Source organism: Usitatibacter rugosus (genome assembly GCF_013003965.1).
Taxonomy (GTDB): Bacteria; Pseudomonadota; Gammaproteobacteria; order Burkholderiales; family Usitatibacteraceae; genus Usitatibacter; species Usitatibacter rugosus.
In genome coordinates this window covers 4394901-4563145 of sequence record NZ_CP053069.1, presented here as the reverse complement: position 1 = coordinate 4563145, position 168245 = coordinate 4394901, and the positions used below count along the sequence as shown (strand labels likewise).

Below are 168245 nucleotides of genomic sequence, written 5' to 3'. Positions count from 1 at the left end.
GGGTGCGGAACGGGGAGCGGAGGGGGTCTGAAAACGGGCGGGAGCGATTCTCAATTTTACTTGGAATGGGGGCACTTATCCACAGCCGCCTCTGTGCCTGTTTGGTAGGCAGCAATGGCGCCGAAGGCCTTGATCCGCTATAATTTCCTGCTTTTTCTCACGCGAGCGGCTTGAACGCACAAAGCCCCGCCCAACACCTGAGGTTGATATGAAACGCACTTTCCAGCCGTCCACCACGCACCGCAAGAAGGTCCACGGCTTTCGCGCGCGGATGAAGACGGCCAGCGGTCGCGCGGTCATCAATGCGCGCCGCGCAAAGGGCCGCAAGCGCGTCGCGGTCTGACGAGATGCACGGCGGCGTCCGGAAGGAAGGTCTTTCGCGCCGCCACCGCTTCGCGGTGCAGGGGTCTTTCGGCCCCGTCCTGCGCAGCGCCAGCAAGATCCGCGGTTCGCTCGCCCAGCTGCACATCGCTGGCGGCCAGCCCGGAATCTCCAGGCTCGGCATTGCCCTCACCCGCAAGCTCGTTCCTTCGTCCGTCCACCGCAACCGCATCAAGCGCATGGCCCGCGAGATCTTCCGGCGCCATCCGGTGAAGCTTGCCGGGCTGGATCTCGTCATCGCCCTGCGTTCGAAGCTCGACGCGCAGGCCGAATCCCGCCTGGGCGCCGAGCTCCTCACGCTGCTCGACCAGGCGCACCAGCGTTCCGGAGGCTGAATGCGGCGGTTGCTGGTCGCGCTGATTCGCGGATACCAATATGTCCTGAGCCCGTGGTGGGGCCGGCAATGCCGTTTCCTGCCCACGTGCTCTTCGTATGCGATCGAGGCGGTCGAACGCCATGGGGCGCTTCGCGGCTCCTGGCTCGCGCTTCGCCGTATCTCCCGGTGCCATCCGTGGCATCCCGGCGGGTTCGACCCCGTCCCCTGAACCTGGAATTCACCGCGTCATGATGGATACCCAAAGACTCGTCGCCCTCGTCGTCTTCACGCTCTCCGCGCTGTTGCTGTGGGACGCGTGGCAGAAGCACAACGCCCCCAAGGTCTCGCCGCCGTCCGTGGTGACGAGCGTGCCCGCGGGACCCTCGAGCGTTCCCAGCGCGCCGACCACGACGCCCGGCTCGGCCGCGACGGCGACCACCGCCGCGGTGCCCTCCGCCGTTCCGGGTGCGCAGCTCACGGCCCCCGGCGTCACCGCCGCCACCGGCGAGCCGGTGATCGTGAAGACTGACCTCTTCGACGTCGAGCTCAACACGCAGGGCGGCGATATCCGCCGCGTCACGCTGAAGAAGGTGTTCTCGGCGCTGGACCGCAACAAGCCGCTCACGCTGCTGGAGCCCGACCCCAAGCACTTCTTCATCACGCAATCGGGCCTGCTCGACGATTCCAGGTCGCTGCCGACGCACAAGACGATGTTCGTGCCGGAGGCGAAGTCATACGCCCTCGCCGACGGGCAGAACGCGCTCGAGGTGAAGCTCACCGCGAAGGACGCGAACGGCGTCGAGGTCGTGAAGCGCTACACGTTCAAGCGCGGCACGTACGAGATCGACCTGCACTACGACATCAAGAACGGCTCCGACAAGCCGCTTCCCAACGCGACCGCCTACTACCAGTTCCTGCGCGACAACAACCAGCCCAGCCAGGAAGCGGCGCAGACCAGCTCCTTCGCCGGCGTCGCGACCTTCACCGGCCCCGCCGTCTACACGGAAGCGAGCAAGTTCCACAAGGTCGACTTCAAGGACATCGAGAAGGCCAAGCAGACGCACCCGAAGGAAGCGACCGACGGCTGGATCGCGATGATCCAGCACTACTTCGTCTCGGCATGGGTTCCGAAGCCCGGCGTGAAGCGCACGTACTTCACCACGCACATCGTCGACAACCTTTATACGGTCGGCGTCACAGTGCCGATGGGCACGATCGCACCCGGTGCGACGCTCACCACCGACACGCCGCTCTACATCGGGCCGCAGGAGACGGACAAGCTCGAGAAGATCGCGCCCGGCCTCGAGCTCGTGGTCGACTACGGCTGGCTGCACATTCTCGCCGCGCCGCTCTTCTGGCTGCTGAAGTGGCTGCATGCGCTGATCGGCAACTGGGGCTGGGCCATCATCGCGCTCACCGTCCTCATCAAGCTCGTCTTCTATCCGCTGAACGCGAAGGCGGGCCGCTCCATGGCGTCGATGAAGGTCCTCGCGCCGAAGATGGAGAAGCTGAAGCAGCTCTACGGCGAGGACAAGCAGAAGCTCAACACCGCGATGATGGAGCTCTACAAGACCGAGAAGATCAATCCTCTCGGCGGGTGCCTGCCGATCCTGGTGCAGATCCCGGTGTTCATCGCGCTCTACTGGGTGCTGCTCGCTTCGATCGAGCTGCGCCACGCGCCGTGGCTGGGCTGGATCCAGGATCTCTCGGCGCCGGACCCTTACTTCGTGCTGCCGGTGATCTACGCGATCTCGATGTTCGTGCAGACGAAGCTGAACCCCGCCCCTGCGGACCCGGTGCAGGCGAAGGTGATGATGCTGATGCCGGTTATGTTCAGCGTGTTCTTCCTCTTCTTCCCGTCGGGCCTCGTGCTCTACTGGGTGGTCCAGAACCTGATCGGGATCGCGCAGCAGTGGCATATCAACCGCACCCTCGAGCGCGAGTCGAAGGCCAAAGCGCGCCGCTGAGCGCTGGCGCCGACACCATCGCCGCGGTGGCCACTCCGGCCGGCCGCGGCGGCATCGGTGTCGTGCGCGTCTCGGGCGCGCGCGTCCGCGAAATCGCGGGCGGTGTGCTGGGCGCGTTGCCCGAACCCCGCCACGCGACCCTCGCCGATTTCCGCACGGCCCAGGGCGCGCCCATCGATAGCGGCATCGCCCTCTTCTTCCCGGCGCCGCGCTCGTATACGGGCGAGGATGTCCTCGAGTTGCAAGGGCACGGCGGTCCCGTCGTGATGCGGGAGCTGCTGCGCCGCTGCGTGGCACTGGGCGCTCGCGTCGCGGAGCCCGGCGAGTTCACGCGCAGGGCCTTCCTCAACGATCGCATCGATCTCGCTCAGGCCGAGAGCGTCGCGGACCTCATCGATGCCTCGAGCACGGAAGCCGCGGCGAGCGCGGCGCGATCGCTCGCCGGCGAATTCTCGCAACGCATCACGTCGCTTGTCGCCGCGCTCACGGAGCTGCGCATGCATGTCGAGGCGTGCATCGATTTCCCCGAGGAGGAAATCGATCCTGCCGATCGAAAGGCGCTCGATGAAAAGCTCTCCGCGATTCGCGTTGCGCACGCGGTGCTGCTCGATGCGGCAAGGCAAGGCGCCGTGCTGCGAGAAGGACTCACGGTCGCGCTCGTGGGCCGGCCCAACGTCGGCAAGTCGAGCCTGCTGAACCGCCTCGCGGGCGAGGACGTCGCGATCGTGACGCCGATCGCTGGGACCACGCGCGACTACGTGCGCGCGACGATCGAGTTGGAGGGCGTGCCGATCCACCTCATCGACACCGCGGGATTGCGTGATGCGGCGGCCGATGAAGTTGAACGCATCGGCATCGAACGCACGTGGGCTGCGGCCGCTTCCGCCGGCGCGGTGCTCTACATCACCGAGGAAGGCGAGCAGCCGCGAGTCGAAGATGCGTCTTTGCTGGCGCGCTTGCCTGCGGGCATTCCGAAAGCGCACGTCTTCAATAAAATCGATCTCTCACGCTCGACGGCTTCCACGTCGGCGGCCGGGAAGGATGCCGAGATCCATCTTTCCGCCAAGACCGGCGACGGAGTCGCCGCCCTGCGTTCCTGGCTGCTGGAGACGGCGGGCTGGCGTCCGCACGGCGAGGGGCTGTTCATGGCGCGCGAGCGGCACCTGGTCGCGTTGAGGGTGGCTGGGGAGCGGCTGGCCTCCGCCGAAAGAAACACGCAAGCCTTTGAATTGTTTGCAGAAGATCTTAAAATCACGCAGGATGCGCTAGGGCAGATTACCGGCGCGGTCAGCGCCGACGACTTGTTGGGTGAGATCTTCAGTCGCTTCTGCATTGGAAAATGAGCCCAGGGAGGGCCGATGAAAAACAAACTCATGATCGTGGCTGTGTTGATGGCCTTCACCGGAGCGGCGGCGGCGCAGCAGGCCTCCGAGGACGTGAAGCGGACGTGCAAATCCTTTACGCAGTCCCAGGCACCTTCGATCGTCGCCGCGGTGAAGGCCAAGCGGGATCCGGCGACGGCCGTCCGGCGCGTGGCCGATAGCTGGCTGGAAGGTGTCCAGAACCACATGTTGCTCGCCGCCTCGAAAGCCGACTCCATGTCCGAGCAGGAGCTGGCCTCGCTCGGATACTCGTATTGCGTCGAGCGCCGTCCGGCGGGCCGCTGACGTTCCACGTGAAACGTCCTGCCGCTGCCCTGCTCCTTTGCGCCTCGGCCGTGGCTTGGGCGGGTGGAGGCGAGCCCGTTACCTTCCCGGGTCCGGGCGTGACGCTCGCCGCCCGGCTCTACCGTCCCGCCGGCGATGGCCCGTTCCCGGCGATCGTCCTCATGCACGGCTGCAGCGGGATGTGGCGTCAGGACGGCCAGGAGCCGACGGCAAGCTATGTGGCTTGGGCAGAGCATTGGCAGGCGAAGGGTTTCGTCGCCCTGCTGGTCGATAGCTTCGGCCCCCGGGGCGAGAAGGAGATCTGCACCCAGCGCAACCGCCCCATCTCCCCGGCCCGGGACCGGCCTAAGGATGCCTATGCGAGCCTCGCCTGGCTCGCGGCGCGCAAGGACGTGAACGCCGCCCACATCCACCTCCAGGGCTGGTCGAACGGCGCGCAGACGGTCCTCAACACGGTCAAGGAAGATGCCCCGGGCCGGCCGGCCAAGGGGCCCGAGTTCCGCTCGGCCGTGGCCTTCTATCCCGGCTGCGCCAATCTTCTCAAGGCGTCCTACCGGGCCACCGTTCCCCTGCTGATCCAGGCGGGCGGCGCGGACGACTGGACGCCGGCGGTCCACTGCGAGGCCCTCCTCGAGCAGGCGCGCGGCAAGGGCGTCCCGATCGAAATGGACATCTATCCGGGCGCCCACCACGCGTTCGACGGCTTCGGCGAGATCCGCACCCGGCCCAAGGTCAGCAATGCCGCCAGCCCGACGGGCTGGGGGGCCACCGTGGGCGCCAATCCCGAGGCCCGCGAAAAGGCCTACGCCCGCACTACGGCCTGGGTCCTGGCGCGCGACAAATAGGCCGCTGCCCCTTGTTCCACGTGGAACAAGACGTGGGTCCGCGAGGGCCTTTCGCGTAGAATTCGCCTCTTGGTTCGGCCCCTTCGGGGCCTTATTTTCGGACGCGAGTCGTGGACTTTCCCCAGCAATTCGACGTGATCGTGGTGGGCGGCGGACATGCCGGCACCGAGGCGGCGCTCGCCTCGGCGCGGACGGGTGCGCGCACCCTCCTCCTCACGCACGCCATCGAGACGCTGGGCCAGATGTCCTGCAACCCCTCCATCGGAGGCATCGGCAAGGGCCACCTGGTCCGGGAGGTCGACGCCCTGGGCGGCGCGATGGCCCTGGCGACGGACGAGGCGGGCATCCAGTTCCGCACCCTCAACGCCAGCAAAGGCCCGGCCGTGCGCGCGACCCGCGCCCAGGCGGACCGGGTGCTCTACCGGGCCGCGATCCGGCGGCAACTCGAGAACCAGCCCAACCTGTGGATCTTCCAGCAGGCGGTGGACGACCTGATCGTCGAGGGCGACCGCGTCACTGGAGCCGTCACGGCGATTGGACTGAGGTTCATGGCTTCCGCCGTCGTGCTCACGGCCGGGACGTTCCTGGGCGGCCGGATCCACGTCGGCCTGAACAACTACCAGGGGGGACGCGCGGGCGATGCGCCCTCGCTTTCCCTCGCCGCGCGCCTGCGCGAGCTGAAGCTCCCCGTGGGGCGCTTGAAGACCGGGACTCCGCCGCGCATCGACGGACGAACCATCGACTTCTCGAAGCTCGTGGAGCAGCCCGGCGACTCTCCGGAACCGGTGTTCTCCTTCCGGGGCAACCGCGGGATGCACCCGCGCCAGGTGAGCTGCTGGATCTCGCATACGAACGAGCGCACCCACGAGATCATCCGGGGCGGCCTCGACCGCTCGCCCATGTTCACGGGCGTGATCGAAGGCGTCGGCCCGCGCTATTGCCCGTCCATCGAGGACAAGATCCACCGCTTCGCCGGCAAGTCGGGGCACCAGATCTTCCTCGAGCCCGAAGGCCTCACGACCCACGAGTACTACCCCAACGGCATCTCGACCAGCCTGCCGTTCGACGTGCAGTGGGCGCTCGTGCGCTCCATTCCCGGCCTCGAGAGTGCCCACATCCTTCGGCCCGGCTATGCCATCGAATACGACTACTTCGACCCCCGTGGCTTGAAGGCATCGCTCGAAACCAAGGCGATCGGCGGCCTCTTCTTCGCCGGCCAGATCAATGGGACGACGGGCTACGAGGAAGCCGCCGCCCAGGGCCTGCTCGCGGGCTTGAACGCCGCGCTCCAGGTGAAGGGTGAAGCCGCCTGGTGCCCGCGTCGCGACGAAGCCTACCTCGGCGTGCTCGTCGACGACCTCGGGACCCGCGGCGTTTCCGAGCCGTACCGCATGTTCACCAGCCGCGCCGAGTACCGCCTGCAGCTTCGCGAGGACAACGCGGACCTTCGCCTTACCGAGGTGGGCCGCAAGCTGGGCCTGGTGGGCGATGCGCAATGGAAGGTGTTCGAGGCGAAGCGCGAAGCGATCGAGCGCGAGACGTCGCGGCTCAAGGCCACGCGTTCGGGCGAGCACACGCTCTACGACCTGCTCCGCAGGCCCGATGTGAGCTATGGCTCACTACCGGCGCAACCCAATACAGTAGCCGTCCTTCTGGACCCGGCGGTCACCGAGCAGGTCGAGATCGCGGCCAAGTACGCCGGCTACATCGATCGCCAGAAGGATGAAGTCGAGCGCCAGCAGGCCCAAGAGGGTCAGTCGATTCCCGCCGACCTCGACTACGCCTCCGTGCGCGGCCTGTCCAAGGAAGCGCAGCAAAAGCTCACGCAGCAGCGGCCCGAGACGGTGGGCCAGGCCTCGCGCCTGCAGGGCATCACGCCCGCGGCGATCTCGCTGTTGCTGGTCCACCTGAAACGCCGCCGCCTCGCCGACGAAGCGGCACCCACCGAGAAATCCGCATGACCATCGACCTGCGCATCGCCGAAGGACTTTCGGCGATGGGCCTCGACTTGCCGCCGGAATCGCAGGCGAAGCTGGCCGCCTACCTGAGCCTGCTCGCCAAGTGGAACCGCGTTCACAACCTCACCGCGGTCCGCGAGCCCGAGCAGATGGTGGCGCTGCATCTTCTCGACAGCCTTGCGATCCTTCCGCAGCTCGGCAACGCGGCCACGCTTCTCGATGTGGGCACGGGCGCGGGCTTGCCCGGCATTCCGATCGCGATCGCGCGGCCGCAGATGGCCGTGACGCTCCTCGACTCCTCGCACAAGAAGACGGCATTCCTCGCGCAGGCCAAGGCCGAGCTCGGCCTTCCGAACGTCACCGTCGTCTGCGAGCGTGTCGAGCGGTGGACGCCTCCGGCGCGGTTCGATGTCGTCGTCTCGCGCGCGTTCTCCGAGCTCGCGGATTTCGTCTCCCAATCGAAGCACCTGGTCGCATCCGACGGCGTCCTGCTCGCGATGAAGGGCGTGCATCCCTTCGACGAGATCGCGAAGGTGCCCGCCTCGCATCGCGTCGACGGCGTCGTGGAGCTGCGCGTTCCGAGCCTCGACGCCAAGCGCCACCTCGTCCTCCTGAAGGCCGCCTGATGGCTCGCGTCTTCGTCATCGCAAACCAGAAGGGCGGCGTCGGCAAGACCTCGATCGCGGTGAACCTCTCCGCAAGCCTTGCGCACTACGGGCGCAAGGCGTTGCTCGTCGATCTCGATCCGCAGGGCAATGCCACGACCGGCAGCGGCGTCGACAAGTCCGTGTGCGAGAAGACCGTCTATGACGTGATCCTCGGCGAATGCACCGTGCCCGAGGCGCGCGTGCGCTGCGAAGGCAACTACGACGTCGTTCCTTCCAATCGCGAGCTGGCCGGCGCCGAGGTCGAGCTGATCCAGATGGAGGATCGGGAGTACTGCCTGCGCAAGGCCATCGATCCGGTGCGCGGCGACTACGACTTCGTCGTCATCGACTGCCCGCCCGCGCTCAACATGCTCACCGTGAACGGCTTCACCGCCGCCGACGCGGTGATCATCCCGATGCAGTGCGAGTACTACGCGCTCGAAGGGCTGTCCGACCTCGTGGGGACGCTGCGCAAGGTGAAGCAGAAGCTCAATCCCAAGATCGAGATCGAGGCGCTGGTGCGCACGATGTACGACCCGCGGATGACGCTCACCATCCAGGTCGCCGAGGAGCTGAAGAAGCACTACGGCGACAAGGTGTTCGACACCGTGATCCCGCGCAACATCCGCATCGCCGAGGCGCCCTCCTTCGGCAAGCCCGTCATCCTCCACGACCCGCAATCGAAAGGCGCGCTGGCGCACCTCGCGTTCGCCCGCGAGCTGCTCGGCCGCAATGGCTTCAAGGTGAAAGACGCCGCATGACCACCAAGCACAAGGGACTGGGCCGCGGCCTGGACGCATTGCTCGGCTCGAACGAGACGAAGAAGCCGAAGGGCGAGGAAGAGCTCGCGCTGCTGCCCGTCGAGACACTCCGCCCCGGTAAATACCAGCCGCGCACGCGCATGGACGAAGCCTCGTTGAACGAGCTCGCCGAATCGATCCGTGCTCGCGGCGTGATCCAGCCGATCATCGTCCGCCCGGTGGGCGACGCGCAGTACGAGATCCTCGCCGGCGAGCGCCGCTGGCGCGCCGCGCGCATCGCGGGCCTCGAGAAGGTGCCGGCCGTCATTCGCGTGGTCTCCGACGACGCGGCCCTCGGCATCGGCCTGATCGAGAACATCCAGCGCGAGGACCTGAACGCGATCGAGGAGGCCACGGGCTTGAAGCGCCTCATCGACGAATTCCGCCTGACGCAGGAAGAGGCGGCACGCGCCGTCGGCCGATCGCGCGTGGCGGTGACGAACCTCCTTCGCCTCCTCGAGCTCGCGCCCGCGGTCCAGGCGATGCTCCAGGACGGCAAGATCGAGATGGGCCACGCGCGGGCACTTCTCTCGCTTTCACGCCAGCGCCAGGTGGAGCTCGCGACCCAGGCCGCGGTGCAGGGCCTGTCGGTGCGCGAGATCGAGCGCCTGGTCCAGCAATCGGCCGAGGCGCCGAAAGCGGGCGCCAAGCCGGGCAAGGGAAGGATCGACGCGGACACGCGGCGGCTGCAGGAAGAGCTCAGCGAATCCCTCGGCGCGCAGGTGATCGTGAAGGCGAAGCGCGGCGGCCGCGGCACGGTCGTGATCGACTATTCGAGCCTCGATCAACTGCAGGGATTGGTAGAGCGTTTCAAGCGCCGGTAGCCCGGAATGCTGCGGCGCAAGGTACTTTTCAGCTATAATTGACCGGTTTTTCTCGCGGCCCTGCCATGTATTGGGGAATTCGAAGCAGGCCCATCCGCACCACCCTCCGGTGGCAACTGATCGTCAGCGCCGTGTTAGCGGCCGCGGGCGGGTTTATCTGGGGGATGCACGGCGCGCTGTCGGCGGCCCTTGGGGGGCTCGTCAACGTGATCGCCGGTTGGGCCTACGGATGGCTTGTCACACGGCGCGAGAGAAAATCGGCAGGGCAGGCGCTGGTCACGATGTTCCGGGCGGAGGGCGTGAAGATCCTCCTGATCGTCGTGCAGCTCTGGGTCGTGCTGGTGAACTACAGGGAGATGGTGGTGGCGAGCTTCCTGGTCGCTTTCGTCGCTACTGTGCTGGTGTCGGCCACGGCCATCGTCGTGAAAGACGCTTGAGAGAAAACTATTAGGGAATCGCGATGGCGGCGTACGCAAGTCCTTCCGAATACATCAGTCACCACCTGACGTTCCTTCAGAAGCCCATCGGCGAGGGCGGCTTCTGGACGCTCAACGTCGACACGCTCGTGATGTCCGTGCTGCTGGGCTTCGTGGGCCTCGGCTTCTTCTGGTGGATCGCCAAGGGCATGACGGCCGGCGTACCCAACCGGCGCCAGGCATTCGTCGAGGTCCTCTTCACGGCCGTGACCGACAACGTCCGCGGCATCTTCCACGGCGATCCGCACAAGTTCGTCGCCCCGCTCGCGCTCACCGTCTTCGTGTGGGTGTTGCTGATGAACTGCATGGACTTCTTCCCGGCCGACCTCGTCGCCGTGGTGACGCACTACATCCCGCATGGCGAGCACGGCTTCCGCATCGTGCCCACGGCGGACGTGAACACGACCTTCGCGCTCGCGCTGTCCGTCTGGGTGCTGATGATCGCCTTCGGCTTCAAGGTGAAGGGCGTGGGCGGCTTCTTCCACGAGCTCTTCTGCGCGCCGTTCGGATCGAACCCGCTCCTGTGGCCCCTGAACTTCCTGTTCAACCTCGTCGAATACATCTCCAAGCCCCTCAGCCATTCGCTGCGTCTCTTCGGCAACATCTACGCCGGCGAGATCATCTTCCTGCTGATCTGGATGCTCGGCGCGACGGGCGTCGTCGGCGGAATCGCCGCCGTGGTCTTCGGCTGGAGCTGGGCCGCGTTCCACGTGCTGATCGTGCTGCTGCAGGCCTACATCTTCATGATGCTCACCATCGTCTACATCGCGATGGCGCACGAGAGTCACTGATTTTTTCACCCAACTGCAAACCCCAGTAAAGGAAAATTGACCATGGAAAAACTTCAAATGCTGGCCATGATCCAGGCTTACACCGGGATCGGCATCGGCCTCATGATCGGCCTTGGCGCCCTCGGCGCTTGCGTGGGCGTGGGCATCATGTGCTCGCGCTTCCTCGAAGGCGCCGCCCGCCAGCCGGAACTGATGCCCGCCCTCCAGGCGAAGGTGTTCCTGCTGCTCGGCCTGATCGACGCGTCGTTCATCATCGGCGTCGGCCTCGCGATGTTCTTCGCGTTCGCCAACCCGCTGGCCGCCGGCTTCCGCTAACCGCAGACGCCCGAGAGGGAAGCACCATGGATCTCAACGCCACGATGCTCGTGCAGGCGATCGTCTTCGCCCTGTTCATCTGGTTCACCGTCTCCTTCGTCTGGCCGATGATCCTGGCCCCGATCGAAGCGCGCCAGAAGAACATCACCGAAGGCCTCGCCGAAGCCGAGAAGGGCCGCAACTCGCTCGTCGACGCCAAGAAGGAAGCCGACAAGATCCTCGCGGACGCCAAGGCGCGCGCGCAGGAGATCGTCGCCAACGCCGACAAGGCCGCCGCCGCCCGGATCGAGGAGTCGAAGGGTGCCGCGAAGAGCGAGGGCGAGCGCATCGTCACCGCCGCGCACGCCGCGGTGCAGCAGGAAGTGCAGTCGGCCAAGCAGGTGCTGCGCGAGCAGGTCGCGCTGCTCGCCGTCGCCGGTGCGGAGAAGATCCTGCGCCGCGAGGTCGATGCGAAGGCCCACGCCGAGATGCTGAACCAGCTGAAGGGTCAGCTCTAGCCATGGCCGAGCTCCTCACCGTCGCGCGTCCCTACGCCGAAGCTGTCTTCAAGTCGGCGCTGGAACGCAAGTCGCTCGAGAGCGCTGCCGGCGGGCTCGCGCTCGCCGCCGCCATCGCGAGCGACGACACGATGCGCTCGGTGCTCAACAACCCGAAGGTGTCGGCCGCCCAGAAGCGCGAGCTGTTCTTCAGCGTGGGCGGCGACAAGCTCGACGACGAGGTGAAGCGCCTCATCGGCATGCTGGTCGACAACCACCGCGAAGTGCTGCTGCCCTTCGTCGCCACGCTCTTCGAGGAGCTGAAGCACGAGAGCGAGCGCGTGGTGCACGCGAAGATCACCAGCGCCCACCCGATGGACGACGCCCAGCGCGCCTCCATCGTCGGCGCGCTCGAAAAGCAATACGGCCGCAAGGTCGAAGCCGAACATGCCGTGGACCCCGAGTTGCTCGGCGGCGCCCGCGTGCAGGTCGGCGACCAAGTCATCCACGCCTCCGTGCGCGACGCCCTGGACCACATGGCCGCGGCGCTCGCCCGCTAAAGGAACAGCAATGCAGATCAACCCGTCCGAAATCAGCGAACTGATCAAGTCGAAGATCCAGAACCTCCAGGTCGCCGCCGAAAAGCGCACCGAGGGCACCGTGATCTCCGTGACCGACGGCATTTGCCGCGTCCACGGCCTGGCCGACGTGATGCAGGGCGAGATGCTCGAATTCCCCGGCAACACCTTCGGCCTCGCGCTGAACCTCGAGCGCGACTCCGTCGGCGCCGTCGTGCTGGGTGCCTACGAGCACATCTCCGAAGGCGACACCGTGAAAGCCACGGGCCGCATCCTGGAAGTGCCCGTCGGCCCCGAGCTGATCGGCCGCGTGGTGAACTCGCTGGGCCAGCCGATCGACGGCAAGGGCCCGGTCAACGCCAAGATGACGGAGCCGATCGAGAAGGTCGCCCCGGGCGTGATCGCGCGCAAATCGGTTTCGCAGCCGGTGCAGACGGGCTTGAAGTCCATCGACGCGATGGTCCCGGTCGGCCGTGGCCAGCGCGAGCTGATCATCGGCGACCGCCAGACGGGCAAGACCGCCGTCGCCGTCGACGCGATCATCAACCAGAAGGGCAAGGATCTTTTCTGCATCTACGTCGCCGTCGGCCAGAAGGCTTCGACGATCGCGAACGTGGTCCGCAAGCTCGAAGAGTCCGGCGCCATGGCGTACACGATCGTCGTCGCCGCCTCGGCTTCCGACCCGGCCGCGATGCAGTACATCGCGCCGTACTCGGGCTGCACGATGGGCGAGTACTTCCGCGACCGCGGCCAGGACGCGCTGATCATCTATGACGACTTGACCAAGCAGGCCTGGGCCTACCGCCAGATCTCGCTGCTGCTGCGCCGCCCGCCGGGCCGCGAAGCGTATCCCGGCGACGTGTTCTATCTCCACTCGCGCCTGCTCGAGCGCGCCGCGCGCGTGAACGAGAAGTACGTCGAGGACTTCACCAAGGGCGCCGTGAAAGGCAAGACGGGTTCGCTCACGGCGCTCCCCGTCATCGAGACGCAGGCCGGCGACGTGTCCGCGTTCGTGCCGACCAACGTGATCTCGATCACCGACGGCCAGATCTTCCTGGAGACCGACCTCTTCAACGCCGGCATCCGCCCCGCCATCAACGCGGGCATCTCCGTGTCGCGCGTGGGTGGCGCGGCGCAGACGAAGATCATCAAGAAGCTGGGCGGCGGTGTCCGTCTCGCACTCGCGCAGTACCGCGAGCTGGCGGCCTTCGCGCAGTTCGCCTCCGACCTCGACGAAGCCACCCGCAAGCAGCTCGAGCGCGGCCGCATGGTCACCGAACTGATGAAGCAGCCCCAGTACCAGCCGCTGCAGGTCTGGGAAATGGCGCTGGTGCTCTTCGCGGTCAACAACGGCTACTACGACGACGTCGAAGTGAAGAAGGCCCTCGCCGCCGAACGCGCCATGCGCGACTACGTGAAGGGCAAGTACGCCGACCTCGTCGACCGCATCGAGTCCACGAAGGACCTCTCGAAGGACGACGAGGCCAAGCTGCACGACGCGATCAAAGACTTCAAGAAGAACGGCACCTATTGACGTCGTTCCCGCGTAGGCGGGAACCCAGACTGGACCCCCGCTTCCGCGGGGGTGACAAAGAGGAAATATGGCTGGCTCCAGAGAAATCCGCACCAAGATCAAGAGCGTGCAAAATACGCGCAAGATCACCAAGGCCATGGAGATGGTCGCGGCTTCCAAGATGAGGAAGGCGCAGGAGCGCATGCGCCAGGCGCGCCCGTACGGCGACAAGATCCGCAACATCGCCGCGCACCTGGCCCACGCGAACCCCGAGTACCGCCACCCGTTCCTCGTGCAGAAGGGCGACCGCAAGGACATCGGCGTGCTGGTGGTGACCTCCGACAAGGGCTTGTGCGGCGCGCTGAATACCAACGTGCTTCGCCTCGTCACGCAGAAGGCGAAGGACCTGGCCGAACAGGGCGCGACCGTCCAGTACACCGCCATCGGCAACAAGGCGTTCGGTTTCCTGCAGCGCGTGCGCGCCAACGTGGTGTCGCACGTCGTGGGCCTGGGCGACCGCCCGCACCTGGACGCCCTGGTCGGTCCGGTGAAGGTGCAGATCGACGCGTACCGCGAAGGCAAGATCGGCGCGCTCTACGTGGTCTACACGCGCTTCATCAACACGATGAAGCAGGAGCCGGTGGTCGAGCAGCTGCTGCCGCTGCCGGCCGAGCGCCTCGCCAAGGATGCCCGCGCGGCGCGCCAGAACTGGGACTACATGTACGAGCCGGACGCGAAGACGGTCCTCGACCAGCTTCTGCGCCGCTACCTCGAAGCCCTCATCTTCCAGGCGCTCGCGGAGAACATCGCGAGCGAGCAGTCGGCGCGCATGGTGGCGATGAAGTCCGCCAGCGACAACGCGTCGTCGGTGATCGACGACCTCACGCTCGTCTACAACAAGAGCCGCCAGGCCGCGATCACCAAGGAACTCTCCGAGATCGTCGGTGGCGCTGCCGCCGTCTAAACGCATTCAAGCATTCACTACCGGGAACACACCATGAGCACCCAAATGACCGAAGGCCGCATCGTCCAGTGCATCGGGGCGGTGATCGACATCCAGTTCGCGCGCGAAGGCATGCCGAAGGTGTACGACGCCCTGACCCTCGTCGAGGAAGGCAATTCCTTCGCCGAGAAGGGCCTCACGTTCGAAGTCGAGCAGCAGCTCGGCGACGGCGTCGTGCGCACGATCGCGATGGGCTCCTCCGACGGCCTGCGCCGCGGCATGAAGGTGAAGAACACCGGCAAGCCGATCTCCGTGCCCGTGGGCCCCGCAACACTCGGCCGCGTGATGGACGTTCTCGGCCGCCCGATCGACGAGCGCGGCCCGGTGAAAGCCGACGAGTACCGTTCCATCCACGCCATGGCGCCGAAGTTCGATCAGCTCTCGCCTTCCGTCGAGCTGCTCGAAACGGGCATCAAGGTGATCGACCTCGTGGCCCCGTTCGCCAAGGGCGGCAAGGTCGGCCTGTTCGGCGGCGCCGGTGTCGGCAAGACCGTGAACATGCTCGAGCTCATCAACAACATCGCGAAGCAGCACTCGGGCCTGTCGGTGTTCGCCGGCGTGGGCGAGCGCACGCGCGAGGGCAACGACTTCTACCACGAGATGTCGGACGCGAAGGTCATCGTCCAGGAGAAGCTCGAGGACTCAAAAGTGGCGATGGTGTTCGGCCAGATGAACGAGCCCCCGGGCAACCGCCTGCGCGTGGCGCTCACGGGCCTCACGATGGCCGAGCGTTTCCGCGACGAAGGCCGCGACATCCTTTTCTTCGTCGACAACATCTACCGCTTCACGCTCGCCGGCACCGAAGTGTCCGCGCTGCTGGGCCGCATGCCTTCCGCCGTGGGCTACCAGCCGACGCTCGCCGAAGAGATGGGCCGCCTGCAGGAGCGCATCACCTCCACCAAGAAGGGCTCCATCACGTCCATCCAGGCGGTCTACGTGCCCGCGGATGACTTGACGGACCCGTCGCCCGCGACCACGTTCGGCCACCTGGACGCGACCGTCGTTCTCTCGCGCGACATCGCCTCGCTCGGCATCTACCCCGCGGTGGATCCGCTCGATTCGAACTCGCGCCAGGTCGATCCGCACGTGATCGGCGAGGAGCACTACAACACCACGCGCGCCGTGCAAGCCGTGCTGCAGCGCTACAAGGAGCTGCGCGACATCATCGCGATCCTGGGCATGGACGAGCTTTCGCCCGAGGACAAGCTGGCGGTCGGGCGCGCGCGCAAGATCCAGCGCTTCCTGTCGCAGCCGTTCCACGTGGCCGAGGTGTTCACCGGCTCGCCGGGCAAGTACGTGACGTTGAAGGACACGATCAAGGGCTTCAACATGATCGTCAACGGCGAGTGCGACTCCCTTCCCGAGCAGGCCTTCTACATGGTCGGCCCGATCGAGGAAGCGTTCGAAAAAGCCAAGACGCTGTAACGAGACATGGCCAAGACACTCCACGTCGATATCGTCAGCGCCGAGCAGGCCATCTTCTCGGGCGAGGCGCTGATGGTCATCGCCCCGGGCGAGGCGGGCGAGCTCGGCATCCTGCCCGAGCATATCCCCCTCATCACCCGCATCAAGCCGGGCACGGTGCGCGTGAAGAGCGCCGACGGCACCGAGGAGTTCATCTACGTCTCGGGCGGCATGATGGAAGTGCAGCCGGACGTGGTGACTGTTCTGGCGGACACGTCGGTACGGGCGCATGACCTCGACGAGGCCAAGGCCCTCGAGGCGAAGCGCCGGGCCGAGGAAGCGCTCACCGATCGCTCCGGCGCGATGGACATCGCGGCCGCCCAGGCCGAGCTGGCCCAGGCCGTCGCCCAGATCGCCGCCATCAGCAAGCTTCGCAAGCTAAAGTAAGCTGTCGGGGTGACCCTCCAAGTCGTCATCCTTGCCGCGGGACAGGGCAAGCGCATGCGATCGGACCTTCCGAAGGTCCTCCATCCGATCGGCGGCAAGCCGCTGCTCCACCACGTCGTCGCCACCGCGAAGCGGCTCTCGCCGAGCCGCCTCGCCGTGGTGATCGGCCATGGCGGAGAGTCCGTCGCGGGCGCAATGAACGACACCGCGATCACCTACGCCACGCAATCGGAGCAGAAAGGCACGGGCCACGCGGTCATGCAGGCGCTGCCGGCGCTCGACGCGGGCGGAACGGTGCTCATTCTCTACGGCGACGTGCCGCTCATCGCCTCGGGCACGCTGCGCTCGCTGGTCGACGCCGCGGACCAGGGGCACCTCGCCCTGCTCACGCAGGAGTTGGCCGAACCGAAAGGCTACGGCCGCATCGTGAGGAACGGGGGCCGCGTGGTGAAGATCGTCGAGGAGAAGGACGCCACCGAGGCCGAGCGGACGATTCGCGAGATCAACACCGGCATCATGGCGATGCCGCGCGCGAAGCTCGATGCGTGGCTCGCGGGCCTGCGGAATGACAACGCTCAGGCGGAGTACTATCTGACCGACGTCGTCGCGGCCGCTGTGGCCGATGGAACGCCGATCGACGTGCGCCACCCCTCGTCGCCGCAAGAGTGCGTGGGCGTGAACAGCAAGGCGGAGCTCGCGGCGCTCGAGCGCCACTACCAGATGACCCAGGCCCGGCAGCTACTCGACGCAGGTGTCACGCTCGCGGATCCCGCGCGCCTCGACGTGCGTGGCGAGCTCACGTGCGGGCGCGACGTTTCCATCGACGTGAACTGCATCTTCGAAGGCCGCGTCGTGCTCGGCGACGGCGTGAAGATCGGCGCCCACTGCATCGTGCGCGAATCCGAGATCGGAGCGGGCACGCAGCTCCTGCCCTTCACGATGGTCGACCAGGCGAAGATCGGCGCCAACGCCCGCATCGGCCCCTATGCCCGCATTCGTCCCGACAGCACGATCGGCGACGAGGCGCACGTCGGCAACTTCGTCGAGGTGAAGGCGAGCACGATCGGCCGGGGCTCGAAAGCGAATCACCTCGCGTACGTGGGCGACAGCACCGTGGGCCGCGACGTGAACATCGGCGCCGGCACCATTACCTGCAACTACGACGGCGCGAACAAGCACCGCACAGTGATCGAGGACGGCGTGCACATCGGCTCCGACGTGCAGCTCGTGGCACCGGTGACGGTCGGCAAGGGTGCGACGATTGGCGCCGGCGCCACCATCACGAAGGACGTGCCGCCCGGCGGCCTCACGGTGACGCAGAAGACCCAGGTCACGCGCCCGGAGTGGAAGCGCCCGCAGAAAGGCTAGCGGGGCGGCGAAGCGGGAATGGGCGCCGGAGCTTCGGCCGCGGCCATCGCCGGCAGCGCGCCCTGGCGATCGAGGATCACGCTGGTGCCCACGCCGATCACGATGGCGTAGCCGATCATCAGCGTCGCCCGCCCCAGCAGGTGATAGAAATTCCCCCGCAGCCAGTCGCGCTCGTCCGGCCCCGGCGTGGGGTCGTGGTCCTTCCTGAATGGGTCTTCCATCATGGTCTACCTCCGTGAGGAGACGACCAGGGTATTTCGACGAGGGGTGCGGCCGCGCGGCCCGAATCCCGAAGCCGCGTGCTGAATATTCCCCGGAAACGGGGACCTACCAGCGCGCCGGAGGCTTCTTGTTGATCGTGATGAAGCGGTTCTCGACCGTGATGTAGCCGCCCTGCGAGAGGTCGCGGAAAATGCGGCTCACCATGTCGCGCGAGGCGCCGACGCGCTCCGCGATCTCCTGCTGCGTGAGCTTCTCGGGGATCATCAGTTTCCCGTCGGGTTGCTCTACCGCCATGTTGAGCAGCAGGCGAGCGACGCGGCCGTAGACATCCAGCAGCGCGAGGTGCTTCACGTTGTCCGTGGCCAGGCGGGCACGGTCGATCACCTTCGCGATCATGTCGAGCGCGAAGTCGGGGTTGGCGCGGATCGCCTCGCGGATCGGATCGCGCGCCACGACGGAGAACGTGGTGGGCTCGAGCGTCATGCACGAGGCCGAACGGGGATTGCCGTCCATCGCCATCTCGCCCACGTATTCGCCGGGGCCGTGCGTGTCGAGGATCATCTCGTGGCCTTCGGTATCCGCCACGAAGACCTTCACCTTGCCGCTGATCACGACGAAGACCGAGTCGCTCTGGTCGCCCTCGGTGATGAAGACCGTGTTCTTCGGGTAGGTGCGCAGCCGCCCGAGGGATGCGAGCTTCTTGACGAAGGCATCCTCGATGGCGGAAAGCTGGGCAGGACTGGGCGCGTCGCCTTGCATCGGGGTTTTTTCTTGGGCAGGCGTGGGACTCCGAAAGTCTAGCACCCGCGGGGGTGCACGTCTAAGATGGCCGCGATGCGTGGATATGCCGTTGCCGCCCTGGCCCTCGTGGGCCTGCTCTTCTCGTGGACCCCGGTCGCGGAGCGCATCGACCTCATGCTCCTCGACGCGGAGTTCGACCTTCTCCGCAAGTTCGATCCGAAGCCCGCGCCCGACGACATCATCATCGTCGGCGTCGACGACCGCACGTTCCAGGAGATTCCGGAACCGCTTGGCCTCTGGCACGAGCCGCTCGGGCGCGTTCTCGCGAAGCTCGCATCGGCCAAGCCGAAGGCCATCGGCCTCGACATCACGCTGCCTGACCGCTCGTTCGATGCGATGCGCCCCGGCCTCGACCGGGCGCTCATGGCGGGGCTCGCCGCGGCGCGCGAGAACGGCCCGCTGGTCGCCTCGCTCGCCATCGATCCGCGAACGAACGCCGCCAAGAACATCCACCTGCCGTTCCTCGCCGTGCTTCGCGAGGAGCGCCTCGGCATCACGCTTTTCGCGCGCGATGCGGACGGCCTCACGCGGCGCTTCTCGCTCGCCATCCCGACCGACGACGCGGCGTTTCCGACGCTGGTGGGTCGCCTGTGTCGCACCCTGAAAGCCAAGAAGTGCCGCGACGGCATGATCGACTACTCACTGGGCGCGCCTTTCCGCTACGTGCCGTTCCATAGCGTCCTCAAGAGCGACGACCCCCAGTACCTGAGCAACCTGTTTCGTGATCGCATCGTGCTGATCGGCGAGACGCAGCGGTTCTCCGACCGCATCGCCGTCCCGGTCAACCTCGCCGGTTGGGAAACGGTGAAGCGAGACTCCCCGGGTGTCGTGGTGCATGCGGCGGCCTTGCGAACCGCGATGTACGGCGACCCGGCCGAGGAAGCGGGCCGGCCGATGATGTTCCTGCTGGTCTCGGCGGCGGCGCTGCTCGTGCTGATGAGCAACTGGCGCCTGTCGTTCGTCACCGGCGTGATCGTCGGCGCGCTGGGATTCGCCGCCGCGACCTTCGCGCTGCTGCACGGCCAGGCGGTGGACCTGGCGGCGCCGCTCTTCACCCTCGCGCTCGCCTGGGTGAGCCGCACGGCTTACGAGGCATGGACGGAGCGCCGCGAGCGCGAACGCCTGCGCGCGGAGTTCTCGGGGTACGTGAGCCCGGCCGTCCTGCGCGGCATCCTCCGTGGCGAGATCCGGCCCGGCAAGGTGGGCGAGCGCCGGGAGCTCGCGTTCGTCTTCGCCGACCTGCGCGGGTCCACCGCCATGACCGCACAGATCACCCCGGAGGAGGCGCTCACACTTCTGAACCGGTTCCACCAAGTGATCGCCACCGCCATCCACCGCCACGACGGCATGCTCGACAACATCCGCGGCGACGGAGTCATGGCCGTGTTCGGCGCCCCCAAAACCCTCCCGGATCCGGTGAAGGCGGCTTGGGATGCCCTCCAGGAAATGTTCCGGGGCCTGGACCGGCTCAACGCCGAACTGACCAAGGAAGGTAAGTCCCCACTATCGATGGTTGCGGGCATGGCCGTGGGGGTGGCGGTGGTAGGCCACGTGGGTGCGAAGACTCGCTTCAACTACACGGCGATCGGCGATGCGGCCAATGTGGCGGCCCGCCTGCAGGAGGAGGCCAAGCGACACGGCGCCCGCGCCGTCCTGGCCGGCCCAGCCCGCGATCGCCTTGGGGAAGCTCCGCTGGAAGCGCTGGGTGCCCTGCAGATCGGCGGCCACGATCCCGTCGAGGGCTGGGCCTGGAGGTGACTGGATGCAGGATTCTTGTCCGATATTCAGCACCACCCGTGTGACGTTTACGAAAGCTTTGCCGACGGCCTCGGCGCACGATTCTCCTCAGGTTGTGGGTCCCCTCCTCTCCTGCAACCTGCTAAGGCGACGTGAGGCCAAGAGCATGCCGCCGATGCTTGTCTCTCCCCGGTCCCCCAACCGGGGAGAGCTTTTCTTCCAGAGGGTCAGGGATTCCTGGATGGCACGCATCAGCAGCAGCGAGGCCGCACCGATTTCCTGGCTCCATGTCGTGGGCCTGATCGTGGTTCTGTGGGCGGTGTCCTCGGACTCGCTCGCCCAGGCTCGTGACCTCGTCGTTACCGAAGTGCGCGGCACGGCCGTGCGCTCCAACTCCTCCGCGGTTCGCACCCTCGACACCCTGAAGGTCGGCGAGCGCTTCCGGCTCAGCTCCGATTCGCGCGTCAGCCTGTTTGCCGATCAGGATGCGAAACTCTACGAAGTCGATGGCCCTGCCGAGATCGTCCTGTCCCCGAAGGGCGTGCTCGCCAATGGCAAGGCTGTCGAGGCGCGCAAGCTGGACGACGCCTACCGCAACGTGAAGGTGAACGGCTCGGAGTTGGTGCAGGGCTCGATGGTGATGCGGAGCAACGCGTCACTTCGACTGCTGGGGCCGGAAGGCGCTGTCGCACCGGCGTCGGCACGCGAGTTCAGTTGGGTGCAGCAGCCCGGCGCCTGGCGGTTCGAGCTGGCGACGGATGCCGGAGTCCTCGTGCATCGCACCGAAGCCCGAGACGGTCGCGTGACGCTCCCCGCGAACGTGGCTCTCGAGAGCGGCGGGCACTACGTGTGGGGAATTCTTCCGTCACAAGGCGGAACCACGCCCGCCGATTGGACTGAATTTGTTGTCCTGGATGAAGCCCAGGCCGCCCCGGGCAGGCCAGGCACGGACGCGTCCGCGTCGGAGCGTGTCGTCCATGGCGCGTGGCTGAAGTCGCGCGGCCTGAATCGCGCCGCACTCCGATTCGCATCGGGCGCGGCGCAATAACCCCGTCTCACTCCGGCGGATCCGGCTGGATCGGGCTCTCGCTCGACGCGAGCATCATCACGGTGCTCTTGCCGGTCCCACCCTTGCCGATGTGAATGGTCAGGACGATCTCGTTCGTCCCGCTGGGTACCGTGATCGACTTACGCAGGACCTTTCCGGTGCTTTTCTTGCCTTTGGTAACCTTCTTCTTGGTTGCCATCCCTTGTCTCCCTTTGCGCCTCCATGGGCGGGTCCTTTATACCATTGGCTTCTTCGAAGGCGCTTGTCCGAATCGTCGCCATCGCCGCTCTCGCCACCGGCGCTCGCGCGGAGCTGATCGCGCCACTTGCCTGGTCGCGAATCGAAGCAACATGCCCCGCGATCCTCCAGGCCGCAACCGTCGCGATCGTATCGGGTGCGCCGGGCAGCGAGTCGATCGACATCGGGGGATTGGCGTTCGAACGCGACAAGGAAGTCCGGACCGAAACGGAGAGGCTTAAGCTGCAAGCGCCCGCTTTCGATTCGGCGAGCTGGACGGTCCGCATTGCGGGTGAGCGTTGTGCAGCTGAAACGATACTGGGTCCGTCGAGGGAGCTGAGCACGGATCAGGCGCGGGAGTTCGCGGCCCGCAGCGCCAAGCTTCAGGAGGCGAGAACGTCGATCCTCGAGATCGATCGCGCCGTCTCTGCACGCGATGCAACTGCGGCCCTCGCCGCCGCCAAGAGCGCGTGCGACGCGCGCCGCACCGCCCTCGGCAACGATGCTCCCCTCGTTGCGGAGTGCGACATCCTCCACGCCCGCCGCGCCACCGCCGCATCGAGGGCGGACCTCGGTCTCGCTCTGAGCGAGATCGCGCTCGCCTCGCTTTGGAAGGCGCCCAACACAGCGTCTCTGGCGGAAATCTTCAACGCGCGACAAGCGCAAGCCCGGGCCCTCTTCTTCCTCAGCCGCCCCGCGGAGATGCGCGAAGCGGCACGGATCGCGTACGAAGGCCGCTTGCGCTTGCTGGGTCCGAGCCATCCGGACACGCTCGCGAGCCAGGAGACGCTGGCGATCGCACATCAGTCGATGGGCCAGGTCGACGATGCCATCGCGATCCAGGAAGTGCTCGTTCGCTCCCAGGTCGCTCGCCAAGGAGCCGGTGGTTCGGACGCGCTGCGCGTAAAGGCCAATCTCTCCGCGAGCCTGCAACAACGCGGGGACTACGAGCGCGTCGTGGCGCTCCAATCCGAGATCCTGCAGGCGCGGAGATCCACGCTCGGGGATAAGAATCCCGCCACGCTCGTGGCGACGCATGACCTGGGCATTGCGCTCACGGAAGCCGGCCGGATCGACGAGGCCCTGCCTCTCGTGGCGGGCTCCTTGCCCACGTTCCTCGAGGTGCTCGGCGAGGACGACGTGCAAACCCTCCGGATCAAGACACTTCTCGGTGTGATCTACGATCGACTCGGCCGCAGCGAGGATTCGTTGCCTCTGTATTCCGACGTCCGCGCTAGGCGTGCGCGTCTCCTCGGTGCGGCACATGCGGAGACTGCGAGTGCCGCGCGCAACCAGGCCTTCGCGCTCCTCGTGCTCGATCGTCCGGCGGAAGCACTGGAGGTTATCGACGATGCGATGGCGCAGATGCCCGCCGGATCGAACCGGGTCGAGTCCGTCGAATCGGGGCTGCTCGTGATCCGCGCGGAAGCGCTTCTGCGCCTTGGCGAGCCCGCGCGATCGCTGGAATCGTTCACGAAGCTCGGAGGACGGACGTTCACCGCCGACGAGGTTCGCAGCGTGACTCGGAGGCAGCTGGAAGTGGGTGCGGGCTGGGCCCGAGCCCAGTTCGCATCCGGAGACGAGGCCTTGGCGAGGCGTTCCATGGATGTGTTGTACCAGGGCTGCCGAGAGCGATTCGGATCGAGTCACGTGACGACGCTCAACTTCATGGCGCTGCTGGCGCAGATGCAGGTCAACTCGGGGAACAAGGACGAAGCGCAAGAGCTCCTCGCGCAGTTCGTCGAGATCAACGAAGGGCTGATCCGCGCGGGTGTGTCGACGAGTGCCGCGAATCGAGGCCGCCTGGCGCAGGGTGTCCGCGACCGCCCTGACATGGCGGGATATCGAACCTATGCCCGGCTGTTGGCGCTCCGGGATCCGGAACGTGCACTCGAGATCGCGGAGCTTGCGCGGGCACGTTCGCTGAACGAGATCCTCGCGCGACCCCATGCGGATAGCGCGAAGGTTCGCGACGCGCGGCTTCGGTTCGCGCAGGCCGAGCAGCGGGTGGGCGAGCTCGACGTCGGATCGGCGCCTTATCTTCGAGCGGTGTCGGACAGGACGCGCGCCGAAGAGGAACTGCGCCAGGCGTTCGATCCCGTGATGCGCAGGGCCTCGTCGATCGACACGCGAGCGATGTGGAAGCGCGTCCTCGCACCCGGATCGGTCTTCGTGGAATTCATCGTTTCGGGTGACCAGGTGACGGCGATCACCATGAACGCGCAGGCACGCGTTGTCGCCAAGGACCTGGGCACGATCGCGGGCCTCGCGGAGACCGTCGAAGTCTTTCGGCGGCTCTCGATGTCGCCGGAACCGGCGTCCGAACGCATCTGGCAGCTGCCCGATGGCAGTGCACGCTGGGCATTGGCGCAGCCCAAGGGCGCGACGCGGTTGAAGGACCTGGACAGCGTGCGCCGCACTCTTTCCGCACGCCTGCTGGAGCCTTTGGCGCCCGAGATCCGGTCGGCGAGAACCTGGATCATCTCTCCAGACGGCGCGCTTGCCTTCCTTCCGTTCGAGGCCCTCGCGCTCGGCCGGCAGACCGTTCTCGAGTCCAAGGATGTCGTCTACGCACCGTCGCTCGCCTCGCTCGCGATCATGCCCGCTCGCGTGACCACCAGTCCGCGCCTGGATTTTCTCGGCGTCGGTGTCTCGCAGTTCCGTAGTCCAGGGAGCACCTGGGCCGACTTGCCCCGCGCTGAAGCCGAGATCCGTGCGATCGGCTCGCTCTTTCCGGCGTCTCGCGTATTGGCCGGTGTTGCAGCGAACGAAGAGCTGCTCCGGGCGCTGGACGCGAGCGGAGAGCTTCGACGGTATCGGTTCGTTCACTTTGCGACGCACGCATTTCTCTCGAGCCGCGGCGGGAGTCTTTCGGGGGTCGTGCTTTCCGGGTCCGGCAACGGCGGAGGCGATGGAATCGTCACCGCGGCCGAATGGGCCACCTATCGCCTGAGAAGCGACCTGGTCGTCTTCTCCGCGTGCGACACGGGCCTGGGAAGTCTCGTCGCCGGGGAGGGCGTCGTGGGCCTTCCCAGCGCCATCCTGGCTGCCGGCGCGCGCGCTGTCGTCCTCACCCTCTGGAGCGTCGCCGACGAAAGCGCCGCCGACTTCATGCCGCGCTTCTACAAGCGCCTCAAGGCGGGCAAGTCCCCTTCCGAGGCCCTGAGGGAAACCAAACTCGAGTTCGCCCGCTCCAAAGGGCCGTGGTCATCCCCGAGGCATTGGGCGCCGTACGTCCTCTACGGCGCCTCGTGAGAAAATAACCCCATGTGCGGAATCGTCGCGGCCATCGCCGATAGAAACGTCGTCCCCATCCTCACGGAGGGGCTGAAGCGCCTGGAGTACCGCGGCTACGATTCCGCCGGCATCGCCGTGCTGAACGGCGGCATCCAGCGCGTGCGAAGGGTGGGCCGCGTGGCCGAGATGGAGAGCGCCGTGAAGGCGGAAAACCTCCAGGGCATCCTCGGCATCGCCCACACGCGCTGGGCCACGCACGGCGGCGTGACCGAGCCCAACGCGCACCCGCACGTCTCCTCCAACGAGATCGCGGTCGTCCACAACGGCATCATCGAGAACCACGAGGCCCAGCGCGCGCGCCTCATCGCGCTCGGCTACGTGTTCCAGTCGCAGACGGATACCGAGGTCATCGCGCACCTCATCCACCACTACTACGCCCAGTCGAAGAACCTCTTCGAGGCCACGCAGAGGACGGCCGCGGACATGCACGGCGCCTATGCCATCGGCGTCGTGGCGCTCTCCGATCCCGAGACCATCGCCGGGGCGCGCATGGGCTGCCCGCTCGTCGTGGGCCTTGGTGAGGGTGAGAACTTCCTCGCCTCCGATGTCTCCGCCGTCATCGCCGAGACCAAGCGCGTGATGTACCTCGAGGATGGCGACGTGGTGGCCATCCATCGCAGCGGCGTCGAGGTCGTCGACAAGGATCGCCGCAAGGTCGACCGCAAGATCTACGTCTCGCAGCTCTCCGCGGACGCCGTCGATCTCGGCGTCTACCAGCACTACATGCAGAAGGAGATCCACGAGCAGCCCCGCGCCGTGGCGGACACGATCGAGGGCGTGATCGACAACGGCGTGGACGTCGACACGCTGTTCGGCGACAGTGCGACCGGGGTTTTCCGCGATATCGACGCCGTGCTCGTCCTCGCTTCCGGCACGAGCTACTACGCGGGCCTCGTCGCCAAGTACTGGATCGAGGGCGTCGCGGGCATTCGCACCGACGTCGAGCTGGGGCACGAGTACCGCTACCGGGATTCGATCGCCAATCCGCGCCAGCTCGTCGTCACCATCTCGCAGTCCGGAGAGACGCTGGACACGATGGAGGCGTTGAAGCGCGCCAAGGAGCTCGGCCACGGCAACACGCTCTCCATCTGCAACGTGCGCGAGAGCGCCATCCCCCGCGCCTCCAGGCTCGTGTTCTACACGCGCGCCGGCATGGAGATCGGCGTCGCATCCACCAAGGCCTTCACGACGCAGCTCGTGTCGCTCTACACGCTGGCCCTGGCCATCGCGAAGGCGAAGGGCAAGCTCACGGCCGAGCGCGAAGCCGCCGAGTTGGAGCAGCTCCGCTTCGTCCCCGGTTCCATCCAGCACGCGCTGAACCTCGAGCCCCAGGTGCAGGCGTGGGCCGAGCGTTTCGCGCAGAAGGAACACGCGCTCTTCCTCGGCCGCGGCATCCACTACCCGGTGGCGCTCGAGGGCGCGTTGAAGCTCAAAGAAATCTCCTACATCCACGCCGAGGCCTACCCTGCCGGCGAACTGAAACACGGGCCTCTCGCGCTCGTGGATTCCAACATGCCGGTCGTCGTCATCGCGCCCAACGACGCGCTGCTGGAAAAGGTGAAGTCCAACATGCAGGAAGTGCGCGCCCGCGGCGGCGAGCTCTACGTCTTCGCGGACCTGGACAGCCACTTCACCGAGAGCGAGGGCGTGCACGTGATCCGTACGCCGCGCTACTCCGGAGTCCTATCCCCCATCGCGCATACGATCCCCGTGCAGCTCCTCGCGTATCACACGGCGCTGAAGCGGGGCACGGATGTGGACAAACCGCGCAACCTCGCGAAGTCGGTCACCGTCGAGTAGCGCTCAGGCCGGCTTGCCGGCGTAGGCCTGGTCGAACAAGGCCTCCAGCCGCGGATGGCTGCCGCGAAGCTGGTCGATTACTTCCTTGGCCCAGTCGAAGTACTCCTGGCGCCGCGCCAGGTCCCATTTCGCGGGCGGCGCATCCACCATGTCGCGCAGGTTGCAGATCTTGTCGGCGAGCTTCACCAGCTTCGCCTCGCGCGTGAGCGTCGGCGCGTGCTCCACCTGCAGGCGCTTGCGCTCGGCCTTCGGCAGCGAGGTGTCGTCGGTCACCTCCACGACGATCGACGCGACGTGCGCGCCGAACTCGGCCACGAGCTCCTCGACCGTCGTCTCCGTGTCCTCGATCGTGTCGTGCAGCAGCGCGGCGCAGAGCACGTCGATATCCGAGACGCCCGCCTCCACCTTCAGCACCTGCGTGAGCGCGATGGGGTGGTTGATGTACGGCGAGGCCTCCTCGTCCTTGCGCCGCTGGTTGCGGTGCTTGAAGGCGGCGAAATCGATGGCCCGGATCAGGCGGTGGACGTCGTCCATGCCGAAAGCATAGACCGGACGCCGATCGCCTGCAGTGAACTGCGTTACATCGGCAGGTGGGCCAGGGGTACTACGTCGCTCTTCGGCGCCGGCGTGTGGGCCACGTTCATGACCAGGCAGATCGCGATAAAATAGCCGACGAGGCCCGCGAGGTCGATCAAACCTTGCTCGCCGTGGGCTTTCAGCACCGCCTCATACGTGGCGTCACTCACGCCATGCGTGCGCAACAGCTCGGTCACGAAGCCGTGGACCACCGCCTCGTCGGGCGCCATCGACAGCGGCTGCCGTCCCGCGCCGATCGCGTCGAGCGTCTCTTTCGCCACGCCAGCCTTCACCGCGTTCGGATAGTGGATCGCCCACTCGAAGTGGTTCGTCACGTGCCGCGCGACGATGCACATGGCGAACTCGTTCAGCTTGCCGGGCACCGTCGAGCCGAAGCGCAGGTATTCACCCACGCGCTGCATGCGATCCATCAGCTCGGGACTGCGCATCAGCGGGATGAAGGGGCCGAAGACCCCCTTGCGCGGGCCGGCGATGAGATCGGCCGCCGCCTTCTTCTGGGCATCGTTCATCTGGGCGTCGGTGAGCGGGGGCATGCGGTCGTTCATGGGGTTCTCCGGAGGAAGAAGGCGCTCACGAGCAGCAACGAAGCCGCGAGCAGCAGGGACAGGGACAAGCTATGGAAGAGGCCCACCACGAGCGGCCCCGCGATCTGGCCGACGGCGAAGGCGGAAGTCATGGCGGCGATCAGCGTCCGTGCGCCGGTTCCGGCGACGCGGCGCGCTTCCTGCACGCCGGCCATCGTGGCGACCATGAAGGTGCCGCCCACGAGCAACGCCGAGGCGAGGATGCCGGCGAGGCCGGGCACCGCGAGCGGAACCGCGACGCCGATCGCCATCACGATGTGCGCGGCGATCCACGTGCGGCGATCGCCGAAGCGTTTGCGCAACGACCCCGCGGCGAGCGTGCTGGCCAATGCGGCCGCACCGAAGAGCGGCCACGACCAGCCGAACTTCACCGGATCGTCGATGACCTGCTTCGCCATCGCCGGCAGGAAGGTCGCGGGAATGATGTAGCCGAATCCGAAGATGCCGTAGCACGCGGTGAGGCGCCACGCTTCGGGCGTCCAGGCGAAGCCGTTGGGAACACTTGCCCCGGCTGCGGCGGGCCGAGTGCCGAACGCGTGCCAGATGCCTACGGTCCCCACCGCGGCAATCGCCCCGAGCGCGATCCACGCCGTGCCCGAAGTCGCCGAGTTCACCATCAACAGGAGGCATGCGAGACCCGTCACCGCGATGCCCGTGCCCACGCCGGCGAAGACCACTTCAGGCCGCGCGAAGCCCCACGACGAAACGAAGACGAGCACCCACGCGCTCGCCACACCTGCAGCGAAGCGCAGCACCATCCAGGCCGCGAACGAGTGCGTGAGGGCCATGGCGGCGGTCACTACGGCGACGAGCGCCAGGCCGCCCCGCACGACCCGCGAGGCGGGAAGGTCGAGGCGCAGCGCGAGCAACGCGCCCACGAGGTAGCCCACGTAGTTCGCCGACGCGAGCCAGCCGCCCTCGGCGACGCCCAGCCCCGCGTCCGCCTGCATGATCGGCAGCAGCGGCGTGAAGGCGAAGCGCCCGATTCCCATCGCGATGGCGAGTGCGACCAGTCCTGGCATGCCGCCAGTCTAGCCGCGCCCCACCATCACGGGAAATGAATTATGGAGATACAATCGTTCTCATATGGAGAACGCACGCGATCTGCTACTTCCCGGCCACGTTGGCGGGCGGCGCGGGGAACCGGACCACCGGACCTTGCGGATCGACGCCGGGCGGAACATACGAAGGGGCCGCCGACCCGGCGACCGGCAGCGACTTCACGTAGGCGTAGATCGACTTCAGGTCGGCATCGCTCATCGCCGCTACGTTGAACCACGGCATCGGCGGGCGGGCGCGGAGGTTGCGCGCGGCCTCGATCCACTGGGCCTCGCTCTTGTCCTTCATGTAGAGCCGCAGGTTCGACGCATAGGTCGTGCCCCACGGGCCCTGCCAGCCGAGTGCGTCGCCCGTGAGCCACTCGCTCTCGGGCGTCTTGCCCGAGGCCATCGCGTAGTTGGGCGTGTGGCAGTCGTTGCATCCGGCGATCTCGACCAGGTACTTCCCGCGCGCCGCCGGAGCCTGGGGCTCCGCGGACTGCGCGAGGCCGGTGAACGTGGCCGCCACGAGCATGAGCGCCATGGCGGTGAATGGGGTGCGTTTTTCCATTGCCGTCTGTCTCCCTTCGAACCGAGCCCGAACGATACGGGCCGGGCGGGGGCGAATCGAGCGGCTTGCGACGAATTGCGGAAATCGGGGACCGAACGGTGACCACGCTGGACCTGGAATCCCTCCACATCTTCCGGACGGTGGCCGAGGAGGGCGGCATCACTCGCGCCGCGGCCAAGCTGAACCGCGTGCAGTCGAACGTCACCACGCGGGTGAAGCAGCTGGAGGAACACCTCGGCACCCAGCTCTTCCAGCGCCATGCCCGCAAGCTCACGCTCTCTCCGGAGGGGCGCGTGCTGCTGGCGTACACGGAGGAGCTCCTGCGCCTCTCGCACGAGGCGCAGTCCGCGGTGAAGAGCGGCACCCCGCGCGGTGTCTTCCGCGTGGGTACGCTCGAGAGCACGGCGGCCACACGCCTGCCCCCGGTGCTTTCGAAGTACCACCTCGCCTATCCGGATGTGCAGATCGAGCTCGCGACCGGAACCTCGGGCGCCCTCGTGGCGCGCGTGCTGGCCTACGAGCTCGAAGCCGCCTTCGTCGCCGAGCCGTTCACGGCGGAAGGGCTCGACATGCTCCACGTCTTCGACGAGGAGCTGGTGCTGATCTCCCCCAAGGGCGTGGCGCCGCGCACGGTCATCGCCTTCCCCGGCGGATGCTCGTACCGCCGGCGCCTCGAGGACTGGCTGGGCAAGGAAGCCGTCGTCGCCTCGCGCGTGATCGAGTTCGCCTCGTATCACGCGATCATCGCGTGCGTCGCGGCCGGTACCGGCATCGCGATCGTGCCGAGGTCGGTGCTCAGGATTGTCGGCGCCGAGCGGCAGGTGGTGGTCAAGGAACTGCCGGCCCGGATCGCCCGGGCGAAAACGCAACTCGTGTGGCGCCAGGGTCACCACTCGGTGGCGCTGGGCGCGCTACGACAACTGGTCGGCGCCTAGTCCTACACCGGAGTCGGACATCCCCGGGTACTGGCGGGGTCGCCGATGCGCGACAGTGGTCTCCTCGAATCCAACCCTTACCTGTACGAGGAGACGTCATGAGCATCCTGTGGGCAATCCTGATCGGTTTCGTGGTCGGCATCATCGCGAAATTCCTGATGCCGGGCCGTGATGGCGGCGGCTTCATCCTGACCGCGCTGCTGGGCATCGTGGGTGCCGTGGCCGCGACGTTCCTCGGCCAGGCGATGGGCATCTACGCCGCGGGCCAATCGGCCGGCTTCATCGGCGCCGTCATCGGCGCGATGATCGTCCTCTTCATCTTCGGACTGGTGCGAGGCAAGCGCCGCGTCCTCTAACGGAGGTCAAATGGGCATCCTACTGTTCGCAGTCGTGGGCGCCGCGATCGGTTACTTCGGCGGCAGCGCCGTGGGCCTGTACGACGGATACACCGCCAGCGCGCCCTTCATCGGCGCGGCCGTGGCTGCCGTCGCCGCCGCGTTGATCGGCGTGGCCCTCAAGCCGCGCAAGACGGTCTACAACCGACCGACGTTCGACTGACGCAGCAGCAAAGCATCACCGCGACCGCCGTCCCTGGCCGTCAGGGGACGGCGGTGGCGCGTTCAGGGGTTCGGTTTGCGACAGCACGATGCGGCGGTCGAACTCCTTGCGCTGCGTCTCCGTCATCGCCGCCTGCAGCGCATCCACCTTCTGCACCAGCTCGTTCATCGCGTCCGATCGGTTGCGGTCGTCGTCGGCCCACCCGCGGATGAGATTCAGGGCAGGTGGCGGCGGCATTCCGGATTCCGCTGGCGCGGTCTGGTGCCTTTGCCGCGCGCGTCCGAGCTCGGCGATATCCCGCACGGCACGCTCGAACGAATCCCACGGCGCGCCCTGTTCCTTCGTGATCAACAGGTCCATCCTCAACGAGGGCAGCTCGCGCTCGAGCGCCGCCATGGGATCGGTGATGGACGCGGAAGACTTGTAGTACGAGCTGCCGGAGGACTCCGCGCCCGGAGGGCGATCACCCCCACTGCGGCTTCCGCCACCCTTTCGGTACTGCGCCGAAGCCGGGAGGACGGACATCGCGAGCGCCAGCGACGCGAGTGCGGCGAGCATCTTGTTCATGGCGAGGATTCTACGAGCGCTTCGGCCGCGCGGGCGGCACCGGCCGCGACTTCCACAAAGCTTTCACAATGCCTTCAGAAGGACCGGGGCAGCCCCAGCACGTGTTCCGCGACGTACGACAGGATGAGGTTCGTCGAGATCGGCGCCACTTGATAGAGGCGCGTTTCACGGAACTTGCGCTCCACGTCGTATTCCACGGCGAAGCCGAAGCCGCCGTGGATCTGCAGGCAGGCATCTCCCGCCTGCCATGAAGCTTTCGCCGCGAGGTACTTCGCCATGTTGGCCTCGGCACCGCACGGCTTGCCGGCGTCGAAGAGCTCGCAGGCCTTCCACCGCATGAGATCCGCGGCCTCCACTTCGATGTGGGCCTCGGCGATCGGGAACTGCACGCCCTGGTTCTGCCCGATGGGCCGGCCGAAGACGACGCGCTCCTTCGCATAGGCCGAAGCCTTCCCGACGAACCAGCGCCCATCGCCGATGCACTCCGCGGCGATCAGCGTGCGCTCGGCGTTGAGCCCGTCCAGGATGTAGCGGAAGCCCTGGCCTTCCTCGCCGATGCGGTCGCCCACCGGGATCTCGAGGTTCTCGATGAAGAGCTCGTTGGTCTCGTGGTTCACCATGTTCTCGATCGGCCGCACCGTGAGGCCGTGGCCGATCGCGCTCTTCAGGTCGACGATGAAGATCGACATGCCCTCGGACTTCTTCGCGCCCTTCGGCGCGGTGCGCGCGAGCAGGATCATGAGATCCGAGTGCTGCACGCGGGAGATCCAGACCTTCTGGCCGTTCACGACGTAGCGGTCGCCCTTCAGCACGGCGGTCGTCTGGATGCTCGTCGTGTCGGTGCCGGCGGTGGGCTCGGTGACGCCCATCGACTGCAGGCGCAGCTCCCCCGAGGCGATCCTCGGCAGGTACTTCGCCTTCTGCGCCTCGGAGCCGTGCCGCAGCAGCGTGCCCATGTTGTACATCTGCCCATGGCACGAGCCCGCGTTGCCGCCGCAGCGGTTGATCTCTTCCATGATCACCGACGCTTCCGCGAGGCCGAGCCCGGAGCCGCCGTACTGCGTGGGGATCAGCGCCGCGAGCCAGCCGGCCTCGGTGAGGGCGCGCACGAGCTCGTCGGGATAGCCCTCGCGGCGGTAGTACGCGGCGTCGAACGTGCCGCACACCGCGCGCACGCCCTCGCGGATCTCGGCAAATCGCTCGCTCATCGCGCGCGCTCGATGCGGCGCGTCTCGCCGATGGCCATCGTGTCGAACGCGTCCTTCGCGAGCCCGCGAGCCCCGCGCTGCTTCGCGAGCTCCGCGGGCGGCTCGTCCAGGGGCTCGTCGGTGAGCTTCTCGAACGTGCCCCAGTGCATGCCCACGACGCGCGCGGCGCGCAGGTCCGAGCGCACCTGCACGGCCTCGGGCACGTCGACGTGCATCAGCTTCATGAACCAGCGCGGCGCGTAGGCGCCGATCGGGATGAAGGCCATGTCGAAGGGGCCGAGGCGCTCGCCCACATCCTGCGCGTCCTTCGAGTAGCCGAGGTCGCCGGTGTGCACGATCTTGAGCCCGCCACCTTCCACGACCCACCCGCCCCACAGCGTCTTGTTGGTGTCGGTGAGGGTGCGCTTGCTCCAGTGCTGCACGGGAATGAAGGTGACCTTGAGCGGCCCTTCGGTGCGGTCCTGCCACCAGTCCATCTCCACGACACGTTCGATGCCCTGGTCGTGGAACCACTTCTTGAGGCCGAGGCCGACGAAGAACATCGGTCCGCCATCGGGCAAGGCCGCGAGGCGCTTCACGGAGTCGAGGTCGAGGTGGTCGTAGTGGCTGTGGGAGATGAAGACGTAGTCGATGCGCGGCAGCTCCGGCACGTCGATCGGCAGCGGCACGACGCGCTTGGGGCCGGCGAACTGCACCGGCGATGCGCGCTCGGAGAACGTCGGGTCGAAGAGGAGGTTCTTCCCCGCAAGCTGCACAAGGAACGAGGCATGCCCGATCCACGTCATCGTGGGCTCGGTGGTGTTCGCCCTCAACGCGGCGGCGTCGGTCCGGGCCGTCGGGATCTTCCACCCGCCCTCGGGTGGCTCAGGCACGCCCTTGCGCAGCTGCTCCCACTTCCACGCCCAGAAGCTTTCCTTGGGCCCTTGCGGATAGTTGTTGCGGTATTCGCCGTCGGGCCGCGTGGGCGCCTCGGCCTGCGCGAACGAGAACGAGAACGTGAAGGCTCCGCAGCAGAGCAGGCCGGCCACCCGCATCATCCCTTCAGTCCGCGAACGTGCCCGCGGAGCGGATCACCGGCACCCACTTGTCGATCTCCGACTGCAGCCAGGTGCGAAGCCCTTCCGACGTCTGCTTCGATTCGGGGACGATCTCGGCCCCCAGCTCCTTCAGGCGCGCGACCGTCCCGGGATCCTTCAGCGCGACGCGCAGCGCGTTGTTCAGCTTGCCGATTGCCTCCGACGGGGTGCCCTTCGGCGCGTAGATGCCGTGCCACACGATCACCTCGAAGTCCTTCAGGCCCTGCTCCTGCAGCGTGGGCGCGTCGGGCAGCGACTGGATGCGCTGCTTCGTGGTGACGCCGTAGAAGCGCACCTTCTCGGCTTTGATGATGGGAATGGTCTGCGTCGTCTGGTCGCAGAGGATGTCCACCTGGCCGCCCAGCAGCGCCGTCATCGCGGGGCCGGTTCCGGAGAACGGCACCGTGGTCCATTTCTGGCCGATCGCCTGCTGGAACATCATCCCGCACAGGTGCGACACGGCGCCCAGGCCCGCGTTGGCGAGGTTGATCTTGTCCTCGTTCAGCTTGGTGTACTTGATCAGCTCCTGGAGGTTGTTCGCGGGAAAGTCCTTCCGCGCGAGGAGCGTCATCGGGACGTCCGCCACCTGGCCGATGTACTCGAAGTCCTTCAGCGGATCGTAGGAGAGCTTGCGGTACAGGCCCACGGCGGTGGCCATGCCGTTGTGGTGCAGGAAGATCGTGTAGCCGTCCGGCGCCGCCTTGGCGACGTAGTTGGCGGCGATGGTGCCGCCGGCGCCGACCTTGTTCTCCACCACGATCGTCGTGCCGAGCGTCTTGCCCATGTTGACCCCGATCGTGCGCGCGACCACGTCTGTGGGGCCACCCGCGGCGAAGGGGACGATGAGCGTGATCGGGCGGGTGGGGTACTGAGCGAGCGCCGTTCCGGAGAACGCAACAGCGGCGATCAGGCCTGCGAAAGGCAGCTTCATCACTCCTCCTGTCGTGTGCGGCTCTCCGGAGGATGCCAGAAACGTCAGTGGCCGAGGATCTTCGAGAGGAAATCGCGCGTGCGCTCGCCCTTCGGGTTCGAGAAGAACTCCTCCGGCGGCGCCTGCTCCACGATCTGGCCCTGGTCCATGAACACCACGCGGTCGGCCACCGCCTTCGCGAAGCCCATCTCGTGCGTGACGCACACCATCGTCATGCCGTGGCCGGCGAGCTCGATCATCACCTCGAGCACCTCGTTGATCATCTCCGGATCGAGCGCCGAGGTGGGCTCGTCGAACAGCATGATCTTCGGCGTGAGGCAAAGGGCGCGGGCAATGGCCACGCGCTGCTGCTGGCCGCCGGAGAGCTGCAGCGGGTACTTGTGCGCCTGCTCGGCGATGCGCACGCGCTCGAGCTGCTTCATCGCGTGCGCTTCGGCCTCCGCCTTGGGCTTCTTCGCCACGAACACCGGCGCCAGCGTGAGGTTCTCCAGCACCGTCATGTGCGGGAAGAGGTTGAACTGCTGGAACACCATGCCGACCTTCCTGCGCACCAGCTCGACGGCCTTCAGGTCGTCGCCCAGCTCGACGCCATCCACGACGAGACGTCCCTCCTGGTGCTCCTCCAACCGGTTCACGCAGCGGATGAGCGTGGACTTCCCCGAGCCCGAGGGGCCGCACACGACGATCTTCTCGCCCGGCGCCACCGAGAGGTCGATGTCCTTCAACACGTGGAAGTCCTCGTACCACTTGTTGAGCTTGTCGAAGACGATGATGGGTTCAGCGGTCATGCGCCACCTGTTTCTCGATCCAGAGGCTGTAGCGGGACATCGCGAAGCAGAACGTGAAGTACACCGCCGCGATGAAGAGGTATCCCTCGATCTTGAACGGCCGCCAGTTCGCGTCGGAGTTGAGCGCGAGGCCGAGCGAGCCGGTGAGCTCGTAGAGACTCACGATCGTGACGAGCGACGTGTCCTTGAAGATCGCGATGAAGTTGTTGACCATCGCCGGCACCACGATCGCCAGCGCCTGCGGCAGCACGACCTTGCGCTGCGCCTGCCAGTAGGTGAGGCCGAGCGAGTCCGCCGCCTCGAGATGGCCCTTGGGGATCGCCTGCAGCCCGCCGCGCACGATCTCCGCGAGATACGCCGCCCAGAAGAGCGTGAGCCCCGCGATCACGCGCAGCAGCACGTCGGGCGACTTGCCCACCGGCATGAAGAGCGGGAACAGGAACGAGGCCATGAAGAGGATCGAGATGAGCGGCACGCCGCGGATCAGCTCGATGTAGACGGTGCAGATCGTGCGGATCGCGGGCAGGCGCGAGCGCCGCCCCAGCGCCACGAAGATCGAGAGCGGGAAAGCGAGCGCGATGGCGATCGTGGACAGCATGATCGTGAGCGGCAGCCCGCCCCAGAGGTCGGAGGGCGTCGGCGTGAGCCCCGCTCCGCCGCGCATCAGCCAGAAGAAGAGCGCCCAGACGATCACCCAGGCCGGGGCGAGCCACGCGCTCCAGAACCGGCGGATGCAGCTCGCGAAGAGCAGTCCCAGCAGCAGCACGGTCGCCAGCGCCGGCCGCCATTGCTCGTCGAACGGATAGCGGCCGAAGATGATGAGCCGCCACTTCTCGACGATCACGCCCCAGCAGGCTCCGGTGCCGCGCGCCGCCTGGCACGCATCGACGTTGGGCGCGAAGACCGCGCCGAACAGCGCCCAGTCGAGCAGCCGCGGCACGTAGACGAGCGCCACCAGCAGGAAGAAGACGGTGACCGAGCCGCTTTTCCAGTCGGCGAAGAGGTTCTTGCGGATCCAGGAGCGGCGCTTCATCGCTCGCGGATCGCCATGCGCTTGTTGTACCAGTTCATCAGTGCGGCGGTGGACAGCGACGTGGTGAGGTACACCAGCATGATGATGGAGATACATTCCACCGCGCGCCCGGTGTTGTTGAGCGTCGTGGTCGCGATCGAGACCACGTCCGGATAGCCGATGGCCACCGCGAGCGAGGAGTTCTTCGTGAGGTTCAGGTACTGGTTCGTGAGCGGCGGGATGATCACGCGCATGGCCTGCGGCAGGATCACCTTCCTCACCTGCAGGCCGCGCGGCAGCCCGAGGCTGGAGGCGGCCTCGACTTGTCCTTTCGGCACGGCGGCGATGCCCGCGCGCACCACCTCGCCGATGAAGGCCGCGGTGTAGAACACCAGGCCCAGCAGCACCGCCATGAACTCCGGCGTTGCGGTGGCGCCGCCATCCATCGAGAACGCGCCCGGCGTGGGCACGCTCCACACGCCATCGATCCACCACGGGAACGAGAAGCCGCCTTTCGAGAGGAAGAACGTCGTCCCCAGCGTCACTGGCTCGTTCACCGGCGGCAGGATCTCGGTGAAGACCAGATACCAGAACAGGAGCTGCAGCAGGATCGGGATGTTGCGGAAGGTCTCGGTGTACGCGTAGCAGAGGCCACGCAGCAGCGCATTCTTCGAGAAGCGCCCGATGCCGAGTGCCACGCCGAGCAGGGTCGCGAGCACGATGCCCACGATCGCCACCCTCAGGGTATTGAGCAACCCGACGAGGAAGGCCTTCCAGACCGGATCGAGCGCGTCGTACTTGACCAGGGATTCGCCGATGTCGAACCCCGCGGGCCCGAACAGGAAGTCGAACCCGCTCTTGATGCCGCGCGCGCGCATGTTCTCGAGCGTGTTGTGCCCGAGATACCACGCCGCGAGTCCGACCAGCAGGACGGCGACGACCTGCCAGACGAGCCCGCGAAAGGCCTGGCTACGCCAGGACCAGCTTCGGCTAGCGGATCGGCGGCGCATACTGCAGGCCGCCCTTGTTCCACTGGTTGTTCAGGCCGCGCGGAAGGTTGAGCGCCGTCTTCGGTCCGACGTTGCGCTCGAACATCTCCCCGTAGTTGCCCACGGCCTTCACGGCTTTCACCATCCAGTCCTTATCGAGGCCGAGGAGCTTGCCCGTGTCCTCGCTCTTGCCGGTGATGCGCATGATCACGGGGTCGGTGCTCTCGGCGGCCATCTTGTCGACGTTGGCCTGGGTGATGCCGTATTCCTCGCTCTCGATCAGGCCGAAGAGCGTCCATTTGGCGATCGCGAACCACTCGTCGTCGCCGCGGCGCACGGCCGGCCCCAGCGGCTCCTTGGAGATGAGCTCGGGCAGGATCACGTGGTCGGCGGGGTTCTTCGCTTCCTTGTTGCGCACCGAGGCCAGGCCCGACGCGTCCGTCGTGAAGGCGGCGCAGCGGCCGGAGAAGTACGCGCCGGTCGCGGCTTCGATCTTCTCGAACACCACGGGCTTCAAATCAAGCTTGTTCGCACGCGAGTAGTCCGTCATGTTCTTCTCGGTCGTGGTGCCCGACTGCACGCACACCGTGGCGCCCTTCATGCTCTTGGCGCTCTTCACCTTCGACTTCACCGGCACCAGGAAGCCCTGGCCGTCGTAGTAGGTCACGCCGACGAAGTTGATGCCGAGCGAGGCATCGCGCGTGAGGGTCCACGTGGTGTTGCGGGAGAGCACGTCGATCTCGCCGGACTGCAGCGCCGTGAAGCGCTGGGCCGCGGTGAGCGGGACGTACTTCACCTTGCTCGCGTCGCCCAGCACCGCGGCGGCGAGCGCCTTGCAGTAGTCGACGTCGATGCCGGACCAGTTGCCCTGCGAGTCGGCCTGGCTGAACCCGGCCAGGCCGGTGTGCACGCCGCAGGCGACCTGGCCCTTCTGCTTGATGGAGTCCAGCGTCTTGCCGGCGAAGACCGGCGCGCTGGCCAGGAATGCCGCGGCGATCGCGAAACCGATGATGGTGCGCTTCATGGAGTTCCCCCTTTGTAGGTGTGGCGAAAGCGTAGCATGGAGGCCCTTCCCCGTTAGGCCGTTCCCATGACCGCCCCCGCATTCGATCCGAGGGTTCGCGACCTCGCCCAGAACATCTATCGCGACCTCGTTTCGAAGGCGCTGCAGCTCACCGCGACCAGCGCGGAGATCAAGTCCGACCCGGCCGCCCTCGCGCGCGTCGCCTTCAAGCTCTCCGCGTCGTTCTTCACGGCCGAGGATGAGCTGAACGCGGCCAACCTGCCGAAGAACCAGGACTTCAAGGTGGGGCTGGACGACATCGCCGGCTGGACGACGAAGTAGCGCGGGCTACGCGCCGGAGAGCTTGGCGAGCAGGAGGCTTACGAGATCCTGTCCGGCACCCGGGGTGCGGATGTGGTGCTCCCGGAGGACCGGTGCCAGCTTCGGCATCGAGGCAGCCGTCACGTTCGAGCGGATGAAGATCTCGGCGATCGCGCCCTGCACGCCGGGCGAGCGGGTCGCCGCGTAGAGGCGCGTGAGCTCATCGAGGATCGCGATGTCCGACACGCGGTGGCGCGCCAGCACTTCGAGCGCCCGCACCTGTGCGTTGGCCACCTTCATCTTCACGATGCCGTCTGTCAGGGCGCGCAGCTCCGCGTCATCCGTGATCGGGCGGTGGCGCAGGTAGGCCTGGGCGATCTGCACATCGCTCTCGTTCGTGCTCGACACCGCGCGGATCACGCGCGTGCGGCGCTCCGGGCTTCCGAGGCAGGCGAGCGCGGCGTCCTGGGCGGTGCCCGTCTTCGCCGTTCCCACTCGCGCGAGCGCGCCATCCAGCTCGCGCTCCTTGTTGAGGCCGCAGATCAGCTCCACCTCGCCGAAGCCGAGCGCGTTGCCCGCGAGCACGTCGCGGATCATGAGCTCCAGCTCCGCGGTTTGCTGCGGGGGTGACAGCCAGCCGACGGTTCGGGCCAGCGCGATCATGCGGATACGAAGCGCGGGGTCCTCGGTATCGCGCTCGACGGCGAGATAGCGCTCGCGGGAATCACCGTCGGCGGCGAGGTCGGCCAGCGCCTTCGCCATCGGCGGATCGCGGCGATCGGCAGGTGTGACCGCACCGATGAACTTTTCCACGCGATCGAACGCCATGCGCATCTCGATCGGCGTGCCGCCCAGCGCCGACTGCGCCACGCGCAGCTTGTCCGCCTGGGTGAGGCGGTCATCGTAGTAACGGCACGATTGCGCGCGGTAGTCCGCATTGGGATCCGTCGCGCGCAGGCCGTCGGTGACGATCATGCTCGCCGGTGCGAAGAGCGAAACCAGCTTGCTGCTCACGCGGCCGCTGCCCACCGCGTCGGGCACGCCCGACTTGAAATAGCCCTGGAGCATCGGACCGGCGACACGGCCATAGGGCGCCAGCGACGAGAATCCGTAGATGACGGGAACGTTGGGGAAGACGCGGCGCATGCGGTCGCGCGCGTTCTCCGAATGGCGTTCGGAGAGCGATTGCGCGAAGCGCTCGGCCTCGGGCTTCGGCACGCCCGACTTCACCAGGCCGCGGATGATCTCCGGCGTGGCGCTGCGCACCGGGTCCTTCTTCAGCGTGTCGCAGCCGAAGAGGTAGACCTCCTTCAAATTCGCGAAGAGGTCGGGGCATGTGTCGCTGCAGGTGACGCGCTCCAGCTCGTCGACGGGCAGCGTCTCGTTCACCTGCGGCTTGGAGGAATAGAACTCGGTGCCGGCGAAGTGACCCGACACGACGAGCACGTCGCACGAGACCTTGCGCTTGCACGACGAGGCGAGCCAGTCGGGACGGCCTCGTTCGACGAGCTCGACGAACTCGTACTGGTCCGCGGGCAGGGCGGCCTTGAACGCGTCACGCTCGTCGGGCGAGTTGACGGTGACGGTGCAGACGGTTGTTTTCGCGTGTCCTACAGCGGCGGCGCAGAGCGCGGCCGCGAGGACCGCCTTGCATCTTGGGTGCATCGACGGGCCGGTGTTCGTGGGCCCGACGAGAATATCTCAGGATGCCTGCAAGCGGCGTATGGCCGCGTCGATCAGTTTGTCGCCGCCCGTCGAAGTGAGTCGATTTTTCTGTAGGACGGCCACCACCTCGGGCCGCGCGATTGCTTTTGTATCGGAGCGGATGAAGATCTCGGCGATCGCGCGCTGCACGGAGGCCGACGTCGAGGCGGCGAAAGACTGCACCAGCTCGCGCAACGTGTCGCCATCGGTGATGTTGAGGCGGCCCAGTGCATCCAGCGCGCGCACCTTCGCGGCACCGGCCGGCATGCGCGCCACGACGCGTGTCACGTCGCGCAGCTCGCCCGCATCGGCGATGGGCCGATAGCGCAGATACGTTTGCACACCCTGCACCTCGCGTTCGTCGTCGCTCGCGAGGGCCTGCAGCGTCCGCGCCCGCGCCTTCGCATCGCCCAGGCACGCAACCGCGGCGGACTGCATCACGCCCATGGACGGCGGGGCGTTGACCAAGCCATCCAACTCGCCGTCATCGTTGAGCGAGCAGATGAGATCGACTTCCGCGAACCCCATCGCGGGCCGAGCGAGCAGATCGGAAACGAGCGTCGCGATCTCGCTGCGGAACGCAGGCTCCGGGAGCCATCCGATCTCCTTCGCGAGCACGACCATCCGGGCGCGGCGGCCGGCCACCGCTTCGGCGCGCTCCATCGCGATGTAGCGTTCGCGCACGGCGGTGTCGGACGCGAGACTTGCGAGGGCCTTCACGAACGCCGGATCCTGCCGCTCTTCCAGCGTGAGCGAATCCACGAGCGCCTCGATGCGCTCGAAGAAGCGCCTGGTCTCTCCCATGTCGCGCTTCATCGTCGAATGGACCATCTCGAGCTTGCGCGCGGGCGTGAGCCGCTCGTCGTAGTACGGGCAGACCTGCTTGCGGTAGCCGCTCTCCGCTTCGCTGACCCCGGAGGTCCGCGTCATCGAGCTGTTGGAGAAAGCGGACAGGAAGCGCGAGTTGGCGTGGCCCGAGCCGATCGGTGCGCCTCCCGCCTTGAAGTAGCCGCCGATCAGCTTCGCGGCGACCGGGCCCACGGGGGCCGCGCCCGAGAAGCCGTAAATGGACGGGACGCCGGCGAAGACACGCCGCATCCGGTCGCGCCCACTCTCGCCATACGACGATGAGTATTTCGAAGCGTCGGGATTCAGGCTCTCGCAACCGAAGAGGTAGACCTCCTTCAGCTTCGCGAAGAGCCCGGGGCAGGAGTTGCTGCACGACGCGCGCTCCAGCTCATCCACGCGCAGGTGGTCGTCCTTCGAAACGCTGTCGGAATAAAACGTCTCGCCGGCGTTGAAGTGTCCCGACACGACGAGCACGTCGCACTGCACGCCGCGCTGGCACGACGAGCGCAGCCAATCCGGGCGGCCCTTCTCGATCAGCTCGACGAAGTTGTACTCGCCCTTCGGCAGGCGCGAGCGGAACTCCTGCCACTCGTCGGGCGAGTTCACGGTGATGGTGCAGATCGTCTTCGGTTCCGCGTGCGCGCCCAGGCCCGCAAGCAGCGAGCAAGGCAGGAGCAGGAGCACGAATCGGGAGGAGAAAGGCATGGGAACCACGGACGACCATCGGTGCATTGATTGTCGTCACCCGCGCCTTCGGGGGATGCCGGACGCGGGCCGCGCCTCGCGTCAGCGCCTGCCGACCCCCTGTAGTCCGGCGACCGCAAGCTCGCGTAAGCTGCCGCCCATGCAAAAATTCCTCTTCGCCGGCCTCCTCGGCCTCGCGCTTTCCTTCGCCGCAGGGGCCCAGCCGGTGGATCCCAAATCCCCGCCCGCTTTTCGCCTCGGCGACGCGGCGATTCCCCTGGATTACAAAGCGCGCCTCTCGATCGATCCCGATGCCGAACGCTTCGAGGGCGAGATCCGGATTCGCATGCGCATCGGGCGCGCGACGCCAATGGTGTGGATGCATGCCCGCAAGCTCGAGATCGTCTCCGCGGAGTTCCGCCAGGGCACGCGCGCCATCGGCGTGACCTCGACGTCCGGCGGCAACGAGTTCGTGGGCTTCGAAGCGAAGGGCGAGCCGTTCGCGGCCGGCGAGGCGGAAGCGACGATCCGCTACACCGGAAGCGTCGACGCGCTCTCCACACGCGGGCTCTTCCGCCAGAAGAGCGCCGGCGACTGGTACGTGGTCTCGCAGTTCGAGGCCGATTCCGCTCGCTTCGCATTCCCCTGCTTCGACGAGCCGGGCTGGAAGACGCCGTGGCAACTCACGATCGACGCGCCCGCCGCGAATGTCGTCGTCAGCAATACGCCCGAGACGAGTGTTTCCGACACGCCCGGCCGCCCGGGATGGAAGCGCCACGCGTTCGCGGCGACCAAGCCGCTGCCGTCCTATCTCGTCGCGCTCTCCGTGGGTCCCTTCGACGTGGTCGAAGGCGGCACGGCCGGCCGCAACAAGACACCGCTTCGCTACCTCGCGCCGAAGGGCCGCGGGGCCGAGATGCGCTGGGTGAAGGAATCCACGCCGCGGATCCTGGAGATCCTCGAGGACTACTTCGGCATGCCCTATCCGTTCGAGAAGCTGGATACGGTGACCGTGGGCCAGGCCGTCAACTTCGGCGCGATGGAGAACGTCGGCATGATCACCTATGTCGAGTCGCTGCTCCTCGCGAAGCCCAACGAGGAGACTCCCGCGTTCCGGCGCCGCTATACGGCGGTCGGAGCGCACGAGATCGCGCACATGTGGTTCGGGAACCTCGTCACGCTCGCGTGGTGGGACGACACGTGGCTGAACGAATCCTTCGCCTCGTGGATGGGCGACAAGACCGTCACCGCGTTCAACCCCGAGTGGGGCAGCGCTTACCCGCGCAACGTCACCCGCAACCGCTCGCTGTTCGCCGATCGCCTGGCCACCGCGCGCCCGCTGCACAACCCGGTGCTGGAGAAGGGCGACATCGACGCGTCGTTCAACCGCCTCACGTACGACAAGGGTGCGCAGGTGCTCTCGATGTTCGAGGGGTGGCTGACACCCGAGCGCTTCCGCCACGGCGTGCGAGAGTACATGGCCGCACGCGCCTACGGCTCGGCCACCTCGCAGGACTTCTTCCGCGCGGTCGGCGACGCGGCCGACAAGCGCGATGCGGCGCTCGCGGCGTTCTCCACCTTCGTGAACCAGCCCGGAGCGCCGATGATGGACGCGGTGCTGCGCTGCGACGCAAAAGGCGCCGCGGTCCTCGACGTCGTGCAATCGGCGTTCCAGCCCCAGGGCGCACGCGCCTCGAATGCATCGTGGACCACGCCGGCTTGCTTCGCGTACGAGGCGGGCGGATCGGTGAAGAAGCAATGCGCGGAGGTCGCGAACGGCAAGGCCACGATCGCGCTTCCCGCCGCGCAAGCGTGCCCCCGCTGGGTGGCATGGGATTCGGGCTACTTCGTGATGCGTCCCGACGCGGCGCTCGCGAAGCGAAACCTCCCGGCGCTTGCCGCTTGGCCCGACACGCTGGCCGTGCCCTACGTGAACGATGCCTCGCTGATGCAGAGGAGCGGCGTGATCGGTCTCGATCGCGTGCTTCCCGTCTACAAGGCAGCGCTCGCACACAAGTCGCCGGGCGTGCGCCGCGCCGCCGTCGAAGCGCTGAAGAATACGAACCCCGAGCACGTGACGGGAAGCGCGAAAGCCGCGCGCGCCGCGATCGACCGCGACGTGGTCCTGCCGCTCGCGCGCCAGATGGGCTGGACCGAGAAGCCCGGCGAGAGCGACGAGGTGCGCGAGCTTCGCTTCGTGCTGCTTCCGTATGCCGCGGACTATGCCGGGGACGAGGCGCTCCGCGCACAGGCGCGCGACCTCGCGCGGCAATGGCTGCGCGATCGCAGCGGCGCTGACGCGATGATGGTCACGCCCATCCTCGATACGGCCGCGCGCTTCGCGGATGCCGGGACCTACGCGGCCTTCGAAGCCGAGGCGGCCACCACGCAGAATCTTCGCGACCGCCGCCAGATCGTCTCCGCGCTCGCCAAGGTGCGCGACCCGGCCCTGCGCCCGAAGGCGCTCGGGCTCGCGCTCGACAAGCGCTCCGGCCAGGAGGTGATGAACGGCCGCGAGGCACTGTTGTTCCTCGAAGACGCAACCGAGGACGACGGCAACCGCCGCGCCGCCTTCGCCTACCTGCGCGACAACTTCGACGCGCTCGCCGCGAAGCTCCCGCCGGAAACGCCCGGCCAGCTCGTCCGCCACCTCGACCGTATGTGCACCCCGCAGGACCGGTCGCAGGTGGCCGCGTTCTTCAAGGACCGCAGCCCCCGCTTCGTGGGCGGGCCGCGGCGCCTGGAGCAGGCCCTGGAGGGCATCGACCTGTGCGTCGCGGCCGGCACCCCGAGGGTGTGAAGCGGTCCAACCGGTGGCAGACTAGCCGCACAAGAAGGAGGGCTACCCATGTACAAGCGCATCCTCTTGGCCTATGACGGCTCCGAAGCCGGCCAGAAGGCCCTGCTCGACAGCCAGGAAGTGGTCCAGATGAACCAGGGCGCCGAGCTCTTCCTGGTGGCCGTGATGCCACAGGACTCCGTGTTCATCGGCGGCGAGGGCGCCTTCTACGATCCGCAGCTCGCGGACCTCGAGAAGAAGAAATTCGAGGGGGTCCTCGCCGAGGGCCTGCAGCGTCTCACGGGCGCCACCAAGGGCGAGCTCCTCGTCGGCCATCCCGTGGATGCGATCGCGACCTACGCGAAGAAGATCGGCGCCGACCTGATCGTGGTCGGGCACAAGCACCAGCAGAGCTGGGCGAAGCGCTGGTGGGGCGGCTCGGTGTCGAAGTCGCTCGTCGAGCACTCGCCCTGCAGCGTGCTCGTCGCGATCACTCCCTGAACCGCCCCGGCGCGGGGACTTACCGGTAGTAGCGGCCCCGGTACCCGTACCCGTAGCGATACCCCCGATACGGATAAGTAGCGGCGAGCGCGACCGTGGTCGCCGCCGCGGCCACGAGCGGCGCGCCATACCCGTAGTACGGCGCGGGCGGTGCGTAGTACGCGGGCTGCTGCGGGTAGTAGGCCTGCGGTGGTGCGTAGTAGGACGCCTGGGGCGCGTAGTACTGCGCTGGGGGTGCGTAGTACGTGGGCTGCGGCGCGTAGTACGTTGCGGCGGGTGCGGGCGGCGGATAGTACGCGCGCGGCGGCGCGTAGTAGGCCTGCGGCGGGGCGTAGTAGCCGGGAGCGCCGTAGTACCCGTAGCGGCGATCCGCGCTGTCGACAGCAACGCCGAAGGCCGTGCCGAGCACGGCACCGACGGCGGCACCCGGGGGACCTCCGACGATCGCACCGGCAGCGGCACCGAAGAGCATGCCCGCGGCCGGATCACCCGGCGCGGCCTGCGCGGCGAGTGACATCGAGCCCAATCCGAGTGCGGTGAGCGAAACGTAGAGAACCTTGCGAACCATGGCGAATCTCCGTGCCTGAGTCATGCAGGAATTCTAGGCCGCCTGCGCGCAGGAAATTGTTTCTGAATGAAAAAGCCCCGCCGAAGCGGGGCTCGTCCTGCGAGTCCTACAGGTAAATCCGCGCTCAGCTCTTCATGCCCGCGAGCTGCATCGTCTTCACCGGGTTGATGAGGTTCACGCGGCCGTTCTTGTCGGCGCCCTGGAGGATCAGCGCCTTCACCTGCTCGGGCGTGAGCTCGGGCTTCATCGCGAACAGTTTCGCCGCGAGGTTCGCCACTTGCGGCGAGGCCATCGACGTCCCCGACAGCTTGGTCTTCTCGCCACCCGGCATGAAGCTCACGACCTCGAAGCCGTTGGCGTGCACGACGACCGTCTTTCCGAAGGTGGAGAAGTTGGTCTCGGTGCCGGACTGGTCCACGGCGCCCGCGGTGATGAGATTCGGCAGCTGCAGGCCCGCGGGGATGTACGTCGAGAAGTCCGCGCTGTTGTCCTCGTTGCCCGAGCCGGCGACGAAGAGGATCCCCGGCGCGCTCTTGAACGCGGCTTCGAGCGCGTCCTTCTCGTAGTTGAAGATCTGCAGCGCCATTTGCTTGCGCTCTTCCGGTGTCTTGCCGACGTTGTGGTATGCGAGCGAGCCTTCGTACGCCCCGGGGCCGTAGCGCCAGCTCATGTTCACGACGCGCGTGCCGGTCTTCTTGAAGTGTTCGACGGCGGCCTTGTAGGCGGCAGCGGTCTTCTTCGCGGTTTCCATCGACACGAGCTGCGGCTCCGCGGCATTCGACCAGTGCATCGCCACCGCCGTCACTTCGGCATACGGGTTACCGTCCACCGCGATGCCGGCCACGTGCGTGCCGTGCACCCACATGCCGACGGCGCCAAGGTCCTCGCTGAACTGCTTCACTTCATCAGGCTTCAGCGTCGTGATCTTCTTCTTGATCGCGCGTGCATCCTCGGAATCGATCGCGGCCCGCAGGTCCATCGAGCCCTTCACGTACTGCTTCAGCTCCGGCAGGCGCGGCTCGGCGGCACCCATGGGGCGAACGAGGGCCGTGGTCTGGTTCATGTCCTGGTCGAACGCGATGCCGGGGAGCTTCGCCGCGTGGAAGAGCTTCACGTCGGTGCCGCTGTCCCAGATGCCGACTACGACCGGCTTGCCGCCCGTGGGGGGCAGCGTGACGAGGCGCTGCGTCCAGACATCCACCTTCGCGACCTTGTTGCGGTCGATCACGTCCTGCAGCACGGCGACGATGTCGTCTCGGAAGGGTGCCACGTGGTCGAAGGTGTTGCGCGCGTTCACGATCGCCACGACCATGTTCGCCGGCACGTTGTTGTTGAGGTTCTTCGCCGCCGGGTCGAGGCTGGTGCGGAAGCCGCCGACCACGACGTTCTTCGTGAGCACCTCGAGGCTGCCTTTCGCGCCCTTGAGGTTGTCGCCCACGACGGCGAACGGCATGCCGCCGTACGCGTGCGCGAGGGCGTCCTTCAGGAACGGGCGCTGCACGGTGGCGAGATCGCCGCCCTTGATGCGCGTCGTGAGGATGTTCTCCATCGAGACGCCGCTGGTGATCTTGTCCGCGGCCTTCTCCTGCTGCGAGCGGATGTCGCGGAGGATCGCCTGGGCGCCCACGTAGTCGCCACGGAAGATCGCGATCTGCGCGCGTGCATTCATCATGCCGGTGCGCGCGGCGCGGTCCTGGATGTCGAGCGTCTCGAGGTCGGTCTTGAGGTCCTTGTCGAGCGCGTTCACCACGGGCTCCAGCTCGGCCTTCGGCGCGTCGATCAGCTCGCTGGGCGCTTTCGGGATCTGGTACTGCCGGCGCGGAAGCTGGTCCGAGCTCGTGATGACTTTCTTGTCCTGGATCGTGGGATTCATCGGGGCGGTGGGGAGTTCGGCAAGCGCGGGAAGGGACGCCGCGGCAAGGGCCACCGGGATGGCGGCGGCAAGGATACTGAGACGCATGGGTGCAAGGCTCCTCGTGGGTAGATCAGCGCCCGCATCGTGGGGCTTGCGGCGGGTAGCCGGGCCTCCGGGCGACGAACACGGCATTATCACGGATCAGCCGCCCGCTTTCGATCACGAAATGTCGCCGTCCGCCCCCGAAGCCGTTCCCGATTCCCCCTACGCCTGGCGCCGCCTGATGGTCACCCTCGCGATCATGACCGTGGGGGCCAGCGGCATGTACGTCGTTCCCGTGGTGCTGCCGGCCGTCCAGGCGGAATTCGGCGTCGCGCGCGCCGATGCGTCGCTGCCCTACTCCATGCTGATGGTCGGATTCGGCATCGGCGGGTTCCTCTACGGCCGGCTCGCGGATCGCTTCGGCGTGTGGCTGTGCCTCGTCTCGGGCGGGCTCATGCTCGGGGCCGGCTTCTGGGCCGCGGCCCACGCACCGAGCATGGCGGTCTTCAATGCCGTGCACGGACTGCTGATCGGCATGCTCGGAAGCTCGTGCACCTTCGCGCCGCTGATGGCCGATACGTCGCTGTGGTTCGAGAAACGGCGCGGCATCGCGGTCGCGATCTGCGCCTCGGGAAATTATCTCGGCGGCGCGATCTGGCCTCCGGTGATCCAGCATTTCGTCGAGGTCGCGGGCTGGCGCCAGACGTACATCGGCATGGCCATCGTGTGCTCCGTGTCGCTCGTGTCGCTTGCGCTCTTCATGCGCCGGCGTCCACCCGTGCTGGTCGTGGCCACCGTGGCCCCGGGTGCCCGCTACGAAGCGGCTGCCGCCGTGCGTCCCTTCGGGCTCGCACCCGGCTCCGCGCAAGTGCTGCTCATGCTGGCGGGCGTCTCGTGCTGTGTCGCGATGTCGATGCCGCAGGTCCACATCGTCGCGTACTGCGGCGACCTCGGGTACGGAGCGGCGCGCGGCGCCGAGATGCTCTCGCTGATGCTGGGCTTCGGCATCGTGAGCCGCCTCGTCTCCGGCTGGATCTGCGACCACATCGGCGGGCTGAAGACGCTGCTGCTGGGCTCGGCGCTGCAGGGCGTGGCGCTGCTGCTGTTCCTTCCATTCGACGGCCTCGTGCCGCTCTACGTGATCTCCGCGCTCTTCGGCCTCTTCCAGGGCGGCCTCGTGCCGTCGTACGCGATCATCGTGCGCGAGCATTTCCCGGCGAACGAAGCGGGCTGGCGCGTGGGCGCCGCGATCATGTCCACGCTGTTCGGCATGGCGCTGGGTGGCTGGATGTCGGGCAAGGTGTTCGACCTCACGGGCTCGTACCACGCCGCGTTCCTGAACGGGATCGCGTGGAACGTCCTCAACTTCACGATCGTCGCCTTCCTGCTCCGGGGCGCGATCCGCAATGCCCATGCTCGACTCCAACGCGCGTAAGTACGTCCAGCCGCTGCTCGACGCCGTCGCACGCGGGGCGCAGCGCATGGGCGTGAGCGCCAACGCGATGACGGTCGGCGGCATGCTGGTCGGCGTGGCCGCGGCCGTTCTCGTCTGCCTCGGTCATCCCCTGGCGGGCTTCCTCGTGCTGTGGCTCTCAGGGTTGATCGACGCGGCCGACGGTACGCTCGCGCGGCTCACCGGCACCACGTCGCCCATCGGCGCGATCCTCGACATCACGTTCGACCGCGTGGTGGAGCTCTCGATGGTCACCGCGCTCGCGTGGCGCTTCCCGGAGGCGCGCTTCGAGCTGGTGATCCTCGCGGGGATCATCGCCATCGCGATGTCGCTCTTCCTGTCGATCGGCGCCGCGGTCGCCAACAGGTCCGTGAAGTCGTTCCACTACGCGCCGGGCTTGGGCGAGCGCACCGAGGCGTTCATCTGCCTGTCGCTCATGATCCTCGACAGCGAGCGCCTCGTGCTCTGGACGTGGGTGTTCATCGCCGTGATCGTGTTCACGATGGCGCAGCGCCTGGTGCACGTGCGCGAGATGCTGAAGCCGTGAGCGCGCCCGTCGAAGTGGTTCGACTTTCGCCGGGGGCGGATCTGCGCGCGGAACTTGTTCGCGTCGCGGCGGAGCGCCATCTCGAGGCGGCCTTCGTGCTCACCGGCATCGGCAGCCTCGATCCCGCCGTGCTTCGCTTCGCCGGAAACCCCGAGGCCACCGTGCTTCGCGGCGACTACGAGATCCTCACGCTCGCGGGAACGCTCGGCACGGGCGGCGTGCACCTGCACATGTCGGTCTCGGATTCGAAGGGCCAGGTGCTGGGCGGCCACGTCGCCGCCGGATGCATCGTGCGCACGACGGCGGAGATCGTCATCGGCCGTGCCGACGGTTGGACGTTCGATCGCCCGCACGATCCCGCGACGGGCTTTCGCGAACTCGACCCGCGACGGAAGCCCTAGCCGCGCTGCGAGCGGCCGCTAGCTCGAGTACAAGCTGTAGAGCGCGACCGTGTTCCACGCCGCGTGCGCGAGGATGAGCGGCCAGAGGTTGCGCTTCACCAGCAGGTACACCACGCCGCTCGCCAGCGCCGCGAGGCCCGCGAAGACGCACGCGAACACGCCACCGTAGAGGTGCAGCAAGCCGAAGAGCACGGCCTGCGCGACGATCCCCACGGCGAGCGCGAAGCCGGAGCCGCCGAGCAGCTCGGCTACGCGGTTCAGCAGGAAGCCGCGGAAGAGGCATTCCTCCATGAAGCCCCCGACGACAATGCCGATCGTGAGCCACAACGCGAAGCCGGAGGGATTGCCTCGGATATAGCCCATGAAGGACGCCTGCTGCACGGGCGAGATCCATTGCGCGAGCGTCGGCGCGACGTGGGTGCCGAGGCCCATGTTCGCAAGGTAGAGGACAGCCGCGCCCGCGATCACGATCCACCACGGCACCGGAGTGCGCAGGCCGACGGAGCGCCAGCCCAGGCCGCGCCAGTGCAGCAGGGCCCAGGCAGCGAAGAACCCGCTGATGGGGCGCAGGATCGCCGGAGCGTTCTGCGGGATCGAGAGGGCGGGATAGATCAGCAGGCGCGTGGCGCCCCACGCCACGCAGATCGTGGCGATCACGACGGCGAGGTCGAAGGCGGCCTCGCGTGGCGACATTTTGTGACTGGAGGACAAGGCGATTCGACTCTACACTGCGCGTCTCACTTCCCGGGTCACGGATCATGCGCAAGCTCCTCCTCCCCCTGCTCCTCGCCGCCGCCGGTGCCTCCGCCCAGCAGGACGCACCGGTCACCACCTTCCCCTACACGCCCGGCCTCGACGTCAACGCCATGGATCGCACCGCGGATCCCTGCGTGGACTTCTACCAGTTCACCTGCGGCGGCTGGGTGAAGAACAACCCGATTCCCGCCGACCAGGCGAAGTGGAGCGTGTACGGCAAGCTCACCCAGGACAACCAGCGCTATCTCTGGGGCATCCTCGACGAGCTCGCGAAGAAGACGGACGGCCGCGACGCCAACCAGCAGAAGATCGGCGACTTCTTCGCGTCGTGCATGGACGAGGCGCGCATCGAGAAGCTCGGCAACACGCCGGTGCAGACCTACCTCAACCTCATCCGCGACATGTCCACCAAGAAGGACCTCCCGCGGGTGCTCGCGAAGCTGCATCTGCTGACCGGTGAGGGCGGCTTCTACTTCTCCTTCGGGTCGAACCAGGACTTCGCCGATTCCGAGCAGGTCATCGCGTTCGCGAGCTCGGGCGGCCTGGGCCTTCCGGACCGCGACTACTACCTCAAGGACGACGAGAAGTCGAAGGGCATCCGCGAGAAGTACGTCGCGCACGTCGCGAAGATGCTGGAGATGATCGGCGACAAGCCGGCCGATGCGAAGCGCAACGCCGACACGGTGATGAAGATCGAGACCGCGCTCGCCGGCGCGTCGCTCACGCGCGTCGAGCGCCGCGACCCGTACAAGATCTTCCACAAGATGGACCTCGCGGGCCTCCAGGCCCTCACGCCCGGCTTCGACTGGACGGTCTACATGCGCACCACGGGGCTGCCCAAGGTGGGTGCCGTCAACGTGACGCAGCCCAAGTTCTACGAGGAGCTCGAGCGGCAGTGGAATTCCAACACGCTCGCCTCGATCAAGACGTACCTGCGCTGGCACACCGTGAGCGCCGCGGCGCCGCTGCTCTCGTCGAAGTTCGTCGACGCGAACTTCGAGTTCTATTCGAAGACCCTGCGCGGGGTGGAGAAGCTGCGCCCGCGCTGGAAGCGCTGCGTGACGCAGGTCGACGGCCAGCTGGGAGAAGCGCTGGGCCGCGAGTTCGTGAACCGCGCGTTCAGCCCGGACCTGAAGGAGAAGACGCTTCGCATGACCAAGCAGATCGAGACCGCGATGGACAAGGACATCGACGGCCTCGACTGGATGAGCGCCCCCACGAAGGTCCGCGCCAAGGAGAAGCTGCACACCATCGTGAACAAGATCGGCTACCCCGACACGTGGCGCGACTACGGCCTCGTGCAGGTGAAGCGCGCCGACTACTTCGGCAACGTCGAGCGCGCCACGCTCTTCGAGACGAAGCGCCAGCTCGCGAAGATCGGCAAGCCGCTCGACCGCAAGGAATGGGCGATGACGCCGCCCACGGTCAACGCGTACTTCGATCCGCAGATGAACGACATCAACTTCCCCGCGGGCGTACTGCAGCCGCCGCTCTTCGACCCGAAGATGGACGACGCGCCCGGCTACGGCAACACGGGCGGCACCATCGGCCACGAGCTCACGCACGGCTTCGACGACGAGGGCCGCAAGTTCGACGCCAAGGGCAACCTGAAAGACTGGTGGGGCCAGGCCGACGAGAAGGCGTTCGAGGACCGCGCGCAGTGCATCCGCGACCAGTACTCCACGTACACGATCGTCGACGACATCAAGATCAACGGCGCGCTCACCTCCGGCGAGGACATCGCGGACCTAGGTGGCCTCATCCTCGCGTGGATGGCCTGGAAGGAGCAGACGGCGAACCAGCGGCTCACGCCCATCGAGGGCATGACGCCCGAGCAGCGCTTCTTCGTCGGCTATGCGCAGTGGGCGTGCGAGAACGAGCGTCCCGAGAACGCGCGCGTGAAAGCCATCACCGATCCGCACTCGCCGGGCAAGTACCGCGTAAACGGCCTCGTCGTGAACATGCAGCAATTCCAGGAGGCGTTCTCCTGCAAGGCGGGCCAACCCATGGCCCCGGAGAAACGCTGCCGGGTCTGGTAATAAATGGGGTCAGACTCCATTTGAGTTAATTCCGTGATTAACTTGAGTGGAGTCCTTCCCCGCTATTGCCATGGCCGACGCAACCCGATCCGAAGCCGCTGACGCTTTCCTCCGCACTCGCCAGGACGATGCCTTTCCGGTGCTGCCGGAAGCGGCGATCGAACGGATGCGCCGCTATGGTGCGGTCCGCCGCTTCAAGTCGGGCGAGCCGCTGTTCGAGATCGGCAAGCCCACGCCCGGCATGTTCGTCCTGCTGTCGGGTGGGGTAAAGATTTCCACGCGCGACGGGCACCACCGCCCGATCGACATCACGACGTACACGCAGCGCGGCCACTTCACGGGCGAGGTGGGCCAGCTCGCGGGCCGGCCGGGGTTTGTCGATGGCACGGCCACGGGGGACACCGAGACGATTCTCATCGCACCGGATCGGCTCCGGGCCCTGCTCGTCGACGAAGCGCTGGTGGGTGAGACCATCATGCGTGCGCTCATCGTCCGCCGCGTGGGGCTCATCAAGCGCGGTGCCGGTGGGCCGACGATCCTCGGATCCGAGAGCTCGCCCGACGTGGTTCGCCTTACCAACTTCCTGCGGCGTGCGGGGTATCCGTACGAGGTGCTCGACCCCACGACCGATCACGAGGCCGAGGCCTGCCTGGTGAGCATCCACGCCGAGCGTGTCGAGCGCGAGCTGCCGATCGTCCTGTGTCCCGACGGCACCATCCTCTACAACCCGGCCAACGACGAGCTGGGCAAATGCCTCGGCATGCTCGTGACCGGCGGCGAGGACGGCATCTTCGACGTGGTGGTGGTCGGGTCGGGCCCGGCAGGTCTCTCCACGGCGGTGTACGCCGCCTCGGAAGGCCTCTCGGTGCTGGTCATCGATGCCAACGCGTTCGGCGGCCAGGCGGGCGCCAGCATGCGGATCGAGAACTACTTCGGATTTCCCACGGGCATCGAAGGCATGGCGCTCTGCGCCCGCGGCTTCAACCAGGCCGTGAAGTTCGGCGCGCAGACGATGATCCCGATGCGCGTGACGAAGCTCGACTGCGAACGGACCTCGTCCCACGAGCCGATTCGCCTCGACCTCGCCGACGGACGGAAGCTGCGCGCGCGCACGGTCGTCATCGCCACCGGCGCTTCCTACAAGCGTCTCGCGCTCGACAACCTCCACGAATTCGAGGGCCGCGGCGTTTCGTTCTGGGCCTCTCCCATCGAGGCCAAGCTGTGCCACGGCCGCGAAGTCGTGCTGGTGGGCGGCGGCAACTCCGCGGGCCAGGCCGCCGTATTCCTGGCGGCGCACGCGGCGAAGGTCTGGATGATGGTGCGCGCGTCCGGCCTCGAAGCCACGATGTCGAAGTACCTCATCGACCGAATCCGGAGCACGCCGAACATCGAGCTGCTCACGCGAACGGAGATCACGAAGCTGGAGGGCGGGGCCGAAGGCCTCGAGTACGTGACCTGGCGCTGCCGCGACACGGGCGAGAGCGATCGCTGCGAGGTTCGCAACGTCTTCCTGTTCGTGGGCGCGGATCCGGCGACCGGATGGTTGCGATCCTGTCCCGTCGAGCTCGATGCGAAGGGCTTCGTGTGCACGCAGCCGGGCTCGCTGCAGACCAACGTGGAAGGTGTCTTCGCCGTGGGCGACGTGCGCGCGGGCTCCACGAAGCGCGTGGGCGCCAGCATCGGCGAGGGCGCCAATGCGGTCGCGCAGATCCACGCCTACCTCGCCGGGATCGGCGCGGTCGTCGCGCCCGCTACTTCCGCGACTCCAGCAGCTCCCATCGCGCAAGCAGCGTCGTAAGCTCGGCGTCGATCGCCTCGTTGCGCTGGTTGAGCGCCTTCACGTCGATCGTGCGGTCGGCGTAGGTGGCGGGATCGGCGAGCTTCGCCACGATCGCCTTCTGCTCGGCCTCGAGCGCCTCCATCTTCGCGGGGAGCGCCTCCAGCTCGCGCGTTTCCTTGAACCCCATCTTCGGACGCTTCTTTGCGGGCGCCTCGGCCACGGCAGGCTTCGACTCGTCGCGCGCCTTCGCCGCCGCGTCGCGCACCATGCCGGCCTTCACCCGCTGCCAATCGGAATAGCCGCCGGCGTATTCCAGCCAATGTCCGTCGCCTTCGAACGCGATCGTCTGCGTGACGACGTTGTCGAGGAACGCTCGGTCATGGCTCACGAGCAGGATCGTTCCCGAGTAGTCCTGCAGCAGCGACTCGAGGAGCTCCAGCGTGTCGATGTCGAGGTCGTTCGTGGGCTCGTCCAGCACCAAGACGTTCGCGGTGCGGGAAAAGAGGCGTGCCAGCAGCAGGCGATTGCGTTCACCGCCGGAGAGCGACTTCACCGGCGAGCGCGCGCGCTCGGGCGGGAAGAGGAAGTCGCCGAGGTAGCTGATCACGTGCCTGCGTCCGCCGTCGACCTCCACGAAGTCGCTGCCGGGCGAGATGGTGTCGGCGAGCGTGGCCTCCTCGTCGAGCGCGGCGCGGAACTGGTCGAAGTAGGCGACCGCCACTTTCGTGCCTCGGCGCACGGTGCCCGAGTCCGGCTCGAGCTCGCCCAGGATCAGCTTCAGCAGCGTGGACTTGCCGGTGCCGTTGGGACCGATGAATCCGATCTTGTCGCCGCGCATCACGCGGTCGGAGAAATCCACGACCACGCGCTTCTCGCCGAAACTCTTGTTCACGTGCTCCAGCTCGGCCACGAGCTTTCCGGATCGCTCGCCCTCCGCCACCGCGAGCCCCACCTTGCCGAGGCGGTCGCGGCGCGCGGCGCGCTCGAGGCGCAGCGCTTCCAGGCGGCGCACGCGGCCTTCATTGCGTGTGCGGCGCGCCTCGACGCCCTTGCGGATCCACTGTTCTTCTTGCGCGAGCAGCTTGTCGAACTTGCGGTTCTCCACCGCCTCGATCGCGAGCTGCTCGGCCTTGCGCGTCTCGTAGGCGCTGTAGTTGCCGGGATATCCCAGCAGCCGGCCGCGGTCGAGCTCGACGATGCGTTGAGCCACGTCGTCGAGGAAGCGCCGGTCGTGCGTGACGAAGAGCACGGCGCCGCGGAACGCGACCAGCGTCTGCTCCAGCCATTCAATGGAATCGACGTCGAGGTGGTTGGTGGGCTCGTCGAGGATCAGCAGGTCCGGTTCGTGCACCAGGGCGCGGGCCAGCGCCACGCGCTTCTTCATGCCGCCCGAAAGCGATTCGACCATCGCCTCGCCGTCGAGCGACAGCCGCCCGAGCGTCATGTCGATGGCGGTCTGGAATTTCCAGCCGTCTTCGCCGTCGAGGGTTCCGGGCACGAGGCTCGAAGCGACGGCCTCCACCACACTCTGGCCCGGCGTGAACGTGGGTTCCTGCTCGACGCTCGCGATCTTGGCGCCGGGCGAGAGCCACACCTTGCCGTCGTCGGGCGCGGCGGCGCCCGCGACCAGCTTCAGCAGGCTGGACTTGCCGGTGCCGTTGCGGCCGATGAGGCCGACGCGTTCGCCCGCCTCGAGCACCAGGTCCGCGTGGTCGAGGAGGGGAACATGTCCGTAGGCGAGCGAGACGCTCGTGAGCTGGAGGAGCGGCACCGGATCACTTCGCCCCGACGACCTTCACGACCGCGGTCGAGCCCGGCATCTTGTCGCCCTGCATCGGCTCGCTGCGACCGCCCAGGCACTGCGCGAGGAAAGCCTCGGAGCGCGCGTTGAAGTCGATGCGGTTCTCCGGGCGCGCGAACCCGTGGCCCTCGTCGCTGTAGACCACGTAGGTCACCGAGCCCTTGTTCTTCTCGATGGCCTCGACGATCTGCTCGCTCTCCGCCTTGTTCACGCGCGGGTCGTTGGCGCCCTGGCCGATCAGCAGCGGCTTCTTGATGCGATCGGCCTTGAAGAGCGGCGACGCCTCGCGCAGCAGCGCCTCGTCTTTCGGATCGTCGATGTTGCCCATGCGCTTGTTGAACGTGGCGCGGATCGTGGTCCAGTACGGCGGGATCGCCTTCAGCAGCGTGCGCAGGTTGGACGGGCCGACGATGTCCACGCCGCAGGCGAAGTAATCGGGCGTCACGGTGAGGCCCGCGAGCACCGCGTAGCCGCCGTAGGAGCCGCCCATGATCGCGACCTTCTTCGGATCGACGTAGCCCTGCTTGACTGCCCATTCGGTGGCATCGAGCAGGTCGTCGTGCATTTTCAGGCCCCACTGGCGGTCGCCGGCGTTCAGCCACTGCTTGCCGTAGCCCGTCGAGGCGCGGAAATTCATCATCATCACCGCATAGCCGCGGTTGGCGAGCCACTGCGCGTTGCCGTTCAGGCCCCAGCGGTCGCGTCCCCACGGGCCGCCGTGAACGACCATCACCATCGGGAGATTCTTCGGCTCCACGCCTGAGGGGAGCGTGAGGTAGCCGTGCATCTTGAAGCCGTCGCGCGTGGTGACGACGATCGGCTTCATCTCGGAGAGCGCGAGGCCTTCCAGCTTCGGTTGCGTCGAGAAGAGGTACTGGCCTTTGCGCTCGGCACGGTCCCAGAGGTAGTAGCGCACGGGGCCGCGGTCGGACACGAAAGCGACGAGCCACTTCTTGTCGGCGCGATCGCGGTTGAAGACCTGGAAGTCGCCCTCGGCGAGCTTCGCGATGCCGTCGAAGTCGCCTTGCACCGAAGGATCGATCACCTTCCACGTGCGCCGGCCGGGCTCGAAGCCGACCGCCTGCACCTTCTTCGAGTAAGCGCTGATGAGGTACGGTCCCGCGTCCACCTCGTCGGAGAAGGCGATGACCTTGCCCTTGGCTCCGGCGGCAAACGGTTGCTCGATCACGCGCGTGGTGTTGGTGCCGATCGACGAGGCGACCACCAGCGTTTTGCCGTCCGCGCCGACCAAGAGGAGGTCGAGGTTGTCGTCGGCCCCGGCCTTGAGCAGCGTGCGCCACGGCGCCTTCGTGTTGTCGCGCACGCGAAGCTCCGTCCCGCCATCGGGCGTCTTCGCTTCTGCGGCCACGACGTTCAGCTTGCTGTCGGCCCGCCATTCACCCACGTCGCCGGGGTTCTGCGTATCCAGGGCGAGCGCTCCGGTGGCGAGGTTCACGCGATAGACGTCGAAGAACTTGCGGTCGCGGGCGTTCAGCGAGACGAGGATCTCGCCCGGAACGGAGGCTTCGACCGCGACCAGGCCCGCGCGCGTTCCTTCGACCGGCGTGAAGTCGCGCACGTTGCCGCCCACGAGGTCCACGCCGAAGACGTGGAAGTTCTCGTCGCCGTCGTTGTCCTGCAGGTACAGGAGCGTGCGGCCGTCCTGGGCCCAGGCGTACTGGCGTACGCCGCGCTTCTTGTCGTTCGTGACCTGCTTGGTGTCTTCCTTGCCGATCGTCTGCACCCACACCTGGAGGACGTTCTTCTTGTCCGGGGCGATCCACGCCATGCGCTGGGCATCGGGCGAGAGCGTCGGAGTGGCACGCTCGGGGTTGCCGAACAGGATGTCGCGCGCGATGAGCGGCGGCAGGTCGGCCAGCGCATGGGCGGAGACGAAGAGGGCGCTCGCGGCGCAGAGCCGCGCGAGGAAGGTTTTCATGGGGTCGGAAGGCATGGACGGTGAGGCGCCTATTGTCTCATCCGCGGGGCGTGAAGATTCACGCTCCGTGAACTCCGCGACGTGCCTATCATGTCCGCCCTTTCATTCCCCCAAGCGAGGAAAGCACGCATGAGCCCTGCCGAGAACCGAGCCCTCCTCACGCTGGCCCTGATGGCCGCGTTCGCCGACGGCGACAAGTCGGAGGCCGAGCGCGCGGAATGGAAGCGCATCGCGGATTCCCTCGACCGGCAAGGCCTCGACGCTGCGTCGGTCCACCGCGAGGTTCTCCTGAAGCAGGTCACGCTGGACCAGGCCGTCGCCGCGCTCACCACGCCGGAGAGCCGCCGCTTCGCCTACGAGATGGCGGCCTGCGTGGCGCTTGCCGACGGCCTGGAAGTTCCGGCCGAGCGCGCATTCCTCGACGAGCTGCGCATGAAGCTTGGGCTCGGCGACCATCCGATCCCGCCGCCGATCCCCGTCGCCGCGGTTGCTGCCGGCGCAGGTGCAGGTGCCGCCGCCGCCGCAGGCTACGCGTCCACGAAGTCACCCGCCGAGATGGACGGCATGATCCTCAACTACGCGATCCTGAACGGCGCGCTCGAGCTGCTGCCCGAGAGCCTCGCCTCGATGGCGATCATCCCGTTGCAGATGAAGATGGTGCATCGCGTCGGCAAGGCGCACGGCTTCGAACTCGACCGCCAGCAAGTCGTGGAGCTGCTCGGCGTGCTGGGCATCGGCCTCGGCTCGCAGTATGTCGAGCAGGTGGGCGTGAAGCTGGTCGGCCGCTTCCTCGGTGGTTTCCTCGGCGGCATTGCCAAGCAAGCCGTGAGCTCCGGCATGTCGTTCGCCTCGACGTACGCGCTGGGCCACCTCGCCAAGCGCTACTACGCCGGCGGCCGGAAGTTGTCGACGCAGACGCTGCGCGAGACGTACGAATCGATCCTCGGCGAGGCGAAGGGCCTGCAGTCGCGCTACCTCCCCGCGATCCAGGAAAAGGCGCGCACGCTCGACGTCCGCCAGGTGCTCGCCGAAGTCGGCCGCTAGCCGAGCCGCCCCGGCGCGGGCGACAATCGCGCCATGGGACCGTTGGCGGATTTGAAAGTCGTCGAGCTCGGCACGCTGATCGCCGGGCCGTATTGCGCGCGCTTGATGGCGGAGTTCGGCGCGGATGTCGTGAAAGTGGAGACGCCCGGCGAGGGTGATCCGCTGCGCAAGTGGAGGAAGCTCCACGAAGGCAACTCGCTCTGGTGGTATGCGCAGGCGCGCAACAAGAAATCCGTCGCGGTAAACCTGAAGGCCCCCGAGGGCCAGGAGGTCGTGCGCCGCCTCGTGGCACAGGCCGACATCGTGGTCGAGAACTTCCGCCCCGGCACGCTCGAGAAGTGGAACCTCGGGTACGAGCAGCTCGCGAAGGAGAACCCCAGGCTGGTGATGGTGCGCCTCTCGGGCTTCGGCCAGACGGGACCGTACAAGGACCAGCCCGGCTTCGGCGCCATCGGCGAATCGATGGGCGGCATGCGCTACATCACGGGCTACCCGGATCGCGCACCGGTGCGCGTCGGCATCTCGATCGGCGACTCGCTCGCGGCGATGTTCGGCGTGATCGGCGCGCTGATGGCGATCCACAACCGCACGAAGACCGGCAAGGGCCAGGTCGTCGACGTCGCCCTCTACGAAGCGGTGTTCGCGATGATGGAGTCGATGCTGCCGGAGTACGGCTACGACGGATCGGTGCGCGAGCGCACGGGCTCCGCGCTGCCGGGCATCGTCCCGTCGAACACCTATCGCTGCAAGGACGGGCAGTACGTCGTCATCGGCGCCAACGCGGATTCCATCTTCAAGCGGATGATGCGCGGCATTGGCCTGCCCGCGCTCGCCGACGATCCCGAGCTCGCCGACAACGCGGGCCGCACGCGGCATACGGAACGCCTCGACAAAGTGATCGGCGACTGGTGCGCGAGCGTCACGCTCGACGAGGCGCTCGCCGTGCTCGCGAAGGCCGAGGTTCCGTCGGGCCGCATCTATTCGATCGCCGACATCGCGAAGGACCTGCACTTCCAGGCGCGCGGCATGATCGAGCGCCACAAGCTGGGCGAGCGCGAGCTGGTGCTCCCGGGCATCGTGCCGAAGCTCTCCGAGACTCCGGGCGGAACAAAGTGGATCGGCCCGCGCCTGGGCGAGCACACCGACGAGGTCCTCGCATCCCTCGGCTACTCCGCCGCCGACATCGCGCGCCTGCACGCGGCCGCAACCGTGGGATAGACGATGCTTCGCGACTTCCGCCGCAGCTTCGAGTACTACCTCCACAATCCTCCCGAGCTGCCGCTGCAGATGGCGGCCTGGTGGGGCCGCCAGTCGCCGGAGAGCCACGTGGTGATCGGCATCTTCCTCGGCTTGTGCGCCCTCTACGCGCTGGCCTATGTGCGGCCGATCGTGGGGTCGTTCCTCGCGATCTTCTTTCCCTACTCGTGGATCAACACCGGCCGCATGCGCGCGTTCTTCTTCCGCGGCACGCAATCGGAGTTCGAGCAATCGTGGAAAGCGCGGGGACAACCCACCAACGCGCGCTGGCGCTATCTCTTCGACGTGTTCTATTACACGGGGCCGCTGCTGGTGGTGGCCATCGGCCTGGCGATCTGCTTCATCACGCTCGTGGGATACCCCAGCCCGCTGGGCGACTGAATCGTCACCCCCGCGCAGGCGGGGGCCCAGCCCTCAACCAGAATTGCGCAGGCCTGCGGCGAGTCCGTTGATGGTGAGGTGGATGCCCCGCTTCACCTTGTCGTCCACCTCGCCGGCGCGGAAGCGCTTGATGAGCTCCACCTGCAGGTGGTTCAGTGGATCGAGGTAGGGGAAGCGGTTGCGGATCGAGCGCGCAAGCGTGGGGTTCGACTCGAGGAAGCCCAGGCTGCCGGTGATCGAGAAGTACGCCCGCATCGTGGCGTCGAGCTCCGTACGGATGCGCGAGAAGATCGCCTCGGCGAGCACGGGATCAGGCACCAGGTCCTTGTAGCGCGCGGCCACCGCGAGGTCCGTCTTGGCGAGCAGCATCTCGAGGTTGGAGAGCATCGCGCGGAAGAACGGCCACGAGCGCCACATCTCCGAGAGCAGCTCCTGCCCGGCCGGGCCGCGGCGCACGAGGAAGGACTCCACGGCGCTGCCAAAGCCGAACCAGCCCGGCAACATCACGCGGCACTGCGCCCACGAGAACACCCACGGAATGGCGCGAAGATCCTCGATGCGCACGGAAGCCTTGCGCGAGGCCGGCCGCGAGCCGATGTTGAGCTCCGCGATCTCGCCGATCGGCGTGGAGGCGCGGAAGTAATCGACGAAGCCGTCGGTCTCGTACACGAGCTCGCGATAGGCCTTGAAGGCCGTGGCGGAGAGCTCGTCCATCACGACGTGGTAGTCCTCGTGCTTGGCGTGGGGATCGGAATCCATCATCGCGCGCACCGTCGCCGCCACCAGCGCCTCGAGGTTGCGCTGGCCGATGTCGCGGTTCGAGTACTTGCTCGCGATCACCTCGCCTTGCTCGGTCAGGCGCAGCTCGCCTTGCACGCTGCCGGGGGGCTGGGCGAGGATGGCCTCGTAGCTCGGACCGCCGCCGCGGCCCACGGTGCCGCCGCGGCCGTGGAAGAAGCGCATCTTGGTGCCGGCCTGCTTGAAGACCTGCACGAGCGCGACCTCGGCCTTGTAGAGCTCCCAGTTCGACGTGGTGTAGCCGCCGTCCTTGTTGCTGTCCGAGTACCCGAGCATGACTTCCTGCACGGCGCCCAGCGACTTCACGATCGACTTCGCCTCGGGAAGCGCGAACCATTCGCGCATCGTGTCCGGCGCCGCGCGCAGGTCGCGGATGGTCTCGAAGAGCGGGACGATCTGCAGCTTCGACGCGGGCAGCTCGCCCGGGGTGAGCAGGCCCACTTCCTTCAGCAGCACCGCGACCTCGAGCATGTCCGAGACGCTCTCGGCCTTCGAGATCACGTACTGGCGGATCGATTCGGCGCCGCGCTGCCGATGCACCGCCGCCGCGGTTTCCAGGATGGCGAGCTCGCCCTTGGTGAGGTCGGAATACGTGGCGAAGGACGAGCGCAGCTGCCGCGGCGACGCGAGCTCGGCGCGCAGGATCTTCTGGCGCTGCTCTTCGGGCAGCGTCACGTAGCCCGGCGTGACCTTCGCCTCGCGCAGCAGCTCGGCGATCACCTCCTCGTGGATCTCCGAGTTCTGGCGCAGGTCCACCGTGGCGAGGTGGAAGCCGAAGGCGCCGACGGCCTTGCGCAGCGATCTCAGCCGCCCATCCGCGAGGAGTCCGCCGCCGTGCCCGCGAAGGCTGGTGTCGATCACGTCCAGCTCGGCGAGGAAGCTGGCGGCGTCGGGATACGGATCGGCTTCGCCCAGCGCCGAGCGCTGCTCGGAATGCAGGCCGAAGCTGCGCGCCGTGGACGCGAGGCGCGCGTAGATGCCGGTGAGGGCCCGGCGGTACGGCTCGGACTGGCGATGCGGGGACTTGTCCGGCGAGCGTTCCGCGAGGGCTTCCAGCGCGGGCGTCACGCGCGCGAGCGTGCGCGAGAGCGGCAGCTCGGCCCCCAGCGCGTGCACCTCGGCCAGGTAGTGATCGAAGATGCATTCGCCCTGGCGGCGGAAGGCGTACTCGAGCATGTCCGCGGTGACGAAGGGGTTGCCGTCGCGATCGCCGCCCACCCAGCTTCCGACGGTGAGCACCGGGGGCAGCTCAGGCCGGCCGAAGTCGCCCGGCAGCTGGGCCACGGCGTCCTCGACCTCCGCCTGCACGCGCGGCACCACGTCGATGAACGAGTAGCCGAAATAGGAGAGCGCGTTCTCGATCTCGTCGCGCACCGCGAGCTTCACCGCCCGCAGGATGCGCGTCTGCCAGAGCGTCTCGACCAGCGCGCGCAGCCGCATATCGATGGCGGTCTTCTCTTCCGGGAGGATGTCCGGGTTGTCGCGCTCGCCCAGGCGCGAGGAGATCTCGAGCTGGAGGTCGAGCGTGCTCTTGCGCTGCACTTCGGTCGGATGCGCGGTGAGCACGGGCGTGACGCGCACGCGCGAGAGGCGGGCCAGGGCTTCGTCCTGCTTGGTGCCTCGCTCGCGGGCATCCTGGAACAGGCCGCGCAGCGTGGAGGCGAGCGGCGCGGCGCCCGAACGGCGGTTCGCCCGCCCGCGGCGCAGGTGGTGGCGGTCCTCGGCGATGTTGGCGAGGAGCGAGAAGTAGCTGAAGGCTCGCACGACGACGACGGCCTGGTCGTCGGTCAGGGCATCGAGCGTCCGGGCGAGGGATTTGCGCGAGGCGACGTCTTCCAGGCGCCGGCTGGCCACCGCGAGCTTGCGGATGGACTCGATGAGGTCGAAGGTGAAATCGCCCTCGTGGGAGCGGATGGTGTCGCCCAATATCCGGCCCAGGAGGCGAATGTCGTCCCCGAGGGCTGCGTCCTTGTCGCGTTCCGGCGTATCCATGCAAGGGGAATCGTATAATTCCTCCATGCGCTTGTATATCAATGACGTGGCCGTCCGGGACGGTTTCCAGATCGAACCGCGGTTCGTCCCCACCGCCACCAAGGTCGAATTGGTCGACCATTTGTCGCGAACAGGCCTCCACAAGGTGGAGGTGACCTCGTTCGTGTCCCCCAAGCTGGTCCCCGCGCTCGCGGATGCTAACGACGTCCTGGCGGGCATCGAGCGGGTCCCCGGCGTGGTCTACGTGGCACTGGTCCCGAACATCCGGGGCGTCCAGAACGCGGCGGCCACGACGAAGAAGCCCGACGAGGTGAACGGCGTCGTCTCGGCCTCGGAGACCCACAACCGGGCCAACATCAACCGCACCCACGAGCAATCCCTTGCCGAGCTGCCGACGATGGTGAAGGTGGCCCACGACGCCGGCATGAAGATCACGATGTCGCTGTCCACCGCGTTCGGCTGCCCTTTCGAGGGCCACGTCGCCGAGGACATGGTGCTGCGCTTCGTCGAGCACTTCCACGAGTTCGGCTTCGACGGCGTCTCGATCGCGGACACCACTGGCATGGCCAACCCTCGGCAAGTCGAGGAGCTCACCCGCAAGGTGCTCGAGCGCTTCCCCGCGCCCAACGAGACGTACTACACGCTCCACTTCCACAACACGCGCGGCATGGGGCTTGCGAACGTGATCGCCGGCATCGCCGCGGGCGTGCACTCCTTCGACGGATCGCTCGCCGGGCTGGGCGGCTGCAACTTCGCACCCGGCGCCACGGGCAACATCTGCACCGAGGACATGGTGAACATGCTGGAAGACATGGGCTACGACACGCGCGTGGACATCGCGAAACTGATCGCGTGCGCCCAGCTGATCCCCGGTATCGTCGGGCACGAGGTGCCCGGGCAGGTCATGAAAGCCGGCGTCACGATGCACCTGCACGAGATTCCGGAATCGCTACGACAATAAGCAACTGAGGAGAAACCGATGAAGAAGCTCGTCCTGCTCGCCGCCGGATTGCTCGCCGCGGCCGCCGCCTTCGCACAGGCGCCGGAGCAGAAGAAGGTCACCATCGCGGTCGGCGGCAAGAACCTCTTCTACTACCTGCCGCTCTCGGTCGCCGAGCGCAAGGGCTACTTCAAGGAAGAAGGCCTCGAGGTCGAGATCCCCGACTTCGCCGGCGGCGCCAAGGCGCTGCAGGCCCTGGTGGGCGGCTCGGCCGACATGGTCTCGGGCGCCTACGAGCACACCATCAACATGGTCGCGAAGAAGCAGCCGATCAAAGCCGTCGTGCTGCAGGCCAAGTACTCGTCGATCGTGCTGCTGCTGCCGAAGGACAAGGCGGCCAAGTACAAGAACGGCAAGGACCTGAAGGGCCTCAAGGTGGGCGTCACGGCCCCGGGCTCTTCCACGAACATGTTCGTGAACAACCTGCTCGCCAAGGATGGCTTGAAGCCCACCGACATCTCGGTGGTGGGCGTGGGCACCGGCGCGGGCGCCTTCGCCGCGATGGAGAAGGGCGAGATCGACGCGATGAGCAACCTCGATCCCGTCATCTCGCAGCTCGAGGCCACGGGCAAGTACGTGGCCGTCGCCGACAGCCGCACCGAGAAGGGGATGAAGGACATCTACGGCGGCGACTATCACGCCTCCGTGATCTACATCACCGACGAGTACATCAAGAAGAACCCGCGCACCGTGCAAGCCGTGGTGAATGCGATGGTGCGCGCCGACAAGTGGATCGCGAAGGCCACGCCGCAGGAGATCGTCGACCTCATGCCCGCCGAGTACAAGGCCGGCAACCCGTCGCTCTACAAGGACGCCCTGCTGAAGAACATGATCGGCTACTCCGAGGACGGCACGCTTTCGCTCAAGGCCGCCGAGAACGTCTACAAGGTGCTGGTGCAGTTCGAGCCCTCGGTGAAGGCCGCGGGCAAGCTGGACCTGAACCAGACCTTCGACAACTCGTTCGTGAAGAAGGCCCAGGCGAAGTACAAGTAGTGTCCGCCGCGGTCCTCTTCGACAAGGTCACTTGCACGTTTGCGGGCAAGGCGGGCTCGTACACGGCCGTGAAGGACGTGTCGCTCTCGATCGCCGAGGGCGAGTTCGTCTCCGTCGTGGGACCCACCGGCTGCGGCAAGTCGACGCTGCTCAACGTCGCCGCCGGGCTGCTGAAGCCGTCGTCGGGCTCGGTCACCACGTTCGGCGAGCCGCTTGCGGGCGTGAACCGCCGTGCGGGCTACATGTTCCAGTCCGAAGCGTTGATGCCGTGGCGAAGCTGCCTCGACAACGTGACGGCCGGGCTCGAGTTCCGCGGCGAGGACAAGGCCACGGCGCGCGCGAAAGCCGAGGATTGGCTCGGGCGCGTGGGCCTCGCGGGCTTCGGCGACCGCTACCCGCATCAACTCTCCGGGGGCATGCGCAAGCGCACCTCGCTCGCGCAGATGCTGATCCTCGATCCGAAGATCCTGCTGATGGACGAGCCCTTCTCCGCGCTCGACATCCAGACGCGGCAGTTGATGGAGAACGAGCTGTTGGAGCTCTGGAGCGCCAACCGCAAGAGCGTGCTCTTCATCACCCACGACCTCGAGGAGGCAATCTCGCTTTCCGACCGCGTGGTGGTGCTCTCGGCCGGACCGGCGACCCACCCCATCGGGGATTTCGTGATCGACCTGCCGCGCCCGCGCGACGTGTCCGAGATCCGCCTCTCGCCGCGCTTCATCGAGCTGCACGACAGGATCTGGCACGCGATGAAGGACGAAGTGCTGAAGGGCTACCAGCAGACGAAGAACCGGGTGATCGCGTGAGCCGCGGCAAGCTGCGCATCGTGCAGGTCGTGCTGCTCGTCGGCATCTTCGTGGTCTGGCAGCTCCTCACGGACCCGGAGCTGATCCCGCCCTTCGTGTGGCCGGAAAATGCCGACCGCGCCGCATTCTTCTTCGGCGAGCCGGTGAAGATCTTCAAGGTGATCTGGGAATGGTTCAGCGGCGGCGAGATCTATCCGCACCTGTGGGTGACGCTGCAGGAAACAGCGATGGCCTTCGTGATCGGCTCGGTGCTCGGGCTCGCCGTGGGCCTCTGGCTCGGGCTCTCGCCCACCGCCTCGGCGATCTTCGATCCCTACATCACCGCGATGAACGCGATGCCGCGCGTGGTGCTGGCCCCGATCTTCATGGTCTGGTTCGGCCTCGGCATGGCCTCCAAGGTGGCGCTGGGCGTGACGCTCGTGTTCTTCATCGTCTTCTTCAACGTCTACCAGGGCGTGAAGGAAGTGAGTCCCGTCGTGCTCAGCAATGCGACCATGCTCGGCGCCTCGCGAAGGCAGCTCCTGCGCCACGTGTATTTGCCCTCGGCAACGTCGTGGGTCTTCTCGAGCCTGCACATCTCCGTGGGGATGGCGTTCGTCGGCGCTGTGGTGGGTGAGTACCTCGGGTCGGCCAAGGGCGTGGGCTACTTGATCCACATGGCCGAAGGCGCGTTCGACATCAACACCGTGTACGCCGGCATCCTGGTGCTTACGGCCTTCGCGTTGATCCTCGACTTCGCGGTCACGAAGGCGGAAAAACGCCTGCTCGTCTGGCGCCCGACGCAGGGCGAGACCGAGCCGCTCTGAAAAAGTAGCTGACCCTAATTCTTGCGGGGCTTGCGGCCGGCCTTGGCGAAGGCCGCGTCGTAGAGGAAATTGGGGAGCACGGTGAGCAACCGCGCGACGATCGCCATTTGCCACGGGATCACCGCGAGGCTCTTTCGCGCCGCGACGGCGCGGCCGAAGCGGCGCGCGAAGTCATCCGCGGGAATGAGGAACGGCATGGGATACGGGTTCTTCTCCGTCATCGGCGTGGCGATGTAGCCGGGGCAGATGGTGGTCACCTGCACGCCGGTGCCCCGTAATTCCACGCGCAGGGACTCGCAGTAACGGATGGCGGCCGCTTTCGAGGCGCTGTATGCGCTGGCGCCGGGAATGCCCCGGAAGCCTGCGACCGAGGCCACACCCACGAGCGAGCCCGCGCGCTGGCCGCGCATCGGCGCGATGAACGGATGGAACGTGTTCACCAGGCCGTTCACGTTGATGTCCATGATCTGGCGGAAGACGTCCACGTCGTCCTCGAACTCCGTCAACGTGCCGTGCGAGACGCCGGCATTGCCGATCACGATGTCGGGCACGCCGTGCTTCGCGATGAAGGATTCGGCCGCGGCCTTCACGGCCTTGAGATCGGTCACGTCCGCGGGGTAGATCTCGACGGGGACGCCGAGAGTGCCCTGCAGGGTGCGGAGCTGCTCCTCGCGCCGCGCGAGCAGGCCGAGCGTGGCGCCTTGGGCCGCGTAGAAACGCGCGAGGGCTTCGCCGATGCCCGACGAAGCCCCCGTGAGAAACACCTTCATGGCGTGCCGCTACTTGGCGGCGACGGATTCCTTGCGCGCGCGGTCCACGAGCTTGTCGACGATCGGCATGATCTTCGGCTCGCCCTGGGCGTACGTGTTGTTGGTGACGTACTTGCCGTTGACGTAGATCTGCGGCACGCCGTCGACCTTGTACGAGCTCGTCATCTGGCGCGCGCGGTTCAGCTTGGTCTGCACCGAGAAGGACTTGGCGACCTCGGCGTACTTGACCGGGTCGATGCCGTTCTTGGTGAGCCAGCTGTTGCGCACGCTTTCGATGTTGAGGTTCACGCCCTCGTTGTGGATGGCCTCGAAGACCTTGGAGTGCAGGCGGTCCACCTGCCCCATGGCCTCGAGCGTGTAGAACAGCGTGGCATTCTCGAGCCAGGCGTTGCTGGGCAGGGCATGCACGCGCTTCACCACGACGTCCTTGGGTGCGGCGGCGGCCCACTTGGCCAGGAACGGCTCGAGGCGGGCGCAGTGCGGGCAGCCGTACCAGAAGAATTCGATGACCTCGATCTTGCCGCCGCCCTCGGTGGGCTGGGGCGGGTTGAGGAGGCCGTAATCGGCGGGCTGGGCGGAGGCGCCGGCGGCGGCGAAGCCGAACGCCACGAGGGCGGCGGCGAAGAGCTGGCGAAGCGAGGTCATGGGGTGGGTTCCTATTTTTTGGTGTCTTCGGTCGTGCGAATGATGGCTGCGGCAACGCCGTTCTGGGACAGCGCGGTCTTGATTCGGTTCGCGTCGTCCACGCTCTGGTACGGCCCCAGCCTGACCCTATACAACGTTCCCTTGTTCTCCACGTTGACCGGCCGGACCGAAGCTTCCAGGCCGGAGAGCGCGATCTTCGCCTTGAGGTTGTCCGCATCCGCCTCGGAGGCGAACGCACCGGCCTGCAGCCAGTACGTCTCGCCGGAGAACGCCTTCGGCGCCTGCGGCGACGAGCCGGGCTTGGCGGCCTCGGCGGGCGCCTTGGGCGGCGCGGCCTTGGCGGCCTTGATGTCCTTGTCCGTCACTTCCTTGTCGCCGGGGAGGATCTGGTAGAACTCGAAGCGCGGGCGCTCGTTCTTCGCCGCGGCCTTCTTCGCGTCCTTGGGATCGGCCGACTTGTCCGGCGCGGCCTTGGCTTTCTCGGCGGCTTTCTCGGCGGCCTTGGCCGCTTCGGGCGGCGGCGGGGGCTGGGCGGCGCCGATGCGCGGCAGCGGCTCGATGCCCTTGCCCTTCTCGACGAACGGATTCGACAAGCGGTTCAGCCACAGCGCCACCGCGAGCGCGATGATGATCCCGAGCAGCAGGCCGATGATGACGCCCATCAGCATCGGATGCGCCGGTCCGGTGCCGCTGCGGACGGGCCTGGAGTTTTCCTTCGCGTAGTCTTTCGCCACTTACATCCTCTCGGGGGCGCTGACGCCCAGCACCGCCAGGCCGTTCGCGAGGACCTGTCGCGTCGCGGCGACGAGCGACAATCTCGCGAGCTTCAGCTTCTCGTCGTCGACGAGAAAACGCTCCGCATTGTAGTAGGAATGCATGCGCGCGGCCACGTCGTCATGCAGGTAGAACGACACCAGGTGCGGCGCGAATTCGCGTGCGGCGCGCGCCAGCAGCCCGGGGAATTCGGAGAGCTTCTGCGCGAGCGCGACCTCGTGCGGCGAGCCGAGCGGCGAGAGGTCCGCGGTCTTCAGCGATTCCACGTCGCCGCCCCATTCGCGCAGCACCGAGCACAGGCGCGCGTGCGCGTACTGCACGTAGTACACCGGGTTGTCCTCGGTCTTGGCCTTCGCGAGGTCGATGTCGAACACCAGGTGCGAGTCGACCTTGCGCATGATGAAGAAGTACCGCACGGCGTCGCGTCCGACTTCGTCCACGAGGTCGCGCACCGTGACGTAGGAGCCGGCGCGCTTGGAGATCTTCACCTCCTCGCCGCTCTTCATCACCGTCACCATCTGGTGCAGCACGTAGTCGGGATAGCCCTTGGGGATCTGCATTTCGAGGGCCTGCAGGCCGGCACGCACGCGCGTGACCGTCGAGTGGTGGTCCGCGCCCTGCACGTTCACGACGTGCGGGTAGCCGCGCTTGAACTTGGTCACGTGATAGGCGACGTCGGGCACGAAGTACGTGTACGTGCCGTCGGACTTGCGCATCACGCGGTCCTTGTCGTCGCCGAAGTCCGTGGTCTTCAGCCACAGCGCGCCTTCGCCCTCGTACGTGTGGCCCGCCCTCTTCAGCATCGCGACGGTCTCGTCGACCTTGCCGTCGGTGTAGAGCGAGCTTTCGAGGAAGTACGACTCGAACTGCACGCCGAACGCCCGGAGATCGATGTCCTGTTCGTTCCGCAGGTACTTCACGGCGAACTGCTGGATCTGCGCGAGGTTCTCGCCCTTCGCGTCGCCGAAGTGGGCGGAGACGTATTCGCGGGCGATCTCGCGGATGTAGTCGCCGAGGTAGCCGTCCTTCGGCATCTCGACCGTCATGCCCGCGGCTTCCTTCACGCGCGCCTGCACCGAGAGCGCGAGGTTGGCGATCTGGTTGCCGGCGTCGTTGTAGTAGAACTCGCGCGTGACCGTGTAGCCCTGCCATTCGAGCAGCGTGCTGATCGCGTCGCCCAGCGCCGCCTGCCGGCCGTGCCCCACGTGCAGCGGGCCCGTCGGATTGGCGGAGACGAACTCCACCATGAACTTGGCGCCCTTGCCGCCTTCGCCGCGCCCGAACAGCTTGCCCTGCGCGTTGGCCGTGGCCACCACGCCGAAGCGCGAGACGGAGCCCAGCGTGAAGTTGATGAAGCCCGGGCCGGCGATGTCCATCTTGGTGACGAGGCCGTCCTTCGGCATCTTCGCGACGATCGCCTCGGCGACCTCGCGCGGCTTCTTCCCGACGCTCTTGGCGAGCTGCAGCGCGACGTTGGTGGCGAAGTCGCCGTGGTCGAGGTTCTTCGGGCGCTCGATCAGGATCGAGACGGCGCCGGCCTCGGGGAAGGCGTCGGCAACGGCCTTCGCGACAAGGGACTCGACCTGCTGCTTGGGATCTGACACGGGAAAGGGCTGCGAGGAAAACGACCAATTATACGGGCAGGCAAAACCCGGGTCAGAGTGGAGTTTTTATTCGGAAACTCCACTCTGACCCGGGTTTTGGTCAGACGTCCTGGGGATCGATGTCCAGCGACCAGCGGACATGCCGCTCGCCCAGTTCGTCGAGGCGGGATTTCCAGTCGCGCGCGAGGGGCTGCAGGACGGAGCGCGATTGCGCCCGCACGAGGAGCTGGGCGCGGATGTAGCCCGCCTTGCGCTCGAGCGGCGCGGGAACGGGATCGAACACCTCGACCTCGGCGGAAAGCTCGCGGGCGAGCCGTGCGGCTCCGCGCAGGAAGTCCACCGCTTCGCCGGGCTTCTTCGACTCGGCGCGCAGCAGGACGAGGTGCGAAAAGGGCGGGAAGCCCGCCATCCGCCGTTCTTCGAGCCCCTCGTCGGCGAACGTCTCGTAGTCGTGCGTCGCGACCGCGGCGTAGAGCGGATGCGTGGGGAAGTCGGTCTGGATCAGCACCTCGCCGGGGCGATCGGCGCGGCCCGCACGGCCCGCCACCTGCACGAGCTGCGAGAAGAGTCGCTCGGAGGCACGAAAGTCCGCGCTGAAGAGGCCCGAGTCGCTGTCCAGCACGCCCACCAGCGTGAGCGCCGGATAGTCGTGGCCCTTCGCGAGCATCTGCGTGCCGACGAGGATGTCGACCTCGCCCGCGCCCACACGCTCCAGCACGCCCGCGAGCGCGCCCTTGCGCGCCGTCGAGTCGCGGTCCACGCGTGCGATGCGCGCCGCCGGAAAGAGCGCCTTCAATGCCTCTTCGACGCGCTGCGTCCCGTGCCCCACGGGCTGGAGGTCCATGCCGCCGCATTGCGGGCAGCGCTGCGGAATGGGCCGCTCGTGGCCGCAGTGGTGGCAGCGCAACCGGTGGGTCCTGCGATGCAGCACCAGCTTCGCGCTGCAGCGGTCGCAGGACGAAGTCCAGGCGCAATCGCGGCAATAGAGCACCGGCGAGAAGCCGCGCCGGTTCACGAAGATGAGGCTCTGCTCGCCACGCTCGAGCCGCTTGCGGATCGCGCCGACCAGGAACGACGACAACCCTTCCTCCGGCCGGTCCGCCCGAGTATCGATGTTGCGCACCACCGGCATGGAGGCGCCGGCGGTCGCGCGTTCCCGCAGCACGGCGAGCGCGTAGCGGCCCTGCTTCGCGTTCGCGTAGCTCGCGAGCGAGGGCGTGGCCGAGCCGAGGACGACGGGGATTCCGAGCATCTGCGCGCGCCGCACGGCGACATCGCGCGCCGAGTACCGCAGCCCTTCCTGCTGCTTGAAGGACATGTCGTGCTCTTCGTCCACCACGATCAACCCGAGGTTCGCGAATGGCGACAGCACGGCGAGGCGCGTGCCGAGCACGATGGCCGCGCTGCCCGTATGCGCCGCGAGCCACGCCTTGGCACGCTCGCCTTCCGAGAGGTGGCTGTGCGCCGAGACGACGGCGGAGCGCGGGAAGCGCCCCCGCACGCGCGCCTCGAGCTGCGGGGTGAGGCCGATCTCGGGCACCAGGAAGAGCGCCTGCCGGCCGCGCTCCAGCACCGCCGCGATGGCCCGAAGGTAGACCTCCGTCTTGCCGCTGCCGGTGACGCCCTGGAGCAGGACGGGGTGGAACCGGCCCGCGCCTTCCCCGATGAGCTCCACCGCGCGCGCCTGATCCCCCGTCAGCGCGACCGGGGACGGATCACCCACATCGAGGGGCCCGGGAGGCGGCGGCGGCTTGAGCGGCCGCCGGGACACCTGGCGCAGCCGGGGCGGCAGGCTGGCCCCGATCACCTCGCCCAGGGGCCGGAGGTAGTAGGCAGCGCAGAACCGGTAGAGCTCGAGCTCCGGCGGGGCGATCGCCGGCACGTCCTCGAGGACGCGCTCCAGGTCGCGCAGCTTGTCGTCCGGGACCTCGCTCCGGTCGGCTCCGCCCACCACCACGCCGACCTTCCTCGTGCGCCCGAAGGGCACCACGACGAGGCTCCCGACCCGCGGCTCCAGGCCCTCGGGAACGCGGAAGTCGAAGGTCCCTTCGAGGGGCACGTCGAGGGCGACTTGGGCGACTTTCACGGTTCGGAAGAGGGTGTGGATAAGTCTGTGAAGAACTCGCCGCCGGCGGCGGCGCGGCGCTCATCTGTGCCGCCCGGCGCCGCGTTTGCGGCGCTGCAGCATCTTGGAAGCTACTGATTTTTAGAGCGAATCCGGAGAACTGAACACGACCCGCTCGAAACCGTCACAACTGCCGCGAGAACGAAAGACGTGTGAATAAGCAACCACTACGAAACAAATAAAGTTCTTGACACGGCCTATCGCGGAAGCGGGCGAGCGGAGTGCCGATGCACCGCATCGACGAGCGCTCCGACGTGCTCCGGCGGCGTGAATTGGGAGACGCCGTGGCCGAGGTTGAAGACGTGCCCGGGACCCTCTCCGTAGCGCCCCAGGATGCGCTTGGCTTCCGCCTCGATCGCCGCCGGGGTGCCGAAAAGGGCCATGGGATCCATGTTGCCCTGCAGGGCAACGCGGGCGCCCACGCGATGGCGGGCGTCGCCTACGTCGGTGGTCCAGTCGATGCCCAGCGCGTCGGCGCCGGAGCCCGCCATGGCGTCCAGCCACTGCCCGCCACCCTTGGTGAAGAGGATGCGGGGCACGTGCCCGTCCGGCCCGTGGCGAATGCCGGCCAGCACCTGCATCGAATAGGCCAGCGAGAACTCCCGGAATGCCGCGTCCGAGAGCGTTCCGCCCCAGGTGTCGAAGATCTGGATCGCTTGCGCGCCGGCTTCGATCTGCGCGTTGAGGTAGGCCGTCACCGCTTCGGTGTTGACGCGAAGGATCCGATGCAGGAGGTCGGGGCGCGAATAGAGCATCGTCTTCACTCGCCGGAAGTCGTCGCTGCCGCCGCCTTCGATCATGTAGCAGGCGAGCGTGAAGGGGCTGCCGGAGAAGCCGATCAGCGGGACGCGGCCCGCGAGCTCCTTGCGCGTGAGGGCGATCGCATCGAACACGTACTTCAGCTTCTCGAGGTCCGGCGAGGCGAGGCGCGCGATGTCCGCTTCCTCGCGCACGGGCCGCTCGAACTTCGGCCCTTCGCCGTCGACGAAATACAGGCCCAGGCCCATAGCGTCGGGCACGGTGAGGATGTCGGAGAAGATGATCGCCGCGTCGAGCGGGAAGCGCTCGATCGGCTGCAGCGTCACCTCGCACGCGAGCTCGGGCGTCTTCGCGAGCGCGAGGAAGCTGCCGGCCTTCTTTCGCGTGGCGTTGTACTCGGGGAGGTAACGCCCGGCCTGGCGCATGATCCAGACGGGTGTGTACGGCGTGGGAAGGCGCATCAGCGCCCGGAGGAAAGTATCGTTCTGCACCCGCGCATTTTACAGATGCTTGTCGAGAAACCCCCGGACCGCGGCGTCATATTCGGGACCGTACAGGTCGTTGTGCCCTTTTCCCTCGAGCAGCAGCTCTTCGTGCGGCCCGCCCCACGCAGCCGCGAGCCGCTTCGAATGGGCGGGAGGAATCGTGGTGTCGGCCGCGCCGATCACGATGAGCGCCGGCACGCGGATCCCGGGCGCGCGCGACATCGAGTCGAACGGATTGCGCACGAGCCAGCGAACGGGGAAGAAGCGATAGTGCGAGGCGGCGACCTCGGCAATGCTGTCGTACGGTGAGGCGAGCACCACGGCCTTCACCGGGCGCTGCGCCGCGACCTGCACGGCCACCCCGCTGCCGAGGCTGCTTCCGATCACCGCGATGCGGGACGCATCGACATCGCTGCGCTTCGACGCCCAATCGAAGAGCTCGAGCGCGTCGGAGACGATCGCCGGCTCCGAGGGCGCGCCCTGGCTCCCGCCATAGCCGCGGTAGTTGACCAGCAGGAGGGCGCGCATCCCGAACTTGGTGGCGCCGGCGGCGCCTTCGGTCACCTCCTCCGCATTGCCGCCGAAGTAGACCAGCAGCGGCGCGGGTGGGCCCGGAGGCTTCAGGAGGATGCCCTCGAGCGCGATCCCGTCGCGCGCCGTCACGCGCACGGCCTCCATCGTCCAGTCCTTCGGAGGCGCGGCGCGCCCCGAGAGCGGCACGGGATGGAAGAGGAGCTTGTCCTGCAGCAGCCAGAGCAGCGCCGCCAGCCCGCAGTAGCCGGCGACGCCGATGAGGACGACGGACTTGAGCAGCGCTACCGTGGCAGGCTCGTCGAACCCATGAGGAAGGCATCGACCTCGCGCGCGGCCTGGCGGCCTTCGCGGATCGCCCACACCACGAGCGACTGGCCGCGGCGCATGTCCCCGGCGGCGAACACCTTCGGCACCGAGGTCGCGTAGCAGCCGGGACCGTCGGTCGTAGCCTTCACGTTGCCGCGCCCATCCTTCGCGACCGAGAGCTCGGCGATCATGCCCTCGTGCACCGGGTGCAGGTAGCCCATCGCGAGCAGCACGAGGTCGGCGGGGATCGTGAATTCGGTGCCCGGCACTTCCTTCATCGCCATGCCGCCCTTCTCGTCCTTCACCCACTCGACGTGGCAGGCCGTGAGGCTCTCGACCTTGCCGTCCTTGCCGTTGAAGGACTTGGTGGCCACCGCGAAGTCGCGCTTGGCGCCCTCCTCGTGCGAGGACGACGTGCGCAGCTTCAACGGCCAGTACGGCCACGTGAGCGGCTTGTCCTCCCGCTCGGGCGGCTGCGGCATCAGCTCGAAGTTCATGACCGACTTGGCGCCCTGGCGGATGGAGGTGCCGATGCAGTCGCTGCCCGTGTCGCCGCCGCCGATCACCACGACGTGCTTGCCCGTGGCGACGATCTGGTTGGGCACGGTGTCGCCCGCGACCTTCTTGTTCTGCAGCGGCAGGAAATCCATCGCGTAGTAGATGCCCGAGAGCTCGCGGCCGGTGACGGGCAGGTCGCGCGGCTTCTCGGAGCCGCCGGTGAGAACCACGGCGTCGAATTCATCCACGAGCTTCTTCGCGGGGAGGTTCACGCCGACGTGCGAGTTCGGCTTGAAGGTCACCCCCTCGGCGCGCATCTGCTCCATGCGCTTGTCGATGAGGTCCTTCTCCATCTTGAAATCCGGGATGCCGTAGCGCAGCAGGCCGCCGAAGCGGTCGTTCTTCTCGAAGAGCGTCACGTCATGGCCCGCACGCGCGAGCTGCTGCGAGGCGGCGAGGCCCGCCGGGCCGGAGCCCACGACGGCGACCTTCTTGCCGGACTTCTGCGGCTTCACGATCGGGCCGATCCAGCCTTCCTTCCAGCCCTTGTCGACGATGGCCTGTTCGATCGACTTGATCGCCACGGCGTCGTTGTTGATGTTGAGCGTGCACGAAGCCTCGCAGGGCGCCGGGCAGACGCGGCCGGTGAACTCCGGGAAGTTGTTGGTGGAGTGGAGGACCTTCAATGCATCCTTCCAGTTGCCCCGGTACACGAGGTCGTTCCAGTCCGGGATGATGTTGTTCACCGGGCAGCCGGTCTGGCAGAACGGGATGCCGCAATCCATGCAGCGCGCGCCTTGCGCGCTCATGTCCGCGTCGGGCAGCGCCTTCACGAACTCCTTGTAGACCTTCACGCGCTCGGCCACCGGGGCGTAGCCCCGGTCCTTGCGCTCGATTTCCATGAACCCCGTGATCTTGCCCACCGCTAAGCTCCCCCCGGCCCTCTCCCGATGGAGAGGGCAACGCGTTCTTCGGCCGGTTGTTTCGTCTTCGCCTGCTCCTGGGCCATCTCGGCCAGGGCTCGGCGGTACTCGGTCGGCATCACCTTCACGAACTTGGGCTGGTAGAGCGCCCAGTTCTCGAGGACCCGGCGTGCCCGGTCGCTGCCCGTGAAGAGCAGGTGGCGCTGGATGAGACCCTTCAGCATGTCGCTGTCGTGGCCCGCCACGTGGTCGATCTTCACCTTGCCGTGCGTCTCGAGATCGGTGTTGCCTTCGGCCGCCGCGGCGCTCTCTTCCTCGGGAATCGGCTCCAGCTCGACCATCGCCATGTTGCAGCGCTGGGCGAAGTCGCCCTCCTCGTCGAGCACGTAGGCGATGCCGCCCGACATGCCGGCCGCGAAGTTGCGGCCTGCCTTGCCGAGGACGACGACCGTGCCGCCCGTCATGTATTCGCAGCCGTGGTCGCCCACGCCTTCCACCACCGCAGTGGCGCCGGAGTTGCGCACGCAGAAACGCTCGCCGGCCACGCCGCGGAAGTAGGCCTCGCCATTGATCGCGCCGTACATCACGGTGTTGCCGATGAGGATGTTCTCCTCGGGAATCAGCGGCGACTCCTTCGGCGGGTAGATCACGACGCGGCCGCCTGACAGGCCCTTGCCGACGTAGTCGTTGGCATCGCCCTCGAGCTCGAACGTGACGCCGTGCGCGAGCCAGCCCGCGAACGTCTGCCCCGCGGTGCCCTTGAACTTCACGTGGATCGTGTCGTCCGCAAGACCGGCATGGCCGTACCGGCGCGCGACCTCACCGGAGAGCATGGCGCCCACGGTGCGGTTGCGGTTGAAGATGCGGCTTTCGATCTGCACCGGCTTCTTCGCCTCCAGCGCGCCCTTGGCCTTGGCCATGAGCTCGTGGTCGAGCGCCTTCTCCAAGCCGTGGTTCTGCTTCTCGGAGACGTGGATCGCGACGTCGGCCCCGACCTGCGGGCGATGGAAGAGCTTGGTGAAGTCCAGGCCGCGGGCCTTGTAGTGCTCGATGCCGGCGCGGATGTCGAGCTTGTCCGTGCGGCCGACCATCTCGTCGAACGTGCGGAAGCCGAGCTTGGCCATCCACTCGCGCACTTCCTCGGCGACGAAGAAGAAGTAGTTGATGACGTGCTCGGGCTTGCCGGTGAATTTCTTGATGAGCTCCGGGTCCTGCGTGGCCACACCCACCGGGCAGGTGTTGAGGTGGCACTTCCTCATCATGATGCAGCCCTGCACGACGAGCGGTGCCGTGGCGAAGCCGAACTCGTCGGCGCCGAGCAGCGCGCCCACGACGACATCGCGGCCGGTCTTCATCTGGCCATCGGCCTGCACGCTGATGCGGCCGCGAAGCTGGTTCAGCACGAGGGTCTGCTGCGTCTCGGCGAGGCCGATCTCCCACGGACTGCCGGCGTGCTTGAGCGACGAGAGCGGCGAGGCTCCGGTGCCGCCGTCGAAGCCGGAGATGGTGACGTGGTCGGCCTTCGCCTTCGCGACACCCGCGGCGATGGTGCCCACGCCGATCTCGGAGACGAGCTTCACCGACACGCGCGCCTTCGGGTTCACGTTCTTGAGATCGTGGATCAGCTGCGCGAGATCCTCGATCGAATAGATGTCGTGGTGCGGCGGCGGCGAGATGAGGCCCACGCCCGGCACCGTGTGGCGCACCTTGGCGATGTACTTGGAGACCTTGTGGCCGGGAAGCTGGCCGCCTTCGCCCGGCTTGGCGCCCTGCGCCATCTTGATCTGCAGGTCGTCCGCGTTGACGAGGTATTCCGCCGTGACGCCGAAGCGGCCCGCGGCCACCTGCTTGATGGCCGAGCGCATCGAATCGCCATTGGGCATCTTCACGTAGCGGATCGGGTCTTCGCCGCCCTCGCCCGTGTTCGACTTGCCGCCCATGCGGTTCATCGCGATGGCGAGCGTGGAGTGCGCTTCATGCGAGATGGAGCCCAGCGACATCGCGCCCGTGGCGAAGCGCTTCACGATCTCCTTCGCCGGCTCGACTTCCTCGAGCGGAATGGGCTGCTGCTCCTCCTTGATGCGGAAGAGGCCGCGCAGCGTCATCAGGCGCTCGGCCTGCTCGTCGATCAGCGCGGAGTACTGCCGGTACGTCGTGAAGTTGTTGGCCCGCGTCGCGTGCTGGAGCTTGGCGATGGTGTCCGGCGTCCACATGTGGGCTTCGCCGCGGGTGCGGTAGGCATATTCCCCGCCCGGATCGAGCACCTCGAACGCGGGCATGGGGTTGGCGTAGGCGACCGCGTGCAGGCGGATCACGTCGCGCGCGACCTCCGCGAGGCCCAGGCCCTCGACGGCGGTGGGCGTGCCGGTGAAGTACTTGTCGACAAACTTCGTGTTGAGGCCCACGGCCTCGAAGATCTGCGCGCCGCAATACGACTGGTAGGTGGAGATGCCCATCTTGGACATCACCTTCAGCAGGCCCTTGCCGACGGCCTTGATGTAGCGCTTCACGACCTCCTTGTCGTCCAGCTTCTGCGGGAGGCCGTCCTTGATGTCGAGGAGCGTGGCGAACGCGAGGTTCGGATGGATCGCCTCGGCGCCGAAGCCCGCGAGGCACGCGAAGTGATGGACCTCGCGAGCGGAGCCGGTCTCGATCACGAGGCCGGAGCGCGTGCGCAGGCCCGCGCGCACCAGGTGATGGTGCACGGCGGCCGTGGCGAGCAGGGCCGGGATCGCGATGAAGTCGCGCGACATCTCGCGGTCGGTGAGGATGATGATGTTCACGCCCTTGCGGACGGCGTCTTCCGCATCGGCGCACAGGCGCGCGAGCGCGGGCTCCACCCCATCCACGCCCCAGTCCGCGGGGAAGCACATCGAGAGCACCTCGCTCTTGAAGTGCCCGTTGGTGAATTCGTCGGCGCGGCGCAGCTTCTCCATGTCCTCGAAAGTGAGGATGGGCTGCGAGACCTCGAGGCGCATCACCGGCTCGGTGGAGTCGGGCGAGAGCAGGTTCGGGCGCGGGCCGATGAACGACACCAGCGACATCACGAGCTGCTCGCGGATCGGGTCGATCGGCGGATTCGTCACCTGCGCGAACTGCTGGCGGAAGAAGGCGTAGAGCGGCTTCGCGCGATTCGAGAGCACGGCGAGCGGCGTGTCGTCGCCCATCGAGCCGATCGGCTCTTCGCCCGCGACCGCCATCGGCGTCATGAGCATCTTCAGGTCTTCCTGCGTGTAGCCGAAGGCCTGCTGGCGGTCGAGGAGCTTGTCCGTATCCGGCGTGGGAATGCTGTCGGGCGTCGGGAGGTCCTCGAGGCGCATCTGCGTGCGGTCGAGCCAGTCCTGGTACGGGCGTTGCGCGGCGAGATCCCGCTTCAGCTCCTCGTCGGAGACGATGCGACCGTGCTCGAGGTCCACCAGCAGCATCTTGCCGGGCTGCAGGCGCCACTTCTTGATGATCTTTTCCTGCGGGATGTCGAGCACGCCCATCTCGGACGACATGACGATGAGGTCGTCGTCGGTGATGAGGTAGCGCGCGGGACGCAGGCCGTTCCGGTCGAGCGTGGCGCCGATGAACTTGCCGTCGGTGAACGCGACGGCGGCGGGGCCGTCCCACGGCTCCATCAGCGCGGCGTTGTATTCGTAGAAGGCGCGGCGGCGTGCATCCATCAGCGGGTTGCCGGCCCAGGCTTCCGGGATCATCAGCATCATCGCGTGCGCGATCGGGTAGCCGCCCATCACCAGGAGCTCGAGCGCGTTGTCGAACGAGGCGCTGTCCGACTGGCCGTCGTAGATCAGCGGCCAGATCTTGTCGAGGTCATCGCCCAGCAGCGCCGAGGAGATCGTGGCCTGGCGCGAGCGGATCCAGTTGAGGTTGCCCTGCAGCGTGTTGATCTCGCCGTTGTGCGCGATGAAGCGGAACGGGTGCGCGAGGTCCCACGTGGGGAACGTGTTCGTGGAGAAGCGCTGGTGCGCGAGGCACAGCGCCGAGGTGAGGCGCTTGTCGTGCAGGTCGGTGTAGAACTCGCCGACCTGGTGGGCGAGCAGCATGCCCTTGTAGACGATGGTGCGGTGGGAGAACGACGGCACGTAGAAGTCGCCCGCATTCGAGAGCCCCAGCGCGCGGATGGCGTGGCCCAGCGACTTGCGGATGATGTAGAGCTTGCGTTCGAACGCGTCGCGGTCGAGCTGCTTGCGGCCCGCGCCGACGAAGACCTGGCGGATCACGGGCATCGTGCCCATCGCCGTGGGGCCGAGGCTGGCGGTGGAAATCGGAACGTCGCGCCAGCCGAGGAGCATCTGCCCTTCGTTCGCGATCGCGCGCTCGATCTCCCTTACGCACGCATCGCGCGCCGCGGGACTGCGCGGCAGGAACACCATGCCCACGCCGTAGGCGCCGGCCTTCGGAAGCTTCACGCCTTGCTTGGCCATCTCCTCGCGGAAGAAGGCGTCCGGAATCTGGATCAGCACGCCCGCGCCGTCGCCGTGCAAGGGGTCCGCCCCCGTGGCGCCGCGGTGCGTGAGGTTGTTCAGGATCGTGAGTCCCTTTTCGACGATGTCGTGGGACTTCTTGCCCTTGATGTGGGCGACAAAGCCGACGCCGCAGGCGTCGTGCTCGTGGCGTGGGTCGTACAGGCCCTGTTTCTCGGGGCGGCGTTGCATGGCTGGGTTCCTCTGGCTAACGAATGCGCGGACGACCTACAACCGGCTTGTGGCCAGACCCGGGCGGATTGGCCGGGTGGGCCGAATCGAGGGCAAAGGACATGATACGGGCCTCGATATTGCACTGCAATAAAAACCATTTCCCGAGCCGAATCCGGGCCTTGTGCGTAGAATCGGCCCCAGACCCCAGGGACAAGATCCAACGTGACTCCAGCTCGCCGCCTTACCGCCATCCTCCTCGCGTTTTGCGCCCTGATCGCCGGCTGCGGCGGCTCGGTGGGACCGTCGCCGGTCGTGAACGATCCGCTGGCCATCACCGTCCAGCCCGCGAGCGCGGTGATCTATCCCGGCGTGGCCACGACGCTCGTGATCACCGGCGGCACCGGCTCCTACGTCGTCGTTTCGGACAACCAGGCCATCGTCCCGATCGTCTCGCAGGCCACCGGCCACTCGCTCACGATCATCGCCAATCCGGTGTCTGCGGATACCTCGGTCAACCTCAGCGTTCGCGACACGGGCACGGCGCCGCAGAAGCTGGTCGCCCTCACGGTGCGTCCCGGCACGATCGCCAATGCCATCACCATCACGCCCTCGTCCGCGGCGTGCACCCCGGCCATTTGCACCGGCGAAGAAGCGCTTGTCACGGCGACGATTTCCCAAGCAGGCATCCCGTTGCCCGCGCGCGGCGTTCGTTTCGACGTCGTCTCGGGCGACGTGCGATTCATCACGACGCCCGTGAACACGTCGCCGGAGGTTCTTGCGACCACTGTGCTCACGACGTCGGACCAGTTGGGCCAAGCGCGCGTTCGTCTCCGCGTGCTGCCGGGGGCGCCGAACCAGACGGCGTTGATCCAGATCACCGATCCGGAAACCCTTGCGTTCCAGCGGGTGGCGATCACGGTCCGTCAGGTACCGGGACCGGGAAACACGGCTTTTTTCGTCATCCCCGATACCGTGACGTTCACCGGTCCCTTCGCAAACACGTGCGCGAACAATCCAACCGCGAGCATCGTGATCTTCGGTGGGACGCCCCCGTACAACGTGGTCGCGACCGTGCCCCTGTCAGGGGGCGGCATCGTCACTGCCAGCGGCACGCCCGTGACGATCCGCGGAAACGGGTCGACCTGCTTCACCGATATCCCCGTGACCATCACGGATGCCACGGGCCGGACGATCGTGGCGACATTCTCCAGCCAGCAGGGTACGGGCACAGCTCCGCCTGCGGCCGTCACGATCGTGCCGGGAAGCGCCGCAATCACGGCCTGCGGCGGTTCGGTCAACCTCGCGATCCAAGGTGGATCGACGACGTTGGGAGCGGCCTTTGGAGTCGCCTCAAGTAGTTCCGCCGTAACGGTCGCCGTTACCGGCAGAACGATTACGGCCACCCGTGTAACGAGCGTTGCACCAGCGCCGCCTGTCCCGTCCGCCTCGCCAGTGACGATTTCTGCGACCGATGGGACTACCACCGGTACCGCATCCATTACGGTCCCGACGACCTGCCCCTGACCATTGTTGCATCGCAGCAATCGCCCGGGTTCCTGGCCGGGGCGGTCGCTGGACGGCCCTTTTTCAGACCGTCCGGGGTCCCGGCGCCCGGCCGGACCGGTTTGCCGACCCGAACTTGTAACCATATCCCTCTTGCATCAATCTGAAAGTTGCGCTTTAATAAAGCGTGATAACCCGCTAATTTATCGAGATTTACGTGGCGGGGACCCAAACAAAGGGGATTCGATCGTGATCAACGACGCCTACGCGAACACCATGAAGAAATTACTTGCCGCCGTCTTTGCCGCGGCCTCCACCCTCCTGCTGGTTTCCTGCGGGGGCGGCGGCGCAGCTGGCAGCCCGACCCAGGGCGGCGGCCTGGTGATCCTCCCGAACCCGGGTACCGCCTACGCGGGCATCCCGTTCACGGTCACCCTCGCCGGCGGACGCGCCCCGTACGCCGTCGGCTCGAGCGAGCCGTCGATCTTCCCGGTCCCCGCGATCGCGAGCCAAAGCATCTTCACGGTGGTGCCCGCCCAGCCGGGCGTCGTCGACACCGGCCTGGATCCGAACGAAGTCCCGCGCCGCTCGGTGACCCTCACCGCCCGCGACGTGAACGGCGCCACTGCCACCGCCCAGCTTTCGGTCCTCCAGAACTTCCTCCTGGGTTACGGCGCGAGCCTGACCAGCACCTGCCCGTCGGAAGACGCGGCGAACCCCGTCCAGGCGTGCAACGGATCGGAAACCGTCGTCACGATCGCCCCGACCTTCAACGGCGTGCTCCGCGGCAACGCGCTGATCCGCTTCGAGCGCGTGCGCGGCACCTTCGGCTTCGTGCAGTGCGGCTCGCCGCCGCCGGTCGACCCGACGGTCGTCACGGTCATCACGACCAACACGGACCACACGGGTGTCGGACGCGTCTGCATTCGTGTCGCCAACAATTCGGCCACGCAGGTCGCCACGTTCCGCATCATCGACGTGGCCACCGGCGTCTATGTGGACCAGCTCTTCGTGATCGTGGGCGGCGCCGCTGCCGGCCAGCTCACCGTGCTGCCCTCGTCGCTCTCCTTCGCCGGCGCGAACAGCCTGCGCTGCGGCACGGGTTCCGGTGACGTCCTGGTCTTCGACGGCACGCTGCCCTACTCGGCCGTGAGCTCCAACCCCGCCGTGACGGTCTCCCCCACGACGTCGAACGTCGAACCGGGCCGCTTCACCATCACGATCGGCAACCAGGCCCCGCCTTGCATCACGGACGCCACGGTCGTCATCACGGACTCGCAGGGACGCCGCGCCACGGTCACCGTGACGCAGTCCGCGGGCCCGGCGCCCACGGCCATCACGCTGACCCCCGCGACCCTCAACCTGGTCTGCGGACAGTCGGCGAACGTCGTGATCTCCGGCGGCACCGGCGCCTACACCGCGTCGAGCTCCTCGCCGGGCGACGTGACCGCCTCGGTCCTCGGCACGAACATGACCGTCACCCGCAACAATCCGGGTGGTGTTCCTGGAGCCAACACGACCTTCACGATCTCGGTGGGCGATGGTGCCTCCACCAGCACCGTGACGGTGACCGCGCCGTCGACGTGCTGATCCAGCGTTAGGTTGATTTGGAATACGGGCATCCTTCGGGATGCCCGTTTCTTTTGGACCGACGGATATGGCGTCGACGGACCGATGGATCGTGACCGGTGCGGCCGGCTTCGTCGGCACTGGCCTCGCCGCCCTTGCGCGGGCCACCGTCCAGCCCCTTTCCCTCGCACCTGACGACTGGCGTGCCCGCATCGCCGCGGTGGATTTCCGCTCGACCGTCGTCTTCCATCTCGCGGCGAGGGTCCATGGTCGCGAGAGCGACGAAGCCCAGTGGATGCGCGACAACGCCGAGAAGACCGCGGAGCTCGCACGCGCCGCGGCCAGCGGCGGGGCGCGGCGCTTCGTCTTCCTCAGCACGATCAAGGTGAACGGGGAAGAGACGCTGGGCCAGCCATTTCGCGCGACCGACGCGCCGGGGCCATCCGATGCTTATGCGCGCTCCAAGCATGAAGGCGAACGCGCCCTGGCGATCGCCGCCTCGCCGGGACTCGAATACGTCGTCGTCCGCTCGCCGCTCGTGATCGGCCCCGCGGCACCCGCGAACCTCGCGGCGCTCGTTCGGCTTGCCGACAGCGCGTGGCCCTTGCCCTTCGGCGCGATCCGCAATCGCCGCACGTTCATCGCCCGGGACGACCTCGTGTCGCTGCTCGTGCGTTGCGCGGAGAGCCCGCGTGCGGTGGGACGAACATTCCTCGCCGGCGATCCGGATGCCGTGTCCACCCCGCGGCTCTTCAACGTCGTGCGCTCGGCACTCGCGCGTCCCGCTCGCATGTTCGGAATGCCAGCGGGTGCGCTCGAGGCCGCGGCATCGCTCGCGGGCCAGGGCGATCGCATGCGGCGGCTCACGCGTTCGCTCGAGGTCGATTGCCGCGACGCGATGGAAACGCTCGAGTGGGCACCGCGCCGCCCGATGGACGAGGCGCTGCGGGAGATGGCGCGCTCGGCGAAGGGAGCGGCCTAGCCATGTCCTGGGTCGTCGCCCTCGCACTGCCCAGCGCGATCGCCGCAGGGGTGATCCTCCTCGCAATGCGGACGGCGCTTCGCGATCGCCTCGTCGATCGTCCGAACGAACGCTCGCTGCACGCCGAACCCACGCCTCGTCTCGGCGGCCTGGGCGTCATGGTGGGTGCGGTCTCGTGCGCCATGCTGTTTGGCGAGACACCGCATCGCATCGCGCTCGCTTGCGCGCTCGCCCTCTGCGCGGTCTCCGCGGTCGATGACTGGCGCAGCCTTCCGGTGGCGGTTCGTCTCTCCGCGCATCTGGCGGCCGCGGTCGTCATCGCAGGCATCTCCACGTCCGGCGCCTGGATCGTCGTGATCGCGCTGGGCATCGTGTGGTCGGCGAATCTCTACAACTTCATGGACGGGGCCGATGGGCTCGCGGGGCTGATGGCCGTGATCGGATTCGGCACGCTGTCGATCGCCGCCTCGCATTCCGGCGCGATTCCGCTGGCGCTGGTGTGCGCGTGCGTGGCCTCGGCGGCCGGCGGCTTCCTCGCGTTCAACTTCCCGCCCGCGCGCATCTTCATGGGCGACGCCGGCTCGGTGCCCCTCGGTTTCCTTGCGGCGGCCTTGGGCACGATCGGCACCGTCGAGGGCGCCTGGCCGCCGTGGCTGCCGCTGCTCGTCTTCTCGCCTTTCATCGCCGATGCTTCGGTGACGTTGATCCGCCGGGTGGTACGCGGCGAGCGCGCTTGGGTCGCGCATCGCGAGCACGCCTACCAGCGACTTGTACTTTCTGGATGGAGTGCCCGGAAGCTGGCCCTGGTGATGGCGGGGCTCATGCTGTGCGCTGCAGCAAGCGCTCTTGCGGCGCTCCGGGGCGGTGAATTGCTGCAACGCGGTATACTGTTGGCCTGGCTGATTTTGTACGGCTTGCTCGTACCGGCCCTCGAGTTGAAATATCCCCGAGACAATAAGAACCGCATTGGCGCGCGGCAGTCCAACCGGACTCCCGGAGAATAAAAATGAAGGCCGTCCGCCTCGACTTCCACTCCCTTGCTGCAACCATGCACGACGGCACCGCCCTCGTGCTGGCCGGCTGTGCCGCCGGGCTCCTCACGCTCAACGGCCCGCTGCCTCCCTACGTCTTCGACGTCGTCGGCGCCATCGCGCTGATCGCGATCCCGACTCAGGTTGCCGTCAGCTACTTCTTCGGCGTCTACCAGGGCGTGTGGCGATACACGAGCCTGCCCGACATCCAGCGCGTGATCTTCTCCGTGCTCACGGGCACCGTCCTCCTGTCGATCATGCTTCGCGTCGCGGACCTGGACGTCTACCTCGACTACCGCGAATACATCCTCTATCCGCTCTTCCTCATCGTGATCATGGCCGGCTCGCGCATGGCCTACCGCTCGTTCAAGGAGTGGACGCTCTACGGCCGCGGCGGCGAAGTGGGCAGCCCCGTCCTCGTCATCGGCGCGGGCGATGCGGCGGTGGGCCTCGTGAAGGAATTGGGCCGCAGCCACGACTGGCGCGTGGTCGGCATGCTCGATGACGACGGCGCCAAGCTCGGCCGCCTCCTCAACGGCGTGCGCGTGCTGGGCCCGCTCGAGGACCTCCCGAAATTCGCGACGCGCCTCAAGGTGCGCCACGCGATCGTCGCCATGCCCTCGGTGGCGTACAGCGTCCGCCGCCGCGTGGTCGATATCTGCAAGCGAGCCCGCGTGCAGGTGATGACGGCACCCGCGCTCAGCACGTCCGCGAACAAGCCGGTGGCCGCTCGCATCCGCAAGGTCGCGGTCGAGGATTTGATGAAGAGGGAACCGGTCACTCTGGACGACGCGGGCCTCCACGACCTGCTCACCAGCCAGGTGGTGATGGTCACGGGCGCCGGCGGCTCGATCGGTTCCGAGCTCTGCCGCCAGATCGCTGCGTACCAACCCGCGATGCTGGTGCTCTTCGAGCAGAGCGAGTTCGCCATGTACAAGGTGGACGAAGCGCTGCGCGAGCAATTCCCCGAGATCCCGGTGGTGAGCGCCATCGGCGACGTGAAGAACGCCAAGCGCATGGCGCAGGTCATGCACCAGTACCGGCCCGCGCATGTCTTCCATGCGGCCGCGTACAAGCATGTGCCGCTGATGGAAGAAGCCAACGCGTGGGAAGCGGTGCTGAACAATGTGCTCGGCACCTACGTCGTGGCCCGCACCGCCATCGACTACGACGTGCGGAAGTTCGTCTTCGTCTCGACCGACAAGGCCGTGAACCCCACCAACGTGATGGGTGCTTCGAAGCGCCTCGCGGAGATGGTGTGCCAGGCGCTCCAGGCCGGCAGCAACACGCGCTTCGAGATGGTCCGCTTCGGCAACGTGCTCGGAAGCGCCGGCAGCGTGATCCCGAAGTTCCAGGACCAGATCGACAAGGGCGGCCCGGTCACCGTGACGCACCCGGAGATGGTCCGCTACTTCATGTCGATCCCCGAGGCCGCGCAGCTCGTGCTGCAGGCCGGCTGCATGGGTCTCGGCGGCGAGATCTTCGTGATGGACATGGGCGAGCCGGTGAAGATCGTCGACGTCGCGCGCGACATGATCCGCCTCTCGGATCTCTCCGAGAACGAGATCCGCATCGTCTACACGGGGCTGCGCCCCGGAGAGAAGCTCTTCGAGGAGCTGCTGGCCGACGACGAGCACACGCGCCCCACGCCGCACCCGAAGCTGCGCATCGCCAAGGCACGCGAGGTGGCCGCGGGCTGGCTCGAGGACATGCTCTCGTGGTTGCAGAGCGAGCGCATTCCGAGCGAGGCCGAGGTGCGCCGCGATCTCAAGCGCTGGGTGCCGGAGTTCCACTCGCAGGTGCGCCCGAAGCTGAAGGCCGTCCCGCGCGCGAAGGCCGCTCCGTAAGCTAGGCGGCGTTCGCTTCCTGGCGCAGGGCGTCGAAAGCCGCCAGCGCCTCGTCCACCGTGACGTCGGCCACGTCGTGCGACTCGGGCTGCAACAGCCGGTGCGGCACGTCCCAGGGGTGCCACAGGTGCGCCTCGGATTCCCCGAAGAAGCAGACCACGGGCTTTCCCATCGCCGCGGCGAGATGCATCGCCCCACCGTCGCTGCACACGATCGCATCGCATGCCGCGATGCCCGCGATCAGCCCTTCGAGCTCGTTCGTCGCAACCGCTTCCACCGGCAGGCCCGCGGCGCTCGCGAGGATGCGCGCGGCCCGGCCGTCATCGCCCGGATGGCGTGCGTCGTTCTCCGCACCCGGCGCCCAGAAGAGGCGGAACCGCGCTCCGTGCCGCTCGTGCAGCGCGCGCATGAGCTCCGCGTAGCGCTCCTCGGGCCAGCGGCTGCTGGGCTTGCGGGCACTCACGTGGATCGCGATCACCGGAGCCTCGCCAGGTGAATGCGCGGGGGGCGTGAACGCGATGCGCGGCGCCGGCGGATCGCCCTCGATGCCGAACGGCAGGAGGATTCGGTAGGTCATCAGCAGGTGATGCCGGTCCTTGCCGAGGTACTCCACCGGTTGGTCCACACCGAACATCTTCCAGCCCGGCGGGACGAACGCGGTGATGTGCGCGGGATTGAGGAATCTCGCGAAGCGGATCTGCCGCGGATGAACGCCCGGGGTCGCGATGACGACATGGTCGTAGTGCTCCTTGCGAAGCCGCCACATCTGCCCCAGGCGCTCGAGCCAGCCCGGAGAGAAACCCTTGCGATGCTTGCCCTTCGTGTATTCGTGCACCTGGTCCACGTCCGGATGCCCCGCGAGCACCGGAGCGTTGTAGCTGTTCACGAAGGCGTCGATGCGCGCCTCGGGGAAGCGCTGGCGCAGAGCGCGAAAGAGCGGCGTGGTGAGCACGAGGTCGCCGATGTTGTCGCGGCGGATGACGAGGATCTTCATCGCGCTTCGCGCAGGCGCGTGAGCCCGATCAGCATGCCCATCACCGCCCAGAACACCACGCCGTTCTGGCGATAGAAGAAATCGTCGGTGAGGTTCTTGGTCACGAAGCCGCCAAGCACCGCGATGCCGAGGATGCCCGCGGGGCAGGTCTCGCGCCGTCGCAGCGCACGCGCGAACTCGATCGCGAGGATCGCGAGGATCGCGATGAAGATCGCTTCACCGATCCAGCCCAGCTGCAGCGCTACGTCGAGGAACACGTTGTGCGCATGCCGCACTTCGGGATGGTTGCCGTAGTGCGGCGTCTCGCCCTGGAACACCGGGGCCAGGACCTCGCGGCCGTAACCGTGGCCGAGCAGCGGCGCCTCGGCGATGCGCTCGATCGCGAGCGACCAGATCTTCGGGCGCAGGTCCGCCTCGATGCCGGCGAGGGGCAGGACGTGGCCGGCATCGGCCGGCGGAGCGCGATAGTGCGCGGTGAAGCCCGCGAGCACGACGATCGCCAGCACGCCCGCGACCGCCACGTACCGGGCCCCGTCGAATCGCGGACGGCATTCGCGCGCGAAGTGGTGCGCGATCGCCGCGATCCCATACGCGACGAGGAACGCGAGCCACACGATGCGGTTCTCGGTGCGCCATGCCGCGTAGAAGAGGACCACGAGCGCGAGCACGAAGAGGAGGGTCGGGCGCCGGGTGCCGCCTTCCGTGGGCCACGCGAGCGGCAGCAGCAGGGGCGCCAGGATCACGAGGTGCGTGGAGAACGCCCCGCCGCCGCCATCCCACTCGCGCGTTCCCAGCAGGGGCTCGAGGTGCTCCCTCGAGACTTCCGCCGCCAGCAGCACGAACGCGCACGCGAGCATCGCCTTCCACCACAGGCGCCAGCGCGCCGGATCGGACGCGACGTAGAAGGCGCCGAACGCGAGGAGGCCGTAGAGGAGCTGCGCGCGAAGCTCGTTGAACGTGAGGGCGCGGTCCACGCTCCACGCGAGCGACGCGATGGCGAGGATGCACCAGGCGGCGAGCGCCACGAGCAGCGCGCGGGGCAGGGGACGCGGGACCGCGAGGGCGCCGCGCGCTACGAGGAACGCCGCGCTCGCCGAAGCCGCAATCAGTGTCGCCGCACGCCACCCCGCCGACGCCGTGAACGGAGCGACGGCCAGGAACAGGGTGGTGGAGGCGAGGAGGATGCGCTCGGCGAAGGGAATCCGGTTCATGGCCGAACGATTTTGTATGGCGCGCCCGACACGATTCGAACGTGCGACCCCTGCCTTCGGAGGGCAGTACTCTATCCAGCTGAGCTACGGGCGCGTATGTGTCGGATTCTAAACGATTCCGGCTATAATTCCGACCCTAACCCGAAGGAAAACCATGCACGAGCACCATCCCGACGCCATCGAAGCCAATCTCGAAACGCACCCGGTGAAGCTGGCGATCATCGTCGCCATCGGGGCCGTGGCCCTCGTGGTGGGCATCATCCTGCTGGTGCAGTTCGCCATCGGGGCGTATGCCAAGCGCTCGTCCAAGGACGATCCGGCGATGTCGGCCGCGACGGTGGCGCAGCGCATCGCGCCGGTCGCCAAGCTGGCGATCGATCCGAATGCGAAGGCGCCCGAGCCGGCCAAGGCCGAGCCCGCCAAGGCCGGCATGGTCCCGGTGGTGGCGGCGGTGATTCCTCCGGCGGCAGCCAAGGCGGGGGGAGCCGCCGACGGCAAGAAGGTCTACGACACGACGTGCGTGGCCTGCCATGGCGCGGGCATCGCCGGCGCTCCGAAGTTCGGCGACAAGGCCGCCTGGGCTCCGCACATCAAGGGCGGCGTCCCCCACCTCTATGAGATCGCGCTGAAGGGCAAGGGCGCGATGCCCGCGAAGGGCGGCAACGCGTCGCTCCCCGATGCGGACGTGAAAGCCGCCGTCGACTACATGGTGAACGCGGCCAAGTAGGCTCCTCGTGGCCGATTACGCGATCGGCGACCTGCAGGGCTGCTTCACGCCGCTCGAGCGCCTGCTCGAGACGATCCGTTTCGATCCCGCCCGCGACCGCCTCTGGTTCGTGGGCGATCTCGTCAACCGCGGTCCCGAGTCGCTCCAGTGCCTGCGCTTCGTGAAGTCGCTCGGCGAGCGCGCCGTCACCGTGCTCGGCAACCACGACCTCCACCTCGTGTGCGTGGCCGAGGGCCTCGAGAAGCAGAAGGGGCGCGACACCCTCGACGACATCCTGAAGGCTCCCGATCGCGACGAGCTCATCGCGTGGCTGCGCACGCGAGCGCTGATGCATGTCGAAGGCGGCATCGCGATGGTCCACGCGGGCTTGATGCCGCAGTGGACGATCGAGCAAGCGCGCGCGTTGGCCGCTGAGGTGGAAACCGCGCTCCGCGGGCCCGGCTACCGGCGCTTCCTCGAGAAGATGTACGGCGACAAGCCGGAGCGCTGGAGCGACGACCTCGAGGGCCACGACCGCCTTCGCGCGATCGTGAACGCGATGACGCGCCTTCGCGTGGTCGACGACGAGGGCCGCATGGTGCTCAAGTTCAAGGGAGAGCCCGGCGACGCGCACGACGGCTGGACGCCCTGGTTCGACGTGCCGGCCCGGCGCAGCCGCGACCACGCGATCGTCTGCGGGCATTGGTCCGCGCTCGGCCTCGTGGTGCGTGACGACCTGCTCGCCCTGGACAGCGGCTGCATCTGGGGCCGCGCGCTCACCGCCGCACGCCTCAGCGATCGGGCGCTGTACTCGGTGGAGTGTCCGTCTCGGGAAGGCCAAGAAGAGTAGCGACCTTCGCGCGCGCCATGCGTGCGACGTCGCGTCGCGTGAAGCCCGCCGGATTGATGGCTGGGGCGAACCGCACGCGGGCCACCGAACGCTTCTGGCGAATGACGAGGCCCAGCGACTGCTGGAACGAGAGGTCGCCCACGAAGCTCATCGCGCGGCAGTGCGTGCCGTCGGGGTGCTCGTAGCGGATCGCCACCGGCTGCACGGTGGCGCCGTTGGCGACCGCGGGCTCGAAGAGGGAGCTGTGGAACTTGAGCAGCGTGTCGCCTTCGCTCGTGGTGCCCTCGGGGAAGAAGCCGACGCAGTCGCCTTCCGCGAGGGCGGCGTGCACCAGCTCGTTGATGCGCGCCGTGTCGTTGCGCTTGGCCCGGCGGATGAAGAGCGTGCCCGAGCGCTGGGCGACCCAGCCGGCGATGGGCCAGTCGCGGATCTCGCTCTTGGCGATGAAGCGCGTGGGCCGCACGGCGGAGATGGCGAAGGTGTCGAGCCACGAGACGTGGTTGGGCGCCATCATCACCGGCGTGCTCGTCGACGGCGGGTCGCCCTCGACGACGACTTCAACGGCGAGGATGCGAAGCAGCTTGCCCGACCACCACGACATGATCTCGCGTCGCCGGCCGCGGTCGACGCGCGGGTAGGCGAACTTGAGGATGCCGAACGCGAGCGCGACGTGCGCGAGCGTGCGCGACCAACGGATCGCCCGAACGATCCGTCCGGTGCGCGCGTGGGATGTCAGTGCGTGACGCGGCTGCCGCCGCGGCCGGAGAGCACGCGCACCCGATCGCCGCTGCGGAACTGCTCGTCGCCTTCCTGCGTGATGGCGAGGTACTTGCCGCTATCCAGCAGCACCGTGATCTCGAGGCCGGTGCGCTGGTTCGCGTCCTGCTCGATGGCCTGGCCCAGGATGCCGCCCAGGACCATGCCGGCGATCGCGCCCGCGATCTGCCCGCTGCCGCCGCCGACGGTGCTGCCCGCCACGCCGCCGAGCGCCGCGCCCGCGGCCGTGCCCACGCCCGATTCGGGCGCCTGGATGCGCACGAGCCGCACGGACTCGACCACACCGAAGCGCACCTCCTGCTCGCCACGCACGCCGTAGGCGGAATAGTCCGCGGAGCCCTGGCGCGGATACGCGCACCCGCCGAGCACCACGGCCGCCACGCCCGCGATCAACATCGTTTTCGCCATCTTCATGTCCGTTCTCCTAGAGCGCTTCGCCGAATGCCTTCTCGTAGCGCTGGGCGATCTCGCCGAGCGCCGGCTTGTGGTTCTGGCCGCCTCGGTGGGCGATCTTGATGGAGCCCATCACGGAGGCCAGGCGGGCGCAGCGCTTCCAGTCCCAGCCCTTCGCGATGCCGTGCAACAGCCCGGCCCGATAGGCGTCACCGCACCCGGTCGGGTCCACGAGTCCATCCGCCTTAACGGCCGGCACGTCGAACTGTTGACCGCCCGTGAACACGGTCGATCCTTCGGCGCCCCGGGTCATGACGACAGCTTCCACCATCCCCGCGACCTCCGAAAGGCCGCGACCGGTCTTCTCTTCGAACATCTTCGCTTCGTAGTCGTTCACCGTGAGCGCCTTGGCGCCCTTCAGCATCCCCAGCAGCTCCTCGCCCGAGAACATCGGCAGGCCCTGGCCGGGATCGAACAGGAAGGGGATCCGGGCCTCGGCCAGGCCCCGGGCGTGCTCGATCATTCCGTCCCGCCCGTCGGGAGAGACAATCCCCAGCCGGACGCCGGAGGCCTCGGAAATCCGGTTCAGGTGCGAGCTGCCCATCGCCCCGGGGTGGAAGGCCGTGATCTGGTTGTCCTCGATGTCCGTGGTGATGAAGGCCTGGGCCGTGAACTGGTCCTCCAGGACCCGGATATGGCGGGCGGAGAGGCCCAGGGCCTCGAGCCGGGTGGCATAGGGGCCGAAGTCGTGCCCGACGGTGGCCATGATGGCCGGGTCCTCGCCCAGGAGCTTGAGGTTGTAGGCGATGTTTCCGGCGCAGCCGCCGAACTCCCGGCGCATGGTCGGGACCACGAAGCACACGTTCAGGATGTGGATCTGGTCCGGGAGGATGTGCTTCCGGAAGGGATCCTGGAACACCATGATGGTGTCGTACGCCATCGAGCCGCAAACCAGGATCGTCATGGGTGTTTTCGCCGTCCGGAAATGAGTGGGAGGGCGGATTTTAAGCGAGAGCAAGCACTTACGTTGATACGACGTGCGGGCCTGCGTGCCTGACGGGCGGCATTGACGATCGGGGGTTCCGCGAGGGATCCTCGCGAGAGATAGAACAGGTCCGGCACCACCCTTCCCAGGGGGAAGCACGGACCCTACTGGCGCACACCAGTTTCTGAACAGGGCAAACCCATCGAAAGGTGGGGACGCAAAGTTACCGGTCTACGGGGCTGCAGTCGGAGCCCTACGACAGCGGGATTGCCAGGAACCCGGGGACCCTTCATGGGGCCCCTCCAGCCATCCCCACGCGTCCTCCGTTTTCGCCGGGCTGCCCGCTTTTCGAAGGCGTGCGCCATGGCCAATGCTACGAACGGTAAAGTCGTCTCCCTCGGGGACCATCCCCGGGCGCGCTCGCGCCTGAGCCCCCAGGAGTCCGCCGGCGTCGTCCGGGATTGCCGCGAGCTCGCGCTCACCCGGATCGTCGCCTCCCTCTCCGGAATGATGGACCGCATCGAGGACGACCTCTTCGAGCTGGCCGAGAAGACCCACGACCGCGAAGCCCAGAACGTCTACCTCGACGCCCGCGCCAGCGCGCGCGAGAACCGGCCGCTCATCGAAGCCTCCTTCCGCTCGCACTTCATCGAGCTCTTCAACCGCAAGGTGCGCGGCGAGCCCATGGCCCCGGGCAGCAACGCCGCGGGCGCGCCTTCGTCCGAGCTTTCGCTCGTGAACGACGAGGAGCTCGAGGGCACGCTGCAGGCCTCCGACATGGCCCGCAAGCTCTCCAACCAGTGCGAGGCCGAGCTCTATGCGCTGTCGCAGCGCTTCGGTTTCCTGCTCGAGCGCCCCGAGATGAAGGACGACGCGAATCCGCTCAGCCCCGCCACGGTGTGCGCGGCGCTGAAGGACGCGTGCGACAAGATCGACACCGGCTTCAAGGTGCGCATGGCATTGCTGAAGCAGTTCGAAGGCTACGTGGCCGTGGACCTGCAGCGCGTCTACCACGACCTGAATGCGCATCTCGTGCAGCGCCAGATCCTTCCCGAGATCCGCCCGGTCGCGCGCAAGAATCCGCGCGGCCCGCAGGCGGCGAACACGGGCCGCGGCCCGGGCGCTGCGCCCGGCGGCAGCGGCGGCGCGGCCGCTTCGGGTTCCGACACGACCGGACCCAACTCGGACATCTTCCAGACCCTCGCGAAATTCCTAGGGACGCCACAGGGAGGCGGAGCGGCGCCGGCCGGGGGAATGCCGGCCGGCGCAGGCGCCGTAGGTGCCACAGGCTTCTCGGGGGGTGGTGGTGGCTTTGCGGGCGGTGGAGGCGGAGGCGGTGCGGCAGGCATGGCGGGATTCCCCGCGATCCTCGGCGGCATTTCGGGCACGGCCGGTACTCCCGGTACTCCGGGCTCGGCGGTCACGGTGCCGCCGACGTTCCTCGCCGAGCTCACGCGGATGCACCACATCGTCGCCGAGACCGACGCGCCGATCGGCGAGCTGGTCAACGTGCTGCGAAACCTCCGCGCCTCGGCGCAGGTCGCCGCGCTGCCGACGGTGGATGCCACGACGATCGACATCGTCGCGATGCTCTTCGACTACATCTTCGTCGACGAGGACATCCCCGGGAACGTGAAGGCGATGCTGGGGCGGCTGCAGATCCCGCTGCTCAAGGTCGCGATGCTCGACAAGGCGTTCTTCTCCGCCAAGCAGCATCCGGCGCGCCGGCTCGTCGACTGCATGGCCGAAGCGGCTATCGGCCTGGACGAGCGCAGCGCCAAGGGCGAAGCGACGGTGCGCACGATCGAGCGCACGGTGCAGCGCGTGTTGGACGAGTTCGACACCGACATCGGCCTCTTCGAGACGCTGCGTTCCGACGTCGAGGCGTTCCTCCAGGAGCAGAAGCGCCACGAGGAAGTGGTGGTCGAGCGCTCCGCGCGCTACATCGAGGAGCGCGAGCGCCAGGAGATCGCGCGCCTCACCGCCGAAGATGAAATCGCACGCCGCCTCGAGACGCGCGTGTGGGTGCCGCCTGCCGTGCGCGGAATGCTCACGACCACGTGGGTGAAGGCGATGGCGCACGTGCACCTGAACGAGGGCGAGGGCTCGCCGCCGTGGCAGCAGCTCGTGCTCACGATGGAAGACCTCCTCTGGAGCGTCGAGCCGAAGGCGCAGTCCGACGACCGCAAGCGCCTGGTCACGATGCTGCCGGGCATGCTGAAGAACGTGCAGACCGGTTTGCTGCGCGCCGAAGTGACGGAGGAAGGCCGCGACGTCTTCCTCGGCCAGCTGGTCGACTGCCACGCGGCGGCCGTGAAGGCGGGCCTGCGCGGCCTGGCCGCGATGCCGCCCGGTGCTGCCGATCCGGAACCCGACATCCCCACGCCGCCCTCGATCGAACGCTCGGTGGTGCCGGCGGGCGACATGCAGGTCGACGAGATCCGCCTCAAGAAGACGCGCGTGAAGGGCGAAGTGCGCAACGTGTTCACGCGGACCGGTGTCTGGACCAACCTCGCACGCGGGACTTGGGTGGAGTTCCGCAACGGGGACTCCGTACCGGTCCGCGCGCGGCTCACGTGGATCAGCCCGCAGAAGGGCGTCTACCTGTTCACCAACGCGCTCGGTGTCGGCAACGCGATCTCGATTTCGCCGGAGGCGCTCGCGGAGCAGCTGCGCCGCGGCGAGGCCCGCTTGCTCGATTCCGCTCCGCTGGTCGATCGCGCCGTCGACTCGATGCTCGCCAACCTGCGGGCCGCCTAGCGCGCCCTCACGGGTAGAACAGCAGCAGCTCGTAGCCGGTCGGCTTGATCGTCGGCGTCTCGAGCCGCAGCTGGATGGAGATCTCCGAGCCCGCGGCGAGCACATCCGTCGAAGCGGGCGCCCGCGCGAGATAGTCCGCCGGGCGCAGCACGCGCCGCGCGGCCGCCTGGCCCGAGAGATCGGTGAGCGTGAGCTCCAGGTGCGGATACTCCTGCGCGGTCGTGGCGAGGTTGCGGATGCGAGCCCCGAGCGCGATCTCCGTCGGGCGCCCCGGCACCTCGAGCAGCTCCGAGTCCTCGAGCTTCAGCAGCTGCGGATCGTTGACCCACGGGACGCGGCATCCGACCCGCGCACAGGCCGATTCCAGCCAGGGGCGCGTGACCGGATAGCTCTGCGCGACGTGGGCGCGGAACGCGTAGATCACCTCCACCGCCAGCAGCACCCCCAGCAGCGCGCATCCGAAGACCCAGGTGCGCGAGAGCTTTCGCGTGGGCGACGGATCGTAGGTGATCGAGAGCAGGTTCATGCGGCCGCCCCGGGAACGCGCAGGTTCCGTCGGGCGCGCGGGCGCCGTCACGAGCGGCGGCGGCTCCGGATCCGGATCGGGCAGGGGAATCGGCTCGAGGTGGACGGCCGCGGGCGGGACGATCGGCAGGCCGTCGTCGTCGTCGAGCTCCGGCAGCGACTCGGGAATGATCGACGGGTGCACCTGGACCCCGTCCGGAACCGGTGTCGAGGACGCGGCCGCGCGCGCCGCGAGGATGCGCGTGCCCGTGTCGTCGTCGGGAAAGCGCTCGAGGGCTTCGAAGCCGCTGAACACCTGGTTGCAGTGCCCGCATCGCACCTGGCCCTGCTTGAGATTCAGCTGGCCCGGCGTCACGCGGAAGCGCGCGAGGCAATGCGTGCAGGTGGTAATCAGCATCGCGCGGTCACCGGCGAGCGCCCGCGACGAGCACCCAGCCCTGCTCTTCGCCCGCGACCGCGAGCTCGCACCACGGCGCATACGCTTCGATCACGGATGCGGCCTGCTCGGCGAGGATGCCCGAGAGCGCGATCGAGCCGCCGGGCTCGGTGTGCGCGGAGAGCAGCGGCGCCAGCATGCGCAGCGGGTTGGCGAGGATGTTGGCGACGGTCACGCGGTAGCGCGAGGGCAGGGTCTGGTGCGCGGGGCGCAGGTCGAGCGAGACATTGTTTCGCTCGGAATTGTAGCGTGCCGCTTCGAGCGCGAGCGGATCGATGTCGACGGCGGCGACCGAACCCGCGCCCAGCAGCGCGGCGGCGATCGCGAGGATCCCGGAGCCGCAGCCGTAGTCCAGCACCGTGTCGCCCGCGCGGATGCGCTGCTCGAGCCACGCCAGGCAGAGGCGCGTGGTGGGATGGCTGCCGGTGCCGAAGGCCGCACCCGGGTCGAGCACGAGGTTCACGGCGCCGGGCTCCGGAGGCGTATGCCACGTCGGCACGATCCAGAGCCGCTCGCCGGCGCGGATCGGCTCGAACTGGCGCTGTGTCTCGCGCACCCAGTCGCGGTCGTCGAGGCGGTCGAGGGAGGCGGCTTCCAAAGTGTCTGCGCCCGCGGCCTCGAGCGCCTCGCGGATCGCCTGGGAAGCGTCGATCGATTCGGCGAAGAGCGCGCTCACGCGGCAACGGGGCCACATCGGAGCGTCTGCGCCCGGCTCGGCGAACAGCGCCGACTCCTGCGGCGTGCCCGCGTCGGCGTCGGCGATGTCGGAGGAGACCGCGCCCGATTGCTCGAGCGCCTCGGCGATCGCTTCCGCGAAGCGGCCTTCGACGACGAGCGAGACGCGTTGCCAGGCCACGGGAAGCCCCGAGCCCCTACTGGTCGGCCTGGATGGACTTCAGGGCCGCGATCTTCTCTTCCAGGTAGTGGATGGAGACGCCACCGCGGATGAAGGCGGCATCGTTCATCAGCTCCTGGTGGAGCGGGATGTTGGTCTGGATGCCCTCGATCACCATCTCGGAGAGCGCCACGCGCATGCGCGCGATGGCCTGCTCGCGGGTGTCGCCGTAGGTGATGAGCTTGCCGATCAGCGAGTCGTAGTAGGGCGGCACGTAGTAGTTGTCGTAGACGTGCGAGTCGTAGCGCACGCCCGGGCCGCCCGCCACGTGGTACTGCGTGATGCGTCCCGGCGAGGGCACGAACGTGTACGGGTTCTCCGCGTTGATGCGGCACTCGATCGCGTGGCCCTTCTTCACGATGTCCTTCTGGCGGTAGCGCAGCTTCAGGCCCGCGGCGATGCGGATCTGCTCCTGCACGATGTCCACGCCCGTGATGAGCTCCGTCACCGGATGCTCGACCTGCACGCGCGTGTTCATCTCGATGAAGTAGAACTCGTCGTTCTCGTAGAGAAACTCGAACGTGCCGGCGCCGCGATAGCCGAGCTTGCGGCAGGCGTCGGCGCAGCGCTCGCCGATCCGCTCGATCAGGCGCGGCTTCACCAGCGGGGCCGGGCCTTCCTCGACGATCTTCTGGTGGCGGCGTTGCATGGAGCAGTCGCGCTCGCCCAGCCAGATCGCCTGCTTGTGCTCGTCGCCCAGCACCTGGATCTCGATGTGGCGCGGGTTCTCGAGGAATTTCTCGAGGTACACGGTGGGGTTGTTGAACGCGTTCTGGGCCTCGGCGCGTGTCATCGTGACCGCGTTCACCAGGGCGGCCTCGGTGTGCACGACGCGCATGCCGCGCCCGCCGCCGCCACCGGCGGCCTTGATGATCACCGGGTAGCCGATCTCGGCGGCAAGCCTGCGGATTTCCTTCGGATCGTCGGGCGCGGCGCCCTCGGAGCCCGGCACCACCGGGATGCCGACCTTCTTCATCGCGACCTTGGCGGAGATCTTGTCGCCCATCATGCGGATCAGCGGCGCGGTGGGGCCGATGAAGACGAAGCCGGAATTCTCGACGCGCTCGGCGAAGTCCGCGTTCTCGGACAGGAAGCCGTAGCCGGGGTGGATCGCCTGCGCGTCCGTGACCTCGGCGGCGCTGATCAGCGCGGGAATGTTGAGGTAGCTGTCGCGCGAGGGCGGCGGCCCGATGCACACCGACTCGTCGGCGAGCATCACGTACTTGGCGTCGGCGTCGGCCTCCGAATGCACCGCGACCGTCTTGATGCCCATCTCGCGGCAGGCGCGCTGGATGCGGAGCGCGATCTCGCCGCGGTTGGCGATGAGGATCTTCTCGAACATTTTCACCCTCTCCCTTGGGAGAGGGCCGGGGAGAGGGTCATCACTCGATCACGAACAAGGGTTGACCGTACTCCACGGGCTGCCCGTTCTCGACCAGGATCGCCTTCACTTTCCCGGAAACGTCGCACTCGATCTCGTTCAGCAGCTTCATGGCCTCGATGATGCAGAGCGTCTGGCCCTTGGTCACGGCTTGGCCCACCTCGACGAACGAGGGGGAGCCGGGCGACGGGGCGCGGTAGAACGTCCCGACCATCGGCGACTTGAGCGTGTGGCCGGTGGGCTCGGGCGGTGCCGGCGGTGCGACCGGCGCAGCCGCGGCAGCCGGTGCAGGCATCTGCCCGCCCATCATCGGCTGCATCCCCGTGGTCATGATGACGGGCTGTCCGGCCGGCTGGCGGCTGATCCGGACCTTCTCCTCGCCCTCGGTGATCTCGATCTCGCCGATGCCCGACTCCTGCACCAGGTCGATCAGCTTCTTCAGCTTCCTCAGGTCCATGGTTGGACTCTCCCCTTTATCCGCCGATTATTTCGGCTTGCTCGCAAGACGGCTGATGGCCGCCTCCAAGGCGAGTTCGTAGCTCTGTGCACCGAACCCGGCCACCACCCCAGCGGCCAGGTCGGAAAAATACGAATGCTTTCGAAACGCCTCCCGGGCATGCACGTTGGACAGGTGCACCTCGATGAAGGGGAGGCCTACCGCCGCCAGCGCGTCCCGGAGGGCGACGCTGGTATGTGTAAATGCCGCCGGATTGATGATGATCCAGGCTGTTTCGTCGCTTTTCGCCGCATGGACCCGTTCGATCAGGGGGGCCTCGGCGTTGCTCTGGAATGTCGCCACCTCGATGCCGGCCCGCTTTCCCCGCTCCTGCAGGCGCTGGTCGATCGAGGCCAGCGTATCCGTCCCATACACGTCCGGCTCGCGGCTACCGAGCAGGTTCAGGTTGGGCCCGTGGAGGACAAGGATCTTGGGCATGGGGCGCGAGTTTGCCGCAGGTCGGCGAAGAAAGTCCACTATGGGCGAAGTTGACGGATCTCTGGAATCCCTGCAGGAAATCCCGGGCATGGAATCCGCTTCGCGCCGGCTGTGCCGCCGGTCTCTACTTCTACGACCTCGTATTTTACTGCAGGATCGCGGGAGTTAGCGGGATTTCCCGACGATTGCTGCGAGGCGCTCTTCCAGCAGCTTTTCCGGGTAGATGCCGATCCGGCTCTCCAGGACGCGTCCGTCGCCATCCAATAATACGGTATGGGGCAGTACGCCCAGTCGGTTCCCCAGCCGCCTGGAGAGCTCCATGACCTCCGCGTCGCCCGTCCAGAGCGGATAGGCGATCTGCATGCCGCCCGCGAATCGGTCGACCTTCGCGCGCTCCTCGTCGGAGACGCCCACGAACCGCACCCCCCGATCCTTCCAGCGCTCCTGGAGCCGGGAGAAGCCCGGCATCTCCTCGCGGCAGGGGGCACACCACGTGGCCCAGAAGTTGAGGACCACGACGCGTCCCTGGAACTCGCCGAGGGTGTGGGCCTGGCCCTGGCGATCCGAGAAGCGGGTCGCGACGATCGCGCCCGGAGCCGCGTCGGACACGACGGGAACGGGGCCGGCCGGTGTTCGCGGCGTGCCGAGGTAGAGGGCGGTGCCGGCGAGGAGCGCCAGGATGCCGACGATCGCGAAGATCAGCCGGGGATTCACGGGCGGGGCCCCGAAACTGGAAGGCGGGGGGCTGCGTAGGGAGTGATGGAGGTCATCGCGAAGAACGCGGCCGCGCCGAGAACGTTGGCGCACGCCGCGAGTCGGAGCCGTACGACCTCGCGTCCCGCATTGAAAGCGGACTCGGAGTCGGGTAGGTTGGTGAGGACTGCGATGACGGCCACGTTGCGGAAGGAAACGGTGAAAGTGTGAAGCGTCTCTTGCTGCTGTCGATTTTACTGGGATTCCCCCTGCTGGAAGCCACGGTGCTCGTGCGCCTGAGCAGCGGAGGCCATGCCTGGTGGGTGGTCGCGTGGTGCGTGCTCGCCGCCTGCGCGGGCGTGGCGCTGCTGAAGGAGGCGCGCTTCGCGCTCGTCGCGCGCCTGGCCGCCGCCTTCTCCGAGGGCCGCTTCAACATCGCCGCGCTGGTGGAAAGCGCGCGCACCGTTCTCGCGGGCCTGCTGCTGATCTTCCCCGGCGTGGTCTCCGACTTCATCGCCCTCACCCTGCTGCTGCTCCCGATCCCGCGCCCGATCGTCGAGCGCTCCACCCCGTATCCCCCGTCGCGCGCCACGATCATCGACGGCGAGTTCCGGCGAAGCCGCTGATTCCCCGCCTGCGGGTAGGGATTCACGCGGGGTAGAATTCGCGCGTGCCAGAAACCGCAGCGCGCGAAGCCCATACCGTCCGACTCGAACCGAGCGGGCACACCTTCACGGTCAATCCCGGCGAGACGATCCTCGAGGCGGCATTGCGCCAGGGTGTCGGCTTGCCGTACGGCTGCCGCAACGGGGCCTGCGGCGCGTGCAAGGGGACGCTCAAGTCGGGCGAGATCGAATACGGCGAGCACCAGGAACGCGCCATCCGCCCGGAGGAGAAAGCCGCGGGCAAGGCGCTCACCTGCGTGGTGAAGCCGCTCACCGACGTGGTCTACGAGCTGCGCGAGCTCACGGGCGCCAAGGACCTGCAGATCCGCACGCTGCCGGCGCGCGTCGAGAAGGTGGAGACCCCGGCGGAGGACGTGCGCGTTCTCTATCTCAAGCTGCCCGCGGCCGAGCGGATGCAGTTCCTCGCGGGCCAGTACATCGACATCCTCATGAAGGACGGCAAGCGGCGCAGCTTCTCCATGGCCAACGCGCCGCATGACGACCAGTTCCTCCAGCTCCACATCCGCAAGGCTCCCGGCGGGGCGTTCTCCAAGTACGTGTTCGAGGAGATGAAGGAGCGCGCGATCCTGCGCTTCGAGGGCCCGCTTGGCACGTTCTACCTGCGCGAGGATTCCGACAAGCCCGCGATCTTCGTCGCCGGCGGCACCGGCTTCGCGCCGATCAAGGCCGTGATCGAGCACATGTTCCACAACAAGATGGACCGCGAGATCGTCCTCTACTGGGGAGCGCGCTCGAAGTCCGATCTCTACCTGCCGGACCTTCCGCCGAAGTGGGCCGCCGAGCACCCGAATTTCTCGTACATCCCGGTGCTCTCGGAGCCGAAGCCCGAGGACCAGTGGACCGGCCGCACGGGCTTCGTCCACCAGGCCGTGCTCGACGACTTTCCGTCGCTCTCGGGCTACCAGGTCTACGCGTGCGGCGCTCCGGCGATGACCGACGTCGCCAAGGATTCGTTCCTCTCGCAGCGGGAGCTGCCGGAGGACGAGTTCTTCTGCGATGCGTTCACCTACTCCGTCGATCCGAAGAAATAATTAGGGTCAGCTTCTTTTTTCGTGTCGCCGAAAAAAGAAGCTGACCCTAATTATTTCTTCTCCTCGCGCAATCGCAGAACGTTCCTCTGCACCTTGCCCGTCGTCGTCATCGGCAACGCCTCGATGAACTCGACCTCCTTCGGACACTGGAACGCCGCGAGATGCGCCTTCGCGTGAGCGCGAATCGATTCCGCGAGCGCATCCGAGGGCGCATGACCGGGCGCAAGTAAGACGAACGCCTTCACGACCGCGCCCCGTGTCTCGTCGGGACTCGGCACGACCGCACAGTTCGCCACGGCCGGATGGCGCAGCAGGCAGTTCTCGATCTCCGCGGGGCCGATGCGATAGCCCGCGCTCTTGAACATGTCGTCGGCGCGGCCCTGGTACCAGAGGTAGCCGTCCTCATCCATCGAGGCCAGGTCGCCGGTGCGGCACCAGTCGCCTGAGAACTTCTTCCGCGTCGCCTCCTCATTACGCCAATACCCCAGGAAGAACACCGGGTCGTCCACGCCATCGAGCCATTGGCGATGGACGGCCACGTCGCCCACGGTGCCGCGCGGCACTTCCTGGCCCGCATCGTCGATCACCGCGACACGATGGCCGGGATAGGGCCGGCCCATCGAGCCGGGCCGCACGGGCCACAGCGCGTGCGAGTTGCCGACGATGTAGTTCATCTCGGTCTGCCCGAAGATCTCGTTCACCGTGACGCCGAGCGCGCTCCGCGCCCAGTCGAGCACCGCCGGGCTCACCGCCTCGCCCCCGCTCATCATCGAGCGCAGGTGGAGTGCGAATCGTGCACGCGGCTCGGGGAACGCCTTCATCATCATCTTGAGCGCGGTGGGGAACAGGAAGGCGTTGCGGATCGCGTACTTCTCCATCAGCACGAGAGCCTTCTCCGGATCGAAGCGCCCGCGATAACCGAGGATGCATTGGCCGTGGTGCAGCGTCGGCATGAGCGCGTCCCACAAGCCCCCGGTCCACGCCCAGTCCGCGGGCGACCAGAAGCGATCGCCGTCCCGCGGGAAGCCGTCGTGCGAGCACTCGAAGCCCGGGAGGTTGCCGAGCAGCGCCGAGTGCGGCATCAGCGCGCCCTTCGGCGGCCCGGTCGTGCCGCTGGTGTAGATGATCACGGCAGGATCGGTGGGCGCGGTGTCGGCGCACTCGAACGCGTCGCTCGCCTTCGCCAACAGCGCGTCCCAATCGAGCGTGCCCGACTCACGCGCGCCGGCGACGCCGATCACGTGGCGCAGCGCCGGAAGCCGATCGCGCAGGACCGCGAGGTTGGGCATCGTCTGCGGATCGGCGATCGCGACGCTCGCTTCGCTGTCGCTCACCCGGTACTCGAGCGCCTCGGGCCCGAAGAGGAACGAGAGCGGCACCGCGATGGCGCCCACCTGGAGGCATGCGAAGTACGCAACGGCCGTCTCCAGGCGCTGCGGCAGCAGGATCGCCACGCGGTCTCCCCTCGCGACGCCGAGCGCGGCGAGGGCATTCGACAAGCGATTGGCCTGCGCGAGGAGCTGCGCGAAGGTGAGCGAGGCAGTGGCGCCCGACTCGTCTTCCCACAACAGCGCGGGGCGTGCCGGATCCGAAGACCAGCGCCGGCAAGCCGACTGCGCGATGTTGTAGCGGGGAGGGACCTGCCAGCGGAAGCCGAGGTAGGTTTCCCGGTAGCGGTCCGTCACTTAGTGGGCGAGGGCCGCTTCGATCTCGGCAAACGTCTGGGCGATGTCCTCGGTCGAGAGCTCCACGCCGAGCTGCTTCGCGATGCGCGAGGTGGAGAAGAGCCCGCGCAGCCGCCGCCCGCCTTCGTCCGCGGCGAGCAGGTGCTGGCGGCCCACGAACTTCAGCGTGGCGACGATGTGGCCCACGCGCATCTGCGCGACGTCCTGCATGTCGATGGAATCCATGCGCTCGAAGGGCGTCATGATGTCCGCGACGAGCACGTCGGAGCGCGTGCCGCCGCGCTCCTGCACGAAGCGCATCGGCTTCTCGCTCAGCAGGTCCGTGGACGTGAGGACGCCCACCACGAAGCGATCCGCGCCCACGACGAAGAGCAGGCGCACGCGCCGCTCGAGCATCATCGCGTGCGCGTGGTCGATGCTGCGGTCGGGGCCGATGGTCGCCGGCGTGACCTGTGTCAGGTCGGTGAGGACCGCGAAGGCAGGATCGTCGAGGCTGACCCGCTCCAGCAGCTCCGGTTCCGGCAAGCGCGCGGCCGGAGCCAGGGAAGAGAGGGGAATCGGGGAGTACTCGCGCGTCATGGCGTTCTCCTTTTTGTTGCCGCGGGGACCCTACCCCGCGAGCTCGGCGCTGCGCCGGAAGTGGCGCACCGCTTCCTGCGGCTTGCCCAGCCGTTCCATCAAAGCTGCCAGCGTCATGTGTCCGTCGTGCGTGGGCTCGAGCGCGAGGCTCGCCTCGATGTAGCTTTGCGCCTTGCCCCACAGGGCCTGGCGCATGCAGAGCTTGCCCAGCGCCAGCAGCAGCGCGGGATCGCGTGCGTGCGTGCGCAGCCACTTCTCCGCGCGCTCGATCTGCGGCAGCGCATCGGCGCCCGCCGCCTCGCCGTAGAGCGCCACGAGGCCGGCATTCCAGTCGTTCTCCAGCGCGCGCTCGATGATTTCCTGCGCCGCCTCGTTGCCGCCGAGGGCGAGGTGGAAGCGCGCGGCCGTGGCGGCAAGCGTGGGATCGAGCCTCACATCCGAGGGGATCTGCTTCCAGTAGGCCGAGAGCGCCGCGGCGTCCTGCGCCTTGCGATTGAGGTTGCCGAGGTGAGCCGTGCGCCGGGCGCCGGCCGCTTCCGCCGGCGTGGTGCCGCCGAGCTTGAGGAGCGCACCCACCGTCTCCAGCATCTCGTCCCAGCGCCGCGTGGCTTGCTCGGCCTGCAGGCGAAGCCGCAGCAGGCGGAGGTTGCGTGCATCGCGCGCCGAAAGATCCTTCAGTACGGCGAGCGCTTCCTCGAAGCGTCCCTGCGACACGAGGAGGTCGGCCAGCGTGGTGAGGCGCGCCTGGTCGACCTCGGGCGCGTTGCTGCCCTTCGCGTGGTCGAGGAACTGCTCGCGTTCGGTGAAGCGGCCGAGCTCGTGCGCGCTGCGCGCCGCGATGATCGCCGCCACGCCCTTCGTTTCGTCCGCGCCCAGCGCGTTGGCCGCGCTCTTCTCCGCGGAGGCATAGCGCCCCTGGAAGAACGCGAGCAGCGCCTCGTTCAGCGACTGGCGGTTGCGGGCCCGCGCGCGCTCCTCGCGATAGGCGGCCACGCGCGCCGGGATCTGCAGCAGCGTGCTCACCATGCGCGTGGCGAAGTAGAAGGCGAGGTAGCCGCCCAGGACGAGCAGCACCAGGAGGTTCAGCGACAGCTCGATGCGATAAGGAGCGGCCACGATCACCACGTAGCCCGTGGAGCTCACCAGCAGCATGCCGAGGCCCACCGCGACGGCGACGAGGAGGACGGACCAGAGTGCGAATCGCATGGCCTACCTCGTCTTCTCGCGCGAGGCGCGCGCGGTTCGCACCGCCGCGAGGCTCGCGTTGATGTCGGGCACGGTGATCGACACGGGGCTCTCCGAGACTTGCTTCAACGTGGCGAGCGCGGCGGCCGTGGGCTTGGCCTTCGAATCGAAGTACTTGTTGAGCCAGGCCTGCGCGGCCTTCAGGTCGTCGCGGAACGAGAGCTCGTCGCGCGCGAGCAGCGCTACGCGCGCGGAGAGCAGGCGCAGCTTCAGGTTCTCGCGCAGGAAATAGGCGTGCGTGGGCGCGAGGAGCGCCGCGTCGTTGCCCTCGAGCTCGCGGATGCGCACCAGGCCCTTCATCTCTTCCCAGAAATCGCGCGCGGCACGCGTGAAGCCCGGCTGCTCGTCGAGCGGCTTGGCGCGCGAAGCGAGGCGCGTGGGCGGCAGCGTCTCGGCGACGACGAGCGGCAGCTGGTCCACGGACGACACGAGGTTGTCGATCTTGACCGCGATGCCGACCGTGTCCACCAGCGGCAGGGCCTTCAGCCGGTCCATGTCCTGGCCGAGCGCGCGCCGCAGCGGCGCGGCGGCGAGCTTCTCCGCCTTCGCGAGGCGTTGGTCCGCGGTCTGCAGGGCCGCAAGCGCCCCGCGCACGTTGCCCGCGAGCTGGAGCTGCTGGCTCGCGAGCACGAGCATCTGCTCCACTTCGGAGAGCAGGCGGTCGTCGGCGTTGCGCGAGAGGTCGCGGTACATCTCCTCCAGCTGCACGCGGCCTTCCTGCGCCTCGGCGACGCGCGCCTCGAGCTCCGTGAGGCGCGATTGCGATTCCTTGAGCGCGGCCTGGGCCTGCGCGAGGGAGGCCCTGGACTGCGCGGCCTCGTCGCCCAGCTCCGCCAGGCGGCCGCCGGCTTTCGACTCGAGGTTGCGCAGCGACTGCCTCGCGTCCCAGGCGAAGAGCGCGGCGGTGAGCGCCGCGACGATGCCCACGACGGCGATCGCCCGTGCGGCGCGGTCGCCGCGCGAGCGCCCGGCAAGCACCGGCCGCTCGGAGGCCATCGGACTGGGCTGCAGGGAATCGCTCATGTCGAATCTCGAACCTGTGTCATTGCTGCGGCGAGCGCGGTAGCACCCGGGCGGGAAACCAGTACGCGGCCGAAACGCTTCGCGTCCGGATGGCGCGCGATCGCTTCGTGCGTCACGACCAGCACCGTCGAGGCGAGCTTCGAGCGCCCTTCCGGCCCGATCATCTCCACGAAGTTCTCGAGCGTCTCGCCGCTCAGCACCCCGACCACATGCACCTCGCCGCGCGACCAGGCCGCGAGAAGCGGCGCGGGATCGGTGTCCGGGCGCGAGCGGCGATAGCACTCCGCATACGTCACCCGCGCACCCCTGGATTCGAGGACTTCGCGCAGGCGCTCCCGGCCGCCTTCACCCCGGAACACGATGATATTTCCCCCCGAGACGGCCTGCAATTCGGGCCGTTCCAGGAGCGCCTCGCTGTCGAAGCGCTCCGTAGGTGAGATGACCTCCGGGAACCCGGAGTTCCGCAAGGCCTGGGCCGTCATTTCACCCACGGCGGCCACCGGCACCCGCTTCGGCCACTCGATCGATCGTTCCCGCAGTGCCGCCAAGCCCATGTCGACCGCGTTGGCGCTCACGAAGATCGCCATGTCCTGGCGCGCAAGCAGTCCGAGCGCGGCATCCAGGGCGGGGGACTCGCCGATCGGCGTGATCTCGAGCGCGGGAAAGTGCAGCACGCGCGCGCCGGCCGTGGCCAGCTCGCGTTCCAGCTCGACCACCGCGCCTTTGGGTCGCGTGAGCACCACGCCCAGTCCTTTCAGCCGCGTGGCCGGGCTCATGCCGTCTTCGCCAGGGAATCGAGGATGGCGCGCCCACCCTCGCGCAGCAGGTGCTCGCCGAGCATGTGGCCGAGCGACGCCGCGTCGTGCGCGAGGCCGACCACGTGATGGCGGACGAACTGCCGCCCGTCGGGCGTGCCGATGAAACCGTCGAGACGTAGTGCCTCGCCGTGGATCGCCGCAAGCCCGCCGACGGGAACCTCGCAGCTTCCCTCGACGACGAGCCCCAGCGCGCGTTCCGCCTTCGCGGCCGCTTCGACTGCCGGATCGCGGAACATCGCGAGCACCGCGGCGAGATCTTCACGGTCGGCGCGATGTTCGACGGCGAGGATCCCCTGGCCGATGGCTGGAATCGCGACCTCGGAAGACAGGAGGGTGCGGATGCGGTCTTCGAACCCGAGGCGCTTCAGCCCCGCGGCAGCGAGGATGATCGCGTCGTAGTCGCCCGCGTCGAGCTTGGCCAAGCGCGTGTTCACGTTGCCGCGCAGCGCCTGGAAGGTGAGCGACGGGTACGCTCGGCGAAGCTGGCATTCGCGCCGCAGGCTCGAAGTGCCGACGACGGCGCCCGCGGGCAAGGCGCCGAGCGAGGCGTGGCGATTCGACACGAACGCATCGTGCGGGTCTTCCCGGGCGCCGAACGTGGCGAGCACGAAGCCTTGCGGCAGCTCCATCGGCACGTCCTTCATCGAATGCACGGCGATGTCGGCACGGCCCTCGGCGAGCGCGACCTCGAGCTCCTTGATGAAGAGGCCCTTGCCGCCCACCTGCGAGAGCGGCCGGTCGAGGATCTGGTCGCCGCGCGTGGTCATGCCCACGGTCTCGACGCGCAGGCCGGGATGGCGCTCGCGGAGGGCGGCTGCGACCATTTCGGTCTGGCGGAGCGCGAGGCGGCTTTCGCGCGTGGCGATGCGGATGAGCGGGGGAAGCAAGGCGGTCGCGACGATCTGCGGACGGCCTGAAACTCTATCACGCAGGCTACACTCGCCCGATGCCCGAAGGGACCTGGCTCACCGCGCTCTTCACCGACTCCACCGGCCTCTTCGCGCTGTTCGCCTCCGCCTTCGTATCGGCGACGGTGCTGCCGGGCGCTTCCGAGGTCGTGCTCTTCGCCGTCCTCAAGGCATTTCCCGAACGCGCGCTGGCGGCGATCGCCATCGCCACGATCGGAAACACGCTCGGAAGCCTCACCACCTACGGATTGGGCCGCCTCGTGCCGAAGCGGGACTTCGAGGGCCGGGCGGTCGCGTGGGTGCGGCGCTACGGCGCGTGGTCGCTGTTGCTGGCGTGGCTTCCGATCGTGGGCGATGCACTGTGCGCAGCCGCGGGATGGCTGCGCCTTCCGTGGCTCCTCTGCCTGCCCGCCATCGCGGCCGGAAAGCTCGCGCGCTACCTCGTCATCGCCCAGGCCGCGGCCCTTTTCTAGCGCAAGAATTTTTGCTGCAGTGCGGTAGACTCGGCACTTGCAGGCCGCGAGCCGGTCCCAGCTAACGCACCGGCCCACGATCCCATGACTCGCCTTCGAGAAATCCCCTACAACTACACGTCGTTCTCGGACCGCGAGATCGTGATCCGCCTTCTCGGCGCGGACGCGTGGGCGGCCCTCGAATCGCTTCGTGCGCAGCGCGTCACCGGCCGCTCGGCGCGAATGCTTTACGAAGTGCTGGGCGACATCTGGGTCGTTCGCCGTAATCCTTACCTGCAGGACGACCTCCTCGACAATCCGCGCCGGCTGGCCCTGCTGGTCGAGGCCATGCACCACCGCCTGGCCGAGGTCGAGCGGCGCCGCGCGGACAAAGGCGAGGAAGGCCGCACCGATGCCGTCGGGCAGTTGATCCAGTCGGCCACGAAGGCGGTCGACGAGTTCGAGCGCGAGTTCGGCGAAACCCGGAGCCTGCGCCGGCGGACGCTGCGCAAGCTCACGGCCATCACGCGCAAGGACAACGTCGCGTTCGACGGCCTCGCGCGCGTCTCGCACGTGACCGACGCCACCGACTGGCGCGTCGAATATCCCTTCGTGGTGGTGAATCCCGACACCGAAGAGGAATGCGCGCCGATCGTGCGCGAGCTGATCGATCTCGGCTTCACCATCATCCCGCGCGGCGGCGGCACCGGCTACACCGGTGGCGCGATCCCGCTCGACCGCATGTCCGCGGTGATCAACACCGAAAAGCTCGACCGCCACGACGGCGTCGAGATGAAGGTGTTGCCGGGCCTCACGGAACCCGTTGCGACCATTCGCTGCGGCGCCGGCGTCGTGACGCGCCGCGTGATGGAAGCGGCCGAATCCGCGGGCCTCGTGTTCGCGGTCGATCCCACGTCGGCGGATGCCTCGTGTATCGGCGGCAACGTCGCCATGAATGCCGGCGGCAAGAAGGCGGTGCTGTGGGGCACGGCGCTCGACAACCTCGCCTCGTGGACGATGGTCACGCCCGATGCGCAGTGGATGGTGGTCGAACGGGTCGGACACAACCTCGGCAAGATCCACGACGCGCCGGACGCCCGCTTCCGCATCACGCGCTACAAGCCGGACGGCGTGACCGCGGTCGGCCAGGAGGTCCTCGAAGTCCCGGGCTCGAGCTTCCGCAAGGTGGGCCTGGGCAAGGACGTGACCGACAAGTTCCTCGCGGGGCTGCCGGGCGTGCAGAAGGAAGGCACCGACGGGATCATCACCTCGGCCACGTTCATCCTGCACCGCATGCCCAAGCACACGCGCACGGTTTGCCTCGAGTTCTTCGGCGACGTGAAGCGCGCCGTGCCCTCGATCGTGGAGATCAAGAACTACCTCGACGCGCATCCGAAGGCGATCCTCGCCGGCCTCGAGCACCTGGACGAGCGATACGTGAAGGCGGTGGGCTACGCCACGAAGGCGAAGAGCCGCGGCCGGCCGCGCATGGTGCTGATCGGCGACATCGTCGGCGACGACGAGAACGCGGTGGCCGAGGCCGCGTCGCAGGTCGTGCGCATCGCCAACGCGCGCGACGGTGAAGGCTTCATCGCGGCGAGTGCCGACCAGAGGAAGCGCTTCTGGCTCGACCGCGCGCGCACCGCCGCGATCGCCAAGCACACCAACGCGTTCAAGATCAACGAAGACGTGGTGATCCCGCTCGGGCGCCTCGGCGAATACACCGAGGGCATCGAGCGCATCAACATCGAGCTGTCGATCGCCAACAAGCTGAAGCTGCTGGACGCGCTCGGGGCGTTCTTCTCCGCCGATCTCCCGGTGCAGGAGAGCGAGGACAAGACCGACCAGGAGGGCCTCTTCGCCGACCGGCCGGCCCAGGCGCTCGAGCTCATCGCCGCCACGCGCAGGCGCTGGACGTACCTGCGAGACAACCTCGATCGCCTCGCGGGCGACATCCGCACCGATCTCGATCCGCTGGGCCTCACCGCCGAGGCGGCCGCGCGCGACGACGGCGAGTCGCTCTTCTCGATCGTCCAGACGCACGGCATCCGCGTGTCGTGGAAGCGCGAGGTGCTGGAGCCGTTGCGCGAGATCTTCGACGGCCGCGCTTTCGAGCCGGTGGTGAAGGGCGTGCAGGCGATCCACGCGGAGGTGCTGCGCGGGCGCGTGTTCGTGGCGCTGCACATGCACGCCGGCGACGGCAACGTGCACACCAACATCCCGGTGAACTCCGACAACTACGAGATGCTGCACGAGGCCAACACGGCCGTGGCGCGCATCATGGCCTTCGCCCGGAGCCTGGACGGCGTGATCTCCGGCGAGCACGGCATCGGCATCACCAAGCTCGAGTTCCTCACGGCGGAGGAGATGGAACCCTTCGCCGCCTACAAGGCGAAGGTGGATCCGCAAGGCCACTTCAACCGCGGCAAGCTCCTCGCGGGCGCCAACCTCGAGGACGCGTACACGCCATCGTTCGCACTGATGGGCGCGGAATCGCTGATCCTCGAGCGCAGCGACGTGGGCGCGATCGCCAACTCGGTGAAGGACTGCCTGCGCTGCGGCAAGTGCAAGCCGGTGTGCTCCACGCACGTGCCGCGCGCGAACCTGCTCTACAGCCCGAGGAACAAGATCCTCGCCGTGTCGCTGCTCACCGAGGCTTTCCTCTACGAGGAGCAGACGCGCCGGGGCATCTCGATCCGCCACTTCGACGAGTACGGCGACGTGGCCGACCATTGCACCGTGTGCCACCGCTGCGAAGCGCCCTGCCCCGTGGACATCGACTTCGGCGACGTGTCGATCGCGATGAGGAACCTGCTCGCGAAGCTGCGCAAGCGCCGCACCAACGTGAAGACGTGGGCCGCGCTGCAGTTCCTGAACGCGACCGACCCCACGAAGATCAAGCTGGTGAAGGCGCTGATGATCGACATCGCGTTCCGCGCCCAGCGTTTCGCGCATGGCCTCGCCCGCCGCCTGCTGGTCACGCGCATCCAGACGCGCCATCCGCCCGCCACCGTGGGCAAGGCCTCGGTGCGCTCGCAGGTGATCCACTTCATCAACAAGCCGATGCCCAAGGGCGTGCCGATGCGCACGGCCCGCGCGCAGCTCGACCTCGAGGACGAGGCGATCGTGCCGATCATCCGCGACCCGGCCAAGGTGACCGAGGACTCGGATGCCGTGTTCTATTTCCCGGGCTGCGGCTCGGAGCGGCTCTTCAGCCAGGTGGGGCTCGCCACGCAGGCGATGCTCTATCACGTGGGCGCGCAATGCGTGCTGCCGCCGGGCTATCTCTGCTGCGGCTACCCGCAGACCTCCGCGGGCCGCGCCGACAAGGGCGAGGAGATCACGGTGAGGAACCGCGTGCTGTTCCACCGCGTCGCCAACACGCTCAACTACCTCGACATCAAGACCGTCGTGGTCTCGTGCGGCACGTGCATGGACCAGCTGCAGAAATACGAATTCGACAAGATCTTCCCGGGCTGTCGGCTGCTCGACATCCACGAGTACCTGATGGAGAAGGGCCTGAAGCTGGAGGGCGTGAAGGGCGTGCGCTACATGTACCACGACCCCTGCCACACGCCGATGAAGACGCACCGGCCCCTCAAGGTAGTGAGCGCACTTGTAGGACAGGACGTGCCGCTGAACGACCGCTGCTGCGGGGAGTCCGGCACCTTCGCCGCGTCGCGCCCGGATATCGCCACGCAGGTGCGGTTCCGCAAGGAGGAAGAGATGGAGAAGGGCGCCGCGGCGCTGCGCGCCGACGGGTTCGACGGCGAGGTGAAGGTCCTCACCTCGTGCCCGTCGTGCCTCCAGGGCCTCGCGCGCTACGACCATGACTCCGCCACCAGCGCGGACTACATCGTGGTCGAGATGGCCCGCCACCTCCTGGGCGAGGACTGGATGCCGACGTTCGTGGAGCGGGTGCGCCACGGAGGAATCGAGCGCGTCCTGCTCTAGGCCTAGAATCGGGCCATGAAGATCCTCTCCCCGGCGCTCGCCGGTGCCGCGCTGCTGCTCGCCGCGTGCGCCGCAACTCCTCCCGCCTCTTCCCCGGCCCCCGAGCAGCATGCGGCGGTGAGCGGCGCGGCCCTCGACCTGGGCGTGAAGTTCAAGATGCCCAATCGCGAGCGCGGGCGGCGCGACAAGGCCGCGATGAACGCTCAGTACCAGCTCGCCACCGAGGCGAGCGAGTCGGGGCCGCCCACGTCGGCGCAGATCTTCCGCGCGCACGAGCAGCGCCGCGCGATCGAGCGCGACACGCTGGCCTCGGCACGGGCGAAAGCCGCGGGCCTGCAGCCGTCGAAGTGGCAGGCGATCGGACCGAGCAACGTGGGAGGGCGCGTGCGCGCGATCGCGTTCGACCCGCGCAATTCGAACCGCATGTTCGCGGGCACCGCTTCGGGCGGCCTGTGGCACTCGGACGACGCGGGCGCGAGCTGGCGCCCCAACTTCGATTTCCTGCCGAACCTCTCGGTCACGACGATCGCCGTCGATCCGTCGAATCCGAACACGATGTACCTCGGCACCGGCGAAGCGAGCGCGGGGCTGGTCGGCGTCGGCGCGTTCAAGTCCACCGACGGCGGCGTGACCTGGGCGTATCTCGCCTCGACGAACGCGGACGCGGTGCCCGACTGGCGCTTCGTGAACCGCCTCGCGATCCATCCGGCCCAGCCGCAGGTCCTCCTGGCCGCGCTCACGAACAACAACCTCACCACCGGGGCGATCTACCGCTCGGGTGATGGCGGCGCGAGCTGGGTCCGTGTCTCCGCGTTCAAGGCGCTCGACATCGCGTTCGATCCGGCCAATCCCGTGAACGCGATCGCGGGCCTGGACGACGGCACCATCGCCTTCTCCCGCGATGCCGGCGCGACCTGGGCGAAGACGGCCGCGCTCGTCGCCACGCCGTCGGGCCGCTCGAGCACCGCGCGCGCGGAGATCGCGTTCGCACGCTCGCAGCCGGGCACGGCCTACGCCTCCGTCGACAACGAGAAAGGCGAGGTGTGGCGCTCGAACGACTCGGGTGCGACGTGGGTGAAGCTCTCGACGCCGGCGCATCTCGGCGGCCAGGGTGACTACGACAACGCGATCTGGGTCGACCCCATCGATGCCGCGCACGTGGTCGTGGCCGGGCTCGATGCCTACCAGTCACGCGACGGGGGCCTCACGTTCACGCAGGTGAGCGACTGGCACAACACGCCGGCCTCGCCGCACGCGGACCACCATGCGCTCGTCTCGCCGCCCGACTACAGCGCGGCGAACCCGGTGCTCTTCAACGGCAACGATGGCGGCATCTACAAGACGACGAACATCCGTGCGATGACGAGCTCCGGCACCGTCGGTATCGGCTGGGCGAACGCCAACAACGGTCTCGCCGTCACGCAGTTCTACAGCGGCGCGGGGCGCACGGTGGCCGGCGGCAAGGTCGTCGGCGGCACGCAGGACAACGGCTCGCTGGTGCTCGATGCCGGCGGCTGGCGCCCGTTCCGCGGTGGCGACGGCGGCTTCTCCGCGGTCGATCCCGTCTCGGACGCGACGATCTACGGCGAGTACGTCTACCTCTCGATCCACCGGTCGTTCGCCGGCGGCTTCTCGCAGTACATCTGCAACGGCATCACCGAGGCATTGCCCTCGGACGCCGCCGGTGGCGCGCAGTACTGCGGGGCGAACGCCACCAAGCAGGCGAACTTCATCGCGCCCTTCATCCTCGACCCGAACAACGCCAACCGCATGCTCGCCGGCGCCAACTCGCTGTGGGTCGGCGACAACGTGAGGCAAGGCAACCCGACCTGGCGCGCGGTGAAGCCGCCATCCGCCGCGGCCGAGAACTACATCAACGCGATCGCGGTGCACGAAGGCAACGCGAACGTCGTCTGGGTGGGCCACAACAACGGCGAGGTGTACCGCTCGCTCGACGGCGCGGGTGCCGCGCCCACCTGGACGCGCGTGGGCCAGGGCTCGATCCCGGCGCGGCGCGTGCAGCGCATCACCATCGACCGCGACAATCCGAACCGCGTCATCGTCTCGCTGACCGGTTTCTCGCCGAACAACGTGTGGCAGACGCTCGACGCGGGCGCCACGTGGGCCTCGATCACCGGCAACCTCCCGAACGCTCCGGTGTTCGACGTGAAGCGCCATCCGGCGAACCCGATGTGGCTGTACGCCGCGACCTCGGTGGGCATCTTCACCAGCGAGAACGGTGGAGCCTCCTGGTCCACGACCAACGAGGGCCCCGCGAACATCCGCGTGCGCGAGCTCTTCTGGCTCGACGATTCGACGCTCGGCGCGGCCACGTACGGGCGCGGCATGTTCAAGGCGCGCGTCAACGGCGGCCTGCCGGCCAACTACGAGGACCTGTGGTGGGCGGGCCCCGCGGAGAACGGCTGGGGCATGAGCATCACGCAGCACGACGCGACGCTCTTCATCGCGTTCTACATCTACGACGCGCAGGGCCGGCCCTTGTGGGTGGTGATGCCGGGCGGCGCGTGGAACGCCGGATTCACGGCCTACTCGGGCCAGCTCTACGAGCCCAACGGCTCGTGGTACGGCAACTACGACGCGAGCCGCTTCTCGGTGAATCCGCCCGTCGGCAATGCGACGGTCGCCTTCACGGGACCGGCCACCGCCACGCTCACCTACACGATCAACGGTGTCTCCGGCACCAAGGCGATCCAGCGCCAGGTGTTCGGGCCGGTCGATCCGATTCCCGTGGGCACGTTCGGCGATCTCTGGTGGGGCGGCACCGCGCAGAACGGCTGGGGTGTCGCGATCGTCCAGCAGTACCGCAAGCTCTTCGCGGTCTGGTACACCTACGACACCGCCGGAAAAACGGTGTGGTACGTCGTGACCGACGGCACGTGGACGACCGCCAGCACCTACACCGGCGCCGCGTACCGCACGACGAGCTCACCGTGGGTCGGCGTGCCCTACGTGGCTTCGCAGCTCCAGCTCATTCCTGTGGGGACGATCACGTTCTCGTTCACGGACTACAACAACGCGATCATGACCTACAGCGTGGACGGCGTTTCCCAGAGCAAGTCCCTCGTTCGTCAGCCTTTTTGAGCCGTTCGGCGGAAAATAGGGGCCATGACCGACGCGACGTGTGAACTTTGCAACTCCACGGGCGGAACCGCGCTCTGGCAGAATGACCTGTGCCGCGTCGTGTCCGTCGACGATGGCGATTACCCGGGCTTTGTCCGGATAATCGCAGCGCGGCACGTTCGCGAGATGACCGACCTCAGCGAAGCCGAACGCAGCGCCCTCATGGGCGTGGTGTTCGCCGTGGAGTCGGCGATGCGGGAGACGATGCAGCCCGACAAGATGAACCTGGCCAGCCTCGGCAACATGACCCCCCACGTGCACTGGCATGTGATCCCGCGTTATCGGGATGACCGGCATTTCCCCGGTCCGGTGTGGGCAGAGCCGAAGCGCGATGCCGTGATCCCCGCCGAGCGCGTCGAGCGCGCCCGGCTGCTGGCGCTCGCGCTGCGTGCCCGCCTCGAGGCGGCGCGGCCATGACCACGCATTCAACGCCACCCGTCTCGCGCACCGGCGGCACCGGAGGCAATGGCGGCACGTTCACCGATGCGCGCTCGTGCAAGGAGTGGCTGAACGCCCTGCCGCTCACCAACATCCCGCAGGCGCAGACGCTCGCGCTCGAAGCGCTGCGCACCATGAACCGCTCGACCGATTTCGACAGCCTCGAGCGACTGAAGTGCATGGAGCTGCTGCGCGACAAGGTGGCGTTCCTGCAGGGCGAGCAGCGCTCGCGCTACTTCGGAAAGACGCTGCCGCTCTCCTCCAACGACTCCACCGCGTGGAACACCGGCAAGTCGCTGCTGGAGGAGATGGAGAACGGCTACCGCCAGTGCATCAACGTGGCGGAGGTCGAGCAGGGCGAGCTCTCGCGCCACGGCGCTTTGATGACGCAGCGCGTGATGCGCTACCTCGGCTCGCAGATGCTCTTCCACGCAACCGTGTATCGCCGCTTCGAGCCGGCGCTGTGGACGCGGCTGCACCAGCTCTACGCCCAGGCCGAGCGCCTCGGCACCACCGAGGAGCGCGTGAAGGACTCCCTCGAGGGCGAGGAGGGCGTGTCGACCGTCGCCGAAACGTACGCGCACGTCGTGCTCATGCAGGCGGCCTATCTCTCGGAGATGACGGCGCCGCAGATGGATTTCGCCGAGGCGCTGCTGCGCCTCTGGATCCGCAAGGTCCGCGTGATGCGCGAGCCGCCGCCCCACGCCGACGCGCTCGTGGCCTTCCCTCTTTCGGTCGACCTCACGCGGCAGATCGGCGCGAGGCCCCTCGCGGTGGACGACGTGCGTCCCGGCCATCGCATCCTCGACGTCGAGCAGCTTTCGAAGAGCATCCGCCGGCGCATTCGCGGATTGCAGAACGACGAGGAGCCGGTGAGCCTCGGGCTTCCCGCCGAGGCGAGCGCGCTCGACGCGCTCCACCAGATGCAGCGCCTGCACAAGCTGTGGTGCGAAGGCGCACCGCCGCGGCCGCCCGCGAAAGTGCCCGACGAAACGACGGCCGGTCTCGCCTTCGGCGTGAACGAGATCCATTTCTTCGTGACCGGCGGCAAGATCTTCGAGCAGCCCGACAAGACCCGGGAGCTCTCGCGCCAGGAGAAGAACGACCTCGCGATGTTCGGCCGCGTCACGGAGCGCACGCACACGCTGATGATGGGCGACCTCAACTTCTCCGTGGAGCAGTGGGGCGTGATCGACGAGATGCTCGGCGCCTGGCGCCTGCAGCGCCCGCCCACGGCGTCCAAGGGCGTGGCGATCGGGCGCCTGGTCGCCATGCGGCTGGGCGACACGGCGCCGCTCTTCCTGGGCGAGATCAGCGCGCTCGTGCAGGAGACCGACGGCAAGATCGTGATCACCGTGCGCCTCTTCCCGGGCAAGCCCGAGGCGGTCGCGGTGCGCGCGGCCGATGCGCGCCATCGGCCGAACGCGCAGTGGACGCAGGGCTTCCGGCTCCCCGCGCTGGACAAGCTCAACATCCCGGCGTCGCTCGTCGTGCCGGGCAGCATGGCGCTGCGCGGCCGCGGCGTCGAAGTGTGGACGGACGCCGGTCCGAAGGAAGCGACCGTCTACGAAGTGCTGGACCACGGTTCCGACTTCGACCGCGTCACCGTCTTCTGAAATAAATAGGGTCTGACCCTATTTATTGTCGATCGCGTCGAAGAGGTCCTTCGCCGCGTTGTTGCCGGTCTGCGCTGCGATCTCCACGATCCCTGTCGGGCTGGTGACGTTCACTTCCGTGAGGTAGTCGCCGATCACGTCCAGGCCCGCGAAGACGATGCCGTCTTTCACGAGCTCCTTGCCGACCGTCTCTCCGATCTCGCGGTCGCGCGCCGACACCGGCTGCGCGACACCCTTGCCGCCGGCTGCGAGGTTGCCGCGCGTCTCGCCCGCCTTGGGAATGCGCGCGAGGCAATGGCTGAACACCTTGCCACCGATCACGAGCACGCGCTTGTCGCCCTTGGAGATCTCGGGGACGAACTTCTGCGCCATCACCGTGCGCGTGCCGAGGTCGGTCATGGTCTCGACGATCACGTTGCGGTTCGCGTCGTCGCTGCGCACGCGGAAGATCATCGTGCCGCCCATGCCGTCGAGCTTCTTCACGATCACGTCGCCGTGCTTCGCGATGAAGGCCTGGATCGCCTCGGGATTCGAGGCCACCAGCGTGTCGGGCGTGAACTGCGGGAAGCGCAGGATCGCGAGCTTCTCGTTCCAGTCGCGCAGCGCCCGCGGGCGGTTCACGACTCGCGCGCCTTCGGCCTCCACGCGGTCGAGCAGCAGCGTCGCGTAGTAGTACTCCTGGTCGAACGGCGGGTCCTTGCGCATCATCACGACGTCGAAGGACGAGAGCTTCACGACGGCCGGCTCGCCGACGCGGTACCAGGCCTCGCCTTCCAGCAACTCCACGCGCCGCACGGGTGCGATCACGGAGCCGGACTGCAGCGACATCTCGCGGGCCTCGAGCGCGTGGATCTCGTGGCCGCGGCGCACGGCCTCGCGCATCATCGCGACCGAGGAATCCTTGTACGCCTTGAGGTGATCCAGCGGATCGACGACGAACGCGAACCTCATGCGTTCGCCGCCTTCACCTCGAGCGATTCGGCGCGGGCGACGAGCTCCTCCACCTCGAGGGCGGCGGCGAGCATCGCGAGGCGCGCGACCACGCCGTAGGTGTAGAAGCGGTTGGGCGGCGAGCCCGGCGCGCCGTCGCAATCCGGCGACTGGCAGTCGGTCTCGAACGCGAGCGGCTTGTAGGCGGCGCCCGGCGAATTCAGGTTCTCGTCGATGCCGCGCTCGGTGTGCACGCGGTAGAAGCCGCCGACCACGTACTGGTCCATCATGTAGATGACGGGCTCGGCCACGCCGCCGTCCACGTTCTCGAACGTGTAGACGCCTTCCTGGATGATCACCTCGTGCACCGGCTGGCCTTCCTTGATCACCGCCATCTTGTTGCGCGTCTTCCGGTTGAGGTTGCGCACGTCGTCGGGGCTCTTCACCGTCATGATCCCCATGCCGTACGTGCCCGCGTCGGCCTTCACGATGGCGAACGGCGCCTCGGTGATGCCGTGCTGCGCGTACTTCTCCTTCACCTCGTTCAGCACGAACTCCACGTTGGTCGCGAGGCAGTCCTCGCCTTCCTTCTCGGAGAAGTTCACCTTGCCGCACTGGCTGAACACCGGGTTCACGAACCACGGGTCGATGCCGATCAGCTTCGCGAAGCTCTCGGCGACGCGGTCGTAGCAGTGGAAGTGGTGTGACTTCCGCCGGGTGCTCCAGCCCGCGACCAGCGGAGGCAGCACGTGCTGCTCGATGCCGGAGAGGATCGGCGGGATGCCCGACGAGAGGTCGTTGTTCACGAGCACGGCGCACGGATCGAATCCGTCCAGCATCACGCGGTTGCCCTTGCGCTGGATCGGCTCCAGCAGCAGCTTGTCGCCGCCGGCGGAGGTGAGCTCGAGCGGCTCCTTGAGATCGGGGATGAGGCTGCCGATGCGCACCGTGAGGCCCGCGGCCTCGAGGATGCGCTTCAGCACCACGACGTTCTGCAGGTAGTTCAAGTTGCGCGTGTGGTTCTCGGGCACGAGCATGAAGCGGCGCGTGTCGGGACAGAGCTTCTGCACCGCCGACATCGCGGCGTGGATGCAGAGCACCATGAAATCCGGATTCAGGTTGTTGAAGCCGCCGGGGAAGAGGTTCAGGTCCACCGGTGCGAGCTTGAAGCCGCTGTTGCGGAGGTCCACCGACGAATAGAACGGCGCCTGGTGGTCGATGAACTCGTTCCTGAACCAGTGCTCGATGTCCGGGCGCTTGTCGAGGATGAGGCGTTCCAGCTCGCGAAGCGGCCCGGTGAGCGACGTGGTGAGATGGGGAACCATGGTGCCGGCCTCCTGATCGGGGCATTGAGTTTACACGGCGGACCTGCCCGCGGACGTGACCCCCCGCTCCTGTAGAATTTACGGCCCTGCTCCCTCCCGAAACGCCCCTTCCATGACCCAGTTCCAGACCCTCGCGGCCACGGTGACGCTGCTGGCGGCCTCGAACCTCTTCATGACGTTCGCGTGGTACGGCCACCTGAAGCACCTGCAGGCGAGCCCGTGGTGGATCGCCGCGCTCGTCAGCTGGGGCATCGCGCTCGCCGAGTACCTGCTGCAGGTGCCCGCCAACCGCATCGGCTTCGCGGGCGGTATCAACCTCGCGCAGCTGAAGATCCTGCAGGAAGTGATCACGCTCGCGGTCTTCGTGCCCTTCGCGATCCTCTACATGGACCAGCAGCTCACCTGGAACTACCTGTGGGCGGGACTTTGTTTGCTGGGCGCGGTCTACTTCATCTTCTTCGCATAGAAACCGGATCCCCGCCTGCGCGGGGATGACGCACGCAATGCACCTCCACATCCTCGGAATCTGCGGCACTTTCATGGGCGGGCTCGCCAAGATCGCCCGCGAGCGCGGCCACGTCGTCACGGGCTGCGACGCGCAGGTCTATCCGCCGATGAGCGACCAGCTTCGCAACCTCGGCATCCAGCTGCACGAGGGCTACGACGCCGCGCAGCTGGAAACGTACAAGGCCGACCTTTACGTGGTCGGCAACGCGATGACGCGCGGCATGCCGGTGGTCGAGGAGATGCTGAACCGTGGGCTGCCGTACTGCTCCGGCCCGCAGTGGCTCTCCGAGCACGTGCTGCAGGACAAGTGGGTGCTCCCCGTGGCGGGCACGCACGGCAAGAGCACCACGGCCTCGATGCTCGCGTGGATCCTCGCGCACGCCGGCCTGAACCCCGGCTTCCTGATCGGCGGCATCGCGCGCAACTTCAACATGTCGGCGCTCGCCACCGACTCGCCGTTCTTCGTGATCGAGGCCGACGAGTACGACACGGCCTTCTTCGACAAGCGCTCGAAATTCGTCTGGTACCGCCCGCGCACCGCCATCCTGAACAACCTCGAGCTCGACCACGCGGATATCTTTCCCGACCTGGCCGCCATCGAGAAGCAGTTCCACCACCTCGTGCGCATCGTGCCCGCCAACGGCCTGCTGGTCGTGAACGGCGAGGAGGCGGCGCTCGGCCGCGTGCTCGAGCGCGGCTGCTGGACCAGCGTCGAGCGCTTCGGCGACGGCCAGGCGTGGAGCGCGGGGCCGCTTCGCGCGGATGGAGCGTTCGATGTCCGCTTGCACGGCGAGATGCAGGGCACCGTGCGCTGGGAGCTGATGGGCGAGCACAACCGGCGTAACGCCCTGGCCGCCCTCGCCGCGGCGCGCCACGCCGGCGTTCCGGTCGCGCGGGGCATCGAGGCGCTGTCGCTCTTCCAGGGCGTGAAGCGCCGCATGGAAGTGCGCGGCGTCGTGAACGGCATCACCGTCTATGACGACTTCGCGCACCACCCGACCGCATTCGCCACCACCATCGCGGGCCTCCGCCAGCGCGTCGGAGCCCAGCGCATCGTCGCCGTCTTCGAGCCGCGCTCCAACACCATGAAGCTGGGCACGATGCAGGGCGCGCTCGCGAAGAGCCTCGAAGCCGCCGACCTCGTGTACTGCCACGCCGCGCACCTGGGATGGGATCCGGCAAAGGCCCTGGCGCCGCTGTCTTCGCGTGCGGCGATCTATCACGACATCGAGCCGATGGTCGAAGCGCTGTCGCAGGTGCTGCGATCGGGCGACCACGTGCTCGTGATGTCCAACGGCGGCTTCGGCGGCATCCACGCGAAGCTCCTGCAACGGCTCGGCGCCGCCCATCGCGACGCCGCGGACTGACCATGAAGACCTACGCCTACCGCATCGTCAATGTGTTCACCCGGGGCGGCCGCCTCACGGGCAATCCCCTCGCCGTGTTCGAGGATGCCCGCGGCATCGACGATGCCACGCAGCAGGCCCTCGCCCTGCAGATGAACCTCTCCGAGACGACGTTCATCTTCCCCTCGGACAAGGCGAACGCCCGCGTGCGCATCTACACGCCGGCCTACGAGATGCCGTTCGCCGGCCATCCCACGCTCGGCACCGCGCATGTGGTGCGCTCGCTGCAGAAGACGGGCGACGCGCTGACGCTCGAGATGAAGGCCGGCGTGATCCCGGTGAAGGCCGCGGGCGACCGCTGGACGCTGCAGGCCAACAAGGCGACGTGGCGCGAGGTGCAGGAATCGCGCGCGGAGCTGGCCGCGATGCTGGGCCTCGAGGAGCGCGACATCGCCGATCGCCCGTTGTGGGTGGCCGCGGGCAAGGAGCAACTCATCGTCCCCGTGCGCGACGCCGATGCGGTGCTGCGCGCGAAACCGGTGGCCGACGCGTTCTCGCGCCTGAAGAGCGTGGACAACCTGAGCATGGCCTACGTGGTCGCCGACGCCGGCGATGCGAAGGGCACGGTGAAGGCGCGCTTCTTCTTCCCCAAGGGGCCCGCGATCATCGAGGACCCCGCGACCGGATCGGCCTGCGCCAACCTCGGCAGCTGGTTCACGGCGATGCGCCCGGGCGCGGACATCCAGCGCGTGGTCACGCAGGGCGACGAGATCCTCCGCCCCTCGGACCTCTACCTCGCCGTGAAGGGCGGCACCGTGTTCGTCGGCGGCGACGTGATCGAGCTCGCCCGCGGCACGCTCGACATTTGAAGGCGATCGTCTACCTGCATGGGTTCATCAGCTCGCCCCTCTCGAAGAAGGCGGTGATGCTGGGCGACTATCTGAAAGGCCAGGCGCCGGACCTGCGCTATGCCGTGCCCGAGCTCCACCATCGCCCGTCGCTCGCCTTCGGGCAGATCGAGGCCGCGTGCGCGGACGTTGCGGCCGCGGACCTCACGCTGGTCGGCAGCTCGCTCGGCGGCTACTACGCCACCGTGATGGCCGAGCGCCTGGGCTGCAAGGCGGCGCTGCTGAATCCGGCCGTGCATCCGCACACGCATTTCCGCAAGTTCCTGGGGCCGCAACGCAACCTCTACACCGGCGAGAGCTTCGAGCTCACCCCGGCCCACGTCGACGACCTGCGCGACATGGACCTGGCCGCGATCTCGCGCCCGTCGCGCTACTGGCTCATCTGCGAGACCGGCGACGAGGTGCTCGACTATCGCGAAGCCGTGGCCTTCTACGCGGGCGCCTTCCAGACCGTGGAGCAGGGCGGCGACCATTCGCTGATGTCGTTCCACGAGCACGTGCCCGACCTCGTGAAGTGGGCGCGCGAATGAAGCAGGTGCTCTTCGAGGAGGACGGAAGCTTCCGCGTCGGCACGATCCTCGCGGATGCCGGCGCCACCTTCCAGGTGGAAGCCGCGCACGGCAAGCGCTCCAAGGTGAAGGCCGCGAGCATCCTGCTGCGCTTCGACAACCAGGCGCTCCAGGCGCTGATGCCCGATGCGCAGAAGCTCTCCGAGGAGATCGACCCGCAATTCCTCTGGGAAGTGTGCGGCGGCGACGAGTTCGGCTTCGAGGCGCTCGCGAAGGACTACTACGGCCACGCGCCCTCGCCCGTGGAGGCGACCGCGGTCGCGCTGCGGCTGCACGCGAGCCCGATCTTCTTCTACAAGCGCGGCAAGGGCCGATATCAAGCGGCCCAGGCGGAGAACCTGAAAGCGGCGCTCGCCGGCGTGGAGAAGAAGCGCAAGCAACAGGAACAAGTGGACGCATGGGCCGCCGAGCTCGCCGCGGACCGCGTGCCCGAGGCCATCGCCGCGAAGCTCGACACCCTCCTCTTCAAGCCGGACAAGATGGCGCTCGAGTGGCGTGCGCTGGACCAGGCCGCCACGGCCGCGGGGCTCGCTCCGCCGCGCCTGCTCGCCCGCGCCGGGGCGCTCGCCGGCCCCGAGGATTTCTTCCTGCGGCGTTTCGCGTTCGAGTTCTTCCCGCGCGGCACCGGCTTCGCGGAGGTCCCGCCGCTCACCGAGCCCGAGGGCCTTTCGCTCGCCACCGCGCGCGCCTTCTCGATCGACGACCACGAGACCACCGAGATCGACGACGCGTTCTCGGTCGAGCGTCCCGGCGACGGCACCGTGCGCGTGGGCGTGCACATCGCGGCGCCCGCGCTCTTCTTCGGCCGCGAGCATCCGCTGGAAGCGCTCGCGCGCGAGCGCCTGTCCACGGCCTATTTCCCCGGCGGCAAGATCACGATGCTGCCCGAGGCCGCGGTGGCCGCGGCCACGCTCGCGGAAGGCCGCACGGTCCCGGCCGTCTCGCTCTATCTCACGCTCGATGCGGCCACGCTCGACATCACCGCCACCGAATCGAAGGTGGAGCGGATCGAGATCGAATCGAACCTGCGGATCGGCGAGCTCGAGACGCGCCTGAACGAGGCTGCTATCGCCGCGGACCGCGTCGAGGGCGCGCACGGCGAGGATCTCCTGCTGCTGCACCGCCTCGCGGGGCGGCTGCGCGTCGCGCGCGGCGCCAAGGAGGAGAAGGGCGATCGCGTCGACTACACGATCCGCGTCGCCGACGGCCGCGTGTCGGTCGAGCCGCGGCGGCGCGGCACGCCCATCGACACGCTCGTGGCCGAGCTGATGATCCACGTGAATGCGACGTGGGGAAAATTGCTCGCCGAGCGCGGCGTGACCGGCATGTATCGCAACCAGCGCGGCATCAAGACACGCATGGAAGTCGAGCCCGGTAGCCACGAATGGCTCGGCGTCTCCCACTACGCGTGGTCGAGCTCGCCGCTGCGCCGCTTCTCGGATCTCGCGAACCAGCGCCAGCTCGTCGCGGCGCTCGGATTCGCGCCGCCTCCCTACTCGAAGGACGACCTCGCCGCCGCCGCCCGCGATTTCGAGACGGTGTACGAGGCGTACAACGAGCACCAGCGCACGCTCGAGCGCCACTGGGTGCTGCGCTACCTCCTCCAGGAGGGCATCGCGGAGTCGGATGCCACGGTGATCCGCGAGGAGCTCGTGCGCCTCGAGGGCCTGCCGCTGGTGTGCCGCGCGATCGGCCTCCCGCCGGTGGCGCCCGGCGAAAAGGTCCGCATCGCCTTCGGCGAGCCCGACCTGTGGGACCCCTCCGTGCTATGCCGCTATGCGGGGAAATAGGGGTCCCGCCGTCACGATTCGCCTTTAGAATTGCAACTCATGCAAGTGCGTACCGCGTCACCGGATGCCGTCCTTTCGTTTTCCGACTTCCTGCTCGAGAAGTTCGGGCTCGTCGCCTCCATGCAGGCGTCGCTGGTCGTTTCCCTCGCCATCCACGTGGCGCTGATCATCGGGCTCGGCTTCAAGTTCATCGACATGCGCAAGTGGGATGCGCCGCACAACGTCCTCGACGTGGTGCTGGTGAACTCCAAGAGCGCCACCAAGCCCGTCAAGGCCGACGCGCTCGCCCAGGCCAACCTGGACGGCGGCGGCAACACCGACGAGAAGCTGCGCGCCAAGACCCCGTTTCCCACGCTGAAGGACCAGCAGCAGGACATGCGCGATGCCCAGGCGCGCGTGAAGCAGCTGGAGCAGGAGCAGAAGGAGCTGATGACGCGCCTCGCCTCCGCAGTGCAGGTGACGGTGCCCACGCCCTCGCCGCAAGGCGACGTGAAGGCCGACGACACGGCGCGCGATCTCGTCGAGAAGCGCCTCGAGATCGAGCGCCTGGAGGCGCAGATCCGCCGCGAGCACCAGGCCTACCAGGAGCGGCCGAAGAAGAAATTCGTCGGCGCTCGCGCATCGGAATACCGCTTCGCCGTGTACGTGGACAACTGGCGGCTCAAGATCGAGCGCATCGGCAACCTCAACTATCCGGAAGAGGCGCGCCGGAACAAGCTCTACGGATCGCTGCAGCTCACGGTGGGCATCAAGGCGAACGGCGAGGTGGAATCGATCGAGGTGAACAAGAGCTCGAAGAACAAGGTGCTGGACCAAGCCGCGATCCGCATCGTCCGCCTGGCCGCGCCCTTCGACCGCTTCCCCGACAACATCCGGGCCGACACCGACATCCTGTACATCACCCGCACGTGGACCTTCACACGCGGTGACCAGGTGGTCGCCGAATAGCGACACCGTCACGCCGCGGTCACGCCTCGCGACCGCCGCAAGGCAACGGGACAAACCGTTACGGACAGGCCGGTCGCAGCGGGATCAAGCTGGGGGCGCCTTCCAACGAGACTGGAGATCCCCATGAGAAACCTCCTCGTCACCACCGCCCTCGTCCTCGCCTCGGGCGCCGCGTTCGCCGATGCCGTCACTACCCAGCCCATCGCAGCGGCTTCCACCGTCATCGCGACCCAGGCCGGTGAGACGGGCCACATGGCCCGCCTCTACCAGCGCTATTGCGACAAGCTGCGCGAAGGCCCCGAGGCCTACGCCGCGTTCGTGAAGCGGATGAACACCATCACCGGCTACACGTTCACGGAGTTCCAGCCTTCGAGCCCGTTCGACACCGTGCGCTACCAGTGCCGTGAGGGCTCGGCCGCCCTCGCGCAGCGCTAGACCACGACCTGCATCTCGAACTTCATCGCGAGACCCACGCCGCGCGCGATCCAGCGCCCGGCGGCCGAGGTCTCGGCGAGGGGCTTCAGCATCATCAGCCGCGCCGATTCGCTCGGGAAATGCGCGCGTAGCGCCTCCCGGGCGAGGGCCGTCGCGCCTTCGACCTCGAGGGGCGCGAAGGGCAGCTCGCGGCTGTAGCCGTAGTTCACGTAGCGAAGCGCCGTACCGGCGTCCTCGACCTGCGCCTTGTCGCGCCGGCCGAAGAGCGCGCCGCAGACCTCGAGCGCACCGAGCCGTTCGGAGGCGCGATAGCGGCGGAACTCGCGGAAGAAGACCTTGTAGTGGCGCACCTCGTCCTCGTACATCGAGCGGAAGAGGGCGGCGTCGCCCGCGTCGGTCGAGTACGCGGAGAGCGCGCGATAGAGCATCGCCGCCTGGCATTCGGTCACGCAGCGCGAAAGCATCTCGCGGGCGGGCGTGGGCCGCAGCAGGTGCGGGCCGCAATACGTCGTGTACTCGCGCAGGAAGGCGTCGTACGCGTCCTCCCAGCGGTACTCGGGCCAGCGCCGCGCGAGCAGCTCGCGCATCGCGCGCCCGTGGCCGGATTCCTCGGGCTCCCAGGTGGCATCGAGCCACTCCAGGAAAGCCGGGTCGCCGGCGAACATCGTGCGCAGCTCCCGCGTGTAGAGCGGGACGCTGGATTCCAGGAAGGAGGAGACTGCCGCCGCGTAGAACACCACGCGGTCGCACCGCTCGCGTTCGTGCGTCGTCGTCATGGATGTCCCCTCAGGCTTCGGCCGAATCGGCTTCGGGCGTCGGGAACGGACCTTCGGAATCGTCGTCCGCCGTTTCTTCCACGCGGCAGTCGTTGGCGAGGCCGACGCGCTGCTTCGCTTCCTCACGCACGCGCTTCATCACGTAGTTGCGCGCATAGCCCTTCGGGTCGAGCGCGAAGCCCACCCATTTCGGGATCTTCACGCCGGCTTCCTCGCTCACCTTCTCGATCACGAAGCCGGTGGGGTTCATCGCGATGTCGTATACGCGCTTCACCGGGCGGAGGTCGTGCTCGATGCGGGTGATCTCGCGGACCGCCTCGTGGCGGCAGAGATCGATGGCGGGGGAAGTTTCCGTGCCCTCTTCTTCGGCCATCGCGAGGGCGGGGGCGGCGGAAACGAGCAGGGCGGCGATCAGGGTGCGGTTCATGTTCGGCTTCCTTGCGGTTCCGTGCACATGCACGTGGAGCGGAGTATGGCGGGGCGGGATTGGATAACAAGACGAACATGCAGTAGTATCGTAAATCAATACCTACTGTCTCGACCCCCTGATACCCATGCGAGAAGACCCCCAGACATCCGGCCTCGTCGAGGTCCTGAAGAAGCTCCTCAAGGCCCGTGGCGCCACGTACCGCGACCTCGCACGCGCCCTGGAGCTCTCCGAGCCCAGCGTGAAGCGGCTCTTCTCCGAGCGCACCTTCACGCTCCAGCGGCTGGAGCAGGTGTGCGCGTTCCTGGAGGTGGATTTCTTCGAGGTGGCGAAGCTCGCGCGCGGTGCCACCGCGGGCTCCGACCAGATGACGATCGCGCAGGAGACGGCGCTCGCGGCCGATCCGAAGCTGCTGGGCATGTTCTACCTCTGCTACAACGACTGGCAGCTCGCCGACATGCTCGAGGGCTACCACCTCACGCGCCCGGAGGCGCTGAAGCTGCTGCTGAAGCTGGACAAGGTCGGCCTGATCGAGCTGCAGCCGGGTGACGCGGTCCGCCTCAAGGTGCCGAAGACCGTGCGGCTGCGCCACGACGGGCCGATCCGCAAGGCGCACGGCAAGAGCGTGGTGACGAGCTTCATCCTCGCCGACTTCGTCGAGGCCGGCGGACTCTTCCGCTTCGAGTTCCGCGAGCTCTCGCGCGCTTCCTTCGAGCTGCTGCAGCGGCGCCTGAACCGCGTGGCCGCGGAATTCAACGAGCTCGCGGAGCTGGACAGCTACCTCCCTTCGGACCAGCGCACGACCATCGGCATGGCCCTCGGCATCCGGCCCTGGACGATGTCGTGGGTCACGGGCCTCAAGTCGCGCAAGGAGAAACCCGCGCCCGCCTGAAAACCCCCGCACGGCAACGCTTCGCTCCACGCCAGCCGTATTTCGTCACAAACCATTACCCGGTTCCTTGCGCGGATCTGTAGCCTGCCGTTTCCCCAATCCAACACCGCGTCCGACCTTGAAAAAAATCCTCGCGCTCCTCGCCGCCGCGGGCCTGATGCTGGGCTCGCTCAACGCCGCCGCCGCGGCCGCCAACTACTCCGATACCTGGTGGAATCCGCAGGAAGTCGGCACCGGCCTGCAGATGGTCCAGCAGGGCGAGACCGCCTTCGTCACGCTCTATACCTACGGCAGCAACAACGAGCCGCTCTGGCTCGTCGCTTCGGACGCGCGCGTCTATGCGTACACGTCTTCCGGACGGCCGGCCTTCCGCGGCACGCTCTACCGCACGCGGGGCACACCCTTCAGCGACACGCACCGCAACGCCGATACGCAGACGATCCCCGTCGGCGAGATCTTCCTCACCGCGACCGACGACAACGCGCTGGCCATCCAGTACACGGTGAACAACATCACGGTGGCGAAGCAGCTGGAGCGCCTCACCTTCTCGCGCACGGGCGGCGCCGGGAACTACATCGGCTCGTTCACGCTGCGCCTGTCGCCCAACGACACGTCGCCCCCGTACGGAACACGGGAATACAACGCCGATTTCCTTCTGATCATCGGTGAAGGAGACCAGGCGGTGCTGCGCGTCGAGGAACCCATCGGCGGGCTCTGCGATTACCGCGGCCCGTACACGCAGGCCGGCCGTTACGGATCGTTCGCCGGGAGCTACACCTGCCTGACGGGAGACTCGGGCCAGTTCCAGGTGGCGCAGCTCGAGTTCACCGACGGCGGCGTGACCGGCACGCTGAACCTGGCGGGCCGCGACGGCCTGGGCCGCGGCCGCTTCGGCGCCGTTCGACGCTAGGTCGCGCCCTTCACCTTGCCGTACAGCGCGAGGGCTTTCTCGCGCTGCACGGCGTGATCCACCACCGGCGCGGGATAGTCCTGCCCGATGACGCATCCCGAAGCCGCCTGCTTCACGGCATCCATCGTCCACGGCGCGTGGATGAATGCGTCGGGCACGTTCGCGAGCTCCGGCAGGTAGCGGCGGATGAAGCGGCCCTTCGGGTCGAAGCGCTCCGATTGCGTGACCGGATTGAAGATGCGGAAGTAAGGCTGCGCATCGCATCCCGTCGATGCGGCCCACTGCCAGCCGCCGTTGTTCTGCGCGAGGTCGAAGTCGTTCAGGTTCTCGGCGAAATAGCGCTCCCCCTTTCGCCAGTCGACGAGCAGGTCCTTGGCCAGGAACGACGCGACGACCATCCGCAGGCGGTTGTGCATATAGCCCGTCGTGTTGATCTGGCGCATCGCGGCGTCCACGAGCGGATAGCCCGTGTTGCCTTCGCACCACGCGGCGAAGAGCGCGGGATCGTCGGGCCAGCGGATCGCCTCGTACTCGCGGCGGAACGGCCCCTCGGCGGCATGCGGGTGGTGCCACAACACCTGGAAGTAGAAGTCGCGCCACACCAGCTCCGAGAGCCATGTCGCCGGCCCGAGCCCCTTCGCTGCGCGGGCACGCCGCGCCAGCTCGCGGATCGACACCGTGCCGAAGCGGTTGTGCACCGAGAGATACGACACGCCCTTCACGCCGGGGAAGTCGCGGGCCTTGTGATAGTCGTGCATGCGCGGCTCGAAATTCGCGAGCAACGCGCGGGCACCCGCCGTGCCCGGAACCACGCCCACCGTGGAGAGGTTCGTGGCCTCGAAGCCGAGGTCCTCGAGCGAGGGCATCGAAGCGGGAAGAGGTGAAGGGGCGAGAGCGCCGGCATGCTTCGCAACCGGATAGGCACCCAGGAAGAAGTCATCCACCTTCTCGAGCCAGGCGTTCTTGTAGGGCGTGAAGACGGAGAACGGCTGGCTCGCGCGGGTCAGCACCTCGTCCTTGTCGAACACGGCCTGGTCCTTGGCGCGGTGCATCCGCCGGCCCGCCGCGGCCAGCAGCTTGTCCACGGCGGCATCCCTCGCGATGGCATCCGGTTCGTAGTCCTCGTTGGCGAAGACCGCATCGACACCGAGCTCCGCGGCAAGGCGTGGAATGGCTTCGCGTGCGCGGTCGTGCAGGATGTGCAGGTCCCCGCCGTGGGATCGCAAGGCTTCGCGCAGCTCCACGACCGAGGCATGGATGAACTCCACCCGCCGGTCCGATCGCGTCGGCAACGCGTCGAGGATCTCGCGGTCGAAGACGAAGACGCAGTGGACCCGGCGGGCCGAGGTGAGCGCGTAGTAGAGCCCGGCATTGTCCTCGACGCGCAGGTCGCGGCGGAACCAGAACAGGGCGGCCGGATAAGGCTTCATTTTTCGCTGGGGGGTCGGAAAGGCTAGAATACGCGACGGCCTGTCGATGCAAACGATCAACCTCACCCGGCATTTCCTGATCGCCATGCCCGCCATGGCGGACCCGAATTTTTCCCGCACGCTCACCTTCGTGTGCGAGCACAACGAACGCGGTGCGCTCGGCATCGTCGTGAACAGGCCCATCGACGTGACCCTCGGAGCGCTCTTCAAGCAGGTCGAGATCCCGCTCGGCGCCACCGACCTCGCCGACCAGCCGGTCTTCTACGGGGGACCGGTCCAGTTCGACCACGGCTTCGTGCTCCACCGCCCGCTGGGCGCGTGGAAATCCACGTTGCCCGTCGGCGACACGGGGCTCACCACCTCCATCGACATCCTCGAGGCGATGGCCGGCGGCAAGGGTCCGCGCGAGCAGCTCGTGGCCCTGGGTTACGCCGGCTGGGCCGCGGGCCAGCTCGAGGACGAGATCCAGCGCAACGGCTGGCTCACCGTCGCCGCCGACCTGGGCGTCGTCTTCGACGTGCCGCCCGAGGATCGCTACGATGCGGCGATGAAGATGCTCGGCATCAACGCGGCCAACCTCTCCGACGAGGCCGGGCACGCGTGACGCAACCCGAGCCGTCCTCGACCCTCCTCGGCTTCGATTTCGGCGAGAAGCGCATCGGCATCGCGGTCGGCGAGACATTGACCGGCATCGCGCATCCGCTGATGGGTCTCGATTCCGAAGCCAACGACCGCCGCTTCGCATTGATCGAGAAGCTGGTGCTCGACTGGAAGCCCCAGGCCTTCGTCGTCGGCCGGCCGCGCCACGCCGACGGCGGCGAGCATCCGATCGCGAAGCTCGCCGAGAAATTCGGCCGCCGCCTCGCGGGCCGCTTCAACCTGCCGGTCACCTTCGTCGACGAGACGCTCTCCTCCGCCGAGGCCGAAGCGCAGATGCGCGAGCAGCACGCGCGCATCCGTGCCAAGCAGGACGTGGACGCGCTCGCCGCAGCCGTCATTCTCCAAAGCTACCTGGACGATCCCAACGCGCATGAGCGCCTCGCTACCTGATCCCGAGCGCCTCGTCGAAGCCCTCGCGGCCAAGATGAAGGACGTCATCACGCCCGACGCCGGCATGGTCGGCATCTACACCGGCGGTGCGTGGGTCGCCGAAAGGCTGCACCGCGCCCTCGGCTGCAAGGTGCCGCTGGGCACGCTCGCCGTCACGCTGCATCGAGACGACTTCGGCCGCATCGGGCTGCATCGCGAATCGCGGCGCAGCCAGATCCCGTTTCCCGTCGACGGGCGCGAGATCATCCTCGTCGACGACGTGCTGCACACGGGTCGCACGATCCGCGCCGCGCTGAACGAGCTCTTCGACTTCGGCCGCCCGATGGCGGTGCGCCTCGCGGTGCTCGCCAATCGCGGCGGGCGCGAGCTGCCCGTCTCGCCGGACTGGCTCGGCGCCGACGTCGAGGTGGACCGCGAGGAGGAGCTGGTGCTCTCCAACGACGGCGGCAAGCTGCGCTTCGCGGCGGTGAAGCGGCCATGAACGCGAGCCTGCAGCTGGACGCGCAGGGGCGCCTGCGCCATCTCCTCACGACCGAGGGCCTGCCCGCGGCGATGATCCGCCACATCCTCGACACCGCCGACCAGTTCGTCTCGGTGAACGAGCGCGAGGTGAAGAAGCTGCCGCTGCTGCGCGGCAAGGCGATCTTCAACGTCTTCTTCGAGAATTCCACCCGTACGCGCACGACGTTCGAGATCGCCGCCAAGCGCCTCTCGGCCGACGTGATCAACCTCAACATCGGCGCGTCGTCCACGTCGAAGGGCGAAACGCTGCTGGACACCGTCTACAACCTGCAGGCGATGGACGCGGACATGTTCGTGGTCCGCCACGCGCAGTCCGGTGCCCCGCACCTGATCGCACGGCACGTGAAGCCCGGTGTCGCGGTGATCAACGCGGGCGACGGCCGCCACGCGCACCCGACGCAGGGCCTGCTCGACATGTACACCATCCGCCACTACAAGAAGGACTTCTCCGGCCTCACGGTGGCGATCGTGGGCGACGTGCTGCACTCGCGCGTCGCGCGCTCGCAGATCCACGCGCTGAAAACGCTCGGTGTGCCGGAGCTTCGCGTGGTCGGGCCGAAAACGCTCATCCCGGCCGACGTCGAACGCATGGGTGTGCGCGTGTTCCACGACATGGACGCCGGCATCAAGGATTGCGATGTCGTGATCATGCTTCGCCTGCAGAACGAGCGCATGAACGGCGCGCTGCTGCCCTCGGCGGGCGAGTTCTACAAGGCCTACGGGCTCAACGCGTCGAAGCTCGCGAAGGCGAAGCCCGACGCGATCGTGATGCACCCCGGCCCGATGAACCGCGGCGTGGAGATCGAATCGAGCGTCGCCGACGGACACCAGAGCGTGATCCTGCCGCAGGTGACCTTCGGCATCGCGGTGCGCATGGCGGTGATGTCGATCCTCGCGGGCCAGGCCCCGGGGGGCAGCGCATGAAGATCGAGATCCGCGGCGCCCGCCTGGTCGACCCCGCCGCCAACACCGAGGCCAACGCCTCGCTCTTCATCGCCGAGGGCCGCATCGCCTCGACCGGGAAGGCGCCCGACGGCTTCAAGCCCGACGAGGTGATCGAGGCCGGCGGTTTGGTGCTCTGCCCCGGCCTGGTCGATCTCGCGGCGCGCCTTCGCGAGCCCGGGTTCGAATACAAGGCCACGCTCGAATCGGAGATGCGCGCGGCGGTCGCCGGCGGCGTCACCACGCTCGCTTGCCCGCCGGATACCGACCCGCCGCTCGATGAGCCCGGGTTGGTAGAGATGCTCACGCGCCGCGCGGCCTCGCTGCACCAGGCGCGCGTCCATCCGCTGGGCGCGCTCACCGTGGGACTGAAGGGCGAGAAGCTCGCCGAAATGCTCGAGCTCACCGAGGCCGGCTGCGTGGGCTTCTTCCAGGCGAACGCGCCCATCCGGGACCTCTCCGTCCTGCTGCAGGCGATGCGTTACGCCTCGACGTTCGGCTTCACCGTGTGGCTGCGTCCGCAAGTGGCCGATCTCGCGAGGGACGGCGTCGCGCACGAAGGCGAGGTCGCCACGCGCCTGGGCCTGGCGCCGATCCCAGCGATCGCCGAGACCATCGCCGTGCGCGCCATCGTCGAGCTGATGGGTGTGACCGGAGCCCGCGTGCATCTCGCGCGCCTTTCGTCCGCGCGCTCGGTGGCGCTGGTGGCGGAAGCGAAAGCGAAAGGCCTGCCCCTCACCTGCGACGTCGGCATCTACCATTTGCATCTCAGCGACCGCGACATCGGTGAGTTCGATCCCCTGGCCAACTTCGTGCCGCCGCTGCGCGATCCGCGCGACCGCGATGCGCTCCGCAAGGGCGTGGCCGACGGCACGATCGACGCGATCTGCTCCGACCACACGCCCGTCGACGACGACGAGAAGCTGGTGCCGTTCGCCGAGGCCACGCCGGGCGCCACGGGGCTGGAACTGCTGCTGCCCCTGGTACTCCAATGGGGATCGGAGTCGGGGCTGAAGCTTCCGGCCACGCTGGGTGCGGTGACGCACCGCCCCGCGCGCATCCTCGGCGCGGAAGCGGGCACGCTCGCCCCCGGGGCGGCGGCCGACCTCTGCCTCTTCGATCCGAAATCGCCCTGGATCGTCTCGCCGCTCGCGCTGGCAAGCCAGGGCAAGAACACGCCCTTCATGGGTCTCGAGCTCTCCGGCCGCGTCGCGAGGACGCTGGTCGGGGGGCGTACCGTTCACCTCGCCTGAAGACTTCAACGACCATGCCGAACCCGCTCCTCGATTTTTCCGGATTGCCGCGCTTCGCCGAGATCCGTCCCGAACACGTCGCCCCCGCGATCGACACGCTGATCGCCGAGGGTCGCGCCACGATCGACCGCCTCGTCGCCGGGGATGCTCCGCCCACGTGGGAGAACTTCGTGGAGCCGCTCGACGACGCGAACGAGCGCCTCGCGCGCGCGTGGTCGCAAGTGAGCCACCTGAACGTCGTCGTGAACACGCCGGAGCTCCGCGACGCCTACAACGCGGTCCTTCCCGTCGTCACGCAGTTCTTCGCCGAGCAGGGCCAGGACCAGCGCCTGCACGCACGCTTCAAGGCGCTGCGCGCCTCCCCGGGTTTCGAAGCGATGACCGTCGCGAGAAAGCGCCTGGTGGAAAACGAGCTCCGCGACTTCCGCCTGGGCGGCGCCGAGCTCCCGCCCGAACAGAAGAAGCGCTTCATGGAAGTGCAGGAGGAGCTGGCGAAGCTTTCGTCTCGTTTCCAGGACAATGTGTTGGACGCCACCAACGACTTCGCGCTGTACGTCACCGACGAGGCGCGGCTCTCCGGCATCCCGGCCGATGTGCTCGCCACCGCGAAGCAGGCCGCGCAGAAGGACGGCAAGGAGGGCTGGAAGCTCACCCTGCACATGCCTTCGTACATGCCGGTGATGCAATACGCCGACGACGCGAAGCTTCGTCGCGACCTGTATCGCGCCTACGTCACGCGCTCCTCCGAGATGGGCAAGCCCGAGTGGGACAACTCCGCGATCATCACGCGCCTGCTGGAATTGCGCCGCGAAAGCGCGCAGTTGCTCGGCTTCGGCGACTACGCCGAAGTCTCCCTCGCCACCAAGATGGCCGCGAAGCCGCAGGAGGCGATCGCGTTCCTGGAGGACCTCGCCCGCCGCGCCAAGCCGTTCGCCGAACGCGACATGGCCGAGGTGCGTGAATTCGCGCGGGCCGAGCTCGGCATGGCCGACGTCGAGACACCCGACCTGGGCTATGTGAGCGAGAAGCTCCGCCAGAAGCGCTACGCCTTCTCCGACCAGGAAGTGAAGCAGTACTTCCCGGAGGACGCCGCGCTGGGCGGCCTCTTCCGCGTGATCGAGACGCTCTACGGCCTCACCGTGCGCCGCTCCGAGGGCGAGACCTGGCACAAGGACGTCGGCCTCTACACGCTCACCGATGCCTCGGGCGGCCTCGTGGGCCGCTTCTACCTCGACCTCTATGCGCGCGAAGGCAAGCGCGGCGGAGCGTGGATGGACGACGCGATCAACCGCCGTCGCCTCTCCTCGGGCGTGCAGACGCCGGTCACCTACCTCACCTGCAATTTCTCGGGCCCGGTCGACGGCAAGCCCGCGCTCTTCACGCACAACGAGGTCACCACGCTCTTCCACGAGTTCGGCCACGGGCTTCACCTGCTGCTCACGCAGGTCGATGAGCTGGGCGTGTCGGGGCTGAACGGCGTCGAGTGGGATGCGGTCGAGCTCCCGAGCCAGTTCATGGAGAACTTCTGCTGGGAATGGGACGTCGTGCGCCACATGACGCGCCACGTCGAGACGGGCGAGCCCATCCCGCGCGCGCTCTTCGACAAGATGATCGCCGCGAAGAACTTCCAGACCGGCCTGGGCTTCATGCGCCAGCTCGAGTTCGCGCTGTTCGACATGCGAGTGCACGCGGACTTCGATCCGGCGGGCGGCACGGTGATGGAGCTCTTGGACCGCGTGCGCTCGGAGGTCTCGGTGCTGCGGCCCCCGGAGTTCAACCGCTTTCCGCACCAGTTCTCGCACATCTTCGCGGGGGGCTACGCGGCCGGCTACTACAGCTACAAGTGGGCCGAGGTGCTCTCCGCGGATGCCTACGGTGCGTTCGAGGAGGCGGGCGTCCTCTCGGCCGAGGCCGGCGCCCGGTTCCGGCGCGAGATCCTCGCCGCGGGCGGCAGCCGCCCGGCACTGGAGTCCTTCGTCGCATTCCGCGGCCGCAAGCCGCAGATCGACGCGCTCCTGCGGCATAATGGAATGACGGCAACGGCCTGAAGGGTGGAGGACCCGATGTACGCGAAAAGGCTGCTCTCCTGCATCGCCGCCGCGCTCCTGGCGGCGCCCACGTTCGTCTGCGCGCAGCAGACCATCTACAAGTGGGTCGACAAGGACGGCAAGACCGTCTTCTCCGACTCGCCGCCGCCGAAGGACGCCACCTCGACGAGCCAGCGGACGGTGAGCTCCGGGGCGCCCTCGGCTTCGAGCCTGCCGTATGCCACGCAGATGGCGATGGAGCGCAACCCCGTCACCTTCTACACCTCCACCGACTGCGGCTCGTTCTGCGATCGCGGCCGCACGCTGCTGTCGCAACGCGGCATCCCGTACAGCGAGCGTAATGCCACCACCGATCCCGGCGCCGGTGCCGCGCTCGAGAAGGTCGCCGGCTCGCTCATCGTGCCCGTGCTCGTGATCGGCGGGAGCACGATCAAGGGATTCGACGAATCGCAATGGACGTCCGCCCTCGATGGCGCGGGCTATCCCCGCACGGCGCTGCCGAACCAGGTCAACCCGCGCGCCACGCCGCCTGCCCCGCCCAAGCCCGCCCCGAAGCCGGCGGAGCCCGAAGCCGCGCCGGCCGAGCCCGCGCCCGAGCCCAAATAGCCTTCGTGCGACGACGACACGCGCTCTCGCGGCGTGGATAGCCGCGTGCGCATCGCCACCTGGAACGTCAACTCCCTCAACGTGCGCCTGCCGCACCTCGAGGCGTTCCTGCGCGACCAGTCGCCCGATGTCGTCTGCCTGCAGGAAACCAAGTGCGAGGAATCGAAGTTTCCCGGCGCCGAGATCGAGGCGATGGGCTATCGCTGGGTCCACAACGGCCAGAAAACCTATAACGGCGTTGCCATCCTCGCCAAGGCGGGGTGCGGCAACGTGGGCAGCGGCATTCCGGAGTTCGCGGACGAGCAGAGCCGCGTCATCGCCGGCGATGTGGGCGACGTGCGGATCGTCTGCGTCTACGTGCCCAACGGCCAGAGCGTGGGCTCGGACAAGTACGAGTACAAGCTGCGCTGGCTCACGGCGCTCCGCGCGTGGCTCGCCGCCGAGCTCGTGGCGCATCCGAAGATGGCGGTGCTGGGCGACTACAACATCGCCCCCGAGGCGCGCGACGTCCACGATCCACTCGCATGGGAGGGCCGCGTGCTCTTCAGCGAGCCCGAGCGCGCCGCGTTGAAGGGGCTGATCGCCACGGGCTTCGTCGATGCGTTTCGCCTCTTCGAGCAACCCGAGAAATCGTTCACGTGGTGGGACTACCGCCTGAACGCCTTCAAGCGGAAGATGGGCCTGCGCATCGACCACGTGCTGCTCTCCACCGCGCTCGCGAAGGCCTGCACCGCGTGCACCATCGACACGGGGCCGCGGGGGCTCGAGCGCCCCTCCGACCATGCGCCCGTCCTCTGCGAGCTGAGCCTGTGAGCACCGTCCATCCCGCCGGTTCGGAAGAGCGCCTTGCGCGCCTGCGTGCGTACCGCGTGCTCGACGCGCCTCCGGAGCCCGCGTTCGAGGAGCTGGTGCGCCGCGCCCGCGAGGCCGCGCGCGTGCCGATGGCGTGGCTGTCTTTCTTCGACGGCGAGCGCGAATGGATCAAGGCGCGCTCCGGCGTGGCGCTCGCGGAGCTGCCGCGCGAGCAGTCGCTCGCCTTCGGCCACGGAGACCCGAGCGCCCCGCTGCTGATCGAGGACCCGGCGCAGCTCCGCGCCCATCCGTTCTTCGGCGGTGACATTCGCGCGCGCTTCTTCTGCGCCATGCCGCTCGCCTGCCCCGACGGCACGGTCGTGGGCACGCTCACCATCCTCGACCGCATTCCGCGCCGGCTCACCGCTTCGGAGCGGTCCGCGCTCGAGAACCTGGCCGCGCTCGCAGTGGCGCGCCTCGAGTCGCGCCTGGAAGGCGCGCCCGCGGCCATGAGCGCGCTGCGTGGCACGAAGGCCGCGCCCGAAGCCGAGGTGCGCGTGGAGCAGCTCGCTCGCGAGTACCAGCGCCTCACCGAGCTCCTCGAAGAGGAGATCGGCCTGCGCCGCGTGACGGAGGAGGGCCTGCGCGTCGAGAAGGAGTTCTCCGACGCCGTGATCCAGAGCCTGCCCGGCGCCTTCTACCTCGTGAGCCCGCAGTGGGAGCTGCTGCGCTGGAACGCGAACCTCCTGGTCGCCACGGGCTACACGTCCGCGGAGATCGGTGCCATGAAGCCGCAGGACTTCATCTCGCCGAAGGACCGCTCGCTCGTCGAGCACGCCGTGCGCGAGGTGCTGGAGCACGGCAAGGAAACGTCGATCGAGGCCGAGGTCGTGGACCGCGCGGGCAACGTCCGCCCCTACGCCTTCACCGGCAAGCCGCTGCGCATGGGCGGGCGGCACTACATGATCGGCATCGGCCGCGACATAACGCTCCGCAAGCGTGCCGAGCAGCAGATGGCGCGCGCGAAGGAGCGCCTCGACCTGGCGCTCACCAGCTCCAGCCTCGCGCTGTGGGACTGGGACCTCGCGGCCAACCGTGTCTACTTCAACGAGAGCTGGGCCTGGCTGCTGGGCGACGCGCCGCGCGAGTCCACGTTCTCGGGCGAGGAAGTGCAGGAGTGGAACCACCCCGAGGACCGCGACGTCTTCCGCGTGGCCATCGCCAACGCGATCAAGGGGGTGAGCGAGGAATTCGACTGCGAGTACCGGGTCCCGAACGCGGCGGGTGAATGGATCTGGATCCATTCGCGCGGCAAGGTGACGCACCGCGACGAAGCGGGGCGCGCCGTGCGACTCACGGGCACGTCGACCAACGTGACCAAGCGGAAGGCCGCGGAGGAACGCGCCGAGTACCTCGCCACCCGCGATGCGCTGACCGGCCTGCCCAATCGCGTGCTGCTGCACGACCGCCTCGAGCAGGGCATCGTGAACGCCGCGCGCAACCACGCCGGCTTCGCGTTCATGTTCATCGACCTCGACCGCTTCAAGACCATCAACGACTCGCTCGGCCACCAGGTGGGCGACGAGTTGCTGAAGCGCGTGGCCGCTCGCCTCACCGCGTGCGTGCGCGCCTCGGACACCGTGGCGCGCCTGGGCGGCGACGAGTTCGCCGTCATCCTCGAGAACCTCGGCGACGGCGACGTGGGCGACGAGGGTGCGCAGGCGGTCGCGGAGAAGATGATCGCGGCCATGGGCGCTCCGATGCTGATCAACAACCAGCACCTGAACACGTCGTGCTCGATCGGCATCAGCCTCTATCCCAACGACGGCAAGGATTCGGCCACGCTCATGAAGCACGCGGACGTGGCGATGTACTTCGCGAAGGAGAAGGGCCGCAACAACTACCAGTTCTTCGGCGCGGAGATGAACGCGCGCGCCCAGGAGCGGCTCTCGGTCGAGAATTACCTGCGCCTGGCGCTTCGCAGGAACGAGCTCGTGATCCACTACCAGCCGCGCATCTCGGTGGCCACCGGCGAGCTGGTCGGCGTGGAAGCGTTGATCCGCTGGCAGCACCCGCGCCGCGGCCTGCTGCCGCCCGGGCGCTTCATCGAGGTGGCGGAAGACTCAGGCCTCATCGTGCCCATCGGCGAATGGGTGCTCGAGCACGCCTGCGCGTTGATCGCGGATTGGCAGAAGCGCCTGAAGCCGGGGCTGCGCCTCTCGGTGAACCTCTCGGTGGGCCAGGTCGTGGACGGCGAACGCCTCTACAAGGCGGTGAGCCAGGCGCTCACCATCAGCGGCATCGATCCCGCGACGCTCGAGCTGGAGCTCACCGAATCGATCCTCATGCAGAACATCGCGGAGAAGGCGGCGCTGCTGAACCGCCTGGGCGAGCTGGGCGTGGGCCTCGCGATCGACGACTTCGGCACGGGCTACTCGTCGCTCTCGTACCTGAAGACGCTGCCGGTCGATTCCATCAAGATCGACAGCTCGTTCGTGCGCGACATCCACAGCGATCCGGACGACCTCGCCATCATCAAGGCGATCCTCGCCATGGCGCACTCGCTGCGTCTCTCGGTGGTGGCCGAGGGCGTGGAGACGGAAGCGCAGTTCAACGCGTTGCGCGATCTCGGCTGCGACGAATACCAGGGGTACTACGCGAGCGCAGCGTTGCCAGCAGCCGAATTCGAACGCAAGTACGGAAACAAATAGGGTCAGACCCTAATTACCTATTCCTTCGTGTCGATCTTCAGTTCCTGGATTTTTCGGGTGAGCGTGTTGCGCCCGATGCCCAGGAGCGTCGCGGCCTCGATGCGCCGTCCCCCGGTGTGCGCCAGTGCCTTCACGATGAGCGCGGTCTCGAAGTCGCGCGTGAGCGGATCGGCCACGCCGGATTCCCCGCGGGCCAGCCGAGCGGCGACTTCGCGCTCCAGCGCGCGGCGCCAATCGGATTCCGGGCTCGCCGCGGACGAGGGCGAATCGCCGCGCACTTCCGGCGGCAGGTCCTTCACGTCGACGACCTGCCCCGGGGCCATCACCGTCATCCAGTGGCAGAGGTTCTCCAGCTGGCGCACGTTGCCCGCCCAGTCCTGCGCGGCGAGGAAGGCGAGCGCGGCATCGGTGAGGCGCTTGCCCTCGACGCCGAGGTCGCGGGCGCTCTTCGCCAGGAAATGGCGCGCGAGCATCGGGATGTCCTCGCGGCGCTCGCGCATCGGCGGCAGGCGCAGGCGAATCACGTTCAGCCGGTGGTAGAGATCTTCGCGGAAGAGCCCCTGGCGCACGCGCGCCTCCAGGTCCTGGTGCGTGGCCGCGATCACGCGCACGTTCGCGGTGAGCGGCGTGTGGCCGCCCACGCGGTAGAACTGCCCGTCGGAGAGCACGCGCAGCAGTCGAGTCTGGAGATCGGGCGGCATGTCGCCGATCTCGTCCAGGAACAGCGTGCCGCCCTCGGCCTGCTCGAAGCGGCCGCGGCGCATCGTCTGCGCTCCGGTGAAGGCTCCGCGCTCATGGCCGAAGAGCTCGCTTTCGAGGAGGTCCTTGGGAATCGCGGCCGTATTGATGGCGATGAAGGCGCGCCCGGCGCGTGGGCTGTGGCGGTGCAGCGCCCGGGCGACAAGCTCCTTGCCGGTGCCCGACTCGCCGGTGATCAGGACCGTCGCATGCGAGTGCGCGAGGCGGCCGATGGCGCGGAAGACTTCCTGCATCGCCGGTGCCTGGCCGAGGATCTCGGGCGTCTCCGCATTTTCCGGCGGAGCCTCGACCTGCTGGCGGCGGCTCTCCTCGATCGCGCGGCGCACGAGGTCCACGGCGTGATCCACGTCGAAGGGCTTGGGAAGGTACTCGAAGGCGCCGCCCTGGAACGCGGCGACGGCGCTCTCGAGGTCGGAATACGCCGTCATGATGATCACGGGCGTGGCGGGCAGGCGTTCCTTGAAGCGCTGCATCAGCTCGAGGCCCGAGAGCCCCGGCATGCGGATGTCGCTCACGACGACCTGCGGGAGCTCGTCGTCGAGGTAGTCGAGCGCTTCCTGCGCGGTGCCGAAGGTGCGGTGTGCGATGCCCTCGCGCGCGAGCGCCTTCTCGAACACCCAGCGGATGGACCGGTCGTCGTCGATGATCCAGACGGACGAGACGGCGGGGTCGGGCAGGGAAATGGGGACAGCGTTCATCGGAACTCCGCGATCGCCGCTTCGCGCGCTCGCACGGGCAGCAGCAGGGTGAAGCGCGTGCGGCCCGGCACGCTCTCGTATTCGATCATCCCCTGGTGGCGGCCGACGAAGCTCTGCGCCAGCGACAGGCCGAGGCCCGTGCCGCCCTCGCGCCCGCTCACCATGGGATAGAAAATCAGCTCGGCCAGCTCCGGAGGCACGCCGGGACCGTCGTCCTCGATCGTGACGGCGATCGCGAGGCGATGCCGGCGGCGTGCGACGGTCACCTGCCGCTCGATGCGCGTGATGATGGCGATCTCGCCCTTGCCGCTCGTGGCCTGCGCGGCGTTGCGCGCGACGTTGAGCACCGCCTGGATCAGGCTTTCCTTGTCGCCGACGAGATCCGGAAGGCTGGTGTCGTAGTCGCGGCGGATCGACAGGCCTTCGGGGAACTCGGCGAGGAGCACCGCGCGCACGCGCTCGGTCACCTCGTGGATGTTCACCGGCTCGATGCGCGGCAGGCGGTTCGGCGTGAGCAGCCGGTTCATGAGCGACTGCAGGCGGTCGGCTTCCTTCACGATCACCTGCGTGAACTCGCGCAGCTCCGGATCGGACAGCTCGCGCTCGAGCAGCTGCGCGGCGCCGCGGATCCCGCCCAGGGGATTCTTGATCTCGTGCGCGAGGTTTCGCAGCAGCTCGCGGTTGGCCTGCTGCTGCTCGAGGATGCGCGCCTCGCGCGCGATCTTCAGCTGCTGCTCGAGCTCGCGGAATTCCAGCAGCAGGACGCCATCGCCCGCCTCGGTGGGGCTGATCACGCAGTGCAGGTGCACCGCCTCGCCCGCGACGTCCAGCACCAGGTCGTTGTCGTTGAACCCGGCCTCCGACTCGAGCGATTGCTGCAGGCGCCCGACGAAAGCGTCGTTGCCCGGCAGCACCTTGTCGATGCCGGCGCCGAGCAGGTGCTTGCGCCCATGGGCGAGCAGGGTTTCGGCAGCGGGGTTGGCGTAGGTCACGTGGAGTTCGTCGTCGAGCAGGAGCACGGCGGCCGAGAGCAGCTCCAATCCGGAGAGCACGCTCATGGCCGGCGTTCAGACGAACAAAAAGCAATTAGCGCGCCAGCCACGGGGGCCGGCGCGTCGGCAGGACGCCGGAAAGGGGGACTGGTCGAGGCTAGGGCTTCAAGGCGCCGAGCTCTTTCTTGAGCGCCTCGATGTTCTTCTCGTGCTCGGCTGCGGTAGCTTGCAGGCCGCGAATGCGGCCGGAGGCCTTCTCGAGCTTGTTGCGAAGCTCGACCTGCTGGGACGGCGTCGGATCGGCCGTGGCCTGCGCCATGCGCACCACGGCGACCAATTCGGGGTTGCGTTGCTCTTCGCCGAGGTTGCGGCGCACGTTCGAGAGCTGGTCTTCCTCGCCCTTCAGCTCTTCCTCGAGGATGCGGCGGCGCTCCTCGTCGCGCTTCTTCTGCAGCGACGTGTCCACCTTCGGGAAGCTCACCGCGCTCGCCGACGGCATTGCCGTCACGATCGCGACCGCGGGCTTGATGTTCGCTTCGGCCGAAGCCGGTGCCGGCGTGGGTGCGGCCGGCGGCTTCGCCGCGACGCCCTGCGGCTGCAGCATGCCGGTGGGCGTGGCCGGGATCAGCGTGAGCGGCTCGAGCTCCACCACCGCGGCATCTTTCATCGGCTTGTTCGTGTACGTCACCCGGCCGTTCGCGTCCACGTGCTTGTAGATCGTGGACTGCGCGAGCGCGCTTGCGCTCGTCACTGCCAGGAACGTTGCAATCCAGAGCTTCTTCATCTCGCGCTCCCATTCGCGAAACGGGAAGGAAAGGATGCGATGGCGTCATGAAAAAAGCAACTAGATCAATGAGATAGTTGTGTGACACCCCCATAGCTTGTGGTCGGGGGTGGAAAAAAACACAAAGGGGGCGGTCGCCCGCCCCCTTTGTCGCGTCCATTCGCGAATCCGTCAGGACGAGTAGTACATGTCGAACTCGACCGGGTGCGTCGTCATGCGGAAGCGCTGCACCTCCTCGTACTTGAGCGCGATGTACGCATCGATCATGTCGTCGGTGAACACGCCGCCCGCCTTGAGGAAGCCGCGGTCCTTGTCCAGGCTCTCCAGCGCCTCGTCGAGCGACGCGCACGGATGCGGCACCTTCGCGGCCTCTTCGGGCTCGAGGTCGTAGAGGTTCTTGTCGAGCGGATCGCCGGGGTGGATCTTGTTCTGCACGCCGTCCAGGCCCGCCATCAGCAGCGCGGCGAAGGCGAGATACGGATTCGCCGTCGGATCCGGGAAGCGCACCTCGACGCGGCGGCCCTTCGGGCTCGACACGAACGGGATGCGGCACGAGGCCGAGCGGTTGCGAGCCGAGTACGCGAGGTTGATCGGAGCCTCGAAGCCCGGCACGAGACGCTTGTACGAGTTGGTGCCCGGGTTGGTGATCGCGTTCAGCGCCTTCGCGTGCTTGATGACGCCGCCGATGTAATAGAGCGCGAAGTCGGAGAGGCCTGCGTAGCCCTCGCCGGCGAAGAGGTTCTTGCCGCCCTTCCACACCGACTGGTGCACGTGCATGCCCGAGCCGTTGTCGCCCACGACCGGCTTCGGCATGAAGGTGGCCGTCTTGCCGTACGAGCGCGCGACATTCCACACGGTGTACTTGAGGATCTGCAGCCAGTCGGCGCGCTTCACGAGCGTGTTGAACTTCGTGCCGATCTCGCACTGGCCCGGCGCCGCGACTTCGTGGTGATGCACTTCCACCTCGACGCCCTGCTCCTCGAGTGCCAGGCACATGGCCGAGCGCATGTCCTGCAGCGAATCGACCGGCGGCACGGGGAAGTAGCCGCCCTTCACCGGCGGACGGTGGCCGAGGTTGCCGCCCTCGAACTTGCCATCGGTGGACCAGGGCGCTTCTTCCGAGTAGATCTTCACGCTGGAGCCCGACATGTCGACCTTCCACTCCACCGCGTCGAACACGAAGAACTCGGGCTCCGGGCCGAAGTACGCCGTGTCGCCGAGGCCGGAGCTCTTGAGGTAGGCCTCGGCCTTCTTGCCGATGGTGCGCGGGTCGCGCTCGTAGCCCTTGCCCGTGGAGGGCTCGAGCACGTCGCACGACAGGACGAGGGTCGGCTCGTCGAAGAACGGGTCCATGCGCATCGAATCCGGATCCGGCATGAGCAACATGTCCGAAGCTTCGATACCCTTCCAACCGGCGATGGACGATCCGTCGAAGGCGTGGCCGTCGGTGAACTTGTCTTCCCCGAAGAACTTGGTCGGGACGCTTACGTGCTGTTCTTTTCCTTTCGTGTCGGTAAAACGGAGGTCGACGAACTTGACCTCGTTTTCCTTGATCGTCTTGAATACGTCGCCGACTGCCATGGAGTTCTCCTGAGGGGTGGTGAATGCACAGAAATGGTAAACGAGCGGCCGAAATGACCCGGTCGAGGCCTCTGAATAGCGAAAAACATGCCACTGGCGATTGTACGTAAGGCATTGAACGCCAATGCGTACTTCGTCGATTTTTGGCCGCGACGCACGAACATGGTGCCAATTTTGGCCGCACGCACCATCATAGAGCATCAACACAAAAACTCAACGCTCGTCACCCCCATACCTATTAAATGATGGCAACGCCCCCGCGCTTCGTGGTCATCGGCAATCCCGTCGGCCACAGCCTCTCGCCGGCGATCCACGCGCAGTTCGCGATGGAGACCGGCACCGCCCTGGAGTACGCGACGCTCCTCGCGCCGATGGAGGATTTCGCCGGTTCGGCGAGCGCGTTCTTCGAAGGCGGCGGGCGCGGCGCCAACGTGACGCTGCCGTTCAAGATCGAGGCGTTGCGGTTCGCGGCGAGCGCCACCGATCGCGCGCGCCTCGCGGGTGCGGCGAACGTGCTCACCTCGACGGGCGGACGCATCGCGGCGGACAACACCGACGGCGCCGGGCTCATCGCCGACCTCACGCGCAATCTCGGCGTGTCGCTCGCGGGCGCGCGCATCGCATTGCTGGGCGCAGGCGGTGCAGCGCGGGGTGTGATCGCGCCCTTGCTGGAATCGCGGCCCGCGGCTCTCGTGATCGCGAACCGGACGCTCGATCGCGCCGAAGCCCTGGCGAAGGAGTTCGCGTCGCTCGGCCCGATCGAAGCGCGGACTCTCGCCGGGGTCGCGGACGGAAGCTTCGACGTGCTCATCAACGCGACGTCCACGTCGACGAAGGGCACGCCGCTCGCGCTGGCGCCAGGCTGCCTCGCGCGCGGCGCGCTCGCCTACGACATGGCCTACGGACCGGCCGCGAAGCCGTTCGTCGAGCACGCGCGTGCGCTGGGTGCGCGCGGCAGCGACGGGCTCGGCATGCTGGTGGAGCAGGCGGCCGAGGCATTCCTTGTCTGGCACGGGACGCGGCCCGCGACGGCGGCGGTGCTGGCGACGATGCGCGCTCGCCCATGAAGACCTTCGCGCGCTACTTCGCGTGGCTGCTGGCCGGCCTCGCGGCGCTGCTGATCGCCTACGAGCTCACGTTCCTCGCGCGCGTGTGGTGGTGGAAGGACCACAACCCGCAGTCGACGGCCTTCATGGAAGCGCAGCTCGAGCGCCTGCGCGAGAAGAAGCCCGACGCGAAGCTGAAGCAGCAGTGGGTGCCCTACGAGAAGATCTCGCCCAGCCTCAAGCGCGCCATCGTCGCCGCGGAGGACGCGAAGTTCGTCGACCACGAGGGCTTCGACTGGGAGGCGATCGAGAAGGCGATGGAGAAGAACAAGCAGAAGGGCAAGGTGGTCCGCGGCGGCTCGACCATCTCGCAGCAGCTCGCGAAGAACCTCTTCCTCTCCGGCAACCGCACGCTGTGGCGCAAGGGGCAGGAGGCACTGATCACGGTGATGATCGAGAAGCTGTGGCCCAAGCGCCGCATCCTCGAGGTGTACCTGAACGTGATCGAGTGGGGCGACGGCGTCTTCGGCGCCGAGGCGGCCGCGCGCCACTACTACGGCACCAGCGCCTCTGCGCTCGGCCCCGAGGGCTCCGCGCGCCTTGCCGCCATCGTTCCCAACCCGCGCTTCTACGACCGCAACCGCAACACCGCGTGGCTCGAGCGCAAGACCGGGATCATCCTCGCGAGAATGCCCGCGGCCGAGCTGCCCTAGCCGCTTACAATGGGCGGGCTCATGGCCCGCCGTCCCGAAGACATCCCGCGTTCGGAATCGCCCCAGGATCACCTGGAGGCGGTGACGCGCCTGATCGCGAAGCAGAAGCTGGTCGAGGACCTCGTCCATCGCCAGGGCGAGCAGGACGGGCGCAAGCCCGCGCTCGTCGAAGGCCTGGTGCACAAGCAGAACCTCGCCGAGCTGCAGAAGCGCCTCGATGGCCTTCACCCCGCGGACGTGGCCTACGTGCTGGAGGGCTTGCCGCCGCTGGACCGCATCGCGGTCTGGGGCCTGGTCCGCAGCGACCGCGACGGCGAGATCCTCCTCGAGGTGTCGGATGCGGTGCGCGAGACGCTCCTCGCGGACATGGACAGCGCGGAGATCGTCGCCGCGGCCCAGCACCTCGATGCCGACGAGATCGCCGACCTCGCGCCCGACCTGTCGGAAGAGATCGTCCAGGACATCATCGAGGCGCAGGACGTCGACGAGCGCGCCGAGCTGCAATCGGCCCTGTCGTATCCGGAAGGCACGGTCGGCGCGCTGATGGACTTCGAAGTGGTGAGCATCCGCGACGACGTCACCGTCGAAGTGGCGCTGCGCTACCTCCGGCGCTACGACGAGCTGCCGGCGCAGACCGACGCCATCTTCATCGTGGACCGGGACGATCGCCTCCTGGGTGTCCTCCCGCTGAACAAGCTGCTGGTGACCGATCCCGACGTGGAAGTGGCGTCGATCTACCAGCAGAACGTCGTCTCCTTCGCCGCCGACAGCGACGCCGAGGAGGCCGCCCGGGCGTTCGAGCGCTACGAGCTCGTGAGCGCGCCGGTCGTGAGCGCCGACGGCAAGGTGACCGGTCGCGTGCCGGTGCAGGCGGTCCTCGACTACGTGCGCGAGCGCCAGGAGCAGCAGGAGCTGGCCAAGGTGGGTCTGCGCGAAGAGGAGGACATCTTCTCCACGGTGTGGGCGTCGGTGAAGAACCGCGGCCCGTGGATCGCGCTCAACCTCTGCACGGCCTTCATCGCTTCCCGCGTGGTCGGTGCGTTCGAGGGGTCGATCGAGAAGCTGGCGGCGCTGGCGGCGTTGATGCCGATCGTCGCCGGCATCGGCGGCAACACGGGCAACCAGACGGCCACGCTCATCGTGCGCTCCCTCGCGCTGGGCCAGGTGAGCGCCAGCAACGCGCGCCGGCTGCTGGCCCGCGAGCTGGGCGTGGCGGTCACCAGCGGCGTGATCTGGGGGAGCGTCCTGGGTGTTGTCGCGTGGATGCTCTACCGCAACGTCGCGCTGGGTGGCGTGATGGCGATGGCGATGATGCTGAACATGATCGTGGCCGCCCTCGCGGGCCTCTTCATCCCGCTCACCATGGAGCGCTTCGGCCGCGATCCGGCCGTCGGCTCGAGCGTATTCCTCACGTTCATCACCGACAGCATGGGCTTCTTCGTCTTCCTCGGGCTCGCGACGATCTTCCTCATCTAGCCGTGGCGCGCCATTTCTTCGCGCTCTGGCCGGATGCCGCCGCCGCGGCCGCGCTCGCCGCGCTGGCACGAGAGCTGGCGGAGCAGTCGGGCGGCAAGCCCGTCCCCCGCGAGAAGATCCACCTCACGCTGGCTTTCCTGGGCGAGATCGATCCCGAAGCCGTCGAGCGTGCGCGCGGGGTGGCCGGCGCTATTCGTGCAACGGCCTTCGAGGTGCGGCTCGACCGCACCGGATCGTTCCGGGGTGCTCGCGTGGGTTGGGCGGGCTGCGAGTCGCCGGCGCCGGGCCTCATCGATCTCGCCGCGCAGTTGGGCCAGGCGTTGAAGGACGCGGGATTCGTGCTGGAGGAGCGGCCGTTCGCGCCGCACGTCACGCTGGCCCGCCGCATCCGTTCGGCGGTGGCGCGCACGCCCATTGCGCCCATCCCATGGAGAGCGAGCGCATTGGCGCTGGTCCGCTCGGAAGCGGGACGCTACGAAACGATCGGGAGTTGGGAAACCCGCTAGCGAGGCGCTAATCGACCGGGGGTGGTTCCGCTTGCGCGGGGGGTCGGTTAGCGCCTCGTTTCCGGGTCAAGCCGCCTAGCTCATCGGCTTGATCAGCGGCGTGATGACCGGGGTGACGGCCGGAGCCATCATCGGCTTCATCGCTACCGGAGCCGCCATCTTCTTCATGGCCGGCTTCGCCGCTTTGCGCTTCTTGGCCGGCTTTTTCTTTCCGGCCTTCTTCTTAGCTTTCTTGGCTGCCTTCTTGGCTGGTTTGCGTTTCTTCGCAGCCTTCTTCTTTGCAGCTTTCTTCTTGGTCGACTTTTTAGTTGACCGTTTCTTCGCTTTCTTGGCCTTTTTGGCTTTTTTCGCGGTTTTCTTCTTCGCAGCTTTTTTCTTCGTTGCCATGGTGTTGCTCCTTTCAATGGTGGACTAAGTATCGCGGCCAGCCCCGTAAGGAACCGTTACCGCATCTCCAAGCGTCCGGAAAATCGCATCGAACGGTGCCTGGTAGCTCTGCTGCGCTACTTCGTGCGTCGTGCTTCGGGTCCTTCAACGCACGCACCAGCTTGGTGAGTTGGATTCTAGATGCGACTGGCGATGTCAAGCGTGACGATTTGAGCGGACTCGCCGCATTTTGGTATCGAGTCGATACCAATCACGTCTACTCCGCCTTATCGAGCGTCGATTCGCCGGCGTAGAGGGATTCGACGCTTTCGCGCGCACGGATCGCGAGGATGCGATCGCCGTCGACGAGCGCCTCGGGAGGGCGCGGGCGCGTATTGTAGTTCGACGCCATCGCCATCGCATAGGCCCCGGCGGAGAGGATGGCGAGGAGATCGCCTTCGGCGATCGCGAGCTCGCGCCCGGTGCCCAGCACGTCGGACGATTCGCAGATCGGGCCCACCACGTCGTAGGTCGCACGCTCCCGGGGCGCCTCGGTCACGGGGACGATCTCGTGCCACGCCTCGTAGAGCGCGGGGCGGATCAGCTCGCTCATGGAGGCGTCGACCACGGCGAAGCGCTTCGCCTTGTCGAGCTTCAGGTACTCCACGCGCGTGAGCAGCACGCCCGCGTTGCCCACGATGTAGCGCCCGGGCTCCAGCAGCACCTGCAGCCCGCGCCCCTGCATGCGCTGGGCGAGCTTGCGCGTGTAGTGCCCGACGTCCATGGTGCGGTCGCCTTCGCGGTAGCGGATGCCGAAGCCGCCGCCGAAGTCGACGTGGTGCAGCGGGATGCCCGCGGCGATCACGGCGTCGGCGAGCTCCAGCACGCGATCGACCGCCTCCTCGAGCGGAGAGGCCTCGAGGATCTGCGAGCCGATGTGGCAATCGATCCCCGAGACCACCAGGTGCGGAAGCCGTGCGGCGTGCCGGTAGACCTCGAGCGACCGCCCGTACGGGATGCCGAACTTGTTTCCCGCGAGGCCCGTGGAGATATAGGGATGCGTCTTCGCGTCGACGTCGGGATTCACGCGCAGCGACACCGCGGCCTTCGTCCCTGCCGCGCCGGCGAGCGCGTTCAGCCGCTCCAGCTCCGGCTCGCTCTCCACGTTGAAGCAGCGGATGCGCTCGCCCAGCGCGAAGCGGATCTCGGCCTCGGACTTGCCGACGCCGGAGAAGAGGATCTTCGAGCTCTCGCCGCCCGCGGCGCGCACGCGCGAGAGCTCGCCGCCCGAGACGATGTCGAAGCCGCTGCCGAGCCTGCGCAGCACGTCGAGGATGGCGAGGTTGGAGTTCGCCTTCACCGCATAGCAGACGAGGTGGTCCACGCCCGCCAGGCCTTCGTCGAACTCCCGGTACGCCGCCTCGATCATCGAGCGCGAATAGACGTAGCAGGGCGTGCCGAAGCGCCTTGCAACCTCCTCGAGCGGCACGCCTTCCATCGCGAGCGCGCCGTCCTTCCTTTGCAGCGTGCTCATGGAGTGCCCGAGACGGGCTTGTCCTTCGCCGGCTCGGGCGTCGGAAGCTTGAGGGGACCCTTCTGGCCGCACGCGGCGCAGGCGAATGCGAGGATCAGGGCTGCGGCGAGGGCGCGTATCATCCCCGGGATTATGACGATGACCGAAACCGAATTCCACAGCGCCGTCGATGCCGTGCTCGCGCGGATCGAGAACGCCGTCGAGGCGAGCGACACGCTCGACGTCGACCTCGAGGCGGGCATCCTCACCGTCACGTGCCCCGACGGCACGAAGGTCATCGTCAATCGCCAGACGCCGAACCGCGAGATCTGGGTCGCGGCGCGCTCCGGAGGCTTCCACTTCACCTCGCGCGAAGGCGAGTGGCGCGACACGCGCTCCGGAGCGGAGCTCTTCGCGTCCCTCGCGTCGATCATCGCGTCGCAGGGCGGCGAAAGCGTCGCGTTCGGCTGAAAAATCGCGCGCAAAACGCGCGAAAAAGGCCTCTTCCCGAGAAGGTGTCGATCCGACACGAATTTTCGGAGATTCAATCCCTTGACTTTTTAGTGTCGACCCGATACTAATGGCGTCACGCGGGCGATCCGCGGGGAGAATGAGCCCTGGACAAGAATCCGATCGTGCTCCTGGAGCTGGTCGAGCGCCTCGGCAACCTGATGCGCACGGAGCACCGCAAGTCCGGCACCGACGAGAGCCTCCAGCCCGTGCACCTCCAGGCGCTGGTGTACCTCAGCAAGGCCAACCGCTACTCCAACACCCCGCAAGCCCTCGCCGACTACCTCGGCCTCACCAAGGGCACGGTGTCGCAGACGCTCCTGCTGCTCGACCGGCGCGGCCTGATCGAGCGATTCGAGGACGACATCGACCGCCGCGTGGTCCGCCTGCGCCTTTCCTCGGCCGGCGACCAGTTCCTCTACGAGTCGCAGCCCACGCTCGCCTGGACCAACGCCACGCGCAACATCAGCCCCAACCGCATCCGCAACGCCGTCTCGGCGCTGCGCGAGGCGCTCACGCAGCTCCAGATCGACAACGAGGGATCCACCTTCGGGGCGTGCAATAACTGCAAGCAGTGCCAGCGCCTCTCGCAGCGCGCGTCGCGCTGCGGCCTGATGGGCGACCGGATTTCCGGGCCCGAGACCCGCAAGATCTGCTGGTTCTTCGAGCCGAAGACCGAAGAGTCGGCCTAGAGCGCTTTCCGAGCGCGCGCGATCGCGGCTTTCACCGCCGAGGGCGCCGTGCCGCCGATGTGGCTGCGCGAGGCGACCGAGCCTTCGGGCGTCAGCACGGCAAAGACATCGTCGCCCACCAGCGGAGAAAACGACTTCAGCGTCGCGAGCGGCAACGCCGGCAGCTCCTTGCCGAGCTTCACGGCCTCGCGAACGGCGCGCGCCACCACTTCATGGGCGTCGCGGAACGGCAGGCCCTTGCGGACGAGGTAGTCGGCGAGGTCCGTAGCTGTCGCGTGGCCTTCGGCCAGCGCGGCCATCATGCGGTCGGGACGCGCCTTCAGTCCCCCCAGCAGCTCCGCCAGCAGCGTGAGGACATCGCGCAGCGTATCGGCCGTGTCGAAGAGCGGCTCCTTGTCCTCCTGGTTGTCCTTGTTGTAGGCCAGGGGCTGCCCCTTGATGATCGTGAGCATCGCGAAGAGCGAGCCGTAGACCCGGCCGGTCTTGCCGCGCATCAGCTCGGGCACGTCCGGATTCTTCTTCTGGGGCATGATCGAGGAGCCGGTGCAGAACCGGTCGGCGAGCTCGACGAAGCCGAAGCGCGGGTTCGACCAGAGGATCAGCTCTTCGGCAAAGCGCGACACGTGCGCCTGCATCAGCGCCGCCGCCGCCAGGAATTCCACCGCGAAGTCCCGATCGGAGACCGCATCCAACGAGTTCTCGCACACGCCGTCGAAGCCGAGCTCCTTTGCGACACTCTCCCGGTCGATCGGGTAGCTCGTGCCGGCGAGCGCGGAGGCGCCCAGCGGCAGGCGGTTCACGCGCTTGCGGCAATCGGCCAGCCGCGCGGCGTCGCGCGTGAACATCTCGTAGTAGGCCATGAGGTGGTGGCCGAACGTCACCGGCTGGGCTACTTGCAGGTGGGTGAAGCCCGGCATCAGCGTCGAGGCGTCGGCCTCGGCCGAGTCCAGCAGCCGCCCGCGAAGCGTCTTCAGCACGCCGGTGAGCGCGTCGATCTCGGAGCGCAGCCACAGCCGGATGTCGGTGGCGACCTGGTCGTTGCGCGAACGGGCGGTGTGGAGGCGCTTGCCCGCATCGCCCACCAGGTCGGTGAGGCGCGCCTCGATGTTGAGGTGGACGTCCTCGCGCTCGATCGTCCAGGGGAAGGTGCCGTCGTGGACTTCCTTGGCGATCTGGCCCATGCCGCGCTCGATGTCGGCCAGGTCCGCGGCGGGCAGGATGCCCACGCGGGCCAGCATGCGCGCGTGCGCGAGGGACCCTTCGATGTCGAAGGCGGCCAGGCGCTTGTCGAAGTCGACCGAGGCGTTGAATCGCTGGGCGAGTCGGTCCAGGGGCTCGTTGAAACGGCCGGACCAGGCCTTGGCCGCCTTGTCGTCTTGTTGCATGGTGGTGGCGGCAATGGCGAGAATGAGTCGTGGCCAGTATAAATCAGACAGGTACGGGCATCCGGCTGCCGAACTTCTGCAACCTCGGCGTGATGCTGCGCGCGCTCGTCGTGGTGAACCTCTTCGTGTTCGCCGCCGCGGCCATGCGCACGCGCACGCTCGAGGGCTACTGGTACGAGTTCCTGCTCCTCGCCGCCTTCGTGGAGCCGGTGCTGATCCTCTCGCTGGTGGTGCTGTGTGCCGCGCGCCGTCCGCTGCACGCAATGGGCTACGTCCCGGCGATCTTCGCGATCTCGCTCTTCGAAGTCGTCCTGGCTTGGGGCATGTCCGAGGCGTTCCAGGCGTTCTTCCCCGACGTGCCGCCGCTGCCGTTCACGCTCGTGGCCTTCCTCGCGCTCTTCGCCACCCTCTGCACGCTCCTCTACTTCGACATGCGGGCCCGGGCGCTCTCGCCCGCCATCGCCGAGGCGCGCATCCAGGCGCTCCAGGCCCGGATCCGCCCCCACTTCCTCTATAACAGCATCAACGCCGCGCTCTCCTTCATCCGCTCCGAGCCGCGCAAGGCCGAAAGGGTGCTGGAGGACCTGGCCGACCTCTTCCGCGTCCTCATGGCCGACAACCGGACGCTCGCCCCGCTGGGCAAGGAAGTCGACCTCGCCCGCCAATACCTCGCCATCGAGCAGCTTCGCCTCGGCGAGCGGCTGCGGATCACCTGGAATGTCGATGCGATGCCCGCCGAGGCGCTCGTCCCGCCGCTCATCCTCCAGCCCCTGGTCGAGAACGCCGTGTACCACGGCATCGAGCCGGCGGACGGCGGCGGCGAGATCAAGATCGACATCCGCCGCGAGGGCGAACGGGTCCTGATGGTGCTCACCAATCCTTTTTCGGGAACCAATGGGCATCCCGGAGGCAACAAGATGGCAATAGCCAACATTCGCGAGCGCCTCCAGCTTCATTTCGACGTGGAGGCGGCCATGCGCTCCGAGGTGGTCGACGGGCAGTATCGCGTGACGATCCGCGTTCCTTATATAACGGGGGAATCCACATGACCCTCGCCCAGGCGGAAGTCCCGCGCATCCTGATCGCCGACGACGAGGCGCCTGCCCGCTCGCGGTTGCGGGACCTGCTCGACGAATGCCGGCCGGAGTTCCCGCTCGCCATCGTCGACGAGGCGAAGACCGGGCGCGAGGTGCTCGACGTGGTGAACCGGGAGAAGATCGACATCGTGCTGCTCGACATCCGCATGCCCGACATGGATGGCCTGGAGGCCGCGCGCCACCTGGCGGGCATGGCCGCGCCGCCCGCGATCATCTTCACCACCGCGTTCGACACCTACGCCCTGAAGGCCTTCGAGGTGAACGCGATCGACTACCTGCTGAAGCCGATCCGCCAGGAACGCCTGCTCGCGGCGCTTCGCAAGACCCAGGCCGCCGGAGGCGCGGTTTCGCGCGCCGCCCTCGATGCCGCCGCCAACCAGCCGCGCCGCCACCTGTCGGTCCACGAGCGCGGGAAAATTCACCTTGTCCCGGTCTCCGACGTGCTCTACCTTCGGGCCGAGCTCAAGTACGTGACGGTGCGCACGGCGGGACGCGAATTCATCGTCGAGGAGTCCCTCACGCGCCTGGAAGAGGAGTTCGGCGCCGCCTTCGTGCGAATCCACCGGAACTGCCTGGTGCATCGAATAGCCATTGCGGGGTTCGAGAAGAACGTCGCGGAGAGTGAATCCGGCTGGGCGGTGGTGATCCGCGATACCGACGAACGGTTGCCGGTGAGCCGCCGCCAGCAACACATCGTGAAGGAGTTCCGATGAGATACGCGTTCGCAGCCTGGTTCCTGGCCCTCGGCTTCACCGCCGCCGCCGCGCAGTCCCCCGTGGCACCGCCCGTGGCCACCAAGGTCGCCGCCCTTTCGCTGATCGGCGACCGCCTGCTGGTCGTGGGCAGCACCATCTCCACGGGCAGCCGCATCGACAAGAACGCGAAGACCATCCTGCCGCTCGCCACGGACGAGATCGACGTGGCCACGGTCCTCGCCTTCGAGAAGCGCGCGAACGCCGTGCGGCCGCAGCTCGAGGTCGTGCTGCTGCGCGCGAAGGATCCGTCGATCCACCAGCTCCAGGACGACGTGGTCGCCGGCAAGCGCGATTTCCGCGAGCTGCTCTCCGCCGTGGCGCCCCTGGCCCGCCGGGCCGGCGCCACCCATCTCGTGCTGTTCGCGAAATCGCGCGGCGAGACGAAGATCGACATGGGCGACGGTTCCATCGGCACGGGCTACGTGGACGGCGTGGGCTTCTACGTCGACCGCTGGCTGCGGAAGCAACAGACCCACGAAGGCGAAGCCGAAGTCGGTATCCTCGCCCCGTTCGCCTACTTCAAGGCGGTGGTGGTGGATCTCGACGGCCTCAAGATCATCGGCGAGGAAATTTCGCACCAGGCCAAGGCGCTCTATCCCGCGGCGAACGTGCGCGAGGCGCGCGATCCCTGGGACTACCTCTCGGCCACGGAGAAGGTCGCGGCGCTGAAGACGCTGTCCGACCAGGGCGTCGACAGGATCGCGGCGAAGGTGCTGGGACGCTTCTAGCCGCTACTCCCAGTGCGGGGGGTCGCCGAAGGTCTTGCGCAGGAACTCGATGAACAGCTTCACCTTCGCCGGGAGCAGGTGGCGCTCCGGGTAGACGGCGTAGATGTTGTTGCCGGGCATCGCGAACTCGTCGAGCACCGAGGCGAGCCGGCCCTTCTTGATCTCCTCGCTCACTTCCCAGGCGCTGCGCCACGCGAGGCCCTCGCCGGCGAGTGACCAGCGCGTGAGCACCTCGCCGTCGTTGCATTGCAGGTTGCCCGCGACTTTCACGGTGACCGCCTTCCCCTTGTCCTGGAAGTGCCAGTGGTCGGCGGTTCCGTCTTCGGTGCTGGTGACGAGGCAGTTGTGCTTCGCGAGGTCCGCCAGCGTCTTGGGCTTGCCGGCGCGCTTGAAGTAGGCGGGCGAGCCGCACACCACGCGGTGGTTCTCCGCGAGCTTGGCGGCGATCAGGTCCGCGCTCTTGAGATCGGCGATGCGGATCGCGAGGTCGAAGCGCTCGTTCTTGAGGTCCACCATCCGCTCGGACAGGTGCAGCGTGATCGCGAGGCTCGGGTGGAGCGCGATGAACGCGGCCAGGTGCGGCGCGATGTGCTTGCGGCCGAAGGCCGTGGGCGCCGTGACGATGAGCCGGCCCGAAGCGCTCTTCGCCCCCACCGACAACGCCTCTTCCGCGCCGCGCAGCTCCGCCAGCAGCCGGTGGCAATCCTCGTAGAACGTCGAGCCTTCCGGCGTCAGCGTGACCTTGCGCGTCGAGCGCTTGAAAAGCTTTACGCCGAGGCGCTCCTCGAGCTGGTCGATGCGCCGGCCCACCATCGCGGGCGTGATACCTTCCTCTCGTGCCGCGGCGGAAAGGCTGCCGCGCTGCGCGACTTCGACGAAGGTCGTGAGCTCCTTGAAGCGGTCCATGTGCAATCCTCCGAAGTAATAAATGCTCCCCGTCTGAGCGGGGATTACCAACACGCGAGTATTGTATGCCCTCTTCCAGACCCGCGGGAATCCGCGTCGAAGCGCCGGCCCATCCGGATGCCGCACGCATCCTGACCCCCGAAGCGTTGGAGTTCGTCGCGAAGCTCCATCGCACGTTCGATGCACGCCGGCTGGAGTTGCTCGCGGCGCGGGCCGCGCGCCAGGCACAGTTCGACGCCGGCGCGCTTCCCGATTTTCTCCCCGCGACGAAGTCGGTGCGCGACGGCTCCTGGACCATCGCCGCCCAGCCTTCCGACCTCCTCGACCGGCGTGTCGAGATCACCGGCCCGACCGACCGCAAGATGGTGATCAACGCGCTGAACTGCGGCGCGTCCACCTTCATGGCGGATTTCGAGGACGCCAACTGCCCGACGTGGGCCAACATGATCGAGGGCCAGGCCAACATCGCCGATGCGGTGCGAAGGACGATCACGTTCGCGCAGGGCGGCAAGGACTATCGGCTCAATGCAAGGACGGCGGTGCTGATCCCGCGGCCGCGCGGCTGGCACCTGGACGAGAAGCACGTGAGCATCGATGGCGCCCCCGTGTCCGGCGCGCTCTTCGACTTCGGCCTGCTCTTCTTCCACAACGCGAAGGAGCTGCTGTCGCGAGGCTCCGGTCCCTACTACTACCTGCCGAAGATGGAGTCGCACCTCGAGGCGCGGCTCTGGAACGACGTCTTCACCCTCGCGCAGCGGGAGCTCGGCGTCCCGCACGGCAGCGTGCGCGCCACGGTCCTGATCGAGACGTTCCCCGCGGCCTTCGAGATGGACGAGATCCTCTGGGAGCTGCGCGAGCACTCCTCCGGGCTCAACATCGGCCGCTGGGACTACATCTTTTCCTGCATCAAGAAGATGCGCTCCCATCCGGACTTCTGCCTCGCCGACCGCTCGCAGGTCACGATGACGGCGCCGTTCATGCGTGCCTATGCGCTGCTGCTCGTGAAGACCTGCCACCGCAGGAACGCTCCCGCGATGGGCGGCATGGCGGCGCAGATCCCGATCAAGAACGACCCCGCCGCGAACGAGGCGGCGATGGCCAAGGTGCGCGCCGACAAGGAGCGCGAAGCCACCGACGGCTGCGACGGAACCTGGGTCGCGCATCCGGGGCTGGTGCCGATCGCCAAGGAAGTGTTCGACAAGCACATGCCGCAGCCCAACCAGTACGGCAAGCAGCGCCCGGACGTGAACGTGGCCGCGAAGGACCTGATGGCCTTCACGCCCGAGACCCCGATCACCGAGGCGGGCCTGCGCAACAACGTGCAGGTGGGCATCCAGTACTGCGGCGCCTGGCTGGGAGGCAATGGGTGCGTCCCGATCTTCAACCTGATGGAAGACGCGGCCACCGCCGAGATCTCGCGCTCGCAGGTCTGGCAATGGATGCGTTCGCCCAAGGGGAAGCTCGACGACGGGCGCAAGGTCACGAAGGCGCTCTTCCACGAGATCCTGGTGGACGAGCTCGCGAAGACGCCGGCGATCGTCGGCGCCGAGGCTTATGCGCAGGGCAAGTACGAGGAGGGCGCGAAGCTCTTCGAGGCGATCACCACGTCGGACGACTACGTGGAGTTCCTCACGTTGCCGGCGTACCGCGCGATCGATTGACTAGCGCAGCTGGCCGTTGGCCCATGCGCGCATGGCGTTGCGCGGTTGGTGCGGCCGGTTCGGCCACCGCAGGGCTCCGCCAAATGCGGGCCAGTACACGGAAGGCTCGCTCACCGGAACCGGCTCGGGATCCGGCCGCGTAATGCGCGCCACCGCTTCCGCGCTCAGCCGGTCGCGCTGCGCTTCCAGCCGCTTGTAGAGCTCCTGCTCGCGCAGCAACAGGCGCTCGCGCTCGACGACATTGGGCGCGGGATAGTCCGACGCGATGTCCGACTTGAGCGTCTGGTCGGCGCCGGGGCAGGGAAACTCCTGGTAGGTGAGCGATCCGCCGGAGTCGCGGCACTTGTAGACCGCGGCCGGCACGGCAGGCGCGAACAATGCGGAGATCGTACCGGCCAGCAAGATGTGGCGAATCTTCATTGCGATCTCCTTCCCGCGGAACCCACGACAAATACTCTACGCCTTTCGCTAGCGCCCGGATGGCAGCGGAACGGGGCGGGGCTGCGGCCGCGGGCCCGGCGGCGGATACGGCGGACGCCAACCCGGCGGGCCGGCATAGATGTACTGCGGCTCGCGCGCTTCCTCGCGCGCCCGGGCCTCCCGCTCGCGCTGTTCGTCGCGTTCCCGCTGTTCCTCGCGGCGCTTGCGATCCGCTTCCTCCGCGGCGGCGCGGGCCTCGAGCCGTTTGCCGGCTTCATCCCCGGCCTTCAGCAGCCGCTCGCGTTGCGCGGGATCGTAGTCGCTGTTGGCCGGCGTGGTGTCGACTTTTCGCGCCTCGTCCGTCTTCGGGCAGGGCGACTGCTGGTAGGTCACCTTGCCGTCGGCTGCCGTGCAGCGGAAAACCTCCTGCGCCCAGGACGGCGAAGCCGCGAGCGCAAGGCCAAGCGCCCCCAGCAGTCGCATCCTCATTCCGGCATTCGCCACGTCGCGCCACATTGCTTGCACCTTACGCGCATCCACGCGACCTGCAATGGGGCCACCGCCTCGGCCGTCGGGCCGGGGATCGAGTCGATGCCTGACTCAGTGACCACGAAGCGCCCATAGGTTGTGCACGTCGCGCATGTCGAGCGCTCGCCGTAGCGCTCGGCGCGTTCGAGCACGGTGATGTAGTGGCGCCATGCGAACGTCCCGATCACCCCCGCGGCTGCGACGATCGCGAGGGCCGTCACCGGGATGCCGCCCGCGCGGGTCGCCACGACCACTTCGTCCAGGAGGATGGCGAAGGTGAGGCCGCAGAGCAGGAGGGTGACCAGCGAGGCGTGCGATTCGATGAGCTGCCGCTCGTACCACTTGCGGAATCCGATGCGGCGGATCGTGGCGACGGGATCCATGGAGTGGATACGCCGGCCCAAAAGCGCCGGATGTCTCTCAGGCGGCGCCGGCGTCCATCGCTTGGCGATCGGCGTGATACGAGGAACGCACCATCGGCCCGCACGCGGCGTTGGTGAAGCCCATCGCTTCGCCCTCGCGCTGGAACATCGCGAAATCGTCGGGATGCACGAAGCGGAGCACCGGCAAATGGTGCTTCGAGGGCTGGAGGTACTGGCCCACGGTGAGCATGTCCACGTCGTGGGCGCGAAGGTCGCGCATCACGCCGAGGATCTCCTCGTTGGTCTCGCCCAGGCCGACCATGATCCCGGACTTGGTCGGCACCTGCGGATGCGCCGCCTTGAAGTCCTTCAGGAGCTTCATCGAATGCGCGTAGTCCGAGCCCGGGCGCGCGGCCTTGTAGAGGCGCGGCACGGTCTCGAGGTTGTGGTTCATCACATCGGGCGGCGAGGCGTTCAGGATTTCCAGCGCGCGGTCCAGCCGCCCGCGGAAATCCGGCGTGAGGATCTCGATCTTCGTGGCGGGCGAGAGCTCGCGCACGGCGCGGATGCAATCGACGAAATGCTGGGCACCGCCGTCGCGCAGATCGTCGCGGTCCACGCTCGTGATCACGACGTACTTCAATTTCATCGCCGCGATGGTCTCGCCCAGGTGGCGGGGCTCGTCGGCATCGAGGGGCTGCGGCCGGCCGTGGGCCACGTCGCAGAACGGGCAGCGGCGCGTGCAGAGGTCGCCCATGATCATGAACGTGGCCGTGCCGTGTCCGAAGCACTCGCCGATGTTCGGGCAGGACGCTTCCTCGCAAACGGTGTGCAGCTTGGCCTCGCGCAGGATCTTCTTGATCTCGAAGAAGCGCTCCCCGCCGCCGGCGCGCGCGCGGATCCAGTCGGGCTTGCGGAGCGGCTCCGAAGGCACGATCTTGATGGGGATCCGAGCGGTCTTCAGCTCGCGCTTCTGCTGCGTCTTGAGGATGTTGTCGGGCATGGGCCCTTAGGCGAGGGTGCGGGCGAGGGACTCGCCCAATCGGTGCTGCACGGCGTCAATTTTATCACCGACCCCGAGGTCGGCCAGCCGGGTGGCCGCCAATCCCGGATAGCCGCAAGGGTCTATGCGCGAGAAGGGCTCCAGGTCCAGGTCCACGTTTATCGCGAGGCCGTGGTAGCTGCAGCCGCGCGAGATGCGCAGGCCGATCGCGCAGACCTTCGCGTCTTCGACGTAGACACCGGGCATTCCGTCGCGCCGGTGGCCGCGCAGGCCGTAGCTTCCCAGCACGTCGATGGCGGAGGCTTCGAGGCGGCGCACGAGCTCCTTCGCTCCGATGCCCAGGCGCTTCAGGTCGAGCAGCACGTAGGCGATCGCCTGGCCGGGGCCGTGGTAAGTCACCTGTCCGCCACGGTCCGTCTTCACGACGGGGATGTCGCCCGGGGCGAGCACGTGCTCGGCGCGTCCGGCGAGGCCGAGGGTGTACACCGGGGGATGCTCCACCAGCCAGATTTCGTCGGGTGTGTCCGCGCCGCGGGCGCGGTTGAACGCCTGCATCTCGTGCCAGGCGGGCATGTACTCCAGCCGGCCGCGATCGCGGATCACAGCACCATCATCACCATCGGATGCTTCGAGAGCTCCGAGTAGAGGGCGTCCAGCTGCTCGCGGGACCTGGCGTTGATCTCCACGGTGATGGAGATATAGCGTCCGTTCTTGGACGTGCGCATCTCGATCGTGGAGGGGTGGAAATCGGGCGCGTGCTTCTGCACCACTTCGGAGACGACCTGGGCGAACCCATCTTCACGGCGCCCCATGATCTTCATGGGGAACACCGTCGGGAAGGTGAGCAGCGACTCCCGAGCGATCTCGGGCTTCTCGAAGTCGTCGTCCGGGGTGTCGGTCGGCATCTACGCGGCGACGGCGTCCTTGCGGCCCAGTCGCGATTTGTAGTCCTGGTAGAGGGCGTGCATCTTGCGGAACATGGGGCCGGGCTGGCCGTTTCCAACCGGCTTGCCGTCCAGCGTCGTGACCGCCAGCACCTCCTTGGTGGACGAGGAGAGCCACACTTCGTCGGCGGCCAGCACCTCGGCGCGCGAGATCGGCCGCACTTCCAGCTTGAGCGTGCCGTCCTTCGCGAGCTTCTCCAGCAGCTGGTAGGTGATGCCGAGCAGGATGAGATTGTCCTGCGGTGCGGCGAGCACGGTGCCGCCCTTCACCACGAACGCGTTCGAGGCCGAGGCCTCGGTCATGAAGCCATCCCGGAACATGATCGTCTCGACCGCGCCCGCGTCCACGGACACCTGGCGAGCCAGCACGTTGCCCAGCAGCGAGATCGACTTCACGTGGTTCTTCTTCCAGCGGAAGTCCTCGGCCGTGACGCAGGCAACGCCGTTCTCCACGCTCTCCTTCGACGGGGACGCGAGCGGGTAGCAGAACATCATCACGGTGTTCGGCAGGCCCTTCGGGATCACGTGGTCGCGCTTCGACTGCACGCCTCGCGTCACGTGGATGTAGACCGACTGGTTGCCCGGATGGTGCTTCAGGAGATCCATCGTGATCGCCATCCACTCGTCGGTGGTGTGCGGGTTCTTCATGAGGATCTCGTCGCACGAGCGCTGCAGGCGGTCGAAATGCTCGCGGCCGTGCAGCGGCACGCCGTTGTATACGGGCACCACCTCGTAGATCCCGTCGCCGAAGATGAAGCCGCGGTCGAGGGGCGAGATGCGGATCTCGTCGAGGGGGAGGAATTTCCCGTTGAAGTACGCGATGTCGGAGGTCATGGCGGTCAGCGCAGGAGGAGTCGGAGGGTGTCCCAGCCCCGCGAGAGGAAGCCCGCGACGGGCACGTCCTCCAGGGCGACCACGGGAAGGTCCGCGACCTTCGCGTTGTCCCGGGTGAGCTTCATTATCCCCGCTTTTTCTCCGGCGGCAAAAGGCGCCACGAAGGGCTGCTTCGTCTCGAGCGTGGACTGCAGGCCGGTGAACTTGTCGCGCGGCAGCGAGAGCCATACGTCGTCCTTGAAGCCCACGGAAAGCGTCGACTTCGTGCCCTTGAAGATCTCGGGCGTGCCCACCGCGGCGTTCTTCTTGTAGAGGAGCCGCGTCTCGTACGCCTGGAAGCCGAAGTTGAGCAGCTTCTGGCTCTCCGTCATGCGCAGCACGTCGGACTGCGCGCCCATCACCACGCTGATCAGGCGCCGCTCGCCACGCTTGGCGCTCGCCACCAGGCAATAGCCCGCGGCCTCCGTGAAGCCGCTCTTCATGCCGTCCACGGTGGGGTCGATCCACAGCAGGCGGTTGCGGTTCGCCTGCGTGATGCGGTTCCACGTGTAGTCCTTCTGCGAATAGAGCGGATAGCGGTCGGGGAAATCGCGGATCAGCGCGGCGGCGAGCGTCGCGAGGTCGCGCGCCGAGGCGTGGTGGCCGGCGGCGGGCATGCCGGTGGAATTCATGAAGGCCGTGCTGGTGAGGCCCATCTTCTGGGCCTGCTTGTTCATGAGCGCGACGAACGCTTCCTCGGTGCCGGCGACCGCTTCGGCGAGCGCGATCGTCGCGTCGTTGCCCGACTGGACGACCATGCCGCGCAGGAGGTCCTCGGTGGTGACGGGCTTATTGGGCTCGATGAACATGCGCGAGCCGCTCGCCTTCCAGGCGCGCTCGGACACGTTCACCGTCGCGGCGGGGTCGAGCTTGCGGTCGCGGATTGCCGAGAACACGAGGTAGGCGCTCATCAGCTTGGTGAGCGATGCGGGCTCGAAGCGGTCGTCGCCGGCGGTGGCGGAGAGCACTTGCCCGCTCTGGACATCGAGCAGGACGAAGGCGCGAGCGGCGATCGGCGGCGGCGCCACGCCCTGGGCTTGCGAGGAGAGGGCGACGAGGCCGGCCAGGAGTACGGCAAGGCGTTTCAGCATTGCGGGTTTCTTCAGCGGTTCGTGAGGGCGGGGGAATATCCGAGCGTGGAGCGCACCTTCTCGGCGATGGCGAGCGCCTCGTCGCGGTTGCGGTACGGGCCGAGGCGCACGCGATGCAGGCCATCGCGCTGCGCGATGTCGATGGGCTCGAGGTTCCAGCCCAGCTCGCCCTGCATGCGATTGCGGAAGAGCTCGGCGTTCTCGGCGGCCGAGAAGGCCCCGAGCTGGAGGTAGAGGCTGCCCGCGTCCGAGGAGACGACCGGCGTCTCGATCGTCGTCGCGATGGCCATGATCGGCGGTGTCGGCGCGAGCGCGGTGGCCACCGGTGCGGAATTCACGGGCGTCGCGACCGGCGACGCGCTCGCGACAACGGCTTGGCCGCCGAACACGCGCTCCACTTCCACGAGGCCGCTGCCGGCCGAGGCGATGCCAATGCGCGACGCCGCGGCGTACGAGAGGTCGATGATGCGATCCCCGTGGAACGGCCCGCGGTCGTTCACGCGCACGACCACCGAGGCGCCGGTGCGCACGTTGGTGACCTTCGCATAGCTGGGGATCGGCAGCGTCTTGTGCGCGGCCGTCATCGCGAACATGTCGTAGACCTCGCCCGACGACGTCTTCTGACCGTGGAATTTCTTGCCGTACCACGAGGCGACGCCGCGTTCGCGGTACGCGTCCTTGTTCACCGCCGGCACGTAGCTGCGCCCGAAGACGACGTAAGGGCGGTTCGCGAAGCGGTGGAACGGCTCGTCGATCGGCACCGCATCGGGGATCGAGGCGAGGTTGTCGGGCACCGAGGTGGGCGGGCCGTCGTCGGAGTAGTACTTGGGGCTGGTGCCTTTCGGGGCGTCTTCGGCCTTCTTCGGTGCGCTTCCGCACGCGGCTAGCACCAGGGCGACCACGACAAGGGAGAGGCGGGTGAAGGTGAATGCGCCGTGTTTAGGGGGAAGGAAGGGAAGGAAAAGCGGAGGAAGGGAAGGAAAGCGGGTCGAGTCACATCGACGGCCTTCGCAAGGGACGACGAATGGATTTCCTTCCCTTCCTCCGCTTTTCCTTCCCATCCTTCCCTTTCCCAATCCGGCGTCCATCGCTTCGACCATGCCCGCCATCGACGCATTCAACTCTGAACCAGCTGCTTGTGGGTGGCGACGGACATGAGGATCCCGAACCCGATCAGCATCGACAGCAGCGCCGTCCCGCCATAGCTGATGAGCGGCAGCGGCACGCCCACCACCGGGAGGATGCCGGTGACCATGCCCATGTTCACGAATGCATACGTGAAGAACGTGAGCGTCACGGCGCCCGCCAGCAGGCGCGAGAAGGTGGTGGAAGCGCTCGCCGCGATCATGAGGCCGCGCGCGATGATGAGCACGTAGAGCGCGATCAGCACCGCGATGCCCGCGAGCCCGAACTCCTCGCCGAAGACGGCGAAGATGAAGTCCGTCGAGCGCTCGGGCAGGAAGTCGAGCTGCGCCTGCGTTCCGTTCAACCACCCCTTGCCGAGCAGGCCGCCCGAGCCGATGGCGATCGTCGACTGGATGATGTGGTAGCCGGCGCCGAGCGGGTCCGTCATCGGGTCCAGCAGCGTGAGGATTCGCTTCCTCTGGTAGTCGTGGAGCACGGACCAAAGGAACGGCAGCGCGGCCAGGCCCGCCGTGCCCATGCCGACGATGAGCTTCCACGACAGGCCGGCGAGGAAGATCACGAAGAACCCGGAGGCGAAGATGAGCAGCGCGGTGCCCAGGTCCGGCTGGC

The 168245-nt window shown here is 67.6% G+C and carries 159 protein-coding genes, 1 tRNA gene and 1 riboswitch (1 of these 161 only partly in view); of the genes, 86 read left to right on the top strand and 74 right to left on the bottom strand.

Features of this window, described 5'->3' with window-relative positions; translation table 11 throughout:
* Positions 1-208: 208 nt before the first annotated feature.
* From rpmH to glmU, 21 genes are all read left to right on the top strand, one after another.
* Positions 209-343 carry a 50S ribosomal protein L34 gene (gene rpmH, locus DSM104443_RS21700; protein WP_171096094.1) on the top strand — a complete coding sequence of 45 codons (135 nt, stop codon included), beginning with the start codon at positions 209-211 and terminating at the stop codon, positions 341-343.
* 4 nt (positions 344-347) lie between these two features.
* A complete protein-coding gene (gene rnpA, locus DSM104443_RS21695; RefSeq protein ID WP_171096092.1) occupies positions 348-716 on the top strand; it encodes a ribonuclease P protein component in 369 nt (122 codons plus the stop codon).
* A complete protein-coding gene (gene yidD / locus DSM104443_RS21690; protein ID WP_171096091.1) occupies positions 717-926 on the top strand; it encodes a membrane protein insertion efficiency factor YidD in 210 nt (69 codons plus the stop codon). It abuts the gene before it with no gap.
* Positions 927-948: 22 nt separating this feature from the next.
* Positions 949-2664, top strand: a complete 1716-nt coding sequence (gene yidC, locus DSM104443_RS21685; RefSeq protein ID WP_171096089.1) for a membrane protein insertase YidC — start codon at positions 949-951, stop codon at positions 2662-2664.
* A gap of 26 nt (positions 2665-2690) precedes the next feature.
* Positions 2691-4007, top strand: a complete 1317-nt coding sequence (gene mnmE / locus DSM104443_RS21680; protein WP_246232407.1) for a tRNA uridine-5-carboxymethylaminomethyl(34) synthesis GTPase MnmE — start codon at positions 2691-2693, stop codon at positions 4005-4007.
* Positions 4008-4022: 15 nt separating this feature from the next.
* The gene (locus DSM104443_RS21675; RefSeq protein WP_171096087.1) at positions 4023-4331 is read left to right on the top strand and encodes a hypothetical protein; all 309 of its coding nucleotides are present in this window, start codon (positions 4023-4025) and stop codon (positions 4329-4331) included.
* Positions 4332-4429: 98 nt separating this feature from the next.
* Positions 4430-5176: a dienelactone hydrolase family protein gene (locus DSM104443_RS21670; protein WP_171096085.1), complete on the top strand. Its 747-nt coding sequence runs from the start codon at positions 4430-4432 to the stop codon at positions 5174-5176.
* 110 nt (positions 5177-5286) lie between these two features.
* Positions 5287-7137: a tRNA uridine-5-carboxymethylaminomethyl(34) synthesis enzyme MnmG gene (gene mnmG, locus DSM104443_RS21665; protein WP_171096083.1), complete on the top strand. Its 1851-nt coding sequence runs from the start codon at positions 5287-5289 to the stop codon at positions 7135-7137.
* Positions 7134-7760 carry a 16S rRNA (guanine(527)-N(7))-methyltransferase RsmG gene (rsmG, locus tag DSM104443_RS21660; RefSeq protein WP_171096081.1) on the top strand — a complete coding sequence of 209 codons (627 nt, stop codon included), beginning with the start codon at positions 7134-7136 and terminating at the stop codon, positions 7758-7760. The genes mnmG and rsmG overlap by 4 nt, the downstream gene beginning before the upstream one ends.
* Positions 7760-8542, top strand: coding sequence for a ParA family protein (locus tag DSM104443_RS21655; RefSeq protein ID WP_171096079.1), 783 nt, complete (start codon positions 7760-7762; stop codon positions 8540-8542). Before rsmG ends, DSM104443_RS21655 begins: the two co-directional genes overlap by 1 nt.
* Positions 8539-9405: a ParB/RepB/Spo0J family partition protein gene (locus DSM104443_RS21650; RefSeq protein WP_171096077.1), complete on the top strand. Its 867-nt coding sequence runs from the start codon at positions 8539-8541 to the stop codon at positions 9403-9405. The genes DSM104443_RS21655 and DSM104443_RS21650 overlap by 4 nt, the downstream gene beginning before the upstream one ends.
* A gap of 65 nt (positions 9406-9470) precedes the next feature.
* Positions 9471-9842 (top strand): ATP synthase subunit I, encoded by a 372-nt coding sequence (locus DSM104443_RS21645; protein ID WP_281359575.1) that lies wholly within the window; start codon positions 9471-9473, stop codon positions 9840-9842.
* 23 nt (positions 9843-9865) lie between these two features.
* Entirely contained in the window at positions 9866-10672 is an 807-nt protein-coding gene (gene atpB / locus DSM104443_RS21640) for a F0F1 ATP synthase subunit A (RefSeq protein ID WP_171096073.1), read from the top strand.
* 42 nt (positions 10673-10714) lie between these two features.
* Positions 10715-10987 (top strand): F0F1 ATP synthase subunit C, encoded by a 273-nt coding sequence (atpE, locus tag DSM104443_RS21635; protein ID WP_171096071.1) that lies wholly within the window; start codon positions 10715-10717, stop codon positions 10985-10987.
* Positions 10988-11013: 26 nt separating this feature from the next.
* Positions 11014-11484 (top strand): F0F1 ATP synthase subunit B, encoded by a 471-nt coding sequence (locus DSM104443_RS21630; protein ID WP_171096069.1) that lies wholly within the window; start codon positions 11014-11016, stop codon positions 11482-11484.
* A 2-nt stretch (positions 11485-11486) separates the two neighbouring features.
* Positions 11487-12023 (top strand): F0F1 ATP synthase subunit delta, encoded by a 537-nt coding sequence (locus DSM104443_RS21625; RefSeq protein ID WP_171096067.1) that lies wholly within the window; start codon positions 11487-11489, stop codon positions 12021-12023.
* A 10-nt stretch (positions 12024-12033) separates the two neighbouring features.
* Positions 12034-13575 (top strand): F0F1 ATP synthase subunit alpha, encoded by a 1542-nt coding sequence (gene atpA, locus DSM104443_RS21620; RefSeq protein ID WP_171096065.1) that lies wholly within the window; start codon positions 12034-12036, stop codon positions 13573-13575.
* 67 nt (positions 13576-13642) lie between these two features.
* Complete coding sequence (gene atpG, locus DSM104443_RS21615; RefSeq protein ID WP_171096063.1) at positions 13643-14518, top strand: F0F1 ATP synthase subunit gamma; 876 nt, start codon at positions 13643-13645, stop codon at positions 14516-14518.
* A 45-nt stretch (positions 14519-14563) separates the two neighbouring features.
* Entirely contained in the window at positions 14564-15982 is a 1419-nt protein-coding gene (gene atpD, locus DSM104443_RS21610; RefSeq protein WP_171096694.1) for a F0F1 ATP synthase subunit beta, read from the top strand.
* A gap of 6 nt (positions 15983-15988) precedes the next feature.
* Complete coding sequence (locus tag DSM104443_RS21605; protein ID WP_171096061.1) at positions 15989-16408, top strand: F0F1 ATP synthase subunit epsilon; 420 nt, start codon at positions 15989-15991, stop codon at positions 16406-16408.
* Between the two features lie 54 nt (positions 16409-16462).
* Entirely contained in the window at positions 16463-17776 is a 1314-nt protein-coding gene (gene glmU, locus DSM104443_RS21600; RefSeq protein WP_171096692.1) for a bifunctional UDP-N-acetylglucosamine diphosphorylase/glucosamine-1-phosphate N-acetyltransferase GlmU, read from the top strand.
* Here glmU and DSM104443_RS21595 read toward each other — a convergent pair.
* Both DSM104443_RS21595 and DSM104443_RS21590 read right to left on the bottom strand, forming a co-directional pair.
* On the bottom strand, positions 17773-18000 hold the full coding sequence (locus DSM104443_RS21595) for a hypothetical protein (RefSeq protein ID WP_171096059.1): 228 nt from the start codon (positions 17998-18000) through the stop codon (positions 17773-17775). The genes glmU and DSM104443_RS21595 overlap by 4 nt on opposite strands.
* Positions 18001-18103: 103 nt before the next feature.
* Positions 18104-18757, bottom strand: coding sequence for a Crp/Fnr family transcriptional regulator (locus DSM104443_RS21590; protein ID WP_171096057.1), 654 nt, complete (start codon positions 18755-18757; stop codon positions 18104-18106).
* A gap of 66 nt (positions 18758-18823) precedes the next feature.
* Between DSM104443_RS21590 and DSM104443_RS21585 the strand changes: the two genes are divergently transcribed.
* Together DSM104443_RS21585 and DSM104443_RS21580 are read left to right on the top strand one after the other, a co-directional pair.
* Complete coding sequence (locus tag DSM104443_RS21585; RefSeq protein ID WP_171096055.1) at positions 18824-20557, top strand: CHASE2 domain-containing protein; 1734 nt, start codon at positions 18824-18826, stop codon at positions 20555-20557.
* A gap of 220 nt (positions 20558-20777) precedes the next feature.
* Complete coding sequence (locus DSM104443_RS21580) at positions 20778-21584, top strand: hypothetical protein (RefSeq protein ID WP_171096054.1); 807 nt, start codon at positions 20778-20780, stop codon at positions 21582-21584.
* Between the two features lie 7 nt (positions 21585-21591).
* On the opposite strand, the gene DSM104443_RS21575 is transcribed toward DSM104443_RS21580, so the two are convergent.
* Complete coding sequence (locus DSM104443_RS21575) at positions 21592-21783, bottom strand: hypothetical protein (RefSeq protein ID WP_171096052.1); 192 nt, start codon at positions 21781-21783, stop codon at positions 21592-21594.
* Positions 21784-21827: 44 nt separating this feature from the next.
* On the opposite strand from DSM104443_RS21575, the gene DSM104443_RS21570 reads away from it, so the two are divergent.
* On the top strand, positions 21828-25076 hold the full coding sequence (locus DSM104443_RS21570; protein WP_171096050.1) for a CHAT domain-containing tetratricopeptide repeat protein: 3249 nt from the start codon (positions 21828-21830) through the stop codon (positions 25074-25076).
* 12 nt (positions 25077-25088) lie between these two features.
* Positions 25089-26918 carry a glutamine--fructose-6-phosphate transaminase (isomerizing) gene (glmS, locus tag DSM104443_RS21565; protein ID WP_171096047.1) on the top strand — a complete coding sequence of 610 codons (1830 nt, stop codon included), beginning with the start codon at positions 25089-25091 and terminating at the stop codon, positions 26916-26918.
* A 3-nt stretch (positions 26919-26921) separates the two neighbouring features.
* Here the strand turns inward: glmS and DSM104443_RS21560 are convergent, their stop codons facing one another.
* The 4 genes from DSM104443_RS21560 to DSM104443_RS21545 all read right to left on the bottom strand — a co-directional run bounded on the left by DSM104443_RS21560 (position 26922) and on the right by DSM104443_RS21545 (position 29707).
* Positions 26922-27452 (bottom strand): HD domain-containing protein, encoded by a 531-nt coding sequence (locus DSM104443_RS21560; RefSeq protein ID WP_171096045.1) that lies wholly within the window; start codon positions 27450-27452, stop codon positions 26922-26924.
* Positions 27453-27496: 44 nt separating this feature from the next.
* Entirely contained in the window at positions 27497-28060 is a 564-nt protein-coding gene (locus DSM104443_RS21555) for a carboxymuconolactone decarboxylase family protein (RefSeq protein ID WP_171096043.1), read from the bottom strand.
* Positions 28057-29121 (bottom strand): YbfB/YjiJ family MFS transporter, encoded by a 1065-nt coding sequence (locus DSM104443_RS21550; protein ID WP_171096041.1) that lies wholly within the window; start codon positions 29119-29121, stop codon positions 28057-28059. Before DSM104443_RS21550 ends, DSM104443_RS21555 begins: the two co-directional genes overlap by 4 nt.
* A gap of 85 nt (positions 29122-29206) precedes the next feature.
* Positions 29207-29707, bottom strand: a complete 501-nt coding sequence (locus tag DSM104443_RS21545) for a c-type cytochrome (protein ID WP_171096039.1) — start codon at positions 29705-29707, stop codon at positions 29207-29209.
* 98 nt (positions 29708-29805) lie between these two features.
* On the opposite strand from DSM104443_RS21545, the gene DSM104443_RS21540 reads away from it, so the two are divergent.
* The 3 genes from DSM104443_RS21540 (at position 29806) to DSM104443_RS21530 (ending at position 31200) form a co-directional block, all read left to right on the top strand.
* The gene (locus DSM104443_RS21540) at positions 29806-30642 is read left to right on the top strand and encodes a LysR family transcriptional regulator (protein WP_171096037.1); all 837 of its coding nucleotides are present in this window, start codon (positions 29806-29808) and stop codon (positions 30640-30642) included.
* A 98-nt stretch (positions 30643-30740) separates the two neighbouring features.
* On the top strand, positions 30741-30998 hold the full coding sequence (locus DSM104443_RS21535) for a GlsB/YeaQ/YmgE family stress response membrane protein (protein ID WP_171096034.1): 258 nt from the start codon (positions 30741-30743) through the stop codon (positions 30996-30998).
* Positions 30999-31008: 10 nt separating this feature from the next.
* Positions 31009-31200 carry a hypothetical protein gene (locus tag DSM104443_RS21530; protein WP_171096033.1) on the top strand — a complete coding sequence of 64 codons (192 nt, stop codon included), beginning with the start codon at positions 31009-31011 and terminating at the stop codon, positions 31198-31200.
* Between the two features lie 15 nt (positions 31201-31215).
* Here the strand turns inward: DSM104443_RS21530 and DSM104443_RS21525 are convergent, their stop codons facing one another.
* From DSM104443_RS21525 to DSM104443_RS21490, 8 genes are all read right to left on the bottom strand, one after another.
* Entirely contained in the window at positions 31216-31767 is a 552-nt protein-coding gene (locus tag DSM104443_RS21525) for a hypothetical protein (protein WP_171096031.1), read from the bottom strand.
* 74 nt (positions 31768-31841) lie between these two features.
* Positions 31842-32975, bottom strand: coding sequence for an acyl-CoA dehydrogenase family protein (locus tag DSM104443_RS21520; protein WP_171096030.1), 1134 nt, complete (start codon positions 32973-32975; stop codon positions 31842-31844).
* Entirely contained in the window at positions 32972-34003 is a 1032-nt protein-coding gene (locus DSM104443_RS21515; RefSeq protein WP_171096028.1) for an MBL fold metallo-hydrolase, read from the bottom strand. Before DSM104443_RS21515 ends, DSM104443_RS21520 begins: the two co-directional genes overlap by 4 nt.
* Positions 34004-34016: 13 nt before the next feature.
* The gene (locus tag DSM104443_RS21510; protein ID WP_171096026.1) at positions 34017-34982 is read right to left on the bottom strand and encodes a tripartite tricarboxylate transporter substrate-binding protein; all 966 of its coding nucleotides are present in this window, start codon (positions 34980-34982) and stop codon (positions 34017-34019) included.
* 44 nt (positions 34983-35026) lie between these two features.
* Entirely contained in the window at positions 35027-35770 is a 744-nt protein-coding gene (locus tag DSM104443_RS21505; protein WP_171096024.1) for an amino acid ABC transporter ATP-binding protein, read from the bottom strand.
* Positions 35760-36803: an amino acid ABC transporter permease gene (locus tag DSM104443_RS21500; protein ID WP_171096022.1), complete on the bottom strand. Its 1044-nt coding sequence runs from the start codon at positions 36801-36803 to the stop codon at positions 35760-35762. The genes DSM104443_RS21505 and DSM104443_RS21500 overlap by 11 nt, the downstream gene beginning before the upstream one ends.
* Positions 36800-37792 carry an amino acid ABC transporter permease gene (locus DSM104443_RS21495; protein ID WP_171096020.1) on the bottom strand — a complete coding sequence of 331 codons (993 nt, stop codon included), beginning with the start codon at positions 37790-37792 and terminating at the stop codon, positions 36800-36802. Before DSM104443_RS21495 ends, DSM104443_RS21500 begins: the two co-directional genes overlap by 4 nt.
* Positions 37773-38795, bottom strand: coding sequence for an amino acid ABC transporter substrate-binding protein (locus tag DSM104443_RS21490; protein WP_171096018.1), 1023 nt, complete (start codon positions 38793-38795; stop codon positions 37773-37775). Before DSM104443_RS21490 ends, DSM104443_RS21495 begins: the two co-directional genes overlap by 20 nt.
* A gap of 66 nt (positions 38796-38861) precedes the next feature.
* On the opposite strand from DSM104443_RS21490, the gene DSM104443_RS21485 reads away from it, so the two are divergent.
* Entirely contained in the window at positions 38862-39116 is a 255-nt protein-coding gene (locus DSM104443_RS21485; RefSeq protein ID WP_171096017.1) for a hypothetical protein, read from the top strand.
* A gap of 6 nt (positions 39117-39122) precedes the next feature.
* Here the strand turns inward: DSM104443_RS21485 and DSM104443_RS21480 are convergent, their stop codons facing one another.
* Both DSM104443_RS21480 and DSM104443_RS21475 read right to left on the bottom strand, forming a co-directional pair.
* On the bottom strand, positions 39123-40760 hold the full coding sequence (locus DSM104443_RS21480) for a hypothetical protein (protein ID WP_171096015.1): 1638 nt from the start codon (positions 40758-40760) through the stop codon (positions 39123-39125).
* A 36-nt stretch (positions 40761-40796) separates the two neighbouring features.
* On the bottom strand, positions 40797-42332 hold the full coding sequence (locus DSM104443_RS21475) for a hypothetical protein (protein WP_171096013.1): 1536 nt from the start codon (positions 42330-42332) through the stop codon (positions 40797-40799).
* A gap of 160 nt (positions 42333-42492) precedes the next feature.
* On the opposite strand from DSM104443_RS21475, the gene DSM104443_RS21470 reads away from it, so the two are divergent.
* Together DSM104443_RS21470 and DSM104443_RS21465 are read left to right on the top strand one after the other, a co-directional pair.
* Entirely contained in the window at positions 42493-45132 is a 2640-nt protein-coding gene (locus tag DSM104443_RS21470; RefSeq protein ID WP_171096011.1) for a M1 family metallopeptidase, read from the top strand.
* A 48-nt stretch (positions 45133-45180) separates the two neighbouring features.
* Complete coding sequence (locus DSM104443_RS21465) at positions 45181-45612, top strand: universal stress protein (RefSeq protein ID WP_171096009.1); 432 nt, start codon at positions 45181-45183, stop codon at positions 45610-45612.
* 19 nt (positions 45613-45631) lie between these two features.
* On the opposite strand, the gene DSM104443_RS21460 is transcribed toward DSM104443_RS21465, so the two are convergent.
* Complete coding sequence (locus tag DSM104443_RS21460; protein WP_212756845.1) at positions 45632-46180, bottom strand: hypothetical protein; 549 nt, start codon at positions 46178-46180, stop codon at positions 45632-45634.
* A gap of 124 nt (positions 46181-46304) precedes the next feature.
* Positions 46305-48140: a S8 family serine peptidase gene (locus DSM104443_RS21455; RefSeq protein ID WP_171096007.1), complete on the bottom strand. Its 1836-nt coding sequence runs from the start codon at positions 48138-48140 to the stop codon at positions 46305-46307.
* Positions 48141-48261: 121 nt separating this feature from the next.
* On the opposite strand from DSM104443_RS21455, the gene DSM104443_RS21450 reads away from it, so the two are divergent.
* The 3 genes from DSM104443_RS21450 to DSM104443_RS21440 are packed head-to-tail and all read left to right on the top strand — an operon-like array spanning position 48262 to position 50478.
* On the top strand, positions 48262-49512 hold the full coding sequence (locus DSM104443_RS21450; RefSeq protein WP_212756843.1) for an MFS transporter: 1251 nt from the start codon (positions 48262-48264) through the stop codon (positions 49510-49512).
* A complete protein-coding gene (locus DSM104443_RS21445) occupies positions 49484-50077 on the top strand; it encodes a CDP-alcohol phosphatidyltransferase family protein (RefSeq protein WP_171096005.1) in 594 nt (197 codons plus the stop codon). Before DSM104443_RS21450 ends, DSM104443_RS21445 begins: the two co-directional genes overlap by 29 nt.
* On the top strand, positions 50074-50478 hold the full coding sequence (locus DSM104443_RS21440; protein ID WP_212756841.1) for a PPC domain-containing DNA-binding protein: 405 nt from the start codon (positions 50074-50076) through the stop codon (positions 50476-50478). The genes DSM104443_RS21445 and DSM104443_RS21440 overlap by 4 nt, the downstream gene beginning before the upstream one ends.
* Positions 50479-50496: 18 nt before the next feature.
* On the opposite strand, the gene DSM104443_RS21435 is transcribed toward DSM104443_RS21440, so the two are convergent.
* Positions 50497-51171, bottom strand: coding sequence for a CPBP family intramembrane glutamic endopeptidase (locus DSM104443_RS21435; protein WP_171096003.1), 675 nt, complete (start codon positions 51169-51171; stop codon positions 50497-50499).
* Positions 51172-51236: 65 nt separating this feature from the next.
* On the opposite strand from DSM104443_RS21435, the gene DSM104443_RS21430 reads away from it, so the two are divergent.
* Positions 51237-53273: a M13 family metallopeptidase gene (locus DSM104443_RS21430; RefSeq protein ID WP_171096001.1), complete on the top strand. Its 2037-nt coding sequence runs from the start codon at positions 51237-51239 to the stop codon at positions 53271-53273.
* Positions 53274-53343: 70 nt separating this feature from the next.
* Positions 53344-55071, top strand: a complete 1728-nt coding sequence (locus tag DSM104443_RS21425; RefSeq protein WP_171095999.1) for an FAD-dependent oxidoreductase — start codon at positions 53344-53346, stop codon at positions 55069-55071.
* Here DSM104443_RS21425 and DSM104443_RS21420 read toward each other — a convergent pair.
* Together DSM104443_RS21420 and DSM104443_RS21415 are read right to left on the bottom strand one after the other, a co-directional pair.
* Positions 55025-56824: an ATP-binding cassette domain-containing protein gene (locus DSM104443_RS21420; RefSeq protein ID WP_171095997.1), complete on the bottom strand. Its 1800-nt coding sequence runs from the start codon at positions 56822-56824 to the stop codon at positions 55025-55027. The genes DSM104443_RS21425 and DSM104443_RS21420 overlap by 47 nt on opposite strands.
* Before the next feature lie 4 nt (positions 56825-56828).
* Positions 56829-58793, bottom strand: coding sequence for a S9 family peptidase (locus DSM104443_RS21415; protein WP_171095995.1), 1965 nt, complete (start codon positions 58791-58793; stop codon positions 56829-56831).
* Between the two features lie 129 nt (positions 58794-58922).
* On the opposite strand from DSM104443_RS21415, the gene DSM104443_RS21410 reads away from it, so the two are divergent.
* Genes DSM104443_RS21410 through DSM104443_RS21400 form a run of 3 tightly spaced genes read left to right on the top strand, consistent with a single transcriptional unit; the run spans position 58923 to position 61475 of the window.
* A complete protein-coding gene (locus DSM104443_RS21410) occupies positions 58923-59837 on the top strand; it encodes a YcjF family protein (protein ID WP_171095993.1) in 915 nt (304 codons plus the stop codon).
* 33 nt (positions 59838-59870) lie between these two features.
* Positions 59871-61055, top strand: a complete 1185-nt coding sequence (locus DSM104443_RS21405; RefSeq protein ID WP_171095991.1) for a CaiB/BaiF CoA transferase family protein — start codon at positions 59871-59873, stop codon at positions 61053-61055.
* A 3-nt stretch (positions 61056-61058) separates the two neighbouring features.
* The gene (locus DSM104443_RS21400; RefSeq protein WP_171095989.1) at positions 61059-61475 is read left to right on the top strand and encodes a hypothetical protein; all 417 of its coding nucleotides are present in this window, start codon (positions 61059-61061) and stop codon (positions 61473-61475) included.
* A gap of 33 nt (positions 61476-61508) precedes the next feature.
* Here the strand turns inward: DSM104443_RS21400 and ppc are convergent, their stop codons facing one another.
* The gene (ppc, locus tag DSM104443_RS21395) at positions 61509-64265 is read right to left on the bottom strand and encodes a phosphoenolpyruvate carboxylase (RefSeq protein ID WP_171095987.1); all 2757 of its coding nucleotides are present in this window, start codon (positions 64263-64265) and stop codon (positions 61509-61511) included.
* Positions 64266-64290: 25 nt separating this feature from the next.
* Between ppc and DSM104443_RS21390 the strand changes: the two genes are divergently transcribed.
* Genes DSM104443_RS21390 through DSM104443_RS21375 form a run of 4 tightly spaced genes read left to right on the top strand, consistent with a single transcriptional unit; the run spans position 64291 to position 67870 of the window.
* A complete protein-coding gene (locus DSM104443_RS21390) occupies positions 64291-65226 on the top strand; it encodes a hydroxymethylglutaryl-CoA lyase (RefSeq protein WP_212756837.1) in 936 nt (311 codons plus the stop codon).
* An 18-nt stretch (positions 65227-65244) separates the two neighbouring features.
* Positions 65245-66258: an ABC transporter substrate-binding protein gene (locus DSM104443_RS21385; protein WP_171095982.1), complete on the top strand. Its 1014-nt coding sequence runs from the start codon at positions 65245-65247 to the stop codon at positions 66256-66258.
* Positions 66258-67064, top strand: coding sequence for an ABC transporter ATP-binding protein (locus tag DSM104443_RS21380; RefSeq protein ID WP_171095980.1), 807 nt, complete (start codon positions 66258-66260; stop codon positions 67062-67064). The genes DSM104443_RS21385 and DSM104443_RS21380 overlap by 1 nt, the downstream gene beginning before the upstream one ends.
* Positions 67061-67870: an ABC transporter permease gene (locus tag DSM104443_RS21375; RefSeq protein WP_212756835.1), complete on the top strand. Its 810-nt coding sequence runs from the start codon at positions 67061-67063 to the stop codon at positions 67868-67870. Before DSM104443_RS21380 ends, DSM104443_RS21375 begins: the two co-directional genes overlap by 4 nt.
* Before the next feature lie 14 nt (positions 67871-67884).
* Here DSM104443_RS21375 and DSM104443_RS21370 read toward each other — a convergent pair whose 3' ends face one another.
* The 9 genes from DSM104443_RS21370 to gltB all read right to left on the bottom strand — a co-directional run bounded on the left by DSM104443_RS21370 (position 67885) and on the right by gltB (position 81954).
* Entirely contained in the window at positions 67885-68640 is a 756-nt protein-coding gene (locus tag DSM104443_RS21370) for an SDR family oxidoreductase (RefSeq protein ID WP_171095979.1), read from the bottom strand.
* Between the two features lie 9 nt (positions 68641-68649).
* A complete protein-coding gene (locus DSM104443_RS21365) occupies positions 68650-69285 on the bottom strand; it encodes a thiol:disulfide interchange protein DsbA/DsbL (RefSeq protein WP_171095977.1) in 636 nt (211 codons plus the stop codon).
* An 11-nt stretch (positions 69286-69296) separates the two neighbouring features.
* On the bottom strand, positions 69297-70019 hold the full coding sequence (locus DSM104443_RS21360; protein ID WP_171095975.1) for an SPOR domain-containing protein: 723 nt from the start codon (positions 70017-70019) through the stop codon (positions 69297-69299).
* Positions 70020-71663, bottom strand: a complete 1644-nt coding sequence (gene argS / locus DSM104443_RS21355; protein WP_171095973.1) for an arginine--tRNA ligase — start codon at positions 71661-71663, stop codon at positions 70020-70022.
* 100 nt (positions 71664-71763) lie between these two features.
* Positions 71764-73749 (bottom strand): primosomal protein N', encoded by a 1986-nt coding sequence (locus DSM104443_RS21350; RefSeq protein WP_171095971.1) that lies wholly within the window; start codon positions 73747-73749, stop codon positions 71764-71766.
* 236 nt (positions 73750-73985) lie between these two features.
* Positions 73986-75008, bottom strand: a complete 1023-nt coding sequence (gene hemE, locus DSM104443_RS21345) for a uroporphyrinogen decarboxylase (RefSeq protein WP_171096684.1) — start codon at positions 75006-75008, stop codon at positions 73986-73988.
* Between the two features lie 39 nt (positions 75009-75047).
* Positions 75048-75926: an alpha/beta hydrolase gene (locus tag DSM104443_RS21340; RefSeq protein WP_171095969.1), complete on the bottom strand. Its 879-nt coding sequence runs from the start codon at positions 75924-75926 to the stop codon at positions 75048-75050.
* The gene (locus DSM104443_RS21335) at positions 75848-77293 is read right to left on the bottom strand and encodes a glutamate synthase subunit beta (protein WP_171095967.1); all 1446 of its coding nucleotides are present in this window, start codon (positions 77291-77293) and stop codon (positions 75848-75850) included. Before DSM104443_RS21335 ends, DSM104443_RS21340 begins: the two co-directional genes overlap by 79 nt.
* Before the next feature lie 2 nt (positions 77294-77295).
* Positions 77296-81954: a glutamate synthase large subunit gene (gene gltB, locus DSM104443_RS21330; RefSeq protein WP_171095965.1), complete on the bottom strand. Its 4659-nt coding sequence runs from the start codon at positions 81952-81954 to the stop codon at positions 77296-77298.
* Between the two features lie 294 nt (positions 81955-82248).
* Here gltB and DSM104443_RS21325 point away from each other — a divergent pair, with 294 nt between their 5' ends.
* The 5 genes from DSM104443_RS21325 to DSM104443_RS21305 all read left to right on the top strand — a co-directional run bounded on the left by DSM104443_RS21325 (position 82249) and on the right by DSM104443_RS21305 (position 88868).
* Complete coding sequence (locus DSM104443_RS21325) at positions 82249-83460, top strand: hypothetical protein (RefSeq protein WP_171095963.1); 1212 nt, start codon at positions 82249-82251, stop codon at positions 83458-83460.
* A 228-nt stretch (positions 83461-83688) separates the two neighbouring features.
* A complete protein-coding gene (locus DSM104443_RS21320) occupies positions 83689-85029 on the top strand; it encodes a hypothetical protein (RefSeq protein WP_171095960.1) in 1341 nt (446 codons plus the stop codon).
* A 67-nt stretch (positions 85030-85096) separates the two neighbouring features.
* The gene (locus tag DSM104443_RS21315) at positions 85097-85990 is read left to right on the top strand and encodes an NAD-dependent epimerase/dehydratase family protein (protein WP_171095958.1); all 894 of its coding nucleotides are present in this window, start codon (positions 85097-85099) and stop codon (positions 85988-85990) included.
* 2 nt (positions 85991-85992) lie between these two features.
* A complete protein-coding gene (locus tag DSM104443_RS21310) occupies positions 85993-86994 on the top strand; it encodes an MraY family glycosyltransferase (RefSeq protein ID WP_171095956.1) in 1002 nt (333 codons plus the stop codon).
* A gap of 2 nt (positions 86995-86996) precedes the next feature.
* Positions 86997-88868: a polysaccharide biosynthesis protein gene (locus DSM104443_RS21305; protein ID WP_171095954.1), complete on the top strand. Its 1872-nt coding sequence runs from the start codon at positions 86997-86999 to the stop codon at positions 88866-88868.
* Position 88869: 1 nt separating this feature from the next.
* Here the strand turns inward: DSM104443_RS21305 and DSM104443_RS21300 are convergent, their stop codons facing one another.
* The 3 genes from DSM104443_RS21300 to DSM104443_RS21290 form a co-directional block, all read right to left on the bottom strand.
* Complete coding sequence (locus DSM104443_RS21300) at positions 88870-89862, bottom strand: glycosyltransferase family 9 protein (protein WP_171095952.1); 993 nt, start codon at positions 89860-89862, stop codon at positions 88870-88872.
* Complete coding sequence (locus DSM104443_RS21295) at positions 89859-91073, bottom strand: O-antigen ligase family protein (RefSeq protein WP_171095950.1); 1215 nt, start codon at positions 91071-91073, stop codon at positions 89859-89861. The genes DSM104443_RS21300 and DSM104443_RS21295 overlap by 4 nt, the downstream gene beginning before the upstream one ends.
* Before the next feature lie 17 nt (positions 91074-91090).
* Positions 91091-91167 (bottom strand) — tRNA-Arg (locus DSM104443_RS21290).
* 60 nt (positions 91168-91227) lie between these two features.
* Between DSM104443_RS21290 and DSM104443_RS21285 the strand changes: the two genes are divergently transcribed.
* Complete coding sequence (locus tag DSM104443_RS21285) at positions 91228-91800, top strand: c-type cytochrome (RefSeq protein ID WP_171095948.1); 573 nt, start codon at positions 91228-91230, stop codon at positions 91798-91800.
* A 7-nt stretch (positions 91801-91807) separates the two neighbouring features.
* Positions 91808-92629, top strand: a complete 822-nt coding sequence (locus DSM104443_RS21280; RefSeq protein ID WP_171095946.1) for a symmetrical bis(5'-nucleosyl)-tetraphosphatase — start codon at positions 91808-91810, stop codon at positions 92627-92629.
* Here the strand turns inward: DSM104443_RS21280 and DSM104443_RS21275 are convergent.
* From DSM104443_RS21275 to DSM104443_RS21265, 3 genes are all read right to left on the bottom strand, one after another.
* Positions 92571-93230 (bottom strand): lysophospholipid acyltransferase family protein, encoded by a 660-nt coding sequence (locus DSM104443_RS21275; protein ID WP_171095944.1) that lies wholly within the window; start codon positions 93228-93230, stop codon positions 92571-92573. The genes DSM104443_RS21280 and DSM104443_RS21275 overlap by 59 nt on opposite strands.
* A gap of 131 nt (positions 93231-93361) precedes the next feature.
* Positions 93362-93820 (bottom strand): outer membrane lipoprotein, encoded by a 459-nt coding sequence (locus DSM104443_RS21270; RefSeq protein WP_212756833.1) that lies wholly within the window; start codon positions 93818-93820, stop codon positions 93362-93364.
* A 10-nt stretch (positions 93821-93830) separates the two neighbouring features.
* Entirely contained in the window at positions 93831-94763 is a 933-nt protein-coding gene (locus DSM104443_RS21265) for a carbohydrate kinase family protein (RefSeq protein ID WP_171095943.1), read from the bottom strand.
* Positions 94764-94966: 203 nt separating this feature from the next.
* Positions 94967-95059: riboswitch (cyclic di-GMP riboswitch) on the top strand.
* Between the two features lie 88 nt (positions 95060-95147).
* Here DSM104443_RS21265 and DSM104443_RS21260 point away from each other — a divergent pair.
* Positions 95148-97544, top strand: a complete 2397-nt coding sequence (locus tag DSM104443_RS21260) for a DUF1631 domain-containing protein (RefSeq protein WP_171095941.1) — start codon at positions 95148-95150, stop codon at positions 97542-97544.
* A gap of 7 nt (positions 97545-97551) precedes the next feature.
* Here DSM104443_RS21260 and DSM104443_RS21255 read toward each other — a convergent pair whose 3' ends face one another.
* From DSM104443_RS21255 to DSM104443_RS21230, 6 genes are all read right to left on the bottom strand, one after another.
* On the bottom strand, positions 97552-98466 hold the full coding sequence (locus tag DSM104443_RS21255) for a zinc-ribbon and DUF3426 domain-containing protein (protein ID WP_171095939.1): 915 nt from the start codon (positions 98464-98466) through the stop codon (positions 97552-97554).
* 7 nt (positions 98467-98473) lie between these two features.
* Complete coding sequence (gene prmA, locus DSM104443_RS21250) at positions 98474-99361, bottom strand: 50S ribosomal protein L11 methyltransferase (protein WP_171095937.1); 888 nt, start codon at positions 99359-99361, stop codon at positions 98474-98476.
* A 16-nt stretch (positions 99362-99377) separates the two neighbouring features.
* Positions 99378-100742: an acetyl-CoA carboxylase biotin carboxylase subunit gene (gene accC, locus DSM104443_RS21245; protein WP_171095936.1), complete on the bottom strand. Its 1365-nt coding sequence runs from the start codon at positions 100740-100742 to the stop codon at positions 99378-99380.
* Between the two features lie 40 nt (positions 100743-100782).
* On the bottom strand, positions 100783-101238 hold the full coding sequence (gene accB, locus DSM104443_RS21240; protein ID WP_171095934.1) for an acetyl-CoA carboxylase biotin carboxyl carrier protein: 456 nt from the start codon (positions 101236-101238) through the stop codon (positions 100783-100785).
* 27 nt (positions 101239-101265) lie between these two features.
* Positions 101266-101715 carry a type II 3-dehydroquinate dehydratase gene (gene aroQ / locus DSM104443_RS21235; RefSeq protein WP_171095933.1) on the bottom strand — a complete coding sequence of 150 codons (450 nt, stop codon included), beginning with the start codon at positions 101713-101715 and terminating at the stop codon, positions 101266-101268.
* Positions 101716-101880: 165 nt separating this feature from the next.
* Positions 101881-102429, bottom strand: coding sequence for a TlpA family protein disulfide reductase (locus tag DSM104443_RS21230; RefSeq protein WP_171095931.1), 549 nt, complete (start codon positions 102427-102429; stop codon positions 101881-101883).
* A 206-nt stretch (positions 102430-102635) separates the two neighbouring features.
* Between DSM104443_RS21230 and DSM104443_RS21225 the strand changes: the two genes are divergently transcribed.
* Both DSM104443_RS21225 and DSM104443_RS21220 read left to right on the top strand, forming a co-directional pair.
* Positions 102636-103034 carry an FxsA family protein gene (locus tag DSM104443_RS21225; protein ID WP_171095929.1) on the top strand — a complete coding sequence of 133 codons (399 nt, stop codon included), beginning with the start codon at positions 102636-102638 and terminating at the stop codon, positions 103032-103034.
* Positions 103035-103078: 44 nt separating this feature from the next.
* The gene (locus DSM104443_RS21220) at positions 103079-104125 is read left to right on the top strand and encodes a CDP-6-deoxy-delta-3,4-glucoseen reductase (RefSeq protein WP_171095926.1); all 1047 of its coding nucleotides are present in this window, start codon (positions 103079-103081) and stop codon (positions 104123-104125) included.
* 50 nt (positions 104126-104175) lie between these two features.
* On the opposite strand, the gene DSM104443_RS21215 is transcribed toward DSM104443_RS21220, so the two are convergent.
* The 6 genes from DSM104443_RS21215 to hemC are packed head-to-tail and all read right to left on the bottom strand — an operon-like array spanning position 104176 to position 110362.
* Positions 104176-105810, bottom strand: a complete 1635-nt coding sequence (locus DSM104443_RS21215) for an acetate--CoA ligase (protein WP_171095924.1) — start codon at positions 105808-105810, stop codon at positions 104176-104178.
* Positions 105811-106389: a CBS domain-containing protein gene (locus tag DSM104443_RS21210; protein ID WP_171095921.1), complete on the bottom strand. Its 579-nt coding sequence runs from the start codon at positions 106387-106389 to the stop codon at positions 105811-105813. It lies immediately after the preceding gene.
* 30 nt (positions 106390-106419) lie between these two features.
* Entirely contained in the window at positions 106420-107595 is a 1176-nt protein-coding gene (locus DSM104443_RS21205) for a heme biosynthesis HemY N-terminal domain-containing protein (RefSeq protein WP_171095919.1), read from the bottom strand.
* Positions 107596-107598: 3 nt separating this feature from the next.
* Positions 107599-108657, bottom strand: coding sequence for a uroporphyrinogen-III C-methyltransferase (locus DSM104443_RS21200; RefSeq protein ID WP_171095917.1), 1059 nt, complete (start codon positions 108655-108657; stop codon positions 107599-107601).
* Positions 108654-109433 carry a uroporphyrinogen-III synthase gene (locus DSM104443_RS21195; RefSeq protein ID WP_171095916.1) on the bottom strand — a complete coding sequence of 260 codons (780 nt, stop codon included), beginning with the start codon at positions 109431-109433 and terminating at the stop codon, positions 108654-108656. The genes DSM104443_RS21200 and DSM104443_RS21195 overlap by 4 nt, the downstream gene beginning before the upstream one ends.
* Complete coding sequence (hemC, locus tag DSM104443_RS21190) at positions 109430-110362, bottom strand: hydroxymethylbilane synthase (protein WP_171095914.1); 933 nt, start codon at positions 110360-110362, stop codon at positions 109430-109432. The genes DSM104443_RS21195 and hemC overlap by 4 nt, the downstream gene beginning before the upstream one ends.
* A 59-nt stretch (positions 110363-110421) precedes the next feature.
* Between hemC and DSM104443_RS21185 the strand changes: the two genes are divergently transcribed.
* From DSM104443_RS21185 to DSM104443_RS21165, 5 genes are all read left to right on the top strand, one after another.
* Complete coding sequence (locus DSM104443_RS21185; protein WP_171095912.1) at positions 110422-110856, top strand: YqaA family protein; 435 nt, start codon at positions 110422-110424, stop codon at positions 110854-110856.
* Positions 110857-110940: 84 nt separating this feature from the next.
* On the top strand, positions 110941-114789 hold the full coding sequence (locus DSM104443_RS21180; RefSeq protein ID WP_171095910.1) for a DUF3683 domain-containing protein: 3849 nt from the start codon (positions 110941-110943) through the stop codon (positions 114787-114789).
* A gap of 15 nt (positions 114790-114804) precedes the next feature.
* Positions 114805-117891, top strand: coding sequence for a WD40/YVTN/BNR-like repeat-containing protein (locus DSM104443_RS21175; protein WP_171095908.1), 3087 nt, complete (start codon positions 114805-114807; stop codon positions 117889-117891).
* Positions 117892-117915: 24 nt separating this feature from the next.
* A complete protein-coding gene (locus tag DSM104443_RS21170) occupies positions 117916-118347 on the top strand; it encodes an HIT family protein (protein WP_171095906.1) in 432 nt (143 codons plus the stop codon).
* Positions 118344-119984, top strand: a complete 1641-nt coding sequence (locus DSM104443_RS21165) for a hypothetical protein (protein ID WP_171095904.1) — start codon at positions 118344-118346, stop codon at positions 119982-119984. The genes DSM104443_RS21170 and DSM104443_RS21165 overlap by 4 nt, the downstream gene beginning before the upstream one ends.
* Before the next feature lie 18 nt (positions 119985-120002).
* On the opposite strand, the gene gshB is transcribed toward DSM104443_RS21165, so the two are convergent.
* Positions 120003-120935 carry a glutathione synthase gene (gene gshB / locus DSM104443_RS21160; protein WP_171095902.1) on the bottom strand — a complete coding sequence of 311 codons (933 nt, stop codon included), beginning with the start codon at positions 120933-120935 and terminating at the stop codon, positions 120003-120005.
* A complete protein-coding gene (gene gshA / locus DSM104443_RS21155) occupies positions 120932-122239 on the bottom strand; it encodes a glutamate--cysteine ligase (protein WP_171095900.1) in 1308 nt (435 codons plus the stop codon). Before gshA ends, gshB begins: the two co-directional genes overlap by 4 nt.
* 112 nt (positions 122240-122351) lie before the next feature.
* On the opposite strand from gshA, the gene DSM104443_RS21150 reads away from it, so the two are divergent.
* The 7 genes from DSM104443_RS21150 (at position 122352) to DSM104443_RS21120 (ending at position 128742) form a co-directional block, all read left to right on the top strand.
* Complete coding sequence (locus tag DSM104443_RS21150; RefSeq protein ID WP_171095898.1) at positions 122352-122705, top strand: DMT family protein; 354 nt, start codon at positions 122352-122354, stop codon at positions 122703-122705.
* A gap of 37 nt (positions 122706-122742) precedes the next feature.
* Positions 122743-124113 (top strand): UDP-N-acetylmuramate:L-alanyl-gamma-D-glutamyl-meso-diaminopimelate ligase, encoded by a 1371-nt coding sequence (gene mpl / locus DSM104443_RS21145; RefSeq protein WP_171096681.1) that lies wholly within the window; start codon positions 122743-122745, stop codon positions 124111-124113.
* A 2-nt stretch (positions 124114-124115) separates the two neighbouring features.
* Entirely contained in the window at positions 124116-124961 is an 846-nt protein-coding gene (locus tag DSM104443_RS21140; protein WP_171095896.1) for a PhzF family phenazine biosynthesis protein, read from the top strand.
* Positions 124958-125530 carry a YqiA/YcfP family alpha/beta fold hydrolase gene (locus DSM104443_RS21135; protein ID WP_171095894.1) on the top strand — a complete coding sequence of 191 codons (573 nt, stop codon included), beginning with the start codon at positions 124958-124960 and terminating at the stop codon, positions 125528-125530. The genes DSM104443_RS21140 and DSM104443_RS21135 overlap by 4 nt, the downstream gene beginning before the upstream one ends.
* Positions 125527-127359 carry a ribonuclease catalytic domain-containing protein gene (locus DSM104443_RS21130; RefSeq protein WP_171095892.1) on the top strand — a complete coding sequence of 611 codons (1833 nt, stop codon included), beginning with the start codon at positions 125527-125529 and terminating at the stop codon, positions 127357-127359. The genes DSM104443_RS21135 and DSM104443_RS21130 overlap by 4 nt, the downstream gene beginning before the upstream one ends.
* A gap of 39 nt (positions 127360-127398) precedes the next feature.
* On the top strand, positions 127399-128307 hold the full coding sequence (locus DSM104443_RS21125; protein ID WP_246232404.1) for a cell envelope integrity TolA family protein: 909 nt from the start codon (positions 127399-127401) through the stop codon (positions 128305-128307).
* Positions 128308-128430: 123 nt separating this feature from the next.
* Entirely contained in the window at positions 128431-128742 is a 312-nt protein-coding gene (locus tag DSM104443_RS21120; RefSeq protein ID WP_171095890.1) for a hypothetical protein, read from the top strand.
* Here DSM104443_RS21120 and DSM104443_RS21115 read toward each other — a convergent pair.
* Together DSM104443_RS21115 and DSM104443_RS21110 are read right to left on the bottom strand one after the other, a co-directional pair.
* Positions 128739-129518: a ferritin-like domain-containing protein gene (locus tag DSM104443_RS21115; RefSeq protein WP_171095889.1), complete on the bottom strand. Its 780-nt coding sequence runs from the start codon at positions 129516-129518 to the stop codon at positions 128739-128741. The genes DSM104443_RS21120 and DSM104443_RS21115 overlap by 4 nt on opposite strands.
* 10 nt (positions 129519-129528) lie before the next feature.
* Entirely contained in the window at positions 129529-129945 is a 417-nt protein-coding gene (locus tag DSM104443_RS21110; RefSeq protein WP_171095887.1) for a hypothetical protein, read from the bottom strand.
* 127 nt (positions 129946-130072) lie between these two features.
* Between DSM104443_RS21110 and DSM104443_RS21105 the strand changes: the two genes are divergently transcribed.
* Positions 130073-130837, top strand: a complete 765-nt coding sequence (locus DSM104443_RS21105; protein WP_171095885.1) for a helix-turn-helix domain-containing protein — start codon at positions 130073-130075, stop codon at positions 130835-130837.
* Positions 130838-130955: 118 nt separating this feature from the next.
* On the top strand, positions 130956-131747 hold the full coding sequence (locus tag DSM104443_RS21100) for a hypothetical protein (protein WP_171095883.1): 792 nt from the start codon (positions 130956-130958) through the stop codon (positions 131745-131747).
* Here DSM104443_RS21100 and DSM104443_RS21095 read toward each other — a convergent pair.
* Positions 131744-133177, bottom strand: coding sequence for a cryptochrome/photolyase family protein (locus DSM104443_RS21095; RefSeq protein WP_171095881.1), 1434 nt, complete (start codon positions 133175-133177; stop codon positions 131744-131746). The genes DSM104443_RS21100 and DSM104443_RS21095 overlap by 4 nt on opposite strands.
* 46 nt (positions 133178-133223) lie before the next feature.
* Here DSM104443_RS21095 and DSM104443_RS21090 point away from each other — a divergent pair, with 46 nt between their 5' ends.
* Genes DSM104443_RS21090 through DSM104443_RS21050 form a run of 9 tightly spaced genes read left to right on the top strand, consistent with a single transcriptional unit; the run spans position 133224 to position 143101 of the window.
* The gene (locus DSM104443_RS21090) at positions 133224-133781 is read left to right on the top strand and encodes a YqgE/AlgH family protein (RefSeq protein WP_171095879.1); all 558 of its coding nucleotides are present in this window, start codon (positions 133224-133226) and stop codon (positions 133779-133781) included.
* Entirely contained in the window at positions 133778-134227 is a 450-nt protein-coding gene (gene ruvX, locus DSM104443_RS21085) for a Holliday junction resolvase RuvX (RefSeq protein WP_171095877.1), read from the top strand. Before DSM104443_RS21090 ends, ruvX begins: the two co-directional genes overlap by 4 nt.
* On the top strand, positions 134208-134708 hold the full coding sequence (gene pyrR / locus DSM104443_RS21080; protein WP_171095875.1) for a bifunctional pyr operon transcriptional regulator/uracil phosphoribosyltransferase PyrR: 501 nt from the start codon (positions 134208-134210) through the stop codon (positions 134706-134708). The genes ruvX and pyrR overlap by 20 nt, the downstream gene beginning before the upstream one ends.
* On the top strand, positions 134705-135673 hold the full coding sequence (locus DSM104443_RS21075; RefSeq protein WP_171095873.1) for an aspartate carbamoyltransferase catalytic subunit: 969 nt from the start codon (positions 134705-134707) through the stop codon (positions 135671-135673). The genes pyrR and DSM104443_RS21075 overlap by 4 nt, the downstream gene beginning before the upstream one ends.
* Complete coding sequence (locus tag DSM104443_RS21070; RefSeq protein WP_171095871.1) at positions 135670-136944, top strand: dihydroorotase; 1275 nt, start codon at positions 135670-135672, stop codon at positions 136942-136944. The genes DSM104443_RS21075 and DSM104443_RS21070 overlap by 4 nt, the downstream gene beginning before the upstream one ends.
* 14 nt (positions 136945-136958) lie before the next feature.
* Positions 136959-138992: a M3 family metallopeptidase gene (locus DSM104443_RS21065; protein ID WP_171095869.1), complete on the top strand. Its 2034-nt coding sequence runs from the start codon at positions 136959-136961 to the stop codon at positions 138990-138992.
* 15 nt (positions 138993-139007) lie between these two features.
* The gene (locus DSM104443_RS21060; RefSeq protein WP_171095866.1) at positions 139008-139598 is read left to right on the top strand and encodes a glutaredoxin family protein; all 591 of its coding nucleotides are present in this window, start codon (positions 139008-139010) and stop codon (positions 139596-139598) included.
* A 45-nt stretch (positions 139599-139643) separates the two neighbouring features.
* The gene (xth, locus tag DSM104443_RS21055; RefSeq protein WP_171095864.1) at positions 139644-140411 is read left to right on the top strand and encodes an exodeoxyribonuclease III; all 768 of its coding nucleotides are present in this window, start codon (positions 139644-139646) and stop codon (positions 140409-140411) included.
* Entirely contained in the window at positions 140408-143101 is a 2694-nt protein-coding gene (locus DSM104443_RS21050) for a bifunctional diguanylate cyclase/phosphodiesterase (RefSeq protein WP_171095862.1), read from the top strand. Before xth ends, DSM104443_RS21050 begins: the two co-directional genes overlap by 4 nt.
* A 17-nt stretch (positions 143102-143118) precedes the next feature.
* On the opposite strand, the gene ntrC is transcribed toward DSM104443_RS21050, so the two are convergent.
* The 4 genes from ntrC to glnA form a co-directional block, all read right to left on the bottom strand.
* Positions 143119-144558 (bottom strand): nitrogen regulation protein NR(I), encoded by a 1440-nt coding sequence (ntrC, locus tag DSM104443_RS21045; protein ID WP_171095859.1) that lies wholly within the window; start codon positions 144556-144558, stop codon positions 143119-143121.
* Positions 144555-145616, bottom strand: coding sequence for a nitrogen regulation protein NR(II) (gene glnL / locus DSM104443_RS21040; protein WP_171095858.1), 1062 nt, complete (start codon positions 145614-145616; stop codon positions 144555-144557). The genes ntrC and glnL overlap by 4 nt, the downstream gene beginning before the upstream one ends.
* A gap of 91 nt (positions 145617-145707) precedes the next feature.
* On the bottom strand, positions 145708-146334 hold the full coding sequence (locus tag DSM104443_RS21035) for a DUF4124 domain-containing protein (RefSeq protein WP_171095855.1): 627 nt from the start codon (positions 146332-146334) through the stop codon (positions 145708-145710).
* Positions 146335-146505: 171 nt separating this feature from the next.
* The gene (glnA, locus tag DSM104443_RS21030) at positions 146506-147915 is read right to left on the bottom strand and encodes a type I glutamate--ammonia ligase (protein ID WP_171095853.1); all 1410 of its coding nucleotides are present in this window, start codon (positions 147913-147915) and stop codon (positions 146506-146508) included.
* A gap of 242 nt (positions 147916-148157) precedes the next feature.
* Between glnA and aroE the strand changes: the two genes are divergently transcribed.
* The 4 genes from aroE to thpR are packed head-to-tail and all read left to right on the top strand — an operon-like array spanning position 148158 to position 151656.
* Positions 148158-148982 (top strand): shikimate dehydrogenase, encoded by an 825-nt coding sequence (gene aroE, locus DSM104443_RS21025; RefSeq protein ID WP_212756831.1) that lies wholly within the window; start codon positions 148158-148160, stop codon positions 148980-148982.
* Complete coding sequence (gene mtgA / locus DSM104443_RS21020; protein WP_171095852.1) at positions 148979-149674, top strand: monofunctional biosynthetic peptidoglycan transglycosylase; 696 nt, start codon at positions 148979-148981, stop codon at positions 149672-149674. The genes aroE and mtgA overlap by 4 nt, the downstream gene beginning before the upstream one ends.
* A gap of 21 nt (positions 149675-149695) precedes the next feature.
* Positions 149696-151150: a magnesium transporter gene (gene mgtE / locus DSM104443_RS21015; protein ID WP_171095850.1), complete on the top strand. Its 1455-nt coding sequence runs from the start codon at positions 149696-149698 to the stop codon at positions 151148-151150.
* 2 nt (positions 151151-151152) lie between these two features.
* Positions 151153-151656: an RNA 2',3'-cyclic phosphodiesterase gene (gene thpR, locus DSM104443_RS21010; protein WP_171095847.1), complete on the top strand. Its 504-nt coding sequence runs from the start codon at positions 151153-151155 to the stop codon at positions 151654-151656.
* 75 nt (positions 151657-151731) lie between these two features.
* Here the strand turns inward: thpR and DSM104443_RS21005 are convergent, their stop codons facing one another.
* The 3 genes from DSM104443_RS21005 to lptM form a co-directional block, all read right to left on the bottom strand.
* Positions 151732-152043 carry a histone gene (locus DSM104443_RS21005; protein WP_171095846.1) on the bottom strand — a complete coding sequence of 104 codons (312 nt, stop codon included), beginning with the start codon at positions 152041-152043 and terminating at the stop codon, positions 151732-151734.
* Positions 152044-152299: 256 nt separating this feature from the next.
* Positions 152300-153556 carry a diaminopimelate decarboxylase gene (gene lysA, locus DSM104443_RS21000; protein WP_171095844.1) on the bottom strand — a complete coding sequence of 419 codons (1257 nt, stop codon included), beginning with the start codon at positions 153554-153556 and terminating at the stop codon, positions 152300-152302.
* Positions 153553-153678, bottom strand: a complete 126-nt coding sequence (gene lptM, locus DSM104443_RS21980) for an LPS translocon maturation chaperone LptM (RefSeq protein ID WP_246232403.1) — start codon at positions 153676-153678, stop codon at positions 153553-153555. The genes lysA and lptM overlap by 4 nt, the downstream gene beginning before the upstream one ends.
* 10 nt (positions 153679-153688) lie before the next feature.
* On the opposite strand from lptM, the gene cyaY reads away from it, so the two are divergent.
* Both cyaY and DSM104443_RS20990 read left to right on the top strand, forming a co-directional pair.
* Complete coding sequence (gene cyaY / locus DSM104443_RS20995; RefSeq protein WP_246232401.1) at positions 153689-154006, top strand: iron donor protein CyaY; 318 nt, start codon at positions 153689-153691, stop codon at positions 154004-154006.
* Positions 154007-154170: 164 nt separating this feature from the next.
* The gene (locus DSM104443_RS20990; RefSeq protein ID WP_171095842.1) at positions 154171-154737 is read left to right on the top strand and encodes a MarR family winged helix-turn-helix transcriptional regulator; all 567 of its coding nucleotides are present in this window, start codon (positions 154171-154173) and stop codon (positions 154735-154737) included.
* Here the strand turns inward: DSM104443_RS20990 and argH are convergent.
* Positions 154734-156122: an argininosuccinate lyase gene (gene argH / locus DSM104443_RS20985; RefSeq protein ID WP_171095840.1), complete on the bottom strand. Its 1389-nt coding sequence runs from the start codon at positions 156120-156122 to the stop codon at positions 154734-154736. The two genes, DSM104443_RS20990 and argH, sit on opposite strands and share 4 nt — an antisense overlap.
* 29 nt (positions 156123-156151) lie before the next feature.
* On the opposite strand from argH, the gene DSM104443_RS20980 reads away from it, so the two are divergent.
* Genes DSM104443_RS20980 through DSM104443_RS20970 form a run of 3 tightly spaced genes read left to right on the top strand, consistent with a single transcriptional unit; the run spans position 156152 to position 158702 of the window.
* A complete protein-coding gene (locus tag DSM104443_RS20980) occupies positions 156152-157171 on the top strand; it encodes a sensor histidine kinase (protein WP_246232397.1) in 1020 nt (339 codons plus the stop codon).
* The gene (locus tag DSM104443_RS20975) at positions 157168-157932 is read left to right on the top strand and encodes a LytR/AlgR family response regulator transcription factor (protein WP_171095838.1); all 765 of its coding nucleotides are present in this window, start codon (positions 157168-157170) and stop codon (positions 157930-157932) included. Before DSM104443_RS20980 ends, DSM104443_RS20975 begins: the two co-directional genes overlap by 4 nt.
* Positions 157929-158702 (top strand): hypothetical protein, encoded by a 774-nt coding sequence (locus DSM104443_RS20970; RefSeq protein ID WP_171095836.1) that lies wholly within the window; start codon positions 157929-157931, stop codon positions 158700-158702. The genes DSM104443_RS20975 and DSM104443_RS20970 overlap by 4 nt, the downstream gene beginning before the upstream one ends.
* A gap of 3 nt (positions 158703-158705) precedes the next feature.
* On the opposite strand, the gene DSM104443_RS20965 is transcribed toward DSM104443_RS20970, so the two are convergent.
* Positions 158706-159608 (bottom strand): LysR family transcriptional regulator, encoded by a 903-nt coding sequence (locus DSM104443_RS20965; RefSeq protein WP_171095833.1) that lies wholly within the window; start codon positions 159606-159608, stop codon positions 158706-158708.
* Positions 159609-159673: 65 nt separating this feature from the next.
* Here DSM104443_RS20965 and aceB point away from each other — a divergent pair, with 65 nt between their 5' ends.
* Positions 159674-161269, top strand: a complete 1596-nt coding sequence (gene aceB / locus DSM104443_RS20960) for a malate synthase A (protein ID WP_171095831.1) — start codon at positions 159674-159676, stop codon at positions 161267-161269.
* On the opposite strand, the gene DSM104443_RS20955 is transcribed toward aceB, so the two are convergent.
* The 10 genes from DSM104443_RS20955 to rodA form a co-directional block, all read right to left on the bottom strand.
* Positions 161270-161689 (bottom strand): DUF4124 domain-containing protein, encoded by a 420-nt coding sequence (locus tag DSM104443_RS20955; protein WP_171095829.1) that lies wholly within the window; start codon positions 161687-161689, stop codon positions 161270-161272.
* 48 nt (positions 161690-161737) lie between these two features.
* On the bottom strand, positions 161738-162178 hold the full coding sequence (locus DSM104443_RS20950) for a DUF4124 domain-containing protein (protein ID WP_171095827.1): 441 nt from the start codon (positions 162176-162178) through the stop codon (positions 161738-161740).
* Positions 162175-162600, bottom strand: a complete 426-nt coding sequence (locus DSM104443_RS20945) for a hypothetical protein (RefSeq protein ID WP_171095825.1) — start codon at positions 162598-162600, stop codon at positions 162175-162177. The genes DSM104443_RS20950 and DSM104443_RS20945 overlap by 4 nt, the downstream gene beginning before the upstream one ends.
* Before the next feature lie 37 nt (positions 162601-162637).
* Positions 162638-163582, bottom strand: a complete 945-nt coding sequence (gene lipA, locus DSM104443_RS20940; RefSeq protein ID WP_171095823.1) for a lipoyl synthase — start codon at positions 163580-163582, stop codon at positions 162638-162640.
* A gap of 6 nt (positions 163583-163588) precedes the next feature.
* Positions 163589-164185, bottom strand: a complete 597-nt coding sequence (gene lipB / locus DSM104443_RS20935; protein ID WP_246232393.1) for a lipoyl(octanoyl) transferase LipB — start codon at positions 164183-164185, stop codon at positions 163589-163591.
* Positions 164182-164487, bottom strand: coding sequence for an HP0495 family protein (locus DSM104443_RS20930; protein ID WP_171095821.1), 306 nt, complete (start codon positions 164485-164487; stop codon positions 164182-164184). The genes lipB and DSM104443_RS20930 overlap by 4 nt, the downstream gene beginning before the upstream one ends.
* Positions 164488-165360: a D-amino acid aminotransferase gene (locus DSM104443_RS20925; RefSeq protein WP_171095819.1), complete on the bottom strand. Its 873-nt coding sequence runs from the start codon at positions 165358-165360 to the stop codon at positions 164488-164490.
* 5 nt (positions 165361-165365) lie between these two features.
* Entirely contained in the window at positions 165366-166490 is a 1125-nt protein-coding gene (locus tag DSM104443_RS20920) for a D-alanyl-D-alanine carboxypeptidase family protein (protein WP_212756829.1), read from the bottom strand.
* A gap of 11 nt (positions 166491-166501) precedes the next feature.
* A complete protein-coding gene (locus DSM104443_RS20915; protein ID WP_246232391.1) occupies positions 166502-167392 on the bottom strand; it encodes a septal ring lytic transglycosylase RlpA family protein in 891 nt (296 codons plus the stop codon).
* Positions 167393-167607: 215 nt separating this feature from the next.
* Positions 167608-168245, bottom strand: the 3' portion of a protein-coding gene (gene rodA / locus DSM104443_RS20910; protein ID WP_246232388.1) for a rod shape-determining protein RodA. 460 nt of this gene lie beyond the right edge of the window; the window shows 638 of its 1098 coding nt (coding positions 461-1098); its start codon lies off the right edge, out of view; it ends in the stop codon at positions 167608-167610.

What these genes read in the sequence shown, in the direction of transcription:
- DSM104443_RS21465 (WP_171096009.1), top strand. Translation starts at nt 45,181, where the DNA reads ATGTACAAGCGCATCCTCTTGGCCTATGACGGCTCCGAAGCCGGCCAG.
- DSM104443_RS21125 (WP_246232404.1), top strand. Translation starts at nt 127,399, where the DNA reads ATGCAAGTGCGTACCGCGTCACCGGATGCCGTCCTTTCGTTTTCCGAC.
- DSM104443_RS21130 (WP_171095892.1), top strand. Translation starts at nt 125,527, where the DNA reads ATGAAGCAGGTGCTCTTCGAGGAGGACGGAAGCTTCCGCGTCGGCACG.
- aceB (WP_171095831.1), top strand. Translation starts at nt 159,674, where the DNA reads ATGCCCTCTTCCAGACCCGCGGGAATCCGCGTCGAAGCGCCGGCCCAT.
- hemE (WP_171096684.1), bottom strand. Translation starts at nt 75,008, where the DNA reads ATGCGCCTTCCCACGCCGTACACACCCGTCTGGATCATGCGCCAGGCC.
- accB (WP_171095934.1), bottom strand. Translation starts at nt 101,238, where the DNA reads ATGGACCTGAGGAAGCTGAAGAAGCTGATCGACCTGGTGCAGGAGTCG.
- DSM104443_RS21365 (WP_171095977.1), bottom strand. Translation starts at nt 69,285, where the DNA reads ATGACCTCGCTTCGCCAGCTCTTCGCCGCCGCCCTCGTGGCGTTCGGC.
- lipA (WP_171095823.1), bottom strand. Translation starts at nt 163,582, where the DNA reads ATGCCCGACAACATCCTCAAGACGCAGCAGAAGCGCGAGCTGAAGACC.
- DSM104443_RS21260 (WP_171095941.1), top strand. Translation starts at nt 95,148, where the DNA reads ATGGCCAATGCTACGAACGGTAAAGTCGTCTCCCTCGGGGACCATCCC.
- DSM104443_RS21035 (WP_171095855.1), bottom strand. Translation starts at nt 146,334, where the DNA reads ATGAAGAAGCTCTGGATTGCAACGTTCCTGGCAGTGACGAGCGCAAGC.
- lysA (WP_171095844.1), bottom strand. Translation starts at nt 153,556, where the DNA reads ATGAGCACGCTGCAAAGGAAGGACGGCGCGCTCGCGATGGAAGGCGTG.
- DSM104443_RS21060 (WP_171095866.1), top strand. Translation starts at nt 139,008, where the DNA reads ATGTACGCGAAAAGGCTGCTCTCCTGCATCGCCGCCGCGCTCCTGGCG.
- DSM104443_RS21090 (WP_171095879.1), top strand. Translation starts at nt 133,224, where the DNA reads ATGCAAACGATCAACCTCACCCGGCATTTCCTGATCGCCATGCCCGCC.
- gshA (WP_171095900.1), bottom strand. Translation starts at nt 122,239, where the DNA reads ATGGTTCCCCATCTCACCACGTCGCTCACCGGGCCGCTTCGCGAGCTG.
- glnL (WP_171095858.1), bottom strand. Translation starts at nt 145,616, where the DNA reads ATGAGCGTGCTCTCCGGATTGGAGCTGCTCTCGGCCGCCGTGCTCCTG.
- glmS (WP_171096047.1), top strand. Translation starts at nt 25,089, where the DNA reads ATGTGCGGAATCGTCGCGGCCATCGCCGATAGAAACGTCGTCCCCATC.
- glnA (WP_171095853.1), bottom strand. Translation starts at nt 147,915, where the DNA reads ATGGCAGTCGGCGACGTATTCAAGACGATCAAGGAAAACGAGGTCAAG.
- accC (WP_171095936.1), bottom strand. Translation starts at nt 100,742, where the DNA reads ATGTTCGAGAAGATCCTCATCGCCAACCGCGGCGAGATCGCGCTCCGC.
- DSM104443_RS20920 (WP_212756829.1), bottom strand. Translation starts at nt 166,490, where the DNA reads ATGCTGAAACGCCTTGCCGTACTCCTGGCCGGCCTCGTCGCCCTCTCC.
- DSM104443_RS21295 (WP_171095950.1), bottom strand. Translation starts at nt 91,073, where the DNA reads ATGAACCGGATTCCCTTCGCCGAGCGCATCCTCCTCGCCTCCACCACC.
- DSM104443_RS21455 (WP_171096007.1), bottom strand. Translation starts at nt 48,140, where the DNA reads ATGCGTCTCAGTATCCTTGCCGCCGCCATCCCGGTGGCCCTTGCCGCG.
- DSM104443_RS21390 (WP_212756837.1), top strand. Translation starts at nt 64,291, where the DNA reads ATGCGCTTGTATATCAATGACGTGGCCGTCCGGGACGGTTTCCAGATC.
- DSM104443_RS21555 (WP_171096043.1), bottom strand. Translation starts at nt 28,060, where the DNA reads ATGAACGACCGCATGCCCCCGCTCACCGACGCCCAGATGAACGATGCC.
- DSM104443_RS21170 (WP_171095906.1), top strand. Translation starts at nt 117,916, where the DNA reads ATGACCGACGCGACGTGTGAACTTTGCAACTCCACGGGCGGAACCGCG.
- DSM104443_RS21140 (WP_171095896.1), top strand. Translation starts at nt 124,116, where the DNA reads ATGAAGACCTACGCCTACCGCATCGTCAATGTGTTCACCCGGGGCGGC.
- DSM104443_RS21385 (WP_171095982.1), top strand. Translation starts at nt 65,245, where the DNA reads ATGAAGAAGCTCGTCCTGCTCGCCGCCGGATTGCTCGCCGCGGCCGCC.
- lptM (WP_246232403.1), bottom strand. Translation starts at nt 153,678, where the DNA reads ATGATACGCGCCCTCGCCGCAGCCCTGATCCTCGCATTCGCCTGCGCC.
- DSM104443_RS21270 (WP_212756833.1), bottom strand. Translation starts at nt 93,820, where the DNA reads ATGAAGATGGCGAAAACGATGTTGATCGCGGGCGTGGCGGCCGTGGTG.
- DSM104443_RS20950 (WP_171095827.1), bottom strand. Translation starts at nt 162,178, where the DNA reads ATGAGGATGCGACTGCTGGGGGCGCTTGGCCTTGCGCTCGCGGCTTCG.
- DSM104443_RS21645 (WP_281359575.1), top strand. Translation starts at nt 9,471, where the DNA reads ATGTATTGGGGAATTCGAAGCAGGCCCATCCGCACCACCCTCCGGTGG.
- DSM104443_RS21410 (WP_171095993.1), top strand. Translation starts at nt 58,923, where the DNA reads ATGAGCCCTGCCGAGAACCGAGCCCTCCTCACGCTGGCCCTGATGGCC.
- DSM104443_RS21210 (WP_171095921.1), bottom strand. Translation starts at nt 106,389, where the DNA reads ATGACGCGCGAGTACTCCCCGATTCCCCTCTCTTCCCTGGCTCCGGCC.
- DSM104443_RS21425 (WP_171095999.1), top strand. Translation starts at nt 53,344, where the DNA reads ATGGCCGACGCAACCCGATCCGAAGCCGCTGACGCTTTCCTCCGCACT.
- DSM104443_RS21525 (WP_171096031.1), bottom strand. Translation starts at nt 31,767, where the DNA reads ATGAACAAGATGCTCGCCGCACTCGCGTCGCTGGCGCTCGCGATGTCC.
- DSM104443_RS21185 (WP_171095912.1), top strand. Translation starts at nt 110,422, where the DNA reads ATGCCCGAAGGGACCTGGCTCACCGCGCTCTTCACCGACTCCACCGGC.
- DSM104443_RS21120 (WP_171095890.1), top strand. Translation starts at nt 128,431, where the DNA reads ATGAGAAACCTCCTCGTCACCACCGCCCTCGTCCTCGCCTCGGGCGCC.
- DSM104443_RS21460 (WP_212756845.1), bottom strand. Translation starts at nt 46,180, where the DNA reads ATGGTTCGCAAGGTTCTCTACGTTTCGCTCACCGCACTCGGATTGGGC.
- DSM104443_RS21205 (WP_171095919.1), bottom strand. Translation starts at nt 107,595, where the DNA reads ATGCGATTCGCACTCTGGTCCGTCCTCCTCGTCGCCGTCGCGGTGGGC.
- DSM104443_RS21675 (WP_171096087.1), top strand. Translation starts at nt 4,023, where the DNA reads ATGAAAAACAAACTCATGATCGTGGCTGTGTTGATGGCCTTCACCGGA.
- atpG (WP_171096063.1), top strand. Translation starts at nt 13,643, where the DNA reads ATGGCTGGCTCCAGAGAAATCCGCACCAAGATCAAGAGCGTGCAAAAT.
- DSM104443_RS21075 (WP_171095873.1), top strand. Translation starts at nt 134,705, where the DNA reads ATGAACGCGAGCCTGCAGCTGGACGCGCAGGGGCGCCTGCGCCATCTC.
- DSM104443_RS21105 (WP_171095885.1), top strand. Translation starts at nt 130,073, where the DNA reads ATGCGAGAAGACCCCCAGACATCCGGCCTCGTCGAGGTCCTGAAGAAG.
- DSM104443_RS21490 (WP_171096018.1), bottom strand. Translation starts at nt 38,795, where the DNA reads ATGAAGCGCACCATCATCGGTTTCGCGATCGCCGCGGCATTCCTGGCC.
- DSM104443_RS21485 (WP_171096017.1), top strand. Translation starts at nt 38,862, where the DNA reads ATGACCGCCCCCGCATTCGATCCGAGGGTTCGCGACCTCGCCCAGAAC.
- DSM104443_RS21065 (WP_171095869.1), top strand. Translation starts at nt 136,959, where the DNA reads ATGCCGAACCCGCTCCTCGATTTTTCCGGATTGCCGCGCTTCGCCGAG.
- DSM104443_RS21300 (WP_171095952.1), bottom strand. Translation starts at nt 89,862, where the DNA reads ATGAAGATCCTCGTCATCCGCCGCGACAACATCGGCGACCTCGTGCTC.
- rsmG (WP_171096081.1), top strand. Translation starts at nt 7,134, where the DNA reads ATGACCATCGACCTGCGCATCGCCGAAGGACTTTCGGCGATGGGCCTC.
- DSM104443_RS20930 (WP_171095821.1), bottom strand. Translation starts at nt 164,487, where the DNA reads ATGCCGACCGACACCCCGGACGACGACTTCGAGAAGCCCGAGATCGCT.
- pyrR (WP_171095875.1), top strand. Translation starts at nt 134,208, where the DNA reads ATGAGCGCCTCGCTACCTGATCCCGAGCGCCTCGTCGAAGCCCTCGCG.
- DSM104443_RS21315 (WP_171095958.1), top strand. Translation starts at nt 85,097, where the DNA reads ATGGCGTCGACGGACCGATGGATCGTGACCGGTGCGGCCGGCTTCGTC.
- DSM104443_RS21415 (WP_171095995.1), bottom strand. Translation starts at nt 58,793, where the DNA reads ATGAAAACCTTCCTCGCGCGGCTCTGCGCCGCGAGCGCCCTCTTCGTC.
- DSM104443_RS21470 (WP_171096011.1), top strand. Translation starts at nt 42,493, where the DNA reads ATGCAAAAATTCCTCTTCGCCGGCCTCCTCGGCCTCGCGCTTTCCTTC.
- gshB (WP_171095902.1), bottom strand. Translation starts at nt 120,935, where the DNA reads ATGAGGTTCGCGTTCGTCGTCGATCCGCTGGATCACCTCAAGGCGTAC.
- DSM104443_RS21575 (WP_171096052.1), bottom strand. Translation starts at nt 21,783, where the DNA reads ATGGCAACCAAGAAGAAGGTTACCAAAGGCAAGAAAAGCACCGGAAAG.
- DSM104443_RS21255 (WP_171095939.1), bottom strand. Translation starts at nt 98,466, where the DNA reads ATGCTGATTACCACCTGCACGCATTGCCTCGCGCGCTTCCGCGTGACG.
- DSM104443_RS21400 (WP_171095989.1), top strand. Translation starts at nt 61,059, where the DNA reads ATGCTTCGCGACTTCCGCCGCAGCTTCGAGTACTACCTCCACAATCCT.
- DSM104443_RS21450 (WP_212756843.1), top strand. Translation starts at nt 48,262, where the DNA reads ATGTCGCCGTCCGCCCCCGAAGCCGTTCCCGATTCCCCCTACGCCTGG.
- DSM104443_RS20965 (WP_171095833.1), bottom strand. Translation starts at nt 159,608, where the DNA reads ATGGACCGCTTCAAGGAGCTCACGACCTTCGTCGAAGTCGCGCAGCGC.
- DSM104443_RS21530 (WP_171096033.1), top strand. Translation starts at nt 31,009, where the DNA reads ATGGGCATCCTACTGTTCGCAGTCGTGGGCGCCGCGATCGGTTACTTC.
- atpB (WP_171096073.1), top strand. Translation starts at nt 9,866, where the DNA reads ATGGCGGCGTACGCAAGTCCTTCCGAATACATCAGTCACCACCTGACG.
- DSM104443_RS21275 (WP_171095944.1), bottom strand. Translation starts at nt 93,230, where the DNA reads ATGTCGTGGTGGTCGGGCAAGCTGCTTCGCATCCTCGCCGTTGAAGTC.
- DSM104443_RS21595 (WP_171096059.1), bottom strand. Translation starts at nt 18,000, where the DNA reads ATGATGGAAGACCCATTCAGGAAGGACCACGACCCCACGCCGGGGCCG.
- aroE (WP_212756831.1), top strand. Translation starts at nt 148,158, where the DNA reads ATGATGGCAACGCCCCCGCGCTTCGTGGTCATCGGCAATCCCGTCGGC.
- DSM104443_RS21115 (WP_171095889.1), bottom strand. Translation starts at nt 129,518, where the DNA reads ATGACGACGACGCACGAACGCGAGCGGTGCGACCGCGTGGTGTTCTAC.
- DSM104443_RS21310 (WP_171095956.1), top strand. Translation starts at nt 85,993, where the DNA reads ATGTCCTGGGTCGTCGCCCTCGCACTGCCCAGCGCGATCGCCGCAGGG.
- glmU (WP_171096692.1), top strand. Translation starts at nt 16,463, where the DNA reads ATGCGATCGGACCTTCCGAAGGTCCTCCATCCGATCGGCGGCAAGCCG.
- DSM104443_RS21265 (WP_171095943.1), bottom strand. Translation starts at nt 94,763, where the DNA reads ATGACGATCCTGGTTTGCGGCTCGATGGCGTACGACACCATCATGGTG.
- argH (WP_171095840.1), bottom strand. Translation starts at nt 156,122, where the DNA reads ATGCAACAAGACGACAAGGCGGCCAAGGCCTGGTCCGGCCGTTTCAAC.
- DSM104443_RS21095 (WP_171095881.1), bottom strand. Translation starts at nt 133,177, where the DNA reads ATGAAGCCTTATCCGGCCGCCCTGTTCTGGTTCCGCCGCGACCTGCGC.
- atpA (WP_171096065.1), top strand. Translation starts at nt 12,034, where the DNA reads ATGCAGATCAACCCGTCCGAAATCAGCGAACTGATCAAGTCGAAGATC.
- ntrC (WP_171095859.1), bottom strand. Translation starts at nt 144,558, where the DNA reads ATGAACGCTGTCCCCATTTCCCTGCCCGACCCCGCCGTCTCGTCCGTC.
- DSM104443_RS21070 (WP_171095871.1), top strand. Translation starts at nt 135,670, where the DNA reads ATGAAGATCGAGATCCGCGGCGCCCGCCTGGTCGACCCCGCCGCCAAC.
- mgtE (WP_171095850.1), top strand. Translation starts at nt 149,696, where the DNA reads ATGGCCCGCCGTCCCGAAGACATCCCGCGTTCGGAATCGCCCCAGGAT.
- DSM104443_RS21630 (WP_171096069.1), top strand. Translation starts at nt 11,014, where the DNA reads ATGGATCTCAACGCCACGATGCTCGTGCAGGCGATCGTCTTCGCCCTG.
- DSM104443_RS21505 (WP_171096024.1), bottom strand. Translation starts at nt 35,770, where the DNA reads ATGACCGCTGAACCCATCATCGTCTTCGACAAGCTCAACAAGTGGTAC.
- DSM104443_RS21510 (WP_171096026.1), bottom strand. Translation starts at nt 34,982, where the DNA reads ATGAAGCTGCCTTTCGCAGGCCTGATCGCCGCTGTTGCGTTCTCCGGA.
- DSM104443_RS21500 (WP_171096022.1), bottom strand. Translation starts at nt 36,803, where the DNA reads ATGAAGCGCCGCTCCTGGATCCGCAAGAACCTCTTCGCCGACTGGAAA.
- DSM104443_RS21180 (WP_171095910.1), top strand. Translation starts at nt 110,941, where the DNA reads ATGACTCGCCTTCGAGAAATCCCCTACAACTACACGTCGTTCTCGGAC.
- DSM104443_RS21110 (WP_171095887.1), bottom strand. Translation starts at nt 129,945, where the DNA reads ATGAACCGCACCCTGATCGCCGCCCTGCTCGTTTCCGCCGCCCCCGCC.
- DSM104443_RS21550 (WP_171096041.1), bottom strand. Translation starts at nt 29,121, where the DNA reads ATGCCAGGACTGGTCGCACTCGCCATCGCGATGGGAATCGGGCGCTTC.
- DSM104443_RS21150 (WP_171095898.1), top strand. Translation starts at nt 122,352, where the DNA reads ATGACCCAGTTCCAGACCCTCGCGGCCACGGTGACGCTGCTGGCGGCC.
- DSM104443_RS21435 (WP_171096003.1), bottom strand. Translation starts at nt 51,171, where the DNA reads ATGTCGCCACGCGAGGCCGCCTTCGACCTCGCCGTCGTGATCGCCACG.
- atpD (WP_171096694.1), top strand. Translation starts at nt 14,564, where the DNA reads ATGACCGAAGGCCGCATCGTCCAGTGCATCGGGGCGGTGATCGACATC.
- mtgA (WP_171095852.1), top strand. Translation starts at nt 148,979, where the DNA reads ATGAAGACCTTCGCGCGCTACTTCGCGTGGCTGCTGGCCGGCCTCGCG.
- DSM104443_RS21585 (WP_171096055.1), top strand. Translation starts at nt 18,824, where the DNA reads ATGGCCGCGATGCGTGGATATGCCGTTGCCGCCCTGGCCCTCGTGGGC.
- mpl (WP_171096681.1), top strand. Translation starts at nt 122,743, where the DNA reads ATGCACCTCCACATCCTCGGAATCTGCGGCACTTTCATGGGCGGGCTC.
- DSM104443_RS21405 (WP_171095991.1), top strand. Translation starts at nt 59,871, where the DNA reads ATGGGACCGTTGGCGGATTTGAAAGTCGTCGAGCTCGGCACGCTGATC.
- aroQ (WP_171095933.1), bottom strand. Translation starts at nt 101,715, where the DNA reads ATGCCCAAGATCCTTGTCCTCCACGGGCCCAACCTGAACCTGCTCGGT.
- DSM104443_RS21590 (WP_171096057.1), bottom strand. Translation starts at nt 18,757, where the DNA reads ATGCAAGGCGACGCGCCCAGTCCTGCCCAGCTTTCCGCCATCGAGGAT.
- yidC (WP_171096089.1), top strand. Translation starts at nt 949, where the DNA reads ATGGATACCCAAAGACTCGTCGCCCTCGTCGTCTTCACGCTCTCCGCG.
- DSM104443_RS21285 (WP_171095948.1), top strand. Translation starts at nt 91,228, where the DNA reads ATGCACGAGCACCATCCCGACGCCATCGAAGCCAATCTCGAAACGCAC.
- DSM104443_RS21445 (WP_171096005.1), top strand. Translation starts at nt 49,484, where the DNA reads ATGCCCATGCTCGACTCCAACGCGCGTAAGTACGTCCAGCCGCTGCTC.
- DSM104443_RS21480 (WP_171096015.1), bottom strand. Translation starts at nt 40,760, where the DNA reads ATGCACCCAAGATGCAAGGCGGTCCTCGCGGCCGCGCTCTGCGCCGCC.
- DSM104443_RS21165 (WP_171095904.1), top strand. Translation starts at nt 118,344, where the DNA reads ATGACCACGCATTCAACGCCACCCGTCTCGCGCACCGGCGGCACCGGA.
- ppc (WP_171095987.1), bottom strand. Translation starts at nt 64,265, where the DNA reads ATGGATACGCCGGAACGCGACAAGGACGCAGCCCTCGGGGACGACATT.
- DSM104443_RS21175 (WP_171095908.1), top strand. Translation starts at nt 114,805, where the DNA reads ATGAAGATCCTCTCCCCGGCGCTCGCCGGTGCCGCGCTGCTGCTCGCC.
- DSM104443_RS21580 (WP_171096054.1), top strand. Translation starts at nt 20,778, where the DNA reads ATGGCACGCATCAGCAGCAGCGAGGCCGCACCGATTTCCTGGCTCCAT.
- atpE (WP_171096071.1), top strand. Translation starts at nt 10,715, where the DNA reads ATGGAAAAACTTCAAATGCTGGCCATGATCCAGGCTTACACCGGGATC.
- DSM104443_RS21495 (WP_171096020.1), bottom strand. Translation starts at nt 37,792, where the DNA reads ATGCGCCGCCGATCCGCTAGCCGAAGCTGGTCCTGGCGTAGCCAGGCC.
- DSM104443_RS21195 (WP_171095916.1), bottom strand. Translation starts at nt 109,433, where the DNA reads ATGAGCCCGGCCACGCGGCTGAAAGGACTGGGCGTGGTGCTCACGCGA.
- DSM104443_RS20945 (WP_171095825.1), bottom strand. Translation starts at nt 162,600, where the DNA reads ATGGATCCCGTCGCCACGATCCGCCGCATCGGATTCCGCAAGTGGTAC.
- DSM104443_RS21430 (WP_171096001.1), top strand. Translation starts at nt 51,237, where the DNA reads ATGCGCAAGCTCCTCCTCCCCCTGCTCCTCGCCGCCGCCGGTGCCTCC.
- DSM104443_RS21305 (WP_171095954.1), top strand. Translation starts at nt 86,997, where the DNA reads ATGAAGGCCGTCCGCCTCGACTTCCACTCCCTTGCTGCAACCATGCAC.
- DSM104443_RS20975 (WP_171095838.1), top strand. Translation starts at nt 157,168, where the DNA reads ATGACCCTCGCCCAGGCGGAAGTCCCGCGCATCCTGATCGCCGACGAC.
- DSM104443_RS20955 (WP_171095829.1), bottom strand. Translation starts at nt 161,689, where the DNA reads ATGAAGATTCGCCACATCTTGCTGGCCGGTACGATCTCCGCATTGTTC.
- yidD (WP_171096091.1), top strand. Translation starts at nt 717, where the DNA reads ATGCGGCGGTTGCTGGTCGCGCTGATTCGCGGATACCAATATGTCCTG.
- DSM104443_RS21535 (WP_171096034.1), top strand. Translation starts at nt 30,741, where the DNA reads ATGAGCATCCTGTGGGCAATCCTGATCGGTTTCGTGGTCGGCATCATC.
- DSM104443_RS21560 (WP_171096045.1), bottom strand. Translation starts at nt 27,452, where the DNA reads ATGGACGACGTCCACCGCCTGATCCGGGCCATCGATTTCGCCGCCTTC.
- DSM104443_RS21625 (WP_171096067.1), top strand. Translation starts at nt 11,487, where the DNA reads ATGGCCGAGCTCCTCACCGTCGCGCGTCCCTACGCCGAAGCTGTCTTC.
- DSM104443_RS21650 (WP_171096077.1), top strand. Translation starts at nt 8,539, where the DNA reads ATGACCACCAAGCACAAGGGACTGGGCCGCGGCCTGGACGCATTGCTC.
- rnpA (WP_171096092.1), top strand. Translation starts at nt 348, where the DNA reads ATGCACGGCGGCGTCCGGAAGGAAGGTCTTTCGCGCCGCCACCGCTTC.
- DSM104443_RS21545 (WP_171096039.1), bottom strand. Translation starts at nt 29,707, where the DNA reads ATGGAAAAACGCACCCCATTCACCGCCATGGCGCTCATGCTCGTGGCG.
- DSM104443_RS21655 (WP_171096079.1), top strand. Translation starts at nt 7,760, where the DNA reads ATGGCTCGCGTCTTCGTCATCGCAAACCAGAAGGGCGGCGTCGGCAAG.
- gltB (WP_171095965.1), bottom strand. Translation starts at nt 81,954, where the DNA reads ATGCAACGCCGCCCCGAGAAACAGGGCCTGTACGACCCACGCCACGAG.
- cyaY (WP_246232401.1), top strand. Translation starts at nt 153,689, where the DNA reads ATGACGATGACCGAAACCGAATTCCACAGCGCCGTCGATGCCGTGCTC.
- DSM104443_RS21370 (WP_171095979.1), bottom strand. Translation starts at nt 68,640, where the DNA reads ATGAAGGTGTTTCTCACGGGGGCTTCGTCGGGCATCGGCGAAGCCCTC.
- rpmH (WP_171096094.1), top strand. Translation starts at nt 209, where the DNA reads ATGAAACGCACTTTCCAGCCGTCCACCACGCACCGCAAGAAGGTCCAC.
- DSM104443_RS21005 (WP_171095846.1), bottom strand. Translation starts at nt 152,043, where the DNA reads ATGGCAACGAAGAAAAAAGCTGCGAAGAAGAAAACCGCGAAAAAAGCC.
- DSM104443_RS20970 (WP_171095836.1), top strand. Translation starts at nt 157,929, where the DNA reads ATGAGATACGCGTTCGCAGCCTGGTTCCTGGCCCTCGGCTTCACCGCC.
- DSM104443_RS21520 (WP_171096030.1), bottom strand. Translation starts at nt 32,975, where the DNA reads ATGAGCGAGCGATTTGCCGAGATCCGCGAGGGCGTGCGCGCGGTGTGC.
- DSM104443_RS21605 (WP_171096061.1), top strand. Translation starts at nt 15,989, where the DNA reads ATGGCCAAGACACTCCACGTCGATATCGTCAGCGCCGAGCAGGCCATC.
- DSM104443_RS21200 (WP_171095917.1), bottom strand. Translation starts at nt 108,657, where the DNA reads ATGAGCGATTCCCTGCAGCCCAGTCCGATGGCCTCCGAGCGGCCGGTG.
- DSM104443_RS20925 (WP_171095819.1), bottom strand. Translation starts at nt 165,360, where the DNA reads ATGACCTCCGACATCGCGTACTTCAACGGGAAATTCCTCCCCCTCGAC.